The 230,686-nt window shown below is 66.5% G+C and carries 187 protein-coding genes, 2 tRNA genes and 3 pseudogenes (1 of these 192 cut by a window edge); 119 read left to right on the forward strand and 73 right to left on the reverse strand.

Features of this window, described 5'->3' with window-relative positions; genetic code table 11:
• Nucleotides 1-534 precede the first annotated feature (534 nt).
• Nucleotides 535-1,488, forward strand: a pseudogene (locus E5A73_RS00005) (recombinase family protein); the annotation flags it as partial.
• A gap of 576 nt (nt 1,489-2,064) precedes the next feature.
• Here E5A73_RS00005 and E5A73_RS00010 read toward each other — a convergent pair.
• From E5A73_RS00010 to E5A73_RS00020, 3 genes are all read right to left on the reverse strand, one after another.
• Nucleotides 2,065-2,141 (reverse strand) — tRNA-Trp (locus tag E5A73_RS00010).
• A 47-nt stretch (nt 2,142-2,188) separates the two neighbouring features.
• Nucleotides 2,189-4,546 carry a putative bifunctional diguanylate cyclase/phosphodiesterase gene (locus tag E5A73_RS00015; protein WP_135961767.1) on the reverse strand — a complete coding sequence of 786 codons (2,358 nt, stop codon included), beginning with the start codon at nt 4,544-4,546 and terminating at the stop codon, nt 2,189-2,191.
• A 94-nt stretch (nt 4,547-4,640) separates the two neighbouring features.
• Nucleotides 4,641-6,410 (reverse strand): fatty acyl-AMP ligase, encoded by a 1,770-nt coding sequence (locus tag E5A73_RS00020; protein ID WP_135961768.1) that lies wholly within the window; start codon nt 6,408-6,410, stop codon nt 4,641-4,643.
• Nucleotides 6,411-6,531: 121 nt separating this feature from the next.
• Here E5A73_RS00020 and E5A73_RS00025 point away from each other — a divergent pair, with 121 nt between their 5' ends.
• The 5 genes and pseudogenes from E5A73_RS00025 to E5A73_RS21660 all read left to right on the forward strand — a co-directional run.
• Nucleotides 6,532-7,065, forward strand: a complete 534-nt coding sequence (locus tag E5A73_RS00025) for a regulatory protein RecX (RefSeq protein WP_135961769.1) — start codon at nt 6,532-6,534, stop codon at nt 7,063-7,065.
• A 147-nt stretch (nt 7,066-7,212) separates the two neighbouring features.
• Complete coding sequence (locus E5A73_RS00030; protein ID WP_240699926.1) at nt 7,213-7,761, forward strand: cold-shock protein; 549 nt, start codon at nt 7,213-7,215, stop codon at nt 7,759-7,761.
• Between the two features lie 4 nt (nt 7,762-7,765).
• The gene (locus E5A73_RS00035) at nt 7,766-8,257 is read left to right on the forward strand and encodes a DUF192 domain-containing protein (RefSeq protein ID WP_135961771.1); all 492 of its coding nucleotides are present in this window, start codon (nt 7,766-7,768) and stop codon (nt 8,255-8,257) included.
• Nucleotides 8,258-8,321: 64 nt separating this feature from the next.
• Nucleotides 8,322-8,714, forward strand: coding sequence for an NADH:ubiquinone oxidoreductase subunit NDUFA12 (locus E5A73_RS00040; RefSeq protein ID WP_135961772.1), 393 nt, complete (start codon nt 8,322-8,324; stop codon nt 8,712-8,714).
• Nucleotides 8,715-8,902: 188 nt separating this feature from the next.
• A pseudogene (locus tag E5A73_RS21660) lies at nt 8,903-9,136 on the forward strand (DUF2155 domain-containing protein); the annotation flags it as partial.
• A gap of 35 nt (nt 9,137-9,171) precedes the next feature.
• Here the strand turns inward: E5A73_RS21660 and aat are convergent.
• The 3 genes from aat to E5A73_RS00060 all read right to left on the reverse strand — a co-directional run bounded on the left by aat (nt 9,172) and on the right by E5A73_RS00060 (nt 11,128).
• Nucleotides 9,172-9,912: a leucyl/phenylalanyl-tRNA--protein transferase gene (gene aat, locus E5A73_RS00050; RefSeq protein WP_135961773.1), complete on the reverse strand. Its 741-nt coding sequence runs from the start codon at nt 9,910-9,912 to the stop codon at nt 9,172-9,174.
• 7 nt (nt 9,913-9,919) lie between these two features.
• A complete protein-coding gene (locus E5A73_RS00055) occupies nt 9,920-10,651 on the reverse strand; it encodes a ParA family protein (protein WP_135961774.1) in 732 nt (243 codons plus the stop codon).
• Nucleotides 10,652-10,744: 93 nt separating this feature from the next.
• A complete protein-coding gene (locus E5A73_RS00060; protein ID WP_135961775.1) occupies nt 10,745-11,128 on the reverse strand; it encodes a hypothetical protein in 384 nt (127 codons plus the stop codon).
• Nucleotides 11,129-11,338: 210 nt separating this feature from the next.
• On the opposite strand from E5A73_RS00060, the gene E5A73_RS00065 reads away from it, so the two are divergent.
• Both E5A73_RS00065 and E5A73_RS00070 read left to right on the forward strand, forming a co-directional pair.
• Nucleotides 11,339-11,893 carry a hypothetical protein gene (locus E5A73_RS00065; protein WP_135961776.1) on the forward strand — a complete coding sequence of 185 codons (555 nt, stop codon included), beginning with the start codon at nt 11,339-11,341 and terminating at the stop codon, nt 11,891-11,893.
• A complete protein-coding gene (locus tag E5A73_RS00070; RefSeq protein ID WP_240699927.1) occupies nt 11,890-12,645 on the forward strand; it encodes a copper homeostasis protein CutC in 756 nt (251 codons plus the stop codon). The genes E5A73_RS00065 and E5A73_RS00070 overlap by 4 nt, the downstream gene beginning before the upstream one ends.
• 15 nt (nt 12,646-12,660) lie before the next feature.
• Here the strand turns inward: E5A73_RS00070 and E5A73_RS00075 are convergent, their stop codons facing one another.
• Genes E5A73_RS00075 through E5A73_RS00085 form a run of 3 tightly spaced genes read right to left on the reverse strand, consistent with a single transcriptional unit; the run spans nt 12,661 to nt 13,807 of the window.
• Complete coding sequence (locus E5A73_RS00075; protein WP_135961777.1) at nt 12,661-13,158, reverse strand: DNA-deoxyinosine glycosylase; 498 nt, start codon at nt 13,156-13,158, stop codon at nt 12,661-12,663.
• Nucleotides 13,155-13,544 carry a type II toxin-antitoxin system VapC family toxin gene (locus E5A73_RS00080; protein ID WP_135961778.1) on the reverse strand — a complete coding sequence of 130 codons (390 nt, stop codon included), beginning with the start codon at nt 13,542-13,544 and terminating at the stop codon, nt 13,155-13,157. The genes E5A73_RS00075 and E5A73_RS00080 overlap by 4 nt, the downstream gene beginning before the upstream one ends.
• Before the next feature lie 14 nt (nt 13,545-13,558).
• The gene (locus tag E5A73_RS00085) at nt 13,559-13,807 is read right to left on the reverse strand and encodes a type II toxin-antitoxin system VapB family antitoxin (RefSeq protein WP_135961779.1); all 249 of its coding nucleotides are present in this window, start codon (nt 13,805-13,807) and stop codon (nt 13,559-13,561) included.
• A gap of 69 nt (nt 13,808-13,876) precedes the next feature.
• Here E5A73_RS00085 and E5A73_RS00090 point away from each other — a divergent pair, with 69 nt between their 5' ends.
• The 22 genes from E5A73_RS00090 (at nt 13,877) to E5A73_RS00190 (ending at nt 37,945) form a co-directional block, all read left to right on the forward strand.
• Complete coding sequence (locus tag E5A73_RS00090) at nt 13,877-14,206, forward strand: Mpo1-like protein (RefSeq protein WP_135961780.1); 330 nt, start codon at nt 13,877-13,879, stop codon at nt 14,204-14,206.
• A gap of 46 nt (nt 14,207-14,252) precedes the next feature.
• On the forward strand, nt 14,253-15,245 hold the full coding sequence (locus E5A73_RS00095) for a cysteine synthase A (RefSeq protein WP_135961781.1): 993 nt from the start codon (nt 14,253-14,255) through the stop codon (nt 15,243-15,245).
• 82 nt (nt 15,246-15,327) lie between these two features.
• Nucleotides 15,328-15,594: a hypothetical protein gene (locus E5A73_RS00100; protein ID WP_206366341.1), complete on the forward strand. Its 267-nt coding sequence runs from the start codon at nt 15,328-15,330 to the stop codon at nt 15,592-15,594.
• A gap of 391 nt (nt 15,595-15,985) precedes the next feature.
• Nucleotides 15,986-16,471, forward strand: coding sequence for a division/cell wall cluster transcriptional repressor MraZ (locus tag E5A73_RS21665; RefSeq protein ID WP_240699928.1), 486 nt, complete (start codon nt 15,986-15,988; stop codon nt 16,469-16,471).
• On the forward strand, nt 16,468-17,415 hold the full coding sequence (gene rsmH / locus E5A73_RS00105; RefSeq protein ID WP_240699929.1) for a 16S rRNA (cytosine(1402)-N(4))-methyltransferase RsmH: 948 nt from the start codon (nt 16,468-16,470) through the stop codon (nt 17,413-17,415). Before E5A73_RS21665 ends, rsmH begins: the two co-directional genes overlap by 4 nt.
• On the forward strand, nt 17,415-17,972 hold the full coding sequence (locus tag E5A73_RS00110) for a hypothetical protein (protein WP_135961784.1): 558 nt from the start codon (nt 17,415-17,417) through the stop codon (nt 17,970-17,972). Before rsmH ends, E5A73_RS00110 begins: the two co-directional genes overlap by 1 nt.
• A complete protein-coding gene (locus tag E5A73_RS00115) occupies nt 17,969-19,678 on the forward strand; it encodes a peptidoglycan D,D-transpeptidase FtsI family protein (RefSeq protein ID WP_135961785.1) in 1,710 nt (569 codons plus the stop codon). The genes E5A73_RS00110 and E5A73_RS00115 overlap by 4 nt, the downstream gene beginning before the upstream one ends.
• Nucleotides 19,675-21,090, forward strand: a complete 1,416-nt coding sequence (locus E5A73_RS00120) for a UDP-N-acetylmuramoyl-L-alanyl-D-glutamate--2,6-diaminopimelate ligase (protein ID WP_135961786.1) — start codon at nt 19,675-19,677, stop codon at nt 21,088-21,090. Before E5A73_RS00115 ends, E5A73_RS00120 begins: the two co-directional genes overlap by 4 nt.
• A 43-nt stretch (nt 21,091-21,133) precedes the next feature.
• On the forward strand, nt 21,134-22,513 hold the full coding sequence (locus tag E5A73_RS00125) for a UDP-N-acetylmuramoyl-tripeptide--D-alanyl-D-alanine ligase (RefSeq protein WP_240699930.1): 1,380 nt from the start codon (nt 21,134-21,136) through the stop codon (nt 22,511-22,513).
• On the forward strand, nt 22,513-23,583 hold the full coding sequence (mraY, locus tag E5A73_RS00130; RefSeq protein ID WP_135961788.1) for a phospho-N-acetylmuramoyl-pentapeptide-transferase: 1,071 nt from the start codon (nt 22,513-22,515) through the stop codon (nt 23,581-23,583). The genes E5A73_RS00125 and mraY overlap by 1 nt, the downstream gene beginning before the upstream one ends.
• Nucleotides 23,580-24,890, forward strand: coding sequence for a UDP-N-acetylmuramoyl-L-alanine--D-glutamate ligase (murD, locus tag E5A73_RS00135; RefSeq protein ID WP_135961789.1), 1,311 nt, complete (start codon nt 23,580-23,582; stop codon nt 24,888-24,890). Before mraY ends, murD begins: the two co-directional genes overlap by 4 nt.
• Nucleotides 24,887-26,116, forward strand: a complete 1,230-nt coding sequence (locus E5A73_RS00140) for an FtsW/RodA/SpoVE family cell cycle protein (protein ID WP_135961790.1) — start codon at nt 24,887-24,889, stop codon at nt 26,114-26,116. The genes murD and E5A73_RS00140 overlap by 4 nt, the downstream gene beginning before the upstream one ends.
• Complete coding sequence (gene murG, locus E5A73_RS00145) at nt 26,113-27,264, forward strand: undecaprenyldiphospho-muramoylpentapeptide beta-N-acetylglucosaminyltransferase (protein ID WP_135961791.1); 1,152 nt, start codon at nt 26,113-26,115, stop codon at nt 27,262-27,264. The genes E5A73_RS00140 and murG overlap by 4 nt, the downstream gene beginning before the upstream one ends.
• The gene (gene murC / locus E5A73_RS00150; RefSeq protein ID WP_135961792.1) at nt 27,261-28,679 is read left to right on the forward strand and encodes a UDP-N-acetylmuramate--L-alanine ligase; all 1,419 of its coding nucleotides are present in this window, start codon (nt 27,261-27,263) and stop codon (nt 28,677-28,679) included. Before murG ends, murC begins: the two co-directional genes overlap by 4 nt.
• A complete protein-coding gene (locus tag E5A73_RS00155; RefSeq protein ID WP_135961793.1) occupies nt 28,676-28,870 on the forward strand; it encodes a hypothetical protein in 195 nt (64 codons plus the stop codon). The genes murC and E5A73_RS00155 overlap by 4 nt, the downstream gene beginning before the upstream one ends.
• Before the next feature lie 139 nt (nt 28,871-29,009).
• Nucleotides 29,010-29,909 (forward strand): UDP-N-acetylmuramate dehydrogenase, encoded by a 900-nt coding sequence (murB, locus tag E5A73_RS00160; protein ID WP_135961794.1) that lies wholly within the window; start codon nt 29,010-29,012, stop codon nt 29,907-29,909.
• A 121-nt stretch (nt 29,910-30,030) separates the two neighbouring features.
• The gene (locus E5A73_RS00165) at nt 30,031-30,954 is read left to right on the forward strand and encodes a D-alanine--D-alanine ligase (RefSeq protein WP_135961795.1); all 924 of its coding nucleotides are present in this window, start codon (nt 30,031-30,033) and stop codon (nt 30,952-30,954) included.
• Entirely contained in the window at nt 30,951-31,850 is a 900-nt protein-coding gene (locus tag E5A73_RS00170) for a cell division protein FtsQ/DivIB (RefSeq protein WP_135961796.1), read from the forward strand. Before E5A73_RS00165 ends, E5A73_RS00170 begins: the two co-directional genes overlap by 4 nt.
• 3 nt (nt 31,851-31,853) lie before the next feature.
• Nucleotides 31,854-33,116 (forward strand): cell division protein FtsA, encoded by a 1,263-nt coding sequence (gene ftsA / locus E5A73_RS00175; protein WP_135961797.1) that lies wholly within the window; start codon nt 31,854-31,856, stop codon nt 33,114-33,116.
• A gap of 110 nt (nt 33,117-33,226) precedes the next feature.
• Nucleotides 33,227-34,702, forward strand: a complete 1,476-nt coding sequence (gene ftsZ, locus E5A73_RS00180) for a cell division protein FtsZ (RefSeq protein ID WP_135961798.1) — start codon at nt 33,227-33,229, stop codon at nt 34,700-34,702.
• 89 nt (nt 34,703-34,791) lie between these two features.
• Nucleotides 34,792-36,726 (forward strand): tetratricopeptide repeat protein, encoded by a 1,935-nt coding sequence (locus E5A73_RS00185; RefSeq protein ID WP_135961799.1) that lies wholly within the window; start codon nt 34,792-34,794, stop codon nt 36,724-36,726.
• Nucleotides 36,727-36,778: 52 nt separating this feature from the next.
• The gene (locus E5A73_RS00190; RefSeq protein WP_135961800.1) at nt 36,779-37,945 is read left to right on the forward strand and encodes a deoxyguanosinetriphosphate triphosphohydrolase; all 1,167 of its coding nucleotides are present in this window, start codon (nt 36,779-36,781) and stop codon (nt 37,943-37,945) included.
• A 39-nt stretch (nt 37,946-37,984) separates the two neighbouring features.
• On the opposite strand, the gene E5A73_RS00195 is transcribed toward E5A73_RS00190, so the two are convergent.
• The gene (locus tag E5A73_RS00195; protein WP_135961801.1) at nt 37,985-38,260 is read right to left on the reverse strand and encodes a hypothetical protein; all 276 of its coding nucleotides are present in this window, start codon (nt 38,258-38,260) and stop codon (nt 37,985-37,987) included.
• A gap of 214 nt (nt 38,261-38,474) precedes the next feature.
• Here E5A73_RS00195 and E5A73_RS00200 point away from each other — a divergent pair, with 214 nt between their 5' ends.
• Both E5A73_RS00200 and E5A73_RS00205 read left to right on the forward strand, forming a co-directional pair.
• Nucleotides 38,475-39,953: a DUF1800 domain-containing protein gene (locus E5A73_RS00200; protein WP_135961802.1), complete on the forward strand. Its 1,479-nt coding sequence runs from the start codon at nt 38,475-38,477 to the stop codon at nt 39,951-39,953.
• A 3-nt stretch (nt 39,954-39,956) separates the two neighbouring features.
• A complete protein-coding gene (locus E5A73_RS00205; protein ID WP_135961803.1) occupies nt 39,957-41,108 on the forward strand; it encodes a DUF1501 domain-containing protein in 1,152 nt (383 codons plus the stop codon).
• A 763-nt stretch (nt 41,109-41,871) separates the two neighbouring features.
• On the opposite strand, the gene E5A73_RS00210 is transcribed toward E5A73_RS00205, so the two are convergent.
• Nucleotides 41,872-42,195, reverse strand: coding sequence for a UrcA family protein (locus tag E5A73_RS00210; protein WP_135961804.1), 324 nt, complete (start codon nt 42,193-42,195; stop codon nt 41,872-41,874).
• 355 nt (nt 42,196-42,550) lie between these two features.
• Between E5A73_RS00210 and argS the strand changes: the two genes are divergently transcribed.
• From argS to tatC, 8 genes are all read left to right on the forward strand, one after another.
• Entirely contained in the window at nt 42,551-44,275 is a 1,725-nt protein-coding gene (gene argS, locus E5A73_RS00215) for an arginine--tRNA ligase (RefSeq protein ID WP_135961805.1), read from the forward strand.
• A complete protein-coding gene (locus E5A73_RS00220; protein WP_135961806.1) occupies nt 44,276-44,998 on the forward strand; it encodes an SPOR domain-containing protein in 723 nt (240 codons plus the stop codon). It abuts the gene before it with no gap.
• A 46-nt stretch (nt 44,999-45,044) separates the two neighbouring features.
• Nucleotides 45,045-46,052: a beta-N-acetylhexosaminidase gene (gene nagZ, locus E5A73_RS00225; RefSeq protein ID WP_135961807.1), complete on the forward strand. Its 1,008-nt coding sequence runs from the start codon at nt 45,045-45,047 to the stop codon at nt 46,050-46,052.
• Between the two features lie 68 nt (nt 46,053-46,120).
• Complete coding sequence (locus E5A73_RS00230) at nt 46,121-46,855, forward strand: segregation and condensation protein A (protein WP_135961808.1); 735 nt, start codon at nt 46,121-46,123, stop codon at nt 46,853-46,855.
• Entirely contained in the window at nt 46,852-47,442 is a 591-nt protein-coding gene (gene scpB / locus E5A73_RS00235) for an SMC-Scp complex subunit ScpB (RefSeq protein ID WP_135961809.1), read from the forward strand. The genes E5A73_RS00230 and scpB overlap by 4 nt, the downstream gene beginning before the upstream one ends.
• A 90-nt stretch (nt 47,443-47,532) precedes the next feature.
• Nucleotides 47,533-47,772, forward strand: coding sequence for a twin-arginine translocase TatA/TatE family subunit (locus tag E5A73_RS00240; protein ID WP_135961810.1), 240 nt, complete (start codon nt 47,533-47,535; stop codon nt 47,770-47,772).
• Nucleotides 47,773-47,829: 57 nt separating this feature from the next.
• Complete coding sequence (gene tatB, locus E5A73_RS00245; RefSeq protein ID WP_135961811.1) at nt 47,830-48,252, forward strand: Sec-independent protein translocase protein TatB; 423 nt, start codon at nt 47,830-47,832, stop codon at nt 48,250-48,252.
• Nucleotides 48,249-49,016 carry a twin-arginine translocase subunit TatC gene (tatC, locus tag E5A73_RS00250; protein WP_135961812.1) on the forward strand — a complete coding sequence of 256 codons (768 nt, stop codon included), beginning with the start codon at nt 48,249-48,251 and terminating at the stop codon, nt 49,014-49,016. Before tatB ends, tatC begins: the two co-directional genes overlap by 4 nt.
• Before the next feature lie 52 nt (nt 49,017-49,068).
• On the opposite strand, the gene E5A73_RS00255 is transcribed toward tatC, so the two are convergent.
• The 3 genes from E5A73_RS00255 to E5A73_RS21140 form a co-directional block, all read right to left on the reverse strand.
• Complete coding sequence (locus tag E5A73_RS00255; protein ID WP_100281706.1) at nt 49,069-49,203, reverse strand: entericidin A/B family lipoprotein; 135 nt, start codon at nt 49,201-49,203, stop codon at nt 49,069-49,071.
• Between the two features lie 281 nt (nt 49,204-49,484).
• The gene (locus E5A73_RS00260; RefSeq protein WP_135961813.1) at nt 49,485-51,053 is read right to left on the reverse strand and encodes a sensor histidine kinase; all 1,569 of its coding nucleotides are present in this window, start codon (nt 51,051-51,053) and stop codon (nt 49,485-49,487) included.
• Between the two features lie 10 nt (nt 51,054-51,063).
• Nucleotides 51,064-51,231, reverse strand: a complete 168-nt coding sequence (locus E5A73_RS21140) for a NepR family anti-sigma factor (protein WP_168355749.1) — start codon at nt 51,229-51,231, stop codon at nt 51,064-51,066.
• 276 nt (nt 51,232-51,507) lie between these two features.
• Between E5A73_RS21140 and E5A73_RS00265 the strand changes: the two genes are divergently transcribed.
• From E5A73_RS00265 to E5A73_RS00305, 10 genes are all read left to right on the forward strand, one after another.
• Entirely contained in the window at nt 51,508-52,311 is an 804-nt protein-coding gene (locus tag E5A73_RS00265; protein ID WP_135961814.1) for a response regulator, read from the forward strand.
• Between the two features lie 59 nt (nt 52,312-52,370).
• Nucleotides 52,371-52,508 (forward strand): hypothetical protein, encoded by a 138-nt coding sequence (locus tag E5A73_RS21145; protein ID WP_168355750.1) that lies wholly within the window; start codon nt 52,371-52,373, stop codon nt 52,506-52,508.
• Nucleotides 52,509-52,604: 96 nt separating this feature from the next.
• Nucleotides 52,605-53,255 carry a sigma-70 family RNA polymerase sigma factor gene (locus tag E5A73_RS00270; protein WP_135961815.1) on the forward strand — a complete coding sequence of 217 codons (651 nt, stop codon included), beginning with the start codon at nt 52,605-52,607 and terminating at the stop codon, nt 53,253-53,255.
• Between the two features lie 289 nt (nt 53,256-53,544).
• On the forward strand, nt 53,545-56,220 hold the full coding sequence (locus E5A73_RS00275; RefSeq protein WP_135961816.1) for a bifunctional [glutamine synthetase] adenylyltransferase/[glutamine synthetase]-adenylyl-L-tyrosine phosphorylase: 2,676 nt from the start codon (nt 53,545-53,547) through the stop codon (nt 56,218-56,220).
• An 11-nt stretch (nt 56,221-56,231) separates the two neighbouring features.
• Complete coding sequence (locus tag E5A73_RS00280; protein ID WP_135961817.1) at nt 56,232-56,693, forward strand: peroxiredoxin; 462 nt, start codon at nt 56,232-56,234, stop codon at nt 56,691-56,693.
• Nucleotides 56,690-57,487: a ferritin-like domain-containing protein gene (locus E5A73_RS00285; RefSeq protein ID WP_240699932.1), complete on the forward strand. Its 798-nt coding sequence runs from the start codon at nt 56,690-56,692 to the stop codon at nt 57,485-57,487. The genes E5A73_RS00280 and E5A73_RS00285 overlap by 4 nt, the downstream gene beginning before the upstream one ends.
• A gap of 123 nt (nt 57,488-57,610) precedes the next feature.
• Entirely contained in the window at nt 57,611-58,804 is a 1,194-nt protein-coding gene (locus E5A73_RS21865) for a M23 family metallopeptidase (RefSeq protein ID WP_135961818.1), read from the forward strand.
• 217 nt (nt 58,805-59,021) lie between these two features.
• Nucleotides 59,022-59,363 carry an iron-sulfur cluster insertion protein ErpA gene (erpA, locus tag E5A73_RS00295; RefSeq protein WP_135961819.1) on the forward strand — a complete coding sequence of 114 codons (342 nt, stop codon included), beginning with the start codon at nt 59,022-59,024 and terminating at the stop codon, nt 59,361-59,363.
• A gap of 41 nt (nt 59,364-59,404) precedes the next feature.
• Complete coding sequence (gene xth / locus E5A73_RS00300) at nt 59,405-60,175, forward strand: exodeoxyribonuclease III (RefSeq protein ID WP_135961820.1); 771 nt, start codon at nt 59,405-59,407, stop codon at nt 60,173-60,175.
• A gap of 253 nt (nt 60,176-60,428) precedes the next feature.
• Nucleotides 60,429-60,698 carry a hypothetical protein gene (locus tag E5A73_RS00305; protein WP_135961821.1) on the forward strand — a complete coding sequence of 90 codons (270 nt, stop codon included), beginning with the start codon at nt 60,429-60,431 and terminating at the stop codon, nt 60,696-60,698.
• A 47-nt stretch (nt 60,699-60,745) separates the two neighbouring features.
• Here E5A73_RS00305 and E5A73_RS00310 read toward each other — a convergent pair whose 3' ends face one another.
• Nucleotides 60,746-61,897, reverse strand: a complete 1,152-nt coding sequence (locus tag E5A73_RS00310) for an N-acetyltransferase (RefSeq protein ID WP_135961822.1) — start codon at nt 61,895-61,897, stop codon at nt 60,746-60,748.
• A 133-nt stretch (nt 61,898-62,030) separates the two neighbouring features.
• Between E5A73_RS00310 and E5A73_RS00315 the strand changes: the two genes are divergently transcribed.
• Nucleotides 62,031-63,125 carry a fatty acid desaturase family protein gene (locus E5A73_RS00315; protein WP_135961823.1) on the forward strand — a complete coding sequence of 365 codons (1,095 nt, stop codon included), beginning with the start codon at nt 62,031-62,033 and terminating at the stop codon, nt 63,123-63,125.
• A 12-nt stretch (nt 63,126-63,137) separates the two neighbouring features.
• Here E5A73_RS00315 and E5A73_RS00320 read toward each other — a convergent pair whose 3' ends face one another.
• From E5A73_RS00320 to lptF, 3 genes are read right to left on the reverse strand one after another with little or no spacing between them, the layout of a single operon-like run.
• Nucleotides 63,138-63,491 (reverse strand): hypothetical protein, encoded by a 354-nt coding sequence (locus tag E5A73_RS00320; RefSeq protein WP_135961824.1) that lies wholly within the window; start codon nt 63,489-63,491, stop codon nt 63,138-63,140.
• 2 nt (nt 63,492-63,493) lie between these two features.
• Nucleotides 63,494-64,591: an LPS export ABC transporter permease LptG gene (lptG, locus tag E5A73_RS00325; protein WP_135961825.1), complete on the reverse strand. Its 1,098-nt coding sequence runs from the start codon at nt 64,589-64,591 to the stop codon at nt 63,494-63,496.
• Nucleotides 64,588-65,790, reverse strand: coding sequence for an LPS export ABC transporter permease LptF (gene lptF, locus E5A73_RS00330; protein ID WP_206366343.1), 1,203 nt, complete (start codon nt 65,788-65,790; stop codon nt 64,588-64,590). The genes lptG and lptF overlap by 4 nt, the downstream gene beginning before the upstream one ends.
• A gap of 156 nt (nt 65,791-65,946) precedes the next feature.
• Between lptF and obgE the strand changes: the two genes are divergently transcribed.
• The 4 genes from obgE to E5A73_RS00350 are packed head-to-tail and all read left to right on the forward strand — an operon-like array spanning nt 65,947 to nt 69,651.
• Nucleotides 65,947-66,996 carry a GTPase ObgE gene (gene obgE / locus E5A73_RS00335; protein ID WP_135961826.1) on the forward strand — a complete coding sequence of 350 codons (1,050 nt, stop codon included), beginning with the start codon at nt 65,947-65,949 and terminating at the stop codon, nt 66,994-66,996.
• A 42-nt stretch (nt 66,997-67,038) separates the two neighbouring features.
• Nucleotides 67,039-67,602, forward strand: coding sequence for a Uma2 family endonuclease (locus E5A73_RS00340; protein WP_135961827.1), 564 nt, complete (start codon nt 67,039-67,041; stop codon nt 67,600-67,602).
• A gap of 36 nt (nt 67,603-67,638) precedes the next feature.
• Nucleotides 67,639-68,745 (forward strand): glutamate 5-kinase, encoded by a 1,107-nt coding sequence (proB, locus tag E5A73_RS00345; protein ID WP_135961828.1) that lies wholly within the window; start codon nt 67,639-67,641, stop codon nt 68,743-68,745.
• Nucleotides 68,746-69,651 (forward strand): NAD-dependent epimerase/dehydratase family protein, encoded by a 906-nt coding sequence (locus tag E5A73_RS00350; RefSeq protein WP_135961829.1) that lies wholly within the window; start codon nt 68,746-68,748, stop codon nt 69,649-69,651.
• Nucleotides 69,652-69,693: 42 nt separating this feature from the next.
• Here the strand turns inward: E5A73_RS00350 and E5A73_RS00355 are convergent, their stop codons facing one another.
• Complete coding sequence (locus E5A73_RS00355) at nt 69,694-70,287, reverse strand: NADPH-dependent FMN reductase (protein WP_135961830.1); 594 nt, start codon at nt 70,285-70,287, stop codon at nt 69,694-69,696.
• Between the two features lie 74 nt (nt 70,288-70,361).
• Here E5A73_RS00355 and E5A73_RS00360 point away from each other — a divergent pair, with 74 nt between their 5' ends.
• On the forward strand, nt 70,362-70,757 hold the full coding sequence (locus E5A73_RS00360) for a winged helix-turn-helix transcriptional regulator (RefSeq protein ID WP_135961831.1): 396 nt from the start codon (nt 70,362-70,364) through the stop codon (nt 70,755-70,757).
• 524 nt (nt 70,758-71,281) lie between these two features.
• Here E5A73_RS00360 and E5A73_RS00365 read toward each other — a convergent pair.
• Nucleotides 71,282-72,904 carry an NAD(P)/FAD-dependent oxidoreductase gene (locus E5A73_RS00365; protein WP_135961832.1) on the reverse strand — a complete coding sequence of 541 codons (1,623 nt, stop codon included), beginning with the start codon at nt 72,902-72,904 and terminating at the stop codon, nt 71,282-71,284.
• 63 nt (nt 72,905-72,967) lie between these two features.
• Here E5A73_RS00365 and E5A73_RS00370 point away from each other — a divergent pair, with 63 nt between their 5' ends.
• From E5A73_RS00370 to E5A73_RS00380, 3 genes are all read left to right on the forward strand, one after another.
• Entirely contained in the window at nt 72,968-74,512 is a 1,545-nt protein-coding gene (locus E5A73_RS00370) for a hypothetical protein (protein WP_135961833.1), read from the forward strand.
• 199 nt (nt 74,513-74,711) lie between these two features.
• Nucleotides 74,712-80,096: a HAMP domain-containing protein gene (locus tag E5A73_RS00375; protein WP_240699933.1), complete on the forward strand. Its 5,385-nt coding sequence runs from the start codon at nt 74,712-74,714 to the stop codon at nt 80,094-80,096.
• A 7-nt stretch (nt 80,097-80,103) separates the two neighbouring features.
• Nucleotides 80,104-82,161 carry a response regulator gene (locus tag E5A73_RS00380; RefSeq protein WP_135961835.1) on the forward strand — a complete coding sequence of 686 codons (2,058 nt, stop codon included), beginning with the start codon at nt 80,104-80,106 and terminating at the stop codon, nt 82,159-82,161.
• Between the two features lie 33 nt (nt 82,162-82,194).
• Here the strand turns inward: E5A73_RS00380 and E5A73_RS00385 are convergent, their stop codons facing one another.
• A complete protein-coding gene (locus tag E5A73_RS00385; RefSeq protein ID WP_135961836.1) occupies nt 82,195-82,974 on the reverse strand; it encodes an SDR family NAD(P)-dependent oxidoreductase in 780 nt (259 codons plus the stop codon).
• An 84-nt stretch (nt 82,975-83,058) separates the two neighbouring features.
• Here E5A73_RS00385 and modA point away from each other — a divergent pair, with 84 nt between their 5' ends.
• The 3 genes from modA to E5A73_RS00400 are packed head-to-tail and all read left to right on the forward strand — an operon-like array spanning nt 83,059 to nt 85,106.
• Nucleotides 83,059-83,814, forward strand: a complete 756-nt coding sequence (gene modA, locus E5A73_RS00390; protein ID WP_135961837.1) for a molybdate ABC transporter substrate-binding protein — start codon at nt 83,059-83,061, stop codon at nt 83,812-83,814.
• 1 nt (nt 83,815) lies between these two features.
• Nucleotides 83,816-84,505 carry a molybdate ABC transporter permease subunit gene (gene modB, locus E5A73_RS00395; protein WP_135961838.1) on the forward strand — a complete coding sequence of 230 codons (690 nt, stop codon included), beginning with the start codon at nt 83,816-83,818 and terminating at the stop codon, nt 84,503-84,505.
• Entirely contained in the window at nt 84,495-85,106 is a 612-nt protein-coding gene (locus E5A73_RS00400) for an ATP-binding cassette domain-containing protein (protein ID WP_135961839.1), read from the forward strand. The genes modB and E5A73_RS00400 overlap by 11 nt, the downstream gene beginning before the upstream one ends.
• Nucleotides 85,107-85,144: 38 nt before the next feature.
• On the opposite strand, the gene E5A73_RS00405 is transcribed toward E5A73_RS00400, so the two are convergent.
• Genes E5A73_RS00405 through E5A73_RS00415 form a run of 3 tightly spaced genes read right to left on the reverse strand, consistent with a single transcriptional unit; the run spans nt 85,145 to nt 87,207 of the window.
• Complete coding sequence (locus E5A73_RS00405) at nt 85,145-86,008, reverse strand: 2-dehydropantoate 2-reductase (RefSeq protein WP_135961840.1); 864 nt, start codon at nt 86,006-86,008, stop codon at nt 85,145-85,147.
• On the reverse strand, nt 86,008-86,514 hold the full coding sequence (locus E5A73_RS00410) for a DUF1993 domain-containing protein (protein ID WP_135961841.1): 507 nt from the start codon (nt 86,512-86,514) through the stop codon (nt 86,008-86,010). The genes E5A73_RS00405 and E5A73_RS00410 overlap by 1 nt, the downstream gene beginning before the upstream one ends.
• A gap of 33 nt (nt 86,515-86,547) precedes the next feature.
• Nucleotides 86,548-87,207: an HAD family hydrolase gene (locus E5A73_RS00415; RefSeq protein WP_135961842.1), complete on the reverse strand. Its 660-nt coding sequence runs from the start codon at nt 87,205-87,207 to the stop codon at nt 86,548-86,550.
• Nucleotides 87,208-87,386: 179 nt separating this feature from the next.
• Here E5A73_RS00415 and E5A73_RS00420 point away from each other — a divergent pair, with 179 nt between their 5' ends.
• Nucleotides 87,387-88,202 carry a Crp/Fnr family transcriptional regulator gene (locus E5A73_RS00420; RefSeq protein ID WP_240699934.1) on the forward strand — a complete coding sequence of 272 codons (816 nt, stop codon included), beginning with the start codon at nt 87,387-87,389 and terminating at the stop codon, nt 88,200-88,202.
• A 53-nt stretch (nt 88,203-88,255) separates the two neighbouring features.
• Here E5A73_RS00420 and nagA read toward each other — a convergent pair whose 3' ends face one another.
• Genes nagA through E5A73_RS00435 form a run of 3 tightly spaced genes read right to left on the reverse strand, consistent with a single transcriptional unit; the run spans nt 88,256 to nt 91,210 of the window.
• On the reverse strand, nt 88,256-89,443 hold the full coding sequence (nagA, locus tag E5A73_RS00425; RefSeq protein WP_135961844.1) for an N-acetylglucosamine-6-phosphate deacetylase: 1,188 nt from the start codon (nt 89,441-89,443) through the stop codon (nt 88,256-88,258).
• Nucleotides 89,443-90,450 carry an SIS domain-containing protein gene (locus E5A73_RS00430; RefSeq protein WP_135962478.1) on the reverse strand — a complete coding sequence of 336 codons (1,008 nt, stop codon included), beginning with the start codon at nt 90,448-90,450 and terminating at the stop codon, nt 89,443-89,445. The genes nagA and E5A73_RS00430 overlap by 1 nt, the downstream gene beginning before the upstream one ends.
• A gap of 16 nt (nt 90,451-90,466) precedes the next feature.
• Entirely contained in the window at nt 90,467-91,210 is a 744-nt protein-coding gene (locus tag E5A73_RS00435) for a GntR family transcriptional regulator (RefSeq protein WP_135961845.1), read from the reverse strand.
• Between the two features lie 206 nt (nt 91,211-91,416).
• Between E5A73_RS00435 and E5A73_RS00440 the strand changes: the two genes are divergently transcribed.
• The 4 genes from E5A73_RS00440 (at nt 91,417) to nagE (ending at nt 100,709) form a co-directional block, all read left to right on the forward strand.
• The gene (locus tag E5A73_RS00440; RefSeq protein WP_135961846.1) at nt 91,417-94,125 is read left to right on the forward strand and encodes a TonB-dependent receptor; all 2,709 of its coding nucleotides are present in this window, start codon (nt 91,417-91,419) and stop codon (nt 94,123-94,125) included.
• A gap of 145 nt (nt 94,126-94,270) precedes the next feature.
• The gene (locus E5A73_RS00445; protein WP_240699935.1) at nt 94,271-96,538 is read left to right on the forward strand and encodes a beta-N-acetylhexosaminidase; all 2,268 of its coding nucleotides are present in this window, start codon (nt 94,271-94,273) and stop codon (nt 96,536-96,538) included.
• Between the two features lie 8 nt (nt 96,539-96,546).
• Complete coding sequence (gene ptsP / locus E5A73_RS00450) at nt 96,547-99,003, forward strand: phosphoenolpyruvate--protein phosphotransferase (RefSeq protein WP_240700006.1); 2,457 nt, start codon at nt 96,547-96,549, stop codon at nt 99,001-99,003.
• On the forward strand, nt 99,000-100,709 hold the full coding sequence (nagE, locus tag E5A73_RS00455; protein ID WP_135961848.1) for an N-acetylglucosamine-specific PTS transporter subunit IIBC: 1,710 nt from the start codon (nt 99,000-99,002) through the stop codon (nt 100,707-100,709). The genes ptsP and nagE overlap by 4 nt, the downstream gene beginning before the upstream one ends.
• On the opposite strand, the gene E5A73_RS00460 is transcribed toward nagE, so the two are convergent.
• A complete protein-coding gene (locus tag E5A73_RS00460) occupies nt 100,702-100,959 on the reverse strand; it encodes a hypothetical protein (RefSeq protein WP_135961849.1) in 258 nt (85 codons plus the stop codon). The genes nagE and E5A73_RS00460 overlap by 8 nt on opposite strands.
• Nucleotides 100,960-101,175: 216 nt before the next feature.
• Between E5A73_RS00460 and E5A73_RS00465 the strand changes: the two genes are divergently transcribed.
• The gene (locus tag E5A73_RS00465) at nt 101,176-101,874 is read left to right on the forward strand and encodes a FadR/GntR family transcriptional regulator (protein ID WP_135961850.1); all 699 of its coding nucleotides are present in this window, start codon (nt 101,176-101,178) and stop codon (nt 101,872-101,874) included.
• Here E5A73_RS00465 and E5A73_RS00470 read toward each other — a convergent pair.
• The 6 genes from E5A73_RS00470 to E5A73_RS00495 all read right to left on the reverse strand — a co-directional run bounded on the left by E5A73_RS00470 (nt 101,871) and on the right by E5A73_RS00495 (nt 109,035).
• Nucleotides 101,871-103,271 (reverse strand): efflux transporter outer membrane subunit, encoded by a 1,401-nt coding sequence (locus E5A73_RS00470; RefSeq protein WP_135961851.1) that lies wholly within the window; start codon nt 103,269-103,271, stop codon nt 101,871-101,873. The two genes, E5A73_RS00465 and E5A73_RS00470, sit on opposite strands and share 4 nt — an antisense overlap.
• Nucleotides 103,272-103,276: 5 nt before the next feature.
• Entirely contained in the window at nt 103,277-104,407 is a 1,131-nt protein-coding gene (locus tag E5A73_RS00475) for an ABC transporter permease (RefSeq protein WP_135961852.1), read from the reverse strand.
• Complete coding sequence (locus E5A73_RS00480; RefSeq protein ID WP_135961853.1) at nt 104,407-105,537, reverse strand: ABC transporter permease; 1,131 nt, start codon at nt 105,535-105,537, stop codon at nt 104,407-104,409. Before E5A73_RS00480 ends, E5A73_RS00475 begins: the two co-directional genes overlap by 1 nt.
• 106 nt (nt 105,538-105,643) lie before the next feature.
• Nucleotides 105,644-107,365, reverse strand: coding sequence for an ATP-binding cassette domain-containing protein (locus tag E5A73_RS00485; protein ID WP_240699936.1), 1,722 nt, complete (start codon nt 107,363-107,365; stop codon nt 105,644-105,646).
• Between the two features lie 45 nt (nt 107,366-107,410).
• Nucleotides 107,411-108,418 (reverse strand): HlyD family secretion protein, encoded by a 1,008-nt coding sequence (locus E5A73_RS00490; protein WP_135961854.1) that lies wholly within the window; start codon nt 108,416-108,418, stop codon nt 107,411-107,413.
• A complete protein-coding gene (locus tag E5A73_RS00495; protein ID WP_168355751.1) occupies nt 108,415-109,035 on the reverse strand; it encodes a CerR family C-terminal domain-containing protein in 621 nt (206 codons plus the stop codon). Before E5A73_RS00495 ends, E5A73_RS00490 begins: the two co-directional genes overlap by 4 nt.
• A 149-nt stretch (nt 109,036-109,184) precedes the next feature.
• Between E5A73_RS00495 and E5A73_RS00500 the strand changes: the two genes are divergently transcribed.
• Entirely contained in the window at nt 109,185-109,796 is a 612-nt protein-coding gene (locus tag E5A73_RS00500) for a TetR/AcrR family transcriptional regulator (RefSeq protein WP_135961856.1), read from the forward strand.
• 90 nt (nt 109,797-109,886) lie between these two features.
• Here the strand turns inward: E5A73_RS00500 and E5A73_RS00505 are convergent, their stop codons facing one another.
• Both E5A73_RS00505 and E5A73_RS00510 read right to left on the reverse strand, forming a co-directional pair.
• Complete coding sequence (locus E5A73_RS00505; RefSeq protein WP_240699937.1) at nt 109,887-111,236, reverse strand: sensor histidine kinase; 1,350 nt, start codon at nt 111,234-111,236, stop codon at nt 109,887-109,889.
• Nucleotides 111,233-111,898, reverse strand: coding sequence for a response regulator (locus tag E5A73_RS00510; RefSeq protein WP_135961858.1), 666 nt, complete (start codon nt 111,896-111,898; stop codon nt 111,233-111,235). The genes E5A73_RS00505 and E5A73_RS00510 overlap by 4 nt, the downstream gene beginning before the upstream one ends.
• A gap of 123 nt (nt 111,899-112,021) precedes the next feature.
• Here E5A73_RS00510 and E5A73_RS00515 point away from each other — a divergent pair, with 123 nt between their 5' ends.
• The 5 genes from E5A73_RS00515 to E5A73_RS00535 all read left to right on the forward strand — a co-directional run bounded on the left by E5A73_RS00515 (nt 112,022) and on the right by E5A73_RS00535 (nt 119,836).
• Nucleotides 112,022-112,555, forward strand: coding sequence for a hypothetical protein (locus E5A73_RS00515; protein WP_206366345.1), 534 nt, complete (start codon nt 112,022-112,024; stop codon nt 112,553-112,555).
• Between the two features lie 748 nt (nt 112,556-113,303).
• The gene (locus tag E5A73_RS00520; protein WP_135961859.1) at nt 113,304-113,702 is read left to right on the forward strand and encodes a hypothetical protein; all 399 of its coding nucleotides are present in this window, start codon (nt 113,304-113,306) and stop codon (nt 113,700-113,702) included.
• Complete coding sequence (locus tag E5A73_RS00525) at nt 113,699-114,970, forward strand: efflux RND transporter periplasmic adaptor subunit (RefSeq protein ID WP_135961860.1); 1,272 nt, start codon at nt 113,699-113,701, stop codon at nt 114,968-114,970. The genes E5A73_RS00520 and E5A73_RS00525 overlap by 4 nt, the downstream gene beginning before the upstream one ends.
• A 175-nt stretch (nt 114,971-115,145) precedes the next feature.
• A complete protein-coding gene (locus E5A73_RS00530; RefSeq protein ID WP_135961861.1) occupies nt 115,146-118,328 on the forward strand; it encodes an efflux RND transporter permease subunit in 3,183 nt (1,060 codons plus the stop codon).
• Nucleotides 118,329-118,435: 107 nt separating this feature from the next.
• The gene (locus E5A73_RS00535; protein ID WP_135961862.1) at nt 118,436-119,836 is read left to right on the forward strand and encodes an efflux transporter outer membrane subunit; all 1,401 of its coding nucleotides are present in this window, start codon (nt 118,436-118,438) and stop codon (nt 119,834-119,836) included.
• A 133-nt stretch (nt 119,837-119,969) separates the two neighbouring features.
• Here E5A73_RS00535 and E5A73_RS00540 read toward each other — a convergent pair whose 3' ends face one another.
• Both E5A73_RS00540 and E5A73_RS00545 read right to left on the reverse strand, forming a co-directional pair.
• A complete protein-coding gene (locus tag E5A73_RS00540) occupies nt 119,970-121,160 on the reverse strand; it encodes a dipeptidase (protein ID WP_135961863.1) in 1,191 nt (396 codons plus the stop codon).
• Nucleotides 121,161-121,263: 103 nt separating this feature from the next.
• The gene (locus E5A73_RS00545) at nt 121,264-122,571 is read right to left on the reverse strand and encodes an L-fuconate dehydratase (RefSeq protein WP_135961864.1); all 1,308 of its coding nucleotides are present in this window, start codon (nt 122,569-122,571) and stop codon (nt 121,264-121,266) included.
• Nucleotides 122,572-122,802: 231 nt separating this feature from the next.
• Here E5A73_RS00545 and E5A73_RS00550 point away from each other — a divergent pair, with 231 nt between their 5' ends.
• The 3 genes from E5A73_RS00550 to E5A73_RS00560 are packed head-to-tail and all read left to right on the forward strand — an operon-like array spanning nt 122,803 to nt 124,888.
• Nucleotides 122,803-123,138 (forward strand): L-rhamnose mutarotase, encoded by a 336-nt coding sequence (locus E5A73_RS00550; protein WP_135961865.1) that lies wholly within the window; start codon nt 122,803-122,805, stop codon nt 123,136-123,138.
• A complete protein-coding gene (locus tag E5A73_RS00555; RefSeq protein WP_135961866.1) occupies nt 123,135-124,160 on the forward strand; it encodes an aldo/keto reductase in 1,026 nt (341 codons plus the stop codon). Before E5A73_RS00550 ends, E5A73_RS00555 begins: the two co-directional genes overlap by 4 nt.
• A complete protein-coding gene (locus tag E5A73_RS00560) occupies nt 124,157-124,888 on the forward strand; it encodes an SDR family oxidoreductase (RefSeq protein WP_135961867.1) in 732 nt (243 codons plus the stop codon). Before E5A73_RS00555 ends, E5A73_RS00560 begins: the two co-directional genes overlap by 4 nt.
• Here the strand turns inward: E5A73_RS00560 and E5A73_RS00565 are convergent.
• On the reverse strand, nt 124,885-125,676 hold the full coding sequence (locus tag E5A73_RS00565; protein WP_240699938.1) for an IclR family transcriptional regulator: 792 nt from the start codon (nt 125,674-125,676) through the stop codon (nt 124,885-124,887). The two genes, E5A73_RS00560 and E5A73_RS00565, sit on opposite strands and share 4 nt — an antisense overlap.
• 161 nt (nt 125,677-125,837) lie before the next feature.
• Here E5A73_RS00565 and fucP point away from each other — a divergent pair, with 161 nt between their 5' ends.
• Nucleotides 125,838-127,100, forward strand: coding sequence for an L-fucose:H+ symporter permease (fucP, locus tag E5A73_RS00570; protein WP_206366346.1), 1,263 nt, complete (start codon nt 125,838-125,840; stop codon nt 127,098-127,100).
• Entirely contained in the window at nt 127,097-127,906 is an 810-nt protein-coding gene (locus tag E5A73_RS00575; protein ID WP_135961869.1) for an amidohydrolase family protein, read from the forward strand. The genes fucP and E5A73_RS00575 overlap by 4 nt, the downstream gene beginning before the upstream one ends.
• Before the next feature lie 104 nt (nt 127,907-128,010).
• Here E5A73_RS00575 and E5A73_RS00580 read toward each other — a convergent pair whose 3' ends face one another.
• The 3 genes from E5A73_RS00580 to lldD form a co-directional block, all read right to left on the reverse strand.
• Nucleotides 128,011-130,206 carry a hypothetical protein gene (locus tag E5A73_RS00580; protein ID WP_240699939.1) on the reverse strand — a complete coding sequence of 732 codons (2,196 nt, stop codon included), beginning with the start codon at nt 130,204-130,206 and terminating at the stop codon, nt 128,011-128,013.
• A gap of 137 nt (nt 130,207-130,343) precedes the next feature.
• Nucleotides 130,344-131,804: a Gfo/Idh/MocA family protein gene (locus E5A73_RS00585; RefSeq protein WP_135961871.1), complete on the reverse strand. Its 1,461-nt coding sequence runs from the start codon at nt 131,802-131,804 to the stop codon at nt 130,344-130,346.
• A gap of 3 nt (nt 131,805-131,807) precedes the next feature.
• On the reverse strand, nt 131,808-133,010 hold the full coding sequence (lldD, locus tag E5A73_RS00590; RefSeq protein WP_135961872.1) for an FMN-dependent L-lactate dehydrogenase LldD: 1,203 nt from the start codon (nt 133,008-133,010) through the stop codon (nt 131,808-131,810).
• Nucleotides 133,011-133,443: 433 nt separating this feature from the next.
• Here lldD and E5A73_RS00595 point away from each other — a divergent pair, with 433 nt between their 5' ends.
• The 4 genes from E5A73_RS00595 (at nt 133,444) to E5A73_RS00610 (ending at nt 139,960) form a co-directional block, all read left to right on the forward strand.
• Nucleotides 133,444-136,584 (forward strand): TonB-dependent receptor, encoded by a 3,141-nt coding sequence (locus E5A73_RS00595; protein ID WP_135961873.1) that lies wholly within the window; start codon nt 133,444-133,446, stop codon nt 136,582-136,584.
• 129 nt (nt 136,585-136,713) lie between these two features.
• Nucleotides 136,714-137,436, forward strand: a complete 723-nt coding sequence (locus E5A73_RS00600) for a SapC family protein (protein ID WP_135961874.1) — start codon at nt 136,714-136,716, stop codon at nt 137,434-137,436.
• A 5-nt stretch (nt 137,437-137,441) separates the two neighbouring features.
• Nucleotides 137,442-138,473, forward strand: a complete 1,032-nt coding sequence (locus E5A73_RS00605; RefSeq protein WP_135961875.1) for a cupin-like domain-containing protein — start codon at nt 137,442-137,444, stop codon at nt 138,471-138,473.
• Nucleotides 138,470-139,960 carry a tryptophan halogenase family protein gene (locus E5A73_RS00610; protein WP_135961876.1) on the forward strand — a complete coding sequence of 497 codons (1,491 nt, stop codon included), beginning with the start codon at nt 138,470-138,472 and terminating at the stop codon, nt 139,958-139,960. The genes E5A73_RS00605 and E5A73_RS00610 overlap by 4 nt, the downstream gene beginning before the upstream one ends.
• A 461-nt stretch (nt 139,961-140,421) precedes the next feature.
• On the opposite strand, the gene E5A73_RS00615 is transcribed toward E5A73_RS00610, so the two are convergent.
• Both E5A73_RS00615 and E5A73_RS00620 read right to left on the reverse strand, forming a co-directional pair.
• Nucleotides 140,422-140,748, reverse strand: a complete 327-nt coding sequence (locus E5A73_RS00615) for a hypothetical protein (protein ID WP_135961877.1) — start codon at nt 140,746-140,748, stop codon at nt 140,422-140,424.
• Between the two features lie 14 nt (nt 140,749-140,762).
• On the reverse strand, nt 140,763-142,241 hold the full coding sequence (locus tag E5A73_RS00620) for a L,D-transpeptidase family protein (protein ID WP_476712827.1): 1,479 nt from the start codon (nt 142,239-142,241) through the stop codon (nt 140,763-140,765).
• Between the two features lie 293 nt (nt 142,242-142,534).
• Between E5A73_RS00620 and E5A73_RS00625 the strand changes: the two genes are divergently transcribed.
• Entirely contained in the window at nt 142,535-143,257 is a 723-nt protein-coding gene (locus E5A73_RS00625) for a GDSL-type esterase/lipase family protein (protein ID WP_135961878.1), read from the forward strand.
• Nucleotides 143,258-143,264: 7 nt separating this feature from the next.
• Here E5A73_RS00625 and E5A73_RS00630 read toward each other — a convergent pair.
• The 6 genes from E5A73_RS00630 to E5A73_RS00655 form a co-directional block, all read right to left on the reverse strand.
• Nucleotides 143,265-143,340, reverse strand: a tRNA-Lys gene (locus E5A73_RS00630).
• A gap of 112 nt (nt 143,341-143,452) precedes the next feature.
• Complete coding sequence (gene rodA, locus E5A73_RS00635; protein ID WP_135961879.1) at nt 143,453-144,571, reverse strand: rod shape-determining protein RodA; 1,119 nt, start codon at nt 144,569-144,571, stop codon at nt 143,453-143,455.
• On the reverse strand, nt 144,568-146,604 hold the full coding sequence (gene mrdA, locus E5A73_RS00640; RefSeq protein WP_276605795.1) for a penicillin-binding protein 2: 2,037 nt from the start codon (nt 146,602-146,604) through the stop codon (nt 144,568-144,570). The genes rodA and mrdA overlap by 4 nt, the downstream gene beginning before the upstream one ends.
• Nucleotide 146,605: 1 nt before the next feature.
• A complete protein-coding gene (locus tag E5A73_RS00645) occupies nt 146,606-147,094 on the reverse strand; it encodes a rod shape-determining protein MreD (protein ID WP_135962484.1) in 489 nt (162 codons plus the stop codon).
• Nucleotides 147,095-147,114: 20 nt separating this feature from the next.
• Complete coding sequence (gene mreC, locus E5A73_RS00650) at nt 147,115-148,005, reverse strand: rod shape-determining protein MreC (protein WP_135961880.1); 891 nt, start codon at nt 148,003-148,005, stop codon at nt 147,115-147,117.
• A 13-nt stretch (nt 148,006-148,018) separates the two neighbouring features.
• The gene (locus E5A73_RS00655) at nt 148,019-149,059 is read right to left on the reverse strand and encodes a rod shape-determining protein (RefSeq protein WP_135961881.1); all 1,041 of its coding nucleotides are present in this window, start codon (nt 149,057-149,059) and stop codon (nt 148,019-148,021) included.
• A 148-nt stretch (nt 149,060-149,207) separates the two neighbouring features.
• Here E5A73_RS00655 and mutL point away from each other — a divergent pair, with 148 nt between their 5' ends.
• Entirely contained in the window at nt 149,208-151,016 is a 1,809-nt protein-coding gene (mutL, locus tag E5A73_RS00660; RefSeq protein ID WP_135961882.1) for a DNA mismatch repair endonuclease MutL, read from the forward strand.
• A 309-nt stretch (nt 151,017-151,325) separates the two neighbouring features.
• Here mutL and rplI read toward each other — a convergent pair whose 3' ends face one another.
• The 5 genes from rplI to E5A73_RS00685 all read right to left on the reverse strand — a co-directional run bounded on the left by rplI (nt 151,326) and on the right by E5A73_RS00685 (nt 154,531).
• A complete protein-coding gene (rplI, locus tag E5A73_RS00665) occupies nt 151,326-151,925 on the reverse strand; it encodes a 50S ribosomal protein L9 (protein WP_135961883.1) in 600 nt (199 codons plus the stop codon).
• A gap of 12 nt (nt 151,926-151,937) precedes the next feature.
• Entirely contained in the window at nt 151,938-152,162 is a 225-nt protein-coding gene (rpsR, locus tag E5A73_RS00670) for a 30S ribosomal protein S18 (RefSeq protein ID WP_010543816.1), read from the reverse strand.
• A 14-nt stretch (nt 152,163-152,176) separates the two neighbouring features.
• Nucleotides 152,177-152,572 (reverse strand): 30S ribosomal protein S6, encoded by a 396-nt coding sequence (gene rpsF, locus E5A73_RS00675; protein ID WP_100281333.1) that lies wholly within the window; start codon nt 152,570-152,572, stop codon nt 152,177-152,179.
• Between the two features lie 165 nt (nt 152,573-152,737).
• A complete protein-coding gene (locus tag E5A73_RS00680) occupies nt 152,738-153,736 on the reverse strand; it encodes a sugar phosphate isomerase/epimerase family protein (protein WP_135961884.1) in 999 nt (332 codons plus the stop codon).
• Nucleotides 153,737-153,787: 51 nt separating this feature from the next.
• The gene (locus E5A73_RS00685) at nt 153,788-154,531 is read right to left on the reverse strand and encodes a DeoR/GlpR family DNA-binding transcription regulator (protein ID WP_240699940.1); all 744 of its coding nucleotides are present in this window, start codon (nt 154,529-154,531) and stop codon (nt 153,788-153,790) included.
• Between the two features lie 326 nt (nt 154,532-154,857).
• On the opposite strand from E5A73_RS00685, the gene E5A73_RS00690 reads away from it, so the two are divergent.
• The 3 genes from E5A73_RS00690 to E5A73_RS00700 are packed head-to-tail and all read left to right on the forward strand — an operon-like array spanning nt 154,858 to nt 158,137.
• Nucleotides 154,858-155,718, forward strand: coding sequence for a transketolase (locus E5A73_RS00690; RefSeq protein ID WP_135961885.1), 861 nt, complete (start codon nt 154,858-154,860; stop codon nt 155,716-155,718).
• Nucleotides 155,715-156,671: a transketolase family protein gene (locus tag E5A73_RS00695; protein ID WP_135961886.1), complete on the forward strand. Its 957-nt coding sequence runs from the start codon at nt 155,715-155,717 to the stop codon at nt 156,669-156,671. Before E5A73_RS00690 ends, E5A73_RS00695 begins: the two co-directional genes overlap by 4 nt.
• Nucleotides 156,671-158,137 carry an FGGY family carbohydrate kinase gene (locus E5A73_RS00700; protein ID WP_168355752.1) on the forward strand — a complete coding sequence of 489 codons (1,467 nt, stop codon included), beginning with the start codon at nt 156,671-156,673 and terminating at the stop codon, nt 158,135-158,137. Before E5A73_RS00695 ends, E5A73_RS00700 begins: the two co-directional genes overlap by 1 nt.
• 3 nt (nt 158,138-158,140) lie before the next feature.
• Here the strand turns inward: E5A73_RS00700 and dld are convergent, their stop codons facing one another.
• Entirely contained in the window at nt 158,141-159,856 is a 1,716-nt protein-coding gene (gene dld, locus E5A73_RS00705; RefSeq protein WP_135961888.1) for a D-lactate dehydrogenase, read from the reverse strand.
• A 123-nt stretch (nt 159,857-159,979) separates the two neighbouring features.
• Here dld and E5A73_RS00710 point away from each other — a divergent pair, with 123 nt between their 5' ends.
• Nucleotides 159,980-161,278: an MFS transporter gene (locus E5A73_RS00710; protein WP_135961889.1), complete on the forward strand. Its 1,299-nt coding sequence runs from the start codon at nt 159,980-159,982 to the stop codon at nt 161,276-161,278.
• A 484-nt stretch (nt 161,279-161,762) separates the two neighbouring features.
• Here the strand turns inward: E5A73_RS00710 and E5A73_RS00715 are convergent, their stop codons facing one another.
• The 3 genes from E5A73_RS00715 to E5A73_RS00725 all read right to left on the reverse strand — a co-directional run bounded on the left by E5A73_RS00715 (nt 161,763) and on the right by E5A73_RS00725 (nt 166,593).
• Nucleotides 161,763-162,581: an alpha/beta fold hydrolase gene (locus E5A73_RS00715; RefSeq protein WP_135961890.1), complete on the reverse strand. Its 819-nt coding sequence runs from the start codon at nt 162,579-162,581 to the stop codon at nt 161,763-161,765.
• A gap of 112 nt (nt 162,582-162,693) precedes the next feature.
• Complete coding sequence (locus E5A73_RS00720) at nt 162,694-163,224, reverse strand: TetR/AcrR family transcriptional regulator (RefSeq protein ID WP_240699942.1); 531 nt, start codon at nt 163,222-163,224, stop codon at nt 162,694-162,696.
• 324 nt (nt 163,225-163,548) lie between these two features.
• Nucleotides 163,549-166,593, reverse strand: a complete 3,045-nt coding sequence (locus tag E5A73_RS00725) for a TonB-dependent receptor domain-containing protein (protein ID WP_135961892.1) — start codon at nt 166,591-166,593, stop codon at nt 163,549-163,551.
• Between the two features lie 332 nt (nt 166,594-166,925).
• Between E5A73_RS00725 and E5A73_RS00730 the strand changes: the two genes are divergently transcribed.
• From E5A73_RS00730 to E5A73_RS00745, 4 genes are read left to right on the forward strand one after another with little or no spacing between them, the layout of a single operon-like run.
• Nucleotides 166,926-168,320, forward strand: coding sequence for a glycoside hydrolase family 140 protein (locus E5A73_RS00730; RefSeq protein ID WP_135961893.1), 1,395 nt, complete (start codon nt 166,926-166,928; stop codon nt 168,318-168,320).
• Nucleotides 168,317-171,547 carry a family 78 glycoside hydrolase catalytic domain gene (locus E5A73_RS00735; protein WP_135961894.1) on the forward strand — a complete coding sequence of 1,077 codons (3,231 nt, stop codon included), beginning with the start codon at nt 168,317-168,319 and terminating at the stop codon, nt 171,545-171,547. The genes E5A73_RS00730 and E5A73_RS00735 overlap by 4 nt, the downstream gene beginning before the upstream one ends.
• Before the next feature lie 12 nt (nt 171,548-171,559).
• Nucleotides 171,560-172,228, forward strand: coding sequence for an aspartate/glutamate racemase family protein (locus E5A73_RS00740; protein WP_135961895.1), 669 nt, complete (start codon nt 171,560-171,562; stop codon nt 172,226-172,228).
• Nucleotides 172,225-173,472, forward strand: a complete 1,248-nt coding sequence (locus E5A73_RS00745; protein WP_135961896.1) for an MFS transporter — start codon at nt 172,225-172,227, stop codon at nt 173,470-173,472. The genes E5A73_RS00740 and E5A73_RS00745 overlap by 4 nt, the downstream gene beginning before the upstream one ends.
• Before the next feature lie 225 nt (nt 173,473-173,697).
• On the opposite strand, the gene E5A73_RS00750 is transcribed toward E5A73_RS00745, so the two are convergent.
• The 4 genes from E5A73_RS00750 to E5A73_RS00765 form a co-directional block, all read right to left on the reverse strand.
• Complete coding sequence (locus E5A73_RS00750) at nt 173,698-174,975, reverse strand: four-carbon acid sugar kinase family protein (protein ID WP_135961897.1); 1,278 nt, start codon at nt 174,973-174,975, stop codon at nt 173,698-173,700.
• On the reverse strand, nt 174,972-176,246 hold the full coding sequence (locus tag E5A73_RS00755; protein ID WP_135961898.1) for a ribulose-bisphosphate carboxylase large subunit family protein: 1,275 nt from the start codon (nt 176,244-176,246) through the stop codon (nt 174,972-174,974). Before E5A73_RS00755 ends, E5A73_RS00750 begins: the two co-directional genes overlap by 4 nt.
• The gene (locus E5A73_RS00760; RefSeq protein ID WP_168355753.1) at nt 176,246-178,027 is read right to left on the reverse strand and encodes a beta-L-arabinofuranosidase domain-containing protein; all 1,782 of its coding nucleotides are present in this window, start codon (nt 178,025-178,027) and stop codon (nt 176,246-176,248) included. The genes E5A73_RS00755 and E5A73_RS00760 overlap by 1 nt, the downstream gene beginning before the upstream one ends.
• Before the next feature lie 115 nt (nt 178,028-178,142).
• Nucleotides 178,143-179,300 (reverse strand): extracellular solute-binding protein, encoded by a 1,158-nt coding sequence (locus E5A73_RS00765; protein ID WP_240699943.1) that lies wholly within the window; start codon nt 179,298-179,300, stop codon nt 178,143-178,145.
• Nucleotides 179,301-179,381: 81 nt separating this feature from the next.
• Between E5A73_RS00765 and E5A73_RS00770 the strand changes: the two genes are divergently transcribed.
• From E5A73_RS00770 to E5A73_RS00835, 14 genes are all read left to right on the forward strand, one after another.
• Entirely contained in the window at nt 179,382-180,569 is a 1,188-nt protein-coding gene (locus tag E5A73_RS00770; RefSeq protein WP_135961900.1) for a CaiB/BaiF CoA transferase family protein, read from the forward strand.
• Nucleotides 180,566-181,024, forward strand: coding sequence for a MaoC/PaaZ C-terminal domain-containing protein (locus E5A73_RS00775; protein WP_135961901.1), 459 nt, complete (start codon nt 180,566-180,568; stop codon nt 181,022-181,024). Before E5A73_RS00770 ends, E5A73_RS00775 begins: the two co-directional genes overlap by 4 nt.
• A 4-nt stretch (nt 181,025-181,028) precedes the next feature.
• Nucleotides 181,029-182,048 carry a sugar ABC transporter substrate-binding protein gene (locus E5A73_RS00780; RefSeq protein ID WP_135961902.1) on the forward strand — a complete coding sequence of 340 codons (1,020 nt, stop codon included), beginning with the start codon at nt 181,029-181,031 and terminating at the stop codon, nt 182,046-182,048.
• A complete protein-coding gene (locus E5A73_RS00785) occupies nt 182,048-183,547 on the forward strand; it encodes a sugar ABC transporter ATP-binding protein (RefSeq protein WP_135961903.1) in 1,500 nt (499 codons plus the stop codon). Before E5A73_RS00780 ends, E5A73_RS00785 begins: the two co-directional genes overlap by 1 nt.
• Entirely contained in the window at nt 183,544-184,680 is a 1,137-nt protein-coding gene (locus tag E5A73_RS00790; RefSeq protein ID WP_135961904.1) for an ABC transporter permease, read from the forward strand. Before E5A73_RS00785 ends, E5A73_RS00790 begins: the two co-directional genes overlap by 4 nt.
• Complete coding sequence (locus E5A73_RS00795; RefSeq protein ID WP_135961905.1) at nt 184,677-185,837, forward strand: CaiB/BaiF CoA transferase family protein; 1,161 nt, start codon at nt 184,677-184,679, stop codon at nt 185,835-185,837. Before E5A73_RS00790 ends, E5A73_RS00795 begins: the two co-directional genes overlap by 4 nt.
• A gap of 85 nt (nt 185,838-185,922) precedes the next feature.
• On the forward strand, nt 185,923-188,610 hold the full coding sequence (locus E5A73_RS00800; protein ID WP_168355754.1) for a TonB-dependent receptor: 2,688 nt from the start codon (nt 185,923-185,925) through the stop codon (nt 188,608-188,610).
• A gap of 380 nt (nt 188,611-188,990) precedes the next feature.
• A complete protein-coding gene (locus tag E5A73_RS00805; RefSeq protein ID WP_168355755.1) occupies nt 188,991-189,797 on the forward strand; it encodes an IclR family transcriptional regulator in 807 nt (268 codons plus the stop codon).
• The gene (locus E5A73_RS00810) at nt 189,797-190,987 is read left to right on the forward strand and encodes an extracellular solute-binding protein (protein ID WP_135961908.1); all 1,191 of its coding nucleotides are present in this window, start codon (nt 189,797-189,799) and stop codon (nt 190,985-190,987) included. The genes E5A73_RS00805 and E5A73_RS00810 overlap by 1 nt, the downstream gene beginning before the upstream one ends.
• Nucleotides 190,984-192,039 (forward strand): Gfo/Idh/MocA family protein, encoded by a 1,056-nt coding sequence (locus E5A73_RS00815; RefSeq protein ID WP_135961909.1) that lies wholly within the window; start codon nt 190,984-190,986, stop codon nt 192,037-192,039. Before E5A73_RS00810 ends, E5A73_RS00815 begins: the two co-directional genes overlap by 4 nt.
• A gap of 33 nt (nt 192,040-192,072) precedes the next feature.
• Nucleotides 192,073-192,804, forward strand: coding sequence for an SDR family oxidoreductase (locus tag E5A73_RS00820; protein ID WP_135961910.1), 732 nt, complete (start codon nt 192,073-192,075; stop codon nt 192,802-192,804).
• The gene (locus E5A73_RS00825) at nt 192,801-194,858 is read left to right on the forward strand and encodes a beta-galactosidase (protein ID WP_135961911.1); all 2,058 of its coding nucleotides are present in this window, start codon (nt 192,801-192,803) and stop codon (nt 194,856-194,858) included. Before E5A73_RS00820 ends, E5A73_RS00825 begins: the two co-directional genes overlap by 4 nt.
• Nucleotides 194,859-194,998: 140 nt before the next feature.
• Entirely contained in the window at nt 194,999-196,582 is a 1,584-nt protein-coding gene (locus tag E5A73_RS00830; protein WP_240699944.1) for an alpha-L-fucosidase, read from the forward strand.
• A 2-nt stretch (nt 196,583-196,584) separates the two neighbouring features.
• The gene (locus tag E5A73_RS00835) at nt 196,585-197,700 is read left to right on the forward strand and encodes an SGNH/GDSL hydrolase family protein (RefSeq protein ID WP_135961912.1); all 1,116 of its coding nucleotides are present in this window, start codon (nt 196,585-196,587) and stop codon (nt 197,698-197,700) included.
• Nucleotides 197,701-197,863: 163 nt separating this feature from the next.
• Here E5A73_RS00835 and E5A73_RS00840 read toward each other — a convergent pair whose 3' ends face one another.
• On the reverse strand, nt 197,864-201,217 hold the full coding sequence (locus E5A73_RS00840; protein ID WP_168355756.1) for a glycosyl hydrolase: 3,354 nt from the start codon (nt 201,215-201,217) through the stop codon (nt 197,864-197,866).
• Nucleotides 201,218-201,438: 221 nt separating this feature from the next.
• On the opposite strand from E5A73_RS00840, the gene E5A73_RS00845 reads away from it, so the two are divergent.
• Nucleotides 201,439-203,388: a beta-galactosidase gene (locus tag E5A73_RS00845; protein ID WP_240699945.1), complete on the forward strand. Its 1,950-nt coding sequence runs from the start codon at nt 201,439-201,441 to the stop codon at nt 203,386-203,388.
• A gap of 159 nt (nt 203,389-203,547) precedes the next feature.
• On the opposite strand, the gene E5A73_RS00850 is transcribed toward E5A73_RS00845, so the two are convergent.
• Nucleotides 203,548-206,391, reverse strand: a complete 2,844-nt coding sequence (locus tag E5A73_RS00850) for an alpha-L-rhamnosidase (protein ID WP_135961914.1) — start codon at nt 206,389-206,391, stop codon at nt 203,548-203,550.
• 70 nt (nt 206,392-206,461) lie between these two features.
• Between E5A73_RS00850 and E5A73_RS00855 the strand changes: the two genes are divergently transcribed.
• On the forward strand, nt 206,462-207,649 hold the full coding sequence (locus E5A73_RS00855) for an SGNH/GDSL hydrolase family protein (protein WP_135961915.1): 1,188 nt from the start codon (nt 206,462-206,464) through the stop codon (nt 207,647-207,649).
• Here E5A73_RS00855 and E5A73_RS00860 read toward each other — a convergent pair whose 3' ends face one another.
• From E5A73_RS00860 to E5A73_RS00870, 3 genes are all read right to left on the reverse strand, one after another.
• Nucleotides 207,650-208,702, reverse strand: coding sequence for a glycoside hydrolase family protein (locus E5A73_RS00860; protein WP_240699946.1), 1,053 nt, complete (start codon nt 208,700-208,702; stop codon nt 207,650-207,652).
• On the reverse strand, nt 208,699-209,454 hold the full coding sequence (locus E5A73_RS00865) for a FadR/GntR family transcriptional regulator (RefSeq protein ID WP_206366348.1): 756 nt from the start codon (nt 209,452-209,454) through the stop codon (nt 208,699-208,701). The genes E5A73_RS00860 and E5A73_RS00865 overlap by 4 nt, the downstream gene beginning before the upstream one ends.
• Nucleotides 209,455-209,559: 105 nt before the next feature.
• The gene (locus E5A73_RS00870; protein ID WP_240699947.1) at nt 209,560-210,849 is read right to left on the reverse strand and encodes an amino acid permease; all 1,290 of its coding nucleotides are present in this window, start codon (nt 210,847-210,849) and stop codon (nt 209,560-209,562) included.
• Nucleotides 210,850-210,942: 93 nt separating this feature from the next.
• On the opposite strand from E5A73_RS00870, the gene E5A73_RS00875 reads away from it, so the two are divergent.
• From E5A73_RS00875 to E5A73_RS00895, 5 genes are all read left to right on the forward strand, one after another.
• Nucleotides 210,943-212,523, forward strand: a complete 1,581-nt coding sequence (locus tag E5A73_RS00875; RefSeq protein ID WP_240699948.1) for a tetratricopeptide repeat-containing sulfotransferase family protein — start codon at nt 210,943-210,945, stop codon at nt 212,521-212,523.
• Between the two features lie 115 nt (nt 212,524-212,638).
• Nucleotides 212,639-215,179 carry a TonB-dependent receptor gene (locus E5A73_RS00880; RefSeq protein WP_135961919.1) on the forward strand — a complete coding sequence of 847 codons (2,541 nt, stop codon included), beginning with the start codon at nt 212,639-212,641 and terminating at the stop codon, nt 215,177-215,179.
• A gap of 47 nt (nt 215,180-215,226) precedes the next feature.
• Entirely contained in the window at nt 215,227-216,342 is a 1,116-nt protein-coding gene (locus tag E5A73_RS00885) for an 8-amino-7-oxononanoate synthase (protein ID WP_135961920.1), read from the forward strand.
• A complete protein-coding gene (bioD, locus tag E5A73_RS00890; RefSeq protein WP_135961921.1) occupies nt 216,339-216,968 on the forward strand; it encodes a dethiobiotin synthase in 630 nt (209 codons plus the stop codon). Before E5A73_RS00885 ends, bioD begins: the two co-directional genes overlap by 4 nt.
• A complete protein-coding gene (locus tag E5A73_RS00895; protein WP_135961922.1) occupies nt 216,965-218,209 on the forward strand; it encodes an adenosylmethionine--8-amino-7-oxononanoate transaminase in 1,245 nt (414 codons plus the stop codon). The genes bioD and E5A73_RS00895 overlap by 4 nt, the downstream gene beginning before the upstream one ends.
• Before the next feature lie 20 nt (nt 218,210-218,229).
• On the opposite strand, the gene E5A73_RS00900 is transcribed toward E5A73_RS00895, so the two are convergent.
• The 3 genes from E5A73_RS00900 to E5A73_RS00910 all read right to left on the reverse strand — a co-directional run bounded on the left by E5A73_RS00900 (nt 218,230) and on the right by E5A73_RS00910 (nt 223,327).
• Nucleotides 218,230-221,424 (reverse strand): helicase-related protein, encoded by a 3,195-nt coding sequence (locus E5A73_RS00900; RefSeq protein ID WP_135961923.1) that lies wholly within the window; start codon nt 221,422-221,424, stop codon nt 218,230-218,232.
• Between the two features lie 123 nt (nt 221,425-221,547).
• Nucleotides 221,548-222,600, reverse strand: coding sequence for a catalase family peroxidase (locus E5A73_RS00905; RefSeq protein WP_240699949.1), 1,053 nt, complete (start codon nt 222,598-222,600; stop codon nt 221,548-221,550).
• An 82-nt stretch (nt 222,601-222,682) separates the two neighbouring features.
• Nucleotides 222,683-223,327, reverse strand: coding sequence for a response regulator (locus tag E5A73_RS00910; RefSeq protein WP_135961924.1), 645 nt, complete (start codon nt 223,325-223,327; stop codon nt 222,683-222,685).
• Nucleotides 223,328-223,468: 141 nt separating this feature from the next.
• On the opposite strand from E5A73_RS00910, the gene E5A73_RS00915 reads away from it, so the two are divergent.
• The 3 genes and pseudogenes from E5A73_RS00915 (at nt 223,469) to E5A73_RS00920 (ending at nt 226,970) form a co-directional block, all read left to right on the forward strand.
• Entirely contained in the window at nt 223,469-223,828 is a 360-nt protein-coding gene (locus E5A73_RS00915; protein WP_135961925.1) for a hypothetical protein, read from the forward strand.
• A gap of 189 nt (nt 223,829-224,017) precedes the next feature.
• A pseudogene (locus E5A73_RS21980) lies at nt 224,018-224,119 on the forward strand (two-component regulator propeller domain-containing protein); the annotation flags it as partial.
• A 127-nt stretch (nt 224,120-224,246) separates the two neighbouring features.
• Nucleotides 224,247-226,970 (forward strand): sensor histidine kinase, encoded by a 2,724-nt coding sequence (locus tag E5A73_RS00920; protein ID WP_135961926.1) that lies wholly within the window; start codon nt 224,247-224,249, stop codon nt 226,968-226,970.
• 6 nt (nt 226,971-226,976) lie between these two features.
• Here E5A73_RS00920 and E5A73_RS00925 read toward each other — a convergent pair whose 3' ends face one another.
• Nucleotides 226,977-227,942: a hypothetical protein gene (locus E5A73_RS00925; RefSeq protein WP_206366349.1), complete on the reverse strand. Its 966-nt coding sequence runs from the start codon at nt 227,940-227,942 to the stop codon at nt 226,977-226,979.
• Between the two features lie 274 nt (nt 227,943-228,216).
• Entirely contained in the window at nt 228,217-228,705 is a 489-nt protein-coding gene (locus E5A73_RS00930; protein ID WP_135961927.1) for a group III truncated hemoglobin, read from the reverse strand.
• Nucleotides 228,706-228,897: 192 nt separating this feature from the next.
• Here E5A73_RS00930 and E5A73_RS00935 point away from each other — a divergent pair, with 192 nt between their 5' ends.
• Complete coding sequence (locus tag E5A73_RS00935; RefSeq protein ID WP_135961928.1) at nt 228,898-230,325, forward strand: cytochrome ubiquinol oxidase subunit I; 1,428 nt, start codon at nt 228,898-228,900, stop codon at nt 230,323-230,325.
• A 12-nt stretch (nt 230,326-230,337) separates the two neighbouring features.
• Nucleotides 230,338-230,686, forward strand: partial view of a cytochrome d ubiquinol oxidase subunit II gene (gene cydB, locus E5A73_RS00940; RefSeq protein WP_135961929.1) — the start only. 668 nt of this gene lie beyond the right edge of the window; only the first 349 of its 1,017 coding nucleotides appear in the window; its start codon is at nt 230,338-230,340; its stop codon lies off the right edge, out of view.

Below are 230,686 nucleotides of genomic sequence, written 5' to 3' on the forward strand. Positions count from 1 at the left end.
CTCGTGCTCCTTCAAAATCGCGATGATCTGCTCTTCGCTGAACCTGCTGCTGCGCAGCTTCGTCCGACTCCTTCGCGTCGGACTCTACTCAAAATCGGTCACATTTCAGGGGCGCACGTCAACGGACATCCGCGACGGTCAGCTGACATGGCACGAAGGAAGGAGACGCCCCGGCATTGGAGTGATCCGAGCCCGATCGAGAATCTCGCCGCTGGGCGCGGTCCCGGCGTGCGCATGCGCTATTCGCGCGCGCTTATCGAGCAGACGATCAAGGTGTGGCAGCCCTATTACCCGAAGCCGCTCAGCGAGCTCGACGCCCATGAGATTATCGAGAACATGACGTCGTTCGCGAGCGCGCTGATGGGCCTTGGCGGAGTGGTTCGTCCCCGCGCCGAAACCACCTCCAAACCGGACAAGTCTCGCCCTTGACGTCTTGCCATTTGCGGCTCCGCGGCCAGACTGGAGGGCGGCCAGCGGCGCCCTCACGCGTGTGCGGCTGGCAATCATGTCAGCGAGTATGCGTCCATGAAGCGAATGAAATCGAACCGCCGCCAACGGTGCAGAAGTCAAAAAGGTGCCGTCCTCTACGCGCGCGTGTCCTCGAAGGAGCAGGAGCGCGAAGGCTTCTCGGTTGAGTCGCAGATCAAGCTCCTCAAGGCATATGCCGAGGAACAAGGCTATCGGATCGTCCGCGAGTATATCGACATCGAAACCGCGAAGGCGAGCGGGCGGACCTATTTCGGCGAGATGATCGCCTATCTGCGAAGCCATCCGGCGACGGATACGGTCCTGGTCGAGAAGACCGACCGCCTCTATCGGAACCTTCGCGACTGGGTGACGATCGACGATCTCGATCTCAGCATCCATTTCGTGAAGGAGAACATCGTCCTCGCGCCGGACTCGCGCTCCTCGGAGAAGTTCCTGCACGGCATCAAGGTGCTGATGGCTAAGAGCTATATTGACAATCTCTCCGAAGAGGTCCGCAAGGGGATGCTCGAAAAGGCGGAGCAGGGAATCTGGCCATCGGTGGCGCCCACCGGCTATCGCAACGTCCTTGGTGCAAACGGCAAGCGGGTGATCGAGGTCGATCCCGACACCGGTCCTCGCGTCACTCGGCTCTTCGAGTGGTACTCGACCGGGATGTACTCGCTGAAGCAGGCGGCTGCTCGTGCGCGGGCGGACGGAATGATTTTCCGCAGCAGTGCCAAGCCGATCAGCACGAGCAGCGTCCACAAGATCCTGCGCTCGCGCATCTACACCGGCGAGTTCGAGTGGATCGGCAAGCGCTATCAGGACTCCCACGAGCCCTTGGTGTCGATCGAGACCTGGGAACGGGTTCAAGGCGTCCTTGACGGGCGCCACACCGCTCGCGTTCGAGGCATCGAGAAGGACTTCCTCTTCACCGGCCTGATCCGCTGCGGCCATTGTGGTTGCGCGCTGGTCGGTGACATCAAGAAAGAGAAGTACATCTATTATCGCTGCAGCCACGCGAAGGGGAAGTGCCCGGAGCCCTATGTGCGCGAGGAGGTATTGCTCGAGCAGATCGGCGATTTGCTCGATCGCGTGTCGCTGTCGTCCGAAATGTTCGAGTGGCTGAGGGCCGCGCTCCGGGAGAGCTTCGCGCATGTCCACAAGGAGCATGATGCGGCAGTCAACCGGCTCCAGACGGAACGGGGGCGGCTGCGGGAGCGCATGAAGCAAGTCTACATGGACAACCTCGACGGTCGAATCGAGGATGAGGTCTACAACGCACTCACAGCACAGTTCCGAGATCAGGAACGGAAGGTCGTGAAAGAGCTGGAGCGGCGCCACGATGCCGATCTGAGCAATTTCGACGATGGAATCGCGCTGCTGTCGGTTGCGCAGGATTCGAAGCGAAGGTTCCTGGAAGCCGATTTGGCGGCCAAAAAACACGTGCTTTCCGCGGTACTTTCGAACTGCTCGTTTCGGGATCGAACGCTTTCGGTCGAGTACCGTAAACCCTTTGATCTTCTTGTAGAAAATCCGCCAAAAGGCAACGCCGCGGGTAAGCGGAGGCGCGGAAAAAACAGCGGGAGTGCGAAATGGCAGGGGCGCTCGGATTCGAACCGAGGGCCTTCGGTTTTGGAGACCGACGCTCTAACCAACTGAGCTACGCCCCTGTGCGGTTCGCGCCTTTAACCTCGCCGCGCCGCTCCGGCAAGAGGCGTCACGCGGCGACGCTGCCGCCTGTCGCATGCATCGCCAGCACACGCGCTTCGTGGACCGGGAGCGGGCGCCCGAAATAATAGCCCTGGACCTTCGTGCAGCCGAGTTGCTGCACCATCTGATGCTCTTCCTCGGTCTCCACGCCTTCGGCGGTGGTAGCCATGCCGAGGCTGTCGGCGAGCGCGACGACGGCGCGGATGATCGCGATTGCCTCCTTGGTGCCCTTCGACGCGCTCTGGACGAAGCTGCGGTCGATCTTGATCGAGCTGAAACGGGTATGGGCAAGATAGCCGAGCGACGAATAGCCGGTGCCGAAATCGTCGAGGCTGAGGCGCACGCCGAGATCGAGGATCTTCTCGAGCACTTCGATCGCCACCGTGCCTTCGCGCATGAACACGCTTTCGGTCACTTCGAGTTCGAGCCGCCCCGGCGGCAGACCCGATTGGGCGAGGGCCTGGGCGACGATGCTGACGAATGCGGGGTTGTGGAGCTGGTCGGGACTGACATTGACTGCGATGCGTACGGGGATATCCCAGCGCGCGGCTTCCTCGCATGCGGTGCGGAGCACCCATTCGCCGATCGGCGCGATCAGCCGCGCTTCCTCTGCCAGCGGCACGAATTTGACCGGGGAGACATTTCCGAACTGGGGGTGCGTCCAGCGTAACAGCGCTTCGAAGCCGGTCAGCTGGCCGGTCCCGGCATCCACTACCGGCTGATAGTTCAAGTGCATCTCGCGGTTCTCGAGCGCGCTGCGCAGCGCCATCTCGAGCACCCGGCGTTCTTCGGCGGCCATGTGCAACTGCGGCTCATAGGCGTGGAACACGCCGCCGCCCGCGTCCTTGGAGCGATACAGTGCGAGGTCGGCCGAGCGGATCAGCATTTCGGCGGTACGCCCGTCGCGCGGTCCGATGGCGAGGCCCACCGACGCCCCGATATAGAGCGTGTGCTGATCCACTTCATATGGCTGGGAGAGTGCGTTGATGATCGTTTGCGCGAGTTGCTCGGTACGCTGCGTATCGACCGCGTCGCGCACGACCACGGCGAATTCGTCGCCGCCGAGCCGCCCGATCATTTCGTTCTCGGTCATCAGCAGCTTCAGCCGTTCGGAGACGCGGCCGAGCAGCCTGTCGCCGACCGGATGGCCGAGCGTATCGTTGACTGCCTTGAAGCGATCGAGATCGATCATCATGAAGGCGCACCGCGAACCCCATTTGTCGGCATCGGCCATGGCGCGAGCGAGCGTTTCGTTGATCAGCAATCGATTCGGCAGCCCGGTGAGCGTGTCGAAACGCGCCATCTGGTTGATCTTGTCCGCCGATTTGCGCGCCTCGGTGACGTCGGAGCCGACGCCACGGAAGCCGATAAAGGCGCCGCGCTCATCGTAGCGCGGGCTGGCGGACATCTCCCACCAGCGCTCGTCATGATTGACGTAGACCGGCAGGAGCAAATCGCGGAACGGGTCGCGCGCTTTCAGCCGCTCGGCGAGTTCGCGCAGGCCGGGTGCGAAATTGCCGTCCTCCCAAGTGGGGCCGGCGAGCAATTGCAGGAAGGGCGTGCCGTTGATCGTCTTGGGGTCGGCGCCGAGCGAAACCGCAAACCGCGGATTGGCGCGCGCCACGCGGCGCTGCGCATCGATCTCCCAGAGCCAGTCGGAACCCGAATCCTCGAATTCGCGGAGCAGCAGGCTGACCGTCTCGTCGCGTTCGGCGAGTGCCATTTCGTGGGCGCGGATGACGACCAGGGCGCGGCCGCGGCCGAATGTAGCGATGGCAAGCAGGGCGGTGAACAATCCGGCGGCGGCGGCGAGCACCGGAGGTCCGGAAAGCGCGAGCATCGTGACGACCGAAGCGCCGACGATCGTCACGAAGGCGATCGTCGCCAGCGGCAGCGCTGCCATCGCGACCGCCGAAGCGGTCATGAGCAGCGAAAGTATCCCCCACAGCCCGAGCACCGCATCGGCATCCGCGGCGTGGCCGAATGCCAGCGGCGGGATCGACCATATTGCACCGAGCGAAATCCCGTCCAGCACGGTATCGCGGACATCCTTGAGCGACGCGGTCACTGCGCTGCGATGCCGTTTGGAGAGACGGCGAAAGGCAACGAAGCACGCTACTGCCGCAACCCCTGAGCTCCAGCTGGCAAGCTGCCACAGCGGCAAGACGGCCCCCAGGAGCATGGTGACGAGCGAAGCGCCGACGACGTTTGCCGTCAACATGAACAGCGCCAGCTGGCTTCCCGCGTGCAGCTGTGCCGCGCGAATCGGGCCCCAGGCGACGGCATCTGCCGGGTCGTAGAGTCCGAGCAGGGCGCGCGCATTGATGCGCGGCCTGGCAAATTGGGAAGTCGTCTGGCTGGTCACCCGAGGGGGATAGCCGAGGGGAGGTTAGCGAGAGGTTAGATTCTCGGCGAAAACGGAGGAAATTCGCGCGGCTCGCGCTCAATTTTCGACGATCTCAGGCCGCGAGGTCGTATGGTTTGATTTCACCGTTGAGATAGAGGTTACGGGCCTTGGCGCGGCTCAGCTTGCCCGAGCTGGTGCGCGGCAGCGTCCGCGGCGGCACGAGTTCGATCACGCAGTTCATACCGGTGACCGAACGGACCCGTTCGCGGATTTCGTCACGCAGGCGGATGCGCTCGCTCTCATCCGAAGTGCGGCACTGGACCAGCACTGCAGGGGTTTCCTCGCCCCCGGGAGTGGTGATCGCGAACGCCGCGATATCGCCCTGCTTGAAGCCAGGGAGCTGCTCCACCGCCCATTCGATGTCCTGCGGCCAATGGTTGCGGCCGTTGACGATGATCATGTCCTTGGCGCGCCCGACGATATAAACATAACCGTCGGAAACATATCCCATATCGCCGGTGTCGAGCCAGCCATCCGCCATGCAGGCCGCAGTCGATTCGGGGTCGCGGAAATAGCCGACCATCACCGATGGGCCGCGGCACCAAACCTTGCCGATCGCCTTTTCGGGAAGCGGCGTGCCGTCCTCCTCGCGGATCTGGACTTCCATGTCCTTCACCGGCTTGCCGCAATTGACGATCGCCCGGAAGCGCTGGGGGCGATTCGCGCGGGCGACATCGCCACCCGAAAGCTGGGTCTCCTCGACGAGCTCGACGACGATCCCTTCACCCGGCGGCATGATCGAGACCGCCAACGTCGCCTCGGCGAGGCCGTAGCTCGGCAGGAAGGCGGAAGCCTTGAACCCCGCATCCGCAAATGCATCGACGAACGACTGCATCACGTCGGGACGGATCATGTCAGCGCCGTTGCCGGCCACCCGCCAGCGCAACAGATCGAACCGGTCGCTCGCCTTGGTCTGGCTGGACATGCGGCGCGAGCAGATGTCGTAGCCGAAAGTAGGCGAATAAGAGAGGGTGGTGCCCTGATTGCGGCTGATCAGATCGAGCCAGGCGAGCGGACGCCGGGCGAAATCCTCGGTCTTGAGATAATCGGTCGAAACCTGATTGGCGACCGGCGACAGGAAGCAACCGACCAACCCCATGTCGTGATACCAGGGCAGCCACGAGACGCAGCGGTCGCTGTCCTGGAGCCGCATGCCATGGCTGTGCGCCGACAGATTGTTCAGTAGCCCGTGATGCGTGATCGCTACGCCATGAGGGAAGCGTGTCGATCCGCTCGAATATTGGAGATAGGCGATGTCCGAGCCCGCGGCTTGCGGCAGCGGAGTATCGGGGGCGCTGCGCTCGCCGAACTCGGCCCAGTCGACTGCCTCGACATCGGTGATCCGCGCCGCCTCGGCGCACATCGCGCCGATCTCGGGCGGATAGATCAGCATCGACGGATCGCAGCTTTCGAGCTGGACCCGCAGCTGGTCGATATAGGATTGCGCACCGCCAAAGCTGGTCGGCAGCGGCAGCGGGACCGGCCAGGCGCCCGCATAGACCACGCCGAAGAACAACGAGGCGAATTCGACGCCGGTCTCGGCGATCAATGCGATTCGGTCCTCGGGCCTGACGCCCGCCGCGATCAGCCGACGAGCCTGCGCCAGGGCGTCGCGGCGCAATTCCGCGAAAGGATAGGGCTGCGTCAGATTGCCGCGGGCATCATGGAAGTTCAGCCCGCGAACGCCCTCCGCCGCATAATCCAGCGCTTCGCCGAGCGTAGCGAAGTCCGCAAGGCGGCGGGGGAGACTGTCGTCGGTCGGGGTAGGGACGATTTCCGCCTCCATGATACCCTGATGCGATCCCGTTTCGTCCAATACCATTCTTGTCTCGTGCCCCTGTGAGCTGACAGGCCGTTTTGCCCCGCACCGCATACCAAATGCTAACGGCTCTGCTACGCACTGGCGTTCAAAATCGGTTGCCACTGTGGCACAATCATGGCGCATGACTAGACCGAGGCGCCCGCTTACCCCGTTGAACCTCGCCGATCTAGAGCGGTTGGCCCTGCGCTATGTCGAGCGATACGCCACCACGCGGGGGCGATTGGCGGATTATCTGAGGCGCAAGATCCGCGAGCGCGGATGGAGCGATGAGGCCTCGCCCGATCTGGCTGCACTCGCCCAGCGCATGGCGGATCTGGGCTATATCAACGACCTTCTGTTCGCCGAATCCAAGGCGGGTGCGATGGGCCGGCGCGGGCTGGGCGCCCGGCGCGTTGGTCAGGCGCTGCGGCATGCGGGAATCGAAGACGCCGATCTCGAAATGGTGGCGCAGGGCGTGGAGGCTGGCGCGAAATCTAGCGCGATTGCCTTCGCCCGGCGCAAGCGCATCGGCCCGTTCGCACGCGAAGCGGCCGAGAGGTCCGAGCAAGAGAAGCAGCTGGGGGCGATGCTGCGCGCCGGCCATGCCCTTGATCTGTCACGCAAGATCGTCCGCATGTCGCCGGGGGAGGACCCCGATGCGCTGCTCGAGGCGTGATCGTCCCCGACCGGGACCGTTTCTGATTAAACCCTAAAGACCGAATCTAACAAAGCAATTCCACATTTGGAAAATGCTGTGTTAAATACGGTCGCTTGGGGGACTAGGATAATGCGTGCTGAACAACAGCTTGCGCCCAGCGACGATATGGTCGCACCGCCGGAGGATGGGGATCTGAGGGCGGAAACGGCGTCGGAAGGCCAGGTTTATTGCGGTGTCGTCAAGTGGTTTGATGTAACCCGGGGGTTCGGGTTTCTCGTCGCGGACGACAGCGAGGCCGGGGACATATTGATCCATTTCACCGTGCTGCAGGAGCACGGCAGGCGGAGCCTTCCCGAAGGCGCGCGCGTCGAATGTATCGCGGTGCCGCGACAACGCGGGCTTCAGGCCAAGCTGATTCGTTCGATCGACTTGAGCGAGGCGGTCGAGCCGCCCAAGCGGCATGGCGACCGGATCGACAGAGTGAGACTGATCGACGATGCGGGGCCCTTCGAGCCGGTTACGGTCAAATGGTTCAATCGCCTGAAGGGTTATGGATTTCTGGTGCGCGATTCCGACGCGGCGGATATATTCGTCCATATGGAGACGTTGCGCCGCGCCGAGATCGAGGAAGTCGAACCGGGCCAACCGCTCACCGCGCGCATCGTCGAAGGGGACAAGGGGCCGCTGGCGGTGGCGGTCGAAAGGACCGGCTGAGACGATGATTTTGCGATCTGGAATCCGCGCAGCGCTGGCGACGGCGTTGCTGGCGTCCGTGGCGGGAGCTGCGAGTGCCGGGGCGCTCGCGGGGCAGAACGGCGCGGCGAAGGTCGTGGTGACGGTCCAGACCAGGACCGGCCCGAAGCAATTCAGCGTCGAGGTCGCCCGAACCAGTGCGGAGCAGGAGCGCGGTCTGATGTTCCGCACCAATATCCCGGCGGACGGCGGCATGATCTTCACGCCCTATCCACCAACGGGGGCCCCGCGTGAGGCGAGTTTCTGGATGAAGAACACGCCTACTGCACTCGACATCATCTTCATTCGCCCGAACGGCACGATCGCGAGGATTGCCGCAAACGCGGTCCCCTATTCGGAGACGCAGGCCAAATCGGGTGAGCGAGTGAGCGCGGTACTCGAGATCAACGCCGGCAAGGCCGCCGAACTGGGGATCGTGCCGGGCGACAAGGTGCGCTGGGCAGGCCAGGGCCAGTGATCCGCGCAGCGCAAGCTTGGCGGATTTGATTGCCTCGATCCGAACCCGGGGCTAATCGGCGCGGATGAGCCTGAATCGCAATCCCTTCACCTGGTGGAACGGTGCCACCCTCGGCACCTGGTTCGGCCTGCGCGGCAAAACCAAGGTCGGCGAGGATGCGTTGGGCAACATCTATTGGGCAGGCGGCAAGGACCCCAACGGCATCACGCGCCGCTGGGTGATCTATAACGGCCCCAACGACGCTAGCCGGGTTCCGCCCGAATGGTTCAGCTGGCTCCACCACCAGATCGACGCCGCGCCCGATCAGGCGCTGCCGGCGCCGCGAAACTGGGAAAAGCCGGCCGAACCCAATCACACCGGCACGCGGCTGGCCTATCGCCCCTCGGGCGCGCTGGAAGCGGGTGGGCAACGCGCCCGCTCGACCGGCGACTATGAGGCATGGACTCCCGACGCATGAGGCACGGCGCCGCAACGGCGGCAGCAATTCTGCTGCTCGGGCTCGGCGCGTGCAATAGCGGCGGCCAGGCGGGCAACAACAGCGCCGACGATCTGGTGATCACCACCGGTGCCGAAAATGCCGCGGGCGGTGCGGAAGTGGTGGCGGTGGGCCCCGATACCAGCGTGCTCAACGCAGCAGCGACGCCCATGAACGAGCGCGAGGCGGTGCTCGGCCTGCTCAACAAGCGCAACGGCGTGGCGCGCGAGTTCAAGCTCAAGCCCGGCCAGGCGGCGCGGAGCGGCGACGTCATCGTTCGGCTGCGTGCCTGCGACAAGACTGCGCCGTGGGAAGCCGACCAGTTGACCGGCGCATTCGTGCAGATCGACGTCGAGCAGCTCGACAAGAGCTGGCGGCGGGTCTTCTCAGGCTGGCTGTACAAGGAGCGTCCGGCGCTCAACGTCGTTCAGCATCCGATTTACGACGTCTGGCCCAAGAGTTGCGCGATGACTTTCCGCGACAATGGGCCGGACAGCGTGCCGGCGCCGGGCGCGGCCGAGCGTTCGAGCGCGAAGAAATCACCATCGACCAGGGGCGCGCCGACCGAGAGTCCTGCCGCCGAATCGCCGAGCGCCGCGCCCAGCAACGCCACGTAAGCGTCGCGCGGCACCTCGACTGCGCCGAGCGTTGCAAGATGCTCGGTCTGAAACTGGCAGTCGAGCAGGGTGAATCCGCCCGCCTGGAGCCGCGCCACCAGATGCGCAAACGCAACTTTCGAGGCGTCGCGCGCCCGAGTGACCATCGATTCGCCGAAAAACGCGCGTCCCAGCGCCAGGCCGTAGAGCCCGCCGGCCATCCGATCGCCGTCCCAGCATTCGACGGAGTGCGCGAAGCCGCGGCGATGGAGTTCGATGAACACGCGCTCGATCGGGCCGTTGATCCAGGTATCGGGGCGATCCGAGGCCGATTCCGCGCAAAGCTGCAGGACACGCTCGAACGCAGTGTCGACGGTCACCCGGAACCGGTCGGCGAGCACGGTCTTCTTCAGCGAGCGCGACAGATGGAACGAGTCGAGCGGGAGGATGCCGCGCAGCTTGGGTTCGACCCAATAGACGCTCGACGCCAGCCTGTGATCGGCCATCGGAAACACGCCCATCGCATACGCGCGCAGCACGAGATCGGGATCCAGATCCAAATGGGGCGGAAGCGGGTGACTCATCCGCGCCTCAACGCCTGAGCGCCAGTCTGCGTTCGATCGCCTGCCACAGGATTGCGAAGGCCTGGGCGCCGGGGCTGCGCGGCGCGAAGGCACCGACGGGCTGGCGGCGTTCGGTCATCGCCTCGACGATGCTCGCCGCGGGGATCGCCGGCCAGTCCGGGTAGGCGGCGAGCGCTTCGGCATGCAGTTTGCGCCGCCTATCGACCATCGAGAAGACCGGCATCAGCGGCACTTTGGCGTTGCGCCGCGCGAGATGGCTCTGAACCTCCCCGAAGGCACGCATGGCGAGCGCCGAAGGGATCACCGGAATTACGATCAGATCGGCGGCGCGCATCACTTGCTCGCTGGTCTCGGTGAGGCCGGGCGGGCAATCGAGCAGCACGCGGTCATAAGCGGCGGCCAGTTCGCCGAGCAGCTTGGCGAGGCGCTTCTTCTTGTCGAGCTCGTGGAAAGTCCGGTCCAGCGCACGCAGCGACGTGTCGGCGGCGATCAGGTCGAGACGATCGAAGGCGGTTGGTCGGGCGAGCTTGGCCGGGCTCACGTCGCGCGTGAAGATCGCCTGCGCTTCGTTGCCGCTGCGTTCCGTGCGGTCGAGCAGGAAGGTCGCCGCCGCCTGCGGGTCCAGATCCCACAGCAAGGTTCGGCGCGACGACAGCGATGCCGCGGCCCAGGCAAGGTTGACCGCCAGCGTCGTCTTACCGACGCCGCCCTTCAGGCTGTAGATCGCGATCGTCGCCAAGCGAGTCCCTCCCGTCCGGTTGCGCAGGCTGGCATGAAAAAGGGCCGGCGGGGAAGCCCCGCCGGCCCTTGGAAACTGGAGATATGCCGCGCCTCAGGCGTGGCAGGTACGGTCGGCCTTGCCGGGGACGGTCACGGTGACGTTCTTCGACGTGCCGGTCAGCTTGTAGCCGCCTGCTGCCTCGAAGGGTTGGCCGGCCTCGGGTGCCTTGAGCATCGTGCCCGGGCCACCCTTCACCGTCTTGAGCTGGACCTGCTTGTCACCCTGGAAGAAGTCGACATAGACCAGGCTGTTGTCGCCGCAACGCAGCGTCACGCTCTCGGAAATTGCGGGCGGAAGTTCGACCGGCGCAGCATTGGCCAGCTGCGACGCCATCGGATCGGGCGCAGTTGTCGTCACTTCCTCGGGTTTGTTCTCACATGCGGCAAGCGACAGAAGCGCTACGGCGGCGGCGGCGATCAGGGAGGGGTTCTTCATAGCGGCTCGTGCTTTCGGACAGGTGGCAAGAATCGTCAAGCGATTCGTGATACAAGGTCACATAATTGTGCTGCAGCGCAACGTAACACGCTGTTTGTGTCTCCCGTGTGAACTCTATTCGGGAAACGCGTCCAAGTCCGGGATTCTCCCGAAGGCGATCTTTACGCCGCGGTGCGTCGGGTGTCGTTCGGTGACCCTTCGGCAGAGCGCATGTCGCTCAATTTCTCGTATCGTCTTGACCTGTACGCCTCACCTTCCGCAGGACGGCGCGGACGGAGGATCGAAATGCGACGATTGCTGCTCATGGGGCTATTATCGGCGCTGGCCGGGTGCGGCGGCGGGGAAGATACAGGCAATAACGGCGCCGTGCCAGTCGCGAAGCCCACGCCGAGGCCGATGCTTGGTGGAGTCGATCTCAACCAGCAGGTGCAGGCATCGGGCTCGGGCCCCTATTGGGAGATTCACGTCGCACCGGGCACGATCACCTATGCCGACGCGCCCGATGCGGCGCATCCGACCGATTTCTATCCGGTCAGCCCGAAACTGGCCGGCGGTCGTGCGGTGTTCGACACCAAGACGCCCGAAGCGGCGCCCGTGACCATCACCCTGACAGCTACGCCCTGCGCTGCGGGGAAAGACGCTCGACCCTTGACCGCGGAGGTGCAGATCGGTGCGCGGACGCTGCGCGGTTGCGCCGGCCCGGCGCCGCGCGTCGTCCGCCCGGCCGCTGAAACCGGAGAGAGCAATATGACGGAGGCGCAGTGAGCAGCGTCCGGCCGATGCTCGAAATCTGCGTCGACAATCCTGCGGGTCTGGATGCGGCAGTCGCCGGAGGCGCCGACCGGATCGAATTATGCTCCGCGCTCGAGCTTGGCGGGCTGACGCCCTCGGCGGCGTTGCTCGACAGGGCGGTGCGGATTGGCTGTCCCACGCACATGATGATTCGTCCCCGTGCCGGCGGTTTCGTGGTGGAGGAAGATGAGGCGCTATTGATGATCGACGAGATCCGGATGGCGGTTACGCGCGGCGCGGCCGGGATCGTGGTCGGTGCGCTGGGCGCGAATGGTCTTGATCGCGAGAGACTCGCTCGCTTCCGCGAAGCCGCGCGCGATGCCACGATCGTGCTGCATCGCGCTATCGATCTGGTGCCCGATCCCGTAGCGGCAGTGCGCGAGGCAGCGGCGCTCGGCTATGACAAGATCCTCAGTTCGGGTGGCGCGCCGACAGCGGTCGAAGGAATGGCGACGCTGGCCGCGATGGTGGCAGCGGCCGGTGAGCGGCTGTCGATCATCGCGGGATCGGGCGTCACCCCTGCGAATGTCGCGCGGCTGGTGGCGGGTACGGGCGTGCGCGAAGTGCACGGATCGGCGAGCCGCCGGGGTTCCGAACCGGATCCCCAGACGCGGCGCCTCGGTTTCGCGACCGAGCCGCGGCGAGAGACGGACGAGACGATCGTGGCTGCGCTGCGCGCCGCGATTGCGGTGGGGGACAACGACGGAACGGTTGGGTCGATCTAACTGTCGTCGCTACGCTCAGCCAAGGATCTGCGACAGCGCCTGCCACGCCGGCAGCTTGGCATCAAAGCCGATCGTGTGGAGCGGGCTGCTCGAAGGCAGCGCCACGATCGTGTAGCGGGCCGCGACATCGCCGAGCTGCCGCACGCCGTGGCGCAGCGCGGTGCCACCGTTAAAGGCAATTCCGCGCAAATCGGGCAGGCTGGCAGCCAGCGCGGCCACGTCATGCCCTTCGATGTCGCGCATCGCCGCGTCGGTGCTGCCCGGGCGCGTGGCGCTGGCGACGACGTCCCAGAGGCCGATATGCGCCGCGAGCAGCGCTTCGAGGCGTTGTTCGTAGGGCAGGGCGGCGAGGTCGTGGCCGGCGGCGGGCGAGATCAGTCGCCAGAACTGGTTCTGCGGATGGGCATAATAACGCCGCTCGGCGAGCGAGCGTTCGCCAGGTAGCGATCCAAGGACGAGCAGGCGCGTGCGCGCGTCGACCACGGGCGGGAAGCTGTGCTTGCGCTTGCTCACGCGGCGGCGGTGACGTCGGTATGGACGAAGTCGTCGCCCTTGAAGAGCAAAGGCTCGCCCGTCGCCTTGGCAAGCGCATAGGCGAAGCAGTCGCCGAAATTGAGCCGGGCGGGATGGCCTGTTCCCCTACCATAGGCCCGGTAGCCGTCCCGCCCGAGCCGCGCTTGCTCGGGCGTAACATCGCTGATCGTAAGCCGGATGCTCCAAAGCAAAGTCTCTATCAGATGCGCCTTTTCAGGGTGCCGCCGTGTGATGACGGTTGCCAATTCCATCCAGGTGCCCGCGGAGATTCGGCGCTCGCGTGCTTCCAATATCCTGCGCAGCATCATATCCCGTTCGGGCTCTTCGAGCACGATCGCCAGGATCGCCGAGGTATCGACGATCATTTGGGCAAGCCATCCTAGTCATAGATATCGTCCATCCATTCCTTCGAGGATTTGCCGCGCATTTCGGGCGGCATGGACGTGACGAATTCGCGACTGATCTCCTTCACTTTCGCCAGGATTTTGGCAAACTCTTCCTCGCGCCGCTGCACTTCGCGCTCGAGCGCTAGGCGGATCACTTGTGTGACGGGCTGGCCTGTCGCATCGGCCAGCTGCCGCGCCAGGCGAACGGTTTCGGCATCGTTGATGTTGAGCTGCACGCCCATCGTTCTACCTCCGTCGCCGGGCTTTCTACCATGGCTTGCGTGCGGCTAAAAGAAGCGTAGCATCCCGCCATGGCGCGCACGATCACCCGCTACGGCGATTTCTGGCCCTATTATCTGCGCGAACACGCCAAGTCCGAGACGCGCCGACTGCATTATATCGGCACGGCGCTGACCTTCGTCTTCCTCGCGATTGCGCTGGCCCAGGGCGGCTGGTGGTGGCTGCTGGTGCCGCTCGCCGGCTACGGCTTTGCCTGGGGCGCGCATTTCGGAGTGGAGAAGAACCGGCCTGCGACCTTCACCTATCCGCTCTGGTCGCTATTCTCGGATTATCGGATGTTCTTCCTGTGGCTGGGCGGGCGGCTGGGGCCGCATCTCAAGCGCGCGGGCGTCGCCGCATAGTTTCGCTTGCTTGCGGTTGGGGGGCGGGCACCCCTATCTAGCTGGCATGCATGTGACATCCGATACGCTGGGCCTGATCGGCAATACTCCGCTGGTGCGGCTCAAAGGGCCGAGCGAGGCCACTGGCTGCGACATTTTCGGCAAGTGCGAATTCGCCAACCCTGGCGCGTCGGTGAAGGATCGCGCGGCCTTGTTCATCGTCCAGGATGCCGAAGAACGCGGGGCGATCGCGCCGGGCGGGACGATCGTCGAGGGCACCGCGGGCAATACCGGGATCGGTCTCGCGCTGGTTGCCAATGCCAAGGGCTACAAGACGATCATCGTCATGCCCGAGACGCAGAGCCGCGAGAAGATGGACACGCTGCGCGCGCTCGGTGCCGAGCTGGTGCTCGTGCCGGCCGCGCCGTATTCGAATCCCGGCCATTTCGTCCACACCTCGCGTCGCATCGCCGAGGAGACGCCCAACGCGATCTGGGCCAACCAGTTCGACAATATCGCCAATCGCCGCGCGCACATCATGGGCACCGCCGAAGAGATCTGGAGCCAGATGGAGGGCCGGATCGACGGCTTCACCTGCGCGGTCGGGACGGGGGGAACGCTCGCCGGCGTGAGCCTCGGGCTCAAAGCCAGGGACGAGAAAGTGTGCATCGCGCTGAGCGACCCGCATGGCGCGGCGCTGTACGCTTATTATGCCTGCGGCGAGCTCCAGTCCGAAGGTTCTTCGGTCGCTGAAGGGATCGGGCAGGGGCGGATCACCGGCAATCTCGAAGGCGCGCTGGTCGACACCCAGTTCCGCATCTCCGATGAAGAGGGGCTCGAATGGGTGCGCCGGCTGCTCGACGAAGAGGGGCTGTGCCTCGGGCTTTCGTCGGGGATCAACGTCGCCGGCGCCGTGCGGCTGGCGAAGCAGCTCGGGCCGGGCAAAAGGATCGTGACGATCCTGTGCGACACCGGCTTTCGCTACCTGTCGACGCTCTATAACCCCGAGTGGCTGCGCGCCAAGGGGCTCCCGGTTTCAGACGGTCTGGAGGTCGTCTGACGTTCGCCTCGACAAACGGCGGGCGAGGCGTTACATTTATGCCACAGCTATGAAGTCGGGATCGCAAGACTCACAGCAGGCGATGCAGCGTGTCCGGGTCGGTATGACCGGGCTGGCGATGGTGCTGGTCCTGATCGGACTGGCCAGCGCGATCTTCTCCTCGGCCAATCGCGACGATCCGGTCGAGGCGATCGGCGCCCCCAATGCGATGGTGGTTGCAAACATGACCGGCGAGCCCGGCAATACCTCCACCGCGAAGGGCAAGGACGAGCCGCTCGCCGAACTCGGCGTGGCGCCGAGCACGTCCTCGACCGACGCGGCGTCCGAGGGACAGCCCTCCCAAAACTGACGGAGTAAGCGAGCCGCACGGCAAAATGCGCTCGTCCGAAAATCGCGGAGTCGCGAGCGATTGGGCGCAATTGTCGCAAGTTCGCGCAAGCTGCTGCTTCCCCAAAGATAGTTTCGGAAACAGGGGTGTAATCACCCTGCGGTCTCGCGTTCGCACGTCTAGAAACAGGTAGAGAACATATAGTGTCTGTAAGTAAAACAGCGTAGATTTTAGGGGGGAAGTGGGGCAAAATCCCCCCAAATCCCCATATTTTCCGTTGTGTCCCGGCAACGTTTGTGATCAAAGGTGTGCTCAGGGGGCACGATCCCTTTTACCGTATGAAAAGCGTCGGAAGGCGGCCGGAAACCGCGATTCCGGAAACGGGGAAGGCGTGCCCAAAAGGGGTTTGGGCGTGGCGGACAGGGAGCTCTTCGAGGGATTTGCGCTCCAGGCGGTCGACCTGAAGGGTCGCGTCGCCATTCCCGCAGACCTGCGCGCCGCCGCCGAGCGCAATTCCGACATTCGCCAGATCGTCGTCGGCCTCCACCCGGAGGATCCGTGCCTCTCGGCGCACGACCTGAGCTGGTCGAAAGAGAAATACGATCGGATCGACCGCAAGGAGCAGCTTGCCGCCGAGCGCGGCGAGGATGCCGACACGCGCGCCAAGCGTCGCGCCTTTGGCCAGGTCGAGAAGGCGCCGTTCGACGAGAGCGGCCGCTTCGTGATCCCGCCCTTCTTCCGGATGAAGGCGAAGATCGGCAAATGGGCGTTCTTCAACGGCAGTGGCGAGACCTTCGACGTGTGGGCGCCCGAAATACTGCTCGCCGACGACAATGCCGACCCCGGCCTTCGCGAGATCTGCGAATATCTCTGCCAGTCAAAGGGCGTGAAGCTGTGAGCGACGCCCCCCACATCCCCGTGCTGCGCGACGAAGTCGTCGACGGCCTCGCCATCGTGCCCGGCGAGCGCCATGTCGACGCGACGTTCGGCGCGGGCGGCTATACCGACGCCATCCTCGAGCGGGGTGCCGAGGTGGCCGCTTTCGATCGCGACCCTCATGCGATCGAAGGCGGCCAATCGCTCGTCGCGAAAGCGGGCGGGCGGCTGATCCTGATCGAGGCGCCGTTCAGCCAGATGGAAGGCGAACTCACGCGCCGCGGCCTCGTCCCGGTCGACGGGGTGACGATGGATATCGGCGTGTCGTCGATGCAGCTCGACCAGGCCGAGCGCGGTTTCAGCTTCCAGAACGACGGCCCGCTCGACATGCGGATGAGCCAGGAAGGGGTCACTGCCGAGGAATGGCTCAACGCCGCCGACGAAGAAGAGATCGCTAACGTTTTATTTAACTTTGGCGAGGAGCCCAAGTCTCGCCGAGTCGCGCGGGCGATCGTCTCCGCACGACCCCTTAAGCGGACTTCCGAACTAGCGAACGTGGTTAGGAAATCCTTAAATCATAAGCATTACGACAAGAAGGACCCGGCTACCCGGACTTTTCAGGCGATCCGAATCCACCTCAACCGCGAACTCGACGAGCTCGCGGAAGGGCTGGCTGCGGCCGAGCGCGTGCTCAAGCCCGGAGGACGGTTGGCAGTGGTCACGTTCCACTCGCTCGAGGACCGCCTGGTCAAGCGGTTCCTGCGCGAACGGAGCGGCAGCGAGCCCGCCGGCTCGCGGCATCGGCCGATGGCCGGCCCCCGGGCCGCGCCGAGTTTCGAGACCCCCGCCAAGGCCGTTCGGCCCGGCGAGGAAGAAGTAGCGCGTAACCCGCGCGCCCGGTCTGCGACGCTGCGTGTGGCGCGTCGGACGGCTGCGGCGCCCTGGGGTAGTGAGGGAGTGAACTGATGGCAGTGCAGGGCTTCAAGGGACTGGGATGGTTCCTGTGCGGCGTTGTCGTGGCGCCGGCATGCTACCTCGTCAATTCGCACGGCGCCGCCGAACAGGCGCGGCTCGAAGCGACCAAGCTAGCTATCGTCCAGGCGCAGCGCGACATTCGCGGGCTCGAGACCGAGTTCAACACGCGGGCGAACCTGGCGCAGCTCGAGCGCTGGAACGGCGACGTGCTGGCGCTTTCGGCGCCGGTGGCGCAGCAATATCTGGCGAACGAGATGGCGCTGGCCAGCCTCGGTCAGCAGCCCGCCGACATTCAGGTCGCCGCATTGGTGGTGCCGGTTGGCGCCCCTCCGACTCAGGCTGCATCACAGGTTGTGGTCCCTGCCGCCAATTCGGTGCAAGCAATTGCGTCCGCGAAGAGCGTGGCGCAGCAGGACGGAGAGCTTCGCAAGCTGATGAAGAAGGCGGACCGCCAGGCGATCGCATCCGTCGATCGTGGCGTATTGAGCGCATCGACGATGGACGATCTGCGCAAGCTGGCGAAGCGCGAGAAGCTGGCGCTGCGTTGATCGTCGTCGTCGCCCCGCCGGCCCGGCAGGGCCGTACGGGCGGTGCCCGTCAGGCGCTCGTCGCCGTCGCCCAGGTGCGGCTGATGATTCTGTCCTTGCTATTCGGCGCTGGCATGCTCGTGGTGATCGGCAAGCTGGCGTTGCTCGCGCTCTGGGCCGAGCCCGCCGTCGCGCGTGACATGGCGCTGGCGCTGATCCCGCCGCGCGGCGACATCGTCGACCGCAACGGCGCGCCGCTCGCGCGCAGCATCGATGCCTGGTCGATCGCCGTGCATCCCAACCAGATCATCGGCGACAAGTCCGCGCTGGCGCAAAAGCTCGCCGAACTGATCCCCGAGCAGAGCGCCGGCCATTATTATGCTTTGCTCAATTCGGGCGGCAGCTTCGCCTATCTGAAGCGCCGGGCGATGCCCGAATTGGTCACTGCAGTGAACACGCTCGGCGAGCCGGGGATGGAATTCCAGCGCGAACCCGACCGGCTCTATCCGCAATCGACCATGGCCGCGCACATTCTCGGCTTCCTCGACGCGACAGGCGCGGGCGTGTCGGGGATGGAGAAAGTGCTCGACCGGCGCCTGACCGATCCGGCGAAACGCGGCGCACCGATCGCATTGTCGATCGACGCCCGCGTGCAGGCAGCGCTCGAGAACGAGCTCGGCCGCGCGATGACCGACCTCCAGGCGCGCGGAGCGGCGGGGGTGATCCTCGACGTGCGCACCGGCGAAGTGCTCGCGATGACCTCGTTGCCGAGCTTCAATCCGAATGCGCTGCAGGGTTCCGCGCCGCCCAACAACGTCACTCAGAGCGTCTACGAGCTCGGCTCGACCTTCAAGCCGCTCGCGGTGGCGGCGGCCATCGATTCGGGCACGATCACCAACATGGCGCGGCGCTTCGACGCGACGCGGCCGCTGCAGGTCGGCCGTTTCAAGATTCACGACGATCCGGGCGACGAGCAGTTTCGCTGGCTCAACATCCCCGAGACGCTGATCTACTCGTCCAACATCGCGACGGCGCGAATCGCCGACGAGCTCGGCGCGGCGAAGCTGCAGGACATGTTCCGCAAGCTCGGCTTCGATCGGCGTCCCGGGATCGAGACCGGCGGCGCCAAGCCGCTCTGGCCGAACTATTGGGGTCGGATCACCGTGATGACCACGGCGTACGGCCATGGCATCGCAGTGACGCCGCTTCATCTTGCCAATGCCTATGCCACCTTGGTCAATGGCGGCATCCTGCGTCCGACGACGTTGCTCAAGGTCGATCCGGCGCACGTTCCCGCGGGCCAGCGCGCACTGAAGGAATCGACCAGCATGCGGATGCGCCAGCTGCTCCGCCTGATCGTGCTCAAGGGCACCGGCCGCAAGGGCGAGGCGCCGGGCTTCCGCATCGCCGGCAAGACCGGCACCGCGGAGGCGGCTTCCGGAGGCGGCTATGACAAGCATCGCAACGTTTCGACCTTCGCGGCGGCTTTCCCGATCGACGCACCACGCTATGTGATGGTCGCCATGCTCGACTCACCCAAAGCGAACCTCGAAAAAGGGGTATATCGCACCACCGCCGCCTGGACCGCCGCTCCGGTGGTCTCGCGCGTCGTCAGCCGCATCGGCACCTTGCTCGGCGTCACGCCGGATGCCGGCCGCGACATCGACGAAAGCGAATTGCTCCCGCTGATCTGGACGGGGCCTGCTCCCAAGCCGGGCGCCGAATGAAACTCGGCGCGCTGACCGGCGGAGAGGAACAAGCCGTCGTCACCGGGTTCGCGATCGACCACCGCAAGGTCGCTCCCGGAACCATTTTCGGCGCGTTCGAAGGCGCCCGGGTGAATGGCGAGGATTTTATCCCCGCCGCCATAAAGGCGGGCGCGATCGCAATCGTCGCGCGGCCTGGGGCGATAGTCGACGGCGCGGTCCACATCGCCGATGCCAATCCGCGCGAGCGCTTCGCGCGGCTGGCCGCTGGGTTCTTCGCGCCGTTCCCGCAGACCGCGGTGGCAGTGACGGGAACCAACGGCAAGACCTCCACCGTCGAGATGACGCGGCAGTTGTGGCGGATGGCGGGGCATCACGCGGCGTCGATCGGGACCCTGGGGGTCACCACGTCCGACGATACCGTCTCCACCGGGCTCACCACACCCGACGTGGTGACGTTCCTCGCCAATGTGGCGGGACTGGCGCGCGAAGGCGTCACCCACCTCGCATTCGAGGCATCGTCGCACGGCCTGTCGCAATACCGGACCGAGGGGCTGCCGGTACGTGCGGCGGCGTTCACCAATCTGAGTCGCGACCATCTCGATTATCACGGCGACATGGCGGCCTATTTCCACGCCAAGCTACGCCTGTTCGCCGATGTGCTCGACCTGGACGGCACTGCGGTAGTCTGGGCCGACGATCCGCATGCGATGCGCGTCGAGGAGCTTGCCCGGATGCGCGGCAACAAGCTGGTCACGGTCGGCGAGCATGGCGAGACGCTCAAGCTCGTCGGGCGCGATCCGACTTTGCTGGGGCAGGGGCTTACGATCGAGGCCGGGGGCGAGGCCCACCACGTAATGCTGCCGCTGATCGGCGCCTATCAGGCGGCGAACGCGCTCACCGCGGCGGGGCTGGTGATCGCCACCGGCGGCGAGATTGCCGCGACGCTGGCCAATCTGGCGCGGTTGCAGCCGGTGCGCGGTCGGCTCGAGCGCGCGGCGATCGCGCGCAGCGGTGCGCCGGTTTATGTCGATTATGCCCACACGCCCGATGCGCTCGAGGCGGCGATTGCAGCGCTCAAGCCGCATACCAGCGGCCGGCTGATTCTGGTGTTCGGCGCCGGCGGCGATCGCGACACCGGCAAGCGCGAGCCGATGGGGCAGGCGGCAGCGGCGGGGGCCGACGTGGTGATCGTCACCGACGACAATCCGCGCGGCGAGGACCCCGCGGCTATCCGTGCCGAAGTGCTGAAGGGCGCGCCGGACGCGACCGAGATCGGCGGGCGGCGCGAGGCGATCGCGGCGGCGATCGGGATGGCCGAGGCCGAGGATATCGTGCTGATCGCCGGCAAGGGGCACGAACAGGGCCAGATCGTCGGCGATCGGGTGCTGCCGTTCGACGATGTGGGTGTTGCGCGGGAGTGCGCGGCGTGAGGGAAGCGATTTTTCTTGGCTCCTCCCTTCAGGGGAGGGGCTTGTGAGTGGCCCCCTCTGGACCTCCGACGAGATCGGCGCCGCTACGGATGGGACCGCTTACGCGTCCTTCACCGCCACCGGCGTGACCTTCGACTCGCGCGAAGTCGGCCCCGGTGACTTGTTCCTCGCGCTCAAGGGCGAGGCCACCGACGGGCATCGCTTCCTCGACCAGGCGTTTGCGCAAGGCGCGGCCGGCGCCGTGGTGTCCGAGTCGACGGCGCACCCCAATGTGCTCGTCGCTGACACGATTGCCGCGCTCGATGCGCTCGGCACGGCATCCCGCGCACGCGCGAACGGCAAGGTCATCGGCGTCACCGGTTCGGTCGGCAAGACCGGTACCAAGGAAGCGCTGTTCGCGGCGCTCGACCGCATGGACCCGGGCTGCGCGCACCGTTCGGTCAAGAGCTACAACAATCATACCGGCGTGCCGCTCAGTCTCGCCCGCATGCCCCGCGACGCGCGGTTCGGCGTGTTCGAGATGGGGATGAACCATGCCGGCGAACTGGCGCAGCTAACGCGGCTGGTGCGGCCGCATGTCGCGATGGTCACGACGATCGCGCCCGCGCATATGGGCTTCTTCGCCAGCGAGGCGGCGATCGCCGACGCCAAGGGCGAGATTTTCCAGGGGCTCGAGCCCGGCGGGACGGCAATCGTGCCGTTCGACAGTCCGCATCGCGACCGGCTGATCGCCGCGGCAAAACCCCATGCCGGGCGGATCCTCACCTTCGGGCTGAGCGATGGCGCCGATTTCCGTGCCGTCGAGCGGATGCGGACCCGCACCGGCGGGACCTTCGTCACGGCGCGCTTCGACGCGCGCGAGCTGAGCTTCACGATCGCGCAGCCGGGCGAACATTGGGTCTCCAATGCGATGGCGATCCTCGCCGCTGTCGACGCAGTGGGCGGCGATCTGGAAATGGCCGGGCTCGCGCTCGCCGAAATGAGCGGGCTCGCCGGGCGCGGCGCGCGCTTCATGGCCGAGCCGCCGGGCGGCGAAGCCCTGGTGATCGACGAAAGCTACAACGCCAATCCCGCGTCGATGCGCGCGACGCTCGCGGTGCTGGCCAGCGAGCCGGGGCGCAAGATCGCCGTGCTCGGCGAAATGCGCGAACTGGGCGAACATTCCGATGCGTTTCATGCCGGGCTTGCCGAGTCTGTCGAAGCGGCGGGGGTGAGCTATGCGATCCTCGTCGGCAAAGCGATGGGCGCGCTGGCGAATGCGCTTGAGGGTAAAGTGGAATTCGTCCATGTGCCCGACGCTGCAACCGCGCGCGAACGGCTATTTGCCGTGCTGGCGCCGGGCGATGCGGTGCTCGTGAAAGGCTCTAACGGCGTGCGTCTCTCGACGGTCGTGGCGGCATTGGCGGAAAGGGCGATGGCCTAATGCTCTACTGGATCGCGGAACAGCTGGGCTTCCCGGGCCTGCTCAATCTCATCCGCTATCTCTCGTTCCGCACCGGTGCGGCGGTGGCCACGGCGCTGCTGATCGGGCTGATCATCGGCCCCAAGTTCATCGGCTGGCTGCGCGTCCGCCAGGGCAAGGGCCAGCCGATCCGCAGCGATGGACCGCAGACCCACCTCGCCAAGCGCGGCACGCCGACGATGGGCGGGCTGATGATCCTGACCAGCCTGATGATATCGCTGCTGCTGTGGATGGACCTCGCCAATCCGCTGGTCTGGGCGTGCATGTTCGTGACCTTCGGCTTCGGCGCGATCGGTTTCCTCGACGATTACGACAAGGTCAAGAAGGCGAGCACCGCGGGGGTATCGGGCCGGGTGCGGCTGCTCGGCGAGTTCGCCATCGCCGGGATCGCCGCCTGGGTGATCATCTTGCAGACCGGCACCCAGCTCTACGTGCCGTTCTTCAGCTGGATCCACCCGGATCTCGGCTGGTTCTACATTCCCTTCGCCGCCTTCACGATCGTCGCGTTCGGCAACGCCGTGAACCTCACCGACGGGCTCGACGGGCTCGCGACGATGCCGGTGGTGATCGCCAGCATGGCGTTCATGCTGATCGCCTATGTCGTCGGCAACAAGGTGTTCGCGACGTATCTCGGCATTCCCTATGTCCACGGCGCGGGCGATCTCGCGATCTTCTGCGGCGCGATCGTCGGCGCAGGGCTCGCCTTCCTGTGGTTCAATGCGCCCCCGGCGGCGGTTTTCATGGGCGACACCGGCAGTCTCGCGCTCGGCGGCGCGCTCGGCGCGATCGCGGTTTCGGCGCAGCACGAGCTGGTGCTCGGGATCATCGGCGGGCTGTTCGTGGTCGAGGCGCTCTCGGTCATCATCCAGGTGTTCTTCTTCAAGCGTACCGGCAAGCGCGTCTTCAAGATGGCGCCGATCCACCATCATTTCGAACAGCTCGGCTGGTCCGAGCCGACGGTGGTGATCCGCTTCTGGATCATCGCGTTCGTGCTGGCGCTGGCGGGGCTCTCGACGCTGAAGCTGCGGTGATCACGAGCGGCGCCTGGCGCGGCAAACGCTATGCGGTACTCGGGCTTGCGCGGTCGGGCGCGTCGACCGTCGATGCTTTGCTTGCATCAGGCGCGAGCGTGGTCGCGTGGGATTCGAACGAAGTAGCGCGGGCTGCTTTCTCTCCCTCTGCCCTCTGGGGAGAGGGCTTGGTGCTCGCCGATCCATTGGGGATCGATCTCACCGGGTTCGAGGCCGTAGTCGTCTCGCCGGGCGTTCCGCTCAACAAGCACCCGATCGCGGCGCATGCGGCGTCTTTCGGCGCAGCCGTCATCGGCGACATCGAACTGTTCGCGCAGGCGCGCGCCGGTCTGCCGCCGCACAAGGTCGTCGGCATCACCGGCACCAACGGCAAGTCCACCACCACCGCGCTGATCGACCATATCGTCCGCACCGCCGGGCTGCCGAGCCTCGCCGGCGGCAATATCGGGCTGCCGATCCTCGGGCGCGATCCGCTGCCCGAAGGCGGCGTCTATGTCCTCGAATTGTCGAGCTACCAGATCGACTTGACCTTCACCCTCGATTGCGACGTCGCGGTCCTGCTCAACCTGACCCCCGACCATCTCGACCGCTATGGTGGGCTCGAGGGCTATGCCGCCTCCAAGGCGCGGCTGTTCGCAATGCAATCCAAGGGCCAGGCCGCGGTGATCGGCATCGGCGATGCGCCCTCCGCTGCCATCGCACGACAAGTCGCGGTATCGGGCCGCAGCGAGGGTCTCGACAAGATCGCTCCGGGCGTGTGCATGGATCAGTCGCGCTGGCCGGCGCTGCAGGGACCGCACAATGCCCAGAACGCGCTTGCCGCGATTGCCGCGTGCGAGGCTCTGGGAATCGACAAGGAAGCGATCGACAAGGGGCTGGAGACCTTCCCCGGCCTGCCACACCGGATGGAACGCGTGGCCACCAAAAACGGTGTTCTCTTCGTCAACGACAGCAAGGCGACCAACGCCGATTCGACCACCCCGGCGCTCTCGGCCTATCCGCGCGTCCACTGGATCCTCGGGGGGCGTGCCAAGACCGACAGCCTGGAAGCATGCCGCCCGGGTTTCGGCCACGTCGTCAAGGCCTATACGATCGGCGAGGCGGGCGAGTTGTTCGCATCGCTGCTCGAAGGCGAGATGCCGGTCGAACGCTCGGGCACGCTCGAAGCCGCAGTAAGGAGCGCCGCGGCGAACGCCGCGCCCGGCGACACCGTTTTGCTCTCCCCCGCCTGCGCTTCGTTCGACCAGTTCAAGGATTATGAAGCGCGCGGCCAGGCGTTCCGCGACGCGGTGAGCGCGCTCGGATGAGCGACGCCGCTGAAACCGAAAGCTCGAACAGGGATGTCCGCCGCCGGGTGAGCAAGCAACTCGGCCGCGGGAACACCACGCGTGCGGGCATGTGGTTCTGGGAAGTCGACCGCGTGTTGCTGCTGCTTGCGATGCTGCTGATCGCGATCGGGCTGGTCGCTGTCGCCGCGGCCTCGCCCGCCACCGCACGGCGCTATTCCGATGCGACCCACATCATGCCGGCAATGCACTATTTCTGGCGGCAGCTGATGTGGGTGTGCCTGTCGGTGCCGGTGCTGATCGGCGTGTCGATGCTGCCGATCACCCTCGCGCGCCGGCTCGCACTGATCGGCGCGGCATTCTTCCTCTTGCTGCTCGCTCTGGTCCCGATCCTCGGCTCGGAGGCGAACGGCGCGCGGCGCTGGATCGATCTCGGTGTCTCCGATCTCCAGCCGTCCGAATTCCTCAAGCCCTTCTTCATCGTGGCGACCGCGTGGATGCTCTCGTTCCGCGCCAAGGATCCCGAACTTCCGGTGCTGTTCATCACCGGCGGGGTGACCGCAGTGGTCGCGGTGCTGCTGATGCTCCAGCCCGATTTCGGCCAGACGATCGTGTTCGGCACGGTGTGGCTGATCCTGCTGACCATATCGGGGATCTCGGCGCTGGCGATCGGCGGGCTGATCGGCACCGCGATCGCCGGGGTGGTCGCGGCCTATCTGTTCTACGGTACTGCCCGCACCCGCATCGACAATTTCCTGTTCCCCACCAAGGAAGCCGCGCTCGCCGACCGCTACCAGGTCGACATGGCGCACCAGACCCTGAGCGCCGGCGGGCTCACCGGCGCCGGCCCCGGCAGCGGCCAGGTCAAGTTCAAGCTCCCCGAGGCGCATACCGATTACATCTTCTCGGTGATCGGCGAGGAATTCGGGCTGATCTCGTGCGCCGTCATCGTGTTGCTCTACGCCGCGATCGTCATCCGGGTGTTCATGAAGATGCTCGACGAGGAGGACGCGTTTCGCCTGCTCGCCGCCTCGGGCCTCGCCGCGCAGTTCGGGGTGCAGGCGATGATCAACATGGCGGTCAACACCGGCATCGCGCCATCCAAGGGCATGACCCTGCCATTCATCAGCTATGGCGGATCGTCGATGATCGCGCTTTCGATCGGCTACGGGTTGCTGCTCGCCTTCACGCGGCGAAACCCGTATCTGAAGCGCTCGCCATATACGGGTCGGTGGAGCAAGGGATGACGAATTCGCGCAGCTATGTTCTCGCAGCAGGCGGGACGGGGGGGCATATGGTGCCCGCCGCCGCGCTCGCGGCCGAACTGGCGAACCGGGGGCACAAGGTTTCGCTGGTCAGCGACGATCGCGGGGTGCGCTTTCCAGGATTGTTCGACGGAATCGACACGCATGTGCTGCCTGCCGGCCGGCTGGGCGGCGGACCCCTCGGCTATCTCCGCGCGGCGGGGCGTATCATGGCGGGACGCTCGATGGCGCTGCGACTGTTCAAGGAGCTGCGTCCCGCCGCGGTGATCGGCTTTGGCGGCTATCCGGCGCTGCCGGCGCTGCTCGCGGCGTTCCGCGCCGGCGTGCCGACGGTGATCCACGAGCAGAACGCCGTGCTGGGGCGCGTCAATCGCTTCGTCGCGGGACGCGTCAGTGCGATCGCCACGTCATATGACGAAGTCGAGCGGCTCAAATCGAGCTGGCAGCGCAAGACCCATCTGATCGGCAATCCGGTGCGCGAGGCAGTGCTCGCCTTGCGCGACCGGCCCTATCCGGTGCTCGACGAGGAGGGCATTTTTCGCGTGCTCGTCACCGGCGGCAGCCAGGGCGCCACCGTGCTGAGCCGCGTCGTGCCCGACGGACTCGCGCTGCTCCCGGTCCATTTCCGCCGCCGCCTGCAGGTCACGCACCAGGCGCGGATCGAGGACATCGATACGGTGCGCGCGAAATATCAGGCGCACGGCATCCCCGCCGACGTCTCGACCTATATCACCGACATGCCCGAGGCGCTCGCCTGGGCGCATATCGTCATCGCCCGCGCCGGCGCCTCGACGATCGCCGAGCTGACCGCCGCCGGCCGTCCGGCGATCCTCGTGCCGTTGCCCAGCGCGACCGACGACCACCAGACCGCGAACGCCCGCGAGATCACCAATGCCGGCGGCGCACGGACGATCCAGCAGCGCGCGTTCACCGCGACCGAGCTCGCCAAGCAGATCCAGAAGCTCGGGCTCGACACGCAGGGGCTCGAAAACGCCGCGACCCGCGCCAAGAGCGTGGGCCGGCCGCACGCGGCGAGCGACCTTGCCGATCTCGTCGAATCGATTCACGCCCCGACCGCACCGATCAAGATGCGGCGCGCGGCAATCCAGGGAAGGCTCGCACACGCATGAAGGGTGTCGCAACCGACATCGGCACGATCCATTTCGTCGGGATCGGCGGCATCGGCATGTCGGGCATCGCCGAGGTGATGCACAATCTCGGCTACAAGGTGCAGGGTTCGGACGTCGCGGAGGGCTATGTCGTGCAGGGACTGCGCGACCGCGGCATCCCGGTCGCGATCGGGCACAAGGCCGAGAATATCGGTGACGCGGCGGTAGTCGTGGTCTCCACCGCGATCGTGCGGACCAATCCCGAGGTCGAGGCCGCCTATGAGCACCGCGTGCCCGTAGTGCGTCGCGCCGAGATGCTCGCCGAGCTGATGCGGCTCAAATCCACGGTCGCGGTCGCCGGGACCCACGGCAAGACCACGACCACGTCGATGGTGGCGGCGTTGCTCGACGCGGGCGGAGTGGACCCGACCGTGATCAACGGCGGGATCATCAACCAATATGGCTCGAACGCCCGATTAGGCGACAGCGACTGGATGGTCGTGGAAGCCGATGAAAGCGACGGCAGCTTCCTGCGCCTCGACGGCACGATCGCGGTGGTCACCAATATCGATCCCGAGCATCTCGACCATTATGGCAGCTTCGACCGCGCCAAGGACGCCTATGTCGAGTTCGTCGAGAACGTGCCTTTCTACGGGGCCGCGCTCCTCTGCCTCGATCATCCCGAAGTGCAGGCGATCATCCCGCGCGTCCGCGACCGCCGGATCGTGACCTACGGCTTCGCCGCCAGCGCCGACGTGCGCGGCGTCAACGTCACGCCGCATTCCGGAGGCAATCGCTTCGAGGCGATCATCCGCAACCGCGACGGCACCACCCGCTCGATCGAGAATATCGAGCTGCCGATGCCCGGCCGCCACAATGTTCAGAACGCGCTCGCCGCGATCGGCGTCGCGCTCGAGCTCGGCATTCCCGACGTGACGATTCAGAAGGGCTTTGCCCGCTTCGGCGGGGTCAAGCGCCGCTTCACCAAGGTCGGCGAGACGCAGGGCGTGACGGTGATCGACGATTACGGCCACCACCCGGTCGAGATTCGCGCAGTGCTATCGGCTGCGCGCGAGAGCGCCGAGGGCAGGGTGATCGCGGTGGTCCAGCCGCACCGTTATTCGCGGCTCGGCAATCTGATGGACGACTTCGCCCAGGCGTTCAACGACGCCGACATGGTGCTGGTCGCGCCGGTCTACGCCGCGGGCGAAGCGCCGGTCGAGGGTGTCGATTCGGATGTGCTGGTCGAAGGGATCAAGCGCCGCGGGCATCGTTCGGTGGCGGCGGTTGCCGATGCCGATGCATTGGCGCGGGTCTTGGCCGAGATGGCGGTGCCTGGCGATATGGTGGTGTGCCTCGGCGCGGGCGACATCACCAAATGGGCCGCGGGACTGGCGCCCGCGATCGAGCAGATCCGGCAGGAAGTCGCGGCATGAGCGACTGGTTCTCCACCGCGGTCGAGATGCAGCGCGAGATTCTCCGCGCGCAAAAGGCGCAGATCGACGCCGCGCAGAAGATGCTCGATGCGGGCAAACAGATGAGCGCGCTGCAGCAAGCGGGACAAAAGGCGGCCGAGGCCAACCTCGCGGCGTGGAAGCAATGGTCCAAATTGTGGGGCTGGAAGTGAGCCGGGCAACCCACACCCCGTTCGCCCTGAGCTTGTCGAAGGGCCGTTCTCCTCTTTCTTCGTGGCCGCTTGAAGAACCGTGCTTCGACAAGCTCAGCACGAACGGGGAGAGGGAATCCCCACGGCTGCGGGCGCTCAAATGAGCGTCTGCTACGCGCTTCCGCCCGTTCGCGGAAAATTGACGCACGGCGCCCCGCTGGCGCCGCTCGTGTGGTTCAAGAGCGGCGGCGCGGCGGAATGGCTGTTCGAGCCGGCCGATGTCGATGATCTCAGCAATTTCCTGTTTGCGCTCGATCCCGCCGTGCCGGTCATGGGGCTGGGATTGGGATCGAACATGATCGTGCGTGACGGCGGCGTGCCGGGCGTGGTGGTGCGGCTCGGCAAGGTCTTTGCGAGCGTCGAGCCGGTCGATTCGACCACGCTGCGCTGCGGCGGGGGCGCGTCGGGCATCCTGGTTTCTTCCAAGGCGCGCGACGCGGGAATCGGCGGCGTGGAATTTCTGCGCTCGATCCCGGGGACGGTCGGCGGTTTCGTGCGAATGAACGGCGGCGCTTATGGCCGCGAGACCAAGGACGTGCTGGTCGATTGCGAAGTGGTCCTGCGCACCGGGGAGCGCCGGACCCTGAGCGCCGCCGATCTCGGCTACACCTATCGGCACAGCGAATTGCCCAGCGGCGCGATCGTGATCAGCGCGACCTTTCGCGGACATGTCGACGCGCCCGCGGCCATACAGATCGAAATGGATCGCATCGCCGCCGCGCGCGAGGAATCGCAGCCGCTCCGCTCCAAGACGGGCGGCTCGACCTTCAAAAACCCCGAGGGCCACAAGGCCTGGGCGCTGATCGACGCGGCCGGATGCCGCGGCTTGCGGCGGGGCGATGCACAAGTCAGCGAAAAACACTGCAATTTCCTGCTCAATCTGGGCAATGCGGCCTCGGCCGACATCGAGGCGCTGGGCGAAGAGGTCCGCGCCAAGGTGATGGCGCAGTCCGGTGTCGCACTGGAATGGGAAATTCAGCGGGTGGGGGTGGACAAGTGAGTTTCTTTTTCTGTTCCCCGGCGAAGGCCGGGGCCCAGCCCTCCAACAAGCTCGTGCGCGGTAGCGCATTCGGCGCTGCGCGCCGAGCCTGGGCCCCGGCCTTCGCCGGGGAACAGTGAAAATGTCAATCTTACCCCTCCACATCGCCGTTCTCATGGGCGGATGGTCCGCAGAGCGCGAGGTTTCGCTGATGTCGGGCAACGGCGTCGCCGACGCGCTCGAAAGCCTCGGACACCGGGTCAGCCGGGTCGACATGGAGCGTGACGTTGCTGTCAGGCTCGCCGCGCTCAACCCCGATCTCGTGTTCAACGCGCTTCATGGCACTCCCGGGGAGGACGGCGCCGTTCAAGGCATGCTCGACCTGATGGGGCTCAAATACACCCATTCGGGTCTCGTCACCTCGGTGATCGCGATCGACAAGCAGCTCACCAAACAGGCGCTGGTGCCCCACGGCATTCCGATGCCCGGCGGGCGCATGGTGCGCAGCGAGGAATTGTACGAGCGCGATCCGCTGCCGCGGCCTTATGTGCTCAAGCCGGTCAACGAAGGCTCGTCGGTCGGTGTCGCGATCGTCACTGCCGAGGGCAATTACGGCAATCCGATCGGCCGCGACGTCCAGGGCCCATGGCAGGAATTCGAGGAACTCCTCGCCGAACCCTTCATCCGCGGGCGTGAACTGACCACTGCGGTGCTCGGCGATCAGGCGCTCGGCGTGACCGAGCTCAAGCCGCGCAACGGCTTCTACGATTACGACGCCAAATATACCGACGGACTGACCGAGCACGTCTTCCCCGCCGACATCCCCGACGATGTTGCCCACGCCTGCAAGCGGATCGCGCTCGATGCGCACCGGCTGCTCGGCTGCAAGGGCTGCTCGCGTTCGGATTTCCGCTGGGACGACAGCCAAGGCACCGACGGACTGTTCCTGCTCGAGGTCAACACCCAGCCCGGGATGACCCCGCTCAGCCTCGTTCCCGAGCAGGCGCGGCATCTCGGCATTTCCTATGCCGAACTGGTCCAGCGTATCGTGGACGAGGCGCTTTGAGCCGGAGCCCCACCCAGCGCACCGCGACCCGGCGCGGCGCGACGCCGAAGAAGCGCAAGCCCAATTCGCGCCGGCCCAAGCGCCCGAGCCTGCTCGACCAGGCCGTCGCCGCGCTGCCGTTCAGCCAGGCGACGCTCACCCGCATCGCGACGTGGAGCATCGTCGGCACCGTCGGCGCGGTGGCGCTCGCCATTGCCACCTGGTTCGGGATCCCTGCGGCAACCGGCGTCGCAGTGGCCGACGTGGTCGGCGAAGTCGGGTTCAAGGTCGACGAGATCCAGATCGACGGGCTCAAGCGGATGGATCGCGACACGGTGTTCCGCCAGGCGCTCGACCAGAACTCATTGGCGATGCCGCTCGTCGATATCGCCGGCGTGCGCGAACGGCTGCTCAAATATCCCTGGGTGAAGGACGCGCGCGTCTCGCGCCGGCTGCCCAATACGCTGCGTATCTTCATCATCGAGCGCGAGCCGGCGGCGATCTGGCAGAGCCATGGCCAATTGATGCTGGTCGACCCGACCGGGGTGCCTCTCGAGCCGGTATCGACCGACGCGATGCCCGATCTGCCGCTGTTGGTGGGCGAGGGCGCCAATGCGCAGGAGCCGGCGCGGCGGAAACTGCTCGACGGCGTGCCGTCGATCAAGCCTCTGGTCAAGGCGGCGACCTGGGTCGGCAATCGCCGCTGGGACCTGACCTTCACCACCGGGGAGAAGCTCCAGCTTCCGGAAGGCGAGGAGGAAGCGGCTAAGTCCTTACGCAAATTCGCAGAGTTGGATGCGGCGCAGGGTCTGCTAAGGAAGGGAACGATCCGCTTCGACATGCGCGTTCCGGGGAATATGGTGATGCAGCGGCCGTTGGGGCAGGCGGCGGCGACCAGCGTTGAGACAGGGGAATAGACGATGGCCAAAGTTGTACCCGAAGGGTTGATCACGGCGCTCGACGTCGGATCCTCGAAAGTCTCCGCGCTGATCGCGCAGCGCACCGATGACGGCCATCTCGTCGTGCTCGGCACCGGCCAGCGCGAGAGCCGCGGCGTCAAGCGCGGTTATGTCGCCGACATGCACGCCACCGAACTCGCGATCCGCGAGGCGGTCGAGCAGGCCGAACGCATCGCCGGCACCAATATCGAGGATGTCTGGGTCAGCTTCTCGGCGGGCGGGCTGCACTCCGATGTTGTCAAGCTCGAGGCCGATCTCGGCGGCCATCGCGTCGAGCAGAGCGATATCGACGAATTGCTCAAGGCCGGCCGCGACGCGATCGATCCGCAGGGCAAGATGGTGCTCCATGCCCAGCCGACCTGCTACACGATCGACGGGCTCGCCGGAGTCAAGCGCCCGCTCGGGCTGCACGCCGACCGGCTCGGCATCGACATCCATGTCGTCTCGACCGAGGGTTCGCCGGTGCGCAATCTCGATCTGTGTGTCCGTTCGGCGCATCTCGAGGTTCGCTCGATCATCGCGGCGCCGGTGGCGACGGGCCTCGCCTGCCTGACCGACGAGGAGCGCGAGTTGGGCGTCGCATTGGTCGAGATCGGGGCGGGGGTGACCAACGTCTCGGTATTCGCCGGCGGCGTGCTTGCCGGGCTCGCCTCGATTGCGATGGGCTCGTCCGACATCACCGACGACATCGCCTCGGCGTTCGGCACCGCGCGGACCTGGGCCGAGCGGACGAAATGCTTCCACGGCTCGGCGAACCTGAGCCCGCGCGACAATCACGAGATGATCGACGTCCAGCCGGCGATCCCCGACGACGGCGCCGAAGGCCCGCGCATCACCAAGGCGCAGCTCAATGCCACAATTCGACAACGCCTCGAACGCCTAATGACCGAGATCCAGAAGGAACTTCGGAAGCTCGGCTTCCAGGATCCGATCGGCCGCCAGATCGTGCTCACCGGCGGCGGCGCCGAGCTGAAGGGCATCGCCGATTATGCCCAGCAGTCGCTCGGCAATGCGGTCCGCATCGGACGTCCGAAGGGGTTGATCGCGCTTCCCGAGGCGCATGCGGGGCCGGCCTTTGCTACGCTCGCGGGCCTTGCGCGGTTCGCTGCGGCGGATCCGATCGACTTGCGTGCGCTCGAACCTTCGAGCCAGCAGATCGTTACCAAGGCGAGCCCGGGCGCGGTTCTTCAGCGGTTGATGGCGGCGTTCCGGTCGAATTATTAAAGAAATACGACGGGCGGCTCGCTTTCCGCTAGAGTCGCCTGCAGCCATAGTGCATCAAAGCGTTCAACGGTGCCGTCCCCGTGCGATGGCGGCGCCAGGGAGATTAAGGAATGAGCATCGAATTTCTTCCGGCTGACGTCGACGAGCTGACCCCCAAGATCACCGTAATCGGTGTCGGTGGCGCGGGTGGCAATGCGATCGCCAACATGATCCGCGCTGATGTGCAGGGGGTTGAGTTCCTCGTCGCCAACACTGATGCGCAGGCACTCAAGCAGTCGTCCGCCGGGCATCGCATCCAACTCGGCGCGAAGATCACCCAGGGCCTCGGTGCCGGGTCGCGTCCCGAAATCGGCCGCGCTGCTGCCGAGGAGACGATCGACCAGGTCCAGAAGGCGCTGGAAGGCGCGCATATGTGCTTCATCGCCGCGGGCATGGGCGGCGGCACGGGCACCGGCGCGGCGCCGGTGATCGCCAAGGCCGCGCGCGACATGGGCATCCTCACCGTCGGCGTCGTCACCAAGCCGTTCGCCTTCGAAGGCCGTCGTCGCCAGCAATCGGCCGATGCCGGCATCGAAGAGCTGCAGAAGTACGTCGATACGCTGATCGTCATCCCCAACCAGAACCTCTTCCTGATCGCGAACGCCAACACGACGTTCAAGCAGGCGTTCGAGATGGCCGACGAAGTCCTCCAGCAGGGCGTTCGCGGGATCACCGACCTGATGGTCATGCCGGGCCTGATCAACCTCGACTTCGCCGACGTCCGTTCGGTGATGCAGGAGATGGGCAAGGCGATGATGGGCACCGGCGAGGCCGATGGCGACGATCGTGCGCTGATCGCCGCGCAGAAGGCGATCGCCAATCCGCTGCTCGACGGCGTTTCGATGAACGGCGCGAAGGGCGTGATCGTCTCGATCACCGGCGGCGAGGATATGCGGCTTCTCGAAGTCGACGAAGCTGCGAACCATATCCGCGAATTGGTCGATCCCGACGCCAACATCATCTGGGGCTCGGCGTTCAATCCTGACCTCGAAGGCAAGATTCGCGTGTCGGTCGTCGCGACCGGAATCGATGCCGATGCGCAGGCCCGCGCCACGCCGGCAATCGAACAGCCGCGCGTCTTCTCCTTCGCGACTCCGCGCCGCGGCGCCGCTGCTGCGGCGTCCGAGCCCGCGTCGCCTGCGGCGGAACCTGGCTTCTCGGAGCCGAGCTATGCCGCCGAGGAAGCGCCGGAGCTGGCATCGGAGCCGTTCGAGCTCGAGGCGCCTGACGCGATCGCGCCCGAGCCGGCAACAAGCTACGAGGATGCCAGTGACCCGGATGAGCTGCTTCTCGGCGAAGCGAGCGCGGTACCACTCGAGGCACCCGAGTCAGAGGCGGCACCTGCTCCCGAGCTCACCAGCCGTCGCCGCTGGCTGACCGGCGGTGGCGATGAAGAGCCTGCACCCGAGGCCAAGCCCGCGGGCCGCCGCGCCGGCGGCACCTTGTTCGAGCGGATGGCCTCGCGCGGCGCGGCAAAGGCGCCCGAAGACGACGACAAGGATCCGCTCGATATCCCGCGGTTTTTGCGCAGCCAGAACAACCAATAGGCATTCGTCGCCGGCGGCTCTCGCTTCGGCGAGGCCCCGGCGACGCGTCATTGGCGGTTCAGCCAATGGCGTGTCTGGCTGATCGCTTGATGAAGCAGATACGATCCCTGCGGCCGATCGCGCTGGCCCTCGCTTTTGCGGTGGCGGGCGGCGCGCCGGCCTTCGCGCAGACCGGGCTGATGCCCGCCCCCAACCCCGAAGCCGACCGGCTTGCGCAAGAGATGCGCGTGCTCGCCGCCGATCCGCGCGACGTGCGCGCATTGCTCGAGGCCGGCAATCTGAGCGCGCGGCTCGGCGATACCGCGGCCGCGCTGGCATTCTTTGCGCGCGCCGAGACGATCGACCCGACCAATCCGGGCATCCTCGCCGGCCGGGGCGCGACGCTGGTGCGGATGGAACGGCCAGGCGAAGCGCTGCGGCTGTTCCAGGCGGCCGAGGCGCGCGGACTTTCCGCCCGCGAATATGCCGGCGATCGCGCCTTCGCTTACGATCTGCTCGGCCAGCCTGGCCTTGCCCAGGCCGACTATAAGCTGGCGCTGCAACGGCAGAGCGACGACGAGACCGTGCGGCGCTACGCGCTGTCGCTCGGCATTTCGGGCAATGTCGAGGAGTCGATGCGTCAGCTCGATCCGCTGCTGCGCAAGAGCGACCGTGCGGCGTGGCGCGCGCGCGCCTTCATCCTGGCGATGAACGGCGACATGCCCGGCGCCGAGCGGATCGCCGCGAGCATGATGCCGGGTAATATGGGCCATTCGCTCGCGCCCTTCTTTCGCCGCCTCGCCAATCTGGCGCCGGCCGATCGCGCCTTTGCAGTACATTTCGGCCAGCTCTCTCCCAGCGCGGTGCGGCTCGCCGATGCGCGCCAGGCGCCGCCTTTGCCGCAATATGTCGCGTCGACGCGCCCGGCACAGGTGGCGCAAGCTGTGCCCCAGCGCACGCAAGTTGAGAAGCCAAAGCGCGACCGCCGTTCCCGCCGCGAGCGCGAGCGCGACGCGCGCGAAGTCGCGCCGCCCGCGCGTCGCGTCGCCGAGCAGCCGGCGCCCGTCCAGACCGCGGTGGCTGCGCCTTTGCCGGGTCCGCCCAGTCTCGCCCGCCCGGCGGTGCCGCTGGTCCAGCCATTGCCGGCGCCGCGCGCCGAGGAGATCGATGCGCCGATCCGCCAGCCGGCCGCGCCCGTCGTCGCGCGCCGCGAAACCCCGCCGCCGGCTCGCACCACGATCGCGGCGCCAGGCCAAGGCAGTCCTGGTGCAGCATCGGTGGGGGATACGGCGCGAACCGAAGCCCCGTCCGCGGCACCAACCCCGGCGGCGGCTGCGACCAGTGTCGCTGCTGCCCCCGAACGGCAGCCGGTGGAGATGCTCCCCGAGGCGGCACGTCCGGTGCAGGGTGAGGCTAATGCGACGCCCGCTACCGCCGTCGCGACAAAGCCCGAACCCGCGCCGCCGGGGCCCGTCCGGATCGGCCAGGAAGATTCGGTACTCGCCTCGATCGTCGCCGGCATCACCATTCCTGCCGAGGAGCTTCAGGTCGTCACCGCGGTTCCGGTCGATCCGGTCCCGGAGCCGGTGCGTATCGCCGCAGCCCCGGCGCCCAAGCCTGTCGCGGTCAAACCCACTGCGGCCAAGCCGGCTGCCAAACCCAAGCCCGAGCCGGTCAAACCGGATACCGCCAAGGCCAAGGACGTCAAGAAAAGCGAATCCGCCAAACCCGACCCGAAGGCCAAAAAGCCCGAACCAAAGCCCAAAAGCGAGCCCGCGCGAATATGGGTGCAGGTCGCTGGCGGTGCCAACGCGGCGAGCCTGCCCAAGGCATGGAAGACCGTGACTGCGAAGGCGCCGGCGGCGTTCAAGGGCAAGTCTGCCTGGTCGACGCCGTTGCGCGCGACAAACCGCGTGCTGACCGGTCCATTCAAGACCCCGGCGGAGGCGCAGGCCTTCGTCAACACGTTGCGCAAGTCGGACGTGTCGGGCTTCGTGTTCACCAGCGAGGCGGGGCAGAAGGTGACCAAGCTCGGCGCGGAGTGAGGGACGATCGAAGCCTTCGACAAGCAGTGCGCCAGCCGCTAGGGCCCGTCCCGTGACAGCGATTTCCCCCTGGGCGAGCACACCGGAACGAAGCCGCGGCCGCCTTCACGGAGAACAAAGCGGGACTGTGCGCGGACCCCGTGACGTCTTCCAGCGCGACCGCGACCGGATCATCCATTCGATCAGCTTCCGCCGGCTGCGCCACAAGACCCAGGTGTTCATGGCGCCCGATGGCGATCATTTCCGCGTGCGGCTGACCCACAGCCTCGAAGTCGCGCAGATCGGGCGGACGATCGCACGCGCGCTGGGGCTCAACGAGGATCTGACCGAGGCATTGTGCCTCGCCCACGACATAGGCCATCCGCCCTTCGGGCATGCCGGCGAGGACGCGCTGGAGGCGGCACTGCGCGGGCAGGGTGGGTTCGATCATAACGGCCACACGCTGCGGACGCTGACCGAGCTGGAGAGTCCCTACCCGGCGTGGAACGGGCTCAACCTCAGCTGGGAGACGCTGGAGGGGCTCGCCAAGCATAACGGGCCGATCGCCGCGCCCGAATGGGCGCTTGCCGCCGCGGATGCGCAATTCGATCTCGACCTGGAGTGCTGGCCTTCGCTCGAGGCGCAGGTCGCCGCGCTTGCCGACGACATTGCCTATGACAATCACGACATCGACGATGGGCTGCGCGCCGGGCTGCTCAGCCTCGATCAGTTGATGCAGGTGCCGATGATCGCCGATGGCTGGCGACAGGTTGAAAGCAGGTACCCGGGCGTGCCCGCCAAGCGGCTGATGGGAGAGCTGATCCGCTCGCAGATCGGCGAGATGGTCAACGATCTGATCGGGTCGACTCAGGCACGGCTGACCGGGGGCGGGATCGAGACCATCGAGGATGTACGCGCCGCGGGTCGCTGCCTCGTCACCTTTTCCGACGCGATGCGCGACGCCGAGCGCGGGCTCAAGCGCTTCATGTACGCCAATCTCTACCATCATCCGAGCCAGCTCGCCGCGGCACAGGCGGCGCATGACGTCGTCGCGGGATTGTTCGCGACTTATGCCGCGGATCCGGCGCGGATGCCTGCCGAGTGGCGCGAGGTGCTGCCTGCCCACGAGCCATGGCGCAGCCGGCACATCGCCGACTTCATCGCGGGGATGACCGATCGCTATGCGGTTGCGCGCTATCGCGAAGGCGTCGGGCCGATCGACTTGCCCGAGGGGTTCTGATCCGGAAGGGGCCTCGCGGACGAAGGCCCCCCGGACAACTCAGCGCTGCGCGACGAGGACGGACGCGCCCTGGCGCTTCGGCGTGCGGAATGCGACGCGGGCGCCGCCCGCATAGCCCTGCACCCAGTCGCCCTTGACGACGAAGCGGAACTTGCTGCCCGTCGATGCCTTGCCTTCGAGGACGAGGCCCGCGTCGCTCGGCGTCGAGGTATAGGCGTAGGTGACGCCTTCGTGCGTGAACACACGCTCCTTGGCAGTGGCGGGGGCGGCGAAAACGATGGTAGCGGCGGCAGCCGCGGTCAGAAAACGTGTCACGATCTACTCCTTCAAAATGCGCGAAAGAGCCGGACCGGCATCCCTGTTTGTCTTGTTCTGTTCTCGAAACGAATAATGCTGCAGTGCAGCAAAAACGACAATCGCAAAGCGCGTCAGGGGCGGTTGCAATCCGTGCATCAATCGGGACGAACTGACGGCGTGACAAACTTCTGCGACAAGTCCTGCCTATCATCGAGATAGGCGTTGAAAAGGAATGGCAGTGGCCAGGGCAAGCATTGCGCTCAATCGGTTCGGTCTCGGCGGTCGTCCGGGTGATATGCCCGGTGACGATCCGGCGCGCTGGCTGATGGCGCAGTCCGACCGCTATCAAGCGCGTCCGCACGCGATCGCCGCGCTGGTCTCCTCCAGCCGGATCGTCGGCGAGCTCGTCGAGTATCGGCGCGCGGTTCGCTCGGCGCGGCGAAGCCGGAGCGTGGCCACCAGTCCCGAGAGGGACACCGACCCCGGGATGCGCAGCTCTGCGATGCAGCCGATGCCGGAGCGCGGCGAGGATGCCACTGATCCCGTTGCGAAGATCCGCCGCGCTGCGCGATTGCAGGCCCGCGATCATTATGCCGGCGCGGTTTCGGCACGGGCGCTGACCGCGCTCAATTCCTCTGCCCCGTTCGTCGAGCGGCTGGTCTATTTCTGGGCCAATCATTTTGCGGTCTCGGCGGACAAGCTCGAGATGGTCGGGCTGGCCGGGAGCCTGGAATTCGAAGCGGTGCGGCCGCACGTGCTCGGTACTTTCGGGGACATGCTCCATGCGGTCGAGCGCCACCCGGCAATGCTGGTTTATCTCGACCAGGCGCAATCGGTGGGGCCGAACAGCGCGTTTGGCCAAGCGGGCGGCAGGCGCGGGCGGAAAGCCGGGCTCAACGAGAATCTCGCGCGTGAGATCCTGGAGCTGCACACGTTGGGGGTGCGTACCGGCTACAGCCAGGCCGACGTCACCGAATTCGCGCGGGCGATGACGGGCTGGACCGTAGCGGGTTTGGGGCGCGGCCCTGCCGACGCGGAGACTGGCGGGGTGGGCAGTTTCGTCTTCGCGCCGCGACTGCACGAGCCGGGCACGCGGACGATCCTCGGCAAGAGCTGGGCGCAGCTGGGCGAGGCGCAGGCGGCGTCGGTACTCGACTTGCTCGCAACGCATCCTGCTACCGCACGCCACATTGCCACAAAGCTGGCGCGCCATTTCGCGGGTGACGCGCCGCCGCCGGCGCTGGTCGCCAGGCTCGAGGCGGCGTTCCTGCGTTCGGGCGGCGACTTGCCGACACTCTATCGCGCGCTGGCCGAGGCGCCCGAATGCTGGGTGCCGCAGCCGATCAAGTTCAAGTCGCCCTGGGAATGGACAATTTCGGCGCTCCGGGGGCTGGGTGCCGCGCAGCTGCCGCCAATGGCGATGAACGGGCTGATGACTCAGCTCGGCCAGCCGGTGTGGAAGCCGGGTTCGCCCGCGGGCTGGGACGATGTCGCGGCCGGCTGGGCGGGTCCCGATGCAGTGATGCGCCGAGTCGAGGTGGCCGAGCGGCTGGCGCAGCGTACGCGCGACACGGTCGATGCGCGAAAGCGCGCCGCCGAGCTGTTTCCAGAAACCTTGAGCGAGAATACGGCGCAGTCGATCGCGCGCGCCGAAAGCCCGGGGCAGGGCGTTGCGCTGATGCTCGTCGCCCCCGAATTCATGCGGAGATAGCAGATGATCACGCGTCGCAGCTTCGTGGCACTGGGTGCTTCCGCGGTTCTCTCTTCCGGACTTGGCGCGCGCATGGTGCTGGCCAAGGCGGCTACCGAGCGCCGCTTCGTGTTCATCATCCAGCGCGGCGCCGCCGATGGGCTGGGAACGCTCGCCCCGGTCGGCGATCCGGCGTTCCTGAGCCAGCGCGGCGTGCTCGCCGAAGATTTCGCGACGGCGCCGAAGCTCGACTCGCTGTTCGCGCTCCACCCGGCGATGACCAACCTTCACGGGCTGTGGCAGGCGAAACAGGCATTGTTCGTCCATGCGGTCGCCTCGCCCTATCGCGAACGCTCGCATTTCGACGGACAGAACGTGCTCGAGACCGGCGGCAGCAGCGCTTATGCGCTCAAGGACGGCTGGCTCAACCGGCTGCTCTCGCTGCTCCCCGCCGACGACAAGGCAATCGCGCTTGCTGCGACGATACCAATGGCGTTGCGGGGGACGGTCGAAGTGGCGAGCTATGCCCCTTCGGCGCTGCCCGACGCTTCGGACGACCTGCTGGCGCGGGTATCGGCGATGTACCGTGATGATCCGGCGCTCCACGCGATCTGGGAGCAGGCGATCGCGACTCGGATGCTGACCAGCGACCTTGCCGGCGACAATGGCCGCAACGCCGCCGCGACGGGCGCGCTCGCCGCCAAGCTGCTGGCCGCCGAGGGTGGAGCACGGATTGCAATGATCGAGACCGGCGGCTGGGACACGCATGCCCAGCAGCGCGGCCGCCTGGCGGGGCAGCTCAAGGGGCTCGATGCGATGATCGGATCGATCCGGCAGGGGCTGGGCCCGCTCTGGGCGGATACGATGCTGGTGGTCGCCACCGAATTCGGGCGCACGGTCAAGGTCAACGGAACCGGGGGCACCGATCACGGCACCGGCGCGCTGGCGATGCTGATGGGCGGCGCAGTGAATGGCGGGCATGTGATCGCGGACTGGCCGGGGCTTTCCGATACAGCGCTGTACGAGGGCCGCGACCTCCGGCCGACGACGGGGCTGGACACGCTGATCAGCAGCGCGGTGGCGTCGCATTTCGATCTTCTGCCGGCGCGGACGACGCGGAAGCTGTTCCCCGACATGAAGAGCGCGGGGATGATAAAGGACCTGGTGCGGGCCTGAGCCGGGATGACGCCGCGCTGGGTGATTGACTCCGCTTGACTCGAAAATGGGTTTTTTCGCCGACGCGGCAGGTTTGCGCCAAGAAAGCGCCTGCGACGCGGCGGGTACGCGGCACTTGCGCACCACCGACGCGCCTCCGACGCTACCTGCACGCGCCATGCGCGCGGCGGCGACGCGACACTTGCGCGGCATCAGGGCTACAGCGACGCGGCGGTCAAGCGTCAGACCGGCAACACCGGCGTGCCGGTGCGGAGGACGAGCCGGGATCGCTGGCGTTCGATTAATGGCGCGCCGTTGTCGCATGATTCGAACGAAAGCAGAACAAATCCTACTTTACCAGCGGATCTGCGATGTCGGCTTCCGCTCCGATAGCGGACCTGCTCCGTTTAACGGGACCCAGCCGGATCGTGACCAAGCACTGCCGCGCTAAGAAGCCGCTTGAGTGTCGGCCAGTATGGCCGATGGGGCTCGGTAGCGGTACGACCTTGGATCGCTCGCCTGAAGCCAAGAGGGTTGAAGGACAGATAGATCTCGCGCTCCTCGGGGCTGACGAGAACGCCGCGCGACCATGCGGCGGAGTACCAGACCCATTGTCCTCCAACCTGATTGAAGGCCGTGCCTAACAGTTGCCGCCGTCGATCGCTCATGCCCCCAGCGTACTACTAGCGACGTCCGCTTTCCACCAATAGCGGCCATTCGCGGCGCGCCGCAGCGCGCGCTCCCTGTGCCTGCAGTTCCGCTTCGGGCGGGAAACCTTGAGCCACTATTTGCCGCTTCGGACTGCGTGATAAGCACGACGCACCCGGTTCGGCATACGCTGGAGGAGCATGAGGCGCGCAGCTCCAGGACAATTCTGAGCGCTGGCAAGCCTGACGTCGAAAATCATCCTCTTGTCCTGAGGGTCATAGCTCTTGCAGAAGTCCGCCGCGGATCGCGCAACGCGCATGGCCAGTTCGGTTTGGCCCTCTCCCGTTTGCAGCTGGAGATCATGATAGGCGACCACCATGACCGGGACCGGCCGATCTGCATCCCCGGGGCTGACGCAAGCTGCCGCACCAAGCAAAGGAAACAGCGCTAGAATTTTCATGACAGCCACCCGTTGCGATTACATCTGTAGTCGCACTACTGACTACGTCTGTAATCGTCAACGGATTGCTCGTCTCGGGTCGGGACCCATCGATCCTAGCCAAAGACGATGGTGGCTGCGGGTGCGACGGCGGAGAGGAAAGTCGTCAGACATTCGGCGACGCCGCAGCGCGCGCTCCTAGACCCGCCGTTTCGCTTTCGGGCGAGGAAAGCGGCCTGTTCGAAAGCGCGCCCGAGGTCAGATCGACGGCCGCTGTCCACCAACAGCCGCCGCCCGCGAGCCGCATCCTCCGCGCCAATTGTCCCCACGCGCCCCATCCGCTAAGGCGCGCCTCTCGTTCACTGTTGGAAACGCAATGACTCTCTACGCCCGTTTTGCCGCGCACCTTGATGCCGCCCTCGATGTGCTCGTCGCCGCTGGCGATCTGCCCGCCGGGCTGGAGCGGCGCGCGGTCACGGTCGAGCCGCCGCGCGACGTCACGCATGGCGATCTCGCGACCAACGCGGCGATGGTGCTCGCCAAGCCGGCTGGGACCAATCCGCGCGCGCTGGCGGAGAAGATCGCGGCCGAGCTGGAGAAGCTCGACGAGGTGTCCGCCGTTTCGGTAGCGGGTCCCGGGTTCATCAATTTGACGCTGACCGACGACACCTGGCGCGGCGAGCTGGACGAGATTCTCTTGGCCGAAGGCGAGTACGGCCGCTCGGCGCTTGGCGCGGGCGCGACGGTAAATGTCGAGTACGTCTCGGCCAACCCGACGGGCCCGATGCACATGGGGCATTGCCGCGGCGCGGTGGTTGGCGACGCGCTGGCGACTTTGCTCGAATTCGTCGGCCACAAGGTGGTGCGCGAATATTACGTCAACGATGCCGGGGGGCAGGTCGATGTCCTCGCGCGCTCGGCGCATCTGCGCTACCGCGAGGCGCTCGGCGAGACCATCGAGATCCCCGAGGGCCTTTATCCGGGCGAGTATCTCAAGCCGGTCGGCGCGAAGCTCGCCGCCGAACATGGCGACAGGTTCGTCGGCAAGCCCGAGGAGAAGTGGCTCGCGCCGTTCCGCAAGGAAGCGGTTGCCGCGATGCTGGTGATGATCAAGGCCGACCTCGCCTTGCTCGGCATCCATCATGATCTGTTCTCATCCGAGGCGGAATTGCAAGCAGCTGGCAAGCCCGAGGCGGCCGAGGCGTGGCTGCGCGCGCGCGACCTGGTCTATGACGGCGTGCTCGAGGCGCCCAAGGGCGAGACCTCCGAAGATTGGGAGCCGGTCGAGCTGCCGCTGTTCCGCAGCACGCAATTTGGCGACGACCAGGATCGCCCGATCAAGAAGTCGAACGGGCAATGGACCTATTTCGGTGCCGATCTCGCCTATCACTTCCAGAAGGCGCAGTCGGCCGATCAGCTGATCGACATCTGGGGCGCCGATCATGCCGGGACGGTGAAGCGGATCGTCGCCGCAGTACAGGCGCTGACCGGCGGCAAGACCCGGTTCGACGTCAAACTGGTGCAGATGGTGCGGCTGCTCCGCGCCGGCGAGCCGGTTAAAATGTCCAAGCGTTCCGGCAACTTCGTGACGCTTGCCGATGTCGTGAATGAAGTCGGCAAGGACGTCGTCCGCTTCACCATGCTGACGCGCAAGGCCGATGCCCAGATGGACTTCGATTTCGCCAAGGTTGTCGAAGCGTCGAAAGACAATCCGGTCTTCTATGTGAACTATGCCCATGCCCGGATCGCGTCGCTCCACCGCAAGGCGGCGGAGGCGGGGATTTCGTGCCCGAGTGCCGATCTGTCCCTGCTTGATACGGAAGAGCTGGCGCTGGTGAAGCTCGCAGCGCAGTTCCCACGCGTCGTGGAGGGTGCTGCGCTGGCTCGCGAACCGCATCGAATTGCCTTCTATCTCTATGACTTGTCGGCGGCTCTCCACGCGCTGTGGAATGTCGGAAACGACCGCCCGGAGCGCCGCTTCCTGCTCGCCGATCAACCGCAGCTCACTTGTGCGCGGCTGTTCTTGGCGCGCGGCGTGGGACAGATTATCCGTAATGGGTTGGGCCTCATGGGTGTAGAGGCCGTGCAGGAGATGCACTGAATGAACGCGCGGACAGGCGACTATGAGGAGCAGGATCGTCTTCCCTGGCTGGAAACGGCCGAGGAGGAGTATCCGCAGGACCATTCGGTCGCCCGCTTCATGCTGCTGGCGGTGCTGGCGATCGCCGTCATCGGCTTCATCGCGGTCGGCTATCTCTGGTATCAGCGCGCACAGGGCGTCAGCGAAGGCAATGGCGCGCTGATCAAGGCGCCGGCCGGCGCGTATAAGGTCAAGCCCGACGAGCCCGGCGGCATGAAGGCCGAAGGCGAGGGCGATAGCGTGTTCGCGACCAGCCAGGGCGCGGCGAGCAATTCGAGCATCAATGTCGGCGCGATCGCCGAGGCGCCGGTGCAGGGCACGCGCGCCGCGGCGACGGGCGGCAGCGCGCCGGGGACCAAGACCGTCAAGCTCGCGGTCCCCAGCACGACGACCACGGGTTCGAGCGCGACCGCTGCCGGCGCGCGACCGGCGGCGGCGCGTCCGGGCTCGGGCGCGCTGATCCAGCTCGGCGCCTTCCCCGACGAGGCGGGCGCCAATTCCGCCTGGGCGCGGCTGTCGAAGCGGTTCGGCTACCTCGCGCCGCTCGGCAAATCGGTCGAGCGCGGCGATGCGAACGGCCGCACGGTCTGGCGGCTGCGCGTCAATGCCGGCAGCAACCCGCAGGCGCGCGAATTGTGCGGGCGGCTGAAGGTCGCCGGCGAGAATTGCTTCATCGCGAATTGAGGGGAGGGCCTTTCCGGGCCGCGGCGGGCTGGTCTAAGGCGGGATCATGAAACCCGTCATCTTCGGCCTTTCCGGCCACGAACTGACCGCGGACGAGCGCGCCTTCTTCAGGGACGCCGATCCGCTCGGTTATATCCTGTTCAAGCGCAATTGCGGCCATGTCGTGCAGATGAAAGCGCTGACCGACAGCCTGCGCGACCTGTCCGGGCGCGACGATCTGCCGATCCTAATCGATCAGGAGGGGGGGCGCGTCGCGCGGATGGTGCCGCCCGAATGGCCGGATTTTCCCGCCGGCGCGGCGTTCGATGCGTTGTACGAAGTGGGGCCGATCTCGGCGATCGAGGCGGCGCGTGCCAATGGTCATGCGCTGGCGATGATGCTGGCCGAGGTCGGCGTGACGGTGAATTGCGCGCCTTTGCTCGACGTGCGCCAGGCCGACGTCACTCCCGCGATCGGTGACCGTGCGTTCGGCGGCGATCCGATGCGCGTCGCGGCGCTGGGCAAGGCGATGCTCGAGGGGATGCGGCGCGGCGGCGTGGTCGGCGTGGTCAAACACATGCCCGGACACGGCCGGGCGCTGGTCGATAGCCATCACGACTTGCCGCGCGTAACGGCCGACGCCGCCGCGCTGGAGGTGGATCTGGAGCCGTTCATGCGGCTGAGCAATGCGCCGATGGGGATGACGTGCCACGTCGTGTTCGACGCCTGGGATGCCGAGCGTCCGGCGACGCTATCGCTCAAAGTCATAACGGAGATCATCCGCGGCCGGATCGGGTTCGACGGGCTGCTGATGACCGATGACATCGACATGAAGGCGCTGTCGGGCACGGCGGGCGAGAAGGCGGCGCTGGCGCTCGCCGCGGGGTGCGACGTGGTGCTCGATTGCTGGGCGCGGATGGACGAGATGGTCGAGATCGCCGGGTTGGTCGGAGATGCGACGCCGGAGTGCCTGGCGCGGCTCGATCGGGCGATGGCGACGATTGCGGGCAGCCCGGACGAAGCCGATTTCGGCGCGCTGGTGGCGAAGCGGGACGCATTGCTGGCGCTGGCCTGATCATCGCCCTCTCTCCTGAAGGGAGGGATAGGATGACAGCCGACTACTGCTCTGCTTAACTCTCCCCAATGGAAGCCGCTCCTCCCGACACCCTCACGATCGACATCGACGGCTGGGAGGGGCCGCTCGACCTGCTGCTCGCGCTGGCGCGCAGCCAGAAGGTCGATCTGCGGCAGATTTCGATCCTCGAGCTGGTCGAGCAATATCTTGTCTACGTGAACGCAGCGCGCGCGTTGCGGCTCGAACTGGCAGCCGATTATCTCGTGATGGCGGCGTGGCTGGCCTATCTCAAATCGGCGCTGCTGCTGCCGCGAAACCCCGAGGAGACGCCAAGCCCCGAGGAACTGGCGCTGCGGCTCCAGCTGCGGCTGGAACGGCTCAATGCGATGCGCGAGGCGGGCGCGCGGCTGGTGGCGCGCGATCGGCTGGGCCGCGACGTCTTCCTGCGTGGGAGCCCCGAGGGGCTGCGCGTGGTGCGCAAGGGGCGATACGAGGCCGAGATCTACGATCTGATTGCCGCTTATGGCCGGATCAGCGCGCGGACGCGGCCGGTGATGCATGTCGTGGCGCAACGCGACGTGATGACGCTCGAGGAAGCGATCGAGCGCGTCTCGACGCTGATCGGCGCGCGGATCGAGTGGAGCGCGATCGAGACCTTCCTGCCCGAAGGCGCGCGGGGCATGTATCGCAAATCGGCGCTCGCTTCGTCCTTCGTCGCGGCGCTCGAACTGGCGCGGCAGGGGCGGCTCGAGCTCCGCCAGAAATCTGCCTTCGCGCCGCTCTATCTCAAGGCGAGCGCATGACGCCGCAGGACGATCTTGGCCGCGCAGTGGAAGCCGTGCTGTTCGCCGCAGAGCAGCCGATGACGATCGAAGAGATCAAGGCGCATGTCGGCAGCCAGGCCGATGTCCGCGGTGCGCTGGCGGGGCTGGAAGCCCTTTATGCGGGGCGTGGGATCGAGCTGGTCCGGCGCGGCGAGCGCTGGCATTTCCAGACCGCCGCCGATCTGGCGCATCTGCTCCGCCGCGATCGCGAGGAGGCGCGCAAGCTGAGCCGAGCCGGAATCGAGACGCTGGCGATCATCGCCTATCACGAGCCGGTCACCCGCGGCGAGATTGAGGCGATTCGCGGCGTCCAGATCTCGAAGGGAACGATCGACGTGCTGATGGAAGCGGGCTGGGTGCGGCCCGCCGGTCGCCGCGAAGTCCCGGGACGCCCGCTGACCTATGCGACCACCGCCGGCTTCCTCAGCCAGTTCGGGCTCGCCACGCGGCGCGACTTGCCGGGGATCGACGATTTGAAGGCGGCAGGGCTGCTCGATCCCGTCGACCTCGCTTTCGAAGCCGAGCTCGAGGGCGAGGCGAGCGAAACTGTCACGGAAGACGAATAGGGCTCGCCAACCGATTCGCCGGGCCGCGGTGCTAGCCGTTGCCCCGGACGCGCGCCGCGCCTAGATAGACCCCGATAGAGGAGAGTTCCCATGGGTAGCATGAGCCTGATGCACTGGCTGATCGTCGGTGTTCTGGTCATTTTGTTGTTCGGCGGCAGCCGTTTCTCCAACATGATGGGAGACGTTGCCAAGGGCATCAAGCAGTTCAAGAAGGGCATGGCCGAGGACGACGAGGAGAAGCCGGCGCCGTCGCGGATCGAGGGCAAGCCCGCGCCGACGCCCGATGCCAGCTTCCAGACCGAAGCCGAGCGTAACCGCGAAGAGCGCTGAGCTCTTGCCGTCCATCGTTGATCCGCGCGCCTTCCGTCGCGCCAAGGGCAGTGCCGAATGTTAGGCGTAGACTCGACCGAGTTGCTGGTTGTGGCCGTGGTGGCGCTGCTGGTGATCGGGCCAAAGGATTTGCCGCGGGCGATGCGTTTTGTCGGTAAATGGGTGGGAAAGGCGCGTGGCATTTCACGCCAGTTCCGCGCGGGGATCGACACGATGATCCGCGAATCCGAACTTGCCGAGATGGAGCAGCAATGGGCCGCGGAGAACGAGCGGATCATGCGCGAGCATCCGCCGACGCCCTCGCTTCCGGCGCCACAGCCTGAGCATTTCGCGCCGGATAACACTGTCGACCCGGCCGATGCCGATCCGGTGATGGTGGAACAGCCGGCCTTGTTTCCGGCCACCGAGGCGTCGGAGCCCGCCAAGCCAAAGCGTGTCCGCAAGCCGAAGGCAGCGCCTCCCGAAGAGTCACGACCGTGAACGAGATCGACGACACCCAGGCGCCACTGCTCGACCATCTGATCGAGCTCAGGCGGCGGTTGCTCTGGTCGCTGGCCGCGGTGGTGGTCGCGTTTGGCGGCTCCCTCTATTTCGCACGGCCGATCCTCGGCTTCCTGGTGGCGCCGCTCAAGGCGGCCGGGCAAGTGACGATCATCAACACCGCGGTGACTGGCGGATTCATGGTCGAGCTCAAGGTGGCGTTCTTCGCCGCGATGATGATCGCTTTTCCTGTGATCGCCAACCAATTGTGGCAGTTTGTCGCGCCCGGGCTGTACCGAAAGGAAAAGCGGGCGTTGTTGCCCTTCCTGCTCGCCACGCCGGTGCTGTTCATCGCCGGCGCCAGCATGGCCTATTTCATCGCGATTCCGGTGGCGCTCAAGTTCCTGCTCGGCTTCCAGGGCGAGCTCGGCGGCGGCGTCCAGCAGCAGGCGTTGCCCGAGGTCAACGAATATCTGAAGTTCGTGATGCAATTCATCTTCGGCTTCGGCTTGTCGTTCTTGCTGCCGGTGCTGCTGATGCTGCTCGAGCATGCGGGGATCGTCACCTTCGAGCAGCTCAAGGGCGCGTGGCGCTATGCCGTGGTCGGCGCCTTCGCGATCTCCGCAGTGCTAACGCCGCCCGATGTAAGCTCGCAATTGCTGCTCGCCGTGCCGCTGGTCGGGCTCTATTTCCTCGCGCTGGTGGCAATCTGGTTCACGCGGCGGCGGCGCGAGCGCGTCGTGGAGACCGAGCCGGCGTCCTGATACGAAAAACCCCTCCCGCATGCGGGAGGGGCCTTCGATAGTCCGACTGACCTTATTTGGAGTCGTCGGCGGTCTTGGCGACGGTGTCGCCTGCCGAGGATACGTCGCGACCCACACCTTCGACAGTGTTGCAGGCCGAAACCAGGATCGCGCCAGCGAGGGCGGCACAGGTCAAAATCTTGCGCATTGGAAACTCTCCAGCTTGTGGGCAGGGAAGAAATGCCCGGACAGCCGAAATCGTTCCGCAGCAGACACGAAACTGCGTGCGCCGCTTGGAAGTATTTCGATGTCGGGGGAAAGTGTTAGGCCCGGAAGCGTCACCGGGGGGGGAGGGTTGACGCTTCCGGGCCCATGTCTTGGATAGCGAGAGCGGGGGGGCAAAAGGTCGCTATCCGAAGAGTAGAACGAGCATTGCGGGGGCGGGTTCCGGCCAGCTGAACTTTTTTCTCGAAAAAGTTCAGCGCCCGATCAAGGGCGCCCGGTTATCGCGATCGACGCCTCGTAGGCGCCAACCAGCGGGTCGTGATGCAGCCGGGTACGCAGCTGGCGGGCAAGGCCGGCGATCACACGGCCGTAGCGGTTCTCGAGCAGCGCTTCGAGCTCGGCGCTCTCGATCAGGGCAGTCGAGTTGACTCTGAGGATCGCGCGATCCGGTTCTTCGCCCCCCCGGATCGAGATGCGGACCTGCGCGGTCGGATTGCGGTTCACCGCCAGTTCGACGATTTCGGTGAGCAGGAAGGCGACGGCGATCGCGACGTCCTGATTGACCAGCAGCGGTTCGATCTCGAGCGTGATGCCGAGTCCCGAAGCGCGGTCGGGCGCGGTTGCGCGGATATTGGCTGCCAGCTCGCCGATGATCGAGCGCAGATCGAGTCCGCGATTTTCCTCCAGCTCGGCATAATGGTGGCGATGCACGACGGCCAGCGCGTCCACGCGCCGCTGGATCGACGCATAGGCTTCGGTCGCCTCGATGCTTTTGGCGCCGCGGGCGTGGAAATTGATCAGGCTCGAGATGACCTGAAGGTTGTTCTTTACGCGATGATGTACTTCGCGGGTGAGCTTGGTCTGGCGGACGAGCCCTTCGGCCAGATCGGCCTCGTGGAGCTGGACGGTGCGCGTGATCTGCTGGAAGGTTTCCCCCAGCTCGCGGATCTCCTGCGCCGGGATCGCACCGAAGCGCTTCATGTCGAGCACTTCGCCCGGCTGATACCCGCCGACGCTGGTGCGCAGGCGACGGAGCGGGCGGATCAGCAGGATATTGACGACGAACCAGCCGATCGCCGCCGCTGCGATCCACATCAGCACGAGCAGCACCGTCGCGATGATCAACGGCGACGTGATCGGCGCGCCCGGCATGACCATTTCGAGCGTGAGGCGATCGAGCGAAAGATCGCTGCGCGCAGTCTCGCGGCGGCCGAGCGCGCCGGCGGCGGCGAGATCGCGCAGTCCCAGGCGCTCGTCATCACGGACCAATGCCGCGCCGTAGTCGGGGACGAAGCCGCTCGGCCGGGCGAGGGCGGACAGGACCGAGACCGGGTACCAGGCCGTCGCGGTCATCCCCGCATTGCCGCCGATGCGAATCGCAAGGCCATCGATGAGCAAGAATGCGCGTGTCTCTCCCGAACGCACTGCATGGGCGGCCGGAAGCACGAAGCGCTGGCCGCACAGCACGCGCCCCTGCGCATCGGCAATTGCGAAACGGACGCCGCCATGTGCGCCCAAGCTGCCGGCAAGCTGCATGCAGCTTTCGGCGTCGCCTCGATTCCTTTCCAGCGCGGCGAGCGCATCGCGCAGCTCGCCGGCTTCGTTGATCAACACATTCTCGACCACCCCCGAACTTTCGTTGGCGATCGCATGCAGGCGCGCGCGCGCTTCGGTGTCGGCGGTGCGGGTAGTCTGGATGGTGGTGAACAAGGCGATCAGCGCGAGCGGAAGCAGCGCGCCGACAAGGATCAGAAACACCTTCGCGCCGGTCGGGATGCGCGCCAGCGCCGCCGCAGGGCCCCTGGCACGCGACTGCTGATCCGGACTGTTCATGAGGATATGGCTAGTCGAGCTTCTTCAGCAGGTCGAGCAGATCGTCGGGCACGGTTTCGCGCACGGCGTCGTCATACGCTTGACGTAGCGCATCACCGACACTGCGGCTGGGTTTGCCGCCTTCCGATCCGCTCTTAGGCTTGAGCGGCTTGTCTGTTTCACTTTTCGCGGAACGCACCAATTCCCCCCGTGAGGACCCGAGATTGTCCGGGACCCGGACTGTGAATACGCACGAGCACCAGCTGCCCGATTAACGCCATGACGCCAGAGCGCAAGCGCTCCCGTGGTGACAACCGCACCACATGGTCTGGGCGATGAAACCAAATAGCGCGTCGATTGTTCCACAGGCGATGCGAAATCCGGGGAGGGGCTCCTTTGGAAAGCAGAAACGATTGCAATGCAGGCGTCGGGGCGCGAGAAGCGGCCCGCGCACTCGATGGAGAAAATTTCCCTTATGTCGCTTGGACAGCAACTCGCCCCGCATCTTCCCTTGCTTCGGCGCTATGCGCGCGCGCTCACCGGCAGTCAGGCCGAGGGCGACCGCTATGTACGCGCCGCGCTCGAGGCGATCGTGGCGGCTCCCGACCAGTTTCCCCGCGATGTCGATCCACGGCTGGGTCTCTATCGTACCTTCCAGGCGATCTGGCAGTCGACGCATCTCGAGGAAGACGACCTGGTCGAAGACGTTTCGACTCAGGCCGAGTCGATCGCGCGCAAGCGGCTTGCGCAGCTTACGCCCTTGTCGCGTCAGGCGCTGCTGCTGACCACGGTCGAAGGTTTCAGCATCGAGGATGTCGGCTATCTGATCGAAGAGGATTCCGCGCAGGTCTCCAGCCTCGTGTCCGAGGCGGTGGCGGAAATCGAACGCCAGACGCGCACGCGCGTGATGATCATCGAGGACGAACCGCTTATCGCGATGGATCTCGAGCAGATCGTGCGCGATCTCGGCCACGAAGTGACCGGCGTCGCCGTCACGCGCGACGAGGCAGTCGCGCTGGCGCTCGAAGATCGTCCGGGCCTTGTGCTCGCCGATATCCAGCTCGCCGACGACAGCTCGGGGATCGACGCGGTCAAGGACATCCTTGCCGAATTCGCGGTGCCGGTGATCTTCATCACCGCCTTCCCCGAGCGGCTGTTGACCGGCGAGCGGCCCGAGCCGACCTTCCTGATCACCAAGCCGTTTCAGCGTGAAACGGTGAAGACGACGATCAGCCAGGCACTGTTCTTCGATCAGGCGACGGTGCCCGCCACGGCGTAAAAATCGGCACGGGTTCCATATGATACGGACCCAAAACGGTTTTGGCGGGTTGTGGGGACATGGCTGAGAACGACGAACCCATCCAGGTCTCCACGGACCGCGCCCGCGCCGGCGCCACGCCGCATATGACTCGCTATGTGCTAGGCGTCGGCCTGGTTCTGGTGATCGTGGCGTTTGCCGTCATTCTCTGGGTCTGATCCTTTCGGACGACCGCGAAAATGCTGGCAATCGTGCCTGCGGCACCTATCTCCAATCAGCGCTCCAATCCGGCACGCGCAAGTGAACGGGATCGAATGACTGAGTCCGAACTGCCTGACGATCACGAGGACGCGGAAGCCGAGCCGCCGCGTGAGCACGTTGCGCTATCCGATCCCGAGTTCAAGAAGCAGCTCGCCACGGTGATCCCGCATCTGCGCGCATTCGGGCGCTCGCTCTCGGGCAGCCGCGATCTCGCCGATGACTTGGTGCAGGAGACTCTGCTCAAGGCGTGGGCGGCGCGTCAGCGTTTCCAGGCCGGCACCAATATGCGTGCCTGGACCTTCATCATCCTGCGCAATCTCTATCTTTCCCAGATGCGCCGCGCGCGGTTCAAGGGAGAGTGGGACGATCTCGTGGCCGACCGGCTGCTCGCCGCGCCGGCAAGCCAGGACCGCCATGTCGAGCTGAACGACATGCAACGTGCGTTGCTGCATTTGCCGCAGCCGCAGCGCGAGGCGCTGATCCTCGTCGGCGCAGGCGGCTTCGCCTATGAAGAGGCCGCCGAAATCTGCAACGTCGCGGTCGGCACGATCAAGAGCCGAGTCGCGCGCGGGCGCGTGGCGCTCGAGAATCTGCTCACCGACGGCCAATTGCCTTCGCGCCGCGACAGCCTGCCCAATCCCGGCGGCAAGAGCGCGCTCGATACGATCATGGGCGAAGTCGACGAACTCAGCCGCGAGCGCTGATCCGGAGATATCGGCGGGGCATCAATGCGTAGTCGACATCTCATGGTCGTTGAGGCGACGCAGCAATCGCATAAGGTCATCGGGTAGCCCGAATTCGCTTTGGAAGGCGTCGCGCAGCGAAACCGCGATAGCGTCACTGGCGCGCGGAGGCTCGACACGGTAAGCGCGCGGGGCCTTAGGGCCGGAAGGTGTTTCGTAGGTCACGATTACAAAAACGTCCTACCTTCGCATTTGTTGCTTGACATTGACAAAACTGTCGTTCTCGCTGCGTATCGATAAGAGGTTGCGCGTGAATTCAGGGGACTTGCAGCGCGCCGTTGATCTTGCCCGATCGCATGCGCCGTTTCTCGCAATGCTGCTCGACCGCGAGTCGCCGCTGCTCGACGATCTCGAACACGCGCTGATCGACCCTCTCAAGACTGCACGCGGTTTGGACGGCGAAATGCCCGAGGCGCGCCGCCTGCGTCTCGAGCGACGACGGCTGGCGCTGCTGGTCGCGTTGGGCGACCTGTCCGGGCGTTTCGATCTCACAAAGGTCACCACCCTGCTGAGCGATTTCGCCGACGACGCGCTGGATAGGGCGATCCGTACCGCCATTCGCGAGCGCACCCCCGATGCGGAGCCGCGCGGCTTCGCGGCGATCGCGCTGGGCAAACTGGGCAGCCGCGAGCTCAACTACTCGTCGGACATCGACCCGATCCTGATCTTCGATCCGGCAACTCTGCCGTGCAAGCCGCGCGAAGTCCCCGAGGACGCCGCGGTGCGGATAGGCCGGCGGGTGATCGAGATCCTGCAGGCCCGCGATGGCGACGGCTACGTGCTGCGGGTGGACCTGCGGCTGCGTCCCTCGCCCGAGGCGACACCGATTGCGCTCCCGGTGGAAGCGGCGATTTCCTATTACGAATCGCAGGCGCTTCCGTGGGAGCGCGCCGCGTTCATCCGCGCACGGGCCTGCGCCGGCGATCGTGCGCTCGGCGGGCTGTTCCTGGAGGCGATCCGGCCGTTCGTGTGGCGGCGCGCGGTCGATTACGGCACGATCCGCGAGATCCGCGACATCTCGCGCCGGATCCGCGACCATTATGCGCAGGCGCAGGCATTCGGCCCCGGTTTTGATCTCAAGCGTGGGCGCGGCGGCATCCGCGAGATCGAATTCTTCGCGCAGATCCATCAATTGATCCACGGTGGCCGCGATCCGGCGCTGCGCGTTCCGGCGACTCGCGACGCGCTGGCGGCGCTGGCCGTCGACGGGCGGATCGACGCCGAAGACGCCGCGGCGCTGACGGACGCCTATGTCGAGTTCCGCACCGTCGAGCATCGCCTGCAGATGGTCGACGATCTCCAGACCCACACGCTGCCAAAGGGACAGGAGGCGCTCGACAATGTCGCCGCGCTGCACGGGCTGGAAGACGGGGCGACTCTGATCGAGCGCCTTCGGCCGCATGTCGAGCGCGTCGGAAGGGTGTACGACGCACTCGCCGGCGAAGAGGAGCCACGGTTGACCGCCGATCCGGAGACGCTCGCGACGCGGCTCGCGGCGGCGGGGTTCGACAATCCGGCCGGCGCATTGCGCATAGTCGAGGGGTGGCGCGGCGGCGGCTATCCGGCGCTCCGCTCGCCTCAGGCACGCGAGGCGCTCGAATCGCTGCTGCCCGGGCTTCTCGACGCCTTTGCGCACGCGCCCGACAGCACCCACGCGATCACGCGGTTCGACGCGATGTTGTCGCGCCTGCCGAGTGCGATCAACTTCTTCCGCTTGCTCGAGGCGCAGCCGGGGCTGACTCGACTGCTCAGCGCCATCCTGTGCCATGCGCCGACCCTTGCCGAGCAATTGGGCCGCCGCGCCGAATTGCTCGACGGACTGATCGACGCGAGCGCTCTCGAACCGGTGGCGGAGCTACCCGAGCTGATCGCCGAAATGGCGGCGCGCGAGCGCGGCGTCGACTATCAGTGGCAGCTCGAGCATGTTCGCCGGCTGGTCGGCGAGAAGCGCTTCGCGCTCGGCGCGCAGATCATCGCCGGGGCGAGCGATCCGATCGATGTGTCGCATGGCTATGCGCGGATCGCCGAAGCGGCGATCGAAGTGCTCGCCATGGCGACTGTAGACGAATTTCAGCGCGCGCACGGCCGCGTACCTGAGAGCGAGCTGGTGATCCTCGCGCTCGGTCGGATGGGCGGGCGGGCGCTTACCCATGCTTCCGATCTCGACCTCGTCTATCTGTTCACCGGCGATTATTCGGCGGAGTCAGATGGCGCCAAGCCGCTTGGCGCAGTGACGTATTACAATCGGCTGGCGCAGCGGGTAACCGGCGCGCTTTCCGTCGCGACTGCGGCGGGGCCGCTCTATGAAGTGGACACCCGGCTGCGACCTTCGGGTGCGCAGGGGCCACTGTCGGTCTCGCTCGACGCCTTCGTCCGCTATCAGCGCGAGGACGCCTGGACCTGGGAGCATATGGCATTGACCCGCGCGCGGCCGATCTTCGGCTCCGCGGCGGCCCGGGCCGCGGTGCAGGGTATCGTCGACGACGTTCTCAACGGCGCCCGGCCGGAGCGCAATATCCTCGCCGACGCCGCGAAGATGCGCGACGAGATCGCGGCGCACAAGCCGCCAGCGGGCCCGCTCGACGCGAAGCTGCTGCCCGGCGGGCTGGTCGATCTGGAATTCGCGGTGCACGTGCTCCAGCTCCAGCATCGCACGGCATTCGCGCCGCAACTTCGCGATGCGATCGTGCTGCTGATCGCCGAGGGACTGCTGCCCCCGACGATGGCCGACGCCTATGATCTGCTAGGGCGCCTGCTGGTGACGCTGCGGCTGGTCGCGCCCGATGCGCAGCCGCCGGGCGAGACGACGCAGGCGTTGATTGCGCGCGCCGTCGGGCTGGGAAGCTGGGACGCAGTGGTTGCCTCGTTCGAGCGGACCCGGCAGGAGGTTCGCGATTGTTGGGCGCAAATCCGCGCCGGCGGCTGACGGAGACCAGGATGATCGAGCTCGGGGATCGGCTGCCCGCCGTGACGCTGGACGGCGGCGAAGGGCTGTTTGCGCTCGCCGATCGCAACGCGCCGCTCGTGCTCTATTTCTATCCCAAGGACGATACCGCGGGCTGCACCCGCGAGGCGCAGGATTTTTCGGCCTTGATGCCGGATTTCGCCGCGCTGGGCGTCGAACTTGTCGGTGTGTCGAAGGACAGTGCCGCAAAGCACCGTAAATTCTCCGAAAAATACCAATTGACCGTGCCGCTCGCCACCGACGACGGTACGGCGATGGAAGCGTTTGGCGTGTGGGTCGAGAAGCAGCTCTACGGGCGCCGCTACATGGGGATCGACCGCTCGACTTTCCTGTTTGCCAGCGACGGCACGCTGTTCCGCGCGTGGCGCAAGGTGCGCGTGCCCGGCCATGCCGAAGCCGTGCTCGCCGCCGCGAAGGAGATGCTCGGCACGTGACTCGCAGTGTCGCCGAAGCGGCACGCGCAGTGCTCGACGCGGGCGAGCCGCGCGCCAAGATCAAGGCGGCGCGGGCGGCGGCGCGCGACTGGCGGCTGGGCCGGCTCGACCATCGCTTCGACGTCGCGATGCCCGCGCGTCCGGCGCGGCCCGACCGCCCCGAATTGCTCCCGCCCAACCGCATGCCGAAGCGTGGCAAGGGTGGGTCCGAGCGCGGCCGCATCGCGCTGATCCACGCGCTCGCGCATATCGAATTCGTGGCAATCGACCTGGCGTTCGACGCGGTCGGCCGGTTCGGCGGGCAATTTTCGCGCGGCTTCACGGACGACTGGATGCAGGTCGGTGCCGACGAGGCGATGCATTTCGCTTTGCTCGATCGTCGGCTCAAGCAACTCGGCAGCCATTACGGGGCGTTGCCCGCGCATGACGGCTTGTGGGACGCCGCGGCGGCGACCGCGCATGACGCGCTGGCACGGCTAGCGGTGGTTCCGATGGTGCTCGAGGCGCGCGGGCTCGACGTCACCCCGGCGACGATCGCGCGGTTCGAGGCGACCGGCGATATCGCGACCTCCCGCATTTTGGCGCGTATCCTGAATGACGAAATCAGGCATGTCGGAGCGGGTACGCGGTGGTTCGAATCACGCTGTGATGAACAAGGTTTTAACCGAGAGGGAACCTGGCAGCATCTTGTCCGCACCTATTTCGGAGGTCTGATTAAACCTCCATTCAACGACTCGGCGCGCGACTCTGCCGGTCTGACGCGGGATTACTATCAAGCCCTTGCGGCGTCCTGATTTCTCAGGCCAAACCACGATGCGTCCAGAAGCGGGGGGCCTGCTGATGGAACAGTGGAATTGTCGTAAGCCGATTCACCGGGTCGCATCGGTGTAAGCGCTTGCCGAAAATGTCGGGGACTCATGGCCAACGCTACCAATGACAAGAATGCGAAACTGGCCGCTCGGTTCCGCAAATTTTTCGCCACCCGCGATTTCATTTTCCATGACGGACGCGACCTGCGCCGCTTCAGCATTGCCGGCCGCACCCAGGCGCTTTTCGCTGGCGCCGCCACGATCACCGTTCTTTTCTCGGGCTATGGCGTGTCGCAGGCGATGGCCGGCGTGATCGCCGTCAGCGGCGTGAGTGCGGTTCCTGGCTCACCCGAAGCCCAAGTCGCCAAGATGCGCGCCCAGGTTGCGCAGATGCACGCCGAAGTAGCTGCCGCGAAGCAGGCCGCCAAGCTCCAGGCCGCCCGAGTCGAGCAGCGCCAGGCGCTGATCTCCGCAGTGCTCTCGGGCAAGTCCGATCCGGCCGCCCTCGACGCGGCACTTGCCGATTCCGCACCGCAGACCAGCGCCGTCGCCAACGAGATGCTCGCGCCGCTCCGCAAGGTCGAGCAGAGCCAAGTCGCGCTCGCCGGCAAGGCCCGCGTCGCCGGTGAGGCCCGTTACCAGCAGACCGCCAGCCATTTCCGCCGTCTCGGCCTCGCACCCGAGCGCTTCGTCCGCGTGAGCGGCGGCGCGATGGGCGGCCCGTACGAGCCGATGGACGACAATAATGACGGCGCTGCGGGTTCGGATTCGGCCGAGAGTGCCGATGCCCAGTTCCGCGCCTTGTTCCTGACCTGGAAGAAGCTCGATGCGCTCGAGCAGACGGTGATTTCGATCCCGTCGATGCAGCCGGTCGACAAATTGCTGTTCACGTCGAGCTTCGGGGTGCGCTCGGATCCGTTCCGCGGCACGGCGGCGATGCATGCCGGGGTCGATATCCCCGGCACGATCGGCACGCCGATCTACGCGACTGCCGACGGCATCATCAGCCATGCCGGGCGCCAGGGCGGCTATGGCAATCTCGTCCAGATCAATCATGGCCGCGGCATCGAGACGCGCTATGGCCATCTCTCGAAGATCCTCGTCGCCGACAATAGCCGCGTCCGCCGCGGCCAGATGATCGGCCTGATGGGCTCGACGGGGCGCTCGACCGGCAGCCATCTCCATTACGAAGTCCGCGTCGACGGCAAGGCGGTCAACCCGATCCCCTTCCTCCAGACCGGCGAATATCTGGCCGCGATCCCGGCCCCCGCGCAGGGCGGCGTCGGCGGCCCCGCGAAGTAAGAGGCAGGAGAGGAGGGGTCGTCCGTGAGGCGGCCCCCACCTGCGCCTCGGTTTGCATCGAACTCGAGCCGCGACCTCGGCGAAGGCCGTGGCGCTGCGCCACGAGCGATGGGGCTGTGGCCCTGGATCCCGGCATTCGCGCGTATGACCAAGAACAGGCGGTTGACGACAGGGGCGCCGCATTGCCCTGTCGCGCCGTCCATCCTATCTTCACCGGATGGCCACCATGCTCAGCCCCGACATCGCATTGACTCCCCCCGCCGCCGCACGCGTCGCGGCGATCGCCGCGAAGCAGGGCAAGCCGGCGATCCTGCGCCTTTCGGTCGAGGGCGGCGGATGCTCGGGGTTCCAGTACAAGTTCGGCATGGCCGAAGCCGCCGAAGCGGATGACAGCATCACCGAGACCGACGGCGTCCGTCTCGTGGTCGATTCGATCAGCCTCGACCTGGTTCGCGGCGCGCAGGTCGATTTCGTCGACAATCTCGGCGGCGCGCACTTCGCGGTGACCAATCCCAACGCCGCCTCGGGCTGCGGCTGCGGTACCAGCTTCTCGGTCTGACCCGACTGGCGCTGCGCCGCGCACGCCGCTAACCAGCGGGAATGAAGATCGTCAGCTACAACGTCAACGGGATCAAGGCGCGCATGGAGCGCCTGCTCGAATATCTCGACGAACAAAAGCCCGATTTGGTCTGCCTCCAGGAGCTCAAGGGCGCCGACGAGACGCTTCCGGTCGGCGACATCGAGAAAGCGGGTTACGGCGCGGTCTGGCACGGGCAGAAAGGCTTTAACGGCGTCGCGGTGCTCGCCCGCGGCCAGCAGCCGGTCGAGCGCCAGCGCGGCCTCGCCGGCGATCCCGAGGATGCGCATAGCCGCTATATCGAAGTCGAAATCGGCGATCTGGTGGTCGCTTCGATCTATCTGCCCAACGGCAATCCGCAGCCGGGCCCCAAGTTCGACTATAAGCTGCAATGGATGGACCGGCTTGCCGACCGCGCCCGCGCGCTGCTTGCCGAGGAGCGGCCGGTGGTGCTCGCCGGCGACTATAATGTCATCGCCAATGACGACGACACCTTCTCGGTGCGGGCAATGGCGAGCGATGCGCTGACGCAACCCGAATCGCGCCAGCGCTACCGCAGCCTGCTCGCGCAAGGCTGGACCGACGCGCTGCGCACGCGCTTCCCCGGCGGCGGGATCTGGACCTTCTGGGACTATCAGGCCGGCTGCTGGCAGCGCGATGCCGGCTTCCGCATCGATCATCTGCTGCTCAGCCCGCAGGCGGCCGACCGGCTGACCGGCGCCGGCGTCGACAAGGAATATCGCGGGCGCGAACGCGCCAGCGACCATGCCCCGACCTGGGTGACCTTGCGCTGAGGCATTGATCCGACCCCGCCTCGGCTGGCGGTACGGCCATTTCCGGACACTACCATGTCCTTTTCCGGACACCGGTTCGGCTAGATCACCAACTTTTGGCGTGTATTGCCGTGCTATGGCGGTGACCTTCAAGTGTCATATCGCTAAGTATTTGAAATAACACAAATCTGCGAATTGGCACGACCGATGCAATGCATGGGAGGCAGGCGGAACGAGGGAGCGCCTGGTGTCAAAATCCAGAGGAGTTAAGGGAATGATCACTCGTACTACTGGCCGCGTTTCGAGCGCCGCCGCCGCCATGATTGCCGCCGTGGTTCTCGTCGCGAGCGCCACCGCGCCGGCTTATGCCGCCGTCGATCCGACCACCGAAGCACCCAAGGCGCCCGCCAAGGCGGAAAAGGCCGACCGCTATTGCGTCGTCGAAACCCCCACCGGCAGCCATCGCCGCCAGAAGGTGTGCCGCACCCGCGCCGAATGGATCGCGCGGAGCGGGGTCGATCCCGCCGGCGAACCGCGCAAGTAAGACACGAGCAGCCCGCGGCGTCCGGCGTTCCCGCCGCGGGCTGTTGCTCAGAGCGCCTTTTGGTAGATCAGATATTCGCGGTTGATCCGGCTCTCGATGGTCTCGGCGATGGCGATCATCCCCTGATTGTCGTCGAGGACCCAGCCGATCTCGCCGCGGCTCGCGCCGTAGCGGGGGACTGCCTCGCGACGGATATATTCGATCATCATGAAAGCCAGCTGGCTCGCCATGCGCGAGCTTTGCAGCCGCTTCACCACACCCATCAACGGCACGCGCATCGTCCGCACTTTGGGCTTGCGCAGCCACAGCAGCAGCTTGAGCCAGCCAAAGGGAAGGAGCGAGCCCTTGAGCGGCCTCAGCGGTTCGTTGAGGTCGGGCAGGGTGACCATGAACGCCACCGGCTCGCCCTCGAGCTCGGCGATCATGATCAGGTCCTCGAACACCAGCGGCTTCAGCTTCTTGCCGACATCGTCGATCTCGGGCTGGGTCAGCGGGACGAAGCCCCAATTGTCCGACCATGCATCGTTGAGGATCGCGAGGATGATCGCGGCCTCCTGATCGAAGCGCGACTTGTCGACCTTGCGGATGCGGATCTTCGCGTTCCTCTCGCCGGCGGCGATGATGCGCTGGACGAGCGGCGGGAATTCCTGCGTGATGTCGAGATCATAGGTGAGCAGCTTCTTGGCCGGCGCGTAGCCCAGCGCTTCGATCCAGCCCTGATAGCGCGCGGGATGGTGCCCCATCAGCACCGTCGGCGGATGGTCGTGGCCCTTCACCAGCAGACCCGGCTCTTCCCAGATCGACAGGCTGACGGGCCCGAGCGCGCGCGTCATGCCCTTGTCGCGGAGCCATGCCTCGGCCTGCGCGATCACTGCCTTCGCCACTTCGGCATCTTCCGTCTCGAGCAGCCCCCAAAAGCCCGTGCCTGGGCCGAAACCCTGTTCGGGCGGCATTTCGAGCGCGAGGCGATCGATATGCGCCGAGATGCGCCCTACGACCTTGCCGTCGCGCTCCGCCAGGAAGAGCTGCGCCTCGGCGTGGCTGAACCAGCCGTTTTTCTTCGGGTCGATCGTCGCTTTGACCTCATTGCGTAGCGGCGCGACCCAATTGGGATCATCGCCGTTCAGCCGATAAGCGAGTTCGACGAAAGCGTTGGTGTCCGCCTTGGTGACGACGGGGCGGATGCTGAGAGCGGGCATGCAGGCGGCCTTTGCGAGAAGTGCGCCGAAGTCCAGCCAGAGGGTGGTGCTTGTCAAGCGGAACCTGCTGCGCCGCGTCATCCCCCTGTTATTGCCCCATCCTAGCCACTATCTGGAGGCAATGGATGCCCTTATGAACCACTCAGTTGCACTCGATTTGCGCGAAACCGCAGCGCCCGCCGCGCGTGCCGCCGCAGGGCGCATCGCCGACGACAAGGCGATGCTGCGCGCTGCGGCCGAGATCGCGCGTGACCTCCACAAGGCACGGCCCGCCATCTTCTGGGGCGACATGCTGGCCTCCGCGGCGCTCGGTTATGGCGCGCTCGCCGCGACGATCCTGGCGCCGTCGACCGGCTGGGCGCTGCTCGCCGGCACCGTGGCGGTGCTCGCGCTGTATCGCGCGCTGCTCTTCATCCACGAGATCAGCCATCTGAAGCACAGCGACTTGCCCGGCTTCCGGCTGGGGTGGAATGTGGTGGTCGGCGTGCCGCTGATGGTGCCCTCGTTCATGTACGAAGGTGTCCACAATCTCCATCACGCGCGCACCCGCTACGGCACGGTCGAGGATCCCGAATATCTGCCGCTGGCGCTGATGAAGCCCTGGTCGCTGCCGCTGTTCGTCCTCATTTCGGCGCTGGCGCCGATGGGCCTGCTGCTGCGCTATGCAGTGCTTTCGCCGCTGTCGCTGGTCGTGCCGCCGCTGCGCCGGATTGTCCGCGAGCGCTATTCGGGACTGGTGATCAACCCTTCCTTCCGTCGCCGCCCGGCCGAGGGCGCCGAGCGTACCCGCTGGCTTATGCAGGAGATCGCGACGAGCCTGTGGGCGATCGCATTGCTCGCGCTGACCGCGGCGAACGTGATCCCGCTCAGGGCCTTTCTGATCTTCCTCGGCGTGATCGGTGCGGTCACCGTGATCAACCAGATCCGCACCTTGGTCGCGCATCTCTGGGAGAATGAAGGCGAGGCGATGACGGTCACCGCGCAATATCTCGACAGCGTCAACGTGCCGCCGCCGGGGCTGCTGCCCGCATTGTGGGCGCCGGTGGGGCTGCGCTATCACGCGCTCCACCATTTGCTGCCGAGCGTGCCGTATCACAACCTCGCCGAGGCGCATCGCCGCCTGACCGCGCTGGTCGACCGCGATTCGCCTTATCACAAAGCGAGCTATGCCGGGCTGCCCGGGCTGGTCCACCAGCTGGCCCGCAGCACGATGGGCACGCGCCGCTAGGGTAAAGCGAAGTCAGCTGGCGCTGTCACCGGTACGGGCGAGACGATCGAGCCAGGCTCGAGCCTGTTTGGGTTCGCCGACCGCTTGGGGGCCTGGCTTGCCTCGTGCAGCAAGAAATTGCTGTTGAAGTTCGAACGGCTGCAGGTCGAGTTGTGCCCGGGCCTTGTCGATTGCCTCGCCGATCTCGCCGAGCCTGTCGATGACCGGAGCAATGGCTACGCGCGTCCAGCGATCGCCATTATGGTCAAACAGCCCCCATTTTCCCGATGCCGTAGCCTGCAATGCCGCGATGAGTTCGACGGTATATTCCGCTTCGAGTTCGAGGCGACGCTCGTCCAGCCGTGCGAGACGTTCGCCCCTGGCCATCGCTATTCCTCGGTCCTGAGCAACACCGCTTCGCCGATCATCAGGAACAGCAGGAACGGCGCCCAGGCGGCGAGGAAGGGCGGGTAGGCGCCGAGATTGCCCATCGCCAGCGCGAAATTGTCGGAGACGAAATAGAGGAAGCCCAGCGCCATCCCGATCACGGCCCGGACGAACAACTTGCCTGAGCGCGCGATTCCGAACGCCGCGACTGCCCCCAGCAAGGGCATCAGCACCGAAGAGAGCGGCCCCGAGAGCTTGTGCCACAAGGAGCCTTCGAGCGCCTTGGTCGGCCGGCCGGCGAGCTTGAGGTCGCCGATCACTTCGCGCAGCGCGCCGAAGGACAACCCGTCGGCGGTGATGGAGCTCAGCGTAAACTGGTCGGGCCGCACGCCCTCGGCGATGCGCACTGGGGCAAGTGGGGTGATCGTGCCTGCGGCGACGTCGAAGCGCTGGGCGCCGTCGACGCGCCAGCCTATGCCGTCGCGCACGCCGTGCTTCGCAGTGAGGATCGCGCGAAGCGACCGGCCACTGCGCTCGTACACGCTGATGCCGTAGAGCTGCGCGGCGTCGCCCTTGCCGCGGATCTGGTCGACCGAGATCAGGTTGCTGCCGTCCTTTATCCAGACGTTCGCACGATCGCCGCGGTCGACGGGGAGCGGGCCATAGTCGACCTTCTTCCACTGTTCGAGCGTCGACGTGGCACGCGCGACGATGCGGTCGTTGAACGCGAACGACAAGGTGGCCACGCCGAACGCGGCGAGCAGCAGCGGCGCCAGCACCTGATGTGCCGACAGCCCAGAGGCCTTCATCGCAATGACTTCGCTGTTCTGGTTGAGCTGCGACAGCGCGAGGATCGTGCCGAGCAGCACCGCAAAGGGCAGGAACGTCGCGATGATCTGGGGCGTGCGCAGGCCGATATAGCGCAGGACCTCGGCATCGCCGTTGCCGGCATAGGCCATGATCTTTCCCGATTCGCTGAGCAGGTCGAGCGACTGCAGGATGAGCACCAGCCCCGCCAATATGGCGAAGGTGCGCACCAGGAACATCTTGCCCATGTAGAGCGACACCGTGCGCGACGGGAAGAAATTGACCAGGTTCATGCCGGGATCTCGGTGGTCTTGCGGCGGCGGCCGGGCAAGCGCCGGCGGATCGCGCTCCATGCCTTGGCGAACGCCTTCTCGAGTGCGCCAATCGGCTGGCCTCCGGGGACATAGGCGACGGTATGGTACATCCAGATCACCAGCCCGGCGAAGAACGCGAACGGCACCCACATCGCGATGATAGGGTCGATGTGGCCGAGGCTGCCGATGGCCTGCGCATATTCGTTCACCTTGTGATAGGTGACGATCATCACGATCGACAGGAACACGCCGAGCGCCGAAGTCGAGCGCTTGGGCGGGATCCCCAGCGCGGCGGCGAGCATCGGCAGCAGAAACATCGATACGACTTCGGCCAGCCGGAAGTGGAAGGCGGCGCGGCTGGTGGTGCGCTGCACGTCGGTCACTTCGTGGCTCTTGCCAAGCACCGCGAGTTCGGGAAGCGTGCGCTCGAGGCTCTTGTCGCCGCGCTTGCGGAACTGCTCGTATTTGGGGAGCGGGATCGGCAGATTGTGCGTGTCGAACGTTAGAACGCGCGGGATCGCCGAACCCTTGGCGGTGTGAACCAGCGTGCCTTTGGTCAGCCTGAAGATGATCGTGTTGGGATCGTCGGCGCGGAGGAACTGGCCCTTCTCGGCGGTCACCGCGACCGGGCCCTCCTTGGTGGTCATCCGCACGAAGATGCCCGAGAGATCGCGGCCCTCATTGGCGCTGCTCTCGATGCGGAGCGTCATCTGGCTGCCGAAATTGGTGAATTCGCCGACCTTGATCGACGCGCCGAGCGCGCCCGTGCGCAGTTCGAAGCGGAGCTGCTCGTAATTGTAGCGAGCGCGCGGCTGGACATAGCCGACGATGACCAGGTTCAGGATCGCCAGCGCGATCGCGTACATATAGGGCACGCGCAGCAGCCGGGTGTAGCTGATCCCCACCGCGCGCAGCACGTCTAGTTCGGACGAAGTGGCGAGGCGGCGAAAGGCGAGCAGGCAGCCGAGCATCAGCCCGATCGGAATGCCGAGCCCGAGATATTCGGGAAGCAGATTGGCGAGCATCCGCCACACGACGCTGACCGGTCCGCCTTCGGTCGCGACGAAGTCGAACAGGCGCAGCATGCGGTCGAGCACCAGCAGCATCGCCGAAATCAACAGCGTCGAGATCAGCGGAACCGCGATCAGCCGCGTCATGTAGCGATCGATCGAATTCATGCGGTGCGGCGGTCGCCTGTCCTGTTGTTGCCGACGCGAGGCGCGCCGCTCAGTAAAGCAAGAGCCTATACTCGCGGTTCCGATGTGCGCCACCCCGAAACGACGGATCGCCTGTCATGGGGTGACGGATGGCCGGCATGGTCTATAGGGACCGCTATGCATTTTCTCGATCAGGCAAAGATTTTCGTGCGCTCGGGCGGCGGCGGCCCCGGTGCGGTCAGCTTCCGGCGCGAAAAGTTCATGGAATATGGCGGACCCGACGGCGGCAATGGCGGTAAGGGCGGCGACATCATCTTCGAAGCGGTGGCGGGGCTCAATACGCTGATCGACTTCCGCTACACCCAGCATTTCCGGGCGCCGCGCGGCCATGGCGGCTCGGGCGCGAACCGCACCGGCGGGGGCGGCGACGATCTGGTGATCAAGGTGCCGGTCGGCACCCAGGTTCTCGCTGACGATGACGAGCGGACGCTGCTCGCGGATCTCACCAAGATCGGCCAGCGCGTCGTCTTCCTGCGCGGCGGCGATGGCGGGCGCGGCAATGCCAGCTACAAGACCTCGACCAACCGCGCCCCGCGTCAGCACGGCACCGGCTGGCCTTATGAAGAGGCCTGGGTGTGGCTGCGGCTCAAGCTGCTCGCCGATGCCGGGCTGGTCGGGCTGCCCAACGCCGGCAAGTCGACCTTCATCAACCAGGTCACCAATGCCCAGGCCAAGGTCGGCGCTTATGCCTTCACCACCCTTCGGCCGCAGCTCGGCGTGGTGCGCCACAAGCAGCGCGAATTCGTCGTCGCCGACATTCCCGGGCTGATCGAAGGCGCCGCCGAAGGTGCGGGGGTCGGCGACCGCTTCCTCGGCCATATCGAGCGCTGCCAGGTGTTGCTCCATCTCGTCGACGCCAACGACAAGGACGTCGCCGAGAGCTATCGCATCGTCCGCGACGAGCTGGAGAATTACGGCGCGGGGCTGACCGACAAGCGAGTCATCGTCGCGCTCAACAAGATCGACACGCTCGACGACGAACTGATCGCCGCGCTCTCGGCCGAGCTCGAGGAGGCCAGCGGCGGCGAAGTGATCCCGATCTCCGGCGCGAGCGGAGTCGGCGTCGACTGGGCGCTCGACAAGTTGCTCGAGGCGATCGGCGCCGAGGCGGGCGCGGTGAGCGACGACGACGAAGGCGGGGATGCGATCGAGTGGTCGCCGGTTTAGACCTTCTGGTCTGCCCTTACGGGCCGTGTTAGATAAGCCCGCATGCGCCATGATCCTGCCTATCGAGCAATCACTGCGGACGAATTCCTAGAAATCGATTTTGGAACCGACAAGAAGTTCGAGCTTCACGATGGCGTGATCTACATGATGACAGGCGGCACGCACGAGCATTCGTGGGTCCAGGGCAATATATTCTCGTGGCTCAAGATCAGGCTTCGTGGCAGTGGTTGTCGCCCGCACGGCTCGGATATGGCTGTCAAGGTGAGCGAGACCGACGTTCGCTATCCGGACGTCGCGATCTATTGCAACCAGCCTTCCGTCGAGGATCTGATGGGCAGCAAGGTGCTCGATAACCCCACCGTGATCATCGAGGTTCTGTCGCAAAGCACCAGCACGGTCGATCAGGGCACCAAACTTGACGAATATCAGGCGCTGGCAAGCGTTCAGACGATTGCATTTGTTGATCCCGTTAACGAACTGTGCCGGACGCGCGAGCGGTTGGTGCAAGGCGGCTGGCATGACCAGATGTTCTCCGGCGAGCGCGGCATCCCGATCCCGACTCTGGGCTTCACCATCCCTCACGAAGAAATCTTCGCGCGCGACTGATTGGCGCGGGCGTTGCGCCACGCTAAGCCGCGCGGCATGCATCTCTTCCCCCCCGCTACCTGCCCCCGGCTGATCGTCAAGATCGGCTCGGCGCTGCTCGTCGGTCCCGACGGCGGCGTGCGGCGGGAATGGCTCGCGGGGATCGCGGCGGACATCGCCGAGCGCGTCCGCGCCGGGCAGCAGGTTGCAATGGTGTCGTCGGGAGCGATTGCGCTGGGTGCGCGGCGGCTTGGTCTTGCCAAGGGAGGCCGCGCCAGCCTCGAGGATGCCCAGGCGGCGGCAGCGGTCGGGCAGATCGCGCTCAGCCAGGTGTGGGCAGAGATGCTAGGCGCCGAAGGGCTGACCGCGGCGCAGATCCTCGTCACGCTCGACGATCTCGAGCATCGCCGGCGCTATCTCAACGCCGCGGCGACGCTGGATCGGCTGCTCGGGCTCGGCGTGGTCCCGGTGCTCAACGAGAATGACAGCGTCGCCACCGAGGAGATCCGCTTCGGCGATAATGACCGGCTCGCGGCGCGGGTGGCGCAGGCGGCGGGCGCGCAGGGCGTCGTATTGCTGTCCGACGTCGACGGGCTCTACGACCGCAACCCGGCCTTGCCCGGCGCGCAGCATATCGCGCGGATCGAGCGGATCGATGCCGCGGTCGAGGCGATGGCGGACACGGGCTCGGCCTCGGGCATGGGCTCGGGCGGGATGGTCTCCAAGATCCAGGCGGCGCGAATCGCCAACGCCGCCGGGGCGCATCTCATTATTGCTTCGGGTAGAGTCGAGCGGCCCTTGTCGACAGGCGCGAGGCACACGCTGTTCGTCGCCGAAAAGGCGGCGCCTGCCCGCAAGGCCTGGCTGGCGGGCGGGCTCACGGCACGCGGCACGATCCATGTCGACGCGGGTGCGGCGCGGGCACTGGTCGGCGGCAAGAGTCTGCTCGCGGCGGGCGCGGCGCGCGTCGAAGGCGATTTCGCGCGCGGCGATCTGGTGGCGATCGCCGGGCCCGATGGTCGGACGCTTGCGCGCGGGCTCGCCGAATATCCCGCCGAGGATGCAGCCCGGCTGGTTGGCCGGCGCAGCGACGAACATGCCGATATCCTGGGCTATGCGCCGCGCTCGACGTTGGTCCATCGCAGCCACATGGCGCTGCTCTAGATGGCCATTCTCGCCATCACCGGCGGCACGGGCTTCGTCGGAACGCGCCTGATCGCACTGGCGACCGGTGCGGGGCACGACGTGCGCGCGCTCACCCGGCGGGAGCAGGCGCCGCGTGCCCGTATCGAATGGGTGGCGGGCGATCTCGGCAACGGCGCGGCGCTCGCGCGGCTTTGCGCCGGCGCCGACGCCGTGATCCACGTCGCCGGCGTGGTCAACGCGCCCGATCGCGCAGGCTTCGTCACCGGCAACATCCACGGCACCCGCGACATCCTCGCCGCTGCCGAGAATGCGGGCGTCCGGCGCTTCGTCCATGTCTCGTCGCTCGCGGCGCGCGAGCCCGGCATGTCCGATTACGGCTGGTCCAAGGCCGAGGCCGAGCACTTGGTCGAAGAGTCGCTGCTCGACACGATCGTGGTGCGCCCGCCGGCGATATACGGCCCCGGCGACATGGAGATGCTCGAGCTGTTCAAGCTGGCGAAGAAGGGCATCGCGTTGCTGCCGCCGGGCGGGCGGCTCTCGGTGATCGAAGTCGGCGATCTCGGCCGGCTGCTGCTCGCGCTGACCGGCGGCAACAATTCCGGCCGCTCGTTCGATTGCGACGACGGCCGCGAGAATGGCTGGGCGCACAAGGAATTCGGGCTGGCGATCGGTGCCGCGATCGGCAAGCGAGTCGCCGCGATCGCGCTGCCGCGCCCGCTGATGATGGCCGGCGCGCATCTCGATCGACTGGTGCGCGGCAAGGGCGCCAAGCTGACCCCCGATCGTGTCGCCTATTTCTGCCACGAGGATTGGGTGATCAACGCCGCGCGCCGCCCGCCGGCGGATGTCTGGAAACCGCAAGTCGAGACCAATGCCGGCCTCGCGGCGACCGCTGCCTGGTATCGCGAGCAAGGCCTGCTGTGATCACGGACGTGCAGCAGCGATGCTGCACGTCCGAGTCTCAAGTCAGGCGTCGGCTGCCTTGGCGGCGATCGTCGCTTTGGCCCACCAGAGCAATTCGTCCAGCGCGGTCTTGGTGGACGGCAGCAGGCTGGCTTCGACTTCCTCGATCGGCTTGTTCCCGAATGCCGGATGCACTGCCATGAAGTCGCCGCCACCGATATGGATCGTCGCGTGGGTCGAGACCATCTGCAGCTCGATGCCGATCATGCGCAGATGCTCGACGGCGCGCACCGCCCCGGTCCCGCCATAGCCGATCGCAGTGAACGGCTTGCGGATCCACTCCTTATAGGCCTGGTCGAGCGCGTTCTTGAGCGCGCCGGTGATCGAATGGTTATATTCGGCGACCACGAAGATGAAGCCGTCGAAGCGGGCGATCGTCTCCTGCCAGCGGACCGCCTCGGGGTTCTGGCTGGGCAGCCAGAGATTCGAAGCCACCTCGTCGAACAAGGGCAACGGATGATCGCGCAGATCGACGACCTCGACATCGAGATCGCCGCGGGCCTGCGCCTGCGCCAGGATCCACTGCGTCGGCGCATCGGCATAACGGGTAGGGCGAGTCGAACCGACGATAATTGCAATGCGGGGCTTAGCAGTCATGGTAACCTCGTGTATGTTGGTTTCTCGAGGTAACCTGATTACTAGGTGTTGCCTCAGCCCAACAAGGAGGCACCTTGGCGACACTAGATAACCCCGTGGATACCGCCTGCGCCGGGGATAGCGCGCGCTGTGAGCATATCAGCCGTCTGCTTGCGCGGATCAGCGACAAATGGTCGATGCTGGTGGTGCGCGTGCTCGGGCAGGGGCCGCGCCGCTTCAACGCACTGCGCCGCGACGTGGGCGAGATCAGCCAGAAGGTTCTCGCGTCGACGCTGCGCGATCTCGAGGAGAACGGCTTCGTCTCGCGCACGGTGACCCCGGTGACGCCGCCGCAGGTCGAATATGCGCTGACCGATCTGGGCCGCGATTTTCTGCAGCCGGTGCAGACGCTGGCCGAATGGGTGCTCGCCAATTCGCCGCGGATGGACACGGCGCGGATCGAATATGCCGCGCGCCGGGCACTGGATTAGGTTGCGGACTCGGATGGGAGCCGCGCGCGTCTTGCGGACGGAAAGTCACACCAGGGTCACACTGTCGCGCATGTTCGAGCGACGAACGGGCCATGCCGGAATTTAAAAAGGTCCGGCCCGGACGCGCTTGGATTTTGGTCGGGTCCATAGTGTCAAAGAGCGGCCGCCTGATGGTAGCGCATCGATATCAGCAGGCGAAATCCTACATTGCAAGAGCTAGTCCGACTTGGATTGCGAACCCATTCAAGCATCTGATTTAGCTGATCTATAACCAGATGTCTTTTCCGCGAAAGCGGTATTCATCTTCGCCGCCCGCTGCAAATACAGCCGTCGTAACTCTGGAACGTCGGGGAGATGGATCCCCGCTTTCGCGGGGATGACGGTGGGGGGCTCGACTGGAGTCGATTCCATTCAAGTTGAAGCAGGTCAGTTCCCCTGCGAACGCAGTAGCCCAGAGCGCACCGCTCGTGATCCTGGACCCCTGCTTTCGCAGGGGAACAAGAATCAGCCCAAATGAAACAGACCTAGCCTGCCATGATGCTCCGCGCGACGGCCTCCGCCGTCTTGATTCCGTCGATCGCCGCCGAAAGAATGCCGCCGGCATAGCCCGCGCCTTCGCCCGCCGGGAACAGCCGCGCGACGTTGAGGCTCTGAAAGTCCGCCCCGCGGGTGATCCGCACCGGCGAGGACGTGCGAGTCTCGACGCCGGTCATCACGGCATCGGGGTGGTCGTAATTGGCGATCTGGCGGCCGAACACCGGCAGCGCCTCGCGAAACGCCTCGATCGCATAGTCGGGCAGGCATTGCGTCAGATCGGTCATCGTCACCCCAGGCTTGTACGACGGGACGACTTCGCCGAGCTCGGTGGAAGCACGCCCGGCGAGCATGTCGCCGACCTTCTGTCCCGGAGCGTGGTAATTCGAGCCGCCCGCGACGAAGGCGAGGTCTTCCCAATGCCGCTGGAGTTCGATCCCGGCGAGCGGGCCGCCCGGATAGTCGCGCGCCGGGTCGATCGCCACGACCAGCCCCGAATTGGCATTGAATTCGGCGCGCGAATATTGGCTCATCCCGTTGGTGACGACGCGGCCTTCCTCCGAAGTCGCCGCGACCACGCGTCCGCCCGGGCACATGCAGAAGCTGTAGACGGTGCGGCCGTTCGCGCAGTGATGCGCGAGGCTGTACGCGGCGGGGCCGAGGTCGGGATGTCCCGCGCATTTGCCGAAGCGCGCGCGGTCGATCCAGCTCTGCGGATGCTCGATGCGCACGCCGATCGAGAACGGCTTGGCCTCGAGATGCACTCCGCGGCGGTGAAGCATCTCGAAAGTCGGCCGCGCGCTGTGGCCCACCGCCAAAACGACATGATCGGCCTCGAGAAAACTGCCGTCGTGGAGGTGCAGCCCGCGCAGACCTTGCTTGCCGTCGGGCAGGCGCTCGAGTTCCACATCGTCGACGCGCGTCTCCCAGCGATATTCGCCGCCGAGTTCCTCGATCGTGCGGCGCATGCTCTCGACCATGGTGACGAGGCGGAAGGTGCCAATATGCGGGTGCGCCTCCCACAGGATGTCGTCGGGCGCGCCGGCGCGCACGAACTCTTCGAGCACTTTGCGGCCGAGGAAACGCGGATCCTTGACCCGGCAATAGAGCTTGCCGTCCGAGAATGTGCCCGCGCCGCCCTCGCCGAACTGGACGTTCGAGTCCGGGTTGAGCTCGCCGCGGCGCCACAGCCCCCAGGTGTCCTTGGTCCGCTGGCGCACCACCTTGCCGCGATCGAGGATGATCGGGCGGAACCCCATCTGGGCGAGGATCAGCCCGGCGAACAGTCCGCACGGTCCTGCGCCGATCACCACGGGCCGCAGGCCGTTCCAATCGGCGGGCGCCTGAGTCGCGAACTTGTACGTCATGTCCGGCGTCGGCTTCAGGTCCTTGTCGCCGGAAAGCCGCGCCAGCACCGTCGCCTCGTCGGTCAGCTCGACATCCACCGTATAGACCAGTTGAATCGCATTGCGCCGCCGCGCGTCGTTGCCGCGGCGATAGATCGAGAAGCGCACAAGATCGGTCGGCTCGATGCCCAGCCGCCAGGCGATCGCCGCGGGCAGCGCCTCGGGTTCATGATCGAGCGGCAGATAGAGTCCGGAGAGTCGCAGCATGGCAAGCCCCTAACCGCTTGCGCCCGATGCCGCCAGCAGGCGCGGCCGTCCTACAATGAGAGGATGTGGACCGCACCGATCAAGCTCATCATCTGGGATCTCGACGACACGCTGTGGCGCGGCACGCTCGCCGACGGCGATCCTATAGCGCTCCTCGCGCATCGCGCCGAGCTGGTCCGCGGGTTCAACGCGCGCGGCGTGGTTTCGTCGATCTGTTCGAAGAACGATCTGGCGACGGCGAAAGCGGCGCTCATCGGGCACGGGCTATGGGACGAATTCGTCTTCCCGCACATCGACTTCACGCCAAAGCCCGCGGCGATCCAGGCGATCATCGAGGACATGCAGCTCCGCCCCGCGAACGTGCTGTTCGTCGACGACAATGCGCTGAACCTCGCCGAGGTGCGCCATTGCCTGCCCGAGATCCAGACGCTCGACATCACCCGCGCCGATGCCGATGACCAGCTCGCCGGGCTGCTCGCGCTGCAGACCGGTGCCCGCAGCCGCCTCGACGATTATCGCCTGCTCGAGCGCAAGAAGCGCGACCGCGTGGCGGCAGGGACGGTGTCGAACGAGGATTTCCTGCGCGGTTGCGGGATCCGCGCCTGCGCGCCCTATCTGATGGACAATCTCGACTTCGCCCCGCGCATCGTGGAGCTGATCAATCGTTCGAACCAGCTCAACTATAGCGGCTCGCGGGTCGAGCAGGCGGATCTCCTAAGCGACGTGATGGACGTTGTCGGCTTCGACAGCTGGTCGATCTTCGCCTGGGACGATTACGGGCGCTACGGGCTGGTCGGCTTCGTCATGGTAGACCGCGCGGCCGAGCGGCTGAAGCATTTCACTTTCTCGTGCCGCGTCATGCACATGGGCGTCGAGGAATATGCGCTCGGCAAGGTGCGCGAGCATTGGCCGGCGATCGATACCAGCGCCTGGGACAGCCGCTTCGGCCGCACCGTGCCCGACTGGATCGAGGATTGCAGCTTTCACGACCCCGAGGTGCGCGGCCAGCTCTTCGCCGAACAGCTGCCGACGGTGGCGGCCGAACCTGCGATCCGGATCATGTTCGATTGCCAATCGGGCGGGATCGCGCATTTCAGCCGCTTCCGCCCGGCGATCGAATTCGATAATCACCCGCGCGTGTTCGCGCTGCGGATGATGACCGACGGCAGCCACGCGGACCAGCATTTCCCGCCTTTGCTGGTCTATGGCGCGACGGTCGACTATCTCGACGGGCGCTGGGGCGACCAATGGCATCTGCTCGACATCGGGCTCTATGAGACGTGCGTGATCCGCACCTGCATCTTCCTGATCGAGCGCGGTCTGCGGATGCTCGTGGTGCTGCCGCCCGAGGATGCGCCCGAGGACAAATATCGCCTCGGCCACAATCACAGCCCCGAGCGCACGCGGCATTTCAACGCGGTGTGGCGCAAGGCGGCGCGGGAGAACCCGGAAAACGTCTGGGTGCTCGATCTCGCGCATCTAATCGAACGCGACGACGAGATTGCCGACGTGACGCATTATCACGCCGGGCTGCTCAGCAAGATCGCCGGGCAAATGGATTGCTGGGTCGAGCAAGTCGCGCTCGGCGGCGCGGCCGAGGCTGCCTGACCGGCGGTCGGGACGTGCGCGTCGGCGCCATTTCCTCTGGTTTCGCGGCGCTTCCGGGCTATCGAGGCAAACCCCCACAACCCGCGCCAAATCCGTGCACGCGTTCACTTTTCCTACAGCAATGCTGTTGCTATGCAGGTGCCGGCCGGGGGGCCGTTCGGCGGCGTCGATCGTGCGGGATTCTTGCCAGGAGTGCCAGGTGACTGTCGAAATTACTCGCGACACCCTCGATCGCCGTCAACTCGTCGCCGCGCTCCGCAGCTTCCGCCGCGGCGACTTCAGCGTCCGCCTCCCCGATGACCTCCCGGGCACCGATGGCGAGATAGCGTCGCTGTTCAACGAAGTCGTCGCGATGGAAGAGGCGATGACCGCCGAATATGAGCGGCTGTCGCGCGTCGTCGGCAAGGAAGGCAAGATCACCCAGCGCGGCCATGTCCGCGGCGCCACCGGCGGCTGGGAAGCCAAGTTGCGCTCGGTCAACGAACTGATCGAGGACATGGTCCAGCCGACCGCCGAAGTCGCGCGAGTCATCGGCGCGGTGGCCAAGGGCGACCTGTCGCAGTCGATGACCGTCGAGATCGATGGCCGTCCGCTGCGGGGCGAATTCCTGCGGATCGGCAAGGTGGTGAACACCATGGTCGAGCAGCTCGCCTCGTTCGCCTCGGAAGTGACCCGAGTGGCGCGCGAAGTGGGCACCGAGGGCAAGCTCGGCGGCCAGGCGCGCGTGCGCGGCGTCGCCGGTACGTGGAAGGATCTGACCGACAACGTCAACGCGATGGCGACCAACCTCACGGGACAGGTGCGCAACATCGCCGAAGTGACCACCGCAGTGGCGTCGGGCGATTTGTCCAAGAAGATCACCGTCGAAGTGAAGGGCGAGATCCTCGAGCTCAAGAACACGATCAACACGATGGTGGATCAGCTCAATTCGTTCGCATCGGAAGTGACGCGCGTGGCGCGCGAAGTCGGCACCGAGGGGAAACTCGGCGGGCAGGCGCGCGTCGAGGGTGTCGCCGGCACGTGGAAGGATCTCACCGACAATGTGAACCTGATGGCCGACAATCTCACCGGTCAGGTGCGCAACATCGCCGAGGTTACCACTGCGGTGGCGTCGGGCGATTTGTCGAAGAAGATCACCGTCGACGTGAAGGGCGAGATTCTCGAGCTCAAGAACACGATCAACGTGATGGTCGATCAGCTCAACGGCTTCGCGTCGGAAGTGACGCGCGTGGCGCGCGAAGTGGGTACCGAGGGCAAGCTCGGCGGGCAGGCGCAGGTGCCGGGGGTGGCGGGCACTTGGAAGGATCTGACCGACAACGTCAACCTCATGGCCGACAATCTGACCGGCCAGGTGCGCAACATCGCCGAAGTGACCACTGCCGTGGCGTCGGGCGATCTGTCGAAGAAGATCACCGTCGACGTGAAGGGCGAGATCCTCGAGCTCAAGAACACGATCAACGTCATGGTCGATCAGCTCAACGGCTTCGCCTCGGAGGTGACGCGCGTGGCGCGCGAAGTGGGCACCGAGGGCAAGCTCGGCGGGCAGGCGCAGGTTCCCGGCGTCGGCGGCACGTGGAAAGATCTCACCGACAACGTCAATCTGATGGCGGCGAACCTCACCGGCCAGGTCCGCAACATCGCCGACGTGACCACCGCCGTGGCCAAGGGCGACCTTTCCAAGAAGATCACCGTCGAAGTGCGCGGCGAAATCCTCGAGCTGAAGAACACGATCAACGTGATGGTCGACCAGCTCAACGGCTTCGCCTCGGAGGTGACGCGCGTGGCGCGCGAAGTGGGCTCGGAGGGCAAGCTCGGCGGGCAGGCGCAGGTCGAAGGCGTCGCCGGCACGTGGAAGGATCTGACTGACAACGTCAATCTGATGGCGGGCAATCTCACCGGCCAGGTCCGCAACATCGCCGAGGTGACCACCGCGGTGGCGCGCGGCGACTTGTCCAAGAAGATCACCGTCGACGTGAAGGGCGAGATCCTCGAGCTCAAGAATACGATCAACACGATGGTCGATCAGCTCAACTCGTTCGCCTCGGAAGTGACTCGCGTGGCGCGCGAAGTCGGTTCGGAAGGCAAGCTCGGCGGGCAGGCGAAGGTCGAGGGCGTCGGCGGGACGTGGAAGGATCTGACCGACAACGTCAACGATCTCGCCGCGAACCTTACCGGCCAGGTGCGCAACATCGCCGACGTGACCACCGCCGTGGCGCTGGGCGACTTGTCGAAGAAGATCACGGTCGACGTGAAGGGCGAGATTCTCGAGCTCAAGAACACGATCAACACGATGGTGGATCAGCTCAACGGCTTCGCCTCCGAAGTGACGCGCGTGGCGCGCGAGGTCGGCACCGAAGGCAAATTAGGCGGGCAGGCGCAGGTGCGCGGCGTCGCCGGCACCTGGGCCGATCTCACCGACAACGTCAATCTGATGGCCGCGAACCTGACCGGCCAGGTTCGCAACATCGCCGACGTGACCACCGCGGTGGCGCGCGGCGATTTGTCGAAGAAGATCACCGTCGACGTGAAGGGCGAGATTCTTGAATTGAAGGACACCATCAACACGATGGTGGATCAGCTCAACGGCTTTGCATCGGAAGTGACGCGCGTGGCGCGCGAAGTGGGCACCGAGGGCAAGCTCGGCGGCCAGGCGCAGGTGCCCGGCGTCGGCGGCACGTGGAAGGATCTGACCGACAACGTCAATCTGATGGCGACCAACCTGACCAATCAGGTGCGTGGCATCGCCGACGTCGTCACCGCGGTGGCGCAGGGCAACCTCAAGCGCAAGCTGACGGTGGACGCCAAGGGCGAGATCGCCGCGCTGGCCGAGACGATCAACTTCATGATCGAGACGCTCGCGACCTTCGCCGACCAGGTGACCAACATGGCCCGCGAGGTCGGCATCGAAGGCAAGCTCGGCGGCCAGGCACGCGTACCGGGCGCCGCCGGCCTGTGGCGCGATCTCACCGATAACGTCAATCAGCTCGCGGCAAATCTCACCAACCAGGTTCGCTCGATCGCCGATGTGGCGACCGCGGTGACCAAGGGCGATCTTACCCGCTCGATCGCAGTGGAAGCCTCGGGCGAGATGGCCGCGCTGAAGGACAACATCAACGAGATGATCCGCAACCTCAAGGACCAGACCTTGAAGAATGCGGAGCAGGACTGGCTCAAGACCAACCTCGCGCGGTTCAGCCGCATGCTGCAGGGCGAGCGCGATCTCACCACCGTCTCGAACCTGATCATGTCCGAGCTCGCGCCGCTGGTGAACGCGCAATATGGCGTGTTCTACGTCACCACCCGCGAGGGCGACGATACCGTGCTCGAATTGGCGGCGAGCTATGGCGCCGAGAGCAAGGACGCGCTCAAGGCCAAGTTCGCGCTACGCGAAGGGCTGGTCGGCCAGGCCGCGGCGGACAAGCGCGCGATCGTGCTCGAGCATGTGCCGAGCGATTTCCTGCGCATCGGCTCGGGTCTCGGCCATGCCGCGCCGGCCAATGTCGCGATCCTGCCCGCCTTGTTCGAGGACGACGTCAAGGCAGTGATCGAGCTCGCCTCGTTCGGCGAGTTCAACGAGACGCACCAGAGCTTCCTCGACCAGCTGATGGAGTCGGTCGGCATCGTGCTCAACACCATCGCCGCGACGATGCGCACCGAGGGGCTGCTCAAGCAGTCGCAGCTGCTGACCCAGGAGCTGCAGGCGCGCCAGACCGAGCTGACCACCAAGCAGGAAGAGCTGCACAACACCAACGAGGAGCTGCAGGAAAAGGCGCAGCTGCTCGAGAATGAGAAGAAGCAGGTCGAAGCCAAGAATCTCGAGATCGAGATGGCGCGCCGCGCGCTCGAGGAGAAGGCCGAGCAGCTCGCGCTGACCTCCAAGTACAAGTCCGAATTCCTCGCCAATATGAGCCACGAGCTGCGCACGCCGCTAAACTCGCTGCTGATCCTGTCGAAGCTCTTGTCGGACAATCCGCAGGGCAACCTCAACGACAAGCAGGTCGAGTTCGCGCGGACGATCAACGGCGCCGGGTCGGATCTGCTCAACCTGATCAACGACATTCTCGATCTGTCGAAGATCGAGTCGGGCACGGTCTCGATCGAGATCGGCGAAATGCCGATGGCGGGGCTCAAGCAGCACATGGAGCGCACCTTCCGCCAGCTCGCGGCGGACAAGAGCCTCGACTTCATCGTCGAGTTCGATCCCGGCCTGCCGGCGGCGATCCGCACCGACGAGAAAAGGCTCCAGCAGGTCGTGCTCAACCTGCTGTCGAACGCGTTCAAATTCACTGCCAAGGGCAGCGTCACGCTCGCGTTGCGCGCCGCGACCAAGGGGTGGAGCACCAACCATCCGGTGCTGCGCGGCGTCGACACTGCGATCGAGATCGCCGTCACCGATACCGGCATCGGCATCCCGCAGGACAAGCAGAAGCTGATCTTCGAGGCGTTCCAGCAGGCCGACGGCACCACCAGCCGCAAATATGGCGGCACCGGGCTCGGCCTGTCGATCAGCCGCGAGATCGCGCGTCTGCTCGGCGGCGAACTGCAGGTGCGCTCGAAGCCGGGCGAGGGTTCGACCTTCACCCTGTTCGTGCCGCTGCAGGCGATCGCGCCCGCCCAGCTGGTCCAGACCGGCACGCCCGCGCGCTACGACAATAGCGGTGCGACGGTGCCGACTGCCTTGCCAGGTCCGTTCGATCTCAGCGACGATCGCGACAATCTGGCCGGCGAGCCGTTCGTGCTGATCGTCGAGGACGACCCCACCTTTGCCTCGATCCTGCTCGACATCGCGCGCGGCGCCGGGCTCAAGGGCGTGGTCTCCGGCGCCGGCGCGGGGACGCTGGCGATGGTGCGCAAGCTCCAGCCGCACGCGATCACGCTCGATCTCGGCCTGTCCGACATCGACGGTTTCGTGCTGCTCGACTTGCTCAAGCACGATCCGCAGACGCGGCACGTGCCGATCCACGTCATCTCGGGCGCCGACAAGGTCGGCAAGGCGATCGATCTCGGCGCGTTCGGGGTCACCGAAAAGCCGGCCGATCGCAATGCGCTGGTGGCGGTGTTCGAAGATCTCGCCAAGCGGGTTTCGGAGTCGCCCCAGGTCGTGGCGCTGGTTCCGGAACAGACCGATCAGGTCGTCCAGGCGGCGCGCGCGGTGCCCGAGCTTTCGGACACCAGGATCCTCATCGTCGACGACGACATCCGCAACATCTACTCGCTGACCAGCGTGCTCGAGAGCTATGGCGTCGAAGTGCTCCATGCCGAAGGCGGCAGGGACGGCATCGTCATCCTCGAGCAGACCCCGGGGATCGACATCGCATTGATCGACATCATGATGCCCGAAATGGACGGCTATGAGACGATGCAGCAGATCCGCAAGCGCCCCGAGCTCGCCGATCTGCCGCTGATCGCAGTGACCGCCAAGGCGATGAAGGGCGACCGGCAGAAATGCCTCGACGCCGGCGCTTCCGACTATATCGCCAAGCCCGTCGACATCGACTTGCTGCTGGCGTTGCTGCGGGTGTGGATCGGCCGGTCGCGCGACGCGGCGGCGGACGGCGGCCTGATCCTGGCAGAGCGGACCTGAGGTGCGAATGAGCGCGAAGATTCCGCCGCCCCGCACCGCGACGATCGCCGAGGCAACGCTGGTGACCGAACCCGAAGCCGCCGAAGATCGCGCCAAGGTGCTCGTCGTCGACGATGACGAGCGCAATTTGCTGGCGATCAAGCATGTGCTCGAAGACGTCGCCGACGTCGTTGTCGCCAATTCGGGCGAGGAGGCGCTGCGCCAGCTCCTCAAGACCGAATTCGCAGTGATCCTGCTCGACGTCTACATGCCGGGCATCGACGGTTACGAGACCGCGCAGATCATCCGCTCGCGCGAGCAGACCAAGCGCGTGCCGATCGTCTTCCTCTCGGCGGTCAACAAGGAGAGCCAGCATCTGCTGCGCGGCTATTCGATGGGCGCGGTCGATTATGTGTTCAAGCCGGTAGAGCCGGTGGTGATCCGCTCGAAGGTCGCGGTGTTCGTCGATCTGTACCTGATGCGGCGCGAAATCCAGCGCAAGGCGCGGCAGGAGCAGGCTTTGCTCGACGCCAATCTGCGCGCCAATGCCGAGCGTCTCCGCGTCGAGCAGGAACTCCGCCTCGCCGAGCAGCGCCAGGCGGCGATCATCGAATCGCTGCCGATCATCCTCTATCTCGAGGAAGTCGACGCCGATCCGCGGATTCCCAAGTTCGTCAGCGGCAATTTCCCCGCGCTCACCGGCTATGCCTTCGAGGACATCCAGGCCGCGCCGGGCCTGTGGGTCGAACGGCTGCATCCCGAGGACCGCGAACGCGCCGTCGAGGCGCTGGGCGCGCGCCGCTCGGGCCAGTCGCTGTCGGTCGAGTATCGCTGGCAGTGCGCCGATGGCCACTACAAGCACTTCCTCGACCAGGCAGTGCTGCTGCGCGATTCGTTCGGCAATCCGGTCGAGTTTGCCGGGACCTTGCTCGACGTGACCGATCGCAAGGAGCTCGAGAGTCAGCTCACCCAGGCACGCAAGATGGATGCGATCGGCCAGCTCACCGGCGGCATCGCGCACGACTTCAACAACCTGCTCGCCGCGGTGCTCGGCGGGCTGGGCATGATCGAGCGCCGCGTTCCGCTGACCGACGACCAGGCGAAGATCGTCGGCATGACTCGCCATGCGGCCGAGCAGGGGGCCGAGCTGGTCAAGCATCTGCTGGCCTTCGCGCGTCGCCAGAAGCTCGAGCCGGCCTCGATCCAGATCACGCGCCTGGCGCAATCGGTGACGAGCCTGCTCGCACACACTTTGGGCGGGATGGTCGAGCTCAAATGGGATCTCTCCGATCGACTGTCGCCGGTCTATGCCGATTCCGCGCAGCTCGAGCTCGCGGTGATGAACCTGATCATCAACGCACGCGATGCGATGCCCGAGGGCGGCGTGGTCACCGTCGTCGCGGAGGATCGCGAGATCGTCGAGCAAGTCGGCCGCACTGGCCTGCAGCCCGGCCACTATGTCGTGATCGGTGTCGGCGACACCGGCTGCGGAATCGCGCCCGAATTGATCCAGCAAGTGCTCGAACCCTTCTTCACCACCAAGCCGGTGGGCAAGGGCACCGGGCTCGGGCTCAGCATGGTCTACGGGTTTGCCCAGCAATCGGGCGGCGAAGTCCGCGTCGACAGCGAGCTCGGCAAGGGTACCAGCGTCGAAATCTGGCTGCCGCGTGCGCCGGAAACCACGACGGATATGGTTCTCGCAGTCCCGGACGAGTCCATGGATGCGACCGCGGCGCTGAATATCCTGCTGGTCGACGATCATGACGGCGTCCGCGCGACCACCGCGGCGCTGCTCGAGGATCTGGGGCACCATGTGATCCACGTCACCGAAGGGGTGCAGGCGCTCGAGCTGTTCCGGCAGGATCCGTCGGCGTTCGACTTGCTGATCACCGATTATGCGATGCCGCGCATGTCGGGCGCCGAACTGGTGCGGCAGGTCCGCGGCGATCACCCCGATTTTCCGGCGCTGATCATCACGGGCTACGCGCAGACCGATCTCAACGCCGCTGAAAGCCCCGACGTCCGCTTTCTCGCCAAGCCGTTCACGCCCGATCAGCTCAAGACTGCGCTGCGCGAACGCCGCTGAGGGTTCGAGGCGCAAGCCGCCGCGCGCGCGAACCTAATCCGCGCGCGCGAACTTCGTCACCAGCGCGTCGGGCAGCAACCGCGCTGCTGCGGCCTTGACCTTACCGGTCAGGGCAGGGGCGATGATATGGTCCTTGCCCTTGAGCATCGCTGCGTAGCCGGCACGGGCGACGGTCGCCGGGTCCGCCTTGGGCTCGCTGGCAGTCAGCGACTCGGGGTCGACCTTGGCGCGCTCGAAGAAGCCGCTCTCGGTCAGGTCGGGCATGAGCGCAGTGATCGTCACGCCGCTATCGGCAATCTCGTCGCGCACCGCCTCGGCGAAGTTGCGCAGGAACGCCTTGGTTCCCGAATAGACCGCGAGCCGCGGCGAAGGGCCGAGCGCTACCACCGACGAGGTGATCAGCACGCGCCCCGAGCCGCGCGCGACCATCGCCGGCAGGAACAGCTTCGCGGACTGGACAACCGACGTGATGTTCACTGCGATCGACTGGAGTTCGAGATAGAGGTCGCTCTGGCCGACGAAATCGCCCCAGGCGCCGGTGCCTGCGTTCAGGCATAGAAAATCGGGCAGGCCGGCGAACTTCTCGGTCTCGTGGAACAGCCTCGCGCCGCCATCGGGCGCGCCGAGATCGATCGACCAGGCGTCGACGTGCGGCGCGCCGGCGGCGCGGAGTTCGGCGGCGGCGCGATCGAGCTTGTCGCGGTCCTGCGCGACGATGATCAGCCGGTGACCGTCCTCGGCGAAGCAGCGCGCGAGCTCGAGGCCGATTCCGCTCGATCCGCCGGTTACCAGCGCCAGACCTGTCCGTGTCATGCAATATCCTCCGGCCTGCTCAACCCGCGGCGAGCGTCCGGGGTCCTTGCTCTCCGTGCCAGGCGTGCTTCATAGCAGCGCGCGATGATCGACCGGCGCCACTTCCTGATCGGCTTGGGCGCTGCGGCGATTGCAGGCCCGCGCGCGCATGCGGCACAGCGCGGGCCGCTGGTGCTTGCGGCGGCGAGCCTGCAGGAGTCGCTGAACACCGCGGCCGATGCCTGGGCGCGGCTCGGCCATGCCCGGCCGGTGCTCTCGTTCGCGGCGTCGTCCGCGCTGGCGCGGCAGGTCGCGGCCGGCGCTGCGGCGGACCTGTTCATTTCGGCCGACGAGCCGTGGATGGACGACGTTCAGCGCCGCGGGCTGATCGCGCCGGGGAGCCGTGCGAACCTCGTCGGCAACCGGCTGGTGGTGGTGCAACCGTCGACGGCGCCGGCTGCTGCAAACCTTCCGTTGTCGCGGTTGCTGGCGACGGGGCGCGTGGCGCTGGCCGATCCGGCTTCGGTGCCCGCCGGGCGGTACGCACAGGCTTCGCTGACGCGGCTCGGGCTATGGAAAGCGATCGCCCCGCGCGTGGTGCGCGGCGAGAATGTCCGTGCGGCGCTGGCGCTGGTCGAGCGCGGCGCGGCGGAATGGGGCGTGGTCTATGCCACCGATGCCCGCGCTTCGCAGCGCGTGCGCGCGGTGCGGATGCTGCCCGCGGCGAGCCACCCGCCGATCCGCTACCCGCTGGCGCGGCTGCGCACCGCGACCAGCCCGGACGCCGAGGAATTCCGCCGCTTCCTGCTGTCGGGGGCGGGCAGGGCAATCTTTGCGCGGTTCGGGTTCACAGCGCCTTGATATGCTGACCGCCGAGGAATGGGGGATCGTCGCGCTGTCGCTCAAGGTGGGCGGAGTGGCGGTGCTGGTCAGCCTGCCGCTGGCCTTCGGGCTGGCCTGGCTGCTCGCGCGCGGGCGCTTCCCTGGCAAGGTGCTGCTCGACGCGCTGGTCCATCTGCCGCTGGTGGTCCCGCCGGTGGTGACCGGTTGGCTGCTGCTGCTCGCGTTCGCGCCCGCCGGGCCGATCGGCAGCTGGCTGGCGAGCTGGTTCGGCGTGAGTGTGTTGTTCCGCTGGACCGGCGCCGCCGTTGCGGCGGGGGTGATGGCGCTGCCGCTGATGGTGCGCGCGATCCGGCTGTCGATCGAGAGTGTCGACCGGAGGCTCGAACAGGCGGCGCGGACGCTGGGCGCGGGGCGGTGGCGGACGTTCCGGACGGTGACCTTGCCGCTCAGCTTGCCGGGGGTGATTGCGGGCGTGGTTCTCGGCTTCGCTCGCGCGCTGGGCGAGTTCGGCGCCACCATCACCTTCGTCTCCAACGTGCCCGGCGAGACCCAGACCTTGCCGCTGGCGATCTATGCCGCGCTGCAGACCCCCGGCGGCGAGGCGCTGGTGCTGCGGCTGGCGGGAATATCGGTCCTGCTCTCGCTGGCGGCGCTGATCGTGTCGGAGCTGCTCGCGCGGCGCGCGGGGCGGGGGCTCCATGTCCTTTGACGTGCATATCGCCAAGCGGCTCGGCGAGACCGAGATCGCCTGCCGTATCGAGAGCGGCGACGGACTGACCGTGCTGTTCGGTCCCTCGGGCGTGGGCAAGACCAGCGTGCTGAACATGGTGGCGGGGCTGATCGAACCCGATCGCGGGCATGTTCGCGTCGGCGGCGAGGCGCTGTTCGAGGCTGCGCTCGGCGTGGACCTGCCCCCCGAGCAGCGCCGCGCAGGCTATGTCTTTCAGGAGCCGCGACTGTTCCCGCACCGGCGGGTGCGCGCCAATCTGCTCTATGGCTGGCGGGCAGGGGCCGGCGCGATCGACGTCGACGATACGATCGCCTTGCTCGGGCTCGCCGGGCTGCTCGATCGCTGGCCGCGGACGCTTTCAGGCGGCGAGGCGCGGCGGGTGGCGATCGGGCGGGCGCTGCTGTCGAACCCGCGTTTCCTGTTGCTCGACGAGCCGCTGTCGTCGCTCGATCGTGCGCGGCGGGAGGAAATTATGGGCCTGATCGAGCGATTGCGCGACGAACTCGCGCTGCCGATCCTGATGGTGACGCACGACCGCGGCGAAGCCGAGCGGCTGGCAACGCGGATCGTGGAGATCTGATCAGGAAGAAGGCGAGGCCGGGCTGTCGCTCTGAATCGCTAGCTTCTGCTCGCCGCCAACACCGCCGCCAATGCTTGGTTGAGCGGCGTCGGAATGCCATGCTTCTCCCCAAGCCGCACGATCACGCCGTTGCGTGCGTCGAGCTCCATCGGGCGGCCCGCGACGAAATCGGCGTGGAGCGAATTGACCGAGTCGGGATGCGCCTTGCGCGTCCATTCGACGACCTGGTCGACAAGCTTGTCGGGCAATGCCGCACCCTCGGCGCGGCCGACATGGATACATTCGCGCACCAGCGCGCGCATCACCTCCGCCACGCCTTCGTCATTGGCGACTTCGGCCGGGCGCCGGGTGATCGCGCTGACGATCCCCGAGCAGTTGATCGCGAGCTTGCGCCATGCCGCGGTGACGAAATCGGGTGTGGTCTCGGCGGCGATCACGGTGTCCGCGAACAGCGCGACAAACGCCGCGCCCGCAGCACCTTCGGGAACGAGGATCGTGCCGTCGCGGCGCTGGACGATGCGGCCGGGCGCGGTGCGCTCGGCGGGAAGATCGATGATCACCGGCACCGTCCGCTCGGGCGCCACCATCGGGAAGCGTTCGCGCTGCTCGACGCCGTTCTGGATCACCGCGAGCCGCGTGTCCGGACCCATCAACCCGGGCAGCCACGCCGCGGCGGCGGCGCAATCATAGGTCTTGGTCGTCGCCAGCACCCAGTCGACCGGCGCGGCGGTGGCTGGATCGGTGAGGATGCGCGGCGCCGCCCGGAGCGTGCGTCCCGGGGTCTCGATCTCGAGATCGGCGAGCGGCGAGCGGGCGCAGACCGTCACGTCGTGCGACTGGGCGAGCCAGGCGGCGAGCGTGCCGCCGATCGCGCCCGCGCCGATCACTGCGATCCGTGCCATCAGATGCCCCCCAGATAGTCCATCTTGCCGAGCGGAACGCCCTGCTGACGCAGGATTCCGTAGGCCGTGGTGACGTGGAAATAGAAATTGGGGAGTGCGAAGCCCTGGACGTAGCCCAGGCCTTTGAACTGGAAGCTGCGCGACGGCGTCTTGAGTTCGACATCTGCATCCTCACGGCCGTCGATCGCTTCGCGCGGGACCGAACTGAGGAAGTCGACCGTGGCGGCGATGCGCGCCTGGAGTTCGTCGAAGCTCGCTTCGGTATCGGGCATGGCGGGCGGCGCGATCGCAGAGAGCCGCGAGGCCGCGAATTTTGCGGCGTCGCTGGCGCGCTGGACCTGCGAGGCGAGGGGCGCCATGTCCGCATAGAGTCGCGCGGTGAGCAGATCGTCATGCGCGATGCCGTGTTCGTCGGCGTGCGCGCGTGCCTTTTCGAGGAACGCGGCCATTGCCTTGAAGCCGCGCTGGAAGACGGGGACCGTGAGGTCGTAGAGCTCGGTTGCCATGCGCGCGGCGATAGAGCCGCGACATGGGTTTGGCTAGCGGGCCAGCGGCGAGGCTTCGAAATCGTCGAGCAGCGCGGCCACATCGGCGTAGATTGCGATTGCGCCGGCCTCGCGGAGTTCGGATTCGGCGATCCCGCCCGAAAGGACGCCGATCGTACGCACGCCGCATCGGGCCGCGGCGAGCACGTCCCAGCGCGTGTCGCCTATCGCGATCGCCTGTTCGGGCGGTACCCCGGCTTGGCGAAGTGCGGCGGCGAAGATATCGGGATCGGGCTTGGAGCGTTCGACATCGTCGTTGCTGGTGGCGTCGTGAATCAGGCCGCGCACGCCAATCAAGTCGATATAATGATCGAGCTGCTCGCCGCTCGCCGAGGAGGCGAGCACCACCTTTGCCCCGGCGGCGTGGACGCGGGCGAGCAAGTCGTGCGCGTGGGGGAAGGGCCGGATCTGCTCGAGAAAGCGCTCGAAGATCGTGCCCTCTGCCTCGGCCAGCGCCTTCACTTGGTCCCGGGTGAGATCGGGAAGCAGCGTCGGCACCAGATTGTCGGCACCCTTGCCGATCTGGCCGCGGATCGCGTCGAGCGCGATCTGAAAGCCGGCCTCGTCAAAAGCCTGGTGCCATGCGCGGATGTGGAAGTCGTTGCTGTCGACGAGGGTTCCGTCGAGATCGAACAGAGTAGCTGCTATCGGCATGGGGACACGAATGATCGGCCGCGTGGATCGATCCCGCCGTGTCGCCGTTGGCCCCGCAAATAAAGCGATGCTGCGGACAAGCGTGGTCAGAGTATTTTCTAGACGATCATTGGGTACGGGCGAACTAACCTAGGTTTGGCGATGCGCTTGCACCATGCTATGCTTGACAATCGTCAGCCATGATATTCGGCGTTGGCGGCGGAGAGATGCTTTGCGCTCCCCCCGATTATGCGGAGAGCCACGTGGCGGACACCGATCATCCATTTGCGGGCCTCGTATCCAGGCTGGAGGCCAACCAGACGCTTTCGCGCGAGGACCGCGAGGCGTTGCTCCACCTGCCAAACAAGCTACGCCAACTCGATCCCGGCACCTATATCGTCCGCGAAGGCGATCGCCCGCGCGCCTGCGGTGTGCTGATCTCGGGCTTCGCGTATCGTCAGAAGGTCACCGGCGATGGCGCACGCCAGATCATCGGGCTGCACGTACCCGGCGAAGCACTCGACTTCCAGAACCTCTTTCTCGAGGTCTCCGACCATAATGTGCAGATGCTGACGCGCGGCGAAATCGCGGAGGTGCCGATCGAAGCCTTCCAGAAGATCGCGCTCGAACGGCCCAATGTCGGACGCGCGATCCTCGTCACTACGCTCGTCGAGGCTTCGGTATTTCGCGAATGGGTGCTCAATATCGGTCGCCGCGATTCGCGTAGCCGGCTCGCGCATCTGCTGTGCGAGTTCGCGTTGCGGCTGGAAGCGGGCGGCGCGGCCCGGCCCGATCATGGTTATGAGCTGCCGATGACCCAGGAACAGCTCGCGGACGCCACCGGCCTCACGCCGGTGCACGTCAATCGTGTCTTGAAGATGCTCGAGGCCGAGGGACTGATCGTGCGCAACCGGCGCCATATCAGCTTTCCCGACTGGCATCGCCTGCGCGATGTCGGCGATTTCAACCAGCGTTACCTGCACGTCCGCGATCGCGCGACCAATGGTGTGTTCTAAGAGCCGCACGACCGGTGGAGGGACAGCCCGGCCCCCATGCAGCCGCCCAGTCCCTAGGCGGCGTCGACGGCTGAGTGTTGTCGCCTGTTCGTGGATGCCGGGTCCCGACTTTCGACGCCGCCTATCCAGGTTTCCACCACAGAAAATTTCGCGTCGACCGCGACGAGATCGGCGCGGTAGCCCGGCGCGATCTCGCCGAGGCTGTCGGCTAGACCGAGGAAGGTGGCCGGTGCGTGCGCGGCCATGCACGCGGCGGTTTCAATCGAAGTCCCCAGCATCTTCACGCAATTGGCGAGCGCCGAGACCATGTCGAGGTGGGAGCCCGCAATCGTGCCATCGGCGTCCCTGCAGATCCCGTCGATGACGCGGATAGGCCGCCCCTGGAGCACGAACTCCGCCGAATCGCTCCCGACCGTCGGCATCGCGTCGGTGACCAGCATCAACTGCTCGGGAGGCTTGCAGCGCAGTGCGATGCCGAGCGTGGTGGGGCTGACATGGTGTCCGTCGACGATGATCCCGCAGATCAGTTCGGCACGTTCGAGCGCGGCGCCGGTCAGGCCCGGGGCGCGCGAGGTGAGCGGCGACATCGCGTTGAACAGGTGCGTGATGCCGGTGACGCCGGCCTCGACCGCCGCGATCGACTGTTCGTAGGTGGCGTTGCTGTGCCCGGCCGCGACGACCACGCCAGCTTCCGTTAGGCGGCGGACCGTCGCCGGATCGGTTCGCTCGGGAGCCAGCGTCACCAGGGTGCGGCCGCGCTTGAGCGACGTCAGCACGGCGATGCCTTCGTCGTCGAGCGTGCGGATCTTTTCCGGCCGATGGATTCCCCGGCGCTCGACGTTGAGAAACGGACCCTCGATGTGGATGCCGAGTACACCCGGTACGCCCTGCGCGATCGCCGCATCGACTGCGGCAACCGCTGCGCGGATCACGTCGAGGTCGTCGCTGATCAACGTCGGCAGGAAGCCGGTGGTGCCGAAGCGCCGGTGCGCGGCGCCGATCGCGGCGATTCCTTCGACGGAGGGCGAATCGTTGAACAGCACGCCGCCGCCGCCATTGACCTGGGTGTCGATGAAGCCGGGAAGGAGCATCGCGCCCGCGAGATCATGTCGCGCCGCATCGGCGGGAATCTCGCTTGCAGGAACCACGGCGGCGATACGGTCGCCATCGACCAGCACCGCCTCGCCGTCACGAAGAGCACCCGCGCGGAGGACGCGGCCATTGACCAGAGCAGTGAGCATCAGACGGTTTCGGTGACCTTGGCGAGCAGGGGAGGGCGGTCGGGGTCGAACCCGCGCCGCAGCGAAAGCGCGTTGGCGGCGCGGTAGAATGCCTGGATCTGGAGCATCGGCTCGATCGCCGGGTGCGCGGCCGGGTGCGGCAATTGGATCGCGCCGGGGACATTGCCGCCGCTGACCAGCACGTCGCCGCCGCGCGCGACCACTTCGGCAACGAGTTCGTCGACGCCGTCGGCGGTCTCGTCGCCCTGGCGGAAGACGAGCAACGGGAAATCGGGGCCCACCAACGCCATCGGTCCGTGGCGGACCTCTGCGGCGCTGAACGCCTCGGCGTGGAGCCCGCAAGTCTCCTTGAACTTGAGCGCGGCTTCCTGCGCAATCCCGAAGCCGAGCCCGCGGCCGATGACGTAGAGCCCCTGCGCGTTTGCGAGTCGCTCGACCATCGGCGACCAGTCCGCCGCCCAGGCCTGACCCAGTAGCGCCGGCGCATTGTGGAGCGCTTCGAGCATCTCGCCATCGCCTGCCCATTCGCCGACGAGGTGCAACAGCGCCGCGAGACTGGCGATGTACGATTTGGTCGCCGCGACGCTGAGTTCGGCGCCGGCGTGCAGCGGCAGGAAAGTGTCGGCCTCTTCGGCCAGCGGCGAGTCCGCCGTGTTGCCCAGCGCCAGCGTTCGCGCGCCGCCCTGCTTGGCGGCGCGCATCGCCGAAAGGATGTCGGGGCTCTTGCCCGATTGCGAGATGCCGATCGCCAGCATGCCCGTCAGGTCTGCCGAGGCGCCATAGACCGACGAAATCGAAGGCGCGGCTGAAGTGGTCAGCACGCCCAACCGCGTCTCGATCAGATATTTGCCGAAGGTCGCGGCATGATCCGAGCTGCCGCGCGCGCAGGTCAGCGCGCCGCGCGGGGGCTCCGCGCGAAGCTGGGCGGCGAGCGCAGTCACCGCGATCTGATTGGCGGCGAGCTGGCGGCGCACGACGGCGGCGGCTTCGCCTGCTTCCTCGAACATCTTCGTAGTCACTACATCAACCCCGTATGTCGAGTTCGGCGACAAAGTCATAGGCATCGCCGCGGTACCAGCTTTGCGTCGCCTCGATCACCCGGCCATCGGTCAGGAACCCGCGGCGCTCGATATAAAGCCCCGGGGCGCCGGCATCGATCCCTAGCAATTTGGCCTGTTCGGCGTTGAACAGCACGGCGCGCAGCCGCTGGAGCGCGCGCACCGGGCGATTGCCGGTGCCTTCCAGCGCCGCATAGAGCGACGCGCCGACGCCCTCCTCGCTGTCGAGCCCGAAACCGGGGATCGTCGAATATTCGATCGCCATCGGCGTGTCGTCGGCAAAGCGGATGCGATTGAAACGATATACCGGCGTGCCCGGGCTCAGCCCCAGCGTCAGCGATTCATCCGGGGTGACAGCGCCCGACGAACGCCCGAGCCATTCGCTGCGCACCGTGCGTCCGCGCGCGGCCATATCTTCGGAGAAGGACGAAAGCTTGGCAAACTGCTTCTCGACTCGGCTGGCGACGAACGTGCCGGCGCCATGGCGGCGGACGAGCAGGCCTTCGTTGACGAGCGTGTCGAGCGCCTTGCGCAGTGTGATCCGCGAGACCGAAAGATCCGCGGCGAGATCGCGCTCGGCCGGCAGCGCCTCATTGGGCTTGAGCACCTGATCGCGCAACGCATCGCGCAGCGCATCTTCCAGCCGCCGGTAAAGCGGGCCGCCACCGGTTCCGTCGAGGGGTCGTATCTTGTCGGCCAGAAGCGGCATTTCGGTTTCCACCATTGGGCGCAGGTCGAGTGAAGGGCAATACTAAGACCAATAACATACCACAAGCTACCCAAAAAATGCGCGGCGGCGTAACATTTGTGAAAGAATCCCTCTTGACGCCCCTATTGGTCTGACGGATGGTCTGTGGAATGGTATGCAACTGGTATAAAAAAGACATGCCACTGGGATCATAAAGGGGACGAGATATGAGGATACGGGCTCTTCTCATTGGCACGGCCAGCGCGGTTGCGCTGTTTTCGGGTGCCGCACACGCACAGACGGCGGATCAGGCGCCGGCCTCGACCGAGGCGCAGGAAGGTGAGGACGTCGTCGTCACCGGCTATCGAGCCTCGCTGGCCGCCGCGATCGAAACCAAGCGTAACGCCAATTCGATCATCGACTCGATCTCGGCCGAGGATGTCGGCAAGTTCCCCAATACCAATGTCGCCGAAGCGCTGACGCTGATTCCCGGCGTCACCGTCGATCGGCAGTTCGGCCAGGGCGAGAAGGTCTCGATCCTCGGCACCGATCCGGCGCTCAACCGCACCCTGCTCAACGGCCAGACGGTCGCATCGGCGGACTGGTTCATCCTCGATTCGCCGGGTCGCACCTTCAACTATGCGCTGCTCGCGCCGCAATTGGTCAACCGAGTCGACGTGTACAAGTCGCCCGAGGCGCGGATCGACGAAGGCTCGATCGGCGGAACGGTCAACGTCGTCACGCGCAAGCCGCTCGATCTCAAGCCGTTCACGATCGCCGGGACACTCGGCTATCTCTACAACGACCGCTCGAAAAAGGGCGATGTCCAGGGATCGGCGCTGGTCAGCTGGCGCAATGAGAGCGGCACGATCGGCCTGCTCGCTTCGTTCCAGCGCGCCAAGGACCAGCTTCGCCGCGATGGCATCGAGGCCTATGGCACGATCACCGCGGATTTCTGGAATGGCCGCAACGATGCGGGCACGAGTTCGCTGCCCCCGCCGACGCCAGGGGCGCCGGGATATACGGGTCTTTGCGCCGGCACCTGCGCGACGACGCTCGCCGCCAATCCCAAGGCGGTGTTCCCCAACGCATTCGGTACTTCCTATTTCGAGCAGGGGCGCGAACGGCTGACCTATTCGGCGGCGGCGCAGTGGCGGCCGGTGCCCGAGCTGACCGTCGGGGTCGACTATCTGCGCATCGACGCGACCTACGACAATCTCAACCAGTCGATGTACGCCTTTCCGGGCAACACCTGGAACAGCGCAGGCCGGCTGACCGGGCTCAATGTCCAGGACGGGATCGTCACCGGGGCAACCTTCAACAACGCATTGTCGGTGCTCGACGCGCAATACCGCACCGCCGAGATGCACTCCGAGACCTGGCATGGCCAGGTCGGCTGGGAAGGCGTCAACTGGAACCTGAATGTCGAGGGCGGCATGTCCGACGCCGATGGCGGCACCAAGAAGCAGGTGTTCCTCGAATTCCTCAACTGGGCGAACTACACCGTCGACATCAGCGGCGCGCCCAAGAGCCCCGGCACGATCAGCTACACCACCAACGTGCTCGGCAATCCGGCGGCGTTCGCGACCGATCCGGGCTGGAGCGGCAATCTCGTCGAGAAGCCGACCAGCGACAAGGAGCGCTACGGCCAGGCTGACTTGACGTTCAAGTTCGACGGCAGCCTCAAGAGCTTGCAGCTTGGCTATAAATATCGACGCCACGAAACCGGCCAGCGTTATGCCGGCGTCACGGTCGCCGGGGTCAATGCCTCTGCTTCGCTGTTCGATCCGAGCCAGGTGCGCGACAATTATCTGCGCGGCTTCGACGGCGTGAACGACCAGATGACCGGCCGCTTCAAGATCGACGGCAATTCGATGGTCGATTATGTCGAGGGCGGCAGCTGGGTGCCGGGCGGCGGGGCGGTGCCGACGCCGTCGCAATTCGCTGCGGTCGAGTTCGCCGCGGGCAATTGGGACGTGACCGAGGACATCCACGCCGCCTACGCCCAGATCAACTTCGAACAGGGCGCGCTGCGCGGCAATATCGGTGCGCGTTACGTCCACACCGCCAGCGAGAGCGGGGGCTATGTGTGCACCTCGGGCACCTGCGCGGTCGCCGCGAACTGGGAGTGGCAGACCACGAGCAAGACCTATGAAAACGTCCTGCCGACGATCAACATCGCGATCGACCTCAAGCGCGACTTGATCTTCCGCGCGGCGGCAACCCAGGTGATCGCGCGGCCCAATTACTCGGACATGACCAACTCGTTCTGGCTGGCCGATTCGATCCAGACCGGCGGCGGCGGCAATCCCGATCTCGATCCGTATGAATCGGACAATTTCAACGCGTCGCTCGAATGGTATCTCGCGCCGCGCGCGATCCTGTCCGCCGAAATCTTCTACAAGAGCATCTCCAACTACATCCTGACGCGCACTGTGTCCGAGGCGCATTTCAACACGTCGCGCGGGATCGTCACGAACTACGACATCAGCCGTCCATTCAATGCCGGTTCGGCGCAGGTGAAGGGCTTTGCCGTCGCCTATCAGCAGAGCCTGCCTTATGGGTTCGGCATCCTCGCCAACTACACCTATTCGGATGGCGAGGGTCAGAATGGCGCGGATCTGCCGTTCAACTCGCGGCACCAGGCGAGCCTGAGCCCGTTCTTCGAAGCTGGCCCGGTCTCGATCCGCGGGACGTATACCTGGCGGTCGAAATACTTCACCGGAATCGATCGCGGCGATCAGATGTATGTCCGCGGCACGGCCAATGTCGACGTGTCGGCGACCTATAACATCACCGAGAATATCGGGCTGACCGTCTCGGGGATGAACCTGACCGACAGCGAATATTATGCCTATGCCAATACGCCGCGCCTGCCGCGCGGGGTCTATCGCACCGGCCGGAGGGCGCTTGCCTCCGTCAACGTCAACTTCTGATAGCGCCGCAAGGCGCCTGACGGGTGGCGGGGTTTCGAGCGATCGTCTCCCCGCCGCTCGCTTTTTCTGCGGATTTCGCGGCGGGCAGTCGATTGAGCCCGCCGCGAAACCGCCTAGACTGGCCGTCCACCGTCGGGAGCCTCGCTTGATTTTCTTTTCTCGATCGCTGGTCGCGCTGGGCGCCTTGCTTGTCGCTGCGCCAGTCGCGGCGCAGGTCCCCAAGCTTTTGCCCTTGCCGGCCGAACTGCATGGCGAATCGGGCAGCTTCGCGCTCGGCGCCCGGACCGCTTTGCTCGTCCCGGCGGGGGATCCCGGCGCGCGCGTTGCGGCGGAACGCTTCGCCGCGCTGATCGCAGAAACGCGCGGGCTCAAGCTTGCGATCGGATCGCGCGAGCGAGCGGGGTCGATCCGCTTCGTCCGCGCAGCCACGGGCAAGGCCGAATCCTATCGGCTCGAAGTCATGCCGGGCGGGGCCGTCATCACCGCGGGGGACGATGCCGGTCTGCTCTACGGCGCCGTCACCTTGTGGCAGGCGATGACCCAGGCGCCGGGCAAGGGCGCCGTGTCGGTTCCGGCATTCGGTGTCGCCGATGCGCCGCGCTTCGGCTGGCGCGGGTTGATGCTCGACAGTGCGCGCCACTTCCAGTCGCCCGCTTATGTGCGCAAGCTGATCGACTGGATGGCGGTCAACAAGCTCAACACATTGCACTGGCATCTGGTCGACGATCAGGGCTGGCGGATCGAGATCAAGAAATATCCCAAGCTCACCGCCATCTCCGGCTGGCGGCATCCTGCCACCGCGGCGGGTGCGCCGCAGCTCCCGCAGGTCGGCGGCTTCTATTCGCAGGACGAGATCCGCAGCATCGTCGCTTATGCTGCGCAGCGTAACGTCACGATCGTCCCCGAGATCGAGATGCCGGGCCATGCACTCGCCGCGATCCGGGCGTATCCCGAACTCGGCACCGGCGTGCCGATCCCGCCGGGCACCGAGAGCGATTGGGGAGTGTTTCCCTGGCTCTACAATCTCGACGACAAGACCTTCGGATTCCTTGAGGATGTGCTCGACGAAGTGATCACCTTGTTCCCGTCGCGCTACGTCCATGTCGGCGGCGACGAGGCGACCAAGGAGCAGTGGAAAGGCTCGGCAACGATCCAGGCGCGAATGAAGGCGCTCGGCATCAAGGACGAGGCCGCGCTCCAGGCGGCGTTCATGCGCCGCATCGGCGAACATCTCACCAGGCGCGGGCGCAAGCTGATCGGCTGGGACGAGATCCTCGAAGGCGGCGAAGTGCCACCTGACGCGACGATCACTTCGTGGCGCGGCGTCGAAGGCGCGATCACTGCGGCCAAGGCCGGGCACGATGCCGTGCTCAGTCCCTCGCCGACGCTCTATTTCGATCACCGCCAGGGTGCAGGCGACAATGAGCCCCCGGGCCGTCTCGACGTGATGGACTTGCGGGCCATCTACAATTTCGAACCCGTTCCCGCCGAAGTGCCCGCCGCGCAGCAGCACCATATCCTCGGCCTCCAGGCCAATTTGTGGGCCGAGCATATCCGCACCGAGGAACGCTCGGCGTGGATGACCTTTCCGCGTGCTTCGGCGATCGCGGAGATCGGCTGGTCGGCCAAGGCACCGCGCGATTACGGCGCATTCGTCGATCGGCTGATTCCGCAGCTGGATCGGATGCGGCCGCTTGGCCTGCGTCCCGCGACGAGCGCGTTCGCAGTGACGCCCAGCTACGCCCATACGCCGGGCAGTGACGGTGCGACGGTGACGCTCGCCAACCAGTCCGGACTCGAGATCCGCTATACGACCGACGGCAGCCCGGTGACCCTGAAGTCGCCGGCCTATCGCGGCCCGATCACGGTGAAGTTTCCTGCCAAACTCAACGCAGCCGCGTTCCACGGCGGCCGCGTATTGCCTGGTGCGCTGGCGGAGACCGTTACTGCGCAGCGGATGCGGTGGCGCAGCGACGAGATGCTCGAGACCTGCACCAAGCGCGTCGTGCTCGCGCTGGAAGACGATTATCCCGCGACCGGCAAGCGCGCGGTCTTCGTCACCGATCTGTTCAATCCGTGCTGGCAATGGGAGAAGGCCCCGGTCGGCGACGCGAAGCAGATCGCGATCACCGTCGGGCAGATCCCGTTCAACTTCCAGGTCGGCAAGGACATTGACGGGATAAAGTTCGCTTCCCCGGCGACCCCCGACGGCGAGTTCGAAGTGCGCGCCGGGACCTGCGAAGGACCGCGCGTTGCGGTGCTTCCGCTCGCTCCCGCGGTGGGCAATCCCGGCCTGACCCGGCTGGTCGGCAAGATCGCTCCGCGTCCGGGCAACGAGACTTTGTGCATCCGCTATACCGCCAAGGGCGTCGAGCCGGTCTGGGCAGTGGACGCCGTAGAATTGATTCCGTGAGTGGCATGATGATTGAAGTCGTGAAGCTGGTCGCTCCCTTCGCCGGGTGGCTCGCGCCACTGGAGGCGGTCCCCGACCCGGTGTTCGCCGAGCGGATGATGGGGGACGGCTTCGCCATCGATCCGATCGAAGGGGTGCTACGCGCGCCCGCGGCGGGCGAGATCCTGTCGGTTCCCGCCACTGCGCATGCCGTGACGCTCCGGCTGGACAATGGCGCCGAGTTGTTGCTTCACATCGGTCTCGAAACCGTCGCGCTCGGCGGCAAGGGCTTCGTCGCCAAGGTGGCAGCGGGGCAGCGCGTCGCGGCGGGCGATCCGCTGATCGAATTCGACTTGGACGCCGTCGCCGAAGCGGCGAAGGCGTTGATCACCCCGGTGGTGCTCGCCAGCGAAGGCTATGTCCTGACGCTGGAGGCGACCGGCCGCCGCGTCGAAGCGGGCGAGAGCGTCGCTCGGATCGCACGCGCGGCACCACGCGAGGCAAGCCGTGAAACCGCCAACGAGGAACGTTTCGAACGCGAGGTGATCGTCTCCGCTGCACATGGAATCCACGCCCGCCCGGCCGCGCGGATCACCGCGGCGTTGCGGCCCTTCGTCGCCGAGGTGGCGCTGATCGCGGGCGACAAGCAGGCAAATGCGCGCAGCACCGTGGCGCTGCTCGGTCTCGGCGTCGGCCGTGACAGCGCCGTCCGGGTGACCGGCGTCGGCGCGGATGCGCGCGCGGCGGTCGATGCCGTGGCCGAACTGATCCTGTCGGGACTGGGCGAGGAGGGGGGGGTAGTCCCCGCAGCGCCGGCGATCCGGACGCAAGGGCCGGTCTGCGCTTCGCCGGGGCTCGCCATCGGCGAAGCGCTGCAGCTGCGCGCCGCCGACCAGGACGTGCCCGACAATGGCGCGAACCCCGCGGACGAGCGCGCGGCACTTGACGCCGCGCTCGCCAAAGTCACCGGCCATCTCGCCGGCGCGCGCGGCGCGGCTGCAGCGATCGCCGAAGCGCATCGCGCGCTGCTCGAAGATCCCGAACTGATCCGCGTCGCCGGCGAGCACATCGCCGCCGGCCGCAGCGCCGGCTTCGCGTGGCGCGCCGCAAGCGGGCAAGCGGCGGCGGCGATCCGCGCTACCGGCGACGCGCTGCTGATGGAACGCGTCGCGGATCTCAAGGATCTCGAGCGCCAGGTGATCGCGGCTTTGCTCGGCACTGACGGGGAGAGCGTTCCGGCACTGCGCGCGGGCACGATCCTGATCGCCGACGATCTGTTGCCGTCGCAATTCCTTTCGCTGGACGCGGCCAGCCTCGCCGGTATCTGCACCGCGGCGGGCGGCCCGACCTCGCACGTCGCGATCCTCGCCGCCTCGGCCGGGGTCCCGATGCTGGTGGCGGCGGGGGACAGCGTCCTGGCCATCGCCGATCGTACCGCGTTGATCCTCGACGCCGATGCCGCGACGATCACCGTGGAGCCGAACCCCGATGCCCTTGCACAAGCGAGCGAACGCCTGTCGGCGACGCGCGAGCGCCACACGCGCGACATCGCCGCTGCGCACGAACCGTGCCGCATGGCGGATGGCACGCGGATCAAGATATTCGCCAATCTCGGCTCGGTAACCGACGCGGCGGCTGCAGTCGCTGCGGGCGCCGAGGGTTGCGGGCTGCTGCGCACCGAATTCCTCTTCCTCGAGCGCGATACCGCGCCCGTCGAGGAGGAGCAGCGCGACACCTATTCGCGGATCGCCGCGACGCTGGGCGATCGGCCGCTGATCGTCCGCACGCTCGATATCGGCGGCGACAAGCCGGTGCCCTATTTGCCGATGGGCAATGAGGAAAACCCGGCGCTCGGCCTGCGCGGCGTGCGGCTCAGCCTCGCCCGGCCCGATCTGATGCGGCTCCAGCTTCGCGCCATCCTGCGCGGCGTGCCGGCGAGCCAGTGCCGGATCATGCTGCCGATGATCGCCGATCTGGGCGATTATCGTCCGGTGCGTGCGTTGCTCGACGACGTTCGGGCGGAGCTCGGCATCGCCGATCCGGTCCAGCTCGGCGTGATGATCGAGACGCCGGCGGCCGCGATGCTGGCCGGGCAGATCGCGCGCGAAGCCGATTTCCTGTCGATCGGCACCAACGATCTGACGCAATACACGCTCGCCGCCGATCGCGGGAATGCGGCGGTGTCGCAGCGGATCGACGCGCTGCATCCTGCGGTGCTCCGCCTGATCCGCGAGGTCGGCAAGGGCGCGCAGGCGGCCGGCCGCTGGGCGGGCGTCTGCGGCGGACTCGCTTCCGACCCGCTCGCCGCGCCGATCCTGATCGGTCTCGGCATCACCGAGCTATCGGCGACGCCTGCCGCAATCCCCGGGCTCAAGGCGGCGGTCCGCCGGCTCGACATGAACGCATGCGTAAAGCTGGCAGGGAAGGCGTGCGACGCCGAATCCCCTGCCGAGGTGCGCGCACTTGCCCGAGAGGCACTGGCATGACTTTCCGACCCGCAACCCTGCTCGCCAAGGCGCAGCCGCTGGGCCGCGCGCTGATGCTGCCGATCGCGGTGCTGCCGATCGCGGCCTTGCTCCTCCGGCTGGGGCAAGCCGACCTGCTCGGCGTGCCCTTCATTGCCGCCGCAGGCGAGGCGATCTTCTCCAACCTCGGACTGTTGTTCGCGGCGGGCGTCGCGGTGGGGCTGGCGCGCGAAAATCACGGCGCTGCCTCACTCGCCGGAGTGGTCGCCTACCTCGTCGCGGTCGAGGGCGCCAAGGTGCTGCTCCATTTGCCCCCCGAACTGGTCTCCGCCTCGGCGCTCGAACAAACGGCGTGGCGCGCCAAGGAGATCGGCAAGCTCAGCGTCGCCGCCGGCATTCTTGCCGGGATCACCGCGGGCGTGCTCTACAACCGCTTCTCGAACATCAAGCTGCCCGATTATCTCGCTTTCTTCGCGGGTCGCCGCTTCGTCCCGATCGTCGCCGGGTTTGCCGGGCTCGTCGGCGCCGTGCTGTTCGGGCTCGGCTTCCCGTGGTTCGAGGCGGGCATCGACACGCTCAGCCGCTGGGTGCTCGGCGCCGGGCCGGTCGGGCTGTTCCTGTTCGGGCTGCTCAACCGGCTGCTGCTGGTCACCGGGCTGCATCACATCCTCAACAACATCCCCTGGTTCATACTCGGCGACTTCAACGGCGCGACCGGCGACATCAAGCGCTTCTTCGCCGGCGATCCGAGCGCGGGCGCGTTCATGGCGGGCTTCTTCCCGGTGATGATGTTCGGGCTGCCCGCGGCGTGCCTGGCGATGTACCGCAACGCGCTGCCCGGGCGCCGCAAGGCGGTCGGCGGACTGCTGCTCAGCCTCGCGCTCACGTCGTTCCTCACCGGCGTCACCGAGCCGATCGAGTTCACCTTCATGTTCCTCGCGCCAATGCTCTATGTGGTGCACGCAGTGCTCACCGGCATCGCGATGGTGCTGATGAATGCCTTGGGGGTGAAGCTCGGCTTCGGCTTCTCGGCCGGGCTGATCGATTATGTGCTCAATTACGGCCTCGCCACGAAGCCGTTGCTCCTGCTCCCCGTCGGCGCCGCCTATTTCTGGATCTACTACGCCGCGTTCAGCTGGTGCATCCGGCGCTTCGACCTCAAGACTCCCGGTCGCGACGAGGAAGTTGCTCCCGCGGCACAGCAAGCCGCTTCCGGCGCGCGCGGGCCGGCCGTGCTCGCCGCATTGGGCGGCAATGCCAATGTCCGCAGCGTCGACGCCTGCACTACGCGGCTCCGCCTGGTCGTGGCCGATTTCGCGGCGCTCGATGAAAATGCCCTACGCGCGCTCGGCGCCCGCGGCGTGCTCAAGCTCGACAATGGCGCGCTGCAGGTCGTGTTCGGGCCGATCGCCGACCAGATCGCCGGGCAAGTGCGCGCTGCGATGGCGGCAGGGCCCGTCTTCGCGCCGGTTAATGCGCCGGTAAATTCGGCTGTCGACGTCGCAGCGATCGCGCGTGCGCTGGGCGAAGGCAATATCCGCAACGTACGCGCTCGGGGTACCCGGCTGCTGGTCGATTTGGGGGATGTTTCGAAGGTCGACTCTCCGGCGCTCGAGCGCGGTGGAATCCTCGCGACGTCGATCCCGGACGATGCGACGCGGCCGCTCCATCTCATCACCGGCAACGCGACGGCGGCGCTCGCGAAGGCGCTTCGGCCGGTCAGGTAGCGCGCTGGATCAGCCCGGCACGATCGGCCTCGACGATTTCGGCATAGGAGACCCTGCCGGTCGCGCTTTCGATCCAGCATTCGGTCTCGCCATAGCCGCCCTGGCGCACCAGGACGAAAGCGCAGTCGCCGAACGGGCCGAACATCGCCGTCATCGGCCCGCCGCGTGCGGTGGGCCGGTTCACATAGACTTCGGCAAAGGCACTCATCGGCGGCAGAGTCGCGGCAGCAATGCCGTACATCGTGTCCATAACCCCTCCAGGTTCCGTCCCTTTTCTTCGATCCCCGCGGCTTCTGTGGCCGAGTCCTGAATCGGTTGGACAGATTCGAAGTATGCCCTGCCATTCCAATGCGTCAATCGGCAAATCAACGCGTTAAATCGTATAATCTGTCTAACCAATAGGTCTTACACCGACTTGGCAGGCTGGTGGCTTGAGGATAGCTTCCGGCAGGAAGGGGAGCGCCTAGTGGCACACGGGGTTGCGCATGCGGGCGAGGGGCGGCTCGCCGATCGCGCTTATTCGCAGATCGTCGAGATCATCAACGCCGGCGATCTCCAGATCGGTGATCGCTTGCCGTCCGAGCCGCGGCTCGCCGAGATGTTCGGCATGTCGCGCACGGTGGTGCGTGAGGCCTTGGTCCGGCTCGCCGCCGACGGGATCACCGAGGCGCGGCGCGGCGCCGGTTCCTATGTCATGCGGCGTCCTTCCGAGCGGCTCGGCGCACACATGCCGATGGCCGAATTGTCGGCGACGCTCGGCACCTACGAAGTGCGCTTCGTGCTCGAGGCCGAGGCATGCCGTCTGGCGGCAATGCGGCGCTCGCCCGAGCAGATGGAGACGATCCAGCGTGCGATGGAGGCGTTGCGCGAAGCCTTGCACTCGAACGGCCCGGCGCACGAAGAGGATTGGGTGCTCCACCGCTCGATCTTCGAGGCGACCGCCAACCCCGCCTTCGTCGCCGCGTTCGATCATCTGGAGGAGGGGATTTATCGCATCCTCCGCGCCGGGATCGACATTTCGCGCGCGCGCCCTTCCGAGGCGATCGGCGCGATGATCACCGAACACGAGATGGTCGTCGAAGCGATCCGCGCGCAGGACGCCGACGCCGCCGCGCTGGCGATGCGCTGGCATTTGTCGCAGGGACGCAAAAGGTTGATGCCCTAACGGCTATTCCAGCCCCCGCCGAGTGCCTTGTACAGCGTCACTGCGGCCTGACCCTTCGCCGCTCGCGACTGATCCGCCCGCCGCTCTGCTGCAACGAGCGACTGGCGCGCACGCAGCAGCGTCAGCCGGTCATCTTCACCGCTGCGCGCCCGTCGTTCGGCGAGCGCATACGCCGCACGCTCGCGTTCCAGCGCGGCGCCGGTCTCTGCCTCCGCCACGCGCGCATTGAGGAAGCGGTTGATCGCCGTCTCGCTGTCCGCCAGCGCGCCGATCACTGCCCTTTGATAACGCGCCGCGGCGCCTTGTGCCCGTGCATCGGCGCCCCGGATCTGTGCGCGGATCGTTCCGCCCGAGAAGATCGGCCAGGAAAAGCTCGGGCCGATCTGGAGTCGGGTGCTGTCGCCCGAGAACAGATCGCCGGGCGTGCGCGCTTGCTGGCCGAGGCTGCCCAACAGGCTGAAGCGGGGGAACAGGTCGGCAGTGGCGACGCCGATGTCGGCGGTAGCGGCGGCAAGCTCGCGCTCGGCACGGCGGATGTCCGGTCGCCGTTCGAGCAGCTCGGAGCGAACCCCGATCAGGATGCGGTCCGGACTGGCCGGCACCGGCGCCGGCTTGCGCAGCGCGGGCGCAACGTCTTCGGGTGCCGCACCGGCCAGTGCCGCGATGCGGTACGCCGCAGCCGCTGCGCGAGCGTCGGTGTCGGGCATCGCGGCCGCGCTGGTCCGCGCTGCGCCTTCGGCACGCTCGAGTTCCAGCCGCGATGCCTCGCCGGCCGTGAAGCGCAATTGCGTGAGCCGGGCCAGTTCCGCATCCGATGCTGCAAGTGCCGCCGCGTTGGCCGCATCCGCTTGCGCCGCCCGCAGGTCGAAATAGCTCCGCGCGACTTCGCCGATCAGCGTCAGCATCACGTCGCGCTGGCCGAACAGCGCCGCCTCGGCGCGCGCATTCGCAGCTTCGGTCTGGCGGGTGCGGCGGCCCCAGAAATCCAGCTCCCAGCTCGCGTCGAAGCCGAGGTCGAACAGCCGGAATTCGCGGTCGACGCCGGGGATGTTGCCGATCGGCAGCTGGCCGTTCTCGCTCAGCCGGTTCTCGGTGATCGATCCCTTCGCCTCGACGCTCGGCAGTCTCCCGCCCGCCACGGCGTCGCGATTGGCGCGAGCCTCGGCGAGCCGCGCTTCGGCTTCCTTGAGGTCGGGCGCACTCGCTAGTGCGCGGTTGACCAGCGCCGAGAGCTGCGGGTCGCCGAAACTGTCCCACCAGGCGAGATCGACCACACCGGGGGTGCCGGGCTCGAGCCAGGGCGCCTGCGTCGCCGCGGTCGGCGCGGGCCGCTGGTAATCGGGGCCGACGGTGCAGCCGGCCAAGGGGAGCAAAGCGAGAATAAGCAGGCGAGGCATCAAGGTCACTCCATGCGCGCGCGGAAGAGCCAGGCCGATGCGGAGAGCGTCGCGCAGGCGATCAGCGCGAGCGGCCAGAGCTGGTGGAACACGGCGGCGGCGGGCATCGCCTTGAGGAACAGCCCCTGGACGATGACGAGGAAGTAGCGGGCGGGATCGAGATAGGTCACGAGCTGGAGCCAGCCGGGCATGTTGTCGATCGGGCTGGCATAGCCCGAGAGCAGGATCAGCGGCGTGGTGATGAGGAACACGCCGAGGAACGCCTGTTGCTGGGTCTTGGCGATCGCCGAGACGAGCATGCCGAGCCCGATCAGCGCGAGCATGTACATTGCGAGGCTGAGGAAAAAGAGCAGAAGCGATCCGGTGAACGGCACCCCGAACACCAGCGGAGCGATGACCAGATAGAGGCTGCCGTTGATCATCCCGATGATGAAGGGCGGCACCATCTTGCCGATCAGGATTTCGTGGATGCGCAGCGGCGAGACCATGAGCTGGTCGAACGTCCCCAGCTCGCGTTCGCGCGCCACCGATTGCGACGTAATCGCGAGGCCCGCCACCGAAGTGATGATCGCCACCAGCGAGGGCAGGGTGAACCAGATATAGTCGAGCGACGGGTTGTACCAGTTGGTGACCACACTGCCCGCCGGCGCCTGCGGGCCCGGCCGCGCGACGAGATCCGCGCCGACGCTGCCGACGATCTGGCTGAGATAGCCGTTGACGATCTGCGCCGCGTTCGAGCGCCGTCCGTCGAGCACCACTCCCACCGTCGCCGGCTTGCCCGCCGCGACGCGACGGTCGAAATCCTCGTCGATCACCAAAGCCGCGATCACTTGCTGGTTGTCGATCGCATCGCGCAGTTCGTGCGGGCTTCGCAGCGGCACGATCCGGCGGAAATTAGGGCTCCCCGCGATGCGGCTGACGATCTCTGCCGAATGCGCACCCGAGCTGCGATCGAAGATCGCGACATCGACATTCTTGACGTCGAGCGTCGTCGCGAAGCTGAAGATGAAGAGCTGCATCAGCGGCGGCACGAACAGCACGATCCGCGACTTGGGATCGCGCAGCACCGCCCACATCTCCTTGACGATCATCGCCACCAGCCGGCGCAAGCCGGATCTCTCCAGAAGCCCGCGCATCAATCGAGGCTCCGGCGGGTGACGCGGAACGACAGCAGGAAGAAGAGCAGGCCAAAGCCGAGCATGATCGCAATGTTCGGGAGCAGCAGCGCCCATTGGTCGCCGGCAAGAAACACCGATTCGAGGCAGGGGATCAGATAGCGCGCCGGCACCAGATAGGTCAGCGCCTGGATCGGCCACGGCATCGAACTGATCTCGTAGATGAAGCCCGAGAGCAGGAAGGTCGGCAGGAACGCCGAAAGCAAGGCGATCTGGCTGGCGACGAACTGGTTCTTGGTCGCCGAGGAAATGAACAGCCCGAGCCCCAATGCGGGCATCAGGAACGCCGATCCGACGATGAACAAGGCGAACACCGATCCGCGGAACGGCACCCCGAACACGAACACGCCGATCACCGTGCAGAGCGCCATCGATGCCAAAGCGAGCAGGTAATAGGGGATCACCTTGCTCGCGATGAACTCGGCTATCGAGATCGGCGTGGCCATCATCGCCTCCATCGTCCCGCGCTCCCATTCGCGCGCGACGACCAATGCGGTCAGCAAGGTGCCGATCATCGTCATCACATTGGCAATCGAGCCCGGGACGAGGAAATAGCGGCTCTTGAGCTCGGGATTGTACCAGAAGCGGGACGACAGGCTGACGGGCGGCGCCGCGGCCTTGGGGTTGCGCTCGATCCCCTCGGCAGCGGCCAAGCTGGCGCGCACGCCCTCGCCATAAGCGGCGGCGAAATTGGCGGTGTTGGGCTGCGAACCATCGGCGATGATCTGGATCGCCGGCGCACGGCCGCGCTTGACGCCTTCACCGAAATCCTGGGGGATGACGATGATCGCCCGCAAGTCGCCCGCCACCATCGCCTCGCGCATCGGCGGGATCGTTCGCGCCATCGTCACGTCGAAATAGCGCGACGTCTGATAGGCCTGCGCCAGCCGCAGCGCCGGGGCGCTCGAATCCTGCAGCACCACTCCGATCCGCGTCCGGCTGGTGTCGAGCGACACGGCATAGCCGAACAGGAACAGCAGGATCATCGGCAGCACGAAGGCGATCAGGAAGGTCGAGGGATCGCGCAGGATCTGCGCGCCTTCCTTGCGGACGAGCGCGGCGAGGCGGCGGGCGGAGAAGCGGGTGGTCATCCCCACCTCCCTTCGTCATCCCGGCGAAAGCCGGGATCCAGAGCCACAGGCGACTCTGGACCCCGGCTTTCGCCGGGGTGACGACGATCATTCGGAGCCCCGTCGCTCACGCCGCCTCCCGCTCGCCGCGCTTGCGGTCGAACTCTTCGATCAGCGCGATGAACGCGTCCTCCATCGTCGGATCGTCGAGGCCCGCGAGCTTGCCTGCCTGGGCTTTCAGTTCATCCGGCGTGCCGGTGGCGATCTGCTCGGCGCGGTAGATCAGGGTGACGCGGTCGCAATATTCGGCCTCGTCCATGAAATGGGTGGTGACCAGCACCGTCACGCCCTTCTCGACCAGCCCGTTGATATGCGTCCAGAATTCGCGCCGCGTCACCGGGTCGACTCCTGAGGTCGGCTCGTCGAGGAAAAGCACCGGCGGCTCGTGCATCACGGCGCACGCCAGGGCCAGCCGCTGCTTGAAGCCGAGTGGGAGCGTGCCGGCGTTGACGTCCAGCTTTTCGCCGAGTTCGAAGATCTCGATCATCGCTTCGATCGCGCGCTTGGCGACGCTGCGGTCCAGGTCATAGGCGCCGGCGAAGAAATCGAGATTCTGACGCACGCTCAGATCGCCGTAGAGCGAGAATTTCTGCGCCATATACCCCAGCGACGCCCGCGCATCGGCGCGCGCACGGCGCAGATCGTACCCGGCAACGGCGCCGCTGCCGCTGGTCGGCGTCAACAGTCCGCACAGCATCTTGAACGTAGTCGATTTGCCCGCACCGTTGGGCCCGAGCAGCCCGAATATCTGCCCGCGCGGGATTTCGAAGTGCATGTCGCTGGCGGCGACGAAATCGCCGAAACGCTTGGTCAGGCCCTTGGCCTCGATCGCGCACGCTTCGCTTTCGGGAATCGTGCGATAGCGTTCGGCGAGCGGGCTGGTGCCCTTGGGGCCGCCGCCGAGCCGCTCGATGAAACCGTCCTCGAAGCGGGGCGGGGCGGGCTCGACTGCGCCGCTTTCGGCGTCGAGCGATTGCGGCGTCGGTACGGGCGCGCCCTCAGCCATCAGCAGCCGCACCGATCGCCCCTGGATCGTCCCGTCGATGACTTCGCTGCGATCGAGCGTGCGAGTGAGGAAATGGCGGCGGCGATCCTCGAAGCCGGTCACCCGGAACACCCGGTCGGCAACCTTGCCGGTCAGCTCGGCGGGTGGCCCATCGAACAGCAATTTGCCTTCGTTGAGCAGGTACACGCTGTCGCACTTTTCGGCCTCGTCGAGATAGGCAGTCGACCACAATACGCCGATGCCCTGCTCGGTCAGATCGCCGACCATCGCCCACAACTCACGCCGCGAGATCGGATCGACGCCGACTCCCGGCTCGTCGAGCAGCAGCAGCATCGGCGTCTTGACTAGCGCGCAGGCGAGCCCGAGCTTCTGCTTCATCCCGCCCGACAGCTTGCCGGCGAGCCGATCCTGGAAGCGCGCGAGATCGGTGAAGTCGAGCAGGCGCTTGAAGCTCTCGTCATGCTCCTCGCGCGGCAGCCCGCGCACGTCTGCATAGAGCGTCAGGTTCTCGAGGACGGTGAGGTCCTCATAGAGCCCGAAGCGTTGCGGCATGTAGCCGAGATCGTCGAGTTTCTTTCCTGCCGGCGCGCCCAGCACTTCCACCTCGCCGCTGGTCGGCGCCATCAGCCCGGCAAGGACTCGGATCAGCGTCGTCTTGCCGGCGCCATCGGGGCCGACGAGGCCGGTCACCTTGCCCGGCGCAATCACCATCGAAACACCGTCGAGCGCCGTCAGCGCGTCGAAGCGCTTCACCAGGTTCGAGGTGCGGGCGACGGTTTCCACTAGCAACTCCCTCCTCGCAGGGAGGGGAGCAAAAAGGAGTGGGTCTCAATCGCCATGGCGCACTCGCGCGCCGACGACGCGCACCGTCACCGGCTGGCCCTGGCGCAGCGCATCGTCGGGATCGTCGACGATCACGCGAACCTGATAGACGAGGTCGGTTCGCAGATTTTCGGTCTCGACCGACTTGGGCGTGAACTCTGCGCGCGGCGCGATGGTGCCGATCGTCCCGCGATATGTCTTTGGGTTGCCGTCGGCCGTCACCGCCACCTTCATCCCCGGGCTGATCCGGCTGAGATCGGTCTCGGCGACATAGGCACGCACGCGCATCGGCCGGTCGATCGTCAGCGTCAGCACGGTCTCGCCCGGCTGGACGATCGCGCCGGGCTCACGCGCCCGCGTGACGACAGTGCCCGCGCTCGCCGCGACGAGGCGGGTGTCCGAACGATCGGTGGCGACGCTCGCGCGCGCCGCCTGCGCCGAGCGCACATCCGCCGCAGCGGCAGCCACGTCTTCGCGCCGGCTCCCTGCCTGCAACAGCGACAGTCCCTGCCGCGCCTCGGCGAGCTGCGCGGCGGCGCGGTCGCGGTCTGCGCGAGTCTGTTCCCACACGTCGCGGCTGATCGCGCCGGGGCCGACCAATGTCTGGCGCCGCGCATAATCGCGCTGGGCATTGTCGTAGACTGCCTGCGCCGCGGCGACTCGCGCACGCGCCTGCGCCACATCCTGCGATCGCGCGCCGTTTCGCGCCTTGTCGTAATTGGCCTGCGCCTGCGCGATCCGCGCATCCGCCTCGGCGATCCGGCTGTCGAGCGTCGCGGTGTCGAGCGTCGCCAAGGGCTGGCCCTGCGTCACCTTCGCGCCTTCGTCGACTCCGATCGCGGCGATCCGCCCGCCGACCCGGAAGCCCAGATCGACTTCGCGGATATCGACATTACCATAGAGGCTGAGTTCGGTCTCGGGCCGCCCCGGCATCAGCCCGAAGCCGCGCGTCGCGAACGCCGCCACGGCAAGCACCACGACCAATGCGAGCACGATCAGGCGGCGTCGGTTCATTGCGGCTTCTCCGAAAGGATGCAGAGCACATTGGCGCGGAGGCGCGCGCGCAACAAGGCGGCGGTTTCGTCGTCGATCTGATCGACGTGCAGCGCGCGGCACACCGCGGCGCGGCCCGCGCGGAGCACCATCGCCTGCCCGAATAGCAACAGCGCCATCGCCACGGTATCGCGCCCGGCAAGATCGGGGCGGACGCGGCCGATCAGTTCGACGAACGCGTCGAGGATCGGCTGCATCGCCTTGGCGAACAATATGTCGAACGCCTCGGTCGGGAATTGCTGCTCGCGGATGATGAAGCGCGACCAGGCCTCGGTCTCGGGACGCAGCATCATCTGGGCGAGGCTGTCGAGGATCGTGGCGAGCGCCTCGGCGGCCGCGGCGCTCGATTCCTGCCCCATCGCCACGGCCCGCGCCACCGGCTCACCCTGCAGTTTGCGAATCGAGCCGGCGATATGCTCGGCGGCGGCGAGATAGAGCCCCTGTTTGCCGCCGAAATGATAGGTGATCGAAGACATCGCGGTGCCCGACGCGCGGGCGATCCCGCGGGTGCTCGCGCCTTCGAAGCCCAGCCTGCCGAACTGGTCGATCGCCGTGTCAAGAAGAGTCGCCGGGATCATATCCGCCTTCGTTCGTTCGAACGAACAACGCATATGCTTGCATCCCGGCCGGCGCAAGGCCCTTGTGTACCAGTGGCTTGCACCCGATTGGCCGCCTACGCGTTAATACTAGTGTATTTTCCACACTTTGCGATTATGTACCGATCATTATGGAAACAGCTACCTGCACTGCCCCCAAAGGTCGCCCGCGCGAATTCTGCGTTGACGAGGCGCTTGGCCAGGCGCTCCGCGTATTCTGGAGCAAGGGCTATGAAGGCGCCTCGCTGACCGATCTGACCGATGCGATGGGGATTACACGCCCCAGCCTCTACGCCGCGTTCGGCAACAAGGAGGCGCTGTTTCGCAAGGCGCTCGACCTCTACGAACGCGAGAAGCTCTGCTACATGTCGTTGGCACTCGACGCGCCGACGGCGCGCGCGGTCGCCGAGCGACTGCTGCGCGGCGCGCTGGAGATGCAGACGAGCGACTTCGAGCCGCGCGGCTGCCTGCGCGTGATCAGCTCGGTCGCCTGCGGCGTCGAGGCCGAGTCGATCCGCGACGAAGTGATCGCCCGGCGAAAGTCGTCGTCGGACGCGTTGATCAAACGCTTCGAAAAGGCGGAGGCGGCGGGCGAGCTTCCCGAGCACATGAATGCGGAGGCACTTTCCGGTTATCTGATCGCGTTGCTTCAGGGGCTGGCGTTGCAAGCCGGGGCAGGGGCCAGCCGCGAAGAGCTCGAACGGTTGGTCGAAACCAGCCTGACGGTCTGGCCGACGAAGTGAGCCGAATAGCCCGGGCTAGCTTTCGATAGGTCGGCTGGTCCTGCGCCTAGCTGCGGCCAATCAGGTTCGCCCCGCAGGCGCTCGACCGTTTTATTGCGCCGGGAGCTGGATGTCCGCACGAAGCCCCTTCAATTGTGGCGATCGCGTCAACTCCAGGCTCCCGCCGTTCAATTCGGCCAGCTCGCGAGCGATGGACAGGCCGAAACCGTGGCCGTCGCCCCGCTCGTCGAGTCGGCGGCCGGGCAGGAACGCCTCCGCGATCGCAGCATCGTCTATGCCTGGCCCATCATCTTCGATCGAGACGATGACGGCGGTGCCCTTCAATACCACATCGACCCGGATCGCGCTGCGGGCGTGCCGCCAGGCGTTGTCGAGCAGGTTGCCGAGCAACTCGTCGAGATCCTGGGGATCGACCGCGACGCCGATGGACGGGGGCACGAAGATGCTCGCCTCGATCCCGCGCGCGGCATGGATTCCCCGAAGGACCGCGATCAGATCGGCGATGGCGGGAGCGAGCATGGTTCGGACGCGGCCACCGCCCGGAGCGGCGACGCGCGCGCGCCCGAGGTGATGTCGCACGCGCCCGTCGATCTGCCGGATCATGTCGCCCAGACTGCCATCGGCATCGCGTCCGGACTCGGCCAGCTTGAGCGCGAGCGCGGTGAGCGGGGTCTTCAGGCCGTGGGCGAGGTTGGCAACATGCTGCCGCGCGTGCGCGAGTCCCGCCTCGTTCTGATCGATCAGGGCGTTGAGTTCCTCGACCAGTGGCGCGAGCTCGCGGGGCTGGTCGCGCGGGACATGGCGTTGTCGGCCGGCGCGCACCTCGACCAGCGACTCCTTGAGAGCACGAAGCGGTCTGAGCCCGATGCGGAGCTGCAGCAATGTCGCGATCGCAAGCCCCACCCCCAGCAACAGAAGCGAGAGCAGCAACGGCGCCATCGCCTCGCGGATCGGCGCGGCGATGATCCGCCGGGGACCGATCGCGGTCACGATAACCGCCCCGGCCGGTGTCGCGATCGAGAGCGTTCGCGAGTGCAGGGGCTCGCCGGCTGTTCCGCGGCTCTCGCCCGGCACCGGATCGGCGGCATCGCGCGGGTGCGGGGGCCGATCCGGCTGCGGACGCGTCCGGATCGGGGCGACGGCGTCGGTGGTGCTGGCCCAGCGTTGCCCGGTCGGGCCCTCGACTTGCCAGACCCATCCGGAACCGCGCTCGTCGAATCCGGGCAGATCGACCGCGCGGGCCGTGTCGAGCGTTCCATCGCGACGGACAGCGCGCGCGATGACGGCGACCTGGGCGTCGAGCCGGTCGTCGAACCCGCGCATCACGAAGCGCTCGAGCACATGGCCGATGGTAAATCCGGCGAACAGGAGGGCGGCGACCGTCGACAGGCCGGCGATCGCGAGCAGCCGCCCGAACAGGGAGCGCGGCCAGAGCCTCATGATGCCCCCGCCGTCAGCCGATAGCCGCGGCCGCGCACGGTCTCGATGCGCTCAGCGCCGATCTTGCGCCGCAGCCGTCCGATGATCACTTCGACTGAGTTCGAGTCGACATCGGCGTCGCCTTCATAGACGCGCTCGATCAGGTCGGCCCGCTCGATCACGACTTCCTTGCGCAGCATCAGCGCCGACAGCACGCGCCATTCGAACGCCGTGAGCTTGAGCGGCAGGCCGTCGAGCTCGAAGGTCCCCAGCTGCGCATCGAAGGCAAGCGCGCCGCAGATGATCCGGGCCGCGGCATGCCCGGCGGCACGGCGCACCAGCGCGCGCAGCCGCATCACCACTTCCTCGATACGGAACGGCTTGACCAGATAGTCATCGGCGCCGGCCTTGAACCCCTCGACCTTGTCGGACCAGCCGTCGCGCGCCGTGAGGATGAGAACCGGAAGGTCGCGCCCGCTGGCGCGCCAGTCGCGCAGCACCGAAATGCCGTCGCGCTTCGGCAACCCTAGATCGAGCACCGCTGCGTCATAGCGCTCGGTGGCGCCGAGATGGCCACCATCTTCGCCATTGCTCGCGACATCGACGGCAAAATTCTCCGCGCGCAATGCGCGGGCAATGCCGTCGGCCAGGGCGTCGTCGTCTTCGACGAGCAATACTCGCATGCGCCTTTCCTTTGGGGCTGACTAGCGCCCGACCCCCAACCGAAACTGAACGGCCCGGTTCAGCCAGCATGGGGACGTACCGGCTAGAAGCGGAGCCATCGTCCACCGATAGGAGCAAGTCCAATGACCGATCAACTCGAACCCACTGCGTCCGGAAAGCGGCGTCCGCGCGCGCGGTTGCTGCTCGCTGCCGCCGGGCTGTTGGCAATCGGCGGCGCTGCAGGGGCGGTCATCGTCCACGCCGAGCGTCCGAGCGTTACGATGGCACCGATGACTCCCGTTGCGATCCGCACGCTCGGATCGAGCGGCATCGTCACCATCCGCGGTTCGGTCGTCGAAATATACGGGAACAAGTTCATCCTGGCCGACGCAAGCGGGCGGGCACTGGTGGATGCCGGCCGGGAAGGCGAGGGCGGCGGGCTGGTCACTGCCGGTGAGGCCGTGACGGTGCAGGGTCGGTTCGACGATGGCGTGGTGCACGCCGCTTTCCTCGTCGCGCCGGGCGGCAAGGTGACCGCGCTCGGCCCCTTGGCGGGACCTCCGCACGACCATCGGCGCCCTGGTGGGCCGCACGACGACGCGCCTCCGCCTCCGCCTCCGCCGCGCGGCGATGGCCCGGCTCCGGTCGCCCCGGCTGCCGCCACGAACGCCACCTGAGTCATGTAGCAAGCCCGGCGCTCCGCACCGGGCTTGCCGACCGGCACCAGCGACGCCGAGTCGGAGCAATTTTTTTCGAGAGTTGATTCCACTCAAGTTGAAGCAGGTCCGTTCCCCTGTGAAAGCAGGGGCCCAGAGCGCCCCGCTTGTGACCCTGGACCCCTGCTTTCGCAGGGGAACAAGAATCAGCCTAAATCACGGACCTTATCCGAGGATATCGGCGCGTTTCAGGAGCGGCGGCATCGCGTATGACGCGGACGGCCTCGCCCATGTCCCCGACGGAGCCGGCCGGCTTTTCGCGACAGCCACTGGATGAAGCGCGCTAGACGTCGCTTCAGGGTCGTCATTGCGGCACGACCAGACGATCCGCCGGGCACTCCCCTCGAGGGCAGATTTTGCCATCACCCCCCCTCGACAATAAAAATACCGTCCAGTATAGAAAGCCCTTGACGCATCGCAGCACGATTTCTATACCAGTCAGTATGGAAGTGATTAGTCACCTTCGAGACCGGGACCAGACGAAGGAGCTGCCTATGCGCCAGCCTAGCAAACAGGGAAGTCGGGCCACGGCCTGAACCAGCGGCGCTCCGCGCCGATCCACATTCGAGGCACAGCCAGCCTGCCGCGCAAGCATTGCTCGCGCGAGGAGGGTTCACGTCTTCGCGACAATTATCGCCGGTGATTCCGCGGCTCGGTGCCGCGGGCAGGGGAGCGGCATGTCCGCCGCCGGCAAGAAGGGAGAACAATCATGGCCTATCTGAATTTCGCTACGCTGCAGGGCAACCCGATCGCGACGCCCGCCGATGTCACTGCCACGCCGCGGACTCAAACCGGCTTCTCGGCGCTCGAATGGCAAGTCGTTGCGATCGCCCAGCATGATCGGCTCTCCTCGCTTCGCAAGCCGGGCAGGCTCGCCACTGCGCTCGCCATGGTCTTTGGCGGCCAGCGGCCCAACCCCGAACTTGCAGATTCGCGGCTCGAGGCGCTCCGCCGGCTCGCGGTCCATGCTTGGCACCGGGGCTATACGGTGCCGCGCGCAGTGATCCGCGCCTTCCACGAAGTCGGCTTCACCGCCGAACAATATGAAACGCTGCTCGCCAGCATCAGCCGGGGCCGGGCAGCCCTCAATCAGGGAAATCGTGCATGAACATGGTTACGCGTATCGACTCGGCCGAGCCCCAGGCGGGCGAGCCGGGTCCGGCCGACCGCAAGCGTCGTCCGCTGTGGCAGAAGGGCGCGGTCATAGCGCTGCCGGTCGTTCTGGTCGCGGGCGGCATCGGCCTCGCCAACCGGCAGGCGCCGGCGCTCGCCGCACCGCCGCCCCCCACCGTCACCGTCGCCCAGCCTTTGGTCCGCCAAGTCAACGAATGGGACGATTATGTCGGCCGTTTCGAAGCGAGCCGTAGTGTCGAAGTGCGCCCGCGCGTCTCAGGGCAAGTCACCGGCATTCACTTCACCGACGGCGCGATAGTCCAGAAAGGCCAGCTGCTCTTCACGCTCGACGCACGCCCCTACGCCGCCGCATTTGCCGAGGCCCGCGCCGGCCTCGCCACGGCGCAGAGCGATCTCGCGCTCGCCCAATCCGATCTCGGCCGCGCGCAGCGGCTGGTCGCGGTAGAAGCCGTATCGAAGAGCGATGTCGAGCGGCTTCAGGCTCGCGTCCGTGCGGCTAATGCTTCGGTCGCCGCGGCACAGGCCCGAGTCCGCGCTCGCGCGCTCGATGTCGAGTTCACTCAGGTCCGCGCCCCGATCGCCGGCCGCATCTCGGACCGCAAGGTCGACGCGGGCAATCTGGTCGCGGCGGGCGAGGGAGCGGCTGGCTCGCTGCTCACGACGATCAATGCGCTCGATCCGATCTACTTCAGCTTCGACGGGTCGGAAGCGTTGTTCCTCAAGGCCAAGCGTGCGGCGGCTGCCGGCGGCGCGGCATCGCCCGTCGAGGTCCGCCTGCAGGACGAGCCCGATTATCGCTGGAAGGGCCGGCTCGATTTCACCGACAACGGGCTCGATCCGAAGTCGGGGACGATGCGCGGCCGCGCCGTGCTGACCAATCCCGGGATGTTCCTCACCCCCGGCATGTTCGGCAATATGCGGCTCTCGGCCGGCGGCACTGCCACCGCGATGATGGTCCCCGATTCTGCGATCGGCACCGATCAGGCGCGCAAGATCGTGATCACGGTGGGCAAGGACAATACGCTCCAGCCGAAGCCAGTAGTGCTTGGTCCCGTCATCGACGGGCTTCGCGTGGTCCGCTCGGGTCTCACTCCGCAGGATCGGGTGGTTCTCGCCGGTGCGCAGATGGCACCGCCGGGGAGCAAGGTCCAGATCAAGCCGGGCAAGATCGAGCCCCAGGCTGTGACCGCCGCACCTGCCATTTCGGCTCCGGTCACGGGCGAAGCCACCTTCGCCCGCTGATCGACCTGCCGCCGGGCGGTCCCCAAGAGCCCGGCGGCAGGACCCTTTTGTATTTTCCGTTCGCCCTGCGCTTGTCGAAGGGCAGTCGGCTTCGCGCGCGTCGCGTGCGATCAGCCGGCCTTCGACAAGCGCAGGCAGAACGGGGCATTTGAAACCCTCCTACGAGGAGTAGGCCATGCGCCTCTCGCGTTTCTTCATCACGCGTCCGATCTTCGCGGCCGTTATCGCGGTCGTCATCACGATCCTCGGCGCGATCGCCTATGTGGCGCTGCCGATTTCGCAATATCCCGACATCGTCCCGCCGACGGTGACGGTCACCGCCGGCTATCCCGGCGCCTCGGCGGAGACGGTCGCCGAAACCGTCGCCGCGCCGATCGAGCAGGAAATCAACGGCGTCGACGACATGCTCTACCAGTCGTCGCAATCGACCGGCGACGGCAACGTCACGATCACCGTGACCTTCAAGTCCGGCACCGATCTCGATGCCGCGCAGGTGCTCGTCCAGAACCGCGTCGCAGTCGCGATTCCGCGGCTGCCCGAGGAAGTGCAACGCCTCGGCGTCGTCACGCGCAAGACCACCCCGGACTTCCTGATGGTGGTCAATCTGATCTCCCCCGACAAGTCGGTCGATCGCAGCTACATCTCCAATTACGCGCTCACCCAGGTCAAGGACCGCTTGGCGCGGATCAACGGCGTCGGCGACGTGCGCATGTTCGGCGCGCGCGATTATGCGATGCGAATCTGGATCGATCCGGGCCGCGCTGCCGCGCTCGACCTTACTGCGGGCGACATCGTCCAGGCGTTGCGCTCGCAGAACATCCAGGTCGCGGCGGGTACGCTCGGCCAGGCGGGCTCGACGCCAAGCGGTAACGCCTTCCAGCTCAACATCGAAACGCAGGGCCGGCTGAAGGATCCGAGCGAATTCGGCCAGGTGGTGATCCGCACCGATACCGACGGGCGCCAGGTTCGCGTCAGCGACGTGGCGCGCGTTGAACTCGGCGCGGCGGACTATTCGTCGAACACCTATCTCTCCAACCAGCCCACCGTCATCCTCGGCGTCTTCCAGCGCCCGGGCTCGAACGCGCTCGCCGCCGCCACCGCGGTCGAGGACGAGCTCAAGGCGATGTCGAAGAACTTCCCCAAGGGCCTCGAATATCGCGTCATCTACAACCCGACCGAGTTCATCTCGCAGTCGATCGACGCGGTCTATCACACGCTGGGCGAGGCGATCCTGCTCGTCGTGCTCGTCGTCATCGTCTTCCTCCAGAAATGGCGCGCGGCGATCATCCCGGTGGTCGCGATTCCCGTCTCGCTGATCGGTACGATGGCGGTGCTGCTGCCGCTCGGTTACTCGCTCAACAACCTCTCGCTGTTCGGTCTGGTGCTGGCGATCGGCATCGTCGTCGACGACGCGATCGTCGTGGTCGAGAATGTCGAGCGCAACCTGTCGCGCGGGATGACGCCGCTCGACGCTGCCCGGACGTCGATGGACGAAGTGTCGGGAGCGCTGGTCGCGATCGTGCTGGTGCTGCTCGCGGTGTTCCTGCCGACCCTGTTCCTCAATGGTCTCTCGGGCGCGTTCTACAAGCAGTTCGCCGTGACGATCTCGGTGGCGACTGCGATTTCGCTGCTGGTCTCGCTCACCCTCTCGCCGGCGCTCGCCGCCTTGCTGCTCAAGGGGCATGAGGGCGAGCCTAAGGGGCCGATCTCGCGCACGCTCCGCCGCGGTGCGGATGCGTTCAACCGCGGCTTCGAGCGGATGAGCGAGGGCTATTCGCGGCTGACCCTCGCGCTGGTGACGCGTCCCAAGCGGATGATGATCACCTATGTCGGACTGATCGCCGCCACGATCGGGCTGTTCTGGGTGACTCCGGTCGGCTTCATCCCGGCGCAGGACCAGGGATACTTCCTCACCGTGATTCAGCTGCCGCCGGGCTCGTCGCTCGAGCGCACCGACGAAGTGATGCGCAAGGTCGTCGCGCGCATCCTGCCGATCAAGGGCGTCAAGGGTTCGGTGATGCTCGCCGGCTTCGACGGCCCGTCGCAGACGCTCGCGCCGAACAGCGCCGCGGCTTATGTGCCACTGCTGTCGTTCGAGGAGCGCGCGAAGCTCGGCGTCAGCTATGCCGAGATCATGAACGAGGCGCGCACGCGCACCGCCGACATCAACGAGGCGATGCTGCTCGTCGTCCCGCCGCCGCTCATCCAGGGCATCGGCTCGGCCGGCGGCTATCGGATGATGGTCCAGGATCGCGGCGAGCATGGCTATGCCGAACTCGGCAAGACCGCCTACGGGCTGATCGGCCAGGCCAACCAGACCCCCGGCCTCAGCCAGATCTACACCTTCTTCAACACCGCTACGCCGCGAGTCTTCGCCGATATCGACCGGCGCAAGGCCAACCTGCTCGGCGTACCGCCCGAGCGCGTGTTCGAGGCGCTCAACGTCTATCTCGGCTCGGCCTTCGTCAACGACTTCAACATGCTCGGCCGCACCTATCGAGTGACCGCGCAAGCGGACGCGCCGTTCCGCGCCACCGAAGCCGACATCGCCAACCTCAAGACACGTTCGAACTCGGGCGCGATGGTGCCGATCGGCTCGGTCGCGACCTTCGAGAACAAGACCGGACCGTATCGCGTCACGCGCTACAACCTGTTCCCGGCGGTCGAAGTCGATGGCGATACTGCGCCGGGCTACAGCTCGGGCAAGTCGCTCGACACGATGGAGCAGCTCGCGAGCACATTGCCCGCCGGCTACAGCGCCGAATGGACCGGCATCGCTTTCCAGCAGAAGATGGCGGGAAGCACTGCGGGACTCGTATTCGGGCTGGCCGTGCTGTTCGTCTTCCTGGTGCTGGCGGCGCAATATGAGAGCCTGACGATGCCGCTGGCGATCATCCTGATCGTGCCGATGTGTCTGCTCGCGGCAATGGCCGGGGTGAATCTGCGGGGTATGGACAACAACGTCCTCACCCAGATCGGCCTCGTCGTGCTGATCGCGCTCGCCGCGAAGAACGCGATCCTCGTGGTCGAGTTCGCCAAGCAGGCCGAGGAGGAAGACGGGCTGTCGCCGGTCGAGGCGGCGGTGCGTGCCGCACGCGATCGTCTGCGGCCGATCCTGATGACGTCGTTCGCGTTCATCCTCGGCGCGGTGCCGCTGCTGATCGCGAGCGGGGCAGGGGCCGAGCTCCGCCAGGCGCTGGGCACTGCGGTGTTCTTCGGGATGATGGGCGTGACCGCCTTCGGTCTGCTCTTCACCCCAACCTTCTACGTCGTCTGCCGCGGGCTTGGACAGCGTCTCGCGCGCAGACGGCGTGGATCGGGCGGACACGCCGAACCCGTGCTGCAGCCTGCCGAGTAACCAATAGCCGTCACCCCGGCGAAGGCCGGGGCCCAGAGCCGGAAACGACATCGCTCGTGACTCTGGGTCCCGGCTTTCGCCGGGATGACGGAGGGAAGGAAAGTAGAATGACCTACCGCAATCTATTCGCCGCAGCCTCGGCACTCGCGCTCGCCGCCTGCGCCGCCGGTCCGAACTACACCGCTCCGGTGCACCCGCAGACCGCTGCCGGCAATTTCATCGCCGCCAGCCCGGCGGTCACTCCCCAACCGGTCAAGGGCGACTGGTGGCGGCTCTACAACGACCCGGTGCTCGACAGCCTCGTCACCGACGCGCTGGCCGCGAACACCGACATTCGCGGCGCCGTCGCCCGAATCGCCCGCGCGCGCGCTGTGCTGCGCGGTGCGCGTGCCGATCGGCTGCCCCAGGCTGGGGTGAGCGCCGGCGCCAATTACGGGCGTGTCCCCGAAAGCCAGCGCCCCGCAGGCGCCCCGCGCGAGGATTGGCAGCTCGATGCCGGGCTCGACGTCTCCTACGAGGTCGACCTGTTCGGCCGCGTCTCGCGTAACGTCGAGGCCGGCCGTGGAGACCTGGCCGCCGCCGAGGCCGATGCCGACGCGGTCCGTGTGATCGTCGCTGCCGAGACTGCGCGGGCCTATGCCGATGCGGCCTCCGCCGCCGAACGGCTCGCAGTCGCCGAACGCATCGTCAAACTGCTCGACCAATCGATCGACTTGACCGAGCGCCGCCGCGGCGTCGGCCTCGCCACGCGGCTCGACACCGCCCGCATCGGCGCATTGCGCAACCAGCGCCAGGCCGAAGTTCCGGCGCTCGCCGCCGAGCGCGACGCGGCATTGTTCCGCCTCGCCACGCTCACCGGGCGGGCGCCCGCGGACCTGCCGCAAGCCGCCCGTGGACGCACCGAGACGCTCCGCCTCGACCAGCCGATCCCGGTCGGCGACGGCGCTGCCTTGCTCGCCCGGCGCCCCGACATCCGCGCCGCCGAGCGCCGCCTCGCCGCCAACACTGCGCGGATCGGCGTCGCCACCGCGGACCTCTATCCGCGGATCAGCCTGGGCGGATCGGTCGGCTCGACCGGCAACAATATCGGGGACATCTTCACCGGCGGGCCGCTGCGTTGGCTGCTCGGTGGGCTGATCAACTGGGCAGTGAACCCCGAGCCGGCGCGCGCGCGCGTCGCCGCGGCGGAGGCCGACACCCAGGCCTCGCTGGCGAATTTCGATGGCGTCGTGCTCGGCGCGCTACAGGAAACCGAGACGGCGCTTTCGGCTTATGCCCATGCGCTCGAGCGCCGCACCGCGCTCCAGGCAGCGCAGACCGAAGCGCGGGCTGCGGTCAACATCGCCCGCGCCCGCCAGCGCGAAGGCGATATCGACTCGCTGGCTTTGCTCGATGCCGAACGCACCTTCGCCGACGCCGAGGCCGCACTAGCGACGGCGGATGCGCAGATCGCCGATACGCAGGTCGACCTGTTCAAGGCACTGGGCGGCGGGTGGCAGACGACCTAAGGCAAACCGTCACCCCCGCGAAAGCGGGGGCCCATCTCCCGAACTAGCGGCAAATGCGCCGGTACGCGTGTGGATATCGCTGGAGATGGATCCCCGTTTTCGCGGGGATGACGGAATGGATTGGTATGAAGCTTTACCGCCCCTTGCGCTCGTCCGCGATGCGCACCAGCCGCAGCACGTTGCCGCTCCACATCTTCTCGATATCCGCCGCCGAATAGCCGGCCTGGCGCAGCCGCGCAGTGACCTTGGGCAAGGCGTCGATATCCTCTAAGCCGGGGACGCCGCCGCCGCCGTCCCAATCGGCGCCGAAGCAGACATGGTCGACTCCCGCCACCTGGATCAAGTGGAGTACCAGCCGCATATAGGTCTCGAAATCGGCCTGTTGCGACGGCGCAGTCGCCTCGATTGCGCGCAGCCGGCGCGTGAGCGCGGCGACCTGTTCGCCGGTCAGTCCCAGCTTGCCGGCGTCCTCTAGTTTATCCGAAATCTCCGAACGCTCGGCGTTGGGGTTCGACTTGCCGAGATAGGCGGCGTTGGCGCAGATCGCTCCGCCCGAGGCGGCCAGCTTGCGGAGGCGCGCATCGTCGAGGTTGCGGGCATGATCGAAGATCGCCTTGGATCCCGAATGCGACAGGATCACCGGCGTCTTTGACAATGCGATCATCTGGTCGAGCACTGCGTCCGACGCATGGCTGGCATCGAGCACCATTCCCAACCGATTCATTTCGGCGACCCATTGCCTGCCGAGCGGGCTCAGCCCGTTCCATTTCGGCGTGTCGGTCGCCGAATCCGCGAACTGGTTGTTCCGGAAATGCACCGGCGACGCCATCCGCACGCCACGGCGATAGAATTCGCCCAGCAGCGACAGGTCTTCGCCCAGCGGATAGCTATTCTCGATGCTGATGAAGCCGAAGCGCTTGCCGGCCTTGTCGAGCCGCGCCGCATCGCTCGCCTTGGTCGCCAGCCCGATCCGGTCAGGGAACTTGCTCAAAGTCGCGTGGATCTCGTCTGAGCGTCCCAGCGCGAAGGCCTTCGCCGCAGCATAGCCCTCAGGGGTCAGCGGCCCAGAAGCCGTATAGATCACGAAGAACCCGCCATCCAGGTCGCCAGCATCCATCCGGCCGAGATCGACCTGCGCCGGATCGGTGGCGTGATCATGCCGCGCGCCGAAATCCCAGCCCGGGCGGCTGAAATGGATTGGCGTGTCGAGATGCGTGTCCAGCGTCAGCAGTCGCCTGTGCAGATCGGAATCGTCGCCCGGCACGGCGTGCGTCGTTGCGCAGGCAGTGGTGGCGAGCAGGGCAAGCAGAACGAGCTTCTTCATCGGGCGACCTCGGATCAACGGCAACTGACTCCAGCATGGCGTTCCGCGCCGCCGCCGTACAGCCCGCCGAAAACGCAGGCCCCATAGCGCGCAGGAATAGGCGCTATTCCGCCGCGACTGCAGCCAAACTCCCAGGGTCCTTGCGATAGCGGAAAGCCGCGAGGCTCGTCGGCTTCATCTCGATCGAGAAGCCCGGCAGGGTCGGCGCGCGATAGGCACCGTTTTCGATCACGCACGGAGCGACGAAATGCTCGTGGAGATGATCGACATATTCGATCACGCGCCCCTCGGACGTCCCTGCGAAGCACAGGTAATCGATCATCGCAAGGTGCTGGACATATTCGCAAAGTCCGACGCCGCCGGCATGCGGGCATACCGGCAGATGGTATTTCGCGGCCATCAGCAGCACGCTGAGCACTTCGTTGACGCCGCCCAGCCGGCATGCGTCGATCTGCACCACGTCGATTGCGCCGCGCATGATGAACTGCTTGAAGACCACGCGGTTCTGGCACATCTCGCCGCTGGCGACGCGCATTGGCGCGACGGCCTCGCGGATCTGGCGGTGCCCCTCGACATCGTCGGGGCTCGTCGGTTCCTCGATGAACCAGGGATCGGCAAAGGCCAGCGCGCCGAGATGCGCGATTGCCTGATCGACTTCCCACACCTGGTTGGCGTCGATCATCAGCTTGCGATCGGGGCCGAGCGCCTCGCGCGCGATCCGCAGGCGGCGGATATCGTCTTCGACCGAGCGTCCGACCTTGAGCTTCACATGGTCGAAACCCTCGGCCACGGCTTCGCGGCACAGCCGTTCGAGCTTGTCGTCCGAATAGCCGAGCCAGCCGGCCGACGTGGTGTAAGCGGGATAACCCTGGTCGAGCAACGTCGCGAAGCGCTCGGCCTTGCCCTCGGCGCGCGCCTCGAGCAGCGCCAGCCCTTCCTCGGGCGTGATGCAATCGGTGATATAGCGAAAGTCGATCAACCCGATGAGCTCGGCGGGGCGCATCTCGCCGATCAGCTGCCACAAAGGCTTGCCCGCGATCTTGGCGAGCAGATCCCAGACGGCGTTGACCACGGCGCCGGTGGCGAGATGGATCACGCCCTTTTCGGGCCCGATCCAGCGCAATTGGCTGTCGCCGGTGACGTGCCGCCAGAAGCGCGCGCCGTCTTCGCGGATCCAGTCGAGGTCGAGGCCCTCGACCAGCGGCGCCAGCGCCTCGATCGCGGCGCAGACGATGTCGTTGCCGCGGCCGATCGTGAAGGTGAGGCCATGCCCGGCCAGCCCGTCATCGGTATCGAGAATGCAGTAGGCCGCCGAATAATCCGGATCGGGGTTCATCGCGTCCGACCCGTCGAGCATCTGCGAGGTCGGGAAGCGAACGTCGAGCACGCGCATCTTACGAATGACGGTCATCGGGCGGAGACCGGAGCCCGATACTCTTGCCGCCGCATCACGCGTGCCCATCCGCTCATCGGTCTGCCCCTCCAAAAGCGCGGCACGATTGTCCGGGCTCTCTCACCCGCATGTTCGCAGATGATTTACGTTTTTATATGTGCGAGTTGAATATGGTGCAAGTTTCCCGTTGTGCTAAGAGCGCGGTGAGGATCACAGCGCCGATGACAATGGCCGCGAAGAAGGAACAGGATGGCACGCCGGCACTGCTTTGCGCTCGACCTTGTCGACGATGCCACGCTCATCGCCGATTACGAAGCGCGCCACGCGCCCGACTCGGTCTGGCCGGTCGTGCTCGATCATCTCCGCGCCCAGGGCGTCGAGACGATGGAGATCTGGCGAACCGGCGATCGCATGATGATGATCGCCGAAGTCGCCGACGATTATCCCCGCGCGGTCGATGCCCCCACCGAAATCGACGATTGGGAACAGCTGATGTGGCGCTACCAGCGCGCACTGCCGCATGCCGCGCCAGGCGAGAAATGGGTGCCGATGCAGCGCATCTTCGCATTCGGCGAGACGCGATGATCCGGACACGCCGCCTGCCGAGCTGCGATCTGGAGCTTCCCGAACTCGGGCTGGGGACCGCGCCGCTCGGCAATCTCTATCGTACCGTCTCCGACGAAGACGCTGCCGCCACGATAAGCGCCGCGTTCGCCGGCGGCACGCTCTATGCCGATACCGCGCCTTATTACGGCTTCGGCCTCGCCGAGAAACGGCTCGGCGCTGGGCTGCGTACGGCGGCCCATGTCGTCGTCTCGACGAAGGTCGGGCGGCTGCTCCATCGCGTCGACGGTCCGCTGCCGCCGGAACGCCACGGCTATCGCTCGGTCGAGCCTTACGAGCCCGTCTACGATTATTCCTATGACGGGGTGCTGCGCTCGCACGAAGCCAGCCTCGCGCGGCTCGGCGTCGACCGTATCCACATCCTGCTCGTCCACGATATCGGCCGGCTGACGCATGGCGAGGCCCATGCCGATCGCATGGCCGAACTCGCCGGCGGGCTCCGCGCGCTCGAGCGGCTGCGCGGCGAGGGCACGATCACTGCGTTCGGCATCGGCGTCAACGAATGCGAAGTCGCGCTCGAATTGCTCGACCGCGGGCCGCTCGACCTGATCCTGCTCGCCGGGCGCTATACCCTGCTCGAACAGGGCGCACTCGATGCACTGCTGCCGCGCTGCGCAGCATCGGGGACGGGGGTGGTCGTCGGCGGCCCGTATAATAGCGGGATTTTGGCGGGGCAGGGCGCGCGGGCGGATGCGCATTACGACTATGGGGCAGCCCCGACGCCGATCGTCGAACGGGCGCGGCAGATCGAGGCGGTCTGCACCCGCCACAATGTCGCGCTCGGCGCTGCCGCGCTCCAGTTCGTGCTCGCGCATCCCACGGTGGTGAGCGTCGTGCCCGGCCTGGCGAGCGCGCGAGAAGTCGCCGATACCTTTGCCCGGCATTCGGTGCCGATCCCCCCCCAGCTCTGGGCCGAACTGAAACATCTCGGATTGCTGCGCGCCGATGCGCCGGTCGAACCTTCGGAGACTCGTACGACATGACTGGAAGGCTATCGGGCAAGACGGCGTTGATCACCGGTGCGGCGCATGGGATCGGCCGTGCAACGGCTGAATTGTTCGTCCGCGAAGGCGCGACTGTGTGGGCAGTGGATCGCGACGCCGACGCGCTTGCCACGTTCGACGATTCCACAACCCGCCAAGTCGACATCTGCGACGCCGCCGCGGTGGAGGCAGTGATTGCCGAAGCCCCGCCGCTCGACATCTTGTTCAACTGTGCCGGCATCGTCGCCGCGGGTACGATCCTCGATTGCAGCGAGGCCGACTGGCAGGCCTCGTTCGACCTCAACGTCACGGCGATGTACCGGATGATCCGCGCCGCGCTCCCGGCGATGCTCGCCAATGGCGGGGGCTCGATCGTCAACATGGCGTCGGTCGCCAGCTCGATCACCGGCGTGCCCAACCGCTTTGCCTACTGCGCGTCCAAGGCGGCAGTAATCGGGCTCACCAAGGCAGTCGCCGCGGACTTCGTCGCGCAGGGTATCCGCTGCAACGCGATCTGCCCGGGCACCGTCGACACCCCGGCGCTCCACCAGCGGCTGCGCGCCACGGGGGACTATGAGAATGCCCTGCGCGCCTTCAACGCGCGCCAGCCGATGGGCCGGCTCGGCGCCGCCGCCGAGATCGCCGCACTCGCGCTCTATCTCGGCTCGGACGAATCCGGTTTCACCACCGGGCAGGTCCAGGTGATCGACGGCGGCTGGACCGTCTAGATCCGGCTGTCGCCTTCGACGAGCTGGTCGGAGATCTGCGCGGCCGCGAACCGGACCAATTCCGCGGTTTCCTTGGCGGAGATCGAGGGCTGGAGCTTCTTGAGGTACGGCACCGTCAGCGCCGCCGCGGCCATCCCGCCGCGCATCACCGGCGCCGAAACGTCGGTCACCCCCGCGACGAACTTGCTCGGGGTAAGTTCGACCTGGCGCTCGCGGATCTCGTCGGCATGCACGCGAAACGCCGCCAGCTCGGCCTCGGGCAGCTGCGGGTCGAGCAGGCTCTCCCAGCGCCGTCGGACATCCTCTGGTTGGAAGGCATAGAGGATCACTCCCGACGCTGCCTGGTGCAGCGGCCGGCGATAGCCGACGCGCACCGAGAAGCCGAGCTGCTCGCTCGATTCCATTCGCGCCACCACCACCATCTCGCCCTGCGTGTGCAAGGCGAGGTGGCATGATTGGCCGACGCTCGATGCGAGCTGGCGCATCACCGGCAGCGCAGCCTCTATGAGGTCGCGCGTGCGCGGCTGCTGCATACCCAAAGAGAAGAGCCGGTCGGTCAGCCGATAGCCTTCGTTCGAGGGATCCTGTTCGATGAAACCGCGAAACTCGAGCACCTGGACCATGCGGAACAGTTCGCCATGCGAGCGCCCGAGCCGATTGACGATCGCAGTCAAGGTCATCGGTCGCGCCTCGGTGGCGAGCAGCTCAAGGATGTCGAGCCCCTTTTCCAGAGCCGGCGCCCGATAGCGCGAGTCGATCTCGCTTTTGTCTTCAGCGACTTTCTTCACTTCACCCCCTGATGGCGTTCCTGCCTGCACCGTGTATCTGTTGCCGGCCCCTGAATGAAGATGGGCGGGGCAGAAGGCGCGGCGAGATTGTTGCATCCGCATGTGGAAAATGTTTTTATATGCGCAAGGCTCGCAAAGGGCTTGGCGGGGGAAGAATGCGCATGAAAGCCAGAGCGTCATCGGCCGCCTTGCTGCCGGTGGTACTGATCGTCGCCTTGTTCTTCCTGTGGGGCGTGGCCAACAACCTCAACGACGTTCTGATCGCGCACTTCAAGAAGCTGTTTACCTTGAGCGACCTGCAGGCGGGCCTCGTCCAGTCGGCTTTCTATCTGGGCTATTTCTGCCTCGCGATCCCCGCAGCCCTGTTCATGCGCGCTTATGGCTATCGCGCCGCGGTGCTGGCGGGGTTGGGGCTCTACGGCATCGGTGCGCTGCTGTTCTGGCCCGCCGCCGGGGCACAGAGCTACCCGTTCTTCCTGGCTGCGTTGTTCGTGATCGCCGGCGGGCTCGCCTTCCTCGAGACCTCGGCAAACCCGCTGATCGCGCGCCTGGGACCCGAGGAGACCGCGTCGCGGCGCCTCAACCTCGCCCAGGCGTTCAATCCGCTCGGTTCGATGACCGGCGTCGTGCTCGGCAGCCAGTTCATCCTCTCGGGCGTGTCGGTTTCGCCGGCGCAGCTCGCGGCAATGAACCCTGCAGCGCTCGCACTCTGGCGCGCGGACGAGGCGGCGTCTGTACAATTACCCTATCTGCTGATTGCGCTCGTCGTGGTCGGCTGGGCGGTGCTGATCCGAATCGTGCGCTTCCCCGCAGTGGCGACCGAACGCGACATGGACGAGGGCGTGGGTGCGTTCGACGATTTCCGCGCATTGCTGGGCGAACGGCGCCTGATGTTCGGCGTGGTAACGCAATTCTTCTATGTCGGCGCGCAGGTCGGGGTGTGGAGCTATCTGATCCGCTACGCTCAGGTCGCGTTGCCGGGGACGGGTGAGCACCAGGCCGCGGGCTGGCTCACGCTGTCGCTGGCCTTGTTCATGGCCGGGCGCTTCGCGGGCGCCGCGCTGATGGGTCGGATCGCAGCGCTGCCGCTGCTGGCGAGCTTCGCTGGTATCGCGGCGCTGCTCTGCGTCGTCGCCGCGCTCGTCGGCGGCGGCCCCGGCATCGCCGCATTGGTCGCGACGAGCTTCTTCATGTCGATCATGTATCCGACGATCTTCGCCGAGTCGGTCGCCGGGCTGGGCGCACGCACCAAGTCCGCCGCGGCGCTGCTGGTGATGGCGATCATCGGCGGCGCGGTGCTGACTGCGCTGATGGGCTTTGTTTCGGACACGAGCGGCTCGATCCTGTGGGCGATGCTGGTGCCCGCCGCCAGCTTCCTGGTGGTGCTGGCGTTCGCGTTGCAGGCAAGGGCGCGGCCGGCTTGATCGACGCGCACGTCCATGTCTGGCAAATCGGCCGCAATGGCTGCGCTTGGCCCGATGCCGACCTTCCGACCCTCTACCGCGATTTCGACCTGACCGACTATCGTGAAACGGCAGATTCCGCCATCGACGGCGTATTGCTGGTCCAGAGCCAGCCCGACGCCGCCGACACGGATTGGTTGCTCGGCCTCACCGACCCGCTGATTGCTGGCGTCATCGGCTGGGCCGATCTCGCGGCACCCGACGCGCCGGAGCACGTAGCGGTTTTGGCAGCCCATGCACGCCTGCGCGGCTTGCGCCCGATGGTGCAGGATCAGGCGGACGACTGGTACGATCGGGCCGACGACACCGCATTGGCGATCCTGGCGGAGCACGGCCTTGTGCTCGAGGCGCTGATCCAGCCACGCCACCTCGCTTCTCTCGCCTGGCTGGCGCAGCGGCATCCCGCGCTGACGATCGTGATCGATCACGCTGCCAAGCCGCAGGCGGACGGGTTCGACTCGTGGATCCACGCGATCGAGTCGATCGCTCGTTATCCCAACGTCCATGCCAAGCTGTCGGGGCTAATGACCGAAACCGCTCCGCTCGATGCCGTTTTCGACGTCGTCTGGCGAACTTTCGGACCCGAAAGGCTGATCTGGGGGAGCGACTGGCCTGTGCTGACGCTCGCCGCAAGCTACGACGATTGGCTGGAAAGAGCACGCATGCTCGTTCCTGTCGAGGATCACGCAGGCGTTTTCGGCGCCAATGCGCGGCGCGTTTATCGGCTGGCGCAGAATGGACGACCGGACGGCGGAAAAGGGAGTTAAACGCCGCCCGGCCGCACCCCTTAGGGGTAACCCTGCGGAGCATCACCTTCATACTCCTGAATAGGTCGCGCGGCCAGTACGCAAAAACACGATGGCGAGACAGTTCAGGGGAGCGGCGCGATTTCCTCAGCGCGAACCTTCCATCCTCGCGTTGGAAATCCGGGCGCGGGTCCCGACGACCCGTCCCACCCTTGCGCCATCATGCCTATCGCGAGCAGAAGCGCGCCGTTCGACGGAAAATAGGTCTCGGCGGCACGCGCGTAACCGGGCCCGTCGGGTCCGGGCCCGGCAGCGCCCGCCGCAGGACCGACCAGCTGCCTTTCCTCCTCAAGATGGACGCGCGGAGTCATCCCGCTGACGCCCCAGCGATTATTGGGCAGATCGCGGAACAGCCAATCGACTGCACTCTCGCGATCGCCCAGCCGCGCTGCGGTCATCGCGATCACCGGAAAGTCCCAGCCCCAGGTCTGGCGCAGGTCCCAATGCGCTTCGGTAGCGGCAAGGGTGCTGCGCATCGCCGCCGGATCGACCCGGCGCCCCGGGATCAGTCCATACGCCATAAGGAACGACGGGTGGTCGCGGTTCAGGCAGCGCGGTGGCGTTGCGTGGCGGCTGCACTCGGGTGAAGTGCTAGTCCGCCAGAAATCGGGTTCGCTCTCGACTGGAAGGTACAGACCTTCGCTTTCGGGCGGTGGCGCGAGTCCTGCAATCACGCGATCCCATTCCACATTGCGGGCCAGCCCGCGCCGCTCACGCCAGATCTGCGCCGTGCCGAGCGCCCAGCGATAATATTCAAGTTCGAACGCCGGGTTGATCGTGGTGAGCGGCGGATGATTCTCCTGCGCCGGAATGATCGGCGGCCCGAGTAGGTAGCGCTGGCCGTCACGGCGCGGCCAGCTCGCAAGCATCTCCGCGGTCTGCTCCACCATCTCGCCATAGCGTTTGAGCGTCACGCGCCCGCCACCCGCGCGGTAGACGAGCTCTGCGAAGTAGATCGGATGTGGCTGCTGCCACATGATGAACGGATTGACCGTACTCGGGCTGTTCCAGCCGTTCGGCCCGGTCATCTTGCTCCACCACGCGCCCTTGACGCGGTGCCGGCGGGCGACTTGCTGCGCATAAGGCAGCGCTCGCAGATACCAAACGAGACTGCGTTCGAGAATCTCCCGGCGGCCCCAGCTTGCCCAGTGCCCGGAATGGAAGATCAGCATTTCGAGGTGAAACTTCCCGTTCCAGCTGTTCGAGAACAGGCCTTCCTCCTGCGGCGGATATTCGCCGGCTTGGTTGATCGCCGCGAGATATTGCGACAGCACGACGCGGCGTTCGAGCTCGCCGGCGCGCGGATCGGTGCTGCCGGCGAAGTCGACGGCGCCGCCGCGGGTCCAGTATTGGCGCCAATGCTGCGCGACTGCCGCCGAATCGGGCGTGCCGGGTTGCCGGCGGCTCCGATCGAAGCTCACCGTCACGTCGAGCCGATCGCCGTCCCGACGCAGCACGCGGAAGCCATGGGGCCCGGCGCGCGTGATCGCACCGCCCGGTGCCCCGATCGCCGAGAAATAGCGCATGTCGTCCAGCGTGCGCTCCGCCACCACGCGCCCCGGGGCCTGTGTCAGGATGCGGGTGCGGTGGGTATCGTCATGCGCCCAGTCCGAGGGATCCGGATTGAGCTTCGCGGAAACCCCCGGATAGCGCACATCCACTCCGATCCGGCCCTGTGCGACCAGCGGCGATCGGATCGACACCATCACCATGTCGCGGGTGGGGTGGACGCGCGTCTCGACGCTCACCGGCTGGCCGTCGAACACGAAGCTGCTGGTGAGCGATCCCGACCACAAATCGAGCCGCTGGCGAGTCGCCGTCAGGTCGCCGAACTTCGGCTGCGTGCCATCGCGCCGGAGCAGCGCCAGCCCGATCCGGCCGAGCGAGAAGCGATGCGGGTTTTCGCGCAGCCATTGCAGCCCGGGCCGCTTGTCGATCTCGGCCCAGTCGCGGATCCATGGATAGGGCTGCTCGCCGCGACCGGGCACCGGCACCATCGCCAGCCCGTCGCGCTCGCTATGGCCGTTAGGGTTGGGGAAGCTGTGCCACGCCCATTGCGCCATCGTCAGCAGCGGCGCGATCGGCGAATATTGCTCGGGAAAGGTCTGCAGCCCGGTGATGTCGGCGGTGAAGCCGAGATTGCCGTTGCCGACCATCAGCGGCGCGTGCGGGTCGATGCGGGTGAGCTCCACGTTGTGGCGGCTGACCAAAGCATGCCGGTCGATCGGCTGCGCGAATGTGGGGGAGGGGAGGAGCGCCACCAAAAACCAGCCCGTCACCCCCGCGAAAGCGGGGCTCCATCTCTTGCAGCGTCCGCGAATACCACGGTGGTCTTTGAGGCCGGCGCCGGAGATGGGTCCCCGCTTTCGCGGGGATGACGAGATGCAGGACAATTTACCTAACCGTGCTGCAACCGCATCGGCATCGGCACGCGATCCTTGTGCCCCGGCATCTTCGGAAGCGTCGGCCAGTCGAGCCCGGTCACGAGGCTTTCGATCCGCACCGGCTGCCCGGTCTCGAAGCATTTGTCCGCCGCGATCCCGATCAGGCACGATGCCGCGCCGCCGCGCTCGTCGGCCGCCCGCATCAGCGGGTCCTTCGGCGCGTTCGGATCGAAGATGTCGGCAAGCATCACGGCGTCGCCGCCGCCATGCGATCCCGCGCCGGTGTCGGGCTTGATATCCTGCGCTTCGCCGCGCATCGGGATGATCCGGGTTTTGATCCTATCCTCGTCGCGCTCGTTGATCGCGCCCGCCGTCGCGCCCTGCTCGACCACGCTATGCTCGAGCCTGCCCTTGGTGCCGTTGAACGCGACGGTATAGCCTTCCCAGGCATTGAACGCGTTGAGGCTGTAGCTGAGCGTCGTCCCGCCGGCATAGCCGACGATCACGTTCATCGTGTCCTCGATGCTGATCTCGGGTCGCCACACGCATTGGTCGCGGAAATAGCCGTCATATTTCTCGGCATCGAGATAGAGCGCCTTGAGCCCGGGATCGGCCGCGAGGTCGAGGAAGAAGGTGCATTTGTCCTTCTCGGGGCAGGTGTGGCAGCGTTGGTGCGGGCCCTGCAGTCCGAAGCGGCGCGCCATTTCCGGCGTGTAGAATTCGCGTTTTCCGGTGGCGTTGACGCTCACCGGCATGTCCGACAGCCACCAGTTGACCAAGTCGAAATGGTGCGTCGCCTTGTGCACCATCAGCCCGCCCGAGATCGCCTTGTTCGAATGCCAGCGGCGGAAATAATCGGCGCCGTGAACGGTGTTGAGCAGCCAGTGGAAATCGACCGACAGCACGTCGCCGATCACTCCCGACATCAGCAGCTCCTTCACCTGGCTGCGGAACGGCGAATAGCGATAGTTGAACGTCACGCGGATGTGCCGGCCGCTGCGCTTGACCGCGTCGAGGATCAGCTGCGCCTTCTCGGCGGTGGTCGTCATCGGCTTCTCGGTGATGACGTCGACGCCGGCGTCGAGCGCGCGGATGATATAATCGTTGTGGAAGGCGTCGGGGGTCGTGACGATCACGGCGTCGGGCTTCTGCTCGCGCAACATCTTGTCGAAGTCCACAGCGAGATAGGGCTTGGGCGGCCGGGCACCCGCCTTGCTGGCCTGCTGGGCGACATAATCGAGGCGACCGGGATTGGTATCGCAGGCGGCGACCAACTCGCCATGCGCCTTGTGCGGACCCCACAATGCCTGCTGGTACATGCGATTGCGGCTGCCGACGCCGACCGCGACATAGCGCTTGCGCTTGTCGGCCGCGAGGGCAGGGCCTGCATCGAGCGCCGCGGCAAGCGCGGTGCCTGCCGCCAATCCGCCGATCACGTCGCGCCGCCCGACGGCGGGTCCTTCCGGTCGATCCATCCTCTATCCCCTAAATACCGGGCTTTGCACCCGTTCTTTGCAGTTCGGCTCAACGGTAACCGGTTCCACCAGCGCGTCTCGGGTGATCTTTTCGATGCTCGTGCAGCCGGTCAGCGCCATCGCGACGTGCATCTCGGCCTCGACCAATTGGAGCATGTGGCTGACGCCCGCTTCGCCACGCGCGGCGAGCGCAAAAGCCCAGGCGCGGCCGAGCAGCACGCCCTTCGCGCCCAATGCGAGCATCCGCACCACGTCGAGTCCCGAGCGGACCCCGCCATCGGCGAGCACGGTCAGCCGCTCGCCCACCGCTTCGGCGATAGCAGGCAGCGCCTGCGCGGTCGACGGCACGCCGTCGAGCTGGCGCCCGCCATGATTGGAGACCACGATGCCGTCGGCACCGATCTCGGCCGCGGCGTGTGCGTCTTCGGGATCGAGGATGCCCTTGATGATCAGCGGCCCGTTCCAGCGCTCGCGAATGAAGTCCAAGTCGCGCCAGCTAACCGTCGGGTCGAAATTATTGCGCATCCAGGCAAAGAAATCCTCGAGCCCGCTATTCTTGCCGAGCACCGGCGCGACATTGCCGAGCTGGTGCGGGCGTCCGTGCACCCCGACATCCCATGCCCAGCCCGGACGCTTCACGGCCTGCCACATCCGGCGCAGGCCGCCGGACATGCCGCTCGCCCCGGCCAGCCCCGAGCGATAGTCGCGGTAGCGCGATCCGGGGACGGGCATGTCGACCGTGAACACCAGAGCGTTGCACCCCGCGCCGACCGCCTGGTCGAGCAATTCGCGCATGAAGCCGCGGTCGCGGATCATGTAGAGCTGGAACCAGAAGGGCGCGTTGGTGCCGCGTGCCACTTCGCTCAGCGGGCACGCGGAGACGGTGGAAAGGCAGAACGGAATCCCCGCTTTCTCCGCCGCGCGCGCCGCCTGCACTTCGCCGCGCCGTGCGTTCATTCCTGCAAGTCCGATCGGCGCCAGTGCAACCGGCATTTTCAGGCGCTGTCCGAACAAGGTGGTAGAAAGATCGAGCGACGAAACGTCCCGCAGGATCCGCTGGCGCAGCGCGATCGCAGCGAGATCATCGACGTTCCGCTTGAGCGTCACTTCGGCATAGGAGCCGCCGTCGATATATTCGAACAGGAAATGCGGAAGCCGCCGGCGGGCAAGCTCACGGTAATCGAGGGTGGAAGCTGCTCGTCTCATTGCGTGATATACTGTGCCATAAGATGGAACCCGCTGTCGAGCCAGCTTCGGTCGTCTTTACGTTGCGCGCAAGGCTTGAGGGGCTCGCGGCGCGGTCGGTTACGTCTCTGCCAGTCAGACTGGGCAAGGGCCGATTAGCGGGGAGCGCCTCCGCATACCCCGTCACCAAGTAGATGCAGGGCCGGCTGCCACGATCATAAGCGCTGTGCTATTTTTGTCGCAGACGAAAAGTTTCGCGCGCTCCTCGTTTGGGTCGGCCGAGTAAGTGACTGGCAAGTAATCAAAATCTTTCGCTCTTCCGGCTCTGGCGGAAACCTCTTCCGACCAGTTGACAACGTAAGACAATTTGGTAGCGTTAACATCGAGAGGCGACCACGCCGACTCAGATAAAAAACCATGCGGCGCGCGGGACGCGCCGACAAGGAGGGGACAGATGAACACCATTAGGCTTTCGCCCGCGCTCGCGCGCTCGGCTTCCGCTCTCGCCATCGCAGCGAGCTTCCTGATGCCGGCGGTGGCGTTCGCGCAGGACGCAGCTGCGTCGGGCGATACTCAGGCGACCACCGCCGGATCACAGGAAGACCCTGCCGCGGAAGACGTTGTCGTCACCGGCATCCGCGCGTCGCTGGATCAGGCGATCGCGATCAAGCGCAACTCCGCCGGCGTTGTCGACGCGATCTCCGCCGAAGACATCGGCAAGTTCCCCGACACGAACCTCGCCGAATCGCTGCAGCGCATCACCGGCGTATCGATCACCCGCGCCAATGGTGAAGGTTCGCAAGTCGCGGTCCGAGGATTCAGCGGCGGCTTCAACTTGGTGACGCTGAACGGCCGCCAGCTCCCGTCCACCAGCATCGACACGAGCACCGGCAACGCGTTCGCGCGTGGCACCGGCCGCTCGTTCGACTTCCAAAATCTCGCGTCGGAAGGCGTCGCCACGCTGGAGGTCTACAAGACCGGCCGCGCGAACATTCCGTCGGGCGGTATCGGCGCGTCGATCAACGTCGTCACCCGCCGGCCGCTCGACGCCCGCGAGGACGGCCTGTCGGGCTCGATCGGCGCCAAGGCGCTCTATGATACAACGGTCCAGGATGCCGAGGGCGATCTGAGCAAGATCACGCCCGAAGTGTCCGGCCTCATCAACTGGAAAAACGACGCCGGAAACTTCGGCATCACCGTATTCGGCAGCTACCAGTTGCGCGAATCGACTTCGATCCAGTCGAACCCGAACTACTGGAATATCGTGCCGCTCGCGGACTTCCTCAATCCCGCCGGTCCGTACATCAATGCGGGCACAAACATCACCAACCGCCCGACAACGCCCTATGTTCAGATCCCGAACGACAGCCGCTATCAATTCTCCGAAAATCGCCGCGAGCGCCTGAACGGCCAAGCGGTCGTCCAGTTCAAGCCGACGGAGAGCCTCGAGATCACCGTCGACGGCCTCTATGCCCGGAACAAGCTGAGCGACGAGCGCAGCGAGCAGACCAACTGGTTCCAGCGTCCGTTCACCGACGTCACCTTCGACGACAATGATCGGATGCAGAGCGCGGTCATCCTTGCCGAGGCCGTCCAGGCGGACAAGGGATATGAGCAGCAGCGTTTCGCCACCGACACCGAATTGTATTCGATCGGCGGCAACATCAAATGGAATTTCACCGACAACATCTCGCTGACCCTCGACGCCAATCATTCGAAGTCGAAGACCGACCCGGACAATCCGAACGGATCGTCGGCGACGACGATTTCGATCGGTGCACCCGTCCGTGCGACGCACCGCGTCGACTTCACGAGCGGCTTCCCGCAGCAGTCGGAGACGATAAACGACTGCACCGCGCGTGGCGGCAACTGCAATAACCAGCTCGATATCGGCGATCTGGGCACTCAGGTCGCCCGCGTGATCACCTCCGAGCAGGAATCGCGGATCAACCAGTATAGTGCGGAATTCGCCTGGGACCTGGGCGAGGGAAGCCGCTTCAGCTTCGGCGGCGACTATGTCGACGCACGGATGCGGTCGACCACCGTCAACACCACCCAGCTGCTGGGCGACTGGGGAATCACCGACACCGGGCTGGTCAACCAGCTGGCCGGCGATGTCGTCAAAACCTACTGCATGACTTGCAAGTTCGACAAATATGATCCGGCCTCGGCGGGGTCGTCGCTGGTCGCTTTCCGCGCGAATGCAGTCGATCTGCTCAACATCTTCGAACCTTATTATACTGCCCGCGGCCATGCGATCACTGCGAGCCCGCCTTCGGACGACACCGTCGGCGAGAAGACCTGGGCGGTCTTCGGCCAGATGGCGTGGGGCGGCGAAATCGGTGGGCGCCGCGCAAACGCGCTGATCGGCGTCCGCTACGAGCAGACCAGGGTCAATTCGATCGGCGTCCAGTCGGTGCCGGCCCAGATCCGCTGGGCCGCCGACAACGACTTCTTCGTCGATGGCGGGCCTCCCGGCGACGCGATCTCGGTGAAGGCCAAATATGATAACTTGCTGCCGTCGCTCGACTTCAACATCGAAGTGCTCGACAACGTGGTTGCGCGTGCATCGTTCAGCCGCACGCTGGCCCGTGCCGACTATGGCAATCTGTTCGCATCGGTGGGCGTGAACGGGCCAAACCGACCGACCGCGCTCGGTGCGGCAGCCGCGCCGGCGACCCGGCAGGATCCGGGGCTGTTGCCGCTGGAGTCGGACAATTTCGACGTGTCGCTGGAGTGGTACTACAAGCCTTCGAGCTTCGTCTCGATCGGGTTCTTCAACAAGAACGTGCGCAACTTCATCGGTACCCAGGTCACCAACGGCAATTTGTTCGGACTGCGTGACCCGAGCGCCGGGACTGCGGGATCGCGATCGGGCGCCGCTCTCGACTTCATCACGGCCAACGGGTACGATCGCAGCGACATCAACCTGTTCTCTTATACTGCGCTGCTGGTGCAGAATGGCGGAAACCAGGCAGCCGCGGCGGCGACCTTCCAGGCCAATTACGGCAACGAGAAGCCGGGTGCACTCGATACGCTGTTCGTGAATACTCTGCTGGCCGCTGTGGATGTCGTCGGCAATGCGCAGGATCCGCTGTTCAACTTCGCGATCAGCGGTCCAGTCAACAACCGTGAAGGCAATATCCACGGCTTCGAAGTCGCATGGACTCACTTCTTCGGGCAGACCGGCTTCGGCTTCGCGGCGTCGTACACAAAGGTCGACGGCGACGTGAATGTCGACCCGTATGCCGACCCGAACGTCAATATCTTCGCGCTTACGGGTCTGGGCGACAGTGCCAACTTGACCGGGATCTACGACAAGAACGGTCTTTCGGCCCGCGTCTCGTACAACTGGCGCGACAAGTATCTGTCGGGAACGAACCAGGGCGGTAACCGCAATCCGCTGTTCACCGACAAGTTCGGTACGCTGGATGCGAACATCAGCTACGACATCACCGACAACATCTCGCTGTCGCTCGAGGCGATCAACCTGACGAGCGAGTCGTTCCGTCAATATGCCCGCACCAAGACCAATTTGGTCTATGTCCAGGAGCTCAAGCCACGCTTCTACCTCGGTGCGCGTTTCCGCTTCTGAGCGAATTCGGGAGTGGGCCTGGGTCCACTCCCGGAAAAGGGAGGAAGGCCGCCGCGATGTGCAGCGGCCTTTTTCTTTTGTCGGCCGCTATCGCGCTGCTAGACCTGAGCAGAAACAGGACCGGAGCGGATGAACCCCGTACAGATCAACAATATCGACCATGCAGATCTGCGCGTCAGCCCCAGGGCCGGCGCCGAATTCGGCAACGCCGCCAATCAGGCGTTGGTGTTTCCCGCCGAGTTCGAGGAACTGCAGCGCGAATTCGCAATCATTTTCCGGCGCCGCGAGACCGGGCTTCAGGCATACGCATTGCTGGGGCTGGACCGCGACGAGAACCTGTTCCTGTCCGGTGACCGTTGGACGAGCCGCTATGTGCCGGCGACGCATCGGCGCGGTCCTTTCTCCATCGGCATAGCGCGGGACTCCACGGACGCGGCGGCCGGGGAACCGATGATTCATCTCGACATGGACGATCCGCGCGTGGGGGACGGCGAGGGCCTGCCGCTCTTCCTCGAGCATGGCGGCAACGCACCCTATCTAAACCTCATCTCCGGCGTGCTGCGGCTGCTGTATCAGGAGATGGAAAGCGCGCCGGCCGCTTATGCCGCGCTCGATGACGCCGGGCTGCTTACGCCGGTCACCCTCACCATCGACGTGAGCGACGATTCCCGCTTCACCGTGCCCGACGTGTTCGTGGTGGATGTCGAACGGCTCGCCGCAGTAACTGGCGAACCGTTGGAGCGGCTGCACCGCTCGGGCATCTTGCGGCTCGCCATTCTCGCCGCGGCCTCGCTCGGCAACGTGCAGCAGCTGATCGGCCGCAAGCAAGCGCTGTCGGGCGCAACCGGCTGATCGCGATGCCGGCCATCACCCGCCGCACGCGCGTGATCGAGGGGACGGACGCACGCAGCGTGCCGGTGGCCGATCTGATCGCCGATGGCCGCCCTGCGATCCTGCGCGGAATCGCGCGCGACCTGCCCCTGGTCGCTGCCGGGCTGGACAGTGCGGAGACGGCAATCGCCTGGCTGAAGCAATTCGATGGCGGTCGTCCCGTCACTGCCTATGTCGGCGAACCGGCGATTGGCGGCCGGTTCGGATATACCCAGGATTGTACTGCGCTCAATTTTGCCCGGGAGAGCGGGTCGCTGTCGGGCTATCTCGATCAGCTTCTAACCAGCCTTGATGACCCGGATGCGCAGGCAATCTATATCGGCTCCACCGATATCGACCTTTATTTGCCGGGACTTCGTGCCCAGGCCGTGTTGCCCTTCGGCGATCCGCAGCTCGCGGCGCATCCGCCGCTGGTCAGCATCTGGATCGGGAACCGGACCACTGCGTCCACGCATTACGACATGTCGAACAACATTGCCGTAACCTTGGTCGGGCATCGGCGGTTCACGCTCTTCCCACCCGATCAGGCTGCCAATCTCTATCCCGGCCCGTTCGACCTGACCCCCGCCGGCCAAGTCATCTCGATGGTCGATTTCGACGTCCCCGATCTGGCTCGCCATCCCGGCTTCACCGAGGCACTTGCCGCCGGCGAAGTCGCCGAGATGGAACCGGGCGACGCGCTGATCTACCCCGCTTTGTGGTGGCATCAGGTCGAGGCGCTCGATCCGTTCAACGCCATGATCAACTATTGGTGGAACACGTCGCCCCGCTTCATCGACACGCCGCAGAACACCCTGCTCCACGCGATGCTCAGCCTGCGTGATCGCCCCGAGCACGAGAAGGCCGGGTGGAAGGCGCTGTTCGATTATTACATCTTCGGCCCCGCCGATCGCGCCGGCGCGCATTTGCCCGAGCATGTCCGCGGCAATCTGGCGCCGATCGACGAAATCAAGGCGCGGCGGCTCCGCGCGCAACTCCTGAACAGGCTGAATCGATGAGCGAGCAGATCGTGAAGCGCGTCGTGATTGCCGGCGGCGGCACTGCCGGCTGGGTCGCTGCGGCGGCGTTGGTCAAGCAGCTGGGGCCGATGCTGGACATCACGCTCGTCGAATCCGACGAAATCGGCACGGTGGGAGTGGGGGAGTCTACGATCCCGACTTCACGCCGCTTTCACCAATTGCTCACCATCGACGAAGCGATCTTCATGCGCGAGACGCAAGCGAGCTTCAAACTGGGCATCTCGTTCGAAAACTGGAGCGGCGAGGGCTCGCATTACTTCCACTCCTTCGGCCAGATCGGGCGTCCGTCGACCTGGATGGCCGACTTCCACCATTTCTGGCTCGAAGCGCGCGACAAGGGTTTCGGCGGCGAACTCGGCGATTATTGCCTCGAACTCAAGGCGGCGGCGGCGGGGCGTTTCGCAACCGGCCCCGACGCCACGGTTCAACATGCCTATCATCTCGACGCGACGCTCTATGCGCGCTTCCTGCGCCGGCTGAGCGAGGCCGCAGGGGTGCGCCGCGTCGAAGGCAAGATCGCGCAAGTCGAGCAGGATCCGGAAAGCGGCTTCCTCACGGCGCTCGTGCTCGAATCGGGCACGCGGATCGAAGGCGATCTCTTCCTGGACTGCACCGGTTTTCGCGCGCTGCTGATCGAGCAGGCGCTCGGTGCCGGGTTCGACGACTGGACCCACTGGATCAGCACCGACAGCGCCTTCGCGGTGCAGACTCGCGCGACCGAGCCTGCCGTACCCTACACGCGCGCGATCGCGCACCAGGCGGGGTGGCGCTGGAAGATCCCGCTCCAGCACCGCGTCGGCAACGGCATCGTCTTCTGCAGCGATTTCCTCTCGCCCGACGAAGCGCGCCAGCAATTGCTCGACGCCGTCGAAGGCGAAGTGCTCACCGAACCCCGGCTGATCCGCTACAAGACCGGACAGCGGCGCAAAGTGTGGGACAAGAACTGCATCGCACTCGGGCTGTCGAGCGGCTTCATCGAACCGCTCGAATCGACCAGCATCCACCTCATCCAGGTTGCCGTGGCCAAGCTGATCCAGTCCTTCCCCTTTTCGGGCGTCGGCGCCGCGCAGGCCGAACGCTTCAACGCGCAGGCGCGCCACGAGATGGAGCGCATCCGCGACTTCATCATCCTCCACTATCACCTGAACAGCCGCGACGAGCCGTTCTGGCAGCGCTGCCGCGACATGACGATCCCCGACACCCTCGCCGAACGGCTAGCTCTGTTCGGCGAGGCCGCGCACGCCTATCAGGCGGCGGACGATCTGTTCCGCGTCGACAGTTGGGTGCAGGTTTTGCTCGGCCAGGGGCTCACCCCGCGCGGCTATCACCAGCTCGCGCGGATGATGCCGCAGGACGAACTGCGGCAGGCGCTCGCCGGGGTTCGCGACAATGTCGCCGCGGCGGTGCAGACCATGCCCCGCCACGCCGACTTCCTCCAAAGCTATTGCCCGGCCGGCGAGGCCTAGGCAGGAGATAAATCTTCCAGAGAAATCAAATGCTTGAACAGGTTTTCCACCTAAGGGTTAGGACGCGAGCAGATACGACAAGTTCGCTGCGAGCGGTGCCGCTTCCCTCTTCGCTTGTACGGTTGGCGACTGGGGCTGACCCCTTGTAATGTAGGATTTCCTCTGCTGAGATCGATGCGCTGCCGCTCGGCGGCCGCTCTTTGCCACTGTCGATCCCGACCGGAACACAAGATACGTCTGGGCCGGACCCTTTATGAGTTCCGCCACCGCCCGTTCGTCGCTGGACATGCGCGATAGTGTGACCCTGGTGTGACCTTCGCGCACAAGATGCGCGCACGGCGGCGCATCGCCCTCACCTTGATCGCGAGCGGCTTCCACTTGATGTATGACCTTAAGTCTGCGCAACCCCCTTCCGTTTCAGGGGAGAGGGAAACACTGGAGTCTCTCGATCCGCCCGGAGCCTAGTTCGCCGGCTGGCCCTCGTTGCCGCCTTCGTCGCGCGAGACCCGCGCGGTCATGCCCGTCGCGTCGGCATCGTCCTGCGTCTGCTCGTCGGCGCTGAGCGACGGCGGTGCGGCTTCGGGGGGCGCCTCGCTGGTGACATTGTCGATCCGCGGCGCGGCCGGGGCTTCGGTCGGCACCGTAGTTTCGACCGTGCTGTTCTCGGTCTCGATCGGGGTCATGTCCTCGGCATTATTCGGCGCCTTGGGCTCGTCCCGGCCGCCGCAGCCGCCGAGCGCCAGCGCGCCGGCGGCGGAAGCGAGCAGTGCGATACGCTTGAGATTCATCGGAATGTCCCCTTTCAACGTGCGGCGACGGCGGTGATCGCCGAGCGCCTTTCGATCTTCGCCGCGAGCGTCTTGTCCCAGCCATAGGGGTCGCCGCGGAAGTTCATCGCGCCGTTCGCGCTGGCGAACGCGGTCCAGTAGAGCAGATAGACATGGACCTGGTCCTGCGGCTGGAGCTGGACGCGCAGCGTCTTGGCCTTGGCCAATGCCTCGTCGATCTGTTCGGGCTGCCACGCGGGATCGTTGCGCAGAAGCAATTGCGCAAGCGGACCCGGCTTTTCGAGCCGCACGCAGCCATGGCTGTCGAGCCGGTCGAAGCTGGCGAACTTCGCCTGCGCCGGAGTGTCGTGGAGATAGACGGCGTAGGGATTGTCGAAATCGAACTTGTAGAGCCCGAGCGCGCTCTTCGGGCCGGGCTGCTGCTGGATGCGGCGCCCGGCGCCGGTGCCGATGATCTTGTAGTTGTTGCGCGCCAGATAGGCCGCGCCCTTGGGGAACAGCTCCTTGGCGGCGATCCCGGCGGGGACGTTCCATGGTGGGTTGAGCACGATCGAGTGGATCCGCGACTGAAGCATCGGCGTCTCGTTGCCCGGGCGGCCTGTCACTGCCTTCATCGAAGCGATCGGCGCGTCGCCTTCGAACACGGTCAGCACCGCCGCGGCGATGTTGACCTGGATGCGCTTGGCGGGGAGCTCCTGTGGCAGCCAGCGCCAGCGCTCCATGTTCGCCATGATCTGGCGCACGCGGTCTGCGGCGGGAACGTTGAGCGCCCCAACCGTGCCGGTGGAGACCAACCCGGTCGGGTTGAGCCCGTAGCGCCGCTGCGCGCGGATTACGGCGTCCTTCAGCTCCTGGTCGAACTTGGCGCCTGTCGCGACGACGTCGCTATCCTCGACCGCGAGCCGCTTGCGCAGCGCCGCGACACGCGGGCCGCTCGCGCCGACGGTCATGTCGGGCCCGGCGGCGATTGCGGTCCAGCCGCCCGCCGCTTCGATTTTCCGATAATTGACCAGGCCCTTTTGCAAACCGTCATAGCCGGCATAAGGCGGCGGCAGCGAACGGAACCATGCCGCGATACGATCGCGCTTCACCGCGTCGGCAAAAGCGGGGACGGGGTCGTAGGCCGCGGGGCGGAGCCCCCAATCCTGCTGGAAATCGCTCGCGTCGAGCCGCCCCGAATGCACCGCGCGGGCATAATCGAGCGCGGCGCGGACCACGGTGTCGCTGCCGTCGAGCCGCGCCTGCGCGCTGCCGTCATGGCGCAGCCCGTGCGCGAAGCCGGCATCGGCGAGCATCTGGCCGAGTTGGGCGGTCTGGCTGGCGCTGAGTGTCGGCAGCGGCATCGGCGGCACGACGGGCGGCACTGCCTGGACGATGGGGGCGGCCGGTGGCATCTGCTGCTGCGCGAAGCCGGGCGCGCTCACCAGCCCCACGGCACCGACGAAAGCGGTCCCCAGCTGGAAGGATCGACCCAAAGTGGCTCGCAATTTCACACTCGTTACTCCTGTCCGACTGTTTCCCCCCACTGGCAAAACAGTTGAATCGCGGTGCTAATAGTCGAATATCGGGTGCGAGTGCGAGCAACTATTGACCCGCGGGCGAGATATCTCGCCCGCGGGTCGAAACAGGGGCGCGGATCGCTGTCCGAACCCGAGCCCGGAGCCGCACCCATTCCGGGCTCCCTCGTAAGAACGGCAGCCGCGGCGCGAGCTTGCCAGCTTTGTTGCGGCCGTTAAGCTCGCTCGCAATGCGGGCGGGTGCCCGACCGCTGGAGACAGGAGAGCACATGTCCCGTATCGTCCGCCGCGGCTTCCTCGCAGGCGCGCTCGCGCTTCCGCTCGTCGCCCATGCCAAGGTGCAGCAAAGCGGTGAGGACAAGCGCCAGCGCCAGTTGCGCGACGACTGGCCGTGGCTCGGCCGCTATGCCGACGAAAATCGCGCGCTGCTCGCTGCGGGAACGAAGACCAACATCGTCTTCATGGGCGATTCGATCACCGAGGGATGGCGTCGCCAGCGCCCGGGCTTCTTCAAGCCGGGCCGGGTCGGCCGCGGGATCAGCGGTCAGACCACGCCGCAAATGGTGCTGCGGATGATGGCCGACGTCGTCGCGCTCAAGCCGCGCTACCTCCACATCATGGCCGCGACCAACGACGTTGCCGGCAATACCGGCCCGATGACGCTCGCGCAGACTTTCGACAATTTCCGCATGATGATTGCGATCGCCCAGGCCAATCGCATCGAGGTGCTGCTCGCCTCGGTCCCGCCCGCGGATCGCTTCCCGTGGCGCCCGGGGGTCGAGACGGTCAAACCGATCCGCGCGATCAACGCCTGGCTCAAGCGCTATGCGAAGACCGCGGGCGCGACGTGGATCGATTATTGGCCGGTGCTGGCCGACGCGAACGGCGCGATGAGGCCGGGCCTCGCAAATGACGGTGTCCACCCGACCGAGCAGGGCTACGATCTGATGGCGACCGTGATCGAACCATTCCTGCGCGCGCGGAAGATATGAAGGAAGGTGGTGGACGCACTTGGGCTCGAACCAAGGACCCGCTGATTAAGAGTCAGCTGCTCTACCAACTGAGCTATGCGTCCATTCCGGGGCGTTGCCGGCGCTCTTGGTGAGTGCGCCGCCGCGTTTGGAGGGGCGCGGTTAGCAAAGCTTGGGCGGATTGCAAACCCTAAAATGCGTGCGCCGTAAAATCCTCTACCAGCGCTGCTTGCGGCGGCTCTCGCGATCGATCGACATCAGGATGCCGAAGCAGATCATGAACGTCATCTGCGCAGTGCCACCAAAGCTGATCAGCGGCAGTGGAATGCCCACCACCGGAGCGAGCCCCATCACCATCAGCATGTTGATCGACGAATAAAAGAAGATCGTTGCGGAGAGTCCGGCGGCGGTGAGCCGGCCGAACCTGGTCTTGGCGCGCATGCTCACGCTGATCCCCCAGCCGATCAGGAAGCCGAAAGCCAGGATGATGAACAGCCCGCCCATCAGCCCCCATTCCTCCATCATCGTCGCAAGCGCGAAATCGGTATGGCCCTCGGGCAGGTAATCGAGATGGCTCTGGGTGCCGTTGAGGAACCCCTTGCCGAAAATCCCGCCCGATCCGATCGCGATCTTGGACTGGCTGATGTGATAGCCGGTGCCGAGCGGATCGCTTTCGGGGCTCATGAACACGAGCACTCGGTTGCGCTGATAATCGTGGAGCACGAAATTGACGACGAGCGGGATCGCCGCGGCCATGGCCAGCCCGCCACCTATGAACAGTCGCAGCGGAATGCCCGAGAGGAACATCACCGCGACTCCGCTGCCGACGATCATCAACGCAGTGCCGAGATCGGGCTGGAGCATCACCAGGGCCGCGGGCAGTCCGATCAGTACGGCCGCCGGCCACAGCGCGCCGAACTTGCGAATCTCGCTGGCCGGCAGGATTTCGTAGAATCGCGCCATCGTCAGCACGATGATCGGCTTCATCAGCTCCGAGGGCTGGAGGCGGATGATCCCGAGGTCGAGCCAGCGCTGGCTCCCGCCCGCGACCGCGCCGAGCGCTTCGACACCGAGCAGCATCAGCAAAATCACCCCGTACATTGGGAATGTGCCATGCGCCCAGAAGCGCTCGGGCACGCGGGACAGCGCGATCGCCATGCCGAAGAACACGAAGAAACGCAGGCCCTGCGAATACGCCCAGGGGTAGAGGCTTCCGCCCGCGGCGGAATAGAGCACGACCAGCCCGAAACAGCCCACCGCGAGGACGAGCAGCAGGACCTTCCACGGCAATTGCGCCAGCGGGGCAGGGACCATGCCCGGTCCGATCCTGCTCATTCGGCCCGATCCTCGTTGCGTCCCGCCACATCGCCGACCGGAACGGTGGCATTGGCGGCCTCGGACACGACGTTGCTCGCCGCCGCTTCGGCGTCTTCGGGAACCGGCGGGGGAGGGGCGGCCTTGGCCGCAGCCTGGGCCGCCTTGAACGCCTCGCTCTTCTGCGCCAGCCGCTCGCTATAAGTGCCACCCCAGCCCTTCTCGAGCGCGTGCAGCGACGCCATCGCCTTCTCACGATCGAACAGGAACGTCATGATGTCGCGCGCGGTCGGCGCGACGTCGGTGACGGGATTGACGTGGCCATGATGCTCGAGGACGATCGACGCGGCATAGCGCGGATTATCCCACGGCGCGAAGCAGACGAACAGCGCGTGATCGCGCAGTTTGAACGGCAACGAGGCGTTCTTGAGCACTCCCGAGCTGCGTTCGGCCGAAGTGATCGCGCGGACCTGCGCGGTCCCGGTCTTGCCGGCGAGTTCGATCCCGGAGATCGGCAAGCGCGCCTTGCCGCCGGTTCCGCCGCCGTTGATCACTGCCCACATGCACTGGCGCACGGTCTGAATGTGCTGCGGATCGATGCCGAGCGACGGGGCGGGCTCATGGACCCCGTCGAGCAATAGCCGCGGCACGATCGCGCGGCCCTGCGCCATCCGCGCCGCCATCACTGCAAGCTGGAGTGGGTTGGCGAGGACATAGCCCTGGCCGATCGAGGCGTTGACCGAGTCCGCGATGGTCCAGGGCTGCTTGTACTTTTTCTCCTTCCAGGCGCTGTCCGGGACGGTGCCGAAGCGCTGGCTGGTATAGGGCAGGTCGAAGCGCTGCCCGAGACCCATCTCGCGCACCGTCGGCGCGAACGCGTCGTAGCCAAGCTCGCGCGCCATCGAATAGAAATAGATGTCGCAGCTCTGCGCCACCGCGCGTTCCATATTGACCGCACCATGGCCTCGCCGGCTGTGGCAGTGGAAGGCGCGACGCCCGACCTGGAGCGCGCCGGTGCAATTGACCGTGGCGTTCGGCGAAATCCCCGCGCGCAGCACCGCCAGCGCGTGCATCGGCTTCACCGTCGAACCAGGGGGATAGAGTCCCTGCAGCACCTTGTTCATCAGCGGCACGTGGTCGTCGCCAGAGAGCATCTTCCACTCGGTCTGGCTGATCCCGTCCGAGAAGCTGTTCGGGTCGTAGCCAGGCATCGAGACCATTGCGAGCACGTCGCCGGTCAGGCAATCGAGCACGACGATCGAGCCCGAATTGTCGGCCAGCCGGCGCGCGCAATATTCCTGAAGTCCCGCGTCGATGGTGAGCTTGACGGTCTTGCCGGGCACGTCTGGCCGCGTCGCCAGTTCGCGCACCAGTTTGCCGCGCGCGGTGACCTCGACGCGCTTCGCGCCGGCGGTTCCGCGCAGCCGATTCTCGAGGGTCTTCTCGAGCCCGTCCTTGCCCATTTTGAAGCCGGGCGTGACCATCAGCGGGTCTTTGCTCTCCTTATATTGTTCGGCGGAGGCCGCGCCGACATAGCCGATCAAATGGCCGACCCCAGCGCCGAGCGGGTAGTTGCGGGTGAAGCCCTGCGTCGCCTGGACACCCGGCAGCTCGGGCAGCCGGACCAGCACCATCGCGTAGCGCTCCCAGTCGAGGCTTTCCTTCACCTGCACCGGCTGGAAGCCCTGAGCGCGCTTGAGGTCGGTGGCGATGCGGGCCATGTCCTCCGGCGTGAGGCCGAGCATCTGCTGGAGCGCGGCGAGGGTCTCCTCGCGTTTCTCCAGCCGATCCGGAATCAGGTCGACGCGGAAATCGGTGCGGTTGTTGGCAAGCGGCTGGCCGTTGCGATCGACGATCCAGCCGCGGCGCGGCGGGCTCAGCGTCAGGCTGACCCGGTTATCCTCGGCCATCATTTTGTAGCGTTCGTTCTCGAACACCGAGAGCCAGGTCATGCGTCCGGCCAGCACCAATGCGATCGACGCCTGGGCGCCCCCCATCAGCAGGGCGCGTCGCGAAAAACTGTAGGTCTGCGAGGCTTCGGTGACTTTCAGCACCTCATTGCTTCCTCACATCGCGGTCGCACCAAGCGCACAGTCGATAAATCAGCGGGAACAACGCGGCCGACGCCAACATCTGAAGCAGCAATGCCGTATCGACATGCGCGCCGAATGGCGAGGCGACGAGGCGCCCGGCAATCAGGCAAAAACCGATGGCGCCGGATGCGATCAGCCAGTCTTGCCAGAAATCGCGCCATACCAGCCGCGTATCTAGCACGTCGATCGCCAGCACGCACAATGTCCACAGGAGCATCGCCGAGCCCAAGGGCTGGCCGCTCACCATGTCGTCGAACAAGCCGAGCAGCACCGGGACCCAGACGCGCATCGAGTCGCCGCGCAGCATTCGCCAGCCGAGTAGGACCATTAGCCCGAAGGGCGGCAGAAACGGCACGACCGCCACCACCGGCAGCAACGTCATCAGCGAACCCAGCATCACCGAGAGCGGCGCAAGCCACACGGCGCGCGGGGGCTTTTCGGACTGACCCATGGGGATGAATTCGACGGGGCTCACGGTGCCGGCTTGGGCTGGATGGTCGGCGATGGGGCGGGGGCCGGTTCGGGCAGATAGGTCTGCTGGACGAGCGCGAAATCGAGCGCGTCGGGATTGGCGGCCGGCTGGGCGACCGCGATATCACCCTGGTTGCGGATTACGCGCGCCACGACGATGTTGGGCGAGAATACGCCGCCGGTTCCCGAAGTGACGAAGACGTCGCCGATCCTGAACCCCATTGTGGAGACGCTCGCCGAGCGAATATCGAGCAATCCATCGCCTCGGCCCGAGGCAATTGCAGGAAGCCCGTCGCGGACGCGGCGAACAGGAACGATGCTCTCGGGGTCGACCAGCAGCAGCACGCGCGCGCTGTTGGGGCTGGTCTCGATCACTTGGCCGATCAGCCCGGAGGGGTCGCGCACTGGCTGGCCGCGCTTGACGCCCTGCCAGGAGCCGGCATTGAGCGTCGCGTAGCGCCGTGTGCTCGATGACGAACTGTTGACCAAACGAGCCGCAACGATCGCGTCGGTCGTCACGTCACGCAACTTGACCAGCTCACGCAGCCTGCGGTTCTCCTGTTCGAGTGTCTGTGCGCGAGCAACCGTCAGTGCATCCTTGGCGAGCTGCTTCTTCAGCCGCGCATTCTCACCATGCACGGCAAAGTAGCTGCCTATCCCGTCGGGGATGCCCGATAGGCCGCGCCGCGCCCAATGCAGGCCTGAGGCAACCGGCGTCGTGATCTCGGAGAACACCGAGCGGAGCGCCGCGAACGCCGGCGGGTTGAACGTCGACAGCAACAGCAGCACCGCGCCGATCAGCGCACCGCCGGCCGCACCGACATAGCCGATGAACCGTCCATATTGCGCCCGCCGCGAAAACCCGGGGCGCCGGTTGCGTGGCGGCGCCATGTCCGTAAGCTCCCTAGACCTGGATGAGCACGCCGCGGAACATCGGATCCTCGAGCGCCCGCCCGGTGCCCAGCGCCACGCAGGTCAGCGGATCCTCGGCCACGGTCACCGGCAACCCGGTCTCGTCGCGTAGCACTTCGTCGAGACCCTCGAGCAGCGCGCCGCCGCCCGTAAGCACGATGCCCTGGTCGACGATGTCGGCAGCGAGTTCGGGCGCGGTATTCTCGAGCGCGATGCGCACGCCCTCGACGATCGTGCCGACGGGCTCGCTAAGCGCCTCAGCGATCTGGCCCTGGTTGATCTGGATTTCCTTGGGCACCCCGTTGACGAGGTCGCGACCCTTGATGTGGATCGTCTTGCCGATGCCATCCGCGGGTGGCCGCGCAACGCCGACTTCCTGCTTGATCCGCTCAGCGGTGGCTTCGCCGATCAGGAGGTTATGGTTGCGGCGGACATAGGAGACGATCGCTTCGTCCATCTTGTCGCCGCCGACGCGGACCGAAGTCGAATAAGCGAGGCCGCGCAACGACAGGACTGCGACTTCGGTGGTGCCGCCACCGATATCGACGACCATCGAGCCGATCGGCTCGGTGACCGGCATGCCCGCGCCGATCGCGGCAGCCATCGGCTCCTCGATCAACCAGACCTGCGACGCGCCGGCGTTCGACGCGGCATCGCGGATCGCGCGGCGCTCGACCGAAGTCGAGCCCGACGGCACGCAGATCACGATCTGCGGCCAGCGCATGAAGCGGCGCTGACCGTGAACCTTCTGGATGAAGTGCTTGATCATCTGCTCGGCGACATCGATGTCGGCGATCACACCGTCGCGAAGCGGGCGAATCGCCTCGATCGAACCGGGTGTCTTTCCCATCATCAGCTTGGCGTCGTCGCCGACTGCCTTGACCCGCTTGACGCCATTGATCGTCTCAACCGCGACGACCGACGGCTCGTTGAGGACGACGCCGCGTCCGCGGAGATAGACGACGGTGTTCGCGGTGCCGAGATCGATCGCCATGTCGTGGGACATGAATTTGAAAAAGCGGGAAAAAGCCATTCGTTGTTCCGTCCTGCCGATCGGGCGCCCGCCGTCGGCTGTTCGCACCAGATTTTAGACCGGACCCTTCCGGGGCGGACAATAAATCCGTCTCGGTGCGTGCGCTTGCGGGTCGCGGGATGCCGCCCGTTGGGCTAGACAGACTGCCATGTCAATACGCCGTCTCCCCGAGCATCTTGTCAACCGGATTGCAGCCGGCGAAGTGGTCGAACGCCCCGCCAGCGCGCTGAAAGAACTAGTCGAAAACGCTATCGACGCCGGTGCCGCCCGGATCGCCGTCCGCCTCGCCGCGGGCGGCACCGAATTGATCGAAGTCACCGACGATGGCTGCGGCATGACGCCCGCCGATATGATGCTCGCGCTTGAGCGTCATGCGACGTCGAAGCTGCCTGACGACGCGATCGAGGCAGTCGCGACGTTGGGTTTTCGCGGCGAGGCGTTGCCGTCGATCGCCAGCGTCGCCCAGCTGACGATCGAGAGCAGGGTGCGCGGCGCCGATGGCTGGTCGCGCACGGTCGACAATGGCGAATGCGTGGCCGAAGGGCCGGCCGCGCTGCCGCCGGGCACACGCGTCCGCGTCGAGCAATTGTTCGCGCGCGTTCCGGCGCGCCGCAAGTTCCTGCGCTCGGCGCGCGCCGAATATGGCGCGAGCATGGACGTAGTGAAACGGCTGGCAATGGCACGGCCGGACATTGCCTTCTCGGTCGAGCATGACGGGCGCCGGGCGCTCTCGGTCCAGGGCGGCGAATCCCGCCCCGAGCGGGTCGCGGCGCTCACCGATCGCGACTTGGCGGAGAACAGCGTCGCGATCGACTTCGCCCGCGAGAGCCTGCTGCTCGGCGGCGTCGCCGGGCTGCCGACCTTCAATCGCGGTGTCGCGGATCACCAATATCTTTTCGTCAATGGCCGGCCGGTAAAGGACCGGCTGCTCGTCGGCGCGGTCCGCGGTGCCTATGCCGAAATGCTCGCGCGCGACCGGCATCCGGTTGTCGCGCTGTTTCTCGAAATCCCGCCCGATCAGGTCGACGTCAACGTCCACCCCGCCAAGACCGAAGTCCGCTTCCGCGATCCCGCATTGGTCCGCGGGATGATCGTCAGCGGCCTGCGTCGTGCGCTCGATGAGGCGGGTCATCGCAGCGTCCAACGGCCGAGCGAGGCCGCCCTGGGGATGTGGACGTCGGAAAGGCCGTCCGCTCCCCAGCTGGGAGAAGTCTCGACCGAATGGTTTGGGGCACAGGCCCACCATCCCTTCGCTGAAGGGGAGGGTCTAAGGCATTATTCCGGGGTGGCGCTGCACGATCGCCGCCCCAATTTCCTCACACCGCAGCCACAGGCCCGCGCCGAGCCGGCGTACGCGCCCGTTCCGCAGAGGATCGACTTCCCGCTCGGCGTCGCTCGCGGGCAAGTCGCCAAGACCTATATCGTCGCCGAAGCCGAGGACGGACTCGTCCTCGTCGACCAGCACGCCGCGCACGAGCGCCTCGTCCTTGAGCGGATGCGCCGCGCGATGCAGGGCGGCGGGGTGCCGAGCCAGGCCTTGCTCCTCCCGGAAGTCGTCGAACTCGACGAGCCCGGCTGCGATCGGCTCGAGGCGCGCATCGGCGAACTGGCCCAGTTTGGCCTCGAACTCGAGCGCTTCGGTCCGCGCGCGATGCTCGTCCGCGCCACGCCCGCCGCGCTGGGGCAGGGCGACGTCCACGGCCTCGTCACCGATCTCGCCGACGAGCTCGCCAGCTTCGACGAAGCGCTGTCGCTCAAGGAGCGCCTCGATCACGTCGCCTCGACCATGGCCTGCCACGGCTCGGTCCGCGCTGGCCGCATCCTTTCGGTTGCCGAGATGAACGCGCTCCTCCGCGAGATGGAAGTCACGCCGCATTCGGGCCAATGCAACCACGGTCGCCCGACCTGGGTGAAGCTGGCGCACGGCGATATCGAGAAGCTGTTCGGGCGGAAATGAGCGAAATGAACGCCAGCCAAATATCACGTTCAGTTCGCTGCAACCTTGTTCGCCAAGGCTCGTTTTACAGCCGAACAGTCGAACAAGGTTGACGCCCGATGACCAAGTTGATGCCGGTGATACTCGCTCTCATCCCGCTCGCGGCCGTCATCAGCGCCTGCGTTTCGTGCCCGTAACCGCACCCAGATCATAGCCCCCGAACCTGATCCGGCCCGTCGCACCTGGTGTGGCGGGCCTTTTTCTTGGCCGCGCAAGAAAAAGGCCGCCCCGGACTACCGGAGCGGCCTTGTTTCCATCGTCGGCAAAGGCTCAGCCCTCGGCGTTCTCGCCTTCAGGTGCCGACTGCGCTTCGGCAGTCGCGCCCGGCTCGGCGTTGGGATCGTAATCCTCGACGAAGCCGGCTTCGTCCTTCTCGAACATCGCCGTCATCACGTCGACGCCCTGCGACTGCATCTCGGCCTCTTCAGGTGAGCGGGCCACGTTGACCTTGACGATCACCGAGACCTCGGGGTGCAGAGCAACCTTGATGTCGTACACGCCGATCGCCTTGATCGGCTTGTCGAGCACGATCTGCGCCTTGGTGACCTTGTGGCCGTCGGCAGTGATTGCCTCGACCAGATCGCGCGCTGCGACCGAACCGTAAAGCTGGCCGGTGTTCGAAGCCTGACGGATCAGCGTGACCGAAACGTCGTTGAAATTGCCGGCTTCCTTTTCGGCATCACCACGGCGCGAAGCGTTGTCGGCTTCGATCCGCGCGCGATTGGCTTCGAAGACCTTGCGGTTGGCGGCGTTCGAACGGAGCGCCTTCTTGTTGGGCAGAAGGAAGTTGCGGGCGAACCCGTCTTTGACCTTCACCACGTCGCCGATGGCGCCGAGCTTCTCGACGCGCTCAAGCAGGATGACTTCCATGCTATCTGCTCCTTACTTGACGATGTAGGGCAGCAGGCCCAGGTGACGGGCGCGCTTGATGGCCTGGGCCAGCTCGCGCTGCTTCTTCGCGCTCACCGAAGTGATGCGCGAGGGGACGATCTTGCCGCGCTCGGACACGAAGCCCTGGAGTAGACGGACATCCTTATAGTCGATCCGGGGCGCGTCCTTCGCGGAGAAGGGGCAGCTCTTGCGACGGCGGAAAAATGGGCGTGCCATGGTTCAATAACTCCTTATTCGCCGCCGAAACCGGTATTACCGCCGGCATCGTCGCGATCGCGACGACCACGGCCGCGCTCGCGGTCCTGACCCTTGCGCATCATCACGGTGGGACCCTGCTCCAGCTCGTCGACCTTGACGGTCATGTAGCGGATCACGTCTTCATTGATCTGCGTCTGGCGCTCGAGCTCGGCGACGACGCCCGCGGGGGCGTCGATCTCGATCATCACGTAATGCGCCTTGCGGTTCTTGGCGATGCGATAGGCGAGCGAACGAAGACCCCAGGTCTCGGTCTTGAGAACCTTGCCCTTATTATCTTCGACGATCTTGGTGGCGGCTTCCGCCAGTGCATCCACTTGCGCCTGCGCCAGATCCTGGCGCGCAAGGAACACGTGCTCGTAAAGAGCCATGCGTTTCTTCTCACTGTTGGCCGATCGCTGACGCGCACCCCATGTGCAGCGCCCCTCCGGCTGTCGTCTCAAAAGTAATCGGGGGCAGAGACCGTGTCTCCACCCCGACTGCGGCGGCCTATGCGGGAAAAGCTGCGCAAATGCAAGCGACGGGCTGGAGCCCGGTCAACCCAAGCGGTTTGGCTCCGACTGGAACAGCGCGGCGCGCGCGAGATCGAGCGCGGCAACCGCGTCCTGACGCGCCTGCGCGGCGCGCATCGCCTCGAAATCGAGCCGATCGAGCGCGCCTTCGATATGCTTGAGGAAGCCTATCGCGCTCTTTGCAGCGCCGACGCAATCTTCTCGGAAGGGGAATTGGTCGAGCTGCCACACGCCCTCCCACTGGTTCTTGCGCAGCGTGTAGAAGAACTCGAACAGCTCGATCGGATGGACTGACCCGGCGATCATGTCGTCGTCCCAGCCGCGCAGATTGTCGTTCACGTCCATGCCGAACAGCCGGCCATGATCAATCGCCAACTGGGCGGCGTCCGCCGGGGATTCGCCGCCGTACAGCGAATGGCCGAAATCGAGGAGGATGCCGATATTGGGCAGGCCGATCTTCTCGATGCCCAGCAAGGTGCGCGCAACGCTGTCGAAGCTCATATGGTTGCGGGGCTCGCGTGGCTTGTATTCGATGACGAATTTCAGGTCGGGATTGGCCTGGGCAAGCTCGCTCACGCCGTCCAGGCTCTTGCGCCAGATGTCGCCATGATCGACCTGGAAGGGATAGTCCCAGCCGTCCTGGCCCGGCCACAATTTGACGTAGCTCGCGCCGAAGCGACGGACGACATTGGCGGCTTCCGTGATCAGCTCATTGGCGCGGCGGCGCACCCCGGCATCAGGGTTGGTGAACGCGCCCTTGGCAAATTCGCGCGTGTAGATTTCAGGGGTGATGCCGATCACGTCGAGATTGTTGCGCTTAAGCGCGGCTTCAACCGCGGCGAAATCGGTCTCGCCGCCGGGGAACGGATAGTTGATGTCGACCACCGACAGGTCGCCAACCTGGCCAGCGAGGTCGATCATCTCGATCAGCGAGCGCGGCGGGCCATAGCCGTCGGTCGCATAGCGATCGACATAGGTCGCGAAGTGCCAGATCCCTGCGCCGAACTTCTGCTCGCTCGCCATGCATTCTTCCTCTCGATTGGTGCGCTCAGTGCGACCCGGGCGCGGAATTGCTCAAGTTGCGATCATGACTTTCACGCCTGCATCTTCGAATGCGGCGCGATCCTCGTCCCGAATGCCTTCGTCGGTTACCAAAGCATGGACGAGTTCGATCCCCCCGAGTGAGGAGAAGGAGCGGCGGCCAATCTTGCTGCTGTCGGCGACGAGGATCACTTCGCTCGCTGACGAGATCATCGCCCGCTTCACCGAAATGTCGGACAGCGAAGGGAAGGTCAGTCCTGCCTCGACGGACACCGCCGCAGTGGCGAGGAACAACTTTTGCGCGAACAGGCCGTTGAAATAGTCGGCCGAACGTTCGCCGCTCAGCGACAGGGTCGGGGCCTTGAAATGCCCGCCAGGCATATGGACTTCGAAGGTCTGGAGTCCACCGAGCACCAATGCGATGTTGAGCGCATTGGTGATGATCGTCAGCCCTTCGCGATCGACGAGGTGCGTGGCGATCTCGGTCACCGTCGATCCCGAATCGAGGATTACGGTTTCGCCATCCGCGACCATCGCGGCGGCTGTCCGGCCAATCCGGCGCTTGGCGTCCATGTGGATCATATGGTGCAGCGCCATCGCCTGAACTTGCTGCGTCACCGATTTGAGGAACGCGCCGCCATGCTCGCGCACGATATGGCCTTCGCTTTCCAGCTTCTCGAGATCCTGGCGGACAGTGACTTCCGACACGCCAAAGGCTTCGGCGAGCGTGCGGACCCGCGCGGTTCCTTCTTCCTGCAGCCATTCAAGGATCTTCATCCGGCGTGCTTCGCCGAGCAAACCGTGAGTCGTCGGCCGTGCCATCATTCGGTTCTCCAGCAGCGTCGCGACATGCGAAGCCCGAGCTGGTCTAGCATGACGGCGCCGAGGGTCATCCCGACCTTGATGCCGATTTGTGGCATGCCTCTGACCCTCTTCCTCGAGCACGCGGTCACGACCGCAATAGGGCCTTTGCTACCCGGCACGTGGGCGAATAGTCAAATGGATGCTTGTCATTTTCCCAAGAAAGCGAAATAAACGAAAAAAATCGCAACATCTCGTAAGGGTGGCGCAACGCATTCCGGGCAGCGTCCCGTCGTGAGGGCATGGTGAGCAGAGAAAACGATACTATCTTATCCACGGAGCAGGCCGCGCATGTGAGGGCGCGCGCCCACTGGATCCGGCGTCAGGCCCTGCTCATGGCGCATCGCGCCGGGCAGGGGCATCCCGGTGGGGACCTGTCGGCGGCGGACATCCTCGCGACCCTGTATTTCGGCGTGATGCGTATCGATCCCGCAACGCCCGATGCTCCCGGCCGCGACCGTTTCGTGATGAGCAAGGGACACTGCACCGGCGCGCTCTATTCGGCGCTGGCCAGGGCAGGATTTTTCCCTGTGGAGGAATTGACGACATATCTGCAGCCTGGCTCCCGGCTGAACGGCCATCCGAACCGCGCCTATCTGCCCGGCGTCGAAACCAATACCGGGCCGCTGGGCCATGGCCTGCCGGTCGCCGTGGGCATCGCGGTGGCCGGGCAGATCGATGCCGCAGACTATCATGTGTTCGTGCTCACCGGCGACGGCGAGTTGCAGGAAGGCAGCATGTGGGAAGCAGCGATGTTCGCCGGGCATCGCGGGCTCGGCAACCTCACTGCGATCGTCGACCGCAACGGATTGCAGCAGGGTGCGACCACCGAGGACACCAATGCGCTGGAACCGCTCGCCGATAAATGGCGCGCCTTCGGCTGGGAAGTCATGGAAGTCGACGGGCACGATCCAGCGGCATTGCTCTCCGCGCTTGCCATACCGGCCGAGCGGCGCGCACGGCCGCTGTGCGTGATCGCGCGCACGACGAAGGGAAAGGGCGTCAGCTTCATGGAAAATCAGGCTGGCTGGCACCACGGTGTGCCCAGCGACGCGCAGCTGGCGCAGGCGTTCGCCGAGCTCGATGCGGAGCTGCAGGCATGAGCGCGGCGGTTCCCGTGACGGGCATGTTCGATTGCCGCAATGCCTATGTGGAGACGCTCGAGGCGCTGGCGGCCGAGGACTCGCGGATCGTCGCGGTGGTCAACGACTCGGTAGGATCGAGCAAGCTCGGTAAGTTCCGCGAACGCTTTCCGGAGCGGCTGATCAACGTCGGCATCGCCGAGCAGAACATGGTCGGGGTCGGCGCGGGGCTGGCCAATGGCGGCAAGGTGCCGTTCGTCAGCGGCGCTGCTTGCTTCCTCACGGCGCGGGCGCTGGAGCAGATCAAGGTCGATTGCGCCTATAGCAACGCCAATGTGAAGCTGTGCGGCATCTCGAGCGGAGTCGCTTATGGCGAGCTGGGCCCGACGCATCACAGCATCGAGGATCTCGCCTGGCTACGCACCCTGAAGGGGCTCACCGTGATCGTGCCGTCCGATCCCTGGGAAACCGCCGAAGCGATCCGCTGGGCCGCCGCGCATCCGGGACCGGTGTTCATCCGGCTCAGCCGCATGCCGGTCCCGGCGCTGCCGCGGCCCGCAGACGCGCGCTTCGAGATCGGCAAGGCCGAGCTGCTGCGCGAGGGCGACGACATCGCCGTTATCGCTTGCGGTACGCTGGTCCATCACGCGCTTGCCGCCGCCGACCTGCTTGCCGCCGATGGAATCGAAACGCGGGTGCTCAACATGGCGACGATCGCGCCGTTCGATGCCGAGGCAGTGATCGCCGCCGCGGGCACCGGCGGGATCGTCACTGCCGAGGAGCATGTCGTCCGTGGCGGGCTAGGCGGCGCGGTGGCGGAATGCGTCGTTGCCGAGCGGCCGGTGCCGGTGCGCATCCTCGGCTTCCCGGGATTCCTGCCGACCGGGTCGGCCGAATGGCTGATGGAGCAACACGGCCTCAGCGCCGCGGGCATCGCCCAGGCGGCGCGCGACCTGATCGCCCGGCGCCGCTGATGGCGCGCGCGGCGATCCTCGCGGTCGACCAGGGGACGACGAACACCAAGGCACTGCTGATCGCCGCCGATTCGGGCGAAGTACTTGGCCGCGCCTCGCATTCACTGGGCGTGACGATTCCCCGCCCGGGCTGGGCCGAGCAATCTGCCGAGGCGATCTGGGGTAGCGTCGCGGGGGCATTCGCCGAAGTGCTGGCCACCACGCCGGGCGTTGAGGTCGCGACCATCGCCATCGCCAACCAGCGCGAGACGGTGTTGCTCTGGGACGCCGCGAGCGGCGAGCCGGTGGCTCCGGCGATCAGCTGGCAGTGCCGTCGCACCTCGGATCGCTGCGCCGCGCTGCGCCCGTACGAAGCGGCGATCGTCGCGGCAACCGGGCTCGGTATCGATCCGCTGGCATCGAGCACCAAGCTCGCCTGGCTGCTCGACGAGACACCGGGCGCGCGGGCGCGAGCGGAAGCGGGCGAATTGCGCGCCGGGACGGTCGACAGCTGGTTGCTGTCGCGGCTGACCGGCGGCGCGGCGCACGCCACCGACCCGAGCAATGCGTCGCGCACGCAGCTTATGTCGCTCGATACGCTCGATTGGGATCCGGCGATGCTGGCGTTGTTCGGGATTCCTGCATCGATCCTCGCCACGATCCGGCCGTCGGATTCGCGTTTCGGTGAGACGCGGGCGGCGGGCGTACCTTCGGGGTTGCCGATCCACACGATGATGGGCGATTCGCATGCCGCGTTGCTCGGCCATGGCTTTGCCGACGCGGGGCAGGCCAAGGTGACGTGCGGGACCGGATCGTCGCTGATGGGTGTTACGCCGGGACGCGTGCATTCCTCGCATGGCCTGTGGAGCACGATCGCCTGGGTCAAGGGCGACCAAGTGTTCCACGCGCTCGAAGGCAATGTCGCGGTGTCGGGGCATGCGGCTGCGTTCGCGGTGCGGCTGATGAACCTCAAGGACGAAGCCGAACTCGGCGCACTTGCCGCCTCGGTGGACGGAAGCGACGGCGTAACCTTCGTCCCCGCGCTCGCCGGGCTCGGCGCGCCGCACTGGCGCGATGCCGCGCGCGGACAGCTCACCGGAATGTCTCTCGGCACCAAGCCGGCGCATGTCGCGCGCGCGGTGATCGAGGGAATCGCGCTTCAGATTTCGGACATCGTGTTCGCCATGGACGCCGATCTCGGCACCCCGCTGGCGACATTGTCGGTGGATGGCGGCGCGGCGAGCAACGATTTGCTCGCCCAGATTCTTGCCGACGCGATCGGGCGGCCTGTGCTGCGCCCGCACCAGCTCGATCTTGGCGCCCGCGGCGTCGCCCGCCTCGCGGCCGAAGCCGCCGGGCTGGTCAGCGCGCCCTGGCCCGAGGGGCCGCGCGATCGGTTCGAGCCGGCGATGCGCGAAGCCGATCGAGCCGCGATGCACAGCCGCTGGCGCGCGGCAGTCGAAGCGGCAGCGCGGCCCGCCGGCTGACGATCAGCGCGCCGCTTCGCGGCTGGTATGGCCGATCCCGGGGTTGAACATGTTGCACGGATCGAGCGCCGCATAATGCGCCCGGAGCGCCGGCTTGGCGGGATAGAGATGCCCGACATTGTGCTCGGCGGGATATTCGGCGCCGCGGCGATCGAGCAGCTCCCACATCGCATGTTCGAGCGCGAGCGGGTCGCTGCCCTTGCGGACGATATAGTCCTGGTGGAAGACGTGGCAGAGGAAGTGCCCGTAATAGAGCTTGTGCAGGATCGGCGCGGACAGAGCCTCGGGCAGCCGCTCGAACCAGTCCAGCGTGTTGCGCGGCAAAGCGATGTCCAATGCGACGATGTCCTCGACCGCGTCGGCGTGGATCTGCCGGTAGCGCACTGCCGCACCGGCGGCGGCGAAGCGGTGGAGAAAGGCGGCGTCGCCTTCCGCGGCCGTACATTCGAACCAGTCGCCGACGGCGGAGGGATAGCGCGCCGCCAGCGCTTCCCGCGCCTCCGCCACGCCCTCCTCGGATATCCGCAGCACGAGATGATGCTCGTAGCAGTCGCGCCAGGCGAGCATCCGGGCCGGCAGGTGATCGGGCATTCGATCGGCGAGCCACTGGAGCATCCGGTCCGCGAGATGCTCGCCGAGGAAGGGTAGCCGCGTTGCCAGTGAATCGAGCCGCGCCTTGATCGCGTACAGCAGAGGCAGGCGATCGGTGCCGAGGTGGCGGATCGCGAGATAGGTGTCCTTGCCGTAGCGCGCGGCGATGTCGAACGCCTCGCGGTGCATATATTCCGCCGCGATCGGCAGATGCGCGAAGCTGCCGAGGATCGTCCGGCGAAGTGCCGCGAGTTCGGCCGGGTCACTGGTGCCGATATAGAAGACGCGAGTCCCGGCTTCCTTGGGGAAAGTGTCGAGCCGGACCGCGAACACCATCAGCTTGCCCGCGCTTCCCGAGGCTTCGAACAGCCGCGACGGATCGGCGTTGAACCGCGCCGGCGTATCGGCATGGATCGCGCGGACATGCGCGCCGTAATGCGGGTCCGATGCGGCGCGGTCGGCCGCCGTCACATCCGCTCCGTCAAAGGCGCCGCGTTCGAGCCGGTCGAGGATCGTCTCGGGATCGGTGCCGAGCGTGATGCCGAGATGATTGACCAGCGACAGCGTGCCGTGCGCGTCGACCTGCGCATAGAGCGCGAGCTCGGTATACGCCGGCCCGCGGCGGACCAGCGCGCCGCCCGAATTGTTGCAGACCCCGCCCATCACCGACGCACCGATGCATGAAGAGCCGATCACCGAATGCGGCTCGCGGCCAAGCGGCTTGAGGCGTGCCTCGAGTTCGTACAACGTCGTGCCGGGCAGCGCGACGACCTGCTCCCCCCCGCGGATCAGATGCAACCCGTTGATTCGGAGCGTGTTGATCACGACGACGGGCCGATCGTAATCGCCGTGCGGAGTCGATCCGCCGGTCAGCCCGGTATTGGCCGCCTGGGCGATGACGATGACGCCCGCGGCGACGCAGGCCTCGAGCACGCGCCATTGCTCCACCAGCGTGCCCGGACGCACCACCGCCAGCACCTTGCCGTTGCCGAAACGAAAGCCGGTGCGGTAGCGCAGCGTCTGACGGTCTTCGGCCAGCACATGGCGGCGCCCGACGATCTGCGCGAAGGCGGTGAGCAGCGCGGCGCTATCATGGCGGGCCGGCGCGGGAGCGGAGGGGAGGTGCATTGGTACGGTTCCTGACACGCCATCGACGCGCGCCGACGCGGATGGACTTTCGAATTTCTTCGATATACTCCTGATCGCAAATCCGCGGCCGGTCGGCAAGCGGGATCCGGGAGAGCGACCACCATGACAGCCACGATTGCCGGCCAAGCCGCGCGAGACGACGGCCGCAGCAAGCCCGGGGACTGGAAGAACACCATTCTCGCCGGCCTGGCCAATTACATCGATTCGGGCTCGATCGTCGCGGGATCGGCGGCGCTGGCCTTGTGGGTCGAAGCCTATCACCTCGACAACAATCTGGTCGGGCTGCTCGGCGCGTTCGGCCCCAATGCCATCGCGGCGGGGATCGGCGCGCTGATCGGCGGGCGGCTGTGCGACCTGTTCGGGCGCAAGAAGATCTACCAATACGACATGCTGTTCTACGCGTTCGGGATGCTCTTCCTGATCTTCGCGATGAACGCGTGGATGATCGTGGTCGGCTTCTTCCTCGTCGGGCTCGCGGTGGGCGCCGACATCCCCGCCTCCTGGTCGCTGATCCTCGAAATGGCGCCCGACCGCGAACGCGGCAAGCATAGCGGCGTCGCGCAGGTGCTCTGGTATCTGGGACCCGTCGTCGTGCTGCTGATGTTCCTCGTGCTCTCGCCGCTCGGACTGCTGGGTGCGCGGATCGTGTTCGCGCATCTCGCCATTCTCGCGGTGGCGCTGACCTTCCTGCGCTCGCGCATGCCCGAATCCGAGCGCTGGCTCGAGGCGCAGGCGAACGCCCAGGGCGGCGGACCGGTGCCCGAGCGCGCGCGGCTTCGCGACCTGTTCACGCGCAAGCACCTCCGATCGATGGCGTTCCTCGCCGGCATGTACGTGTTCTGGAACCTGTGGGCCGGAACCAACGGCTTCTTCTTCCCCTATATCCTGCGCACCGTAGGCGGTCAGAGCCAGGTCGGCGCCGTCGCGATCCAGGCGCTGAGCTTCCTGATCGGCATGCTGTCGATCTGGCTGGTGTTCATGCGGTTTTCGGACCGCGTCAACCAGCGGGCGATGTTCCTCGCCTCGGCGCTGATCCAGGTGGTGGGCATGGCGCTGCTCGCGATATTCCCGCTGACGCTGCCGGTGGCGCTGATCCACGTCTTCCTGATGGCGTTCGGACAGGGTTTCGGCGCGCAATGCTTCTTCCAATTGTGGAGCGGCGAGATGTTCCCGACCTTGCTGCGCAGCACCGCGCAGGGGGTGATGTTCGCGATGGTCCGCGTGACGCTGGGGGTGTTCAGCTTCTTCGTGCCGATGCTGACCGCGACGGGGTTCACCACGCTCGCCTGGATCCTGACCGGCTTCCTGGTGCTCAGCGGCCTGATCGGGTTCCTCGGCGCGCCGCGCAACGAAGGCAAATCGCTCGACGAACTCGACGAGGAGCGCGGCGCAGCGGCGTGACGGGGGCCGGCGGCGTCGGCCCCACAGCCTTGGAAGGTCACACCAGGGTCACACTGTCGCGCATGTTCCGGTCTGACCCTGCGCCGTCACTCGCAGCAAAGCGGGCATTGTTGTGCTTCGTCGTCGGAAAGGTGGAACATGACGACGCCGAAGTTGACACGGTGGCGGATGGCTTGTTCCGGATTGCCGAGGGACAAGGGCGCTTTGCGGAACGGCGAAGACTGTGACGGTGTTCCGGGTCCGGGGCGTGGGACGCGCACAAGTAGCGCACGAGAAGCGCGTGCGACTGGTGCGATACGGACGATGTCAAAGAGCGGGCGCTGCGGCCGACCGCCTCAGGCAAGCAGATGAAATCCTACATTGCAAGGGGTGAGGAGGAGGGTTCGAGCTTCCTTCGTTCCTTCGTCACTACTACGAAAACCCGAACCCTCCTCAATTTACGACCCTCGGACTTCACCATAGGTGATGACCGGGAGAGATGTCATCACGACCTGATGAACGAGAGCAGGTCGGCGTTCAGGACATCCGCATGCGTGGTCAGCATCCCATGCGGGTAGCCCGAATAAGTCTTCAGCGAGCCGTTCTTGAGCAGGTCGACCGCGCGCGGCACGGAACTGGTGAACGGGACGACTTGGTCAGCCTCGCCGTGCATCACCAGCACCGGCACGGTGATCTTCTCGAGGTCTTCGGTATAATCTTCGAGCCAAGAGTCGACAGTCTTGTAGTGAGCGAGGGCGCCGCCGGCCATGCCTTGGCGCCACCAGTTCGCAATGACCGCCTCCGAAGGCTTGGCCCCATCGAGGTTGTAGCCGTAGAACGGATTCTCAGGAACGAAACGGTAGAATTCCGCCCGGTTGCCCAGCACGCCTGCCCGGATCGCTTCGAACCACTCCGGCGGTTGACCGGACGGGTTGTCCGCGCTCCGGTACATGCTCGGCGTCAAGGAGGCGACCAGCACCGCCTTGGCGACGCGATCCTGGTGGCGAGCGACATAGCGAGCCACCTCACCGCCACCCGTCGAGTGCCCTATATGGATCGCGTCGCGCAGGTCGAGGTGTTCGGTCAGGGCCGCCAGATCGGCAACCCATGTGTCCATGTCGTTGCCGGTGCTGGGCTGGTCGGACCGGCCGTGGCCGCGCCGGTCGTGGGCGATCACCCGATACCCGTGCTGGAGGAAGAACATCATCTGTGCGTCCCAGTCGTCCGCTGACAACGGCCAGCCGTGGCTGAAGACGATCGGCTGACCCGATCCCCAATCCTTGTAGAAGATGTTCACGCCGTCTGAGGTCGTGATCGTAGACATTGTTCAGTTCCTTCCCAATGTGCCGCGGATGAGGGTCATCGCTCGCTGGCGCGGCGTTCCAGCGATGATCCAGTAATAACATGACCAGTCGTCTATTAACTGGCCAAAATGCTTAGGTCAGCAGAGAGGGCAAAACAAGGCGCTCGAAGCCGTCAAAGGGCGCGCGGCTACGTTCGACCTTGGCCCGCATGACCGCCCCTTCGAACGTGTCGATCAGCGCAATGGCAAGTTGCCCCGGATCCTTTGCAGCCGACAATTCCCCTTTTTCCTGCGCCTCCCGCAAGCATGAGGCAAGCGCGGCGGACCACTCGCGATAGATCGCCGCAAGCTTGATCCGCACGTCCTCGCTCGTCGGCGTGACCTCAAGCGCCATGTTCCCGATCAGGCAGCCGACCGCATAACGGCGGCGCTCGTGAAACTCGGCTAGCCCGGCGAAATAGCGCGCGATGCGTGACAAGGGCGGTGTCCGGCCTTCATTCAAAATGGCCCCAAACTCAGCGACTACCGCGTCCCAATATTCGGTCAATACCGCGACGGCGAAGGCTTCCTTGCTGTCGAAGTAATTGTAGAACGACCCCTTGGGCACGCCGGCTGCCGCGGTGATCTCCTGCACGCCGGTGGCATTGAAGCCGCGGCTGCTCACAAGGTCTCCCCCTTTTTCCAGGAGGCGCGATCGCGTTTCGGGATTGGCTGGCCTAGGCATGGATTTATATATGACCGGTCGTCTTGTTACCGTCAAGCGGCTTTTCTGTGGACACCGGTTCGTCCGGTTGAACTGCGTTCCCCACGGCTGACCGGCCCCGCTTTCTCCAGCTTCTCGACCGGCTATGTTTCATGACGTCCGCAACCGGGTCGCCTCCCGTCGATACGTCCGGTCCACGCACTGCCCGCCTTAGGCGCATTCGCCTGACCAAAAAAAGGCGGCGCCGCAGCGCCGCCCAGATGGAGGCCGATATGGCCGGGGAAATCAGAACTTGAGCCGGACGCCCGAATAGTAACGGCGGCCGATCGGGTCGTAGGTGCCCGCCGCGGTCTCGGTTCCGGTCACGCTGCCGGTGAGGCCGGTGATCACCGGCGCCGGCTGGGTGTCGAGCAGATTGTTGACGCCGGCGAAGAACTCGAAGCCCTTGTCGACAGTGAACCGCACTTGCATGTCCGCATAGAAAGCCGAGTCGACGCGGAAATACTGTTTGTCGGGCAGCGAGCCGTCGGCGAGCAGGAAGCGCGCGCGATACTGGTCGTCGAGATAGGACGCCCCGATGTACTGGCCGTTGAAATTGACACCGAAGCTGTCAGTGTCGACGCCGACCGAGAAGCTCGCGCGGTCCTTGGGAGTGTTGATCTCGCCGTCCGAACGGTCGAACGCCGCGCCGGTCAGCGGGATGCTGCCCTGGCGGATCAGATGGCTCCAGCTCGCCGCGAAGCTCGCCGTCGCGCCGCCCAGCGGCACGCGCCAGGACAAAGTGGTGTCCACGCCCTCGGTCGACGCGCCGCCGCTGTTGATCAGCTGCGAATTGACCAATTGGATCGAGCCGGCGCTGTACGGCCCCGACGCGATCGTGCGGCGCGAGACCAGCGAGCAGAAATCCGGATTATTGTTGAGATAGCATTGCTGGAGGATGAAATCGCGGCTGGTGCGCGCGATCGCGTCGTCGAGCTTGATGTTGTAATAATCGACGGTGAGCGTGAGGTTGCGCAGCGCGTGGATCGAGATCGGGTTGATCACCGCGCCCAGGGTCCAGGTCCGTGCCGATTCCTCCTGGATGCCCGGATTGCTGACGTTGAGCCCGCCGACCCCCTGAAGATCCGACTGGTTGAGCGTGAACACGCCGTTGGCGGCGATGTTCGCGGCGACGCCGGCATCGGCGCGGCAGGTGGTGCTGGTCGTGCCGGTGCTCGTCGCGGTGACGCCGGCGCAGGGATCGTTGACCGACGAGATGCTGATCGCCGGCGCCGCGAACAGCTCGCCGATGTTCGGCGCGCGGACGGCTTGCGCATAGACGCCGCGGAAGCGGATGTCGGGGATCGGCGCCCATTCGACGCCGGCATTGTACGCATAGAAGGTGCCGACGGTGGAATAGTCCGACATGCGCGCGGCGCCGCGGACCGTCAGGCTGTGGATGAACGGGGTGTCGTGGATCAGCGGGACGACGACTTCGCCGAACAGCTCCTTGACGTCGAAATGCCCCGACGTGTTGGTCTGCTGGACATAGGCGTTGCGCGCGGCGATCGACAGCGGGTCGAACACTTCGCTGCTCGATTCCTTGCGATATTCGGCGCCCAATGCGACCTGCACCGCGCCGGCGGGCAGATCGAACAGCGTGCCTGAAAGATTGGCGGCAGCGACGTCGAGCGTCTGCACGGCGTTGCGCGTCGAATCGACTCCCAGCCAGGCGATCGACGCCGCCGACGCCTTGCCCGCGCCATAGACGTTCCACGGCACACAGCCCTGCGCGCGGGCTTCGGCGCTGGCGCAGATCGCCTCGGCGGTGTTGCCGTTGCCATTGGCGTCATAGACGTCCTGGATGACGTCGAGCGCCTGGACCGCGCGATCCTGGTTGATCAGCCCGGTCAGCCGGCTGTCGGCAGTGGTCTTGCCCCAATTGTACGAGACGTCCCAATTCCATTTGTCGCCGAGCTTGCCCTCCGCGCCGACCACCATGCGCAGGGTGGTGCGATCGAAGATCGCGAAGCGCTGGCCGAACTCGGTCAGGCGGCGCGACACCGCGACGTCGCGGAAGCCGTCGCCATTGGTGTCGGTCGCGACATTGTAGAGGCCTTGCGGCACGAGCGGATTGCGCACGATCTGCGACTGGGCGGCATTGGCCGGATTGGTGACGCGCTGCTCGATATTGTAGCGGCCATTGCCCTGGCGGAAGAGCCCGAGCGCGCCGGTCGGCACCAAGGGCGAAGGCTCGAGCAGGCCCCGCGACGTGGTGTTGGCATAGCTGCCCTCGGCGAAGACATTGATCCCTTCGCTGACCTCGTAATTCGCCCGCGCGGCGAAGTTGCGGCGCTCGATCGGCACCGAGATATTGTCGTACGGCGTCCGGTCGAAGCCGTCGGTCGCGCTGCTGAACGGGCGAGTGACGCCGGTCGAGTCGACGATATAATTGCCGGTGCCGGCGTTGAACGTGCTGGCCGGGACGACGGTCGAGAAGTTGCGCTGGCCTTTGAACAGGTTCTGCGCGGCGGTGAGGTTGGCGTCGGTGCGGTTGTTGCTGCGCTGGAGCGCGCCGATGCTGGTCTGATCCGAGCGGCTGCGCGCGCGGCTGGCGGATTCAACTGCGCCCTGCTTCGACCAGCCGGCATAGGCGATGACATTGCCGCGGCCGTCGGCGAAATTGCCGCCGGCGGTGAGGTTCGCCGAATATTGATTGTCGTCGCCCTGCTCGGAGATGCCCGTCTGGGCATTGAGCTGCACGCCTTCGAAATTCTTGCGGTAGATGAAATTGACCACGCCGGCGACGGCGTCCGAGCCGTAGACCGCGGAAGCGCCGCCGGTCAGCACGTCGACGCGTTCGATGAACGAGCTCGGGATCATCGAGAGATCGACCTGCGCCGAACCGGGCACGCCTGCGACGACGCGGCGGCCGTCGATCAGCACCAGCGTACGGTTGGCGCCGAGGTTGCGCAGATTGACCGTCGACAGGCCGGCGCTGACTGCGCCGTAGTTCGACGTGTTGCGCGACTGGCCGGGGACACCGAACGACGGGTTGGTCTGGAGGACTTCCTGGATGTCGAGCCGGCCGGTGCGCTCGATATCCTCGGCGGTGACCGCCTGGAGCGGGGAGGGCGAGGTGAGTGTGGGGCTCTTGATGCGGCTGCCGGTGACCAGGATTTCGCCGGTCGGCTCGGCTTCGCTCTGGGCGCTTGCCGGGGCGTCAGCGGGTGCGTCCTGCGCATGCGCCGCGGCCGCCGCGAAGATCGCCGCGGCGCTGGCGCCGGTGAGCAATCCACCGCGCATCAGCCGCGCGATGCCGTTATTCTTCGATGTTGCGATTGTTTTCATTTTTATCCACCCCTCATCATTCTGCTTTTACGAAAACAGGAGAGGGCGTCCGGCGGTGACGCCGGGCCAGGCATGCGCGATACGCCGGTCGCTTCGACGGCGACGTGCTCGCGTGAATTGCGCGCGTGATTCCGCGCTGCGTCTTCAGCCTCATTGTCTCTCTCCTGGGATGAAGGTCTAGAATGATTTTCATCGAAATCAATCGATCTCTTTCGATTATCTTCGAATTAGCACGAATCGGCCTTTGTATTTGACAGCTGTCGAAGCAGGTCGTTACCGAGTGAAACGGGCTCCGGCGAAAATATGTCGGGCCGGCGAAGGAGAGGTCACCGATGACGCTGTTGCTTGGGCTGCTCGCGGCGCTTGCTGCTCCGGCCGATCCCGGCCCGACGCCGCCCCTGACGGTGTCGGCGAACGGCCATTATCTCGAAGCGAACGGCAAGCCGTTCTTCTGGATGGGCGACACCGGATGGCTGCTGCTCAGCCGGCTCGATCGCGACGAGACCGAAATCTATCTCGCCACGCGCGCGCGGCAGGGCTTCAACGTGGTCCAGGTGATGCTCCTGCACACCCCGCAAATGGCGAGCCGCTACGGCGCGCCGGCGCTGATCGATGGCGACCCCGGCCGGCCGCGGGTCACCCCCGGCGCCGATCCCAAGCGCGCGGGCGAATATGATTATTGGGACCATCTCGATTGGGTGCTCACGCGGGCGCAGGCGCACGGCATCTATCTGGCGCTGGTGCCGGCATGGGGCAGCCTGGTCGAGGACAAGCAGATCAATGCGAAGACCGCGCCGATCTATGCCAAGTTTCTCGCCGAGCGCTATCGCGACCATCCGAACGTGATCTGGCTCAACGGCGGCGATACGCGGGCGGAGGTCAACGCCGATGTGTGGGAGACGATCGGCGCGACGATCAAGCGGATCGATCCCAAGCATCTGGTGACCTTCCACCCGATCGGTCGTACCGATTCGTCGTGGCAGTATCACGAGGCGCCGTGGCTCGATTTCAACATGGTCCAGTCGGGGCACCGATCCTATGCGCAGGACGGGCCGAGCGTGCGCGGCGAGGATAATTGGCGCTATATCGCCGAGGACTGGATCAAGCTGCCGACCAAGCCGGTGATCGATGGCGAGCCTTCGTACGAGAATGTCGTGCAGGGTCTCCACGACCTCGACGCGCCGCGCTGGGGCGCCGCGGATGTGCGGCGTTATGCGTGGTGGGCGGTGCTCGCCGGCGCGTTCGGGCACACCTATGGCGAGAACAACGTCATGCAGATGTTCGTACCCGGCAAATACAAAGCGAGCTTCGCTGCCGATCAGCGCTGGGACGCGGCGATCGAGGCGCCGGGCGCGAACCAGATGCGGCACCTGCGCGCGCTGATCGAATCGCGGCCGATGCTGGCGCGGGTGCCCGACCAGTCGCTGATCGCCGACAATGGCGTGCGCTACGATCGGGTGCTGGCGAGCCGCGGGCCGGGCTATGCGATTGCCTACAGCTATACCGGGCGGCCGTTCACGATGCGGCTGGGGGCGATTTCGGGCCGGCAGGTGCAGGCGCGCTGGTATTCGCCGCGCGACGGCAGCCTGACGCCGGTGGGGACCTTCGCCAATCGCGGGACGCGGCGCTTCGATCCGCCGGGCGAGACCAGGCCAGGCAATGACTGGGTGCTGCTGGTCGAGGATGTGGCGGCGCGGTTTCCTGCCATCGCGGTGCGGGCACGGTGACCTTTCGCGTTCTCGATCTGCGTACGGAAAATGTCGTGGGGCTGCTCGGCACCGAAGTGCTGCGGCCGCGGCTTTCGTGGCGGATTGAAGGTGACCTGGTGTCGCGGAATCTGCTCCCTGGCGAAGGCCGGGGCCCGGCCGCGAGCGCTATCGAGGACGGCGCTCCATCGCAGGTACGCCGAGACTGGGCCCCGGCCTTCGCCGGGGAACAGGTGCGGGGATACCGGCAGGTGGCTTACCGCATCCGTGCGGCGCGCAGCGCGCTGGGATTGAACGGCAACCAACTGCTCTGGGACAGCAATGTGGTCGAGAGCGATGCGAGCCTCGATATCGCTTATGGCGGACCGCCGCTCGCGGCGATGCAGCGGATCTGGTGGGCGGTCGAGGTGCGTGGCGCCGACGGCGAGACGGTGCAGTCGGAACCCGCCTGGTTCGAGGCGGGACTGCTCGCGCCGGCGGACTGGCGTGGCGACTGGATCGAGGCCGAGGACGAAGCCGCAGCTGCCGATCGCGCCGCGGGGCTCGCCTGGATCTGGAGCGAGACTGCGCTCGATCCGCGGCTGCACGCTTTCCGCCTCGATTTCGACGCGCCGGAAGGTCTGGAGCGCGCCGAGATATTGCTCGCGGGCAAGGACCATCTGCGCGGCGTCTGGGTGAACGGCGAAGCAGCGCCGCTCGACCGGCATTTCGACTGGGATACCTATCTGCCCTTCTGGGGGACGCTCGCGCCGTATGCGGGCGATGTGCGGTCGGGGCGCAACAGCATCTGCGCGCTCGTCGAGGCCGACACCAATGGCTTCTTCCCGGTCGATGGCGGCGCGTTCGCGGCGCTGGTTCGGCTGCATCGCGCGGACGGATCGGTCGAGCGGATCGTCAGCGGCCCGGCGTGGCGGCTGATGCCCGATCCGCCGCAGGGCTGGACCGATCCGGGGTTCGACGCCTCGGGCTGGCAGATGCCGGTGGCGAGCGGTGCCCAGGTCCACAACGACCCGCGCCCTGCCGAACCCGCGATGCTGCTGCGCACCAGCTTCACGCCGCGCGGCGAAGTGACGACGGCACGGCTCTATGCGACTGCGCTCGGCGCCTATGAAGCGCGGATCAACGGGCGACCTGTGTCGGGTGCGGTGCTGGCGCCTGAAGTCAGCGTGGCGCACGATCATGTGCTGTATCAGGTCTATGATGTGACGGCGCTGGTCGGCGCGGGCGAGAATGTGCTCGGCGCGATCGTGGCCGACGGATATTATGCCGGCGCGTTCGGCTGGCGAGTCGAGCGTTACGGCTTCGGCCCCGCGCCGCGCCGCTTCCGCGCGCAGCTGCGGCTCGATTATGCCGATGGCAGCAGCGAATGGATCGCGACCGGCCCCGAGTGGCGGATCGCCACTTCGGAGATCCTGTCCTCCGAAATCTATGACGGCGAAGTCGTCGATGCCCGGCTGGCGCGGCCGGGCTGGGACGCGCCGGGCTTCGATGCCGCCGGCTGGAGCCCCGTAAAGCAAGGGGAGGCGCCGAACACGCGACTGATCGCGCAGACGTCGCCGCTGATCGAACGCACCGGGAGACGGCAGCCGGTTTCGGTGCGCGAGCCGGTGCCCGGGCGCTTTGTCTTCGATTTCGGACAGAACTTCTCGGGCTGGGCGCGCATCCGCGCATCGGGACCGGCGGGCACCACGATTACGGCACGGTATGCGGAGCTGCTGAACCCCGACGGCACCGCGGATCTCGCCAACCTTCGCCTCGCCCGCGCGACCGATCGCTTCACTTTGGCGGGCACCGGCGACGAGCGGCTCAAGCCGCGCTTCACCTATCACGGCTTCCGCTATTTCGAACTCGAAGGCTATCCCGGCGCGCCGACGCTCGATGATGTCGAAGGGGTGATCGTCCACAGCGCCTGCCGCGAAACGGGAAGCATGACCTTTGCCGACGCGCCCTTGCTCCAGCGCATCTGGGAGAATGCGCTGTGGAGCCAGCGTTCGAACTTCTTCGCCGTCCCCACCGATTGCCCGCAGCGCGACGAGCGGATGGGCTGGACCGGCGACATCCAGGTGTTCCTCGACGCGGCGGCGTTCAACATGGAAGTCGACCCGTTCATCCGGCGCTTCCTGCTCGAAGTGCGCGCGGCGCAGCGGCCCGATGGCGGCTATCCGATCGTGGCGCCCCAGCCGCTGTCCTTCCCCGACGTGGTGACCGCGGGCTGGAGCGAGGCGGGTATCATCCTGTCGTGGCAGCTGTGGCAGCGTTACGGCGACACGGCGGTGATCGACGAGAATTGGGACGCGATGCAAGGCTGGATGGCCTTTGTCGCGCGCGACAATCCCGATCATGTCTGGCGAAGCGGGCGTGGGCTCGATCTGGGGGACTGGCTGTCGGTCGACGCCGTCAAGCCCGACGACGAGACGACGCCGCGCGTGCTGTGCGCGACCGCCTATTGGGCATGGTGTGCCGAACTGATGGCGCAGATGGCGGAAACGACCGGCCGCGATGCGGAAGCTGTGCGCTACCGTGGCGTGCGCGCGGCGATCGGCGATGCATTCGCGGCCGAGTTCCTCGCGGCCGACGGCATTTGCGGCAATGGCAGCCAGACCAGCCAGATATTGTCGCTGTTCATGGGGTTGGTGCCCGAGGATCGCCGCGCGGCGGCCGCGCAAGTCCTCGCGGCCGAGATCCGCGGGCGGGGCATGAAGCTGTCGACTGGCTTTCTCGGCACGCCCTATCTGCTCGACGTGCTCGCCGATGCCGGGCTGTGGGAGGAAGTGAGTGGGCTGCTGCTCCAGACCGGCTATCCGAGCTGGGGCTATATGCCGGCGCAGGGCGCCACGACGATGTGGGAGCGCTGGAACGGCAACACCGGCGACCTGTCGATGAACAGCTACAACCATTACGCGTTCGGCGCGGTGGTAGGCTTCTTCTATCGCCGACTTGCCGGGATCGCGCCGGCGGCACCGGGGTTCCGCAGGATCGCGGTGCGGCCGATTTGGCTGCCGGCGGTGGGCCGGGTTTCGGCTCGGTTCGAATCGCCGATGGGGCGGATCGCCACCGCCACCGAAGGCGACGCGGCGGGGCTGACCCGGTTGACGCTGTCGATCCCCGCCAACACCGTCGCCGACGTCGAGCTGCCTGCCCGCGACTGGCTCGAAAGCGGCGTGCCGCTGCAGCCCGACCTGCGCGTCGGCGACTGCGTCCGCTTCGAGCTTGGCTCGGGCGATTATGATTTCTCGATTTCGACCTGAGAGGACCGCCCCGTGCCCACGCTTGGACTGATCCACAATTCGCCGGTGCTCGCGCCGATCTTCAATGAAATCGCGGCGCGGGTGATGCCCGAGGTGCGCATTCTGCACTTCGTCGACGAGAGCACGATCAAGAACACGATCGCCGCCGGGCGGCTCGAAAAAGCAGTGATGCGTCAGGTGATCCGGCTCGTCGGCTCGACCTTCGACGCAGGCTGCGACGTCGCGCTGGTAACCTGCTCGTCGATCGGGCCCGCAGTCGACATGGCGGCCGAACTCTACGAACAGCCTGTCCTCCGGGTGGATCGGGCGATGGCCGAAAAGGCAGTCGCGACCGGGAGCCGGATCGGGGTGGTCGCGACGCTCGCCACTACGCTGCGCCCCACCGCAGACCTGGTCCGCCGGGTCGCGGCGGAGCAGGGCAAGCAAGTCGAGATCGTCGAACTGGTGTGTCCCGGCGCGTTCGACGCCGTGATGGCGGGCGACGGCGCGACGCATGACCGCATCGTGCGCGAGGGGCTGACCGAGGGGATGCAGGGAGTCGACGTCATCCTGCTCGCCCAGGCCTCGATGGCGCGCGTGGTGGCGACGCTCCCCGAGGGCGCAGTGCCGGCGCCGGTCTTTTCGAGCCCCGAGCTCGGCATGATCCGGGCCGCCGACGTGCTTCGGGCGCTGGCCAAGTGAAGAAGCGCCACGGCGTCCTGGCGCTGCTTGGCGTCCTTTCGGTCATCACTTTCATCGACCGGATGGCGATCGCCGTGACCGGGCCGACGATCCAGAAGGATCTCGATATCAGCCCGCAGCAATGGGGCTGGGTGTTGAGCGCCTATGTGATCGCTTATGCGGTGTTCGAAGTGCCGTCGGGCGCGCTGGGCGACCGCTTTGGCTATCGCAAGGAACTGACCCGGATCACCGTGTGGTGGTCGTTCTTCACGGCGATCACCGCCGCGTGCAGCAATTTCTGGCAGCTGACCGGCGCGCGCTTCCTGTTCGGGCTCGGCGCGGCGGGGGCGTACCCCAACATGTCCGGAGTACTCTATCGCTGGCTGCCGGCGCGCGAGCGCGCGCGGGGGCAGGGGGTGATCTGGGCGGCAAGCCGGTTCGGGGGCGCGCTGGCGCCGCTGCTGCTGGTGCCGATGAACAAGCATTTCGGCTGGCAGATCGTGTTTCTGATCCTGGGCGCGATCGGCTTTATCTGGGCGATCGCCTGGTGGCGGCTGTATCACGACCGCCCGGCCGACCACCCGCGGATCACCGCCGAGGAAGTCGCCGAGATCGGCAGCGACGATGCCGCGGGCCATTCGGGAACGCCTTGGAAACAGTTGCTGCGCCTGCCGCAGCTCTGGCTGATCGCGCTGGCATATTGCTTCTATGCGTTCGGCAGCTGGTTCTTCTTCGGCTGGTTCCCGACCTGGCTGGTCAAGGGGGCGGGGTTTACCCTGGCGGAGATGGGGCTGTACGGGTCGATCCCGTTTCTGCTCGGGATCGTCAGCAACCTGGCGGGCGGCGTGCTGTGCGACCGGCTGGCGCAGCGGATCGGCATGCGCAATGCCTATCGCCTGATCACCAGCGTCTGCCTTGTCGGGACCGCGGCATTGCTGTTCGCGATGAGCCTCGCGACGGGCAAGCTCGCGATCATCGTGCTTGCGGGCGCCGCCTTCGCGGTGATGGACCTGATGCTGCCCGCCGCCTGGGCGATGTGCATGTCGATCGGCGGGCGCTACGGCGGCACCGCGACCGGCGTGATGAACACCGCGGGCAATCTGGGCGGGTTCGTCTGCACCGTGGTGATCGGCTATGTCATCGCGGGCACCGGCAATTACGACGTGCCGGTGCAGGGCGTGGCGGTGATGGTGCTGATCGCGGCGGGGCTGTTCGCGCTGATCGATTGCACCAAGGGGTTCGACCACAAGGTGGCGCCGATCTGACCGAGGTCGTGACACGATCACTCCTCAGCCGTCATCCCGGACTGTAAGGCTTTCCCGAAAAACCGCAGGTTTTTCGGGAAAGCCTTACAGTCCGGGATCCACTTCTCCGCCGGGACACGCCCACGGTGGATCCCGGACAGCTCGCTTTTCTATTCAAATCGAGATTTGAAGAAAAGCGGCTTCCGGGATGACAGTATTGAATGCGTAGCCCTAACCGCAGCGGTGTCAGCCGCCGCTGCGCACGGTCTCGAAGAAATCCTCGCCGCCGATCTGGCCGCCCTTGAGCACCAGCTCGAGACCGTCGATCGCGGGGTCGGCGGCGTGGGCGCGGACGAGCGGGGCGCCGGGCTCGATCGGCGCCGCCCAGGTCAGCGCATCGATGCCGAGCTGGGCGACGCCGTGGCTCGACGTGTCGCCGCCCGCGAACAGCAGCCGGCGCAGGCCGGTGCGCCGGATCGCCGCCGCCGTGATGCGGCCGAGCGCAGCGCCGAGCCGGTCGCCTGCCGCGGTCGCGTCTTCGCCGAGCGGGCCCTGCGCCGAATAGACGACGCAGCGCCCGGTATCGGCGAGCGCGGCGCAGGCGGTGTCGACCAGCCTCGCCTCCTCGGCCTGGTTGCCTTGCAAAAGCGCCGGGACGTCGGCTTCGAGGGCAAAATAACCGCTGTCGGCCGATCGGGCGATCTGCCGCGCAGTGACCGGCGAGCAGCTGCCGCTGACGACGAGCAGGCGCTCGGTTGGCGGCGCGCGTACCGCGGGAGCGGCCGGGTCGATCAGCCCGGCGGCGCGCCAGGCGAGCACCAGTGCGCGGGTCATCCCCGAGCTGCCGGCGGCGAAGGCGACGCGGTGCGCCAGCAGCACGGCACCGGTCGCGGCGAGATCGGCCGTCGAAACGCCGTCGAACAGCACCGCATCGGCCTGGCCGGCAGCTTCACGCCAGGCCGTGTCGGCGTCGCCCGCCTGGATCCGGTCGAGCGGCACCAGGGCGATCCGCGCGTCGGTCTGGCCGGCGAGATGCCGGATCAAATCGGCTTCGCGCATCGGGGTGACCGGGTGACGCGCCATGGTCGGGTGCCGATCGATGCGGTAGGTTTCGGCGCCCGCCGCGGCGAACAGATTGCCGAACGCGACGTAGCGGCGCAGATGCGGCGCGCCGACCACGATCGCCGCGGTGCCGCCGAAATGCGCGCGGCCGATGTCGAGCGCGCGGCCGATCGATCCGGTGTGCGGGCTGGAATCGAAGGTCGAGCAGGTCTTGTAATGGACAAGTCCGGCGTCGCGCAACGCATCGAAGGCGCCCGGCAGATGCGCGTCCATCCAGTCGGGCGACCGGCTGCGGCTGTCGCCGGCGATGCCGATCGCGCGGACCTGGGGGAAGCGTGCGCGCAATTCGGGGTCGGGTTGGCGGAGGAACAGCACCGCGGGGACGCCGCCCTCGGCGAGCTGTTCGAGGACGTCGGTCGATCCGGTGAAGTCGTCGCCGTAAAAGCCGTAGAGCAAGGTCACCCGCCGAACGCCGCCATCGCCGCCTTCAGCTCGGGTGCGTCCCTGGCGGCATCGGCGAGCGGGACGCCGGCCACAGCGGCTTCCCAGGCGAGCAGCAGTGCGCGGACGCCCGCGGCGGGGCCGTGCGGATGCGCCATGATCCCGCCGCCCGCGGCAAACATCAGATCGGTGGTGCCGAGCGCCTGGAAGGTCGCGGCGGCCTGCATCACCGACTGGCCCGAGGAGAAGACCGGCAGGATCTCGCAGCCCGGATGCGGTGCATCGAACATCGGCGTCAGGCATTCGCGGGCGGAGGCGATCACGCTGTCGTTGGTCTCGCAGAACTTGTTGTCCACGCCGTTGACATGGGTGTGGTCGATCCCGGCTAGCCGCCACAATTTCTGGAAGGCGATATAGCTCATGCCGAGCGCCGGCGAGCGGCCGAGCATGCCCCAGCCGTTGCGATGGCCGTGGATCGGCAGCTGCGCATGCGCGCGCAGCACCTTCATCGCGGGCAGCCCGATCGAATTCATGCTCGCCATGATGCAGGTGCCGCCTTCGGCGAGGACATGATCGTGGCGGGCGAGCATCTCGTCGATCTCGCCGGTGAGGTTGGCGGCGTACATCACCTTCTTGCCGGTGCGATCGGCATGCGCGTTGATCACCCGCATCACGGCCGAGATCCGCGCGTCGAACGGGCAATGCGGGCCGTCGGCCTGGAGCTCGTCGTCCTTGATGAAGTCGACGCCCGCCTCGACGAGTGTGCGGACCTGCTCGGCGGTGGCTTCGGGCGACAGGCCGACGCTGGGCTTGATGATCGTGCCGATGATCGGGCGGTCGAACACGCCGGCCAGCCTGCGGGTGCCGGCGACGCCGAATTGCGGGCCCTGGTAGCGATCGAGAAACGCCGGGGGTAGCTTGATATCGACGAGCTTGAGTCCCGAGAAGGCCTTGAGCTCTGAGAGATTGCCGGCAATCGCGGCGAGCAGATTGGGCAGCGACGGGCCGAAATTGGCGAGCGGCCACGACAAAGTGACGCGTGCCGTGCGCCGCCGTCCGTCGCCGCCGCCTTTGGGCAGGCCCGAGCCGGGCAAGGACGGCGTTTCGACATCGCCGAGCTCGACCAGTTCCTCGACGCGCGCCGCATGGGCTTCGCGCAGTTCGTCGGTCTCGCCGGGGACGCGGACGAAGGTTCCGGTCGATTGCTCACCCGCCATCGTCGCCGCCGCCTGTTCGAGCGGGAAGGCGGTTTCGATGAGATAGGTCGCGGTGACCCGATCGCTGCTGGTCATCAGGCGGTCTTGAAATAGGTGGCGGTGCGTTCGGTATCGACCGCGTGATAGGGCACGAAGACGAGGTCGCGGCCGGCGACATGGGTGCGATAGGCCTCGGGCTGGCCCGGCATCGGCTGGAGCGCGCGGGGCAGCGCGACGACCTGCTTCTCGATCCCGTCCCAGGGATTGATCCCGACATACATCACCGCGCCGCGCATCAGCGCCTGCAGGTTGGGGTTCCGGTCGTCGATCGCGAGGCCGCGCAGCGGCTGGGGCAGGTTGAGCGCGATCGTGTCGCCCGCCTTCCAGACGCGATCGACCACCGCGAGCCGGCCGGGCGTGGCGGGGTGCGACTTGCCGTTGACCGAAAGGCTCGCGCCCTTGCTCCACGCCGGAATGCGCAGCTTCATCGCGAAGCGGCCGTTGCCGGGCTTGCGCACGGTGAGGCGCACCGTGTCGGCTGCGGGATAGTCGGTCTCCTGCACCACCTCGACTGGGCCGCCGGGACGGTCCCAGGTGACTTCGGATGGCGCGTACATGTTGACGAGCAGCGCGTCGTCGTCGTGGAAATAGAGGTTGAGCACGTAGTCCGCGACGCCCTGTACGAGGGTACCCGAGCAGCACGGCCATTTCTGGTGGTAATAACGCTTCTCGCCCTGGCTCCCGTAATCGGAATAATAGGGATAGCCGCCGTCGCTGTCGGGCGTGCGGGCGGCGAGCATGGTGTTGTAGAGCGTGCGTTCGAGCCCGTCGCCATAGACCGGCTCGCCGGTGAAGCGGATCAGATAGCGCGCGAGCTTGAGGTCGGCAAAGGCGCCGCACGGCGTTTCGAAATGCGCCTTGGAGCTTTGCAGGCTGGCGGCGAGCTTGCCCTGGTGCAAGTGGACGAACTGTTCCTCGGGGCCCCAGCCGCCGCTGGCGAAGCGCTGCGGCTCCATGAACTTCCAGGCATTCTCCAGCGCCGTGCGATATTTGGGGTCGCCGAGATGGAGATAGGCCTGCGCGCCCGAACTCAGCGCGATCGTATGGCTGTACGCGTGCTTCTCGGGCAGCACGTCCTGGCCCGCGGCGAGCGGATCGAACCATTCCTTGTTCAGCAGATAATGCACCGCCATCTGGCGATATTTGTCGTCGCCGGTGATGTCGGCGACGTGGAACAGGTTTTCGGGCAGGACATAGGTCTCGTCATAGGGCGGATTGACCTTGCCGATCCGGTCGCGCGAGACGGGCGAGATATAGGGGCGGCACTTCTCGATGATGATCGGGAGCAGGGTTTTCGCCTGCTCGACGCCGCTCAGCCGATAGGCGTCGATCATCCCGACGACGTATTTGTCCATGACATAAGCGGCCCACTGCGCCTGGGCCTTGGGCCCGGCGTAGGGATTGGACGCCTTGACGAACGCCTTGCCGAAACCGTCGACCAAGGCGGCGACCTTGGCATGCGCGGCCTTGTCGCCGGTCGCCGCACCGATGCGGGCGAGGCCGGAGATATATTGGCCCAGCGTCAGGCCGGGGACGAAGCCGTCCTTATCGTACCAGCCGCCCATGTCGGGCCCCGGCGCGGGGAGGCCGGCATTCTCGCGGAAGACCTTGAGCACGCGGTCATTGTCCAGCGCCATATAATGGGCGTGGACCTGGTCGTATTGGCGCTTGATCCGCCCGCCGGTGAGCCGCACCGCGCCATAGGCGAATTCGTGCACCGCTTCCTTGCCCGGGAGCATGGGCGCGGCGCCGGCCTGGGCCGCGAACGCGATGGGAAGCGTGCCTGCCGCGCCGGCGCAAGCCGCACAATGGAGCATGCCGCGGCGAGAGAAACCCGCACTGTCTGAGCCGTTCATATCCATCCTCTGCTCTTCTTGTTCGTTGCCCGGCACGCTTCGGCGCCCGTTTCCCGAGTCTTTATCACTCTATCGTTTATTTTCGCAATGCCGCAGAAGCGAAGCTATTCGAAAGTTGGTTGAGCGCAGCGATCGTCGCTGCGGCCGGCGCGCGGAGGAGGATCGCATCATCGAGCAGCGCGGATGCCTGGACCTGAAAGGCCATGTAGCCGTCATGGCGGGGCCGCAGCCACGCGGCTTCGAGTGTCGCGCGCGTCTCGGCGTAGAAGTCGTGCGTCGTGGCATTGACCTGTGCGTCGCGCCACGCGCGGTCGTGCCCCGGCTGGCCCCCCGCTGCCGCATAGAGGCCGCCCTGCACGGCCCCCGAAGCGACCCAAGAAGCGAATCGCCTGGCCTCGGCGACGTGTGCGCCGAGCGCCGAGACGGCGATGCCGGTGCCGCCCAGCGCCGAACCCGCGACACCGGCCGGTCCGAGCGGCGCCAGATCGGCGAAGGCGATCCGATGCGGCCGGAAGCCGTCACGCGCATAACTCGCATAGCCGTAGATGAAGGGCGCGGCGGCGACGCGCGACTTCGGCGCGGCCATCGCCTCGAACACCGCGATCGGATCCTGCGTGCGTGCCTGCTCGCCGACCAGGGCGGAGAGTTGGAGCAGCCGTGCATAGGCCTCACCGCCAATCTCCGGGTCGAACAGCCGAGGGCCGGTGGAATCGGGCGAGCCGCCGAGCTGGCCGCACAGCGTGAACAGCGTCATCAGCGCGTGCGGCGGCCGCAACGGACAGGCGAGCCGCCCGTCGCGCGCAAGCGAGAGGATTTCTTCCCAGTTGCCGAGCGGCGCCGCGATGCGATCGGGCACATAGGCCTGGACCTGCGCGGCCGCATCGATCGGCAGCGCCCATTGGCGGCCGTCGAAATGATAGCTCTCGTACGAGCGCCCGACCGAGCCTGCCGCAGTTTCCGCGAGTTGCGCCGTGTCCGGGAACGGGACCAGGCAGTCCTGCCCCACGATCTGGCCGACATGGGGATGGTCGATCACGATCAGGTCGAAGCTGCGCGCCAGATCCTCGAGCGGATAATGCTCGAAGTCCTGCAGCGAGCGTGCTTCCCACGCGATCGGCGCGCCGCCCAGCTCGGCCCAGCGCGCCGACGCAGCGACCAGCGGATCGACTCCCCGCGCGTGGTTCCACGTCATCCCCTTCAGCATCGAGCCCCCGCCATAGCCTTGATCAATCACGTTGACATGATTTGCCAGCGAACATACCGTGCATCCACAAATACACAAACAGACAAATGCAAGTGGGAGCGGATGCGGCGAATGGAACTTAACGAAGGCGCGATCGCGTCGGTCGAGCCAGTGTTGCCGCTCGACGGGATCGTCGTGCTCGATCTGAGCCAGTTCCTCGCGGGTCCGTCGTGCGCGCTGCGTCTTGCCGATCTGGGCGCCAAGGTCATCAAGGTCGAGCGCCGCGCGGGCGGCGATACCGGCCGGTCGCTGGAGCTGGCCGGGCAGCGCTTCGGCGATGCCAGCGCGCTGTTTCACACGATCAACCGCAACAAGGAAAGCTATGCCGCCGATCTCAAGGATCCGGCCGAGCGCGCGCAAGTCGAGGCGCTGGTGCGCCGCGCCGACGTAGTGGTGCACAATTTCCGCCCGGGCGTCATGGAGCGCCTCGGCCTCGGCTATGCGCGGATCGCCGAGCTCAATCCGCGCATCGTTTATGCCGGCGTGTCGGGCTATGGCGACACCGGCCCATGGCGCGACCGGCCGGGGCAGGATTTGCTGATCCAGGCGCTGTCGGGAATGGCCACGCTGTCGGGCGATCGCGACCAGCCGCCGACGCCCGCGGCACTGGCGGTGGTCGACATGACCGCGGGGGCGCAGCTCGCGATCGGGATCCTCTCGCTGCTGGTGCGGCGCGGCATCACCGGGCGGGGGGGCAGGGTGGACGTCAGCCTGCTCGACGCTGCGGTCGACCTGCAGTTCGAGCCGCTCACCGTCTTCCTCAATGGCGGCGGCACCCCCGAGCGCGGCGCGGTGCGCAACGCCAATGTCTATCTGCCGGCGCCGTACGGAATCTACGACACCGCCGACGGGCACCTCGCGCTGGCGATGATGCCGGTGAATGTGCTCGGCGACGTGATCGGCAATGCGCGGCTCGCCGCCTGGCCGGCCGACCAATGGCTGCGCGAGCGCGATGCGATCAAGGCCGAGATCGGCCGGCATCTGGCCACCGGCACCAGCGAACATTGGCTGGCACTGCTCGACGCGGCGGGGCTGTGGGTTGCACCCGTGCTCGATTGGTCGGCGTTGATCGAACAGCCCGGCTTCAAGGCGCTCGACGCGATCCAGACGATACGGAGCGGAGACGAGACGATGCGGACCACCAGTTCGCCGATCCGCATCGACGGGAACCGGCTCAAGGCGCCGCGCGCCGCGCCGCGGCTAGGCGAAGGCAATGAACGGATCGATGCCGAACTGGGTGTCGCGGAGATGCAGGCATGATCGTCGAGCAATATTTCGAAGACTATGAAATCGGATCGAGCCGCGAGAGTTTCGGACGGACGATCACCGAAACCGACTTCGTCGTCCATGCCGGTCATACCGGCGATTTCTTCCCGCACCATATGGATGCGCATTGGTGCGCCACCCAGCCGATCGGCCAGCGCATCGCGCACGGCACTTTGGTGTTCTCGGTGGGCATCGGGCTGACTGCCTCGACGATCAACCCGCACGCGATGTCGACCGGCTATGACCGACTGCGCTTCGTCCGCCCGGTGCATATCGGCGACACCATCCGCACAATCACGCGCATCGCCGAGAAGCGCGACCATCCCAAACGCGCGACGCACGGCGTGGTGGTCGAGACGGTCGACATCCGCAACCAGCGCGACGAGACCGTATTGGCTTGCGAGCATCTCTATCTCGTCACGCGGCGTATGCCGCTCGCGGCGGGCTGAGGCGATGCGGCGCCGTCGCTTGCTCGGTATCGCCGGCGCGGGCGTGGTCCTGGCCGTCGGCACGGCTTCGATCGCGGCGCTGGCGGTGCAGGTGCGAGGCGACAATGCGGCGCCCGCAATTGCAGTGAAAACCAATGCGCCGCGTTACGGACTGGCGAGCGCCGGGCTCGGCTATCCCTTCGCCGCGGCGATCGCCAAGGGCTTCGCCGATGCCGCGCGCAACGCCGGCGCGCAGTCGGTGATCCTCGACGCGCGCGGCGACATCCAGAAGCAGTCGAACGACGTGCAGGACCTGATCGTCCAGCGTGTCGAAGGGATTGCGATCATGCCGCTCGATGCCGTGGTGGCGCAGGGCTGGGTGAATCGCGCCGGCGCCGCAGGGGTGCCGATCGCCGCCGTCGCCGCGCAGGTCGGCGATCCGCGTGCCCGCGCGATCCAGGATGTCTATCCGGGGCTGGTGGCGCTCGCGACGCAGGACGAAGTGAGCGCCGGCGCGGCGGCCGGGCAGCTTGCTGCTACTTTGCTGCCCAAGGGCCGGCAGGCGCGGATCGCGATCATCGAAGGCGCAGCGGGCTTTCCCGAAGTCGAGCAGCGCGCGCGCGGGTTCCGCCAGGCGCTCGATGCCGCGGGCGCCAATTATCGCATCGTCGCTTCGCAGCCGGGCAATTGGACGTCGGACAAGGGCGAGGCGGCATGCCAGAACATCCTCAGCGCGCAGCCCGATATCGACCTGTTCTTCAACGAAGCCGACGACATGCTGATCGGCTGCGCGCGCGCGGTGCGCGCGGCGGGATCGAAGGCGCGGCTGGTCGGGCTGGGCGGCTCGAAGCTCGCCGTCGCGTCGATCAAGGCCGGGGCGGTCGACGGCACGGTCTGTTTCAAGCCCGAAGCGCTCGGCGCGCTGGCGTTCGAGGCATTGCGCGCGCGGGCGGAGGGCGGCGATCGGCGCGATCGGCGATTCCTGACCTATAAGCTCCCCGCGGTAACTCGGGCGAGCGTCGGCCAGTGCGTGGGGCAATGGTGATGGCGTTGCTCGAAGCCCGCGGCGTCGCCAAGCGCTTTCCCAACGGAACCGTCGCGCTGGCCGGGGTCGATCTGGTGGTGGAGCCGGGGCGGGTGCACGGGCTGCTCGGCGCGAACGGCGCGGGCAAGTCGACTCTGATCAAGATCCTTTCGGGCGTGCTGGCACCGAGCGACGGCGTCATGCTGTGGCGCGGCGAGCCGGCCCGATGGCGCAAGCCGATCGAGGCGCGGCGCGCGGGGATCGCGACGATCCAGCAGCATATCCCGTTGGTGCCGACGCTTTCGGTGCGCGAGAACATCCTGCTCGATCGCGGCGGGATGCTGCGCGAGGCGCAGGGCGATCGTGACGAAATATGCGCGTTGCTGGCGCGGATCGACTGCACGATCGATCCCGAGGCTCTGGTCGGCGAGTTGCGCATCGGCGACCGCCAGATGGTCGCGATCGCACAGGCGCTGGCGAGCGGTGCCGAACTGGTGATCATGGACGAGCCGACCGCGTCGCTCGCCGGGCAGGAGCGCGAGGCGGTCTATCGCATCATCCGCCGGTTGGCACACGAGGAGGGGCGGGCGGTGCTGTTCATCTCGCACTTCCTCGACGAGATCGTCGCGCTCACCGACACGATCACGGTGCTGCGCGACGGCGGCGCGGTGCTCGACGCGGAGACGGCGACGATCGGCGAGGCGGAGATTGCCGCCGCGATTGCGGGCGAGAAGCTGAATGCGCTGGAGCGGACGCATCGTGCGTCGCCGACCGGCGAGGTTGCGCTGGCGATCGAGGGACTTGCGACGCCGCACCTCGCGCAGCCCGTCGACTTGACCCTCCGCCGCGGAGAGATCGTCGGGGTCGCGGGCCTGCTCGGCTCGGGGCGAAGCGAATTGCTCCATGCGATCTTCGGATCGGACCGGCACGCGCGCGGCGCGGTGTCGCTCGACGGGAAGGCCGTCGGCCGAAGCCCGGAGGAAGCGGTCGAGGCCGGTATTGCGCTGGTCGCCGAGGAGCGCGTCGCGCAGGGTCTGGTTCCGGGGTTCGAGATCTGGCGCAACCTCAGCCTGCCGCACGTCGGCGCGTCGGGGTGGCTGCTCGACGAGGATGCCGAGCGCGCGGCGGCCGAGCGTGCCGTCGAGCGACTGGCGATCAAGGCGGCGGGCATCGACACGCCGGTCACCGAGCTCTCCGGCGGCAACGCCCAGAAAGTGACGATCGCGCGCTGGTTGCATCCGAGCACGCGGCTGCTGCTGCTCGACGAGCCGAGCGCCGGGATCGACGTCGGCGCGCGCACCGAGATCATGCGGCTGATCCGCCAGCTCGCCGACGAGGGGCTGCCGATCCTGCTCGTCTCCTCCGACTTCTCCGAACTGCTCGCGCTCGCCGACCGGGTGCTGGTGCTGCGCGATCGGGGGATCGTCGCCGATCGTCCGGCCGCTGACCTCGACGAAGACGCTCTCATCCTGCTCGCCGGCGGATCGGCCGGCAGCGACAACAGGGAAATCGCCGCATGACCGCACGCGCCCATTGGCGGCGTTCGCTGAGCCTCAGGGAAGCCGGCGTCTATTATGCGCTCGCTTTGCTGATGGCGGCGCTGGCGGGATTCGCCGCCGCACGCGGGCTGCCGCCCTATTTCTCCGCCGGGAACATGACGAACATCGTCTACCAGGCGTCGCTGGTCGGAATCATCAGCGTGGCGATGACGATCGTGCTGATCACCGGCGCGTTCGACTTGTCGGTCGCTTCGGTGGCGGCGCTCGCCGCGGCGGTGCTGATCGGGCTGGCGCCGTCGATCGGCTTCCCGCTGGCGCTGTTCGCCGCGCTGACCACCGGCGCGGCGATCGGGCTGGTCAACGGCGCGATCGTCAATCTGCTTGGGATCAACGCGTTCATCGTCACGCTCGGCTCGCTGACGGCGGTGCGCGGGCTCGTGCTGACGCTGACCGACGGACGATCGCTGATGGTCGAGGATCCGCAGGTTCTGGCGCAGATGCTTGCGTTCGAGAGTGGTCGGGTGGCGGCGTTCTGGCCGATGCTGGTGCTGGCGGCCGCGCTGGTTGCGCTCGGGGCGTGGCAGATCGGCAAGGCGCGCGCGACGGCGCGTCCGGTGCGCCCCGGCGCGGCAATCGGCGGACTGGTGCTAGCGGCGCTCGCACTCGCGGGCGGCCCCGGGCTGCTGCTGCCCAATCCGGTGCTCTATCTCATCGCAATCACCGCGGTCGCCGCCTTTATCCTGCGCTTCACCGTGACGGGACGGCGGCTCTACGCCGTGGGCGGCAATGCCGAGGCGGCGCGTCTCTCGGGAATCGACGTCACTGCCTACAAGATCGGCGCCTTCGTCGTCTCCGGGCTGGCCGCCGGTTTCGCCGGGGTGCTGTTCGCCAGCCGGCTCGGCGCGATCAACCCCACCGCGCTGCAAGGCACCGAGCTGACCGTGATCGCCGCGGCGATCCTCGGCGGGACGTCGCTGTTCGGCGGCGCGGGCAGCGTGGTGAAGACCGTCGCCGGCGCACTGATCCTGTTCACGCTGACCAACGGGTTCAACATCCTCAATCTCGGCGCGAACTATCAGGGGCTGATCGAGGGCCTCGTCGTGATCGTCGCGGCGGCGATCTACACCGTCGGCGGCAAGGGCGCGCGGCGATGAGCGGCCCGCGTCCGCTGGAGGGCCTGCTGGTCCTCGACATGGCACAGTTCCTCGCCGGGCCCTCGGCGGCGCTCAAGCTCGGCGATCTCGGCGCGCGCGTGATCAAGATCGAGCGGCCCGGTCTCGGCGATATCGGGCGCTCGCTCTACCTCAGCGACACGCAGCTCGGCGGTGATTCGACGCTGTTCCACGCGATCAACCGCAACAAGGAAAGCTTCGCCGCCGACCTCAAGGACCCGGCGGACCTCGAGGCCGTGCACCGGCTGGCCGTACAGGCCGACGTGGTGATCCAGAACTTCCGCCCCGGCGTCGCCGACCGGCTCGGCATCGGCGCCGCGGCGATGCGCGCGCGGCACCCGCGGCTGATCCACGCCACCATCTCCGGCTACGGGAACGAAGGGCCGTGGGCGCATCTGCCGGGGCAGGATCTGCTCGCCCAGGCGGTGTCGGGGGTGATGTGGCTCAACGGATCGGCCGGAGACGGCCCGGTGCCGTTCGGCCTGTCGGTCGCCGACATGCTCGCCGGGCACGTGCTGGTGCAGGGGATCCTGGCGGCGCTGGTCCGGCGCGGGATCACCGGCGAGGGCGCGACCGTCGAGACCAGCCTGCTCGAGGCGATCGTCGACTTCCAGTTCGAAGTGCTGACCACGCACCTCAACGACGACCTCCGCCCGCCGCACCGCGCCGCGTTCAACAACGCGCATGCCTATCTCGCCGCACCCTATGGGGTCTATTCCACCTCCGACGGGCATCTGGCGCTCGCGATGACGCCGCTGCCGGCTCTGGCGCGGCTGCTCGAGCTGCCGGCGCTCAACAAATTCGCCGATGGCTTCGACGAGCGCGACACGATCAAGCGGATCATCGCCACCAGGCTGGTCGACCATGCCACCGCGCACTGGCTCGAGGTGCTGCGCGCCGAAGACGTATGGTGCGCGCCGGTGATGGACTGGCAAGGACTGCTAGGAGCCGAGGCGTTCCAGCGGCTCGACATGCTCCAGCGTGTCGAGCGCGACGGCGTCGGACTGATGACGACGCGCAGCCCGCTGCGCATCGACGGCGCGCGTAGCGCCAACCCCGCCGCAGCACCTGCTCCGGGTGCCGATACAACGCGGATCCGCCGCGAATTCGGGCTGCAAAGCGACGAGGGAAAGGGCTGAACTTTCCATCTTGCCAAGCCCTGCAAAAAGCATATGAGTCGTTCGCAAATAAAGTAATACTACACATATAAACGGGAGAGAGAGCTTGAAAGCGAAAACGCTTCTGCGCGTGAGCGCATGGACTTTGGCACTGGCGATCGCCACGCCGGGCTTGGCCCAGGCGCAGGATGCCGCCGCTGCAGACCCCGCCGCGGAAACGCCGGAAGGCGAGCAGGACATCGTCGTCACCGGCATTCGCGCCAGCCTCTCCTCCGCTCAGTCGCTCAAGCGCAACGCCGACACGGTGGTCGACTCGATCGTCGCCGAGGACATCGGCAAGCTTCCCGACGTCAACGTTTCCGAAGCGCTCCAGCGCGTCCCCGGCGTCCAGGTGCAGCGCGATGTCGGCGAAGGCGCCGGCAGCGTCCAGATCCGCGGCCTCGGCGGCGTCGAGACGACGATCAACGGCCGCGACGCCTTCACCGGCGTCAACCGCACGTTCAATCTGCAGAGCCTGCCGGCAGAGCTGCTGTCGCGGCTCGACGTCTACAAGGCGCCGACCGCCAATCTGCTCGAGGGCGGCATCGGCGGCACGATCGACATCCGCACGCGGCGGCCGTTCGATTCGGTCGACCCGATCATCAGCGGCAGTGTCCGCGGGCGCTACGCCGATCTCGCCAAGAAGTGGGATCCGATGGTGTCGATGCTGATGAGCGACCGCTGGGATACCGGGATCGGCGAGATCGGCCTGCTCGTCGCCGGCGCCTATCAGCAGCGCTCGTACCGCCAGGATTTCAACATCACCGGCGCACCCGCGCCGCGCACCGACCTGATCCCGGGCCAGACCGTCAATTCGCCCAATGGCAGCTACAAGGTGCAGGTGCAGGGCGTACGCCGCCGCGTCGGCCTCAACGGCACGCTGCAGTGGCAGGCGGCGCCCAATCTGATGTTCTACCTCGAAGGGCAATATTCGCGCTTCCGCACCGAGCAGGACCAGAACGGGCTGCTCGTCCAGTCGAACCGCAACGCCAACCAGCCGACCCAGCGCGTTCCGGTCGCCGGCAGCTTCACTACGATCGAGGGCACCAACAACCTCGCCACCGGCTCGTTCACCAACCAGCCCTTCACGCTGCTCGGCGTCTCGCGCGATCTGCTCGACGAGAACCAGACCTATGCGTTCGGCGGCGAATGGCACAACGACAGCGGGCTCAAGGCGGTCTTCGACATCAGCTACGACAAGTCCTATTCGGAGCTCGACTATCGCGAGCTCGACTTGCTCGGGGTCGCGCCGCGCTACAATCAGGACACGACCACCGACGTTCCGTCGTTCAGCCTCGACGGCATCGACCTCAACAATCTGGCGAACTTCACGGTCGGGCCGCTCACCCAGAACGTCAACCAGTCGTACGGCAAGCAATATGCCGGCCGGCTCGACCTGACCTACGACTTCAACGGCGGCTTCCTGTCGCAGATCGCGGTCGGCGGGCGCTATGCCGATCGTTCGGCGATCTTCTACCCGGTCCGCTTCTTCCAGAATCCGGTTCGCAACAGTCCGGCGAACGTCTCGCAGTTCATCATCCAGAACCCGGTCGACGACTTCTTCAGTTCTGCCAAGGGCGCTTCGTTCCCGCAGAGTTTCCAGATCGCCGACCCCGACGCGCTGCGCTATAATTTCGAGACGATCCGCACCGCGCTCGGCATCGCCGCGCTTCCGGCGATCACTCCGCTCGGCATCTTCGACATCAGCGAGAAGACGCTGGCCGGCTACGCGATGGCCAAATACCAGTTCCAGCTGGGCGGTATTCCGATCGACGGCAATGTCGGCGTCCGCGTGATCCGTTTCCGCGGCACGCTGACCGGCAACACGCCGACCTTCGCCTCGGTCACCGACCCGGTCACGGGCGTGGTGACGCGGACCCAGACCGGCTTCGCGCCGATCAACGAAGAGCCGCGCCGCACCGACGTGCTGCCGAGCTTCAACCTGCGCGCGCGCTTCACCGACGAGCTCCAGCTTCGGCTCGGCGCGTCGAAGGTGCTCACGCGTCCGGGCTTCTCGTCGCTGACTCCGTCGCTGACGCTGGTGCCCGGCCAGGGCGCGGGTTCGGGCGGCAATCCGTTCCTCAAGCCGTTCACCGCGAACCAGGTCGATGCCTCGCTCGAATATTACTTCTCGAAGACCGGATCGGTCTCGCTGGCGGGCTTCTACAAATGGGTGAACGCCTTCACCTCGACCACGGTCGAGAGCAATGTCGATATCGGCGGGATCCTGTACAACATCACCCGTCCAGCAAATAGCGGCAAGGGCTTTGTCCGCGGCGTCGAAGTCAGCGGCCAGACCTTCCTCGACTTCCTGCCCGGCGCGCTCGACGGGTTCGGCGTCCAGGCCAATTACACCTTCGTCGACTCCGAGACGCCGACGCTGCTCAACGGTGCGCCGACGCCGCTCAGCAACCTGTCCAAGCACAGCTACAATCTCTCGGCGCTGTACGAGAAGTTCGGCCTGTCGGCGCGCGTCGCGTATAATTGGCGCTCAAAGTTCTTCGAGGGTATCTTCGCCGGTGCATCGGGCGGTGCCGGCGTACCTGCGATCCCGGCGGGGCCGATCTTCCGCAAGGGCTATGGCTGGCTCGATGCGTCGATCAACTACGACATCGACGAGACCCTCACGATCACTTTCGAGGGCAGCAACCTGCTGCGCACGCGGCGTGAGAGCTATTACACCACGCCGACCCTGTTCAACGACCAGACGGTCGACGATCGCCAGTTCCTGGCGGGCTTCCGCTTCAAGTTCTGACCGGCATTGGCGCGGTGCGGGAGGCCTGCACCGGGCCCATCAGCCCCCTCCCTGCCACGGGAGCCTTACTGCGGCCCGGACCACGTGTCCGGGCCGTATTTTTGTGCGTCGCGCGACGGTGCGAAATCAGACGAAAATAGGTTTGACAGCGTTCATGCACAAACCTAGCGTGTGTCCATAAACATAATGATCGGGATCGGGAGAGAATGGCTGCGGCGCTCCAGCATAGTCGAAGCGACGTTTCGGGAGGTCGCCCGCGCGCTTTCCGGGCGCAGAGCGGCGATCGCCGCCGCTCGGCTCGACGGGGCTTGTCTGTCGCGGCTAGTGTCTGCGCCAATGCGCGCCGGGCAACCCGTCCGGCGCTTCCGGAGACATTCTCGATGAAGCCCGACACTGCCCCCGCAGCCGAGGAAAAGCGGCTCAAATATTCGGTCCCGGCGCTCGAGAAGGGGCTCGATATCCTCGAATTCCTTTCCGACCAGGCAGTGCCGATGACTCAGGCGCAGCTGGCACGGGCGCTGAGCCGCCAGCCTGGCGAACTGTTCCGGATGCTCGCCTGCCTCGAAGGGCGCGGCTATTTGCATCGTGACCCGGCGGCGGGCGGCTATTCGCTGACCTTGCGGCTGTTCGAGCTGTCGCGGACGCACAGCCCGCACGAGGCGCTGCTGCGCGCCGCGCGGCCGCTGATGCGCACGCTCGCCGACGAGATTCGCGAATCCTGCCACCTCAGCGTCCTGCATCGCGGCGAACTGGTCGTGCTGGCGCAGGAAGAGAGCCCCGAGCCGTTTCGGCTGTCGATCGAAGTCGGCTCGCGCCATTCGCCGATGCGGACCACTTCGGGCCGCGTGCTGCTCGCCGCGCTCGACGACGAGCAGCGCGCCGAGGTTCTGGGCCGCCAGCGCGAATGGAAGGCGATGCCTGCCGCCGACAAGCGCGCGTTCGAGGCGAGGCTCGATGCGATCCGCGAGACCGGCGTCGACCAGTCGGTCGGCGAGCGTTTCGCCGGTAGCGCGGACATCGGCGTGCTGGTCGGCCGGCCGGGGGCGTCGATCACTGCGGCACTCACCGTGGCGCGGCTGGTGGATGCAGGCAGCAATGACGGACTCGATCGGGTGCGCGGTCCACTGGTGCAATGCGCCGCCGCCATCTCGCACGATGCCGGCCTCGGCGCGGTCGAGATCGGCTGATGGGCGAGCGGCTTCGCATCGCGATACGCCGGTTCGATCCGTTCGAGCGCGCGATCGCGCGCCAGTTTGCGGATTTCGTCGCGGCGCATGGCGTGGAAGCCGAGCTCGAGACGGTGCCGATGGAGCTGAACGCGCTCCACGCCGGCCTGTTCGCCCAGCGGGGACTGGCCGATGGCAATTTCGACATCGCCTTTCTCAATACCGATTGGCTGGCCGAGGCGCAGGCCGGGGGGCTGATCGAGGATCTGGCGCCGTGGCTCGCAAAGGCGCCGATCCTCGACTTTCCGGATGCGTGGAGCCCGTCGCTCACCGGCCTGCAGCGCTTCGCCGGCGGTTTCTGGGGCATGCCCTATCATGACGGCCCCGAATGCCTGATCTATCGCCGCGACCTGCTCGACAAGGCCGGGATCGCGGTGCCGGAGACCTGGGAGGCGTTTCACGCCGCGGCGCGCGCACTAAACGATCCGGCTGGCGGGGTCGGCGGTACGATATTGGCGCTGTTTCCCGATGGGCATAACGGCTTCTACGATTTCTGCATCCACATCTGGTCGCGCGGCGGAGCGCCGTTCGACGATACGGGGCGGCCTTGCTTCACCGGGCCCGAGGCCGAGGCGGCGCTCGATTTCCTGCGCGATCTGGCACGCGACCGCGACGCGGTGCCCGCCGATGTCGCCGAGCTCGACAGCGTCGCCGCGGGACTGCGCTTCTGCGAGGGCCGGGTGGCGATCATGGCAAACTGGTTCGGCTTCGCGGCTCTGGGCGAGGCGGCGGACAGCCCGGTGCGCGGGCTGATCGATGTCGCGCCACTGCCGGCGGGGCCGGGCGGGGAGAGCGTTTCGCTCAACGTCTTCTGGGTGCTGGCGATCGGTGCTGGCAGCAGCCGCAAGGCGCTGGCCTGGGACTTTCTGCGCCACTGTGCGACGGCGAGCATGGACCGGATCACCACCGACGAAGGCGCGATCGGGGTGCGCCGCTCGACCTGGGCCGATCCCGAGGTAAATGCCCGGGTGCCCTATTCGCACCGGCTCGATTGGCTGCACGCGCATGCCCGGCACATCCCGGTGCGGCCCGACATCGCGGCGATCAGCGGGATCGTCGACGGCATGATCGGCGCGGCGATCCGCAGCGACCGCCCGACGCGCGAGCTGCTCGCCGAAGCGCAGGCGCGTGTCGAGGCCATCGCGGCATGAGCGACGCGCCGCTCCGCCAGCGATGGCCGATGCCCGCGCAGCCGCGGCCGATCGTCATTCTCGGCGCGGGCGGCATCGTGCGCGACGCGCATCTGCCGGCGTATCGCCGCGCGGGGTTCACCGTGGCGGGGCTGTACGATCGCGATCGCGCGCGGGCCGAAGCGCTGGCCGGCGAATGGGGGATCGCCACGGTGTTCGGCTCGCTCGAAGAGGCGGTTGCGCAGGACGCGGTGTTCGACATTGCCGCGCCGCCGACTGCGCATGCCGATCTGCTCGGCGCGCTGCGCGGGGGTGCGACGGCGCTGATCCAGAAGCCGTTCGGGCGCGACCTGGCGATGGCGACCGCGCTGCGCGACCTCGCGAAGGCCCGCGGGCTCACCGTCGCGGTCAATTTCCAGCTGCGCTTCTCGCCGATGATGCTCGCGCTCCGCGACGCGCTGGCGCGGGGGCATTTCGGGACGCTCACCGAGATCGAGGTGCATCTCAATCTGGTGACGCCGTGGCATCTGTTCCCGCATCTCAAGGCGGACGAACGCGTCGAGATATTGAGCCATTCGATCCACTATCTCGATACGATCCGCGCGCTGGTCGGAAGCCCGGCGGCGGTGTTCGCGCGCTCTTATGGCCATCCGTCGAGCGATCTCGCGCCGACCCGGACCAGCGCGATCCTCGATTACGGCGCGCCGCTGCGCGCGACGCTGTCGATCAACCACCATCATGATTTCGGGCGCAAGTTCCAGGACGCGAGTTTCCGCGTCGAGGGCAGCGACGGCGCCGCGATGGTAAAGCTCGGGCTGTTGCTCGATTATCCGACCGGCGAGCCCGACGAGCTCTGGCTCGCCCGGCGCGGCGGCGAATGGACCCAGGTGCCGCTCAAGGGGGCGTGGTTCCCCGACGCATTCGTCGGTCCGATGGCCAATCTCCAGCGGTTTGCCGCGGGCGAGGATGCCATGCTCGAAACCGGTGTCGACGACGCGTGGCGGACGATGGCGCTGGTCGAGGCTTGTTACCAATCGATGGAGATGGCCGGCACGCCGGTCGCGCAGGGCTGAGCCGATGTTCGGGCGGCCGCAAGGAGTGAGTGAATGACGCATTTGAACGGCCGCACGGTGCTGATCACGGCCGCTGCCCAGGGTATCGGGCGCGCCTCGGCGCTCGCCTTCGCCGATGCCGGCGCCAAGGTGATCGCGACCGATATCGACGAGGCGCGGCTGGCGGAACTCGCCGGCGATACGCGGATCCGCACCGCGCGGCTCAACGTGCTCGACGATGTCGCGGTCGACCGGCTGTTCGACGAGATCGGCGGAGTCGACATATTGTTCAACTGCGCCGGGGTGGTCCATGACGGCGCGGTCGCCGAGATGACCGACAACGACATCGACTTCGCCTTCGACCTCAACGTCAAGGCGATGATCCGCACGATCCGCGCGGCCTTGCCCTATATGATCGAGCGGCGCGACGGGTCGATCGTCAACATGGCGTCGGTCGCGTCGAGCGTGAAGGGCGTGCCCAATCGCTGCGCCTATTCGGTGACCAAGGCGGCGGTCGTCGGGCTCACCAAGTCGGTCGCGGCGGATTATGTTGCGCACAATATCCGCTGCAACGCGATCTGCCCCGGCACGGTCGACACGCCGTCGCTCAACCAGCGCATCGCGCAGGGCGGCACCTACGAGCAGACCAAGGCGACCTTCGTCGCGCGCCAGCCGATCGGGCGTTTCGGCACGCCGGAGGAGATCGCCGAGCTGGCGGTGTATCTCGCGGGGGCGGGCTATACGACCGGCCAGATCCACGTGATCGACGGCGGCTGGACGCAATGACGCGGGCCCTGCTCGCCATCGCCCTCGCCTTTGCCGCGCCGGCCGCGGCCGATCCGCGGCCCGCGCCGACCGTCCAGTCCGAACGGCTGTGGCTGGGCTCGGCCTGGTATCCCGAGCAATGGCCCGAAGCGGCGTGGGAACGCGACATCGTCCTGATGAAGCAGCAGGGCGCCAATGTCGTGCGGATCGGCGAGTTCGCCTGGGCGCGGATGGAGCCCGCCGAAGGCCGGATCGATCTCGACTGGATGGCGCGCGCAATTGCGCTCGCCAGGAAGCACGGGCTCAAGGTGGTGCTGTGCACCCCGACCAACACGCCGCCCGCATGGCTGACCTCGGCCTATCCCGACACGCTGCGCATCGATGGCGCGGGCGTGCAACTGGGGCATGGCGGACGCCGGCAATTCTCGATCTCGAGCCCGCGCTACCGCGAATTGTCGCGCAAGATCGTGACTGCGATGGCCGAGCGCTTCGGCAGCGATCCCGATGTGATCGGCTGGCAGATCGACAATGAATATACCGATGAATCGTACGACCCTTCCGCGCGCGCGGCGTGGGTCGAATGGCTCAAGGAGCGGTTCGGCACGCTCGACGCGCTGAACACCGCGTGGACGACGCAATATTGGTCGCAGACCTATGGCGACTGGGCGCAGGTCCCCTTCAACGACAAGCCCGGCAATCCCGGCTGGATGCTCGAGCTCAAGCGCTTCATCACCTCGACCTGGGTCGGCTTCCAGAAGAACCAGCTCGATACGATCCGTGCGCACGCGGCGCCCCGGCAGTTCGTCACCGCCAATCTCGGCGGGCTCGGCTGGGCCAATCGCTTCGATCGCTACGCGATCAACCGCGACCTCGATATGGCGTCGTGGGACAATTATGTCGGCACCGGCCATCTCGAGCCCTATCGCAACGGCGCGACCCACGATCTGGCGCGCGGCTGGAAGCGCAAGAATTTCTGGGTGATGGAAGCGCAGCCCGGCTTCGTGAACTGGGCGCCGGTCTCGAACATCCTCGATCGCGGCGAGACCCGCGCGATGGCGTGGCACATGATCGGCCATGGCGCCGACGCGGTGCTCTGGTGGCAGTGGCGCCCGGCGCTCAATGGGCAGGAGCAATATCACGGCGCATTGGTCGGCCCCGATGGCGCGCCCTTGCCGTTCTACGAAGAGGCCGCCGAGCTCGGCCGCGACTTCGCTCGCGCTTCGAAGGAAGTCGTGGGCACGCAGCCGGTGTCGCGGGTCGCGATCCTCCAGGACTATGACAGCCGCTGGGCGATCGACTTCCAGCTGCATCACCGCGACTATGACCAGATCAAGCTGCTGCTCGATTATTACCGACCGCTCAAGGACCGGCTGGGCGCGGTGGACATTGTCGAGGCGGCGGGGCCGCTCGACAATTACAAGCTGGCCTTCGCGCCGAGCCTCAACATCATCACCGACGAAATGGCGTCCAAGCTGAGCGCGTGGGTGCGCGACGGCGGCCACCTCGTGCTCGGGCCGCGCTCGGGGATGAAGGACGGGCACAACCGCCTCACCGTGCAGCGCCAGCCCGGGCCGCTCGCCGAACTGCTCGGCGGCCGCGTCGAGCAATTCTACGCGCTGGACGAGCAGGTGCCGGTCAGCGGCGCCGACGGCAGCGCCACCGCGCGGATCTGGGCGGAGCAGCTTTCGACCAAGGCGGCGGATACGCAGGTGCTGATGCGCTACGGCAAGTCGAACGGCTGGCTCGATGGGCAGCCCGCCGCGATCACGCGGGCGGTGGGCAAGGGCCGGATCACCTATCTCGGCACGATGCTCGACGATGTCGCGATGCGCCGCTTCGTCGAGGGACAGGTGCAGGGCGCGGACGTGGCGATGCTCGATCGCTTGCCCGAAGGCGTCGAGCGGATGACCCGCACCGGCAAGGGCCGCGAGATCACGATTTTCGTCAACCATGGCAAGACGCCCCGGACGATCGCGCTGCCAGCGCCGCTGCGCGACGTGCTCAGGGGTGGAACCGTGCGCGAGGTTTCGCTCGGAGCATATGGCGTCGCTGTGCTCGGCACCGGAGCGCGCTGAACGATGCACACACAACCACCGTCATCCCCGCAAAGGCGGGGATCTAAGGCCACGAACAATGCGCTTGGTTCTGGATCCCCGCTTTCGCGGGGATGACGGAGTTGGGGGTGACAAGCACAAATCTTAGGAGAAGAAACCCAATGCGCCACACGATGCGCCTGATGCTCGCCGCCACGGCGTCGCTGTTCGCCGTCTCGGCTTCGGCCCAGACCTACAAGACCGAGGCGGTCGACAAGCAGGTCACCAAAGTCGAGGCCAAGCTCAAGCGCGGCAAGCTCAAGCCCGATTGGGAGTCGCTCGGCGGCTTCAAGGCGCCCGAATGGTTTCGCGATGCCAAGTTCGGCATCTTCATCCATTGGGGCCCCTATGCCGTCCCGGGATTCGCCAACGAATGGTATTCGCGCAACATGTATGTGCCGGGCAACGCGGCTTATACCTATCACCAGAACGTGTTCGGGCCGCAGTCGAAGTTCGGCTACAAGGACTTCATTCCCAAGTTCAAGGCCGAGCGGTTCGACGCCGGCGAGTGGGTCGCGCTCTTCAAGCAGGCCGGTGCGCGCTACGTGATCCCGGTCGCCGAGCATTGCGACGGCTTCGCGATGTACGCCAGCGACATGACCGACTGGAACGCCGCCAAGATGGGGCCGAAACGCGACGTGACCGGCGAGATCGCCAAGGCGACGCGCGCGGCGGGGCTGCATTTCGGCCTGTCGTCGCACCGTGCCGAGCATTATTGGTGGTTCAATGCCGGGCGCGGCTATGACAGCGACGTCAACGACCCGGCCAATGCCGGGCTGTACGGCCCCGCCGCACCGCGCACCTTGCCGGGGGACAATCCCGACGGCGAGCCCAATCCCAGCCATCTCGAAAACTGGTTCCCGCCCGATGACGCGTTCCTGCGCGACTGGCTGGCGCGCGGGACCGAGCTGGTCGACAAATACCAGCCCGAACTGATCTATCTCGACTGGTGGACGATGGCGCCGCGCTTCGATCCCTATCTGCGCCAGTTCACTGCCTATTATTACAACGAGGCCAAGGCGCGCGGGCAGGGGCCGGCGATCACCTATAAGGGCGAGCATTTCCCGGCCAATGCGGCGCTCTACGATGTCGAGCGCGGCAAGCTCGACGCATTGCGGCTGCTGCCGTGGCAGACCGATACGTCGGTGAGCATCGGCAGCTGGGGCTTCGCGCAGAACGACAAATATCGCACGCCCAAGTCGCTGATCGGCGACATGATCGACGTGGTGTCGAAGAACGGCAATCTGCTGCTCAATGTCGGCCCGCGCGCCGACGGCACGATCCCCGAGGAAGCGGCCAATGTGCTGCGTGGGATCGGCGCGTGGCTGGCAGTGAATGGCGAGGCGATCTACGAGACGCGGCCGTGGAAATATTATGGCGAGGGCACGACCTTCGCCGCCACCGGCGAGAAGACCGAGACGGCCAACAAGGCGTTTACCGCGTCCGACATCCGCTTCACCACGCGCGGCGAGACGCTGTACGCGATGGGGCTCGATCGGCCCGCCGACGGCCGCGTGCTGATCAAGACGCTCTATGCTGGCTCGCCCTATCTCGAGCGGCCGATCGCCTCGATCGAACTGCTCGGCGGTGGCGCGGTGGAATGGCGGCAGACCGACAAGGGGCTGGTGGTGACGCTGCCGGCGGCGACCGATCCCGAGCGCATGCCCTATGCGCTGCGGATCAAGTTCCGCGGCGGTTCGCGCTGACGATGCGGCGCGTCCTGGCGGCGGCGCTGCTCATCGCGGCGCTGCCGGCAGGGGCACAGGAAGGGACGTGGCAGCCGGCATGGTACGCCGCGCCGTTTCCGGCGATTCCGGTGCTGTTGCCGAACGATCGACGGACGTTCGAGAACCAGAACGTCCGCCAGTTCCTCACCGTCGAGGCCGAGGGTGATGCGCTGCGGGTGCGGCTGACCAATGAGCTTGGTACCACGCCGCTGCATGTCGGATCGGTGCGGATCGGCCGCGCCGATGCGGATGGCGGCACGATCGTACGGTTCGCCGGGGCGCGGAGCGTGGACATTCCGGCCGGAGCGCCCTTGCTCAGCGACGCGATCGCGATGCGCGTGCGGCGGTTCGAGCGATTGACGGTATCGGTGCATTACGATCGCGCTGCGACGCCCGCCGCGCATCTGCTGCCGGTCGAATTGTCTGAGGGCATGGGGGCACCGCAGAGCGTGCGCGCGCCGGGGATCGTTTCGGCGATCGAAGTGCGCCGGGCGCGGCCGCGCCGGCTCGTCGTCGCGATCGGCGATTCGATCACCGAAGGCACCCCCGATCAGGCAAGCGCGCATCGCAGCTGGCCGCAGCAACTGAGCGCGCGTCTCGGCGTCACCGTGCTCAACGCCGGGATCAGCGGCGGACGCCTGCTCAAGGACGGGGCGGGGCCCTCGCTGCTCGCCCGGCTGGACCGCGACGTGCTGGCGCAGCCGGGAGTCACCGATCTGGTGCTGCTGATCGGGATCAACGACATCGGCAATGGCGAGAAGACCGGCGCGCCGGTGACTGCGGACGCGATCATCGCCGGCTATCGGCAGGTCATCGCCCGCGCGCAGGGCCGCGGCGTGCGTGCGATCGGCGCGACGATCCTGCCCTATCGCGGCGCGGCTTATTACAACGAGCGCGGCGAAGCCGTGCGGCGCGCGGTGAACGCGTGGGTCCGCGAGAGCGGCGAATTCGACGCGGTGATCGACTTTGCCGCGACGGTGGCGGATCCGGCCGATCCTGGCCGTTTGAAGGCGACGTTCGATCCGGGCGACCATCTGCATCCCAATGCCGAGGGATACGCTGCGATGGCCGCAACGGCTGAGCGCGTGCTTCGCTGAACAGCATCGCTAGAGTCGATTTCATATTGACGCAATCGGTGCTTTTCCCGTTCGCCCTGAGCCTGTCGAAGGGCGGCTATCCACGCACGGACCATTGGCGGCATCGCCCTTCGACAAGCTCAGGGCGAACGGCTCGGGTGGGTCAATCTAACTGAAATCGAGTCTAGATGCCGCTGACCTTGGTCACGCCGCGCACAAGGATCCGCACCGGCCCCAGCAGCCCGGCGGGATCGAGCTCGGCGCCTTCGCCGCCGGGAAGCCACTGCTGGCCCTTGCGCAGCATCGGAACAACATGCGTGACGCGCTCGGCCTGGGCCTTGCCGTGATCGCCGATCAGCCGGTTGCGCCAGGTGTTTGCGACGTCGACCTCGATCGTCACCCGGCCGCCAAGGTCGGCCGGCAGGGGGACCTGGAACGGCGGACGCCATGCGTAGCCGATCTGCCGGCCGTTCACCCGCACCGTCGCCAGATTGGCGACGTCGCCGAGATCGAGGACCAGTTCGCGATCCGGGCGGGCCTTGGGCAGCGTTATCGCAGTCGAATAGGTGGCGACGCCCGAATAGAAATGCAGCTCGGGCTCCTCCAGCTCGGTCCACGAACGGAGACGATCGAGCTTCACCGTGCGCGGCCGGTCAAGCCGCTCGGCGAAGCGCAGCGTCCAAGGGCCGTGCACGACCTGCGCGTCTCCATCCGTTATTCGCGCGATCCCGCTGCCGGAGCGCCTGTAGTGCCCGGTGAGGTCGCTGGCGGGGCGTCCCGCATAGGTGCCGGCGAACAGCACGAAGATCGAGCCGCCCGGATCGAGCGTCACGGGCAGGCTGGTAACGCTGCCATCGTCGCGCCACGCACCTGCCGCCTCGACTGCACCGCGGTCGGCATCCCAAAGCTCGGGCGCCGCGCCGGTGCTGCGAAAACGGCCGACGAAGCGCGCTTCGCGGTCCGAGGGATTGAACAGGAAGAACATCGTCCAGCCTGGGCCGTGCCGCTGCGTCCATTCCACGCCTGCGGCACCTTCGGCGACAAAGGCGGGCGTGCCGAGAAGCCGCGCGAGATCGGCGGTCTCCGCGATCTTGCCGCTGCCCCAGAGATCGGCGGCGATCGCGTGCAATCGTGCCTCGCCTGCATCGCCGCTTTCGAGACCGGGCAGCCGCGCCGGCCGCGGACCGATCACGGTGGCACCCTCCGCCACGAGGCGGGCGATGCTCTCGGCCAGCGGCAGCGTCATGCGGTCGCTGGGTGGAAGCACCAGCACGCGATACGAGGCGCCGCCCGGGAGTTCGATCCGACCGTCGCGCACCGTGGCGAGTCTCAGTAGCGCGTCGCGATTGATCGAATCATAGGCAAACCCGCCGGGGAGGGCAGGCGACAATGCCTTCGGCATCAGCGCGCGCGTGGGAATGTCCTCGCCGATGAAATACGCAATGTCGGCAACCGCGCTGCCCGCCTGAAGCAACGCCTGCGCGCGCACGACATAATCGCGCCAACCTTGCCCTGGCTTCCACCAGCTTTGCTGCGCAGCAAAATGCGATCCGATACCGTTCAGCGTCATCCCCGGCGCGCGATCGGGCCAGGGCTGCATCGCCCAGACGTGGAGATGGAGGTGGTTGATCCCCTCGCAGAAATTGTGATCGCCGATCCGCTTGAACAGAAAAGGATGCTCGCGCCACGTCATCAGCCCCTGCGTGAACGCCTCGGCGCCCGCGATCTTGTTGCCGTAGATCCGCGCGCCCGAGACGGCATCCTTGATGTCGTTGGGCTTGTCGTTGCGCGGGGTGTTGACCCAGAATTCGCCCATCGGCTCGTCGAGGTAGCGGGCATAATCGAGCCCATCGGCGAGGAAGGTGGGGTTTTGCGGCTCGCCGCTGAACCGGCAGCCGCGCGCATGCGCCATCGCCGCAATGGGCGCGTAGAAATGGTCGCGCGACAATTCGGCGATTGTGCGGCGCAAGTCGAACAGGAAGGCCTCGCTCGCCTCCATGCTGTCGACCGGCACGCCCGCCATCACGGCCACCCAGGGCAGCGCATCATAGCCGCGCAGGCGCGCGAAATCCTCGGGGAAGGCGGGCGACCAATTCTGGGTGTGCGCCTCCCAGCTGTCGACATGGACGATCTTGAGCGCGCGTTTGCCCGCCGGTCCCAGCCGATCGAGCGCCTTGCCGAACCAATTGTCGAACTGGAGCCTGGCGGCCTCGGGATCGAAGCGGTCGCATTCGAGACCTTCGCCGAGGCCTGCGGCGGCGTTCTTCTTGCCCGTGGTGGTGCAGCCGATGCGGAGGATGCGCCAGCGGCCTTTGGGCGCGTTCCAGCGCAGTCTGCCGCTCGCGTCCATAAACTTGCGCAGGTCGACGATCGCCTCGCTTTTGACACAGGCGGCGGCGGGAAGCGCGTCGTCCTCCATGCGCCTGCTGCGCCCCCAGGCGGCGCCCGACTTGATCGGCAAATGATGCATCGTCGGCATCGACGAGAGATGCAACCCCTTGAGCCGCAGCGCGGTCTCCTGGCCGAAATCCTGGTTCTCGTCATAGTCGAACGGCCCCTCGGGCCGATGGACGAAGCGGAACGCGCGCGCGCTGGTCTCGGGCACGGCGTGGGTGAGGGTGGTGAGGTCGGTCTGCCAGCCATGGCCCGGGTAATCGAGCCGCCCGACCGGCCGCCAGGCGGCGCCATCGTCGCTCGCCTCGACCCACAGGCTGTTCGCGGCGCGCAGCACGCCGCTGGCGAAGCCGGTCCTCGCATTGGGCGTGCGGACCGTCACCGATCGCAGCGTAAACGGCTTTGCGAAGCGATAGACGATCGAGCCGCCTTGTTCGGTATCGATCAGTTCCGCATCGTTGGCGGGATCGGCAAGTGCGGCGGGGTTGGCGAGCGGCAGATCGCTGGTCACCGTCGCGGCCTCGCTGGTCGCCTCCCAGCCGCGGTCGATCGGCACCGCGATCACCGCCACGTCGCGATGATAACCGAGCTTCACCTCGCCGGTTGGCAGCGCGAGGTCGATCGTCCGCCCGCCATCGACCCGGGTCTCGCCCCAGACGAGGTGCTGCATCGACAGTTCGGGGGTGATCCACGGCCCGCTGGCGGTGGCCCAGCCGTCGCACATGTTCATCGCGAGTTCGACGCCAAGCCGCTCGGCCTCGGCGGCGGCATGCTCGATCATTTCCCACCAGACCGGCGTGAGCGCATCGGCGGGCGGGGTCACCTGCGGCGTCTTGCCGCTCTTGCCGATGCTGAACATCGCCGCGCGGCCGATGCCGCCTGTCTTCATTGCGGTCAGATCGGCGGTGATCCCTTCCCGGGTCACCGCGCCGCCCATCCAGTACCAATATGCTGCCAGATGCGCGTCACGGGGGGGATTGCGCCAGCGCTCGGCAAGGTCAGGCGCGGCGGTGGGCAATTCCTCCGGCAGCGCTGCGGCAACCTGCCAATAGCCAGACGCGCACGGCACCGCCGAGAGCGCGAGCGCACCGCCTCCGGCCAAAAGCTCGCGCCGTCCGATACCGCCCGATTGCTTGCTGTTCACGCTTTCACTCCCATCGTCCGGCTTGCCATAAGCGAGTCCTGTCCGTACGCATATCATATTACTAATCGCGGAGAGTATCGGTGGTCCAGCGCAGCTTTGGTCTCTTGGCGACGATTGCGACGGCTGCCCTTGCGATAGCCGCGCCATCGACGGCGCAGGACGCTTCGCGCGCGTCTGCGAAGGCCGCTCTCGCCGCGCCCAAAGTCCCGCTGGCGATCGGGGTGTCGTGGTATCCCGAGCAATGGCCCGAGGCGCGCTGGGCGACCGACCTCGCGATGATGCGGCAGGCCGGGTTCAACACCGTCCGGCTCGCCGAATTCGCCTGGAGCCGAATGGAGCCGAGCGACGGCAGGTTCGACTTCGCATGGCTCGATCGCGCGATCGCCGCGGCGCATGCGGCGGGGATGCAGGTCGTGCTCGGCACCCCCACCGCCGCGCCGCCGGCGTGGATGAGCCAGGCCTATCCCGAGATCCTGCGCGTCGACGAAAACGGCACGCGCGCCGAACATGGCGGACGGCGGCATTTCTCCTTCGCCAGCGCGCGCTATCGGACCTTCGCGACGCGGATCGCCGCGGAGATGGCGAAGCATTATGGCCGCGATCCGCGTATCCTGGGCTGGCAGATCGACAACGAAGTCGGCCCGCCGTCTTTCGATCCCGAAGCGCAGGCGCTGTGGCATGCCTTTCTGGCAAAGCGCTACGGCACGATCGAGACGCTCAACCGCCGCTGGACCACGCACTATTGGAGCCAGCATTACGACAATTTCGCGCAGGTGCCGCTGCGCGCCACCGGGCAGCACAATCCCGGGCTGCTGCTCGACTTCAAGCATTTCGTCACCGCGACCTGGGTCGATTATGTCCAGGCGCAGGCCGGCGCGATCCGCGCGGTGGCCGATCCGCGGCAATGGGTGACCACCAACACGATGTTCTGGAATGCCGGGTTCGATCATTTCGCGATGCACCGCGATCTCGATCTCGCGTCGTGGGACAATTACATCCCCGATGGCCGTCCGGACTGGCTCGCCAATGCCGCCAATCACGATCTGGTGCGCGGCTACAAGCAGCGCAATTTCTGGCTGATGGAGACACAGCCGGGCCGAGTCGACTGGGTGCCGGTCAATCGCGCGCTCGATCGCGGTCAGACGCGCGAACTGGCGTGGCAGGCGATCGGCCATGGCGCCGACGCGGTGCTCTATTGGCAGTGGCGTTCGGCGTTGAACGGTCAGGAGCAATATCACGGCGCGATGCTGGGGGCGGACGGCACGCCCTATCCGATCTTCGACGAGAGCGCCCAGGTCGCGCACGATGCCGCGGCGGCGGGGCCGGCGCTGGCGGGGACCGAACCCGTCGGCAAGATCGCGATGCTGTTCTCCTATGACAGCCGCTGGGCGATCGACTTGCAGCGGCATCATCGCGACTTCGATCCGATCAAGCAGTTCACCGCCTGGTATCGCCCGCTGCGCAGCCTCTCGCAGGCGGTGCACATCGTGCCGATCGACGCCGATCTGAAGCGCTATCCGCTGGTGGTGGCGCCCAGCCTGCATGTGGTGACGCAGGCGGAAGCCGACCGGCTCGCCGGGTACGTCCGCGCCGGCGGGCATCTGGTGCTCGGGCCGCGATCGGGGATGAAGGACGATGCCAACGCGCTATGGCCGCAGCGCCAGCCGGGGCCGCTTGCCGATCTGCTCGGCGCGCAAGTCGAGCAATATTATGCCCTGGATGCCGCCGCGCCGCTGAGCGGGGCGCTCGGCAATGGCGAGACGAGCATCTGGGCCGAGACCATCGCGCCGCGGGCGAAGGATGTCGAAATTCTCGAGCGCTATGGCCCGTCCAACGGTTGGCTCGACGGCAAGCCCGCGGCGGTAACGCGGCGGGTGGGCAAGGGGCGGATCACCTATGTCGGCGTCTGGCCCGATGAGGCGATGCTGCGCGGTTTTGCGCGGCGTTTGCTGGAGGAGGCGAAGGTCGCGCCGGTAATCCCGGACGCGCCGGCGGCGCTCGAAGTGATGGAGCGGGCGGGGGCGGGTAAGCGGATGCTGATACTGATCAACCACGGGGATGCGCCGCTAAGTCCTGCGCTGCCCGCGGGTGCGAAGCCGGTGACGGGTGATCTGCGCGATGGCAGTTTGCCGGCGCATGGGGTGGCGGTGGTGGCGCTGCCGGCGGATTAGGGCGCTGCGTTCCCCTCCCTGAAGGGAGGGGCAGGGGTGGGTGGCGTCGGCTGGGGCTCGATGCCCAGCCGATGCCTCTTGCCGTGACGTGAGCGATTCTTTTGAGCGCGCAGACGCGCGCACCCACCCCCTGCCCCTCCCTGCGAGCAGGGAGGGGAGCTAGACTAGCGCTTCAAATTGGTAGCGGCCCGAACCGAGGACGACCTCCAGCCCGCCGGGTACGACCACGCCCTTCACCGGCTTGCCGCTCGCGGTCACATGCTCGGGCGCCGTCGTCGGCACGATGACCGTCCCCCCGGGGCCGGGCGGGATCACCGCCTCGAGCAGCAGGCCCCCGCCGTCATTCCGCCATCGGCTCGCCACCTCCCCGAGTACGCTGCGATGCCGCGCCGCGGCGGCGCGGGTGGCGCCTACCGGGCGCGGCGCGATCAGCACGATGCGCTCCGGCCGCGCCGCCGCAAAGTCGATGCGGATTCCCGCGAGCGCGCCGTACAGCCAGCCTTCGCCGTGCCCTAGCATGAAATGGTTGAGCGACTTGGTCGGGTTCGCGTCCCATGCCTCGGCCAGCGCCGTCGCGCCGTTCTGCAGCTGCTGGCCGTAGCCCGGACGATCGGTGACGCGCATCATCGCATCGATCACGTCGTCGCGGCGATATGTGGTCAGTGCATCGATGACGTAACGGAAGCCGACATCGCCCGCGGTGACGCCATTGCCATTGGCGCGGACGGCAGCCACCAGATTGTCGAGCACGGCGCGCTCGCGACCCGCCGGCACCATGCCCAGCGCCAGCGGCATCGCCAGCGCGCACTGACTGCCGGTGTCGTAGCTTGCGCGATCGGCGCGGAAGAAGCGCCGGTTGAAGGCGTTGCGCACCGCATCCGCCTGTGCGGTCCAGCGCGCCGCATCGGCCATCGGGCGGCCGGTCAGGCGGGCGATCCGCGCGAGCGCACGCAACGACTCGTACCAGCAGGCGGTGCCGGCCAATGCGCGGCTGGTCAGCTGCGACTCCCCCGGCGGCTTGGGACCGAGATCGTACCAGTCGCCCATGCCGAAATCGATCACGCCGTCCACCGCACGCCCGGCAAGATAGGCCATGTAGCGAACCATCGCAGGGTAGGCCCTCTCCAGCACCGTGCGGTCGCCATAAGCGCGATAGGCGGCCCAGGGCGAAAGCACCGCCGCGACGCCCCATTCGGGCGAGTTGCGCCAGATCGTGTCGCCACCGTCCTTGTCGAGGAAGGCGACATATTCGGGGGCGATGCCGGGGACCATGCCGTCGGGCTGCTGCGCATCGGCGATGTCGATAGCCATCTTCTCGTAGAGCGCGGCGGCGTCGCGATTGTAGAGGATCGTCGGCGCGTTGAGATGGGTCTGCTCGAGCCAGCCGAGCTTCTCGCGGTGCGGGCAATCGGTGAGCACGCTCGCCATGTTGCTGCGCAGCGCCTGGTCGATCAGGTGGTGCGTGGCGACGAACAGCTGCTCGCTGCTGTCGAAGCTGCCGACCTGGGTCAGGCCGGCATGGACGAAGTCGATTTCGATCCGCTCGATCCGCGGGGCCTGACCGCCGCCTTCGAGGGGCAGAAGTTCCGCCTCGAGATAGCGGAAGCCCTGATGGATGAAGCGCGGCTGGAAAGTCTCGGCGCCGCGGCCGGCGAGAATGTATTCGAAGCGAGTCTCGTTCTTTGGCGAGGCGTTGAAGCTGCGCTGGCTGACGCCGCCGTCCGGGTCCAGCGCCTCGCCGGGGCGCAGCCGGACACGGCTGCCCGCAGGTCCGTGCAGGACCGCGCGCGGGCGTGCCGAGCAATTCTCGCCGAAATCATAGACGATCCTGCCATTGCCGAGCGGCGTCACCCGGATGGGCGCGATCGTGCGTTGGACCTCGATCCCCGGAATGCCCTGCGCCCTCAGCGTTCCGCCGGGGCCCCCGACGCCAAGCGGCGCGCGCCAGCCTGCGCCTGGCGCGCCGGGGCGGTCCCAGCCGGGAATTTCGAGTCGGCCGTCGACATCCTCGCCGCCATAGACGTTCGAATAACGGATCGGGCCTTCGCGGGTCTGCCACTCGTGGTCCGAGACGATGGTACGCAGGCTGCCATCTGCCAATTCCATATCGAGCCGGGCGATCAGCTTGGGCTGGCCGAAGCTGTCGACGAACTTGACGTAGCGGCCGGGCACGCGTTCGACATTGTACATGCCGTTGCCGAGCATCACCCCGATCGCGTTGGCCCCGCGGGCGAGCAGCGCAGTGATGTCGTGGCTGGTATAGAGGATCGTGTGGCGATAGTCGGTCCAGCCGGGATTGAGCATCGCGCGCGTGACCGGCGTGCCGTTGACCGTCACATCGCCGTGCCCGAGCGCGGCGATCGACAGGATGGCGCGGCGCGGGCGGCCAGGGAGATCGAATGCCCGGCGAAAGATCGGCAACGGCTCGGGCGGCCTGGCCGGCGAACGATCACTGCCGCGGCTGTGCGATCCGCGCGGGCGATCGGGCGTCGCGGCGATCCACTCGGCCTGCCATTGATCGGCGGCGAGCAGCCCGGTGACGAAGTGCGCAGGCGCGGATCGGCCGCAGGACCTGCCGGTCTGGTCCGAGATCTCGACGCACCAGTGATAGTCGCGATGCGGTTCGAGCATGAGCGGGGCAGGGGGCTGGGCAGCGGGGTGTGCGCCGGCGATGCGCCCGCTGTCCCAAACCTCGCCGCGTCCGGCATCGAGGGCGGCGCGGCTGCGTGCAATCAGAACCCGCGAAGCGGATTGCGCGAGTCCCCGCGCACGTTGATCCCGGGCCATGGGCTCCCACGTGAAGCGGGGCTGCAGCGAGTCGATCCCCACGGGCGATTCGCGCCACTCGACTCGCAGGCGATCGGCGCGGAGAGCTCCGGTGACCGCCTTCGCCGCTGCCGGCAAGGCGCGTGCCGCACTCAACCCCGTCAGCCCCGCTCCCGCAACCTTCAGTGCCCCGCGACGGTTGACCTTCGAACGCTCCGACAAAATACGTTTCTCCACATCCCGCGCTTGAGCCCGGCGGCGCAATGCGTATCATATTACTAATTGCTGTCCACGGGAGATCACTGCCATGTCCGCACGCCCAACGGCCGCCCTGCTCGCCCTGTTTTTGCCGGCGTCGCTGGCGCTTGCCGGAGCGGCTGCGCCCGACCGCTGGCAGGCGGCGTGGGTGGCGCCGCCGATCGGCTGGGAGCCCAAGTCCAAGGGCGCGTATCCCGATCCGATCGAGAATCAGACGGTGCGCCAGACGATCCGGATCGCGGCTGCGGGCGAACGCATCCGAATCCGGCTGACCAACGAGCTTGGTGCCGAGCCGCTGCGGATCGGCGCCGCGAGTGTGGCCATCGAAGGCGGCGCGCCGGTGCCGTTGCGCTTCTCGGGCGCGCAATCGATCCTTATCCCGACGGGTGCGCCGGCGTATAGCGATCCGCTGCCGTTCCCGGTTTCGCCCGGCACGCAATTGGTGCTCAGCGTCTATTATCCCGATAAGGTCACTCCCGCAGCGCACGCCCAGAAGGTGCGACTGAGCAAGGGCGACACCACGCGCAACGCCGGGCAGGGGACGGAAGCGCGCAGCGCCGGCCTCGCCTCGTCGGTGGAGGTCCCCGGAACCGTGCGCGGGCGGGTACTGGTCGCTTTCGGGGATTCGATCACCGAAGGCGCGGGCGCATCGGATTCGGCGCGGACGAGTTGGCCGGCGCAGGTCTCGGCCGCGCTCGCCGCGCGGCGCGACGCGCGCTGCTGGACGGTGGTCAATGCCGGGATCAGCGGCAATCGCCTGCTCCACGACGGGCGCGGGCCTAATGCCCTGGCGCGCTTCGACCGCGACGTGCTGTCGGTGCCCGGCGTCACCCATGTCGTATTGCTCGAAGGGATCAACGATATCGGCGCGGGCAAGACCAATCCCGCCCAGGCGGTCAGTGCCGATCAGGTGATCGCCGCGTACCGCCAGCTCATCGATCGGGGGCATGCGCGTGGATTGAAGGTGCTCGGCGGCACGCTGCTCCCGTTCGTCGGCGCGGCATATCAGGATGCGGCGGGCGAGGCGAAGCGCGTGACGGTCAATCAGTGGATCCGCAGCTCAGGCGCGTTCGACGGCGTGATCGACTTCGACGCCGCCACCCGCGACCCCGCGAAGCGCGACCGGCTCGTCGCCGGGTTCGAGATCGGCGACCATCTCCACCCCAACGACGCCGGCTATACCGCGATGGCGCGCGCCGCGACGCCGGTCATCGCGCGGCAAGGGTGCCCGCGCTGACTACCAGGCGCGCGAGCGTGCCACGGCGATCCCGCGCACTTCGTTGGGCCATTTGCCGCTGACCGCGCAGTAGAAGTGGTAGAGATCGCCCTTGTGGAAGATCACCGAGGGCTTGTGCGCATAAGTGTCGTCGACCGAACCCGGCGGGCCGACATCGACGAGGATCTCGGGCACCTTGGCAAAGTCGGTGGGTGAGGAACCCAGCGCCAGCAAGTCGCGGGCGCGCTTGTCGGTCGACAGGCCGAAATAGAACATCCCCCATTTGCCGCGATGCTCGACCACCACGGGATCGCTGGCGAAGCGATCGTCCCAGCTTCCGGCCGGGCCGTTGCGGATCAGCGGGCTGGCGGGGTGGCGCGTCCAGGTTTTCAGGTCCTTCGACGTGGCGAGGCCGGTCTGTTCCTTCCACGACGTGCCGGTCGTCTTGGCGTTGTAATAGAGGTGATAGATATCGCCGACGCGGATCAGATAGGGCTTGTAGAGCCCGCCGCGCTCCCATTCGGCACCGTCCTGCGGCAGCAGGATCGGGTCGCCGCGCGCCCAGTGGAGCAGATCGTCGCTCCACGCGAGCCCGATCACCGCCGGCCCTTCCTCATAGCCGGCGCTCGGATAGGCGTGCCAAGCGCCGAGATAGCGGCCCTTGACCTTGATCAGCCGCGCCGGGCTTTCGAGCGCGTTCTCGCGCAGGATCGAGGCCATCGCGACATTGTAGCGCGTCACCGCCGAGGCAGGATCGCGCTCGAGGATCAGTCGCCGGTTCGACCAGTGGACCAGGTCATGCGATTCGGCGAGAGCGGTCTGATAGCCGATGCCGTCGAAGCCGACATAGGTCAGATAGAAGCGGCCGTTCGCCGAGAAGACGAACGGGCAATCGACCGACTTCTCGTCGAAGCTGCCGGCGATTTGCGACGGGCCGACGACCAGCTCCGGATGCTTGAAGGGCGTGCGATAGGGCGCGACTGGGTCTCCCGCAGCCAGCACCTTGCCGCCGCCCGCCAGCAATCCCGCCGCGGTGGCGCCGCCCAAAACTGCCCGTCGATTGAAACCGCTCACAATGCCATGCCTTGCTGGTCGGGCGCGCCTTCGTTGCGCGGCGCCGCGTCGTTGATGACGCCGAGCATCGCCGCCGATGCGGCGGCGGGGTCTCCGGCGACGATCGCGTCGAGGATCGCCTCGTGCTTCGCCACCGTCTCGAGGTGGAGTTCGGGATGTTCGCGCGGCGCGATCGGGCTGAACGATGCCGCCAGCGCGGTCTCGATCACCGAAGCGATCGAGCGCATCAGCAGATTGCCCGATGCCGCACCGATCGCGAGATGGAAGTCGAGATCGGCCTGGGCGAAGCGCATCGCGTCCTGATCGACGATTCGCATGCGATCGAGCGCGGCACGGATCGCAGTGATCGCGGCCTCTTCGCGCCGCTCGGCCGCCAGCGCGGCGGCGCGCGGCTCGATCAGCCGCCGGATTTCGGCCATGTCGCGGCGGAAGGCGTCGTCGAGGCCGATCGCGACTTTCCAGCTGAGGACCTCGGCGTCGAAGAAATTCCAGTGGACGGGCTGGGTGACTCGCGTGCCGACGCGCGCCTTGGCGGCGAGCAAGCCCTTTGCCGACAGCGTCTTGAGCACTTCGCGCAGCACGGTGCGCGAGATCTGGAAGCGGGCGAGCAGATCGGCTTCATTGGGCAGATTGCCGCCGACAGCGTGCTTGCCCGCCAGTATCTCCATGCCGAGCGCACGCGCGACCTGATCATGACTCGATATCGCGCGTTCCGACAAGGACCGGAAGCTGATCATGCTGGCGTCGATCATTCGCGTGCGGGTCCCCTCCAGGCGCTCCGGCGATCGGTGCCGAAAAGCCCATCGGTTCGCAAGACATATAGTATTATTTTTTGTCGGTCGGGCGTGCTCGCAGAACTATCGGGCGCGCCGCACCCACAGGAATACCGGCAGGCCGAGCGCGAGCAGCCCCAGACCCCACAGGTTCGCGCGCAAGCCGAGCCCATAGATCATCCACAGCACGAAACCCGCGGCGATGATCGCCGCCACCGTCACCGCCCGATCCCCGGCGAGCAGCTTGAGCGCCGCCAGCGCACTGACGAAATAAGCGAGCATCCCCGCGGCGAGGCTGATCGTCGCGATCTCGGCGAACAAAGTGGCTGTAGAGCCGGTATAGTTCAGCGCCATCACCAGCGTCACCAGCACGCCCGACACCAGATGCGCGCGCGCCGGAGTGCCGTGGCGGTTCTCCTTGGCGAACCATGCCGGAAAGACTCCGCCGCGCGCCATTGCCCAGGGCATCTCGCCTTGCAGCAGGATGAAGCCGTTGAGCGTGCCGAGCGCGCTGATCGCAGCGAACAGGGCTACGATGAGCTGGGCGCCCGCGCCCCACGACCGGCCGAGAAACGCTGCGAGCGGCGACGGCGACGCGGCGACCGCGTCCGCAGGCATCATCAGCGTGATCGTGCCCGCGACGAGCACATAGACCAGCCCGGTAAGCGCGGTGCCGAGCAGCGTCACCAGCGGCACCGTGCGGGCAGCGTCCTTGACCTTGTCGGCCGGGACCGTCGCCGACTCGACGCCGAGGAAGCCCCAGAACGTCAGTGCGACTGCGCCCGCGACTGCGCCTGCGCCGATCGGCACCGACGGATTCGCGGCGATCGCCGCATGGCCGTCGCGCAGCAGCAACCAGAGCGCGAGAACGACGATGCCCGCAAGGGGCAACAGCTTCAGGATCGCGGTGACCAGCTGGATCCGGCCCGCCAGGGCGACGCCGCGGATGTTGACTGCGACCAGCGCCCAGATCAGCACCAATGCAGTGCCGAACGCGGGCGCGCCGCTGGCCAGCAGCGGGAACGGAACGCCCAGCGCGCTCACCACGGCGATGGCGACTGCGCCATTGCCCGCCCAGACGAGGATCCAATAGCTCCACGCCACCGCGAACCCCACAACCGGGCCGAACGCCGCGTCGGCAAACGCATAGGGTCCGCCCGCGCAGGGCAGTTTCGCCGCGAGCCGGGCGAAGACGAAGGCGAGCGCCATCGCGCCGAGGATCGTGACGCCCCAGCCGATCAGCGCATTGGCGCCGAGCGGCGCGAGCGTCGCGGGCAGCAGATAGATGCCCGATCCGATCATGTTGCCGACGACCAGCGCGAGTGCCGGCCAGAAGCCGAGAATGCGTCGTGGCAAGGAGGCGGCAGCGCTCACCCGCTTGTTGTCACTGCGGCGGCGCCGCGCGTCCAGCGGTAAAAACGGACGGGGTGCTTGATCGCGCCGCGGGCGCGTGGTCATCTTCGCGCGATGCCCGCGACGCGCTTTCCACCCGACCTGATGACTGCCGCGCTGGCGCTGCACGACAATCGCATTCCCGAGGCCGAACGTGGGCTCAAGGACTATCTCAAGCGCGATCCGTTCGATGCGCGCGCGATCCGGATGCTCGCCGAGCTGGCCGGGCGGATCGGACGATTGAAGGATGCCGAGAATTTGCTGCGCCGTGCGGTCGAGCTCGCGCCTGCTTTCACTGCCGCGCGCGCCAATCTGGCGCTCGTCCTTTATCGCCAGAACCGGGCGAGCGAAGCGCTGGAGGAGCTCGACCGGCTGATCGAGGCCGAGCCCGATCATCCCGGTCATGCCAATCTCAAGGCCGCGACGCTCGGCCGGCTCGGCGCGTTCGAGGAGGCGATCACGCTCTACGAACGCGTGCTGGTCGACGCCCCGGCGCAGCCCAAATTGTGGATGAGCTATGGCCATATGCTCAAGACGGTGGGTCGCCAGGCGGACGGCGTGGCGGCCTACCGCCAGGCGCTGGCCTTGTCACCGACGCTGGGCGAAGCGTGGTGGAGCCTCGCCAATCTCAAGACGGTGCGCTTCGACGACGCCGACATCGCCGCGATGGAAGCGGCACAGGCCGAGCCCGGCATAAGCGAGGAGGACCGCTTCCACCTGGATTTCGCATTGGGCAAGGCATTCGAAGACCGTCGCGACGCTGACCGCGCCTTTGGTCATTATTGCGCGGGCAACGCCCTGCGCCGCACGCAGCTCGTCTACGACGCCGGCGAGACCGAACGCTTCGTCGACGACTGCATCGCGCTCGCCACCGCAGACTTCTTCGACGATCGCGCGGGTTGGGGGAGCGATGCGCGCGATCCCGTGTTCATCCTCGGCATGCCGCGCGCGGGCTCGACGCTGGTCGAGCAGATCCTCGCCAGCCATAGCCGGATCGAGGGCACGACCGAGCTCCCCGATCTTCCCGCGCTCGCGCGCAAGCTCGCTGCATATCCGCAGGGCCTCGCCGAGATGACCGCCGAGCGCGCCCGCGAACTGGGCGAGGAATATCTGCGCCGCACCGCGGTCCAGCGCCGGACCGATCGCCCGCTGTTCGTCGACAAGCTTCCCAACAACTGGGCGCATATGGTGCTGATCCGGCTGATCCTGCCAAACGCCACGATCATCGATGCGCGCCGCGAACCGCGCGCGTGCTGCTTCTCCAACTTCAAGCAGCATTTCGCACGCGGCCAGGCGTTCAGCTACGCGCTCGACGACATGGCGCGATATTACCGCGATTATGTGCGGCTGATGGCGCATCTCGACCGAGTCCAGCCGGGACGGGTGCACCGGGTGTTCCACGAAGCTTTGGTCGCGGATACCGAGGCCGAGGTGCGCCGGCTGCTCGACGCTTGCGGCGTCGGTTTCGAACCTGCCTGCCTTGCCTTTCATGAGACCGAGCGGGCGGTGCGCACGGCCAGTTCGGAGCAGGTTCGCCAGCCGATCTTCACCGGCGGCGACCGCGCCTGGCGTGCGTTCGCGCCGCATCTGGGGCCGCTGATCGGGGCGTTGGGCGATGTGGTCGAGCTTTATCCGGACGTCCCGCCAGACTTGTAACGTTGCAGAAACGTCACGCTCGCCCAAGATCGTATAGTGGTTTCGTGTGTAACGATTGACGACTGCTGCATCGCAGCACAGTCTTGCATGACATTGATGTTACGTGGGGGCCGTGATGATCATCCCAATGCGCCGTGCCGTGCTTTCCGGGCTGCTCGCATCGACGGCCCTGACCCTCCCGGCGATGGCGCAAGCCCAGGATGCCGAGACAAGCAGCGACCTTCCCAGCGACCGCGACGAAATCGTCGTCACCGCGCAGAAGCGCGACGAGAACATCCAGTCGGTGCCGATCAGTATCCAGGCGATCGGGACGCGCAAGCTCGACCAGCTCAACATCTCCAATTTCACCCAATATACCCAGCTGCTGCCGTCGGTGGCGTTCCAGACCGTGCAGCCGGGCGTCACCACCGTCTATATGCGCGGCGTCGCATCGGGCGGCGACGGCAACCATTCGGGGTCGCTGCCTTCGGTCGGCAGCTATCTCGACGAGCAGCCGGTGACGACGATCGGCGGCACGCTCGACGTCCATATCTACGATATCGCGCGGATCGAGAGCCTCGCCGGGCCGCAGGGCACGCTCTACGGGGCGTCGAGCCAGGCGGGGACGATCCGCATCATCACCAACAAGCCCGAGACCGCGGGTTTCGAAGGCCGGGTCGATGTCGAGGGCAACACCGTCGCGCATGGCGGGCAGGGCGGCAAGATCGAGGGGATGATCAACACGCCCTTTTCGGACCGCGCGGCGCTCCGCGTCGTCGGCTTCTACCAGCGCGACGCAGGCTATATCGACAATGTGCCGGGCACGCGCACCTTCTGCGGCACGCCGACTTTCGATGCAAATGGCGACGTCAACGGCTGCATCAAGGACGGAATCACCGTCAAAAATGACGCCTTCGTCCAGGAGAACTACAACGATACCGAGACCTGGGGCGGCCGCGCCGCGCTCAAGGTCGATCTCGACGCGGATTGGACGGTCACGCCGACCGTTCTCTACCAGGAGATGCGCAGCCACGGCAGCTACGGCTCCGACCAGCAGGTCGGTGATCTCGAGGTGCAGCGTTTCTATCCGGAATATCGCCGCGACCGCTTCATTCAGGGCGCGCTGACGATCGAAGGCAAGATCGGCAACTGGGACATTACCTATGCCGGCGCCTATCTCGATCGGAGAACTGCCTCCTCCAGCGATTACACCGATTATTCTGAGGCATACGACAATCTCTACGCATCGGTGGGCGGGCTCGCGGGCTATTTCTATTATCAGGACAATGCCGGCAACACGATCGATCCGCGACAAGTCGTGGTCGCCTCGGATCACTTCAAGAAGACCAGCCAGGAGCTGCGTGTCGCGTCGCCGTCGGAGGAGTCGTTCCGCGTCGTCGCGGGAATGTTCTACCAGCGTCAGTCGAACCTGATCCACCAGGATTATCAAATCCCCAATCTCGGTGCCGCCGTGTCGGTGAACGGATCGCCGGGGACATTGTGGCTCACCCAGCAGCACCGGGTCGACAAGGATTATGCGATGTTCGGTGAGGCGAGTCTCGATTTGTCGCCCAAGCTGACCGTCACTGCGGGCGGCCGCGCCTATATCTACGATAATTCGCTGATCGGCTTCTTCGGCTTTGGCCGAAATCCCGGCGTCGATCCCGCAGACGGGCGACCCTATACGGCATCGCCGTTCAACGCCGCAGGCAGTTCGCGGACCGGCGTCGCAGGCTGTTTCCTCGCCGACGGCAGGACCTTGCGCGATGCGTATCTCGACGGCAGCCCTACCAACACGCTGCTTCCGGCGATGGTCTCCGGCGGGCCGTGCACCAATCTCGCGACCTATGTCGGCGGCGAGCTGCGTCCCAAAAAGACCAGCGATCAGGGAATCACCTATCGCTTCAACCTGACCTGGAAACCCAGCGACGGTTTGCTTTTCTACGCCGTCGCTTCGAGCGGCTTCCGGCCGGGCGGGATCAACCGGCGCGGGGATGTCGCTTCTTATGCCACGGACGTGCTCTACAATTACGAGCTGGGCTGGAAGACGACGCTGGCCGACGGCAGGCTGCGCTTCAACGGCTCGATCTATCAGCAGAGCTGGAAGGATTTTCAATTCTCGTTCCTAGGCGAGAACAGCTTCACGATCATCCAGAACGGCCCCGACGCGCGCATCCGCGGTGTGGAGATGGACGCCAATCTCGCGCTGGGGGGACTGACGCTCACCGCTGCTGGCTCGTACACCGACGCCAAGACCCGCGAGGACCTTTGCGAGACTCAAATCTGTATCGGCGACGGAACCGATGTGCTGGCACCCGAGGGCACGCGCCTACCGATCACGCCGCGCTTCAAGATCAGCGGCACGGCACGCTACGCGGTCCCGGTCGGGTCGGGCCGCGCCTATGTGCAGGGGCTGATCGCGCACCAGAGTTCGGCATCCTCCGACATCCGCGTCGCCAAGGCGGCGGCGCTCGGCCGGCTGGAGGCATATACCACCGGCAATCTCGCAATCGGCTTCGAGCTCGCCCGCTACAATTTCGAATTGTTCGCGCAGAATCTGTGGGACGAGCGCGGCCAGATTTCGCGCTTCCAGCAATGCGGCGCGTGCGACCAGCGGCCTTATTTCGTCCCGATCACGCCGCGAACGATCGGGATACGGGCGGGCGCGCGGTTCTGAACCGATCCGGCTTGGCTCGGGCGGGGTGATTTGTGTAGGCGGCTCGCGTGTCCGCCCTTTTCACCGCTCATCAGCAGGATCTTGCCCAACTCGCTGCGCACAACCGCGCGCGGCGGCTGGTCGCGCGTGCCGGGCGTGACTTCTCCTCGAACGACTATCTCGGGCTGGCGAAGTCGCCTCGGCTGGCCGCGGCGATCACCGACGCGATCGGCCGCGGCGTACCCGTCGGGTCGGGCGGCTCGCGGCTGTTGCGCGGCAATCACGCCGAGCACGAGGCGCTCGAGGCCGAGGCCGCGCGTTTCTTCCGCAGCGAGACGGCGTTGTATTTTTCGAGCGGCTATGCCGCCAACGCGGCGCTGCTTTCGACTCTCCCGCAGCACGGCGACCTGATCCTCCATGACGCGCTCATCCACGCCAGCGCGCATGAGGGGATGCGGCTCAGCCGCGCCGACTATCGCGCAGCCCGGCACAACGACCTGGGCGCATTCGCCGACGCGATTCGCGAATGGCGGGCGTCGGGCGGTAGGGGCCGCATCTGGATCGCAGTCGAAAGCCTCTACAGCATGGATGGCGACCGCGCACCGTTGGCCGAATTGGCCACGCTTGCGGCACAGGAAGACGCGATCCTGCTGATCGACGAGGCGCACGCGACGGGAGTGTTCGGGTCCGACGGAAGCGGCTTTTCGGCCGAACTGGAAGGGCGCGACAATGTGATCACGCTGCATACGTGCGGCAAGGCACTCGGTTGTGAGGGCGCGCTGGTGTGCGGGCCCAAGGTGGTGCGCGACTTTCTGGTCAATCGGGGTCGCGCATTCATCTTCTCGACAGCGCCTTCGCCGTTGATGGCAGCAGCGGTCCGCGAGGCGCTTCGTATCGTCGCCGACGAGCCCGAGCGTCGCGCGCGGCTGCAACGGCTGATCCAAATGGCCGGAGACGCGCTGGCGCCGCACGGCGTCGGCGTGACGGGGTCGCAGATCCTGCCCTTGATCATCGGCGAGGAGGGCGAGACGATGCGCCGGGCGGCGGTGCTCCAGGCAGCCGGGTTCGACGTACGCGGCATCCGTCCGCCGACCGTTCCCGCGGGCACCGCGCGGCTGCGCATCTCGCTGACGCTCAATGTCGAGGAGCGCGACGTGCGTGCACTTGCCGGAGCCCTCGCATGAGCCGGGCGATCGTAGTGACCGGCACCGATACGGGTGTCGGCAAGACGGTATTCGCGGCGGCACTCGCCGGTGCGTTGGCGGGCGCTTATTGGAAGCCGATCCAGGCCGGGCTCGACGATGGCGGGGACAGCGCGACGGTGGCGGCGTTGTCGGGGCTGGCCGCGGACTGCATCCTGCCTGAAGCCTATCGACTGCGCACGCCATGCTCGCCGCACCGCGCCGCCGAGCTCGACGGGCTGACGATCGAACCCTCCAGGCTGGCACCGCCGCCGTGCGACCGGCCGCTGGTGATCGAAGGGGCAGGGGGCGCGCTCGTCCCCGTCACGCGCGATCTGCTCTACGCTGACCTGTTTGCGCGCTGGCAATCGCCGGTGGTGCTGGTCGCGCGCACCGCGCTCGGCACGATCAACCACAGCCTGCTCTCGATCGAAGCCCTGCGCGCACGCGGCATTCCGATCCTCGGCATCGCATTCGTCGGCGACGCGAACGAGGACAGCGAAGCGACGATCGCCGCGATCGGCGGGGTACGCCGTCTCGGGCGGTTGCCGCGGCTCGATCCGCTCGATCGCGACACGCTCGCCGGCGCGTTCCGGGCCAATTTCCAGGTCGCGGACTTCGCGGCATGACATCGCCGATCTGGCACCCCTTCACGCAGCACGGCCTGGCCGAGCCGATCCCGCTGATCGCCCGCGCCGAGGGTGCGGCGCTGTACACGCGCGAAGGCGTGCGGATCATCGATGCGATCTCGTCCTGGTGGGTGACGACGCACGGGCATGCGCATCCGAAGATCGTGGCGGCGATCGCCGAGCAGGCGGGCCGGCTCGATCAGATCATCTTCGCGGGCTACACCCACGAGCCCGCCGAGACGCTCGCCCGCGCGCTGATCGCGATGATGCCGGATCCGCTGGCGCATATATTCTTTTCGGACAGCGGCTCGACCAGCGTCGAAGTGGCGCTCAAGATGTCGCTCGGCTTCTGGGCGAACCGGGGCGCGCCGCGGCACCGCATCGTCGTGATGGAGCATAGCTATCATGGCGACACGATCGGCGCGATGTCGGTGGGTGCGCGCGGCGTGTTCAACCAACCCTATGCGCCATTGCTGTTCGACGTTGCGACGATTCCGTTTCCCGAGGCGGGTGCCGAGCAGGCGACGCTCGACGCGCTCGAAGCCAATTGCCGCGATGCGCCGGCCGCGCTCATCGTCGAGCCGCTGATCCTGGGTGCGGGGGGCATGAAGATCTACGCGCCGGCCATGCTCGCCGAGATGCGCGCGATCTGCGCGCGGCACGGCGTGCTGTTCATCGCCGACGAAGTGATGACCGGCTGGGGGCGGACCGGCACCTTGCTGGCTTGTACGCAGGCCGGGATCGTGCCCGACATATTGTGCCTGTCGAAGGGGCTGACCGGCGGCGCAGTGCCGCTCGCCGTGACATTGGCGACGCCGGAGATCTTCGACGCGCATTTGTCGAGCGACCGCGCGCGGATGTTCTTCCACTCGTCGAGCTACACTGCCAATCCGATCGCCTGCGCGGCGGCGAACGCCAATCTGGCGATCTGGCGCGACGAGCCGGTGCTGGACCGCGTCGCCGAGGTCGAACGCAGCCAGCGGGCGTTGCTCGCCGCGATCGCGGACCATTCGAAGGTCGTGAACGCACGGCAGCTGGGCACGATTACGGCATTCGAAGTAGACGAGCGCTCAGGCAATTACCTCTCGCCAATAGCACCCCGGCTGGCGGCATTTTGCCGTGATCGCGGGGTGTTGCTTCGTCCGCTCGGCAACACCATTTACGTCATGCCGCCTTATTGCATCGGCGACGATCTCGACACCGTCTACGCTGTCATAGAGGCGTATCTGTCGGCCGATTGATTGCGCGCGAAGGCTTGCGGTCATTCGGTTTCAAGCGCGTCCAGGACATCCTCGATCCGCTTCAATCGCTCCGCCGGGTCTTCGATCCGTTCGCTCAACAACAGCCGGTCGCCCTTGCGGGTCAGGCCCGCCTCGGGGTTTCCGACGAAATCGGCGCGCGGCGTAAAGGCGATGGCCGCAGGCCCTGCGTCGATGCGCGCAATCCTCGCGGCATGCGCACTCGCCCGCACTCGGGCGATCGACAACAGGATGGCGGCTTCCTCGGGTATCGCCCCGAACCGGTCTTCCAGTTCGGCATGGAGGGTATCGATTTCGCCGGCGCCTTCCGCGCGCGCCAGCCTGACATAGAAAGTGACGCGCAATTCGGGCTCGGGGATCCAGCTCTCCGGCAGCCTGCCTTCCATGCCGAGGTGGAGTTCGGGCCGCCAGCGCTCGACCGTTTCCCCCCGCGCCGTGCGAAGCGCGGCTTCCAGCAGATGCTGATAGAGGTCGACCCCGATCAGCTTCATATGGCCGGCTTGCGCCTCGCCGAGGAGATCGCCGGCGCCGCGCATGTCGAGATCCTGCGCGCTGATCGCGAAGCCGGCGCCCAGCCGATCGAAGGCTTCCAGCGTGCGGAGCCGCTTGAGAGTGCGCGGGGCGATTTCCTTGTCCGGCTCGGTCAGCAGGAGAACCTGTCCCCGCCGGCTTCCGCGGCCTACGCGCCCGCGCAGCTGATGCAGTTGGCTCAGTCCGAAGCGGTCGGCCCGCCAGATCACCATCGTGTTCGCACGCGGCACGTCGAGCCCGGCCTCGATGATGTTGGTCGCCAGCAGCACATCGCCTTCACCGCGACCGAAGCGCACCATCGCTTCGTCGATCTCCGCGGCCGGGAGCTTGCCATGCGCCTGAAGCACTTCGAGTTCGGGAACGAGCTTGGCCAGCAACTCGGCGAGCGCCGCCATGTCCTCGATCCGCGGCACCACGACGAAGCTCTGCCCGCCGCGACTGCGCTCGCGCAGCAGCGCGGCGCGAACGATTTCCTTGTCGAACGCACCAACCGCGGTACGGATCGGCTGGCGGCGCGCAGGCGGCGTCGCGATGACCGACAGCTGCTGGATGCCGACCAGCGCCGACTGGAGCGTCCGCGGGATCGGCGTCGCGCTGAGCGTCAGCACATGGCCCGCGCCGAGCTCGCGCAGCCGCGTCTTGTCGGCAGCGCCGAAACGCTGCTCCTCGTCGACGATGACCAGCGCGAGGTCCTGATATTCGACGCCCTTGCCCGCAACCGCGCCGGTGCCGACCACCACCTGGATCGAGCCGTCGGCAAGCCCGGCCTTTACCCGCTTCTTGTCGGCGGGGCTGGAAAGGCGAGACAAGCCGGCAACGGTGATGTCGGTGCCTTCGAACCGTTCGGTGAAGTTCTCGATATGCTGGCGTGCCAGCACCGTGGTAGGTGCGGCGACCGCGACCTGATGTCCGGAGAGCGCCGCCAGCGCCGCCGCGCGCAACGCCACTTCGGTCTTGCCGAAGCCCACGTCGCCGATGACCAGCCGGTCCATCGGCGATCCCGAGGCGAGATCGTCGCGGACGGCGTCGATCGCGCGTGCCTGGTCGCGCGTCTCGCCGAACGGGAAGCCGGCGACGAATTGCTCATAGGCTGCGATATCCGGCACGAGCTTGGGGGCGGTCCTTGCCGAACGCTCTTCCGCCAGGGCGATCATTCCCCGTGCGGTCTCGGCGATGGCGAGGTCGATCGCGCCGCGGCGTTTCTGCCAGGAGGATCCGTCCAGTTTGTCAAGCATCACTGCATCGGCATCGCTTCCGTAGCGCCATAGCCTGTCTGCCTCCGCCACCGCCACCAGGCGCATCCCGCCATCGGCATAGGTGATCGCGATGGCGTCGCCGGGATCGCCTTCGCCGTTCGCCGGCATGCGTTCCAATCCGGCGACGATACCGATGCCATGATCTTCGTGCACCACCACGTCACCGACGCGAATCTCGCCGAAACCGGACAGCGCGGTTTCCACCGCGCCGGCCTGCGCGTCGTCCCGCTCGGCACGGCTGCCGAGCAGATCGGCGGCGGCGATGGCGAGCACGCCCGCGCTTCGAAATCCACGATCGAGCGGCGCTTCCAGCAGGAGCAGACTGTCCGGCGTGGCCTGGCCGAGTTCGGCCCAGCCAGGGATATCGACCACCTCGCATTTCAATGCGCTCGCGATACGGCCGCGCAAGAACCGGAGATCGCGTGCGCCGCCGAGCAATATCACGCGGTCTCCGGCATTCATCGCCGCACGGGCAAGCTTGGCAAAGGCGCGGAGCGGCGCCTTTGCCTCGATGAAGCGCGGCGGCGGGGTATCCCCGCTCGCAAGCGTGATCTGGCGTCGGCCGGCGGTGGCTGCGCGCCACATCTCGCGATCCGCGACAGCCCGGATTGCCCGGTCCGGACGGCGCTTGCGAGCATCGGCAGCCAGCGCCAGGAAGCGCTCGCGGCGATCCTGCGCGGCGGTCTCCACCGCGAGCGCCGCCTCCGGCAAATGTTCGGCCAGCGTCACACCGGTTTCGCTCGGCACCGGCTCTGCTACTCGCCCGAGCTCCTGCGATTCGCACTCGCTTGTGGTGCGTTGGCTCGCCGGATCGTAGCTGCGGATCGAGACCACGCGGCCCTCCGACGCTTCGATCCGCAGCGGCTCGCCAGCGTCGGCCGGATAGACGTCGAGAACCTGGCCGCGCAATGCCACTTCACCCGGCTCGTCGACTCGCTCGTCGCTGACATAACCGGCGTCGAGCAGCTGCTCGAACAGGCGTTGTAGGTCGACATGCTTCTCGACCGCGACGTGCGGGAGTGCCGCCTCGAACGCTTCCGGTGCGGCGTAAGTCCGGCCCAGCGCCTCGCCGGTGGTGATGCAGGCGATCCTGGGGCGGTCGGGTTGGGCCTGCGCCAGTCGGATCCGCCGCAGCGCGGCGACGCGCTGTCCGACATTGGCGGGCGATGCCGGCGCTTCGTCCCCCGGCAGCGCATCGCTCCCGGGGCAAAAGACGACCTCTGCCGTCGGCACCATGGCAGCGAGCGTCCGCGAGACCGCAAGCGCCCGGACTTCATCGGTCGCCGCAAACAACAGGTCGCCGAGGATCAACCGGTCTGCCAGCTGCGCGGCGACTGCGCCGATCGAGAGCAGGGGTGGCGTCTTGAAGGACGCAAATGCACGCGAGACCGAGTCGTCGGATGCCGGCATATAGGGGAAGCCTTCCGGTTTGGGAGCGCACCCAACGAGCGGTCTCACACACCGTTCCGGCGGCAGGCATTTTGCAGGCGCTCATATCGGGATGCTGGCGCAGGTCGAGCCCCCGGTCGGGCGTCAGGGGCGCTCCTTGAAGGACACCGGATACGCTGCGTTCCGGATCGTCAGCATCGGGTCGGCTATCGCGATTCCCGGCGTGGTGGTGCCCGGCAGGAAGAGCAATGACCGATCGGCCAGTGGCGTGTTCGGGCCGAGGCGGTCGATCGTAATCGTGCCGAGCTTCACCAGGCGGCGCGTTTCGGGCCAGGCGATGGCAGGGTTGTCGATCGCGTCGCCGGTTTCGGAGATCTGCGCGAACCAGGTGAAGCGGATCGGCGCTTTCGCCACCCGCTGGGCGATCTCTTCGCCCAGATAATTGGGCCCACGCTGGGCCAGCTCGGCGTCGGTGAGATAATGCTCGCCCGCCTCGGGCACGAAGCGATAGCGCACAGGATGCGGGGCTCCGGCGGGGCGCGTGAACTGATAGGCGTTCACCCCGAAATAGGCGGTGGTCGCCCAGCTCGCGGGCGGGGGCGTCTGCGTCGTCAGGAATTGCTTGGCGAGCGGATGGGTGGCCAGAAAGCTATCGAGCGCGGTCGGCTTGGGAGCGCCGGGACCGCTGGCGCCGATCGCGCGGAGCAGCACGCCGAACTCCCAGGCAGTACTTACCGGAAAGCCGTTGAAGCTGTGGTTGACGAGATCGAGATTGCTGCCGTCGGGCAGCAGGAACTTGATTGCGAGACCGCGCGGCTGCGCGTTCTTCTCGGTATCCGGGATGTCGGGGATGCCGGTGAAATCGGAGAAGCGGACGATCACCGGCACGCGCGCGCGAAACAGCGTCGCGCTCGACAACGCCGCGCCGCCGGGGGCGGGGTCGAACCAGCCCTGGAGGATCGTCCCCTTGGTGTGTACCGCCCGCGCCTGGTGCGCGCCGAACGCTGCGTGCAGGTCCTGCACCAAATGGCCCGGCGTGCGCTGCGGCAGCTGCTCGGGATCGCTGACGGTTCTTCCCTCCTGCGGGGAAACCGACCGTACGCCCTCAGGAAGCGTGGATTGTTGCGCACAGGCGCTGGCCGCCCACAGGCAGGCGGCGAGGGCTGGAAAGCTCGACTTTGAGCGCAGATTTAGCATGGACGGTCTCCTCCGTGATCGGGGGGAGAATGGCAGCGCCCGACTCATCTGGGATCGCCGGTCCGGGGCGCGGGCCAGTCACTTAACCGGGTGAGGCCGAGCCGTTGAGGATACCGCGGCGCATCGCGGTGGTTACCGCCAGCGTGCGATCGGCGACTCCGAGTTTGGCGAAGACGTTCTTGAGGTGCGTCTTGATCGTGTCCTCGGCCAGGCCGAGTTCCCAGGCAATCTCCTTGTTGGCGAGCCCTTCCGCCACGAGCGCCAGGACCGAGCGTTCGCGCGGGCTTAGCGTCTCGTCGCCGGCGTGGAGCGCGATTTCCTGGGCGATGGCGGCGGGGACGTGCCGGCGACCGGCATGGATCGTCCGGATCGTGTCGAGCAGTTCGCGGCGAAGCGTGGTCTTGAGCAGGAAGCCTGCCGCCCCCGCACGAAGCGCCTCTGCCGCCTGCGCGTCTCCGTCATATGTGGTGAGCACCAGGATTCGCGCACGCGGATGTTGCTCGCGTATCGCGCGGATTGCGGCGACGCCGCCCATTCCGGGCATCTGCAGGTCCATCAGCGTCACGTCCGGACGCAGCGCGGCGAAACGCTGGACGGCATCGGCGCCGTCGCTCGCCTCTCCGACCAGCAGCATATCGGGCTGGCTCTCGAGCAAGGCGGCGACGCCGTCGCGCAGCATCGGATGGTCGTCTGCGATCATGATCCGGATCGGCTTCGTCGCAACCATTTCCTAATCCCATCCGATCGGCGCGAACGCGTTTGCGCGATAATGCGCGGTAAGGTCGGGCTGGTCCACACCCGAATGGGGTGAACGCGCGATGACCCGCACGGGGGTTTGAAACGGTCCCGTCCAGGGCAATGGATCGACATGGATTCCGACCCGTCGTCCTTTCCTGCCGGTTTTGCCGGTCAAGGACTGTTCCTGTTGCGGGGTGTCGTCGCACTGATCCTTCTTGTTTGCATCTCCAGCAGATCCAACGGGACGGTCGTGCACGGGCTTCTCATCGGCGCGTCGGCGCTGATCATGGCCGGCCTTTGCACCCGATGGTCGGCGCTGGCGGCGCTGGCGACGATAATCCTGATCGCGGATTGGCAAACGGGACGGTTGCTGATCGCGGCGCTGACACTCGCACTGGCTCTGACCGGCCCCGGCTCGCTTTCGCTGGACGCCCGGCTGTTCGGCCGGCGCAACATCAGGCTTCGTCCGCGCAATCAGGACGACGCATGATCGGGCGCGACCGCCTGGACCGAAATGGCGATGCTGAACGGCATGCTGGCTGATCGGTCGGCAGCAGTATATCGCCTGTCATGTCCGGAACTCGGGGGTAGGGGCGTGATGCAGCGGTACGTGCGGCTGGCGATGCTGGCGATATTGGCATGGGTCGCGCCGGCAGCCGCCCAACCGAACCTGCCGGTGATGCCCGGATATAAGCGCACCGCTTTCTCGGCCGAGGAGGGCGCCCCGAGCAGCGTAACGGCCGTCGCCCAGACCCCTGACGGATTCCTCTGGATAGGAACCGCGCAGGGGCTGTGGCGGTTCGACGGAGTCAGCTTCGAGCGGATGCCGACACTGGAGAAGGTCGGCGGTTCGGGGGTGCGCGTGCTGCTCGTCACCCGGCGTGGAGACCTGTGGATCGGCTACGGTTTTGCGGGACTGGCGCATAGTCGCGGCGGTCGGATCCTTCGCGCCTCTCCGGGAGCGGCGCCCCAAGGGGTGGACCGACAGCCTGTCGGAAGCGCCCGACGGCACGATCTGGTCGGTGAGTTCGGGTTCGCTGTTCCGCCATGCCGGCGGACGCTGGACCAAGCGCGACTATGGCGATCGCGGACGCGCGATACAGGCCTTCGCCGCGCGCGACGGCTCGATCTGGGCGTGCCTTCGCGGCGACAACCAAAGTCGCTTGGTCCGCGTCGACCCGGTCACCCTTGCGCCGACCGTGGTCGCCAATCTGGTCGACATATGCACACTGAGCCGCAATCCCGAGGGTGGCGTACTGGTCGCGGATCGAACGCAGATACGCCTGTTTGCGGCGGGGCGCCCGGCCCGGACGGTCGCGATACTCCCCGAGGGCATGCCCGATGCTGTGACGGGGGTGGGACGGAACGGCGACGCCTGGGTGATCAGCTATTCTCGCCGCATCTTCAGGTTCGCTCTGGGCCGCGCGGGCCTAGGCGGGGTGGGCGAGACGGCCGTTTTCGAAAGCGCGCCCGGCGCTGCGAACTATTCGTCCTGGCCCTTCGAGGACCGCGAAGGCAATTGGTGGGTGGGCACCGATCGCGGGATCGACCGCTTTCACCCGGTCGATGTGGTCCAGAACAGCGTCGTCGATCCGCGACTTGTCTCGCTGCTTCCTACCGAGACGAGCCCGTACCAAGTCTTTGCCGATGGGCGCAAAACCATATTCCTGCGCGTCGACCGGCGCTTTTTCCGGGTTGCGGCCGACGGCAAGGCCATACCATTGCCGACCACAAGCCTCGGCCCGAGGGACACCGCTTGTGCGGCGCGGGATGGGGGTTTGTGGGTCCGTACCGCGCGCGACACCGTCCGGCTGGTCGGCGGCGCGCACACGCGCAGCGTTCGAATACCACCGTCACCGCAGCCTCTCTCCGCAACGTCGCGGTGTTTCGAGGACCGCGACGGCCGGCTGTGGCTGGGCATGCCGTCGCACGGCCTGCTTCGCTACGACCTCGACGATCGAAACCCCCGGGCGATGGCGTTCGACGATCGTCCGAATGCCATTCCCTATATGCTGGCGCAGGGCCGCGATGGCGTGATCAGCTATATCGGCTACGGTCATACCGCGGCATTCGATGGCCGCAGGTTTCACACGCTGATCGACTATGCACACAACCCGTTCACCTTCGTCGGCGCGATCCTCCAGCGTCCCGACGGCCTGCTGATCGGGGGCGAGAGTGGCCTTGGCATGCTGCGCGCTGGCCGGATCCACATGATGGGTGCGGGCGAGAACGGCATCTTCGGCGACGTCTCGGGCCTGGTGCAGAATGCGGCGGGGGAGACCTGGCTGCTGTCGCAGGCCGGGCTGGTGCGGATGCCGACGCCGGCCTTGTCGGCACGGCTGGACGGCCGGCCGGGCACGCTGCCATCGCGCACCTTCGACCAGGAAGACGGGGTGATCGCCCGCAGCAGCGTCCGCGGCTTCACCGACCTTGTCGAAGCGGCCGACGGACGCCTGTGGTTCGCTGATCAGACCGGAATCTATTCGATTGATCCCCGACGTCTCCGGCGCAATTTGCTGCGACCGCCGGTCATGGTGCGCGCGGTCACGGCGGACGGTAAGCGCATCGCCCCTGCGGCATCGCTCCGCCTGGCCGCCGGCACCCGCAGCCTGCAGATCGACTTCACTGCAATGAGCCTGGGCATGCCCCGACGCGTGGCGTTCCGCTACAAGCTGACCGGTGTCGATGGCGACTGGGTCGACCCCGGCGCGCGGCGGCAGGCGATCTACACCGGGCTCGGTCCCGGCACCTATCGCTTCCAGGTGATCGCGAGCAACGACGATGGCGTCTGGAACCGGACCGGCGCGATCATGGAGATCGTGATCCCGCCGACCTTCGTCGAATCGGGCTGGTTCATCTTGCTGTGCGTGATCGCCGCGTTCTCCCTTGGCTGGCTGGCCTATTCGCTGCGCATCCGCCGCCTCAACCAGCGCTTCGACGCGCTGCTGCACGAACGGCTGGACGAACGCGAACGCATCGCGCGCGACCTGCACGACACGTTGCTCCAAGGGATGCAGGGCCTGTTGCTGCGTTTCCAAGCGGTCGCCAATCGGTTGCCACCGGATAGCGCGCTTCGCGGCTCCCTCGATCAGGCACTCGATCGCGCCGAGGCGGTGATCGTCGAGGGGCGCGACAAGGTTCGCGATCTGCGTAGCGAGACGGCTGGTCCGCCGCTCGAGCGGCGGATCGGCGACAGGATCGAGGCGCTAGCCCAGGAGGGTCCCCCACGGATCACGCTAACCGTCGAGGGGACGCCCCGGCCGCTGTCGCACCGCGCCGCGGAAGAGGCGTCGGCGATCGCCGAAGAGGCGCTGCGCAATGCCCAGCGCCACGCCGCGGCCGAGCATGTCGAGATCGTGGTTACCTATGGCCTCGCTGCGCTGAGCCTGGCGGTGCGCGACGACGGCCGCGGGATCGATCAGGAGAAAGCGGCGGCGAAACGGCGCGAGGGGCATTTCGGTCTGGTCGGGATGGACGAACGTGCCGCCCGCGCCGGCGGCACGCTGAACCTGTCGACTCGGCGGGGCAGGGGCACCGAGATTTTGCTGACCATCCCCGCATTGGCTGCTTATGGGCGGCAACGGGCCCTCAAGCCGTGGTTCTGGCGCAGGATGTTCCCGGCGCGGCGATGATCCTGCTCAGGCGATCGCCGGCGGGTCGCTGGCCGGGAAGCTCTCGTCCAGCGCTTCGTCCAACTCGCGGTCCAGACGCGCCTGGCGGCCTTCGATCGGGCGCCCGGCGAGCCACAATGCGAGATTACCGACATATTGTCGCACCGCCTGCTGTGCTTCGGGCGAATGGGCGAGCCCGTCGCCGGGGGCCTCGCTGACAAAGCTCGGACTGCCCTTCGCCGGATCCCAATTATAGTCGGCGAAATGGTGGAAGGTCGATTGCGCCAGCGCCGGGCCACCGTCCTCCGAAGGTTCGAAGGCGACCGCGATGTTGAAGCGATTGCCGCTCACCTTGCTGATTCCGGTCGCAATGACGCGGGCGGAAGGATCGTCGGCCGGTGCGCCGACCGCGCCTTCGTGCGGATGCGAAGGCAGGTAGCGGATCAACCCGTCGCGCGCCGCCGGGTCCTGGAGCAGCGGATGCGGTTCGCCGGCCACTGCGATCTTCTGGAAATCGCCGTTCGCGCCCGAATGGTAATTGGGCCACAGAATGTCGCTGGTCTCGCGGTCGTCGATGACGTGGCGCGCCGGATCGGGATCGAGATGCTTGCTGTGGAAGAAATGCGCGGCGCCGATGCCGCCCAGCGTGCAGACCGAGCTCCCCAGGTCCATGTGGTCGCGCGTGACCAGCAGGCCGCGGCCCTTCTTCCGGAAGCGGCCGATCGCGGCGCAATCCTCGCTGTCGAGACCGTCGCCGGTGTCGACGGCGAACAGCCACAATTCGTCATAGTCCGACTCGTCGATCGTCGACAATATCGGGTCGGGCGCGCCCGGCGCGGTCCGGTTCCGCGCGGTGACCTCGCACAACGGGTCACCATCCGCGCCGCGGAGGCCGGCGAGATGGTCGCGCAGCATCGAAAAGCGCCCGATGTGCCAGTCGTCGGCGATCGGCGGGATTGTCGTCTGTAACAGGATGCGGATCGGGTCGGCCATCGGTTCCTCCAAAGCGCGCCCGCAATAGCGCGGTGATGCAGGGCCGGACAAGTTGGACGCTCGACTGCCATTTCGTCGGCCGCAGGGTGAAATCGGAAAAACCCCTGCGTTCATCATCCCTGTCGCGTCCGATTAACACGGCTCCGCAACGGGGATGTGGCAGCGCGGCACGCTGCCCGCCACCTACGCCAAGGTATACGCTGCCAGCGCCGTTCGGCTGCTCCGTCGTCAGCTGCCGGTCCGTGCGTGTGCTCCTTTGAGACCCGCGACAGGTCTAGGAACCAGACGCCGGCGTTTCGGAGAATGCCTCCTCCGGGGCGATGCCCAGCCGTCTGTCGCGGTGGACCGCGATGCCGTTGAGCAGGCTGTTGGCGATCATCCGGGCGCGCGCGTGCACATGTTCGCGCGCCTGGTCCGATCCCAGCTCGTGCAGGGTGGCGTCGAACAGGTCGAGCCAGCGCGCGAACATCGCGCGATCCAGCGTGTCGATCGCCAGATGCTTGATCATCGGGTTGCCGAGATATTCGCCGCTGCTGAACAGGATCGAACGCCAGAAGCGCTTCATCTGGTCGAGATGCGGGCCCCAGTCGGAAATCCGTGCGGCGAAGATCGGGCCGATCAGGTCGTCGCCGCGAATGCGCGCGTAGAAACGGTCGACCAGCTCCGCCACGAAGCGTTCGTCGATCCCCATCGCCAGCGCGTCGCGGCGCTTCGCTTCTCGCGCCGCATGGGCATGCGGCGATGCGGTTCCGGTCTTCTCCACGATGCAACTCCCTTGGTGTCGGTGCGCAGATAGCGCTCGCGAAGCCACATGACACGGCCAGCCGAGCCTCGACCAAGGTTTAGGGTATCCCATCCTTACGGCCGGTCCGCTGGGACACTTTGTCAGAGTGTCGCGGATGCTTCGCCGCGCTAGCTTGCGGCAATCGGGCATTTGCCCCGGCTAGGAGCCCATATGCTGGAAAGCGTCGATGCCGTGCTCCTCGCCCGGCTGCAATTCGCCTTCACCATCACCGTCCATTTCCTGTTCCCGGGCTTCACGATCGGGCTGGCGAGCTATCTCGCGGTGCTCAACGGGCTGTGGCTGCGCACGCGTCAGGCAGTCTATCTCGACCTGTTCAACTATTGGGTGAAGATCTTCGCGATCGCCTTCGCGATGGGGGTCGTCTCGGGGATCGTGATGTCCTACCAGATCGGCACCAACTGGTCGGTGTTCGCCGACAAGGCCGGGCCGGTGATCGGCCCTCCAATGGCCTATGAAGTGCTGTCGGCGTTTTTCCTCGAGGCAGGGTTCCTCGGGATCATGCTGTTCGGCCGCGAACGAGTGGGGCGGCGGCTGCACATGTTCGCCTGCGCCGCGGTGGCGGTCGGCACCTGCGCCTCGGCATTCTGGATCCTGTCGGTCAACAGCTGGATGCAGACCCCCACGGGGTACGCGATCGATCCTGCGACCGGCCAGTTCGTGCCGGTGAGCTTCTGGCTGACGGTGTTCAACCCGTCCTTCCCGTACCGGCTCTGCCACACGGTCGCGGCTGCCTATCTCGGCACCGCGTTCGTGATCGGCGGCGTCGGCGCGTGGCACCTGCTCGGGCGCGACACGACCGACAAGGCCGGCGCCAGGAAAATGTTCTCGATGGCGATGTGGATGGCGACGATCGTCGTGCCGATCCAGATCTTCATCGGCGACCAGCACGGGCTCAACACGCTCGAGCACCAGCCCGTCAAGATCATGGCGATGGAGGGCCATTATGAGAGCCATCCGGAGGGAGCGCCGCTCTATCTGTTCGGCATCCCCAACGATCGCACGCAGCGGCTCGATTATGCCGTGGCGATCCCCAAGCTCGGGAGCCTGATCCTCAAGCACGAGTTCGACGCACCCGTCGCCGGGCTCGACACGATTCCCGACGCGGACCAGCCGCCCGTCGCCATCGTCTTCTGGTCGTTCCGCGTCATGGTCGGGCTCGGCACGCTGATGCTGCTGCTCGGGCTGTGGAGCCTGTGGGAGCGGCGCCGGCACCGGCTGTACGACAATCGCTTCCTGCTCTGGGCCGCGGTTGCGATGAGCCCGTCCGGGCTCGTCGCGATCGTCGCCGGCTGGATCACCACCGAAGTCGGCCGCCAGCCTTATACGATCTACGGCCTGCTGCGCACCGCCAGGAGCGCGGCGCCGCTCGACGCCGGCACCGTGGGCGCCACGCTCGTCGCCTTCGTCATCGTCTATTTCGCGGTGTTCGGCGCGGGGCTCGTCTACATGCTGCGGCTGATGGCGCGGGCGCCGCTGCCGAGCGAGCCGGCGCTGGACGAGATCGCCACCGGCCCGCTCCATGCCGCGGGCATCACCCCGGCGGCGGCGATCGACCCGAACGTCATCCCGCATGCCTGAGGAAACCCTTCGATGATCGCGCACAGCGCCGACCTCACGCTGATCTGGGCCGGAGTCATCGCCTTTGCGGTCGCCGCTTATGTGGTGCTCGACGGTTTCGACCTAGGCCTTGGCATCCTGTTCCCGTTCTTCCCCGAAAAGCACGACCGCGATGTCGTGATGAACACCGTCGCGCCGGTGTGGGACGGCAACGAGACCTGGCTGGTGCTCGGCGGCGGCGGACTGTTCGCTGCCTTCCCGATGGCCTTCGCGATCCTGATGCCGGCGCTGTATTTGCCGGTGTTCGCGATGCTGCTCGCGTTGGTGTTCCGCGGCGTCGCGTTCGAATTTCGCTGGCGCTCGCGTCGCCGGGCGCATTGGT

The organism is Sphingomonas gei (genome assembly GCF_004792685.1).
GTDB lineage: Bacteria > Pseudomonadota > Alphaproteobacteria > Sphingomonadales > Sphingomonadaceae > Sphingomonas > Sphingomonas gei.

What these genes read in the sequence shown, in the direction of transcription:
- E5A73_RS00020 (WP_135961768.1), bottom strand. Translation starts at nt 6,410, where the DNA reads ATGGTATTGGACGAAACGGGATCGCATCAGGGTATCATGGAGGCGGAA.
- E5A73_RS00025 (WP_135961769.1), top strand. Translation starts at nt 6,532, where the DNA reads ATGACTAGACCGAGGCGCCCGCTTACCCCGTTGAACCTCGCCGATCTA.
- E5A73_RS00030 (WP_240699926.1), top strand. Translation starts at nt 7,213, where the DNA reads ATGGTCGCACCGCCGGAGGATGGGGATCTGAGGGCGGAAACGGCGTCG.
- E5A73_RS00035 (WP_135961771.1), top strand. Translation starts at nt 7,766, where the DNA reads ATGATTTTGCGATCTGGAATCCGCGCAGCGCTGGCGACGGCGTTGCTG.
- E5A73_RS00040 (WP_135961772.1), top strand. Translation starts at nt 8,322, where the DNA reads ATGAGCCTGAATCGCAATCCCTTCACCTGGTGGAACGGTGCCACCCTC.
- aat (WP_135961773.1), bottom strand. Translation starts at nt 9,912, where the DNA reads ATGAGTCACCCGCTTCCGCCCCATTTGGATCTGGATCCCGATCTCGTG.
- E5A73_RS00060 (WP_135961775.1), bottom strand. Translation starts at nt 11,128, where the DNA reads ATGAAGAACCCCTCCCTGATCGCCGCCGCCGCCGTAGCGCTTCTGTCG.
- E5A73_RS00065 (WP_135961776.1), top strand. Translation starts at nt 11,339, where the DNA reads ATGTCGCTCAATTTCTCGTATCGTCTTGACCTGTACGCCTCACCTTCC.
- E5A73_RS00080 (WP_135961778.1), bottom strand. Translation starts at nt 13,544, where the DNA reads ATGATCGTCGATACCTCGGCGATCCTGGCGATCGTGCTCGAAGAGCCC.
- E5A73_RS00085 (WP_135961779.1), bottom strand. Translation starts at nt 13,807, where the DNA reads ATGGGCGTGCAGCTCAACATCAACGATGCCGAAACCGTTCGCCTGGCG.
- E5A73_RS00090 (WP_135961780.1), top strand. Translation starts at nt 13,877, where the DNA reads ATGGCGCGCACGATCACCCGCTACGGCGATTTCTGGCCCTATTATCTG.
- E5A73_RS00095 (WP_135961781.1), top strand. Translation starts at nt 14,253, where the DNA reads ATGCATGTGACATCCGATACGCTGGGCCTGATCGGCAATACTCCGCTG.
- E5A73_RS00100 (WP_206366341.1), top strand. Translation starts at nt 15,328, where the DNA reads ATGCAGCGTGTCCGGGTCGGTATGACCGGGCTGGCGATGGTGCTGGTC.
- E5A73_RS00110 (WP_135961784.1), top strand. Translation starts at nt 17,415, where the DNA reads ATGGCAGTGCAGGGCTTCAAGGGACTGGGATGGTTCCTGTGCGGCGTT.
- E5A73_RS00120 (WP_135961786.1), top strand. Translation starts at nt 19,675, where the DNA reads ATGAAACTCGGCGCGCTGACCGGCGGAGAGGAACAAGCCGTCGTCACC.
- mraY (WP_135961788.1), top strand. Translation starts at nt 22,513, where the DNA reads ATGCTCTACTGGATCGCGGAACAGCTGGGCTTCCCGGGCCTGCTCAAT.
- E5A73_RS00140 (WP_135961790.1), top strand. Translation starts at nt 24,887, where the DNA reads ATGAGCGACGCCGCTGAAACCGAAAGCTCGAACAGGGATGTCCGCCGC.
- murG (WP_135961791.1), top strand. Translation starts at nt 26,113, where the DNA reads ATGACGAATTCGCGCAGCTATGTTCTCGCAGCAGGCGGGACGGGGGGG.
- murC (WP_135961792.1), top strand. Translation starts at nt 27,261, where the DNA reads ATGAAGGGTGTCGCAACCGACATCGGCACGATCCATTTCGTCGGGATC.
- E5A73_RS00155 (WP_135961793.1), top strand. Translation starts at nt 28,676, where the DNA reads ATGAGCGACTGGTTCTCCACCGCGGTCGAGATGCAGCGCGAGATTCTC.
- murB (WP_135961794.1), top strand. Translation starts at nt 29,010, where the DNA reads ATGAGCGTCTGCTACGCGCTTCCGCCCGTTCGCGGAAAATTGACGCAC.
- E5A73_RS00165 (WP_135961795.1), top strand. Translation starts at nt 30,031, where the DNA reads ATGTCAATCTTACCCCTCCACATCGCCGTTCTCATGGGCGGATGGTCC.
- ftsA (WP_135961797.1), top strand. Translation starts at nt 31,854, where the DNA reads ATGGCCAAAGTTGTACCCGAAGGGTTGATCACGGCGCTCGACGTCGGA.
- ftsZ (WP_135961798.1), top strand. Translation starts at nt 33,227, where the DNA reads ATGAGCATCGAATTTCTTCCGGCTGACGTCGACGAGCTGACCCCCAAG.
- E5A73_RS00185 (WP_135961799.1), top strand. Translation starts at nt 34,792, where the DNA reads ATGAAGCAGATACGATCCCTGCGGCCGATCGCGCTGGCCCTCGCTTTT.
- E5A73_RS00200 (WP_135961802.1), top strand. Translation starts at nt 38,475, where the DNA reads ATGGCAGTGGCCAGGGCAAGCATTGCGCTCAATCGGTTCGGTCTCGGC.
- E5A73_RS00205 (WP_135961803.1), top strand. Translation starts at nt 39,957, where the DNA reads ATGATCACGCGTCGCAGCTTCGTGGCACTGGGTGCTTCCGCGGTTCTC.
- E5A73_RS00210 (WP_135961804.1), bottom strand. Translation starts at nt 42,195, where the DNA reads ATGAAAATTCTAGCGCTGTTTCCTTTGCTTGGTGCGGCAGCTTGCGTC.
- argS (WP_135961805.1), top strand. Translation starts at nt 42,551, where the DNA reads ATGACTCTCTACGCCCGTTTTGCCGCGCACCTTGATGCCGCCCTCGAT.
- E5A73_RS00220 (WP_135961806.1), top strand. Translation starts at nt 44,276, where the DNA reads ATGAACGCGCGGACAGGCGACTATGAGGAGCAGGATCGTCTTCCCTGG.
- nagZ (WP_135961807.1), top strand. Translation starts at nt 45,045, where the DNA reads ATGAAACCCGTCATCTTCGGCCTTTCCGGCCACGAACTGACCGCGGAC.
- E5A73_RS00230 (WP_135961808.1), top strand. Translation starts at nt 46,121, where the DNA reads ATGGAAGCCGCTCCTCCCGACACCCTCACGATCGACATCGACGGCTGG.
- scpB (WP_135961809.1), top strand. Translation starts at nt 46,852, where the DNA reads ATGACGCCGCAGGACGATCTTGGCCGCGCAGTGGAAGCCGTGCTGTTC.
- E5A73_RS00240 (WP_135961810.1), top strand. Translation starts at nt 47,533, where the DNA reads ATGGGTAGCATGAGCCTGATGCACTGGCTGATCGTCGGTGTTCTGGTC.
- tatB (WP_135961811.1), top strand. Translation starts at nt 47,830, where the DNA reads ATGTTAGGCGTAGACTCGACCGAGTTGCTGGTTGTGGCCGTGGTGGCG.
- E5A73_RS00255 (WP_100281706.1), bottom strand. Translation starts at nt 49,203, where the DNA reads ATGCGCAAGATTTTGACCTGTGCCGCCCTCGCTGGCGCGATCCTGGTT.
- E5A73_RS00260 (WP_135961813.1), bottom strand. Translation starts at nt 51,053, where the DNA reads ATGAACAGTCCGGATCAGCAGTCGCGTGCCAGGGGCCCTGCGGCGGCG.
- E5A73_RS00265 (WP_135961814.1), top strand. Translation starts at nt 51,508, where the DNA reads ATGTCGCTTGGACAGCAACTCGCCCCGCATCTTCCCTTGCTTCGGCGC.
- E5A73_RS21145 (WP_168355750.1), top strand. Translation starts at nt 52,371, where the DNA reads ATGGCTGAGAACGACGAACCCATCCAGGTCTCCACGGACCGCGCCCGC.
- E5A73_RS00270 (WP_135961815.1), top strand. Translation starts at nt 52,605, where the DNA reads ATGACTGAGTCCGAACTGCCTGACGATCACGAGGACGCGGAAGCCGAG.
- E5A73_RS00280 (WP_135961817.1), top strand. Translation starts at nt 56,232, where the DNA reads ATGATCGAGCTCGGGGATCGGCTGCCCGCCGTGACGCTGGACGGCGGC.
- E5A73_RS21865 (WP_135961818.1), top strand. Translation starts at nt 57,611, where the DNA reads ATGGCCAACGCTACCAATGACAAGAATGCGAAACTGGCCGCTCGGTTC.
- erpA (WP_135961819.1), top strand. Translation starts at nt 59,022, where the DNA reads ATGGCCACCATGCTCAGCCCCGACATCGCATTGACTCCCCCCGCCGCC.
- xth (WP_135961820.1), top strand. Translation starts at nt 59,405, where the DNA reads ATGAAGATCGTCAGCTACAACGTCAACGGGATCAAGGCGCGCATGGAG.
- E5A73_RS00305 (WP_135961821.1), top strand. Translation starts at nt 60,429, where the DNA reads ATGATCACTCGTACTACTGGCCGCGTTTCGAGCGCCGCCGCCGCCATG.
- E5A73_RS00310 (WP_135961822.1), bottom strand. Translation starts at nt 61,897, where the DNA reads ATGCCCGCTCTCAGCATCCGCCCCGTCGTCACCAAGGCGGACACCAAC.
- E5A73_RS00315 (WP_135961823.1), top strand. Translation starts at nt 62,031, where the DNA reads ATGAACCACTCAGTTGCACTCGATTTGCGCGAAACCGCAGCGCCCGCC.
- E5A73_RS00320 (WP_135961824.1), bottom strand. Translation starts at nt 63,491, where the DNA reads ATGGCCAGGGGCGAACGTCTCGCACGGCTGGACGAGCGTCGCCTCGAA.
- lptG (WP_135961825.1), bottom strand. Translation starts at nt 64,591, where the DNA reads ATGAACCTGGTCAATTTCTTCCCGTCGCGCACGGTGTCGCTCTACATG.
- lptF (WP_206366343.1), bottom strand. Translation starts at nt 65,790, where the DNA reads ATGAATTCGATCGATCGCTACATGACGCGGCTGATCGCGGTTCCGCTG.
- obgE (WP_135961826.1), top strand. Translation starts at nt 65,947, where the DNA reads ATGCATTTTCTCGATCAGGCAAAGATTTTCGTGCGCTCGGGCGGCGGC.
- E5A73_RS00340 (WP_135961827.1), top strand. Translation starts at nt 67,039, where the DNA reads ATGCGCCATGATCCTGCCTATCGAGCAATCACTGCGGACGAATTCCTA.
- proB (WP_135961828.1), top strand. Translation starts at nt 67,639, where the DNA reads ATGCATCTCTTCCCCCCCGCTACCTGCCCCCGGCTGATCGTCAAGATC.
- E5A73_RS00350 (WP_135961829.1), top strand. Translation starts at nt 68,746, where the DNA reads ATGGCCATTCTCGCCATCACCGGCGGCACGGGCTTCGTCGGAACGCGC.
- E5A73_RS00355 (WP_135961830.1), bottom strand. Translation starts at nt 70,287, where the DNA reads ATGACTGCTAAGCCCCGCATTGCAATTATCGTCGGTTCGACTCGCCCT.
- E5A73_RS00365 (WP_135961832.1), bottom strand. Translation starts at nt 72,904, where the DNA reads ATGCTGCGACTCTCCGGACTCTATCTGCCGCTCGATCATGAACCCGAG.
- E5A73_RS00370 (WP_135961833.1), top strand. Translation starts at nt 72,968, where the DNA reads ATGTGGACCGCACCGATCAAGCTCATCATCTGGGATCTCGACGACACG.
- E5A73_RS00380 (WP_135961835.1), top strand. Translation starts at nt 80,104, where the DNA reads ATGAGCGCGAAGATTCCGCCGCCCCGCACCGCGACGATCGCCGAGGCA.
- E5A73_RS00385 (WP_135961836.1), bottom strand. Translation starts at nt 82,974, where the DNA reads ATGACACGGACAGGTCTGGCGCTGGTAACCGGCGGATCGAGCGGAATC.
- modA (WP_135961837.1), top strand. Translation starts at nt 83,059, where the DNA reads ATGATCGACCGGCGCCACTTCCTGATCGGCTTGGGCGCTGCGGCGATT.
- modB (WP_135961838.1), top strand. Translation starts at nt 83,816, where the DNA reads ATGCTGACCGCCGAGGAATGGGGGATCGTCGCGCTGTCGCTCAAGGTG.
- E5A73_RS00400 (WP_135961839.1), top strand. Translation starts at nt 84,495, where the DNA reads ATGTCCTTTGACGTGCATATCGCCAAGCGGCTCGGCGAGACCGAGATC.
- E5A73_RS00405 (WP_135961840.1), bottom strand. Translation starts at nt 86,008, where the DNA reads ATGGCACGGATCGCAGTGATCGGCGCGGGCGCGATCGGCGGCACGCTC.
- E5A73_RS00410 (WP_135961841.1), bottom strand. Translation starts at nt 86,514, where the DNA reads ATGGCAACCGAGCTCTACGACCTCACGGTCCCCGTCTTCCAGCGCGGC.
- E5A73_RS00415 (WP_135961842.1), bottom strand. Translation starts at nt 87,207, where the DNA reads ATGCCGATAGCAGCTACTCTGTTCGATCTCGACGGAACCCTCGTCGAC.
- E5A73_RS00420 (WP_240699934.1), top strand. Translation starts at nt 87,387, where the DNA reads ATGATATTCGGCGTTGGCGGCGGAGAGATGCTTTGCGCTCCCCCCGAT.
- nagA (WP_135961844.1), bottom strand. Translation starts at nt 89,443, where the DNA reads ATGCTCACTGCTCTGGTCAATGGCCGCGTCCTCCGCGCGGGTGCTCTT.
- E5A73_RS00430 (WP_135962478.1), bottom strand. Translation starts at nt 90,450, where the DNA reads ATGTTCGAGGAAGCAGGCGAAGCCGCCGCCGTCGTGCGCCGCCAGCTC.
- E5A73_RS00435 (WP_135961845.1), bottom strand. Translation starts at nt 91,210, where the DNA reads ATGCCGCTTCTGGCCGACAAGATACGACCCCTCGACGGAACCGGTGGC.
- E5A73_RS00440 (WP_135961846.1), top strand. Translation starts at nt 91,417, where the DNA reads ATGAGGATACGGGCTCTTCTCATTGGCACGGCCAGCGCGGTTGCGCTG.
- ptsP (WP_240700006.1), top strand. Translation starts at nt 96,547, where the DNA reads ATGATTGAAGTCGTGAAGCTGGTCGCTCCCTTCGCCGGGTGGCTCGCG.
- nagE (WP_135961848.1), top strand. Translation starts at nt 99,000, where the DNA reads ATGACTTTCCGACCCGCAACCCTGCTCGCCAAGGCGCAGCCGCTGGGC.
- E5A73_RS00460 (WP_135961849.1), bottom strand. Translation starts at nt 100,959, where the DNA reads ATGGACACGATGTACGGCATTGCTGCCGCGACTCTGCCGCCGATGAGT.
- E5A73_RS00470 (WP_135961851.1), bottom strand. Translation starts at nt 103,271, where the DNA reads ATGCCTCGCCTGCTTATTCTCGCTTTGCTCCCCTTGGCCGGCTGCACC.
- E5A73_RS00475 (WP_135961852.1), bottom strand. Translation starts at nt 104,407, where the DNA reads ATGCGCGGGCTTCTGGAGAGATCCGGCTTGCGCCGGCTGGTGGCGATG.
- E5A73_RS00480 (WP_135961853.1), bottom strand. Translation starts at nt 105,537, where the DNA reads ATGACCACCCGCTTCTCCGCCCGCCGCCTCGCCGCGCTCGTCCGCAAG.
- E5A73_RS00490 (WP_135961854.1), bottom strand. Translation starts at nt 108,418, where the DNA reads ATGAACCGACGCCGCCTGATCGTGCTCGCATTGGTCGTGGTGCTTGCC.
- E5A73_RS00495 (WP_168355751.1), bottom strand. Translation starts at nt 109,035, where the DNA reads ATGATCCCGGCGACTCTTCTTGACACGGCGATCGACCAGTTCGGCAGG.
- E5A73_RS00500 (WP_135961856.1), top strand. Translation starts at nt 109,185, where the DNA reads ATGGAAACAGCTACCTGCACTGCCCCCAAAGGTCGCCCGCGCGAATTC.
- E5A73_RS00505 (WP_240699937.1), bottom strand. Translation starts at nt 111,236, where the DNA reads ATGAGGCTCTGGCCGCGCTCCCTGTTCGGGCGGCTGCTCGCGATCGCC.
- E5A73_RS00510 (WP_135961858.1), bottom strand. Translation starts at nt 111,898, where the DNA reads ATGCGAGTATTGCTCGTCGAAGACGACGACGCCCTGGCCGACGGCATT.
- E5A73_RS00515 (WP_206366345.1), top strand. Translation starts at nt 112,022, where the DNA reads ATGACCGATCAACTCGAACCCACTGCGTCCGGAAAGCGGCGTCCGCGC.
- E5A73_RS00520 (WP_135961859.1), top strand. Translation starts at nt 113,304, where the DNA reads ATGGCCTATCTGAATTTCGCTACGCTGCAGGGCAACCCGATCGCGACG.
- E5A73_RS00525 (WP_135961860.1), top strand. Translation starts at nt 113,699, where the DNA reads ATGAACATGGTTACGCGTATCGACTCGGCCGAGCCCCAGGCGGGCGAG.
- E5A73_RS00530 (WP_135961861.1), top strand. Translation starts at nt 115,146, where the DNA reads ATGCGCCTCTCGCGTTTCTTCATCACGCGTCCGATCTTCGCGGCCGTT.
- E5A73_RS00535 (WP_135961862.1), top strand. Translation starts at nt 118,436, where the DNA reads ATGACCTACCGCAATCTATTCGCCGCAGCCTCGGCACTCGCGCTCGCC.
- E5A73_RS00540 (WP_135961863.1), bottom strand. Translation starts at nt 121,160, where the DNA reads ATGAAGAAGCTCGTTCTGCTTGCCCTGCTCGCCACCACTGCCTGCGCA.
- E5A73_RS00545 (WP_135961864.1), bottom strand. Translation starts at nt 122,571, where the DNA reads ATGACCGTCATTCGTAAGATGCGCGTGCTCGACGTTCGCTTCCCGACC.
- E5A73_RS00550 (WP_135961865.1), top strand. Translation starts at nt 122,803, where the DNA reads ATGGCACGCCGGCACTGCTTTGCGCTCGACCTTGTCGACGATGCCACG.
- E5A73_RS00555 (WP_135961866.1), top strand. Translation starts at nt 123,135, where the DNA reads ATGATCCGGACACGCCGCCTGCCGAGCTGCGATCTGGAGCTTCCCGAA.
- E5A73_RS00560 (WP_135961867.1), top strand. Translation starts at nt 124,157, where the DNA reads ATGACTGGAAGGCTATCGGGCAAGACGGCGTTGATCACCGGTGCGGCG.
- fucP (WP_206366346.1), top strand. Translation starts at nt 125,838, where the DNA reads ATGAAAGCCAGAGCGTCATCGGCCGCCTTGCTGCCGGTGGTACTGATC.
- E5A73_RS00585 (WP_135961871.1), bottom strand. Translation starts at nt 131,804, where the DNA reads ATGGATCGACCGGAAGGACCCGCCGTCGGGCGGCGCGACGTGATCGGC.
- lldD (WP_135961872.1), bottom strand. Translation starts at nt 133,010, where the DNA reads ATGAGACGAGCAGCTTCCACCCTCGATTACCGTGAGCTTGCCCGCCGG.
- E5A73_RS00595 (WP_135961873.1), top strand. Translation starts at nt 133,444, where the DNA reads ATGAACACCATTAGGCTTTCGCCCGCGCTCGCGCGCTCGGCTTCCGCT.
- E5A73_RS00600 (WP_135961874.1), top strand. Translation starts at nt 136,714, where the DNA reads ATGAACCCCGTACAGATCAACAATATCGACCATGCAGATCTGCGCGTC.
- E5A73_RS00605 (WP_135961875.1), top strand. Translation starts at nt 137,442, where the DNA reads ATGCCGGCCATCACCCGCCGCACGCGCGTGATCGAGGGGACGGACGCA.
- E5A73_RS00610 (WP_135961876.1), top strand. Translation starts at nt 138,470, where the DNA reads ATGAGCGAGCAGATCGTGAAGCGCGTCGTGATTGCCGGCGGCGGCACT.
- E5A73_RS00615 (WP_135961877.1), bottom strand. Translation starts at nt 140,748, where the DNA reads ATGAATCTCAAGCGTATCGCACTGCTCGCTTCCGCCGCCGGCGCGCTG.
- E5A73_RS00625 (WP_135961878.1), top strand. Translation starts at nt 142,535, where the DNA reads ATGTCCCGTATCGTCCGCCGCGGCTTCCTCGCAGGCGCGCTCGCGCTT.
- rodA (WP_135961879.1), bottom strand. Translation starts at nt 144,571, where the DNA reads ATGAGCAGGATCGGACCGGGCATGGTCCCTGCCCCGCTGGCGCAATTG.
- E5A73_RS00645 (WP_135962484.1), bottom strand. Translation starts at nt 147,094, where the DNA reads ATGGGTCAGTCCGAAAAGCCCCCGCGCGCCGTGTGGCTTGCGCCGCTC.
- mreC (WP_135961880.1), bottom strand. Translation starts at nt 148,005, where the DNA reads ATGGCGCCGCCACGCAACCGGCGCCCCGGGTTTTCGCGGCGGGCGCAA.
- E5A73_RS00655 (WP_135961881.1), bottom strand. Translation starts at nt 149,059, where the DNA reads ATGGCTTTTTCCCGCTTTTTCAAATTCATGTCCCACGACATGGCGATC.
- mutL (WP_135961882.1), top strand. Translation starts at nt 149,208, where the DNA reads ATGTCAATACGCCGTCTCCCCGAGCATCTTGTCAACCGGATTGCAGCC.
- rplI (WP_135961883.1), bottom strand. Translation starts at nt 151,925, where the DNA reads ATGGAAGTCATCCTGCTTGAGCGCGTCGAGAAGCTCGGCGCCATCGGC.
- rpsR (WP_010543816.1), bottom strand. Translation starts at nt 152,162, where the DNA reads ATGGCACGCCCATTTTTCCGCCGTCGCAAGAGCTGCCCCTTCTCCGCG.
- rpsF (WP_100281333.1), bottom strand. Translation starts at nt 152,572, where the DNA reads ATGGCTCTTTACGAGCACGTGTTCCTTGCGCGCCAGGATCTGGCGCAG.
- E5A73_RS00680 (WP_135961884.1), bottom strand. Translation starts at nt 153,736, where the DNA reads ATGGCGAGCGAGCAGAAGTTCGGCGCAGGGATCTGGCACTTCGCGACC.
- E5A73_RS00685 (WP_240699940.1), bottom strand. Translation starts at nt 154,531, where the DNA reads ATGAAGATCCTTGAATGGCTGCAGGAAGAAGGAACCGCGCGGGTCCGC.
- E5A73_RS00690 (WP_135961885.1), top strand. Translation starts at nt 154,858, where the DNA reads ATGGTGAGCAGAGAAAACGATACTATCTTATCCACGGAGCAGGCCGCG.
- E5A73_RS00695 (WP_135961886.1), top strand. Translation starts at nt 155,715, where the DNA reads ATGAGCGCGGCGGTTCCCGTGACGGGCATGTTCGATTGCCGCAATGCC.
- E5A73_RS00700 (WP_168355752.1), top strand. Translation starts at nt 156,671, where the DNA reads ATGGCGCGCGCGGCGATCCTCGCGGTCGACCAGGGGACGACGAACACC.
- dld (WP_135961888.1), bottom strand. Translation starts at nt 159,856, where the DNA reads ATGCACCTCCCCTCCGCTCCCGCGCCGGCCCGCCATGATAGCGCCGCG.
- E5A73_RS00710 (WP_135961889.1), top strand. Translation starts at nt 159,980, where the DNA reads ATGACAGCCACGATTGCCGGCCAAGCCGCGCGAGACGACGGCCGCAGC.
- E5A73_RS00715 (WP_135961890.1), bottom strand. Translation starts at nt 162,581, where the DNA reads ATGTCTACGATCACGACCTCAGACGGCGTGAACATCTTCTACAAGGAT.
- E5A73_RS00725 (WP_135961892.1), bottom strand. Translation starts at nt 166,593, where the DNA reads ATGAAAACAATCGCAACATCGAAGAATAACGGCATCGCGCGGCTGATG.
- E5A73_RS00730 (WP_135961893.1), top strand. Translation starts at nt 166,926, where the DNA reads ATGACGCTGTTGCTTGGGCTGCTCGCGGCGCTTGCTGCTCCGGCCGAT.
- E5A73_RS00755 (WP_135961898.1), bottom strand. Translation starts at nt 176,246, where the DNA reads ATGACCAGCAGCGATCGGGTCACCGCGACCTATCTCATCGAAACCGCC.
- E5A73_RS00760 (WP_168355753.1), bottom strand. Translation starts at nt 178,027, where the DNA reads ATGCTCCATTGTGCGGCTTGCGCCGGCGCGGCAGGCACGCTTCCCATC.
- E5A73_RS00770 (WP_135961900.1), top strand. Translation starts at nt 179,382, where the DNA reads ATGGAACTTAACGAAGGCGCGATCGCGTCGGTCGAGCCAGTGTTGCCG.
- E5A73_RS00775 (WP_135961901.1), top strand. Translation starts at nt 180,566, where the DNA reads ATGATCGTCGAGCAATATTTCGAAGACTATGAAATCGGATCGAGCCGC.
- E5A73_RS00780 (WP_135961902.1), top strand. Translation starts at nt 181,029, where the DNA reads ATGCGGCGCCGTCGCTTGCTCGGTATCGCCGGCGCGGGCGTGGTCCTG.
- E5A73_RS00785 (WP_135961903.1), top strand. Translation starts at nt 182,048, where the DNA reads ATGGCGTTGCTCGAAGCCCGCGGCGTCGCCAAGCGCTTTCCCAACGGA.
- E5A73_RS00790 (WP_135961904.1), top strand. Translation starts at nt 183,544, where the DNA reads ATGACCGCACGCGCCCATTGGCGGCGTTCGCTGAGCCTCAGGGAAGCC.
- E5A73_RS00795 (WP_135961905.1), top strand. Translation starts at nt 184,677, where the DNA reads ATGAGCGGCCCGCGTCCGCTGGAGGGCCTGCTGGTCCTCGACATGGCA.
- E5A73_RS00805 (WP_168355755.1), top strand. Translation starts at nt 188,991, where the DNA reads ATGAAGCCCGACACTGCCCCCGCAGCCGAGGAAAAGCGGCTCAAATAT.
- E5A73_RS00810 (WP_135961908.1), top strand. Translation starts at nt 189,797, where the DNA reads ATGGGCGAGCGGCTTCGCATCGCGATACGCCGGTTCGATCCGTTCGAG.
- E5A73_RS00815 (WP_135961909.1), top strand. Translation starts at nt 190,984, where the DNA reads ATGAGCGACGCGCCGCTCCGCCAGCGATGGCCGATGCCCGCGCAGCCG.
- E5A73_RS00820 (WP_135961910.1), top strand. Translation starts at nt 192,073, where the DNA reads ATGACGCATTTGAACGGCCGCACGGTGCTGATCACGGCCGCTGCCCAG.
- E5A73_RS00825 (WP_135961911.1), top strand. Translation starts at nt 192,801, where the DNA reads ATGACGCGGGCCCTGCTCGCCATCGCCCTCGCCTTTGCCGCGCCGGCC.
- E5A73_RS00830 (WP_240699944.1), top strand. Translation starts at nt 194,999, where the DNA reads ATGCGCCACACGATGCGCCTGATGCTCGCCGCCACGGCGTCGCTGTTC.
- E5A73_RS00835 (WP_135961912.1), top strand. Translation starts at nt 196,585, where the DNA reads ATGCGGCGCGTCCTGGCGGCGGCGCTGCTCATCGCGGCGCTGCCGGCA.
- E5A73_RS00855 (WP_135961915.1), top strand. Translation starts at nt 206,462, where the DNA reads ATGTCCGCACGCCCAACGGCCGCCCTGCTCGCCCTGTTTTTGCCGGCG.
- E5A73_RS00865 (WP_206366348.1), bottom strand. Translation starts at nt 209,454, where the DNA reads ATGATCGACGCCAGCATGATCAGCTTCCGGTCCTTGTCGGAACGCGCG.
- E5A73_RS00875 (WP_240699948.1), top strand. Translation starts at nt 210,943, where the DNA reads ATGCCCGCGACGCGCTTTCCACCCGACCTGATGACTGCCGCGCTGGCG.
- E5A73_RS00880 (WP_135961919.1), top strand. Translation starts at nt 212,639, where the DNA reads ATGATCATCCCAATGCGCCGTGCCGTGCTTTCCGGGCTGCTCGCATCG.
- bioD (WP_135961921.1), top strand. Translation starts at nt 216,339, where the DNA reads ATGAGCCGGGCGATCGTAGTGACCGGCACCGATACGGGTGTCGGCAAG.
- E5A73_RS00895 (WP_135961922.1), top strand. Translation starts at nt 216,965, where the DNA reads ATGACATCGCCGATCTGGCACCCCTTCACGCAGCACGGCCTGGCCGAG.
- E5A73_RS00900 (WP_135961923.1), bottom strand. Translation starts at nt 221,424, where the DNA reads ATGCCGGCATCCGACGACTCGGTCTCGCGTGCATTTGCGTCCTTCAAG.
- E5A73_RS00905 (WP_240699949.1), bottom strand. Translation starts at nt 222,600, where the DNA reads ATGCTAAATCTGCGCTCAAAGTCGAGCTTTCCAGCCCTCGCCGCCTGC.
- E5A73_RS00910 (WP_135961924.1), bottom strand. Translation starts at nt 223,327, where the DNA reads ATGGTTGCGACGAAGCCGATCCGGATCATGATCGCAGACGACCATCCG.
- E5A73_RS00915 (WP_135961925.1), top strand. Translation starts at nt 223,469, where the DNA reads ATGGATTCCGACCCGTCGTCCTTTCCTGCCGGTTTTGCCGGTCAAGGA.
- E5A73_RS00925 (WP_206366349.1), bottom strand. Translation starts at nt 227,942, where the DNA reads ATGGCCGACCCGATCCGCATCCTGTTACAGACGACAATCCCGCCGATC.
- E5A73_RS00935 (WP_135961928.1), top strand. Translation starts at nt 228,898, where the DNA reads ATGCTGGAAAGCGTCGATGCCGTGCTCCTCGCCCGGCTGCAATTCGCC.